This is a genomic window from Pseudomonas sp. SCA2728.1_7 (genome assembly GCF_018138145.1).
Classification (GTDB): domain Bacteria; phylum Pseudomonadota; class Gammaproteobacteria; order Pseudomonadales; family Pseudomonadaceae; genus Aquipseudomonas; species Aquipseudomonas koreensis_A.
Genome location: NZ_CP073104.1, coordinates 285089 through 509444, shown reverse-complemented (window position 1 = coordinate 509444; position 224356 = coordinate 285089). Strand labels below are relative to the sequence as shown.

The 224356-nt window shown below is 57.1% G+C and carries 227 protein-coding genes, 2 tRNA genes and 8 pseudogenes (2 of these 237 cut by a window edge); 95 read left to right on the top strand and 142 right to left on the bottom strand.

Going from position 1 to position 224356, the window contains the following annotated elements:
• From KBP52_RS02330 to tpx, 3 genes are all read right to left on the bottom strand, one after another.
• Positions 1 to 2424 carry the 5' portion of an MdtB/MuxB family multidrug efflux RND transporter permease subunit gene (locus tag KBP52_RS02330; protein WP_212621942.1) on the bottom strand. The gene continues 678 nt to the left of window position 1, outside the view, so the window shows 2424 of its 3102 coding nt (coding positions 1-2424); its start codon is at positions 2422 to 2424; its stop codon lies beyond the left edge, outside the window.
• Positions 2421 to 3728 (bottom strand): MdtA/MuxA family multidrug efflux RND transporter periplasmic adaptor subunit, encoded by a 1308-nt coding sequence (locus KBP52_RS02325; protein ID WP_123593354.1) that lies wholly within the window; start codon positions 3726 to 3728, stop codon positions 2421 to 2423. Before KBP52_RS02325 ends, KBP52_RS02330 begins: the two co-directional genes overlap by 4 nt.
• Positions 3729 to 3903: 175 nt before the next feature.
• Complete coding sequence (gene tpx, locus KBP52_RS02320; RefSeq protein WP_007955056.1) at positions 3904 to 4404, bottom strand: thiol peroxidase; 501 nt, start codon at positions 4402 to 4404, stop codon at positions 3904 to 3906.
• A gap of 340 nt (positions 4405 to 4744) precedes the next feature.
• On the opposite strand from tpx, the gene KBP52_RS02315 reads away from it, so the two are divergent.
• A complete protein-coding gene (locus KBP52_RS02315; protein ID WP_123593355.1) occupies positions 4745 to 5170 on the top strand; it encodes a YciI family protein in 426 nt (141 codons plus the stop codon).
• Positions 5171 to 5346: 176 nt separating this feature from the next.
• Here KBP52_RS02315 and KBP52_RS02310 read toward each other — a convergent pair whose 3' ends face one another.
• Positions 5347 to 5715: a DUF6124 family protein gene (locus tag KBP52_RS02310; protein ID WP_212621941.1), complete on the bottom strand. Its 369-nt coding sequence runs from the start codon at positions 5713 to 5715 to the stop codon at positions 5347 to 5349.
• 642 nt (positions 5716 to 6357) lie between these two features.
• On the opposite strand from KBP52_RS02310, the gene KBP52_RS02305 reads away from it, so the two are divergent.
• Both KBP52_RS02305 and KBP52_RS02300 read left to right on the top strand, forming a co-directional pair.
• Entirely contained in the window at positions 6358 to 7986 is a 1629-nt protein-coding gene (locus tag KBP52_RS02305) for a J domain-containing protein (RefSeq protein ID WP_212621940.1), read from the top strand.
• Positions 7983 to 8978, top strand: coding sequence for a DUF3829 domain-containing protein (locus tag KBP52_RS02300; protein ID WP_212621939.1), 996 nt, complete (start codon positions 7983 to 7985; stop codon positions 8976 to 8978). Before KBP52_RS02305 ends, KBP52_RS02300 begins: the two co-directional genes overlap by 4 nt.
• Before the next feature lie 49 nt (positions 8979 to 9027).
• On the opposite strand, the gene KBP52_RS02295 is transcribed toward KBP52_RS02300, so the two are convergent.
• The 4 genes from KBP52_RS02295 to KBP52_RS02280 form a co-directional block, all read right to left on the bottom strand.
• Positions 9028 to 9702, bottom strand: a complete 675-nt coding sequence (locus KBP52_RS02295; protein WP_077572687.1) for a DUF3313 domain-containing protein — start codon at positions 9700 to 9702, stop codon at positions 9028 to 9030.
• 731 nt (positions 9703 to 10433) lie between these two features.
• Positions 10434 to 11408 carry a hypothetical protein gene (locus tag KBP52_RS02290; RefSeq protein ID WP_212621938.1) on the bottom strand — a complete coding sequence of 325 codons (975 nt, stop codon included), beginning with the start codon at positions 11406 to 11408 and terminating at the stop codon, positions 10434 to 10436.
• Between the two features lie 233 nt (positions 11409 to 11641).
• Positions 11642 to 12121, bottom strand: a complete 480-nt coding sequence (locus KBP52_RS02285; RefSeq protein WP_212621937.1) for a DUF934 domain-containing protein — start codon at positions 12119 to 12121, stop codon at positions 11642 to 11644.
• On the bottom strand, positions 12118 to 13791 hold the full coding sequence (locus KBP52_RS02280) for a nitrite/sulfite reductase (protein WP_212621936.1): 1674 nt from the start codon (positions 13789 to 13791) through the stop codon (positions 12118 to 12120). The genes KBP52_RS02285 and KBP52_RS02280 overlap by 4 nt, the downstream gene beginning before the upstream one ends.
• Before the next feature lie 349 nt (positions 13792 to 14140).
• Between KBP52_RS02280 and ccoN the strand changes: the two genes are divergently transcribed.
• Together ccoN and KBP52_RS02270 are read left to right on the top strand one after the other, a co-directional pair.
• Positions 14141 to 15568 (top strand): cytochrome-c oxidase, cbb3-type subunit I, encoded by a 1428-nt coding sequence (ccoN, locus tag KBP52_RS02275; RefSeq protein WP_116033033.1) that lies wholly within the window; start codon positions 14141 to 14143, stop codon positions 15566 to 15568.
• Between the two features lie 18 nt (positions 15569 to 15586).
• Positions 15587 to 15805 carry a hypothetical protein gene (locus KBP52_RS02270; protein ID WP_016983187.1) on the top strand — a complete coding sequence of 73 codons (219 nt, stop codon included), beginning with the start codon at positions 15587 to 15589 and terminating at the stop codon, positions 15803 to 15805.
• 511 nt (positions 15806 to 16316) lie between these two features.
• On the opposite strand, the gene KBP52_RS02265 is transcribed toward KBP52_RS02270, so the two are convergent.
• A complete protein-coding gene (locus tag KBP52_RS02265) occupies positions 16317 to 16808 on the bottom strand; it encodes a hypothetical protein (protein WP_212621935.1) in 492 nt (163 codons plus the stop codon).
• Positions 16809 to 17019: 211 nt separating this feature from the next.
• On the opposite strand from KBP52_RS02265, the gene KBP52_RS02260 reads away from it, so the two are divergent.
• Positions 17020 to 17712 (top strand): aspartate/glutamate racemase family protein, encoded by a 693-nt coding sequence (locus tag KBP52_RS02260; RefSeq protein WP_212621934.1) that lies wholly within the window; start codon positions 17020 to 17022, stop codon positions 17710 to 17712.
• 1 nt (position 17713) lies between these two features.
• Here the strand turns inward: KBP52_RS02260 and KBP52_RS02255 are convergent, their stop codons facing one another.
• Positions 17714 to 18232, bottom strand: a complete 519-nt coding sequence (locus KBP52_RS02255; RefSeq protein ID WP_077572681.1) for a GNAT family N-acetyltransferase — start codon at positions 18230 to 18232, stop codon at positions 17714 to 17716.
• A gap of 263 nt (positions 18233 to 18495) precedes the next feature.
• On the opposite strand from KBP52_RS02255, the gene KBP52_RS02250 reads away from it, so the two are divergent.
• Together KBP52_RS02250 and KBP52_RS02245 are read left to right on the top strand one after the other, a co-directional pair.
• On the top strand, positions 18496 to 22377 hold the full coding sequence (locus tag KBP52_RS02250; protein ID WP_212621933.1) for a hypothetical protein: 3882 nt from the start codon (positions 18496 to 18498) through the stop codon (positions 22375 to 22377).
• 605 nt (positions 22378 to 22982) lie between these two features.
• Positions 22983 to 23342 (top strand): hypothetical protein, encoded by a 360-nt coding sequence (locus KBP52_RS02245; protein WP_077572973.1) that lies wholly within the window; start codon positions 22983 to 22985, stop codon positions 23340 to 23342.
• A 559-nt stretch (positions 23343 to 23901) separates the two neighbouring features.
• Here the strand turns inward: KBP52_RS02245 and KBP52_RS02240 are convergent.
• From KBP52_RS02240 to KBP52_RS02180, 13 genes and pseudogenes are all read right to left on the bottom strand, one after another.
• Entirely contained in the window at positions 23902 to 24882 is a 981-nt protein-coding gene (locus tag KBP52_RS02240) for a LysR family transcriptional regulator (protein ID WP_212621932.1), read from the bottom strand.
• 158 nt (positions 24883 to 25040) lie between these two features.
• Positions 25041 to 25988: a peptidylprolyl isomerase gene (locus KBP52_RS02235; protein WP_212621931.1), complete on the bottom strand. Its 948-nt coding sequence runs from the start codon at positions 25986 to 25988 to the stop codon at positions 25041 to 25043.
• A complete protein-coding gene (locus tag KBP52_RS02230; RefSeq protein ID WP_212621930.1) occupies positions 25985 to 26455 on the bottom strand; it encodes a YbjN domain-containing protein in 471 nt (156 codons plus the stop codon). Before KBP52_RS02230 ends, KBP52_RS02235 begins: the two co-directional genes overlap by 4 nt.
• A 17-nt stretch (positions 26456 to 26472) precedes the next feature.
• Positions 26473 to 27102 carry a DNA repair protein gene (locus tag KBP52_RS02225; RefSeq protein WP_212621929.1) on the bottom strand — a complete coding sequence of 210 codons (630 nt, stop codon included), beginning with the start codon at positions 27100 to 27102 and terminating at the stop codon, positions 26473 to 26475.
• A gap of 17 nt (positions 27103 to 27119) precedes the next feature.
• Positions 27120 to 28817: a putative porin gene (locus KBP52_RS02220; RefSeq protein ID WP_123593368.1), complete on the bottom strand. Its 1698-nt coding sequence runs from the start codon at positions 28815 to 28817 to the stop codon at positions 27120 to 27122.
• A gap of 39 nt (positions 28818 to 28856) precedes the next feature.
• Positions 28857 to 29561, bottom strand: coding sequence for an energy transducer TonB (locus KBP52_RS02215; RefSeq protein WP_123593369.1), 705 nt, complete (start codon positions 29559 to 29561; stop codon positions 28857 to 28859).
• A gap of 3 nt (positions 29562 to 29564) precedes the next feature.
• Positions 29565 to 29990 carry a biopolymer transporter ExbD gene (locus tag KBP52_RS02210; protein WP_007915482.1) on the bottom strand — a complete coding sequence of 142 codons (426 nt, stop codon included), beginning with the start codon at positions 29988 to 29990 and terminating at the stop codon, positions 29565 to 29567.
• Positions 29991 to 30001: 11 nt separating this feature from the next.
• Positions 30002 to 31798, bottom strand: coding sequence for a MotA/TolQ/ExbB proton channel family protein (locus KBP52_RS02205; RefSeq protein ID WP_212621928.1), 1797 nt, complete (start codon positions 31796 to 31798; stop codon positions 30002 to 30004).
• A gap of 12 nt (positions 31799 to 31810) precedes the next feature.
• Positions 31811 to 33409, bottom strand: a complete 1599-nt coding sequence (locus KBP52_RS02200; RefSeq protein ID WP_212621927.1) for a ShlB/FhaC/HecB family hemolysin secretion/activation protein — start codon at positions 33407 to 33409, stop codon at positions 31811 to 31813.
• A 56-nt stretch (positions 33410 to 33465) separates the two neighbouring features.
• A pseudogene (locus KBP52_RS30645) lies at positions 33466 to 33795 on the bottom strand (transposase); the annotation flags it as partial.
• Between the two features lie 543 nt (positions 33796 to 34338).
• Positions 34339 to 35547, bottom strand: a complete 1209-nt coding sequence (locus KBP52_RS02190; protein WP_212623087.1) for a DSD1 family PLP-dependent enzyme — start codon at positions 35545 to 35547, stop codon at positions 34339 to 34341.
• 74 nt (positions 35548 to 35621) lie between these two features.
• On the bottom strand, positions 35622 to 36950 hold the full coding sequence (locus KBP52_RS02185) for a D-arabinono-1,4-lactone oxidase (protein ID WP_212623086.1): 1329 nt from the start codon (positions 36948 to 36950) through the stop codon (positions 35622 to 35624).
• Between the two features lie 76 nt (positions 36951 to 37026).
• The gene (locus tag KBP52_RS02180) at positions 37027 to 37383 is read right to left on the bottom strand and encodes a c-type cytochrome (protein ID WP_212621926.1); all 357 of its coding nucleotides are present in this window, start codon (positions 37381 to 37383) and stop codon (positions 37027 to 37029) included.
• Positions 37384 to 37683: 300 nt separating this feature from the next.
• Here KBP52_RS02180 and KBP52_RS02175 point away from each other — a divergent pair, with 300 nt between their 5' ends.
• The 4 genes from KBP52_RS02175 (at position 37684) to KBP52_RS02160 (ending at position 41857) form a co-directional block, all read left to right on the top strand.
• Entirely contained in the window at positions 37684 to 39309 is a 1626-nt protein-coding gene (locus KBP52_RS02175; protein ID WP_212621925.1) for an NADP-dependent glyceraldehyde-3-phosphate dehydrogenase, read from the top strand.
• Positions 39310 to 39439: 130 nt separating this feature from the next.
• Entirely contained in the window at positions 39440 to 39790 is a 351-nt protein-coding gene (locus KBP52_RS02170) for a DUF3302 domain-containing protein (protein WP_077572666.1), read from the top strand.
• A gap of 5 nt (positions 39791 to 39795) precedes the next feature.
• The gene (locus KBP52_RS02165) at positions 39796 to 40755 is read left to right on the top strand and encodes an HlyD family secretion protein (RefSeq protein ID WP_212621924.1); all 960 of its coding nucleotides are present in this window, start codon (positions 39796 to 39798) and stop codon (positions 40753 to 40755) included.
• Between the two features lie 61 nt (positions 40756 to 40816).
• Positions 40817 to 41857 (top strand): FUSC family protein, encoded by a 1041-nt coding sequence (locus KBP52_RS02160; RefSeq protein WP_212621923.1) that lies wholly within the window; start codon positions 40817 to 40819, stop codon positions 41855 to 41857.
• Positions 41858 to 41860: 3 nt separating this feature from the next.
• Here KBP52_RS02160 and KBP52_RS02155 read toward each other — a convergent pair whose 3' ends face one another.
• Positions 41861 to 42754, bottom strand: coding sequence for a DMT family transporter (locus tag KBP52_RS02155; protein ID WP_212621922.1), 894 nt, complete (start codon positions 42752 to 42754; stop codon positions 41861 to 41863).
• A gap of 138 nt (positions 42755 to 42892) precedes the next feature.
• On the opposite strand from KBP52_RS02155, the gene KBP52_RS02150 reads away from it, so the two are divergent.
• Together KBP52_RS02150 and KBP52_RS02145 are read left to right on the top strand one after the other, a co-directional pair.
• Positions 42893 to 43330: an Lrp/AsnC family transcriptional regulator gene (locus KBP52_RS02150; RefSeq protein WP_116032466.1), complete on the top strand. Its 438-nt coding sequence runs from the start codon at positions 42893 to 42895 to the stop codon at positions 43328 to 43330.
• 57 nt (positions 43331 to 43387) lie between these two features.
• The gene (locus tag KBP52_RS02145; RefSeq protein WP_212621921.1) at positions 43388 to 43708 is read left to right on the top strand and encodes a YceK/YidQ family lipoprotein; all 321 of its coding nucleotides are present in this window, start codon (positions 43388 to 43390) and stop codon (positions 43706 to 43708) included.
• A gap of 87 nt (positions 43709 to 43795) precedes the next feature.
• Here the strand turns inward: KBP52_RS02145 and KBP52_RS02140 are convergent, their stop codons facing one another.
• Positions 43796 to 44467 (bottom strand): Bax inhibitor-1/YccA family protein, encoded by a 672-nt coding sequence (locus KBP52_RS02140; RefSeq protein WP_008081508.1) that lies wholly within the window; start codon positions 44465 to 44467, stop codon positions 43796 to 43798.
• Between the two features lie 122 nt (positions 44468 to 44589).
• Here KBP52_RS02140 and KBP52_RS02135 point away from each other — a divergent pair.
• The 5 genes from KBP52_RS02135 to KBP52_RS02115 all read left to right on the top strand — a co-directional run bounded on the left by KBP52_RS02135 (position 44590) and on the right by KBP52_RS02115 (position 47211).
• Positions 44590 to 44677 (top strand) — tRNA-Ser (locus KBP52_RS02135).
• A gap of 208 nt (positions 44678 to 44885) precedes the next feature.
• Entirely contained in the window at positions 44886 to 45095 is a 210-nt protein-coding gene (locus KBP52_RS02130; protein WP_212621920.1) for a hypothetical protein, read from the top strand.
• Between the two features lie 260 nt (positions 45096 to 45355).
• Positions 45356 to 45901, top strand: coding sequence for a DUF4145 domain-containing protein (locus KBP52_RS02125; RefSeq protein WP_212621919.1), 546 nt, complete (start codon positions 45356 to 45358; stop codon positions 45899 to 45901).
• 89 nt (positions 45902 to 45990) lie between these two features.
• The gene (locus KBP52_RS02120; RefSeq protein ID WP_212621918.1) at positions 45991 to 46341 is read left to right on the top strand and encodes a hypothetical protein; all 351 of its coding nucleotides are present in this window, start codon (positions 45991 to 45993) and stop codon (positions 46339 to 46341) included.
• 213 nt (positions 46342 to 46554) lie between these two features.
• On the top strand, positions 46555 to 47211 hold the full coding sequence (locus KBP52_RS02115) for a hypothetical protein (RefSeq protein ID WP_212621917.1): 657 nt from the start codon (positions 46555 to 46557) through the stop codon (positions 47209 to 47211).
• A 20-nt stretch (positions 47212 to 47231) separates the two neighbouring features.
• Here KBP52_RS02115 and KBP52_RS02110 read toward each other — a convergent pair whose 3' ends face one another.
• The 37 genes from KBP52_RS02110 to KBP52_RS01930 form a co-directional block, all read right to left on the bottom strand.
• A complete protein-coding gene (locus KBP52_RS02110) occupies positions 47232 to 47765 on the bottom strand; it encodes a lysis system i-spanin subunit Rz (protein WP_212621916.1) in 534 nt (177 codons plus the stop codon).
• Complete coding sequence (locus KBP52_RS02105; protein WP_212623085.1) at positions 47747 to 48406, bottom strand: glycoside hydrolase family 19 protein; 660 nt, start codon at positions 48404 to 48406, stop codon at positions 47747 to 47749. The genes KBP52_RS02110 and KBP52_RS02105 overlap by 19 nt, the downstream gene beginning before the upstream one ends.
• 49 nt (positions 48407 to 48455) lie before the next feature.
• Positions 48456 to 49505: a contractile injection system protein, VgrG/Pvc8 family gene (locus tag KBP52_RS02100; RefSeq protein ID WP_212621915.1), complete on the bottom strand. Its 1050-nt coding sequence runs from the start codon at positions 49503 to 49505 to the stop codon at positions 48456 to 48458.
• A 97-nt stretch (positions 49506 to 49602) separates the two neighbouring features.
• On the bottom strand, positions 49603 to 49809 hold the full coding sequence (locus KBP52_RS02095) for a tail protein X (RefSeq protein ID WP_034156567.1): 207 nt from the start codon (positions 49807 to 49809) through the stop codon (positions 49603 to 49605).
• Complete coding sequence (locus tag KBP52_RS02090) at positions 49784 to 50629, bottom strand: phage tail protein (protein ID WP_212621914.1); 846 nt, start codon at positions 50627 to 50629, stop codon at positions 49784 to 49786. Before KBP52_RS02090 ends, KBP52_RS02095 begins: the two co-directional genes overlap by 26 nt.
• A 9-nt stretch (positions 50630 to 50638) precedes the next feature.
• Entirely contained in the window at positions 50639 to 53299 is a 2661-nt protein-coding gene (locus tag KBP52_RS02085; RefSeq protein ID WP_212621913.1) for a phage tail tape measure protein, read from the bottom strand.
• Between the two features lie 150 nt (positions 53300 to 53449).
• Positions 53450 to 54049, bottom strand: coding sequence for a phage tail assembly protein (locus tag KBP52_RS30720; RefSeq protein WP_212621912.1), 600 nt, complete (start codon positions 54047 to 54049; stop codon positions 53450 to 53452).
• Positions 54050 to 54062: 13 nt separating this feature from the next.
• A complete protein-coding gene (locus KBP52_RS02075; protein WP_102902301.1) occupies positions 54063 to 54566 on the bottom strand; it encodes a phage major tail tube protein in 504 nt (167 codons plus the stop codon).
• Between the two features lie 13 nt (positions 54567 to 54579).
• Positions 54580 to 55746 (bottom strand): phage tail sheath family protein, encoded by a 1167-nt coding sequence (locus KBP52_RS02070; protein ID WP_212621911.1) that lies wholly within the window; start codon positions 55744 to 55746, stop codon positions 54580 to 54582.
• A 103-nt stretch (positions 55747 to 55849) separates the two neighbouring features.
• On the bottom strand, positions 55850 to 56293 hold the full coding sequence (locus KBP52_RS02065; protein ID WP_108225750.1) for a hypothetical protein: 444 nt from the start codon (positions 56291 to 56293) through the stop codon (positions 55850 to 55852).
• Between the two features lie 2 nt (positions 56294 to 56295).
• Positions 56296 to 58257, bottom strand: a complete 1962-nt coding sequence (locus tag KBP52_RS02060) for a phage tail protein (RefSeq protein ID WP_212621910.1) — start codon at positions 58255 to 58257, stop codon at positions 56296 to 56298.
• Entirely contained in the window at positions 58258 to 58860 is a 603-nt protein-coding gene (locus KBP52_RS02055) for a phage tail protein I (RefSeq protein ID WP_212621909.1), read from the bottom strand.
• A 1-nt stretch (position 58861) separates the two neighbouring features.
• On the bottom strand, positions 58862 to 59743 hold the full coding sequence (locus KBP52_RS02050) for a baseplate J/gp47 family protein (RefSeq protein ID WP_123377018.1): 882 nt from the start codon (positions 59741 to 59743) through the stop codon (positions 58862 to 58864).
• Positions 59740 to 60066 carry a GPW/gp25 family protein gene (locus KBP52_RS02045; protein ID WP_212621908.1) on the bottom strand — a complete coding sequence of 109 codons (327 nt, stop codon included), beginning with the start codon at positions 60064 to 60066 and terminating at the stop codon, positions 59740 to 59742. The genes KBP52_RS02050 and KBP52_RS02045 overlap by 4 nt, the downstream gene beginning before the upstream one ends.
• A 5-nt stretch (positions 60067 to 60071) precedes the next feature.
• A complete protein-coding gene (locus tag KBP52_RS02040) occupies positions 60072 to 60320 on the bottom strand; it encodes a hypothetical protein (protein ID WP_249122241.1) in 249 nt (82 codons plus the stop codon).
• A gap of 55 nt (positions 60321 to 60375) precedes the next feature.
• Complete coding sequence (locus KBP52_RS02035; protein WP_212623083.1) at positions 60376 to 60930, bottom strand: phage baseplate assembly protein V; 555 nt, start codon at positions 60928 to 60930, stop codon at positions 60376 to 60378.
• 29 nt (positions 60931 to 60959) lie between these two features.
• The gene (locus tag KBP52_RS02030; protein ID WP_212621907.1) at positions 60960 to 61475 is read right to left on the bottom strand and encodes a hypothetical protein; all 516 of its coding nucleotides are present in this window, start codon (positions 61473 to 61475) and stop codon (positions 60960 to 60962) included.
• Positions 61468 to 62133 (bottom strand): hypothetical protein, encoded by a 666-nt coding sequence (locus tag KBP52_RS02025; protein WP_169430199.1) that lies wholly within the window; start codon positions 62131 to 62133, stop codon positions 61468 to 61470. Before KBP52_RS02025 ends, KBP52_RS02030 begins: the two co-directional genes overlap by 8 nt.
• Positions 62130 to 62450 (bottom strand): hypothetical protein, encoded by a 321-nt coding sequence (locus KBP52_RS02020; protein WP_034155914.1) that lies wholly within the window; start codon positions 62448 to 62450, stop codon positions 62130 to 62132. The genes KBP52_RS02025 and KBP52_RS02020 overlap by 4 nt, the downstream gene beginning before the upstream one ends.
• A gap of 2 nt (positions 62451 to 62452) precedes the next feature.
• Positions 62453 to 63448 (bottom strand): major capsid protein, encoded by a 996-nt coding sequence (locus KBP52_RS02015; RefSeq protein WP_212621906.1) that lies wholly within the window; start codon positions 63446 to 63448, stop codon positions 62453 to 62455.
• Between the two features lie 63 nt (positions 63449 to 63511).
• Positions 63512 to 63856 (bottom strand): head decoration protein, encoded by a 345-nt coding sequence (locus KBP52_RS02010; RefSeq protein WP_212621905.1) that lies wholly within the window; start codon positions 63854 to 63856, stop codon positions 63512 to 63514.
• Positions 63853 to 65007 (bottom strand): head maturation protease, ClpP-related, encoded by a 1155-nt coding sequence (locus KBP52_RS02005; RefSeq protein ID WP_212621904.1) that lies wholly within the window; start codon positions 65005 to 65007, stop codon positions 63853 to 63855. The genes KBP52_RS02010 and KBP52_RS02005 overlap by 4 nt, the downstream gene beginning before the upstream one ends.
• Positions 65004 to 66485: a phage portal protein gene (locus tag KBP52_RS02000; protein ID WP_212621903.1), complete on the bottom strand. Its 1482-nt coding sequence runs from the start codon at positions 66483 to 66485 to the stop codon at positions 65004 to 65006. Before KBP52_RS02000 ends, KBP52_RS02005 begins: the two co-directional genes overlap by 4 nt.
• A complete protein-coding gene (locus KBP52_RS01995) occupies positions 66485 to 66691 on the bottom strand; it encodes a hypothetical protein (protein ID WP_034155909.1) in 207 nt (68 codons plus the stop codon). Before KBP52_RS01995 ends, KBP52_RS02000 begins: the two co-directional genes overlap by 1 nt.
• Position 66692: 1 nt before the next feature.
• Positions 66693 to 68687 carry a phage terminase large subunit family protein gene (locus tag KBP52_RS01990; RefSeq protein WP_212621902.1) on the bottom strand — a complete coding sequence of 665 codons (1995 nt, stop codon included), beginning with the start codon at positions 68685 to 68687 and terminating at the stop codon, positions 66693 to 66695.
• A 4-nt stretch (positions 68688 to 68691) separates the two neighbouring features.
• On the bottom strand, positions 68692 to 69261 hold the full coding sequence (locus tag KBP52_RS01985; protein WP_212621901.1) for a terminase small subunit: 570 nt from the start codon (positions 69259 to 69261) through the stop codon (positions 68692 to 68694).
• Between the two features lie 373 nt (positions 69262 to 69634).
• Positions 69635 to 69979: a phage holin family protein gene (locus KBP52_RS01980; protein WP_212621900.1), complete on the bottom strand. Its 345-nt coding sequence runs from the start codon at positions 69977 to 69979 to the stop codon at positions 69635 to 69637.
• 217 nt (positions 69980 to 70196) lie between these two features.
• Entirely contained in the window at positions 70197 to 71693 is a 1497-nt protein-coding gene (locus tag KBP52_RS01975) for a HEPN domain-containing protein (protein WP_212621899.1), read from the bottom strand.
• Between the two features lie 120 nt (positions 71694 to 71813).
• Complete coding sequence (locus KBP52_RS01970) at positions 71814 to 72203, bottom strand: antiterminator Q family protein (RefSeq protein WP_212621898.1); 390 nt, start codon at positions 72201 to 72203, stop codon at positions 71814 to 71816.
• 4 nt (positions 72204 to 72207) lie between these two features.
• Complete coding sequence (locus tag KBP52_RS01965) at positions 72208 to 72528, bottom strand: hypothetical protein (RefSeq protein ID WP_212621897.1); 321 nt, start codon at positions 72526 to 72528, stop codon at positions 72208 to 72210.
• Positions 72500 to 73813 carry a site-specific integrase gene (locus KBP52_RS01960; protein ID WP_212621896.1) on the bottom strand — a complete coding sequence of 438 codons (1314 nt, stop codon included), beginning with the start codon at positions 73811 to 73813 and terminating at the stop codon, positions 72500 to 72502. The genes KBP52_RS01965 and KBP52_RS01960 overlap by 29 nt, the downstream gene beginning before the upstream one ends.
• Positions 73810 to 74112: a nuclease domain-containing protein gene (locus KBP52_RS01955; protein ID WP_212621895.1), complete on the bottom strand. Its 303-nt coding sequence runs from the start codon at positions 74110 to 74112 to the stop codon at positions 73810 to 73812. The genes KBP52_RS01960 and KBP52_RS01955 overlap by 4 nt, the downstream gene beginning before the upstream one ends.
• Positions 74103 to 74312: a hypothetical protein gene (locus tag KBP52_RS01950; protein ID WP_127928141.1), complete on the bottom strand. Its 210-nt coding sequence runs from the start codon at positions 74310 to 74312 to the stop codon at positions 74103 to 74105. The genes KBP52_RS01955 and KBP52_RS01950 overlap by 10 nt, the downstream gene beginning before the upstream one ends.
• The gene (locus tag KBP52_RS01945) at positions 74305 to 74976 is read right to left on the bottom strand and encodes a replication protein P (RefSeq protein WP_212621894.1); all 672 of its coding nucleotides are present in this window, start codon (positions 74974 to 74976) and stop codon (positions 74305 to 74307) included. The genes KBP52_RS01950 and KBP52_RS01945 overlap by 8 nt, the downstream gene beginning before the upstream one ends.
• Entirely contained in the window at positions 74973 to 75740 is a 768-nt protein-coding gene (locus tag KBP52_RS01940; RefSeq protein WP_212623082.1) for a helix-turn-helix domain-containing protein, read from the bottom strand. Before KBP52_RS01940 ends, KBP52_RS01945 begins: the two co-directional genes overlap by 4 nt.
• Before the next feature lie 201 nt (positions 75741 to 75941).
• A complete protein-coding gene (locus KBP52_RS01935; protein WP_212621893.1) occupies positions 75942 to 76364 on the bottom strand; it encodes a phage regulatory CII family protein in 423 nt (140 codons plus the stop codon).
• Between the two features lie 66 nt (positions 76365 to 76430).
• Positions 76431 to 76643, bottom strand: a complete 213-nt coding sequence (locus KBP52_RS01930; protein WP_127928147.1) for a Cro/CI family transcriptional regulator — start codon at positions 76641 to 76643, stop codon at positions 76431 to 76433.
• Positions 76644 to 76750: 107 nt separating this feature from the next.
• On the opposite strand from KBP52_RS01930, the gene KBP52_RS01925 reads away from it, so the two are divergent.
• A complete protein-coding gene (locus tag KBP52_RS01925; protein WP_349251748.1) occupies positions 76751 to 77386 on the top strand; it encodes an XRE family transcriptional regulator in 636 nt (211 codons plus the stop codon).
• 146 nt (positions 77387 to 77532) lie between these two features.
• On the top strand, positions 77533 to 77784 hold the full coding sequence (locus tag KBP52_RS01920) for a DUF1654 domain-containing protein (protein ID WP_212621891.1): 252 nt from the start codon (positions 77533 to 77535) through the stop codon (positions 77782 to 77784).
• A 577-nt stretch (positions 77785 to 78361) separates the two neighbouring features.
• Here KBP52_RS01920 and KBP52_RS01915 read toward each other — a convergent pair.
• Positions 78362 to 78595, bottom strand: coding sequence for a hypothetical protein (locus tag KBP52_RS01915; protein WP_041481061.1), 234 nt, complete (start codon positions 78593 to 78595; stop codon positions 78362 to 78364).
• 166 nt (positions 78596 to 78761) lie between these two features.
• Between KBP52_RS01915 and KBP52_RS01910 the strand changes: the two genes are divergently transcribed.
• Positions 78762 to 78995 carry a hypothetical protein gene (locus tag KBP52_RS01910; RefSeq protein WP_212621890.1) on the top strand — a complete coding sequence of 78 codons (234 nt, stop codon included), beginning with the start codon at positions 78762 to 78764 and terminating at the stop codon, positions 78993 to 78995.
• A 4-nt stretch (positions 78996 to 78999) separates the two neighbouring features.
• Here the strand turns inward: KBP52_RS01910 and KBP52_RS01905 are convergent, their stop codons facing one another.
• Positions 79000 to 79572, bottom strand: a complete 573-nt coding sequence (locus tag KBP52_RS01905; RefSeq protein ID WP_081932668.1) for a DUF2441 domain-containing protein — start codon at positions 79570 to 79572, stop codon at positions 79000 to 79002.
• 206 nt (positions 79573 to 79778) lie between these two features.
• Between KBP52_RS01905 and KBP52_RS01900 the strand changes: the two genes are divergently transcribed.
• Together KBP52_RS01900 and KBP52_RS01895 are read left to right on the top strand one after the other, a co-directional pair.
• On the top strand, positions 79779 to 80066 hold the full coding sequence (locus tag KBP52_RS01900) for a hypothetical protein (RefSeq protein ID WP_249122240.1): 288 nt from the start codon (positions 79779 to 79781) through the stop codon (positions 80064 to 80066).
• Entirely contained in the window at positions 80063 to 80404 is a 342-nt protein-coding gene (locus KBP52_RS01895; protein ID WP_212621889.1) for a hypothetical protein, read from the top strand. The genes KBP52_RS01900 and KBP52_RS01895 overlap by 4 nt, the downstream gene beginning before the upstream one ends.
• A gap of 3 nt (positions 80405 to 80407) precedes the next feature.
• On the opposite strand, the gene KBP52_RS01890 is transcribed toward KBP52_RS01895, so the two are convergent.
• The 3 genes from KBP52_RS01890 to KBP52_RS01880 all read right to left on the bottom strand — a co-directional run bounded on the left by KBP52_RS01890 (position 80408) and on the right by KBP52_RS01880 (position 82030).
• Positions 80408 to 81490 (bottom strand): hypothetical protein, encoded by a 1083-nt coding sequence (locus KBP52_RS01890; RefSeq protein ID WP_212621888.1) that lies wholly within the window; start codon positions 81488 to 81490, stop codon positions 80408 to 80410.
• Positions 81483 to 81770, bottom strand: a complete 288-nt coding sequence (locus KBP52_RS01885; RefSeq protein WP_212621887.1) for a hypothetical protein — start codon at positions 81768 to 81770, stop codon at positions 81483 to 81485. Before KBP52_RS01885 ends, KBP52_RS01890 begins: the two co-directional genes overlap by 8 nt.
• Before the next feature lie 71 nt (positions 81771 to 81841).
• Positions 81842 to 82030, bottom strand: a complete 189-nt coding sequence (locus KBP52_RS01880) for a hypothetical protein (protein ID WP_212621886.1) — start codon at positions 82028 to 82030, stop codon at positions 81842 to 81844.
• A gap of 82 nt (positions 82031 to 82112) precedes the next feature.
• Between KBP52_RS01880 and KBP52_RS01875 the strand changes: the two genes are divergently transcribed.
• The gene (locus KBP52_RS01875) at positions 82113 to 82493 is read left to right on the top strand and encodes a hypothetical protein (protein ID WP_212621885.1); all 381 of its coding nucleotides are present in this window, start codon (positions 82113 to 82115) and stop codon (positions 82491 to 82493) included.
• A gap of 358 nt (positions 82494 to 82851) precedes the next feature.
• Here KBP52_RS01875 and KBP52_RS01870 read toward each other — a convergent pair whose 3' ends face one another.
• A complete protein-coding gene (locus tag KBP52_RS01870; protein ID WP_212621884.1) occupies positions 82852 to 83163 on the bottom strand; it encodes a hypothetical protein in 312 nt (103 codons plus the stop codon).
• Positions 83164 to 83264: 101 nt separating this feature from the next.
• On the opposite strand from KBP52_RS01870, the gene KBP52_RS01865 reads away from it, so the two are divergent.
• Complete coding sequence (locus tag KBP52_RS01865; protein ID WP_212621883.1) at positions 83265 to 83666, top strand: hypothetical protein; 402 nt, start codon at positions 83265 to 83267, stop codon at positions 83664 to 83666.
• Positions 83667 to 83677: 11 nt separating this feature from the next.
• Here KBP52_RS01865 and KBP52_RS01860 read toward each other — a convergent pair whose 3' ends face one another.
• From KBP52_RS01860 to KBP52_RS01850, 3 genes are all read right to left on the bottom strand, one after another.
• On the bottom strand, positions 83678 to 84058 hold the full coding sequence (locus KBP52_RS01860) for a hypothetical protein (protein WP_212621882.1): 381 nt from the start codon (positions 84056 to 84058) through the stop codon (positions 83678 to 83680).
• A gap of 111 nt (positions 84059 to 84169) precedes the next feature.
• Positions 84170 to 84856, bottom strand: a complete 687-nt coding sequence (locus tag KBP52_RS01855) for a hypothetical protein (protein ID WP_212621881.1) — start codon at positions 84854 to 84856, stop codon at positions 84170 to 84172.
• Between the two features lie 129 nt (positions 84857 to 84985).
• Positions 84986 to 85708: a hypothetical protein gene (locus KBP52_RS01850; RefSeq protein WP_212621880.1), complete on the bottom strand. Its 723-nt coding sequence runs from the start codon at positions 85706 to 85708 to the stop codon at positions 84986 to 84988.
• A gap of 117 nt (positions 85709 to 85825) precedes the next feature.
• Here KBP52_RS01850 and KBP52_RS30715 point away from each other — a divergent pair, with 117 nt between their 5' ends.
• From KBP52_RS30715 to KBP52_RS01825, 6 genes are all read left to right on the top strand, one after another.
• Positions 85826 to 86428, top strand: coding sequence for a hypothetical protein (locus KBP52_RS30715; RefSeq protein WP_349251747.1), 603 nt, complete (start codon positions 85826 to 85828; stop codon positions 86426 to 86428).
• 49 nt (positions 86429 to 86477) lie between these two features.
• A complete protein-coding gene (locus tag KBP52_RS30400; RefSeq protein ID WP_249122239.1) occupies positions 86478 to 86672 on the top strand; it encodes a hypothetical protein in 195 nt (64 codons plus the stop codon).
• Between the two features lie 51 nt (positions 86673 to 86723).
• Positions 86724 to 86972, top strand: coding sequence for a hypothetical protein (locus KBP52_RS01840; RefSeq protein WP_127928178.1), 249 nt, complete (start codon positions 86724 to 86726; stop codon positions 86970 to 86972).
• Between the two features lie 44 nt (positions 86973 to 87016).
• Complete coding sequence (locus KBP52_RS01835) at positions 87017 to 87259, top strand: DUF4224 domain-containing protein (RefSeq protein WP_169430171.1); 243 nt, start codon at positions 87017 to 87019, stop codon at positions 87257 to 87259.
• A gap of 1 nt (position 87260) precedes the next feature.
• Complete coding sequence (locus tag KBP52_RS01830; protein WP_212621879.1) at positions 87261 to 88310, top strand: tyrosine-type recombinase/integrase; 1050 nt, start codon at positions 87261 to 87263, stop codon at positions 88308 to 88310.
• A 678-nt stretch (positions 88311 to 88988) separates the two neighbouring features.
• Positions 88989 to 90038: an SDR family oxidoreductase gene (locus KBP52_RS01825; protein ID WP_212621878.1), complete on the top strand. Its 1050-nt coding sequence runs from the start codon at positions 88989 to 88991 to the stop codon at positions 90036 to 90038.
• A 108-nt stretch (positions 90039 to 90146) separates the two neighbouring features.
• On the opposite strand, the gene KBP52_RS01820 is transcribed toward KBP52_RS01825, so the two are convergent.
• The 3 genes from KBP52_RS01820 to KBP52_RS01810 all read right to left on the bottom strand — a co-directional run bounded on the left by KBP52_RS01820 (position 90147) and on the right by KBP52_RS01810 (position 92552).
• Positions 90147 to 90761, bottom strand: coding sequence for a glutathione S-transferase family protein (locus KBP52_RS01820; protein WP_150734406.1), 615 nt, complete (start codon positions 90759 to 90761; stop codon positions 90147 to 90149).
• Positions 90762 to 90798: 37 nt separating this feature from the next.
• Positions 90799 to 91461 (bottom strand): EF-hand domain-containing protein, encoded by a 663-nt coding sequence (locus KBP52_RS01815; RefSeq protein WP_150734407.1) that lies wholly within the window; start codon positions 91459 to 91461, stop codon positions 90799 to 90801.
• A gap of 206 nt (positions 91462 to 91667) precedes the next feature.
• Entirely contained in the window at positions 91668 to 92552 is an 885-nt protein-coding gene (locus KBP52_RS01810; protein WP_150734408.1) for a LysR family transcriptional regulator, read from the bottom strand.
• 137 nt (positions 92553 to 92689) lie between these two features.
• On the opposite strand from KBP52_RS01810, the gene KBP52_RS01805 reads away from it, so the two are divergent.
• Positions 92690 to 93586 carry an NAD-dependent epimerase/dehydratase family protein gene (locus KBP52_RS01805; protein WP_150734409.1) on the top strand — a complete coding sequence of 299 codons (897 nt, stop codon included), beginning with the start codon at positions 92690 to 92692 and terminating at the stop codon, positions 93584 to 93586.
• A gap of 48 nt (positions 93587 to 93634) precedes the next feature.
• On the opposite strand, the gene KBP52_RS01800 is transcribed toward KBP52_RS01805, so the two are convergent.
• The 4 genes from KBP52_RS01800 to KBP52_RS01785 form a co-directional block, all read right to left on the bottom strand.
• On the bottom strand, positions 93635 to 95035 hold the full coding sequence (locus KBP52_RS01800) for a TolC family protein (protein WP_212621877.1): 1401 nt from the start codon (positions 95033 to 95035) through the stop codon (positions 93635 to 93637).
• Positions 95035 to 98226 carry an efflux RND transporter permease subunit gene (locus KBP52_RS01795; protein WP_150734411.1) on the bottom strand — a complete coding sequence of 1064 codons (3192 nt, stop codon included), beginning with the start codon at positions 98224 to 98226 and terminating at the stop codon, positions 95035 to 95037. The genes KBP52_RS01800 and KBP52_RS01795 overlap by 1 nt, the downstream gene beginning before the upstream one ends.
• 12 nt (positions 98227 to 98238) lie before the next feature.
• The gene (gene mexE / locus KBP52_RS01790; RefSeq protein WP_212621876.1) at positions 98239 to 99498 is read right to left on the bottom strand and encodes a multidrug efflux RND transporter periplasmic adaptor subunit MexE; all 1260 of its coding nucleotides are present in this window, start codon (positions 99496 to 99498) and stop codon (positions 98239 to 98241) included.
• Positions 99499 to 99639: 141 nt separating this feature from the next.
• On the bottom strand, positions 99640 to 99918 hold the full coding sequence (locus KBP52_RS01785; RefSeq protein ID WP_212621875.1) for a LysR family transcriptional regulator: 279 nt from the start codon (positions 99916 to 99918) through the stop codon (positions 99640 to 99642).
• A 168-nt stretch (positions 99919 to 100086) separates the two neighbouring features.
• Here KBP52_RS01785 and KBP52_RS01780 point away from each other — a divergent pair, with 168 nt between their 5' ends.
• Entirely contained in the window at positions 100087 to 100662 is a 576-nt protein-coding gene (locus KBP52_RS01780) for a helix-turn-helix domain-containing protein (protein ID WP_150734413.1), read from the top strand.
• Between the two features lie 62 nt (positions 100663 to 100724).
• Here the strand turns inward: KBP52_RS01780 and KBP52_RS01775 are convergent, their stop codons facing one another.
• From KBP52_RS01775 to KBP52_RS01765, 3 genes are read right to left on the bottom strand one after another with little or no spacing between them, the layout of a single operon-like run.
• Positions 100725 to 101054 (bottom strand): YciI family protein, encoded by a 330-nt coding sequence (locus KBP52_RS01775; RefSeq protein ID WP_092280721.1) that lies wholly within the window; start codon positions 101052 to 101054, stop codon positions 100725 to 100727.
• Positions 101055 to 101101: 47 nt separating this feature from the next.
• Positions 101102 to 101431 (bottom strand): YciI family protein, encoded by a 330-nt coding sequence (locus tag KBP52_RS01770; RefSeq protein WP_092280719.1) that lies wholly within the window; start codon positions 101429 to 101431, stop codon positions 101102 to 101104.
• A 41-nt stretch (positions 101432 to 101472) separates the two neighbouring features.
• The gene (locus KBP52_RS01765) at positions 101473 to 102075 is read right to left on the bottom strand and encodes an NAD(P)-binding domain-containing protein (RefSeq protein ID WP_150734414.1); all 603 of its coding nucleotides are present in this window, start codon (positions 102073 to 102075) and stop codon (positions 101473 to 101475) included.
• A gap of 110 nt (positions 102076 to 102185) precedes the next feature.
• On the opposite strand from KBP52_RS01765, the gene KBP52_RS01760 reads away from it, so the two are divergent.
• Positions 102186 to 102821 (top strand): TetR/AcrR family transcriptional regulator, encoded by a 636-nt coding sequence (locus KBP52_RS01760; protein ID WP_212621874.1) that lies wholly within the window; start codon positions 102186 to 102188, stop codon positions 102819 to 102821.
• On the opposite strand, the gene KBP52_RS01755 is transcribed toward KBP52_RS01760, so the two are convergent.
• On the bottom strand, positions 102818 to 103729 hold the full coding sequence (locus KBP52_RS01755; RefSeq protein WP_150734415.1) for a LysR family transcriptional regulator: 912 nt from the start codon (positions 103727 to 103729) through the stop codon (positions 102818 to 102820). The two genes, KBP52_RS01760 and KBP52_RS01755, sit on opposite strands and share 4 nt — an antisense overlap.
• A 152-nt stretch (positions 103730 to 103881) precedes the next feature.
• Here KBP52_RS01755 and KBP52_RS01750 point away from each other — a divergent pair, with 152 nt between their 5' ends.
• A complete protein-coding gene (locus KBP52_RS01750) occupies positions 103882 to 104547 on the top strand; it encodes a glutathione S-transferase family protein (RefSeq protein ID WP_212621873.1) in 666 nt (221 codons plus the stop codon).
• A gap of 48 nt (positions 104548 to 104595) precedes the next feature.
• Here KBP52_RS01750 and KBP52_RS01745 read toward each other — a convergent pair whose 3' ends face one another.
• Positions 104596 to 105573 (bottom strand): zinc-dependent alcohol dehydrogenase family protein, encoded by a 978-nt coding sequence (locus tag KBP52_RS01745; RefSeq protein ID WP_150734417.1) that lies wholly within the window; start codon positions 105571 to 105573, stop codon positions 104596 to 104598.
• Positions 105574 to 105699: 126 nt separating this feature from the next.
• On the opposite strand from KBP52_RS01745, the gene KBP52_RS01740 reads away from it, so the two are divergent.
• Positions 105700 to 106293 (top strand): TetR/AcrR family transcriptional regulator, encoded by a 594-nt coding sequence (locus KBP52_RS01740; protein WP_212621872.1) that lies wholly within the window; start codon positions 105700 to 105702, stop codon positions 106291 to 106293.
• Here KBP52_RS01740 and KBP52_RS01735 read toward each other — a convergent pair.
• Complete coding sequence (locus KBP52_RS01735) at positions 106290 to 106865, bottom strand: TetR/AcrR family transcriptional regulator (RefSeq protein WP_212621871.1); 576 nt, start codon at positions 106863 to 106865, stop codon at positions 106290 to 106292. The two genes, KBP52_RS01740 and KBP52_RS01735, sit on opposite strands and share 4 nt — an antisense overlap.
• A gap of 105 nt (positions 106866 to 106970) precedes the next feature.
• On the opposite strand from KBP52_RS01735, the gene KBP52_RS01730 reads away from it, so the two are divergent.
• From KBP52_RS01730 to KBP52_RS01710, 5 genes are all read left to right on the top strand, one after another.
• Positions 106971 to 107852 (top strand): NmrA family NAD(P)-binding protein, encoded by an 882-nt coding sequence (locus KBP52_RS01730; protein WP_212621870.1) that lies wholly within the window; start codon positions 106971 to 106973, stop codon positions 107850 to 107852.
• Between the two features lie 254 nt (positions 107853 to 108106).
• Complete coding sequence (locus KBP52_RS01725; RefSeq protein WP_212621869.1) at positions 108107 to 109114, top strand: alpha/beta hydrolase; 1008 nt, start codon at positions 108107 to 108109, stop codon at positions 109112 to 109114.
• Between the two features lie 147 nt (positions 109115 to 109261).
• Positions 109262 to 110011 (top strand): SDR family oxidoreductase, encoded by a 750-nt coding sequence (locus tag KBP52_RS01720; protein ID WP_092280701.1) that lies wholly within the window; start codon positions 109262 to 109264, stop codon positions 110009 to 110011.
• Positions 110012 to 110059: 48 nt separating this feature from the next.
• On the top strand, positions 110060 to 110806 hold the full coding sequence (locus tag KBP52_RS01715) for an SDR family oxidoreductase (protein WP_212621868.1): 747 nt from the start codon (positions 110060 to 110062) through the stop codon (positions 110804 to 110806).
• A gap of 314 nt (positions 110807 to 111120) precedes the next feature.
• The gene (locus KBP52_RS01710) at positions 111121 to 112413 is read left to right on the top strand and encodes an MFS transporter (RefSeq protein WP_212621867.1); all 1293 of its coding nucleotides are present in this window, start codon (positions 111121 to 111123) and stop codon (positions 112411 to 112413) included.
• Between the two features lie 276 nt (positions 112414 to 112689).
• Here KBP52_RS01710 and KBP52_RS01705 read toward each other — a convergent pair whose 3' ends face one another.
• The gene (locus KBP52_RS01705; protein WP_150734423.1) at positions 112690 to 113292 is read right to left on the bottom strand and encodes a terminase small subunit; all 603 of its coding nucleotides are present in this window, start codon (positions 113290 to 113292) and stop codon (positions 112690 to 112692) included.
• A gap of 221 nt (positions 113293 to 113513) precedes the next feature.
• On the opposite strand from KBP52_RS01705, the gene KBP52_RS01700 reads away from it, so the two are divergent.
• Positions 113514 to 113714 (top strand): KTSC domain-containing protein, encoded by a 201-nt coding sequence (locus tag KBP52_RS01700; RefSeq protein ID WP_145598464.1) that lies wholly within the window; start codon positions 113514 to 113516, stop codon positions 113712 to 113714.
• Positions 113715 to 113852: 138 nt separating this feature from the next.
• On the opposite strand, the gene KBP52_RS01695 is transcribed toward KBP52_RS01700, so the two are convergent.
• The 6 genes from KBP52_RS01695 to KBP52_RS01670 form a co-directional block, all read right to left on the bottom strand.
• The gene (locus KBP52_RS01695; RefSeq protein ID WP_008080174.1) at positions 113853 to 114185 is read right to left on the bottom strand and encodes a phage holin family protein; all 333 of its coding nucleotides are present in this window, start codon (positions 114183 to 114185) and stop codon (positions 113853 to 113855) included.
• A gap of 529 nt (positions 114186 to 114714) precedes the next feature.
• Positions 114715 to 115074: a hypothetical protein gene (locus KBP52_RS01690; protein ID WP_212621866.1), complete on the bottom strand. Its 360-nt coding sequence runs from the start codon at positions 115072 to 115074 to the stop codon at positions 114715 to 114717.
• A complete protein-coding gene (locus KBP52_RS01685) occupies positions 115067 to 117286 on the bottom strand; it encodes a VapE domain-containing protein (RefSeq protein WP_212621865.1) in 2220 nt (739 codons plus the stop codon). Before KBP52_RS01685 ends, KBP52_RS01690 begins: the two co-directional genes overlap by 8 nt.
• A complete protein-coding gene (locus KBP52_RS01680; protein WP_116254822.1) occupies positions 117276 to 117500 on the bottom strand; it encodes a TraR/DksA family transcriptional regulator in 225 nt (74 codons plus the stop codon). Before KBP52_RS01680 ends, KBP52_RS01685 begins: the two co-directional genes overlap by 11 nt.
• Positions 117493 to 118011: a phage regulatory CII family protein gene (locus KBP52_RS01675; RefSeq protein WP_009049401.1), complete on the bottom strand. Its 519-nt coding sequence runs from the start codon at positions 118009 to 118011 to the stop codon at positions 117493 to 117495. Before KBP52_RS01675 ends, KBP52_RS01680 begins: the two co-directional genes overlap by 8 nt.
• Before the next feature lie 317 nt (positions 118012 to 118328).
• Positions 118329 to 118553, bottom strand: a complete 225-nt coding sequence (locus KBP52_RS01670; RefSeq protein WP_045123078.1) for a helix-turn-helix transcriptional regulator — start codon at positions 118551 to 118553, stop codon at positions 118329 to 118331.
• A 100-nt stretch (positions 118554 to 118653) separates the two neighbouring features.
• On the opposite strand from KBP52_RS01670, the gene KBP52_RS01665 reads away from it, so the two are divergent.
• From KBP52_RS01665 to KBP52_RS01635, 7 genes are all read left to right on the top strand, one after another.
• The gene (locus tag KBP52_RS01665) at positions 118654 to 119403 is read left to right on the top strand and encodes an XRE family transcriptional regulator (RefSeq protein WP_212621864.1); all 750 of its coding nucleotides are present in this window, start codon (positions 118654 to 118656) and stop codon (positions 119401 to 119403) included.
• 77 nt (positions 119404 to 119480) lie between these two features.
• Positions 119481 to 119660 carry a hypothetical protein gene (locus KBP52_RS01660; RefSeq protein ID WP_212621863.1) on the top strand — a complete coding sequence of 60 codons (180 nt, stop codon included), beginning with the start codon at positions 119481 to 119483 and terminating at the stop codon, positions 119658 to 119660.
• Positions 119657 to 120247, top strand: a complete 591-nt coding sequence (locus KBP52_RS01655; protein ID WP_212621862.1) for a hypothetical protein — start codon at positions 119657 to 119659, stop codon at positions 120245 to 120247. Before KBP52_RS01660 ends, KBP52_RS01655 begins: the two co-directional genes overlap by 4 nt.
• A 10-nt stretch (positions 120248 to 120257) precedes the next feature.
• Positions 120258 to 120539 (top strand): phage antirepressor KilAC domain-containing protein, encoded by a 282-nt coding sequence (locus KBP52_RS01650; protein ID WP_008080166.1) that lies wholly within the window; start codon positions 120258 to 120260, stop codon positions 120537 to 120539.
• Between the two features lie 158 nt (positions 120540 to 120697).
• Positions 120698 to 121054, top strand: coding sequence for a pyocin activator PrtN family protein (locus KBP52_RS01645; protein WP_174377028.1), 357 nt, complete (start codon positions 120698 to 120700; stop codon positions 121052 to 121054).
• Complete coding sequence (locus KBP52_RS01640) at positions 121041 to 121277, top strand: DUF4224 domain-containing protein (protein ID WP_116254740.1); 237 nt, start codon at positions 121041 to 121043, stop codon at positions 121275 to 121277. Before KBP52_RS01645 ends, KBP52_RS01640 begins: the two co-directional genes overlap by 14 nt.
• Positions 121278 to 121279: 2 nt before the next feature.
• Positions 121280 to 122347, top strand: coding sequence for a tyrosine-type recombinase/integrase (locus KBP52_RS01635; protein WP_212621861.1), 1068 nt, complete (start codon positions 121280 to 121282; stop codon positions 122345 to 122347).
• 669 nt (positions 122348 to 123016) lie between these two features.
• Here the strand turns inward: KBP52_RS01635 and KBP52_RS01630 are convergent.
• Positions 123017 to 126403, bottom strand: coding sequence for a hypothetical protein (locus KBP52_RS01630; protein ID WP_212621860.1), 3387 nt, complete (start codon positions 126401 to 126403; stop codon positions 123017 to 123019).
• Between the two features lie 572 nt (positions 126404 to 126975).
• On the opposite strand from KBP52_RS01630, the pseudogene KBP52_RS01625 reads away from it, so the two are divergent.
• From KBP52_RS01625 to KBP52_RS01610, 4 genes and pseudogenes are all read left to right on the top strand, one after another.
• Positions 126976 to 129828 (top strand): annotated as a pseudogene (locus tag KBP52_RS01625) (AAA family ATPase).
• Between the two features lie 601 nt (positions 129829 to 130429).
• On the top strand, positions 130430 to 130639 hold the full coding sequence (locus KBP52_RS01620) for a hypothetical protein (protein WP_212621859.1): 210 nt from the start codon (positions 130430 to 130432) through the stop codon (positions 130637 to 130639).
• A 66-nt stretch (positions 130640 to 130705) separates the two neighbouring features.
• Entirely contained in the window at positions 130706 to 130891 is a 186-nt protein-coding gene (locus KBP52_RS01615; protein ID WP_212621858.1) for a hypothetical protein, read from the top strand.
• 150 nt (positions 130892 to 131041) lie between these two features.
• Positions 131042 to 131299 carry a hypothetical protein gene (locus tag KBP52_RS01610; protein WP_249122236.1) on the top strand — a complete coding sequence of 86 codons (258 nt, stop codon included), beginning with the start codon at positions 131042 to 131044 and terminating at the stop codon, positions 131297 to 131299.
• A 393-nt stretch (positions 131300 to 131692) separates the two neighbouring features.
• On the opposite strand, the gene KBP52_RS01605 is transcribed toward KBP52_RS01610, so the two are convergent.
• The 6 genes and pseudogenes from KBP52_RS01605 to KBP52_RS01585 all read right to left on the bottom strand — a co-directional run bounded on the left by KBP52_RS01605 (position 131693) and on the right by KBP52_RS01585 (position 135669).
• Positions 131693 to 132115 carry a hypothetical protein gene (locus KBP52_RS01605; protein WP_212621857.1) on the bottom strand — a complete coding sequence of 141 codons (423 nt, stop codon included), beginning with the start codon at positions 132113 to 132115 and terminating at the stop codon, positions 131693 to 131695.
• 95 nt (positions 132116 to 132210) lie between these two features.
• A pseudogene (locus tag KBP52_RS01600) lies at positions 132211 to 132396 on the bottom strand (lysis protein); the annotation flags it as partial.
• Positions 132391 to 132621, bottom strand: a pseudogene (locus KBP52_RS01595) (phage holin, lambda family); the annotation flags it as partial. The pseudogenes KBP52_RS01600 and KBP52_RS01595, both read right to left, overlap by 6 nt.
• 195 nt (positions 132622 to 132816) lie before the next feature.
• The gene (locus tag KBP52_RS01590; protein WP_212621856.1) at positions 132817 to 133335 is read right to left on the bottom strand and encodes a hypothetical protein; all 519 of its coding nucleotides are present in this window, start codon (positions 133333 to 133335) and stop codon (positions 132817 to 132819) included.
• Positions 133336 to 134547: 1212 nt separating this feature from the next.
• Positions 134548 to 135091, bottom strand: a pseudogene (locus KBP52_RS30390) (hypothetical protein).
• Positions 135088 to 135669: pseudogene (locus KBP52_RS01585) on the bottom strand (recombination protein NinG). The pseudogenes KBP52_RS30390 and KBP52_RS01585 overlap by 4 nt, the downstream one beginning before the upstream one ends.
• Positions 135670 to 135729: 60 nt before the next feature.
• Between KBP52_RS01585 and KBP52_RS01580 the strand changes: the two are divergent.
• Together KBP52_RS01580 and KBP52_RS01575 are read left to right on the top strand one after the other, a co-directional pair.
• A pseudogene (locus KBP52_RS01580) lies at positions 135730 to 136944 on the top strand (Heme peroxidase); the annotation flags it as partial.
• Between the two features lie 329 nt (positions 136945 to 137273).
• Positions 137274 to 137606 (top strand): hypothetical protein, encoded by a 333-nt coding sequence (locus KBP52_RS01575; RefSeq protein WP_212621855.1) that lies wholly within the window; start codon positions 137274 to 137276, stop codon positions 137604 to 137606.
• Here KBP52_RS01575 and KBP52_RS01570 read toward each other — a convergent pair.
• The gene (locus tag KBP52_RS01570; protein WP_212621854.1) at positions 137596 to 138177 is read right to left on the bottom strand and encodes a hypothetical protein; all 582 of its coding nucleotides are present in this window, start codon (positions 138175 to 138177) and stop codon (positions 137596 to 137598) included. The genes KBP52_RS01575 and KBP52_RS01570 overlap by 11 nt on opposite strands.
• Positions 138178 to 138285: 108 nt before the next feature.
• On the opposite strand from KBP52_RS01570, the gene KBP52_RS01565 reads away from it, so the two are divergent.
• The 3 genes and pseudogenes from KBP52_RS01565 to KBP52_RS01550 all read left to right on the top strand — a co-directional run bounded on the left by KBP52_RS01565 (position 138286) and on the right by KBP52_RS01550 (position 141972).
• A complete protein-coding gene (locus KBP52_RS01565; RefSeq protein WP_249122235.1) occupies positions 138286 to 139404 on the top strand; it encodes a hypothetical protein in 1119 nt (372 codons plus the stop codon).
• A gap of 726 nt (positions 139405 to 140130) precedes the next feature.
• Positions 140131 to 140406 (top strand): annotated as a pseudogene (locus KBP52_RS01555) (DUF2786 domain-containing protein); the annotation flags it as partial.
• 222 nt (positions 140407 to 140628) lie between these two features.
• Complete coding sequence (locus tag KBP52_RS01550) at positions 140629 to 141972, top strand: Shedu anti-phage system protein SduA domain-containing protein (RefSeq protein ID WP_212621852.1); 1344 nt, start codon at positions 140629 to 140631, stop codon at positions 141970 to 141972.
• A 74-nt stretch (positions 141973 to 142046) separates the two neighbouring features.
• On the opposite strand, the gene KBP52_RS01545 is transcribed toward KBP52_RS01550, so the two are convergent.
• Positions 142047 to 143306 (bottom strand): DUF1173 family protein, encoded by a 1260-nt coding sequence (locus tag KBP52_RS01545; RefSeq protein WP_212621851.1) that lies wholly within the window; start codon positions 143304 to 143306, stop codon positions 142047 to 142049.
• Positions 143307 to 143529: 223 nt separating this feature from the next.
• Between KBP52_RS01545 and KBP52_RS01540 the strand changes: the two genes are divergently transcribed.
• Entirely contained in the window at positions 143530 to 143739 is a 210-nt protein-coding gene (locus KBP52_RS01540; RefSeq protein ID WP_212621850.1) for a hypothetical protein, read from the top strand.
• Positions 143740 to 143748: 9 nt separating this feature from the next.
• Here the strand turns inward: KBP52_RS01540 and KBP52_RS01535 are convergent, their stop codons facing one another.
• Both KBP52_RS01535 and KBP52_RS01530 read right to left on the bottom strand, forming a co-directional pair.
• Positions 143749 to 144162, bottom strand: coding sequence for a cupin domain-containing protein (locus KBP52_RS01535; RefSeq protein ID WP_212621849.1), 414 nt, complete (start codon positions 144160 to 144162; stop codon positions 143749 to 143751).
• 122 nt (positions 144163 to 144284) lie between these two features.
• The gene (locus tag KBP52_RS01530) at positions 144285 to 145184 is read right to left on the bottom strand and encodes a transcriptional regulator GcvA (RefSeq protein ID WP_212621848.1); all 900 of its coding nucleotides are present in this window, start codon (positions 145182 to 145184) and stop codon (positions 144285 to 144287) included.
• Between the two features lie 109 nt (positions 145185 to 145293).
• On the opposite strand from KBP52_RS01530, the gene gstA reads away from it, so the two are divergent.
• The 3 genes from gstA to KBP52_RS01515 all read left to right on the top strand — a co-directional run bounded on the left by gstA (position 145294) and on the right by KBP52_RS01515 (position 148586).
• On the top strand, positions 145294 to 145905 hold the full coding sequence (gene gstA / locus KBP52_RS01525; RefSeq protein ID WP_212621847.1) for a glutathione transferase GstA: 612 nt from the start codon (positions 145294 to 145296) through the stop codon (positions 145903 to 145905).
• A gap of 99 nt (positions 145906 to 146004) precedes the next feature.
• Entirely contained in the window at positions 146005 to 146385 is a 381-nt protein-coding gene (locus KBP52_RS01520; protein WP_007919637.1) for a RidA family protein, read from the top strand.
• 212 nt (positions 146386 to 146597) lie between these two features.
• Positions 146598 to 148586, top strand: coding sequence for a U32 family peptidase (locus tag KBP52_RS01515; RefSeq protein WP_212621846.1), 1989 nt, complete (start codon positions 146598 to 146600; stop codon positions 148584 to 148586).
• Positions 148587 to 148700: 114 nt separating this feature from the next.
• Here the strand turns inward: KBP52_RS01515 and KBP52_RS01510 are convergent.
• A tRNA-Gln gene (locus KBP52_RS01510) sits at positions 148701 to 148775 on the bottom strand.
• Positions 148776 to 149094: 319 nt separating this feature from the next.
• Here KBP52_RS01510 and KBP52_RS01505 point away from each other — a divergent pair.
• Positions 149095 to 150123 (top strand): alpha/beta hydrolase, encoded by a 1029-nt coding sequence (locus tag KBP52_RS01505; RefSeq protein ID WP_212621845.1) that lies wholly within the window; start codon positions 149095 to 149097, stop codon positions 150121 to 150123.
• 204 nt (positions 150124 to 150327) lie between these two features.
• Here the strand turns inward: KBP52_RS01505 and KBP52_RS01500 are convergent, their stop codons facing one another.
• From KBP52_RS01500 to KBP52_RS01470, 7 genes are all read right to left on the bottom strand, one after another.
• Positions 150328 to 150684 carry a DUF6124 family protein gene (locus KBP52_RS01500; RefSeq protein ID WP_077572651.1) on the bottom strand — a complete coding sequence of 119 codons (357 nt, stop codon included), beginning with the start codon at positions 150682 to 150684 and terminating at the stop codon, positions 150328 to 150330.
• 121 nt (positions 150685 to 150805) lie between these two features.
• Positions 150806 to 151171, bottom strand: coding sequence for a hypothetical protein (locus KBP52_RS01495; protein ID WP_007919069.1), 366 nt, complete (start codon positions 151169 to 151171; stop codon positions 150806 to 150808).
• Between the two features lie 601 nt (positions 151172 to 151772).
• Positions 151773 to 152798: a GlxA family transcriptional regulator gene (locus KBP52_RS01490; protein ID WP_212621844.1), complete on the bottom strand. Its 1026-nt coding sequence runs from the start codon at positions 152796 to 152798 to the stop codon at positions 151773 to 151775.
• A 50-nt stretch (positions 152799 to 152848) separates the two neighbouring features.
• The gene (locus KBP52_RS01485) at positions 152849 to 153970 is read right to left on the bottom strand and encodes an agmatine deiminase family protein (RefSeq protein WP_212621843.1); all 1122 of its coding nucleotides are present in this window, start codon (positions 153968 to 153970) and stop codon (positions 152849 to 152851) included.
• Positions 153971 to 154016: 46 nt separating this feature from the next.
• Positions 154017 to 155120 (bottom strand): extracellular solute-binding protein, encoded by a 1104-nt coding sequence (locus tag KBP52_RS01480; RefSeq protein ID WP_212621842.1) that lies wholly within the window; start codon positions 155118 to 155120, stop codon positions 154017 to 154019.
• 1 nt (position 155121) lies between these two features.
• Positions 155122 to 156030 carry an N-carbamoylputrescine amidase gene (gene aguB, locus KBP52_RS01475; protein ID WP_212621841.1) on the bottom strand — a complete coding sequence of 303 codons (909 nt, stop codon included), beginning with the start codon at positions 156028 to 156030 and terminating at the stop codon, positions 155122 to 155124.
• 4 nt (positions 156031 to 156034) lie between these two features.
• A complete protein-coding gene (locus tag KBP52_RS01470; RefSeq protein WP_212621840.1) occupies positions 156035 to 157087 on the bottom strand; it encodes an agmatine deiminase family protein in 1053 nt (350 codons plus the stop codon).
• 111 nt (positions 157088 to 157198) lie between these two features.
• Here KBP52_RS01470 and KBP52_RS01465 point away from each other — a divergent pair, with 111 nt between their 5' ends.
• On the top strand, positions 157199 to 158059 hold the full coding sequence (locus KBP52_RS01465) for a LysR substrate-binding domain-containing protein (RefSeq protein ID WP_212621839.1): 861 nt from the start codon (positions 157199 to 157201) through the stop codon (positions 158057 to 158059).
• Here KBP52_RS01465 and KBP52_RS01460 read toward each other — a convergent pair.
• Positions 158022 to 158963, bottom strand: a complete 942-nt coding sequence (locus KBP52_RS01460; protein ID WP_212621838.1) for a LysR family transcriptional regulator — start codon at positions 158961 to 158963, stop codon at positions 158022 to 158024. The genes KBP52_RS01465 and KBP52_RS01460 overlap by 38 nt on opposite strands.
• A 115-nt stretch (positions 158964 to 159078) precedes the next feature.
• Here KBP52_RS01460 and KBP52_RS01455 point away from each other — a divergent pair, with 115 nt between their 5' ends.
• The 8 genes from KBP52_RS01455 to KBP52_RS01420 all read left to right on the top strand — a co-directional run bounded on the left by KBP52_RS01455 (position 159079) and on the right by KBP52_RS01420 (position 165850).
• On the top strand, positions 159079 to 159471 hold the full coding sequence (locus tag KBP52_RS01455; RefSeq protein ID WP_116032538.1) for a RidA family protein: 393 nt from the start codon (positions 159079 to 159081) through the stop codon (positions 159469 to 159471).
• Between the two features lie 89 nt (positions 159472 to 159560).
• Positions 159561 to 160280 (top strand): SDR family oxidoreductase, encoded by a 720-nt coding sequence (locus KBP52_RS01450; RefSeq protein WP_212621837.1) that lies wholly within the window; start codon positions 159561 to 159563, stop codon positions 160278 to 160280.
• 128 nt (positions 160281 to 160408) lie between these two features.
• Positions 160409 to 161272, top strand: a complete 864-nt coding sequence (locus KBP52_RS01445) for a putative selenate ABC transporter substrate-binding protein (RefSeq protein WP_212621836.1) — start codon at positions 160409 to 160411, stop codon at positions 161270 to 161272.
• Positions 161269 to 162066, top strand: coding sequence for an ATP-binding cassette domain-containing protein (locus tag KBP52_RS01440; RefSeq protein ID WP_212621835.1), 798 nt, complete (start codon positions 161269 to 161271; stop codon positions 162064 to 162066). Before KBP52_RS01445 ends, KBP52_RS01440 begins: the two co-directional genes overlap by 4 nt.
• Positions 162060 to 162884 carry an ABC transporter permease subunit gene (locus KBP52_RS01435; protein ID WP_212621834.1) on the top strand — a complete coding sequence of 275 codons (825 nt, stop codon included), beginning with the start codon at positions 162060 to 162062 and terminating at the stop codon, positions 162882 to 162884. Before KBP52_RS01440 ends, KBP52_RS01435 begins: the two co-directional genes overlap by 7 nt.
• On the top strand, positions 162881 to 163648 hold the full coding sequence (gene phnE, locus KBP52_RS01430) for a phosphonate ABC transporter, permease protein PhnE (protein ID WP_123593392.1): 768 nt from the start codon (positions 162881 to 162883) through the stop codon (positions 163646 to 163648). The genes KBP52_RS01435 and phnE overlap by 4 nt, the downstream gene beginning before the upstream one ends.
• 188 nt (positions 163649 to 163836) lie before the next feature.
• On the top strand, positions 163837 to 165516 hold the full coding sequence (locus KBP52_RS01425; protein ID WP_077572636.1) for an MFS transporter: 1680 nt from the start codon (positions 163837 to 163839) through the stop codon (positions 165514 to 165516).
• 118 nt (positions 165517 to 165634) lie between these two features.
• Positions 165635 to 165850, top strand: a complete 216-nt coding sequence (locus tag KBP52_RS01420; RefSeq protein ID WP_116032551.1) for a hypothetical protein — start codon at positions 165635 to 165637, stop codon at positions 165848 to 165850.
• A gap of 413 nt (positions 165851 to 166263) precedes the next feature.
• Here the strand turns inward: KBP52_RS01420 and KBP52_RS01415 are convergent, their stop codons facing one another.
• From KBP52_RS01415 to KBP52_RS01395, 5 genes are read right to left on the bottom strand one after another with little or no spacing between them, the layout of a single operon-like run.
• Entirely contained in the window at positions 166264 to 168291 is a 2028-nt protein-coding gene (locus tag KBP52_RS01415) for an LTA synthase family protein (protein ID WP_212621833.1), read from the bottom strand.
• Between the two features lie 20 nt (positions 168292 to 168311).
• Positions 168312 to 168923 (bottom strand): hypothetical protein, encoded by a 612-nt coding sequence (locus KBP52_RS01410; protein WP_212621832.1) that lies wholly within the window; start codon positions 168921 to 168923, stop codon positions 168312 to 168314.
• Positions 168920 to 170215 (bottom strand): sialidase family protein, encoded by a 1296-nt coding sequence (locus KBP52_RS01405; protein WP_212621831.1) that lies wholly within the window; start codon positions 170213 to 170215, stop codon positions 168920 to 168922. The genes KBP52_RS01410 and KBP52_RS01405 overlap by 4 nt, the downstream gene beginning before the upstream one ends.
• A 50-nt stretch (positions 170216 to 170265) precedes the next feature.
• Positions 170266 to 170811 (bottom strand): cytochrome b/b6 domain-containing protein, encoded by a 546-nt coding sequence (locus KBP52_RS01400; RefSeq protein WP_077572631.1) that lies wholly within the window; start codon positions 170809 to 170811, stop codon positions 170266 to 170268.
• Complete coding sequence (locus KBP52_RS01395; protein WP_007960465.1) at positions 170811 to 171077, bottom strand: PepSY domain-containing protein; 267 nt, start codon at positions 171075 to 171077, stop codon at positions 170811 to 170813. The genes KBP52_RS01400 and KBP52_RS01395 overlap by 1 nt, the downstream gene beginning before the upstream one ends.
• Positions 171078 to 171246: 169 nt before the next feature.
• Between KBP52_RS01395 and KBP52_RS01390 the strand changes: the two genes are divergently transcribed.
• The 3 genes from KBP52_RS01390 (at position 171247) to mntP (ending at position 174087) form a co-directional block, all read left to right on the top strand.
• Positions 171247 to 171909: a response regulator gene (locus tag KBP52_RS01390; protein ID WP_016984482.1), complete on the top strand. Its 663-nt coding sequence runs from the start codon at positions 171247 to 171249 to the stop codon at positions 171907 to 171909.
• Positions 171906 to 173279 carry an ATP-binding protein gene (locus KBP52_RS01385; protein WP_212621830.1) on the top strand — a complete coding sequence of 458 codons (1374 nt, stop codon included), beginning with the start codon at positions 171906 to 171908 and terminating at the stop codon, positions 173277 to 173279. Before KBP52_RS01390 ends, KBP52_RS01385 begins: the two co-directional genes overlap by 4 nt.
• 244 nt (positions 173280 to 173523) lie before the next feature.
• Positions 173524 to 174087, top strand: coding sequence for a manganese efflux pump MntP (gene mntP / locus KBP52_RS01380; RefSeq protein ID WP_212621829.1), 564 nt, complete (start codon positions 173524 to 173526; stop codon positions 174085 to 174087).
• Between the two features lies 1 nt (position 174088).
• Here mntP and KBP52_RS01375 read toward each other — a convergent pair whose 3' ends face one another.
• The 3 genes from KBP52_RS01375 to KBP52_RS01365 form a co-directional block, all read right to left on the bottom strand.
• A complete protein-coding gene (locus KBP52_RS01375) occupies positions 174089 to 174811 on the bottom strand; it encodes a DUF72 domain-containing protein (RefSeq protein ID WP_212621828.1) in 723 nt (240 codons plus the stop codon).
• 116 nt (positions 174812 to 174927) lie between these two features.
• Positions 174928 to 176715, bottom strand: a complete 1788-nt coding sequence (locus tag KBP52_RS01370) for a thiamine pyrophosphate-requiring protein (RefSeq protein WP_212621827.1) — start codon at positions 176713 to 176715, stop codon at positions 174928 to 174930.
• A 271-nt stretch (positions 176716 to 176986) separates the two neighbouring features.
• The gene (locus KBP52_RS01365; RefSeq protein WP_123595951.1) at positions 176987 to 177262 is read right to left on the bottom strand and encodes a DUF2798 domain-containing protein; all 276 of its coding nucleotides are present in this window, start codon (positions 177260 to 177262) and stop codon (positions 176987 to 176989) included.
• 123 nt (positions 177263 to 177385) lie between these two features.
• On the opposite strand from KBP52_RS01365, the gene KBP52_RS01360 reads away from it, so the two are divergent.
• The 6 genes from KBP52_RS01360 to KBP52_RS01335 all read left to right on the top strand — a co-directional run bounded on the left by KBP52_RS01360 (position 177386) and on the right by KBP52_RS01335 (position 184735).
• A complete protein-coding gene (locus KBP52_RS01360; RefSeq protein WP_212621826.1) occupies positions 177386 to 178297 on the top strand; it encodes a LysR family transcriptional regulator in 912 nt (303 codons plus the stop codon).
• Positions 178298 to 178375: 78 nt separating this feature from the next.
• The gene (locus KBP52_RS01355) at positions 178376 to 179452 is read left to right on the top strand and encodes an alpha/beta fold hydrolase (protein ID WP_212621825.1); all 1077 of its coding nucleotides are present in this window, start codon (positions 178376 to 178378) and stop codon (positions 179450 to 179452) included.
• A 2-nt stretch (positions 179453 to 179454) separates the two neighbouring features.
• Complete coding sequence (locus KBP52_RS01350) at positions 179455 to 179865, top strand: GFA family protein (RefSeq protein ID WP_212621824.1); 411 nt, start codon at positions 179455 to 179457, stop codon at positions 179863 to 179865.
• A gap of 255 nt (positions 179866 to 180120) precedes the next feature.
• Positions 180121 to 180960 (top strand): glutathione-dependent disulfide-bond oxidoreductase, encoded by an 840-nt coding sequence (gene yghU / locus KBP52_RS01345; protein ID WP_212621823.1) that lies wholly within the window; start codon positions 180121 to 180123, stop codon positions 180958 to 180960.
• A 266-nt stretch (positions 180961 to 181226) separates the two neighbouring features.
• Positions 181227 to 183404 (top strand): TonB-dependent siderophore receptor, encoded by a 2178-nt coding sequence (locus KBP52_RS01340; protein WP_212621822.1) that lies wholly within the window; start codon positions 181227 to 181229, stop codon positions 183402 to 183404.
• A 137-nt stretch (positions 183405 to 183541) separates the two neighbouring features.
• Positions 183542 to 184735, top strand: coding sequence for a GAF domain-containing sensor histidine kinase (locus KBP52_RS01335; protein WP_116032593.1), 1194 nt, complete (start codon positions 183542 to 183544; stop codon positions 184733 to 184735).
• Here the strand turns inward: KBP52_RS01335 and KBP52_RS01330 are convergent.
• The 3 genes from KBP52_RS01330 to KBP52_RS01320 all read right to left on the bottom strand — a co-directional run bounded on the left by KBP52_RS01330 (position 184732) and on the right by KBP52_RS01320 (position 187324).
• On the bottom strand, positions 184732 to 185373 hold the full coding sequence (locus KBP52_RS01330; protein ID WP_116032596.1) for a LysE family translocator: 642 nt from the start codon (positions 185371 to 185373) through the stop codon (positions 184732 to 184734). The two genes, KBP52_RS01335 and KBP52_RS01330, sit on opposite strands and share 4 nt — an antisense overlap.
• An 878-nt stretch (positions 185374 to 186251) precedes the next feature.
• Positions 186252 to 186593: a hypothetical protein gene (locus KBP52_RS01325; protein WP_077572619.1), complete on the bottom strand. Its 342-nt coding sequence runs from the start codon at positions 186591 to 186593 to the stop codon at positions 186252 to 186254.
• Positions 186594 to 186679: 86 nt separating this feature from the next.
• A complete protein-coding gene (locus KBP52_RS01320; protein ID WP_212621821.1) occupies positions 186680 to 187324 on the bottom strand; it encodes an ATPase in 645 nt (214 codons plus the stop codon).
• A 170-nt stretch (positions 187325 to 187494) separates the two neighbouring features.
• Here KBP52_RS01320 and KBP52_RS01315 point away from each other — a divergent pair, with 170 nt between their 5' ends.
• From KBP52_RS01315 to KBP52_RS01305, 3 genes are all read left to right on the top strand, one after another.
• The gene (locus KBP52_RS01315) at positions 187495 to 187743 is read left to right on the top strand and encodes a hypothetical protein (protein ID WP_077572617.1); all 249 of its coding nucleotides are present in this window, start codon (positions 187495 to 187497) and stop codon (positions 187741 to 187743) included.
• A 147-nt stretch (positions 187744 to 187890) separates the two neighbouring features.
• Positions 187891 to 189048, top strand: a complete 1158-nt coding sequence (locus KBP52_RS01310; protein WP_077572616.1) for a GGDEF domain-containing protein — start codon at positions 187891 to 187893, stop codon at positions 189046 to 189048.
• Positions 189049 to 189056: 8 nt separating this feature from the next.
• Positions 189057 to 189572 (top strand): PaaI family thioesterase, encoded by a 516-nt coding sequence (locus tag KBP52_RS01305; RefSeq protein WP_212621820.1) that lies wholly within the window; start codon positions 189057 to 189059, stop codon positions 189570 to 189572.
• 269 nt (positions 189573 to 189841) lie between these two features.
• Here KBP52_RS01305 and KBP52_RS01300 read toward each other — a convergent pair whose 3' ends face one another.
• Complete coding sequence (locus KBP52_RS01300) at positions 189842 to 192040, bottom strand: OsmC domain/YcaO domain-containing protein (RefSeq protein ID WP_212621819.1); 2199 nt, start codon at positions 192038 to 192040, stop codon at positions 189842 to 189844.
• A gap of 221 nt (positions 192041 to 192261) precedes the next feature.
• Between KBP52_RS01300 and KBP52_RS01295 the strand changes: the two genes are divergently transcribed.
• Complete coding sequence (locus KBP52_RS01295; protein WP_212621818.1) at positions 192262 to 194874, top strand: EAL domain-containing protein; 2613 nt, start codon at positions 192262 to 192264, stop codon at positions 194872 to 194874.
• 5 nt (positions 194875 to 194879) lie between these two features.
• Here KBP52_RS01295 and KBP52_RS01290 read toward each other — a convergent pair whose 3' ends face one another.
• Together KBP52_RS01290 and ppk2 are read right to left on the bottom strand one after the other, a co-directional pair.
• A complete protein-coding gene (locus tag KBP52_RS01290; protein ID WP_212621817.1) occupies positions 194880 to 195095 on the bottom strand; it encodes a hypothetical protein in 216 nt (71 codons plus the stop codon).
• 372 nt (positions 195096 to 195467) lie between these two features.
• Positions 195468 to 196283, bottom strand: coding sequence for a polyphosphate kinase 2 (gene ppk2, locus KBP52_RS01285; RefSeq protein ID WP_077572611.1), 816 nt, complete (start codon positions 196281 to 196283; stop codon positions 195468 to 195470).
• A gap of 190 nt (positions 196284 to 196473) precedes the next feature.
• Here ppk2 and KBP52_RS01280 point away from each other — a divergent pair, with 190 nt between their 5' ends.
• The 5 genes from KBP52_RS01280 to KBP52_RS01260 all read left to right on the top strand — a co-directional run bounded on the left by KBP52_RS01280 (position 196474) and on the right by KBP52_RS01260 (position 201674).
• The gene (locus tag KBP52_RS01280; protein ID WP_212621816.1) at positions 196474 to 198603 is read left to right on the top strand and encodes a TonB-dependent receptor; all 2130 of its coding nucleotides are present in this window, start codon (positions 196474 to 196476) and stop codon (positions 198601 to 198603) included.
• Between the two features lie 228 nt (positions 198604 to 198831).
• The gene (sseB, locus tag KBP52_RS01275) at positions 198832 to 199623 is read left to right on the top strand and encodes an enhanced serine sensitivity protein SseB (protein ID WP_249122234.1); all 792 of its coding nucleotides are present in this window, start codon (positions 198832 to 198834) and stop codon (positions 199621 to 199623) included.
• A 90-nt stretch (positions 199624 to 199713) separates the two neighbouring features.
• Entirely contained in the window at positions 199714 to 200364 is a 651-nt protein-coding gene (locus KBP52_RS01270; RefSeq protein ID WP_077572608.1) for a hypothetical protein, read from the top strand.
• 64 nt (positions 200365 to 200428) lie between these two features.
• Positions 200429 to 201142 (top strand): DUF695 domain-containing protein, encoded by a 714-nt coding sequence (locus KBP52_RS01265; RefSeq protein WP_249122233.1) that lies wholly within the window; start codon positions 200429 to 200431, stop codon positions 201140 to 201142.
• Positions 201143 to 201206: 64 nt separating this feature from the next.
• The gene (locus KBP52_RS01260) at positions 201207 to 201674 is read left to right on the top strand and encodes a hypothetical protein (RefSeq protein WP_249122232.1); all 468 of its coding nucleotides are present in this window, start codon (positions 201207 to 201209) and stop codon (positions 201672 to 201674) included.
• A gap of 104 nt (positions 201675 to 201778) precedes the next feature.
• On the opposite strand, the gene msrA is transcribed toward KBP52_RS01260, so the two are convergent.
• The 11 genes from msrA to KBP52_RS01205 all read right to left on the bottom strand — a co-directional run bounded on the left by msrA (position 201779) and on the right by KBP52_RS01205 (position 214946).
• Positions 201779 to 202285, bottom strand: coding sequence for a peptide-methionine (S)-S-oxide reductase MsrA (gene msrA, locus KBP52_RS01255; protein ID WP_077572606.1), 507 nt, complete (start codon positions 202283 to 202285; stop codon positions 201779 to 201781).
• A gap of 167 nt (positions 202286 to 202452) precedes the next feature.
• On the bottom strand, positions 202453 to 202848 hold the full coding sequence (locus KBP52_RS01250) for a hypothetical protein (protein WP_212621814.1): 396 nt from the start codon (positions 202846 to 202848) through the stop codon (positions 202453 to 202455).
• 57 nt (positions 202849 to 202905) lie between these two features.
• The gene (locus tag KBP52_RS01245) at positions 202906 to 203151 is read right to left on the bottom strand and encodes a PAAR domain-containing protein (protein WP_212621813.1); all 246 of its coding nucleotides are present in this window, start codon (positions 203149 to 203151) and stop codon (positions 202906 to 202908) included.
• Positions 203152 to 203278: 127 nt separating this feature from the next.
• Positions 203279 to 203710 carry a DUF4265 domain-containing protein gene (locus KBP52_RS01240; RefSeq protein ID WP_212621812.1) on the bottom strand — a complete coding sequence of 144 codons (432 nt, stop codon included), beginning with the start codon at positions 203708 to 203710 and terminating at the stop codon, positions 203279 to 203281.
• A gap of 96 nt (positions 203711 to 203806) precedes the next feature.
• Positions 203807 to 204313: a DUF4265 domain-containing protein gene (locus KBP52_RS01235; protein ID WP_212621811.1), complete on the bottom strand. Its 507-nt coding sequence runs from the start codon at positions 204311 to 204313 to the stop codon at positions 203807 to 203809.
• 26 nt (positions 204314 to 204339) lie between these two features.
• Positions 204340 to 204627 carry a hypothetical protein gene (locus tag KBP52_RS01230; protein WP_212621810.1) on the bottom strand — a complete coding sequence of 96 codons (288 nt, stop codon included), beginning with the start codon at positions 204625 to 204627 and terminating at the stop codon, positions 204340 to 204342.
• Positions 204628 to 204706: 79 nt separating this feature from the next.
• Positions 204707 to 205192, bottom strand: coding sequence for a DUF4265 domain-containing protein (locus tag KBP52_RS01225; protein WP_212621809.1), 486 nt, complete (start codon positions 205190 to 205192; stop codon positions 204707 to 204709).
• Positions 205182 to 209861: an RHS repeat-associated core domain-containing protein gene (locus KBP52_RS01220; protein WP_249122231.1), complete on the bottom strand. Its 4680-nt coding sequence runs from the start codon at positions 209859 to 209861 to the stop codon at positions 205182 to 205184. Before KBP52_RS01220 ends, KBP52_RS01225 begins: the two co-directional genes overlap by 11 nt.
• Positions 209858 to 212764: a type VI secretion system tip protein TssI/VgrG gene (gene tssI / locus KBP52_RS01215; protein WP_212621808.1), complete on the bottom strand. Its 2907-nt coding sequence runs from the start codon at positions 212762 to 212764 to the stop codon at positions 209858 to 209860. The genes KBP52_RS01220 and tssI overlap by 4 nt, the downstream gene beginning before the upstream one ends.
• Before the next feature lie 126 nt (positions 212765 to 212890).
• The gene (locus tag KBP52_RS01210) at positions 212891 to 213406 is read right to left on the bottom strand and encodes an Hcp family type VI secretion system effector (RefSeq protein ID WP_007918282.1); all 516 of its coding nucleotides are present in this window, start codon (positions 213404 to 213406) and stop codon (positions 212891 to 212893) included.
• A 322-nt stretch (positions 213407 to 213728) separates the two neighbouring features.
• On the bottom strand, positions 213729 to 214946 hold the full coding sequence (locus tag KBP52_RS01205) for an MFS transporter (RefSeq protein WP_212621807.1): 1218 nt from the start codon (positions 214944 to 214946) through the stop codon (positions 213729 to 213731).
• 131 nt (positions 214947 to 215077) lie between these two features.
• On the opposite strand from KBP52_RS01205, the gene KBP52_RS01200 reads away from it, so the two are divergent.
• A complete protein-coding gene (locus KBP52_RS01200) occupies positions 215078 to 215692 on the top strand; it encodes a TetR/AcrR family transcriptional regulator (RefSeq protein WP_212621806.1) in 615 nt (204 codons plus the stop codon).
• A gap of 136 nt (positions 215693 to 215828) precedes the next feature.
• Here the strand turns inward: KBP52_RS01200 and KBP52_RS01195 are convergent, their stop codons facing one another.
• Positions 215829 to 216125 (bottom strand): hypothetical protein, encoded by a 297-nt coding sequence (locus tag KBP52_RS01195; protein ID WP_212621805.1) that lies wholly within the window; start codon positions 216123 to 216125, stop codon positions 215829 to 215831.
• 63 nt (positions 216126 to 216188) lie between these two features.
• Positions 216189 to 216554 (bottom strand): hypothetical protein, encoded by a 366-nt coding sequence (locus tag KBP52_RS01190; protein ID WP_212621804.1) that lies wholly within the window; start codon positions 216552 to 216554, stop codon positions 216189 to 216191.
• 190 nt (positions 216555 to 216744) lie between these two features.
• On the opposite strand from KBP52_RS01190, the gene KBP52_RS01185 reads away from it, so the two are divergent.
• Together KBP52_RS01185 and KBP52_RS01180 are read left to right on the top strand one after the other, a co-directional pair.
• Positions 216745 to 217305 carry a hypothetical protein gene (locus tag KBP52_RS01185; RefSeq protein ID WP_212621803.1) on the top strand — a complete coding sequence of 187 codons (561 nt, stop codon included), beginning with the start codon at positions 216745 to 216747 and terminating at the stop codon, positions 217303 to 217305.
• A 462-nt stretch (positions 217306 to 217767) separates the two neighbouring features.
• A complete protein-coding gene (locus tag KBP52_RS01180) occupies positions 217768 to 218130 on the top strand; it encodes a DUF6124 family protein (RefSeq protein ID WP_212621802.1) in 363 nt (120 codons plus the stop codon).
• A gap of 492 nt (positions 218131 to 218622) precedes the next feature.
• Here KBP52_RS01180 and KBP52_RS01175 read toward each other — a convergent pair whose 3' ends face one another.
• The 4 genes from KBP52_RS01175 to KBP52_RS01160 all read right to left on the bottom strand — a co-directional run bounded on the left by KBP52_RS01175 (position 218623) and on the right by KBP52_RS01160 (position 223711).
• A complete protein-coding gene (locus KBP52_RS01175) occupies positions 218623 to 218979 on the bottom strand; it encodes a hypothetical protein (RefSeq protein ID WP_212621801.1) in 357 nt (118 codons plus the stop codon).
• A gap of 95 nt (positions 218980 to 219074) precedes the next feature.
• On the bottom strand, positions 219075 to 220856 hold the full coding sequence (locus KBP52_RS01170) for an ATP-binding protein (protein WP_212621800.1): 1782 nt from the start codon (positions 220854 to 220856) through the stop codon (positions 219075 to 219077).
• A gap of 95 nt (positions 220857 to 220951) precedes the next feature.
• On the bottom strand, positions 220952 to 222169 hold the full coding sequence (locus KBP52_RS01165; RefSeq protein ID WP_212621799.1) for a hypothetical protein: 1218 nt from the start codon (positions 222167 to 222169) through the stop codon (positions 220952 to 220954).
• 738 nt (positions 222170 to 222907) lie between these two features.
• On the bottom strand, positions 222908 to 223711 hold the full coding sequence (locus KBP52_RS01160; protein ID WP_212621798.1) for a 2OG-Fe(II) oxygenase: 804 nt from the start codon (positions 223709 to 223711) through the stop codon (positions 222908 to 222910).
• A gap of 267 nt (positions 223712 to 223978) precedes the next feature.
• Between KBP52_RS01160 and KBP52_RS01155 the strand changes: the two genes are divergently transcribed.
• On the top strand, positions 223979 to 224356 hold the beginning of the coding sequence (locus KBP52_RS01155; protein ID WP_212621797.1) for an AraC family transcriptional regulator. It continues 594 nt past the right edge of the window; the window shows 378 of its 972 coding nt (coding positions 1-378); it begins with the start codon at positions 223979 to 223981; the stop codon falls past the right edge of the window.

The window sequence follows — 224356 nt, the reverse complement described above, 5'->3', positions numbered from 1 at the left end:
TACCGCCGGGAACTGGCCGATATGGGTGATCGCCAGTTGCGCCTGACGCTCCTCGATATGCGCCAGACTCGACAGGCGTACCTGCGCGTCATCGGTGGTCTTGACGTGAATCTGGTCCAGCGCCTGCGGGCCGATCTTCTCTCCGGCCTGGGCTTGCAGCACCACGCGGTACTGGCTGGCCTGGGTGTAAATAGTCGAGATCTGCCGCTGGCCAAAAGCGTCATAGAGCGCATCGGTGATGTTCGCCACCGAAACGCCAAGGCGTGAGGCGGCATCGCGGTCGATCACCAGATAGACCTGTAAACCCTTGTCCTGCAAATCACTGGCAACGTCGGTCAATTCCGGCCGTTGGGCCAGCGCTTCGACCAGTCGCCCGCTCCACTGGCTGAGCAGTTCGGAATCCGGCGAGGACATGCTGAACTGATACTGGGTCCGGCTGACACGGTCTTCGATGGTCAGGTCCTGCACCGGCTGCATGAACAGGCGGATGCCGACCAGTTTGTCCAATTGCGGTTGCAGGCGCGCAATCACTTCAGTGGCGCTTAGATCGCGATCGCCATGGGGCTTGAGGTTGATCAGCAAGCGCCCGCTGTTGAGCGTGGCGTTATCGCCGTCGACACCGATGTAGGACGACAGGCTCTGCACCGCCGGATCTTCAAGAATGATTTTCGCCAGTTGCTGCTGACGCTCGCCCATCGCCGCGAAGGAAATCGACTGTGGTGCTTCGGAAATGCCCTGAATCACCCCGGTGTCCTGCACCGGGAAGAAGCCCTTCGGCACGACCATATAGAGAAACACGGTCAACCCGAGTGTAGCGATGGCCACCAGCAAGGTCAGTGGCTGGTGCTTGAGTACCCAGCGCAGCATCCGACCGTATTCGGCAATCATCCAGTCGATGACAGCACCGCTGGCACGGTAAAAACGGCCTTGCTCATGTTCTTCCGGCTCACGCTTGAGCAGACGCGCGCACATCATCGGCGTCAGGGTCAGTGAGACTACCAGCGAAATCAGGATCGCCACCGCCAGGGTGATGGCGAATTCGCGGAACAGGCGCCCGACCACATCGGCCATGAACAGCAGCGGGATCAGTACTGCAATCAGCGACAGGGTCAGGGAAATCAGGGTGAAGCCGATCTGTTTGGCACCCTTGAGCGCGGCCTGCATCGGGCTGTCGCCCTCTTCGATGAAGCGCGCGATGTTCTCCAGCATGACGATGGCATCGTCGACCACAAAACCGGTGGCAATGGTCAGCGCCATCAGGGTCAGGTTGTTGACCGAGAAACCGGCGAGGTACATCACGCCGAAGGTGCCGATCAGCGACAGCGGCACCGCCACTGAGGGAATGATCGTCGCACTGGCGCGGCGCAGGAACAGGAATGTCACCATCACCACCAGAGCGATGGCGATCAGCAGTTCGTGTTGCACGTCAGTGACCGAGGCGCGGATGGTTTGAGTGCGATCCGTCAGCACCGTCACTTCGAGGCCGGCCGGCAGGTTGTCGGTGATGCTCGGCAGCAACGCCTTGATGCGGTCGACCACCTCGATGACGTTGGCACCCGGCTGACGCTGGATGTTCAGCAATACCGCCTGATTCTGGTTGGCCCACGCAGCGAGGCGCTCGTTCTCGGCGCCATCGACGATTTCCGCCACGTCCTTGAGCCGCAGCGGCGCGCCGTTCTTGTAGGCGAGGATCAGGTTGGCGTAATCCTTGGGCGAAGTCAGCTGGTCGTTGGCGTCAAGCATCGACACCCGCGTCGGGCCGTCAAAGTTACCTTTCGGCTGGTTGACGTTGGAGGCGCTGATCAAGGTGCGCACGTCCGACAGGTTCAGACTGTTGGCGGCCAACGCTTCCGGGTTGACCTTGATCCGCACGGCCTGACGCTGACCGCCGGCAATGCTGACCATGCCGACGCCGCTGATCTGGGCGATTTTCTGCGCCATGCGCGTATCGACCAGGTCATTGAGTTTGGGCAGCAACATGGTTTTCGAGGTGATCGCCAGGGTCAGTACCGGGGTGTCCGCCGGGTTGACCTTGTTGTACACCGGTGGCGCGGGCAAATCGGTTGGCAGCAGATTGGTCGCGGCGTTGATCGCGGCCTGCACCTGCTGTTCGGCGACGTCCATGTTGATGTCGAGGCTGAAACGCAACGTCAGCACCGACGCACCGCCGGAACTGGTCGAGGCCATTTGCGTGAGGCCCGGCATCTGCCCGAACTGGCGCTCGAGCGGTGCGGTCACGGCACTGGTCATCACATCCGGGCTGGCGCCGGGATACAAGGTCATGACGCGGATAGTCGGGTAGTCGACCTGTGGCAGCGCAGAAACCGGCAGTAAGCGGTACGCGATCAGGCCGGCCAGGACGATGGCCAGCATGCTCAGGGTGGTGGCTACCGGTCGGAGGATGAACAGCCGCGAAATGTTCATGCGCCCTTCTTGGCCTTGTCGGTGACAGCAGCGTCAGTCGGGGTGGCGGCAGATTTGCCTTGCAGGTGTTCGGTCGGCGTGGTCGGCACTTGGTTGCTGTCGTTGACCACTTCCACTTCACTGCCTTCCTTCAGACGGTCGGTGCCTTCCAGCACCACGCGGTCGCCAGCAGTCAGGCCTTCAGTGATCACGGTGTTTTCGCCATCACTGGCGCCAATCTTCAGTTGGCGAATGGTGACTTTCTTGTCGCCGTCCAGCGCATAGACAAAGGTACCGTTGGTGCCAAACTGGATGGCCGCCGACGGTGCCAGGACCACGCCTTTCAGTGTGTCAGCCAGCAAGTGCACGTTGACGAACTGGTTGGGGAACAACGCCTGATCGCGGTTGTCGTAGCGGGCCTTGAACTTCAGAGTGCCGGTGGCGACATCGATCTGGTTGTCGAGGCTTTGCAGCACACCGGTGGCTTGCAGTTTGGTGTCTCCGCGATCCCACGCTTCGGCCGGCAGCTTGGCGCCGCTGCGATAACGCGCGAGTACGGTTTCGAGGCTGTTTTCCGGCAAGGTGAAAGCGACGCTGATCGGTTGCGTCTGGGTGATCACCGCGAGGAACGTGGTGTCGTTGGCGGTGACGAGGTTGCCGACGTCGACCTGACGCAGACCGACGCGACCGGCAATTGGCGCGCGGATTTTGGTGAATTCAAGATTGAGCTTGGCGTCATTGACCGCAGCCTGGTTGGTCTTGACCGTACCCAGATACTGGCCGACCAGTGCTTCGGCGGTGTCCAGCGTCTGTTTGGCGATGCTGTCCTCTTTGTACAGACCGCGATAACGCTCGACGTCGACCTGAGCGTTTTTCAGTTGTGCCTGATTCTGCAGCAACGTGCCTTCAGCCTGCAGCAAGGCATTCTGGTACGGGCGCGGGTCGATTTCGGCCAACAGGTCGCCAGCCTTGACCATCTGCCCTTCTTCGAAATTGATTTTCACCAGTTCGCCGCCCACCCGGCTGCGCACGTTGATGGTGTTGAGCGCGGTCACCGTGCCCAGTGCCTTGTAATACAGCGGGAAGTCGCCGGTGACCGCCGGCGCCACGCGCACCGGAATCGGTCCGGTGCCGCCACCGAAGCCCGGCCGCATCATCCCCGAACGCCCGGTGTGCCCGGCCGCCGCCTTGTCAGCGCCCTCTTTGTGGGCTGAACCGGCGGGCCAGAATTTCCAGCACAGGACGGCGATCACCAACAAGACAAGCAGGCTGATCAGCCAGCGACGGGAGTTACGAGGGGACGATTGCATGGAGTCATTAACCATTGGGCGCGAGGGCTTCTTTTACGGGAGGCTGAACGATAAGCACTGGTGGGGAATTAGCAAAGCAGCTTTACCGGCAATTTACTTACACCTTACGTTTCAAGGTGTGAGGCAAAACACTGATACACAAATGAAAACGGCCTGGACAGGGCCAGGCCGTTAACAATTGTAAAAGCGCTTACTTGAGAACGGACAGCGCCGCTTCGTAGTTAGGCTCTTCGGCGATTTCCTTGACCAGTTCGCTGTGCAGGACGTTGTCGTTTTCGTCCAGAACCACAACGGCGCGAGCGGTCAGGCCTTTCAGCGGGCCGTCAGCAATGGCCACACCGTAGTTCTCGATGAACTCGGCACCGCGCAGGGTCGACAGGTTCTGGACGTTTTCCAGACCTTCGGCGCCGCAGAAACGCGCTTGAGCGAACGGCAGGTCAGCGGAGATGCACAGCACTACGGTGTTGCTGATGTCGTTGGCCTGAGCGTTGAACTTGCGTACCGAAGTCGCGCAGGTCGGGGTGTCGACGCTTGGGAAGATGTTCAGCACTTTGCGCTTGCCGGCGAAGTCTTTCAGGGTGACGTCGGACAGATTGCCGGCAACCAGAGAAAAGGCTGGCGCCTTGGAACCGGCTTGTGGCAACTGGCCGTTGACTTGAACCGGATTGCCTTTAAGGGTGACTTGAGCCATGACTTGAGTCCTTCTGATGTTTTGATTGGAAAGCATGCAAGAGGCCGAAGTTAACCACGAAATTGTCCGACGACCTATGCCCTGACTGAAATTGTTAGGTGCCTGCGCAAAAAATTGTATACAAAACCACCGCCGTTCCTCTGTAGGAGTGAGCCTGCTCGCGATAGCGGTCTTTCATATACGCAAATGTTGACTGACACACCGCTATCGCGAGCAGGCTCACTCCTACAATGGATCTGCGGTGTGAAAAATTCTCCGCACTTTTACCTGAGACCTTGTCGATTCACCGCTGGCTCGTTCGACTAAACAACGAATCCCCACAATCCACGGAGTAACCGCCATGCGCTTCATGATCCTTGTAAAAGCCAGTGCCGATTCCGAAGCCGGCATCATGCCCAGTGAAGAGCTGATCACCGCGATGGGCAACTTCAACGAAGAACTGGTCAAGGCCGGCATCCTGATCGATTGCGATGGCCTGCACCCGAGCAGCAAAGGCGCTCGCGTGCATTTCTCCGGGGACAAACGCACGGTCACCGACGGGCCGTTCATCGAGACCAAAGAACTGGTAGCGGGTTACTGGATCTGGGAAGTGAAATCAAAAGAAGAAGCCATCGAATGGGTCAAGCGCTGCCCTAACCCAATGTCAGGCGATTCTGATATTGAAATCCGCCAGATATTCTCCGCCGAAGACTTCGGCGCCGAATTCACCCCCGAAGCGCGGGAGCAGGAAGAGCGGATCCGCGAACAAGCCAAGAAAAACAGCTAAACCGGCACTCGACAGCTACAGAATCGATCACTCGGGCGTAGAGCGGATCTTGATCATTCCCACGCTCTGGGTGGGAATGCCTCAAGGGACGCTCCGCGTTCCAGTTCGCGAATTTGACGCAGAGCGTCATGGGCTGCATTCCTTTGCTGCGCGTGGGAACGATCATTCAAGAGAGATCAGCTCTTGAGTTCGACGTGATCCAAGGCTTGATTCACCGCCAGTTCTCCCAACATGACAACCTGTGCGATCCCCAGTGCAGTCTTGCGCTGCGAGGTTTCCAGCGAGGCGGCGAAGTTGATCAGCATCTCGCTGGCCGAGCCGAGGGTTTCGCTGGCGTTGGCGAGCAGGGATTCGGTGTTGTACCTGGGATTGGCGAGGTACATGGGTTCCGGCTCGTTGACGCTGGACATGATGCCTGCGGCGGGATTGAGGTAGTAGTCGAGGGCGCGGTCGGCGGCTTCGTGGAGTTTTTTACTGTCGACTGAGGCGTAGGGGGATGTGCTGTCGGCGTCTGATTCTGGGGGATTGGGTGTTGGTTTTTTCATGGTGTAACTCCACTGGAAAGTTGGAGCTGCCCCATTCGGTTTCCGGACGAAGAGGTGGCAGCTGTACGCAGGTTGGAAACCCGGGCAGCGGCGACCCGGTCGACCCGAAGGTCTCCCGCGCACAGCCGCCATAACGGAGTGCACACATTCGAAGTGCGCAAGGATACGTTATGAAAAGCGTGTACGCGCCACTAATACCCGTCGGGGTTTCCAGTCCCGGTCGCTGATTTGGCAGCGACGAACACAGGCTAGAGCCCCGACGTCCGACGGACAACCTGAAAACCTTGTGGGAACGTTCCGCAAATTCAAAACAATGTTTAAACATCCCGAATTGAAATACGCACAGGTAGGAGCTGCCGAAGGCTCGGGCCGCGATCGGACGATCTTTTGATTTTGCATTTAAAAAACACGATCAAAAGATCGCAGCCTCGTTTCATTCGACAGCTCCTGTCGCCACTGCGCCGTCCCCTTGCAAGGTCAGTTGGCGGGTGATGCGCGGCGATGGCGGCAACCCGTATTTCCGCTGGTTCGTCGGCAAATAAACCACGGCTGAGGACTTTTCGACGCGAAACAGGTAGGGTGCGCAAAATCAAAGTGCCATCACTGGACCGCGTCGCAGGTTTTCATGGAGTTGTACACGCAATGAGTTGCTGGACCGTCCTTGGCCTCACGGCCGACGCCGATACGCGCAGTATCAAACGCCAATACGCTGCCCTGCTCAAACAGACCCGTCCGGACGAAGACGCCGAGGGCTTCCAGCGCCTGCGTGACGCCTACGAGCAAGCCCTGAATTACAAGGAATGGGCGCAGGCCAACGAAGACAACGAAGCGCAGGACGACACTTGGGACTTGACCGGCCTGACCGTGGTTGAAGTCGATGCCTTGCAACAGGCAACTCGCTCGCTGCACGGCACCAGCCTTGCGCAGTTGCAACAGCGCCATGCCCTCGCCGTTGAGCAGGGTTGCGCGCATATCCTCGAAGAGACCCTGCTGCAGCATTGCATCGAGAACCCGCAAACATCGGCGCTGATGGTCGATTGGGCGGTGCAGACCTATCACTGGTTCAGTGCCTGGCAGCGCCTGGAACTGGACGAGGAATCCATCGAACATTTGCTCGATCAGCAGCGCGAACGCATTACTCGACCGCTGCGGGATGCCCTCGAACGTGAGGACAGTGCGACCTTTTTGCAGGCCTACGCACAGTGCGCGCAATGCCTCTGGCTTGACGCTGAAGTACACCGACGGTGGTTCAACCTGTTCCTCAGTCGATTGCTGCTGGACAGCGAATACTGGTCCTGCGCTGTTTTCGAGCAGGTTTGTGCGGGCCAGGGCTGGCATTCCGGCCCTTCCAACCGTTGCCCGCAAGATGAATGGAAGCGTCTGACCGCGCGCCATGAGGCACCGATTTTTATCGCGCAACAGCGTCAACTCGCGCAAGAGCCGCCCGCCACTGCCGAACACCGCGCCGCGCGCCTGTTGCTCGGCAGCGGCCCGTTCAGCCAGCGTCGCGCATTGGCTCGGCGCCTGCGTGAGAAAGATTGGGAGCATTGCCGACATTTGAGTTCGGCGCTGTACGCCAATCATCCGAAAGTCTGCGCTGAGTTGCCCGGTGGCACCGCGTTCTTCTGGCGCGACTGGGAACTGAAACGCGGCGAATGGCCGACCTACGCTGGTGTGGTGCTGGCCTGTCTGATCGGTGCGTTTACTCATTTCATCCCGCTGGGGCTGCGCGTCACCGGGCTGATCAATATCGTCATGACTTCAACGATCGTGTTTGGCGTGATCGCTGCGGGCATCAACTGGCTGACTCACGAATTGGCGCACACCCATTGGCTGCTGGATGACCGCCTCAGCGCACGGTTGTGGCCGGGTTTCGCCAAGGACGCTGCGCCGTTCGGCGTACTGCGCGATCTGATTCCCTGCGCATTGATGGTGGCCGGGCTCACTTGGTTTTTCGGCCCCATTGCTGGCGTCGTCTATGCGGCCACGCTTGCCAGCGTGGGTTTGATCCGTCGCCGTCAGGTCAAGCCACACACGTCCTGGGAAAAGACCAACCTAGCGGTGAAGATCGGCCTGACGCTACTCGGGGTTGTCGCCCTGGTGCTGGTGCTGGGCGTGTTCAAAGTGGCCGCCAGCCAAGGCACGGTCAATCGCAATCAAGGCCTGCAACCCTGGGCCGAGCGTTTGTGTAGCCGGTTGCCGGCGAGTTCTTTCGATTGCGGCGCTCCGGCCACCCGTGAACAGTGGTATCCGGCGGAGGCACGACCATGACCTCAAGATTCATGTTTGTCAGCGGCGTCGTGGTGGTGCTGGTGGTGATGGGGTTGGCGAGCGCGACCCGACCGTTCCTGAAGCTCGACCTGTGGCTTGATCAGCGCGAATCCCCCGTGACCGCGCAGGCCAACGCGTTGAGCCCGATCATCGCCTGCGTCAACCGTGTCGATGTGCACTGGCGCAACGCCTACGACAAAAACCAACATCAGCGGCCAACCAGTGATGCGTTCGGAAAGTATATTTCCGAGCCACAGGATTTCGATAACAGCGATGCGTTCACTGTGCGTGACATCCAGGAGGATACCTGCCTGCGGGATATCAACGAAAAGCTCGAGCTGCTGGCCTACCAGCCAGCGCTGTCGCAGAAAGTCCGTGACTACGCGCAAGCACTGAAGTGGGCATCGGTGATTTCGCCACCGACTCGACTCGATAAAAGTGCGAGCTTCTTTGTCGTCCCGTTCAACCAGACACTGCAGCTGCTTGCGCAAATTCAGACCGCCAGCAATGCCTATATCAGCGCATCGACTGCCTTGAGGGATGAACTGCTGCCACTGGACATCGCGCAGCGACCCAAACAGCTCAAGCTCCTTGAGGAACGCGTAGGCAAGGAGATCCACTGGTCGCTGCTGGCGTACATGATTCAGGCCCGGGAGACCTTGGAGCGGCTGGAAGACGGGATGAAGCACCGTACTCTAACCCCACAAGCCGTGGCCGAAACCACCGCTGATCTGCAACAGGCGTGGAATCGCAGTGGGCCTTTCATCGGCCCGCGTGAGCCTGGTTTTCGTAACAAAGACGATGATGCGCGCGAGCTGTGGCGACACATACGTGAGCCTGCGCAGCACTATCTCGACGCGCTGAACACCCTGCACAAGGACTGGCAGAACCACGCCGAACCGCAACGCTTGAGCGACGATTACTACGCTGTCACCCGTGGCTACGACGCCCTGCTCAGCCATTACAACCGTCAGGCACGCGCCAATTTCTGAGGGTGTGCACAGGCCGGACGGTCCTCGCGGACAATCCGGCCTGGTGCGCTTACTTGGCTTTCTTGAGCTTCAGATACGACTGACGCAGGTCTGAGGCCCAGCCATCAATGACGGGTTTGACGTCGTTAGTGCTCATTGCCTGCGAATCATTTTCCAGTGGCTTGCCGGTGCCTTTGCGCACCACTTGCGCGACGACCTTGTTATTCGCGCCATCGAGGAACACCGCTTCGGTGGCCAACGTAGTTTCCTGATCGCGAATACCGCTGGCGGTGCTGACCGCAGCGGCAACCAACGCAATCGGAATCACCTCGTAAGCGTGCAGTCCTTCGGTGGAGCTGCTCACGGCGGTGATTGCCGCACGCACCACAATCACGCCAGGGCCTGGGCCGGTCGCCAACGGCAAGTCTTTGCCGATTTCACGCTTGAGCGCCTGATCGTAGTAGGAAGTGATGCCATTGAGGGTTTGCTGGGAGATCTTCGCGGTCGGTTGCGGTTTCGGGTAGAGCTGGGTTGGCTCGATATAAACGCTGGTGAATTTCCTGACGTCGACCTTCGGATCGATCCAGCGCATGACCTCGGCACCGGACGGCGATTTGGCCTCCTTGAGCTGGCTGTAGTCCTTGAGGAAGCCGGAGTACTCTTTCGGGTCGACGGTTTTGCTGGAACAACCTACCACTGCGAGGGTGGCAAAACACAGTGTGCCCATCATCACTGCTAGCTTCATGCTGTAACTCCTGTCAGAAGGCCGAAAACTTCGCCCGGGGGAGTTACAGGTATAGCTAAAACCTCAGTAATTGCGATTGCAAAGCACAATATTCACGCAACGCTGCGCGGCGGATCACAAGCGTCATTTGAAAGACGTCGAGCATCCGGCAACGCTGCATCGAGCTCTTGGCCATTTGTGAACTTCAAGAATCCGCTGCATTGGAGCAATCTGAGCCAGAACGCTGCAGATGCTGTTGCAGGGCTGGAAGAAGATGAACATGGGCGATCCGGCGCTTAAGTGACCGGCTGGAAATTGTCTTCCCTCACCCTAGCCCTCTCCCAGAGGTAGAGGGGACCGATTGGGGGATATTCAAGAATTCCGCCGACTTGAGCGATAGGCTTTGAATCCATAATCGACTCGGTCTTTCATGTCGGTGCAGGACGACAGCCAACTCGGTCAGTCCCCTCTTTCAGAGGTAGATAGAGGAGACTGATTGGCTTTGAATCCATAATCGACTCGGCCTTTCACGTCGGTGCAGGACGACATCCAACTCGGTCAGTCCCCTCTCTCAGAGGTAGATAGAGGGGACCGATCGGGGGAGATTCGAGAGATACACAGACGTGACCGGTTGGCTTTGAATCCATAATCGACTCGATCTTCCACGTCGGTGCAGGACGACAGACACCTCGGTCAGTCCCCTCTCCCTCCGGGAGAGGGTTAGGGTGAGGGGCTTCTAAGGGTTCACCCGATTACCAGGATGAAGTCTCACCACTACGCAACGCCATCTCCCGCCGACTGTTGATGTGCATCGCCTTGATCAACGACACCGTGCCCACCAGCAATATCGCCGCGCCCAACAGGAAGTCGATGTTGTACAGCTGGAAATCCTGCACCGGCCCGATCAGCAGCACCCGTACGATCGCCGCGCCCAGCAGCGTGGCGAGGAAGTCGATCCCCGGTTCATTACGGTAAAACACCAGCAACAACGGCAGGCACAGCACCAACAGCAGCAACAACACCACAACCTTGAACGAACCCTTGCGCTCGACACTGAACGCACATTCGTGCGGCCCGTAAGCCTTGTAATCCTCGTCACGAATCATCGAGGTTTTCTCGTTGATGTAGTCGACGCGGTTGTACTTCTGGATCGGCGTGAAGGTGTTGGACATCTCCATCAGCGTGGTGATGTTCTTGAAGCGCAGATCAATGCGTTCGCTGCCCTTGAGGTAATAAAGCACCGGTTTGTAGCCGTAGCGATAGGTGTCGAAAGGAAATTCGGTGACCTGACCCTGCACACCGATCGGGCGCGGTTCAAGTTCGGCATAGGCGCTTTTGTTGGTGGCCGACAGGTTGCGGCTCAGCGGCTGCACCTTGACCTGTTCAAGGAAGATCGGCGTGACGCCGTAGGACCATTGCAACGGCTCCAGACGCAGGCGCAATTCGTTGCGAGCGAGGTCATAGCGGTTGAAGGTGCGCTCCGAGACCACCAGCGAACCACTGAGCATGAACTCGCCGCGCAGGTTGTTGGTGACGCGCAAGGTCAGCTGGTCCTTGCCCAGCAACGCCGCTTCCGTGGACGGTGGCGTGCCGCACCACGTGGTGCTTTCGCCGACGCCGCCGAGTTGGCCGTCGCGGTTTTCCTTGAATACATAAAAGTAACTGGCCCACAGCGTCACCATTAACAACAACGCTGTAAGGCCGAGGATTTTTTTGCCCGGACTCACTGATCAGACTCCCTTCTTCGGTTCCATCGTCCAGCCGAAAACCCGCTGGCGACGGCGACTCTACCAAAAGGCCACCACTGACCCAAGGAGAAATGCCCGATTCATCAGGTTTCTAGGGGTTTCCCCGGTGTACATCGAAGATCAAAAGATCGTCCGAACGCGGCCCGAACCTTCGGCAGCTCCTACATGAGGTCAACTGTAGGAGCTGCCGCAGGCTGCGATCTTTTCAAGCGTCAGCGCCGACGGAACAGCGGACGTGGCTCGATCACCGAACGCCCATACAACACGCTCATGCCGGCCAACCCCTTCAGCGCATCCTCGGCAGACTTGTCCTCGCGCACCGCGAAACTGTCGAACCCGCACTGGCGCATGTGGCTGAGCTGATCGCGCAATACATCGCCAATCGCGCGCAACTCCCCTGCCCAGCCGAAACGGCTACGCAGCAGATACGCCTGGCTGTAAGCGCGGCCATCACGAAAACTCGGGAAGTCCAGCGCGATCAGTGGCAACGAGGCCAACCACGGCACCAGACTTTCAACCTCATCATCCGGGCCGAGCCACACCGCGTGAGTCGACGGCGATTCCAGCCAATGCGTCAGCGGCAGCATCAACAAACCATCAGGCCTTGGCGTCGATGGCTCGCGCACCAGCGTCCACGGATCGTCCGTCACAATCCGCGCGACACCCTGCTCCAGCCGCAACAAATTATTCATACCGTGGCCTCCAGCGTCTTCGGATAGACCCGCTCCTTGAACGGCTCCAGTCCGATCCGCGCCACGGTATCGACAAACAATTCCTCGTGCTCGCGATAGCGCACGAAGGTGCCGATGATCCGCTCGATCACCTGCGGCACCTCAGCGGCGCTGAACGACGGGCCGATGACTTTGCCCAACGCGCTGTTTTTACCTTGGGCGCCACCGAGGGTGATCTGATACCACTCGCTGCCGTTCTTATCGACGCCGAGGATGCCGATATTGCCGATGTGGTGGTGGCCGCAGGCGTTCATGCAGCCGGAGATGTTCAGGCTGATATCGCCCAGATCGTGCAGGTAATCGAGATTATCGAAACGCGCCTGAATCGCCTGGGCGATCGGGATCGATTTGGCGTTGGCCAACGCACAGAAATCGCCGCCGGGGCAGGCAATGATGTCGGTGAGCAGGCCGACGTTGGCACTGCCCAGATCGTGTTTGCACGCCAGTTGCCACAGCGCGTAGAGGTCGGTTTTCGCCACGTCGGGCAGGACGATGTTCTGCTCATGGGCGATACGAATCTCGCCAAAACCGAAACGCTGCGACCAGTCGGCCACCGCCAGCATCTGCACAGCGGTGACATCCCCCGGTGGCGAAGCCATACCCGGTTTGGTCGACAGCACCACACTGGTGTAACCCGGCACCTTGTGCGGTTGCACGTTGCGCGCGACCCAACGGGCAAACGCCGGGCTTTCCGCCAGGCGCGTGCCGAAGTCCAGATCGGTGTCGGCCAGGGTGTGATAAACCGGCGGCACGAACGCGCTGGCGACCCTCTGATATTCGGCCTCGGTCAACTGCGCCGGGCCGTCCTTGAGGTGTTGCCACTCCTCCTCGACTTCCTTGGCAAACGCCTCGATGCCCAACGCCTTGACCAGAATCTTGATCCGCGCCTTGTACTTGTTGTCGCGCCGACCGTGGCGGTTGTACACGCGCAAAACCGCTTCGACGTAGGACAGCAAATGCTGCCAGGGCAAGCCTTCACGAATCTGCAAACCGAGAATCGGCGTGCGCCCCAGACCTCCGCCGACGATCACTCGCAGCAACATCTGCCCGTCGCGACCGGGGTAAAGATACAGGCCGATGTCGTGCATCATGATCGCCGCGCGATCCTGCTTCGCCGAGCAAATGGCAATCTTGAATTTGCGCGGCAGAAAGAGGAATTCCGGATTGATCGTCGACCACTGCCGCAGAATCTCGGCCAGTGGACGCGGGTCGATCAACTCGTCCGCCGCGACCCCGGCGAACGCCTCGGTGGTGATGTTGCGCACACAGTTGCCGGAGGTCTGGATCGCATGCATGTTGACCTGCGCCAGACGTTCGAGAATATCCGGCACGTCGCTCAGTTCGATCCAGTTGAACTGCATGTTCTGCCGCGTGGTGAAGTGGCCGTAACCGCGATCATAGTCGCTGGCGATGCTCGCCAGCGTGCGCATCTGCTTGGCGTTCAACGTGCCGTAGGGAATCGCCACGCGCAGCATGTAGGCGTGCTTTTGCATGTACAGGCCGTTTTGCAGGCGCAGCGGCAAAAACTCCTCTTCGCTCAGTTCCCCGGCCATGAAGCGCTCGACCTGATCGCGAAACTGCGCAACGCGCTCGAACACCAGCGCCCGGTCGTAATCATCGTATTGATACATGCAACTGCCACCTCATCAGGACGCACACAATTCCTGTAGGCCTTCGCCTGCTCGCGATAGCGGTGTGTCAGGCAACTGAGATGTTGACTGACACACCGCTATCGCGAGCAGGCTCACTCCTACAGTTTTCTTCAGAGCACTATGACGAAGCAGCGCAGCACGTTACAGATTCACCTGAAGCGATAAAAACCATATCAGGGCGCGGCAGAACGCCGCAGTCAGCCCGTCAATCTGATCCGCACAAATCTAAGATTCCTGAGCCTGTTTTGTTTCTGGCGGGGTTTCTACAGTGCAGCTCATGCCAGACCGGGTGGCCTGGCAAGACTTTGCAACCGTGGATGAACTGACCATGAGCACAGCAACAATCGGACAGGCTTACAACTACAAGGTCGTCCGCCAATTCGTCATTGCAACGATCTTTTGGGGTGTGGTGGGCATGGCGATGGGGGTTTTTATCGCCTCGCAACTGGTGTGGCCAGAGATGAACCTGGACCTGCCATGGACCACCTTCGGCCGACTGCGACCGCTGCACACCAGCCTGGTGATTTTCGGATTCGCCGGCAGCGCGCAATTCGCCGCCAGTTACTACGCGGTGCAGCGCACCTGCCAGGTGCGGCTGTATTCAGACAAACTCGCCGCGTTCACCTTCTGGGGCTGGCAATCGGTGATCGTGATCATGCTGATCACCCTGCCAATGGGCTACACCACCACCAAGGAATACGCCGAGATCGAATTCTCCGGCGCGGTGTGGATGGCCGTGGTCTGGGTCGCCTACGCCGTGGTGTTTTTCACTACCGTGGTGCAGCGCAAGACCAAACACATCTACGTCGGCAACTGGTTTTTCGGCGCGTTCATTCTGGTGATCGCCATGCTCCATGTGGTCAACCACCTGTCGATTCCGGTGGACTGGTTCAAGTCCTATCCGGTGTATTCCGGCGCCACCGACGCCATGGTGCAGTGGTGGTATGGGCACAACGCGGTGGGTTTCTTCCTGACCACCGGGTTCCTCGGGATGATGTATTACTTCGTGCCGAAACAGGTCAATCGGCCGGTGTATTCGTATCGTTTGTCGATCGTGCACTTCTGGGCGCTGATCACCCTGTACATCTGGGCCGGCCCGCACCATTTGCACTACACCGCGCTGCCGGACTGGGCGCAGTCGCTGGGCATGGCCATGTCACTGATCCTGCTCGCGCCGAGCTGGGGCGGGATGATCAACGGCATGATGACCTTGTCCGGTGCCTGGCATAAGTTGCGCACCGACCCGATTTTGCGCTTCCTGGTGCTGTCGCTGGCGTTCTACGGTATGTCGACGTTTGAAGGACCGATGATGGCGATCAAAACCGTTAACGCCCTCTCCCACTACACCGACTGGACCATCGGCCACGTCCACGCCGGCGCCTTGGGCTGGGTGGCGATGATCACCTTCGGCGCGACCTATCACATGGTGCCGAAAGTGTTTGGCCGCGAGCAGATGTACAGCACGCCGCTGATCAACCTGCACTTCTGGTTGGCGACCATCGGCACGGTGTTGTACATCGCCTCCATGTGGGTCAACGGCATCACCCAAGGCCTGATGTGGCGGGCGATCAACGAGGACGGCACGCTGACCTATTCGTTTGTCGAAGCGCTGCAGGCCAGTCATCCGGGGTTCATCGTGCGCTTTGCCGGCGGGGTGTTCTTCCTCACCGGGATGTTGCTGATGGCTTATAACGTGTGGCGTACGGTGCGGGTTGCCGACGTGGCATTGGCCCACCGTGAAGCGCAGATCGCCTGAGGCAGGGAGCCGCTCGTGATGGAGATTTTCTTTGATGTGTTGGGCGTGGTGTTTCTGTGGCTGGCGGTCGAGTACTGCTTGCGGCGGGAGACGGCGGACAGCCTGGATGAAGCGAGCATGGTGCCGTTTGCTGATGATCCGGAGGTGGCGCGGCGGGTGGAGCTGGCCACCGGTAAAACCGTGAAAGCGGTGGCACCGGAGGTGGCGAAGCCGGGGTGGGTCAATCTCGATATGTGAGGGGTGTCAGATGGGCTGCCCTCACCCTAGCCCTCTCCCAGAGGGAGAGGGAACTGACCGCGTGGTTTGTTCGAGTGACGCCGACCTGAAATATCTCGGGTGAATGCAATCTCAAAAACAATGAAGATCGGCTCCCTTTCCCCTCTCACCCGGAGGGAGAGGGAACTGACCGAGTGGTTTGTTCGAGTTACGCCGACCTGAAATATCAAGTTGAACTCAAGTTTTGATCAGCACTCGGTCTGCTCCCTTTCCCCCTTGGGAGAGAGCGAACTGATCAAAGTGTCTTTTCGGGTACACCGACCTGAAATATCCAGTCGAACTCAGGTTTTGGCCATCCCCCAATCGGCTCCCTTTCCCCCTTGGGAGAGAGCGAACTGATCAAAGTGTCTTTTCGGGTACACCGACCTGAAATATCCAGTCGAACTCAGGTTTTGGCCATCCCCCAATCGGCTCCCTTTCCCCCTCGCCCCCCTGGGGGAGAGGGCTGGGGTGAGGGGGTAAGCTCTTGATCTTAACTACGGTCGCGAGGAATCAGGCTTTGCAGTTGTTGGGCTAGGAAGTTGGCGTCGAAGGCAAACGTATCCGGATCCTTCAGCCCATTGGTCTTGCGCCACTGCCACTCACCGTTCGGCAGCCCTACCAACGAAATGCTGCCATAACGCGCCGCCGTCAGCCCCATCGCCGCCAATGAAATCTGCCCCGCGCTGCCCATCACATCCGGCACGAACTCCACCGGTTTGCCGGCAATCACAATGCTCAGCTTTTCCGTCTTGAAGGTCGAGGTTTCCACTGGCGTGCTTGGCCCGAACGCGACATAAGCCTCACGACTCACCTCCAGCAGATTCGGTGCCTGCACCGGTTCCAGCCATTGCTGAATATCGCCGAACAGCGCAGTAATCCGCGATGCCCATGCTGCCGATTGCGTCTCGAACAGTTGCTTCTTGTGCGCTTCGCTCTCGGCGTAATGACGAAGCATCTCGCCCAGTTGTTGTACGTCGTCCATAGCGGTGTTCCTCGGAAAGGAGCTGCAAAGGTCGATAGTGGCAGATACCAGCCCCGGCGTACGTTTAACCTGCACCAGCCCGATAAAGCACCATGACACTTGCGTGAAAGATCAGCAGTACAGTCACTTGTTACTGGCATCGAATGTTGAACAACAGGAAACTCCGGACACACCTGAACGCTCGACACTGTCATTTGCCTGAGGACATCCAATGCGCACCATCGGCCTGATCGGCGGCATGAGCTGGGAATCCAGCGCCGAATACTATCGACTCATCAATCAGCAAGTCCGGGATCGTCTCGGCCCGTTGCGTTCGGCGCAATTGCTGATGTACAGCGTCGACTTCGGCCCTGTCGAACAGGCCCAGCACGCCGGGCGCTGGGACGATGCGGCAGCGATTCTGGTCGATGCCGCGCGCAGGCTCGAAGCCGGCGGCGCGGAATGTGTGGTGCTGTGTACCAACACCATGCACAAGGTGGCCGAACAGATTCAGGCGGCGATCAGCATTGCGTTTCTGCATATTGCCGAACCGGCCGCACACGCTGCGCTGGAGATTGATGCTCGCACCGTCGGCTTGCTCGGCACGGCATTCACGATGGAACAGGACTTTCTCAAGCAACGTTTGATTGCTCAGGGTTTGACGGTATTGGTGCCGGACGAAGCCGAGCGCAAGGACGTGCACCGAATCATCTACGACGAACTCTGCGTCGGCGTGATCAGCGATCAGTCGCGACAAATCTATCAGCGAGTGATCGAATCCCTCACCGCGCGCGGCGCTCAGGCAATCATCCTCGGCTGCACGGAAATCGGCCTGTTGCTCAAACCCGAACACAGCACCCTGCCCCTGCTCGACACCACCGAGCTGCATGCGCAGTCGGCGGTGGCGTTCGCCTTGGGCGACTGATTCAGGTCTTCGGACGACTGCGCAGGCGGGCCATGCTCAGGGTGTCGACCCATTGCCCGTCGCGCACTGCGTAATCACGAAACAGGCCTTCGGTCTCGAAACCGAATTTGCGGTAGAGCGCGATGGCGGCCTCATTGTCGGCGTAAACCGAGAGTTCGACGCGGTGCAGATTCATCCAGTTGTCGGCGACGTCCAGCGCCGCCGCCAACAGCTTCGACCCCACGCCTTTGCCCTGCCACGCCACGGCGACTGCCATACCGACGCTGCCGGCGTGGCTGCGACGAATCCGCGAATAGTTTTCCAGCCCCAGATGGCCGATGACCTGGCCTTGATGCAGCGCGACCAGCTTCAACACCCGTTCATTTTCCGCCAGCAGCCGTTGGCGCCAGACGTCGACGGACTGAAACGGCATCTGCAACACCTGCCGGGTGACGGCCCGCTCGTTGTAAAGCGCAGTGACAGCCTCGAGGTGCGACTCGCCGAAGCGTTCGATGTGAATGGCGGCGTTGTGGTCGGGCATGGCGGATCCTTCCTGGATCGATGTGTGGCTGACCACTCTAAACCGCCGATTGTCTGTCTGGCGAGTGTAAATACTGTAGGAACGAGCCTGCTCGCGAAAGCGATCTTTCCTTCACCGTTTGCGTTATTTGACACAAACCTGCAACTCAGCCACTCATCTACCACCCGTCGGATTTCGGCCCGCACCTGTCAGATCTGACAGGTGCGCAAATCGCTATTTAGCCGTTCAATCGCTCCGTCACCTTCCCGACCGGAGTCGTTGCCATGTCCGCCCCCAACAAACCCGTGGCACTCAAGGAACTCGACATCCCCGGGCGGACCGGCCCGGTGTCGAACAATCCCATAATCTGGGGTATCAACATCGCCGCGGCGCAGGGCAACTTTCCGCTTCATGGCCTGCTGTGCCGGGCGGGGCCGTGGGGGAACATGGCGATTGGCGACACGCTGAGGATCTCTTGGGGCAGCTGGCAGAACGTCTGGGTAGAGACCGTCGACAAGACCGAGGTCAACACGCAACTGCAGATGTTCGTGCCTCTCGAGCACATGGTCGATGGCCGGTTCGCGGTGTCCTATGTCGTCAAGCCGTTGGGCGGCACAGATCAACCGTCCGACGTCATGCAGGTGCTGGTCAAGCTGACGCGCCCGGGCGGTGATTCCCCGCTGATCATGATCATTCCCCAAGCGATTCTTGACGGCGGCATCGACAAGGACAACGTCGCCGATGGCGTGCCGATCACCATTGGCAAAGCCGACGGCACACCGCCCTACTCCAACGCTGCGGCCGGTGATGTGTGTCGCGTGAGTTGGGGCGGGATCTATGTGTTCAGTGATCCGCTGACCCAGGAACAGGCCGAAGGCAAAGCGCCGATCATCATCACCATCATCGAAGCGGTCATCCGCGAGGCCGGTGATGCGGATTTTCCCGGCGTGGCCGTGGTGTTCGACGTGTTCGACAAGGTCTTCAACCGCTCTGAAGACTGGAGCGCCGAACAGCGTGTGGTGGTGGCTGTCGATGCGACCCGGCTGGTCGCGCCATTGCTCAAGGAAACGCAGAACAACGAGCTGGACGTCGACAAACTGGCCGACGCCGACGGCACCGTGCAAGTTATTGCTACCGATACGAGCAAGTTCAAAGTCGGAGACGAGGTATTCATCAGGATCAAGGGCACCCCCGTCGAGGGGCCGCCGATTGATTGGGAACCGTCAGCAGGTGTGAAGTTGGAAAGTGTGCCGAGCGTTATGGAAACCACGGCTCCCAACGCCGTGCTGCGCCAGTTGGCCAAGTCCCAGATCACCTTGTCCTACCGCCTGGAAAAAGCCGACGGCTCCGCCGATCTGCGCTCCAAAAGCCAGTTCATCCGCGCCATCGGCGAAGTCCAGCGGCTGGCCGCGCCGAAGGTGCTGGACGAGAACTCCGGAGCACTGGACCCCGCACTGGACAAGATACGCCTGGAGATTCGATTCGATAAATCCTTTGCCGAAGGCCAGGCTCTCAAGATATTCATGCTCGGCACCACGCCTGGCCTCGAACCCTACCTGCCTGACCTGGCTTTACGTCCCATCACCCACAACGAAATCGTCGCCGGACTACCGCTGGCATACAGCATCGATGGCAAACATCTGGCCACGGTCAACGGTGGTACGGTGGAGTTCTATTACCAGCAATGGCTCCCGGACTCGGTGCTCGCCACGCTGGATCTGTTCGAGGCCACTCACGCCATTCGCGAGTCGATCCACACCGACATCCTGCGAGTCGGCGAACCGCGCCTGGAACTGCCGGAACCGGAAGTGGCCGGCGTGGTGAACGGTGTGCTGCCCGCCGACACCGCCGGCACCACCGCGACGGTGACCTACACGAAAACGGTCAAAAACGATGAAGCGTTCATGTTCTGGAAGGGTTCAAAGACCGGCGAGTATACCGACTCGATCAAGCTGAACGAATTTACCGCCGGTCAGAGAGTACCGTTCCCGATCCCGGCGGCGGTGATCAAGGGCAATGAAGGCGGAACGGTGGAGGCCCGGTATCACATCGTGCGCGCGGCGGGCGGGACGAGTTATTCGGATACGTTGACGTTCAGTGTCGGCGTGGCGCTGGAAAACCCCTTGCCGTTGCCCCAAATGCCGCAAACGACAGGCAACGGCGCGAGTGTGACTTTGGCGCCACTCGACGCGCAAACAGGTGCCCGAGTTGTCGTGACCTTTACCGGTATGAACGAGACACACAGCATCAAACTGGTCATGACGGGCACTCCCGGTGCAGGATCACCAGATATTCCCGCCAAACCGGGCGTTATCAGCGGCGGAGTCGAGTTCCTGATTCCTGCCGAAGCCATTGCCGCCAACATTGGCAACACTGCGCAAACCTTCACACTCGAATACGAAGTGACCACAGGCACCGGTGAAATCCCCTCTGAAACACTGACCGTGACCGTTACACCGCTGCCCGCTGCTGAGCTGGACAAGCTGAACATCGTGGAGGCCGAGGGGGATGAACTGGATCTGAGCAAAGTCACGGCGGGGGCGACGTTCCGTGCGGGGGTCTGGGCATTCATCAAAAGTGGCCAGCCAGTGTGGGCGGAACTCAAAGGTAAAACGGCTCAAGGCGCAGCTCACAATCGCGCGATTTGGACAGTGCCAGGCTCATCGGTCAACCAGACCTGGATAAACGCCGGCAAATTTGATCGAGCCGTGCCTTTTAGCTATCTCAAAGTGCTAGGCCATGACACCTATCTTGAAATCGTTTTCAAAGTGGCATTGACCCTGAGCCAGGTTGAGGAAGAGGCCATTGCAGGACCGGTGAAACGCTACCGGGTCAAAGCCGTCGAGGATGTGGTGCCGATCATTGACTCTGTCAAAGGCTCGTCCAGCAATGAAGACATTCCCGCCGGCGACCAGACCGTAGAAACGGCGATTATCCTGTCGGGTACGGCCACTCCAGACACAAAAATCGATCTGGCCAATAACGGCACGCTGATGCCGAATACCGAAATTGAAGTAGATTCAAAGGGAGAATGGACTTTCATACTGACTGCTCTGATTGCCGGAACTACCTACAGCCTGAGCGCCAGACGCAAGGACGGCACACTTTCGAATACCTGGAATATTGTCGTGGTGGCATCGGTAGTGCCGACGCTGGACAGCGTGCAGGATGACAAAGGCATCGAGGTGCCTGATCGTCAATTCACCGTCAGCACCCAGTTGAAACTCAAGGGCACGGCAAGCTACGGCCAGAAGGTCGAGATTTTCGATGGTGACGAAGCAAGCGCGGTGTCCAAAGGCATCGCACCGGTAGATGATAAAGGTGAGTGGAACCGTGAAATCGAAGTTGCTGTCCAGGAGCTTGCACACCGACTGTATGCAAAGTCCCTGTATCACAGCGGTTCGGTGTATTCGAATGTGCGTTTTGTGACCGTGATTGAAGACATCGCCCCGACCATTGTTTCGGTCAAAGGCACAATAAGCGGTGAGGACATAACAGAAGGCGGCGACACAGTGGAAACAGCCGTTACGTTGAGCGGTAGAGCGGCCAAGGGACAGAACATAGAAGTGTTCGATGGTACGGAGTTCAGAGGTAAAGCCAGCGTGGATATGGCGTCAGGTATTTGGACGAAAGAAGTCGCTGACCTGCCCGTAGGATTGCGAAAGTTCAAAGCTAATGCGCTATACGGAAGTCAGCTGGAGTCTGACTCTTATAGTTTCAATGTCTTTCAGGGAGAAATGATAGAAGACTTCGAAAAAACCCCAATTCAAAGCATTTCGCTAAACCAAAGCATTGAAACACCTTTCATGAAAATCACTCTTATCGAAGACACTCAAAACGCCCAAATGGGAATTCAAGAGGTTAGCTTTTTTATTGGTCACGAGGTTGACGGTCACGCCATACGCACGCCCCTAAGTGGAAAATTCAGAATAAAACTTAAAGCAACATGTAAAGAAGTATCCTTTTATCATCGCTCACTTGACCTACCAGGCATAGACAACACAGTGACCGCATTCTCGGAGGACGATATTTTTTTAACTAGAGTGGAACTATCAAAAAGTTCTGATCGCCCGACTTATGCTGTAATTTCTGCGACAGGCATAAACCAGCTAGAATTTTCTACCACGGAACGCTTTTATTTAGATGCCTTTCATCTAACACCATAAGAAAAGGGGACGCATTTATTTACCAGCCCCTTCCTTTAAAGCAAACTTTTGACGCCCAGAGCGAACTCACGGCTACCGCAAGAAGCCTTCCAGTTTTTGCCAATGATTTAAACAGAGTGGTTTTAACCGTGAGTTTTCTACTGGCCAAAGCGGCCCCTTCGCGAGCAGGCTCACTCCTACAGGGAAACGCATTGCAAATGTGTGCGAGCCCGCTCGCGAAGAGGTTCGTGAGGTCAGCACAAAGTGCCTATTAAATGATGGTGTTTAAAAGACACCTTCAGACACGCCTTTCAGGCTACAAATTCTTGCGCCATTGCCTACAGCTACGCCAGAATCCGCCGGCTTGTGCGCCTTGGGAGCGGGTTCTATTGTGGTGCGGTCGCTGACGAATCAGCGATCGGGTTTAGCGACCTGAATCTTTGTAGGCGCACCAGCGCTCCAAACTCGACTGTGGATGCTTATCTACAATTTGCGTTATGGCGGCTGTGCGCGGGAGACCTTCGGGTCTGCCGGGCGCCTACACCCGGTTCGCTAACCTGCGTCCAGCCGCCACCTTACCTGTTTAGCGACGGGTTTTAGCGGCTCCACCTTGTAGGAGCTTCACCATGATCAAACCAACACCCAACCCACCCGAAACCGACCTCGCCTCCCCCTACGAATCCCTCGATTCAAAAAAGCTCAACGACGCCGCCGAACGCGCGCTCGACCATTACCTCTGCCCACCCGGCTCTACCCCGCCGCCACGTAAAACCCGCCGGATGTACGCTGTCACTGCCGACTTCAAAAACGAGGAACTGCTCGCCGATGCCAGCGAAACACTCGCTTGCGCCAGAACCATCGCCCATGACTTCGCCCACCTCATACCCGCGTCACAGCGACGGACGCTTTTAGGGATCGCGCAACTGATCATGCTCGGCGAACTGGCGGTGAATCGGGTGATGGATAATCTGGAGTTGCCGCAGTAGCGCCTCCTCCCGATGATCGCTCCCACGCGCAGAAGGAATGCCTCAACGGACGATCCGCGTTCGGCTTCGGAAGGAACGCAGAGCGTCCCGGGCTGCATTCCTTTGCTGCGCGTGGGGACGATCAATTTCTGTCGATCACACGGCTGCGTTTACACCGCCGAGTGTGTGGGAACGGGCTTGCTCGACAAGGCTGAATGACAGGCGCAGCAATCTTTAGACAAACGAAACCCGCCGTTCCTACTCATCGGGGCGGCGGGTTTTGTTTTTGTGTCGAATTTGTCGATGCGTTGGCTCGCATCGCTGGCATCGCTGGCAGTCGGATCATCGCACCGCTGCCGCCAACGGTTTAGGGGTATGGCCACCATTGGGCGGTGCCTGTGAAGTCGCCATCGCGAGCAGGCTCACTCCTACAGTTGAGCCGGGTGCATCAGCAAGAGATCGGTCGGCTCGCAGGCCGCCATCGCTGGCAAGCCAGCTCCCACAGGGGTCGAGGTGTGCCCACATCTCATCAGTGATGATAGTCATCGCCAGCAGGCTGGTTTCCAAGGGGGAATCTCGTTCAGGACTGAAACCATTCGTGACGTTCGTTGAAAGTATGGTGGATGAGGTCCGTGAGAGTCTGCACTTCAGCCACATTCTGCGACTCGGCATTAACGGCCAGCCATGCCTGCAATTGCATAGGCTCTTCGAACAACCCCGGCAGGGCGATCAGACCACGATCAAACCGGCTCATGTACGCCGGCAACAAACCGATGCAGGCGCTGCAACGAATCATCTCCAGCATCAACTCGTAAGACTGCATCTGCACCACCCCGGCCAACCGCTGTGCAACCAACTCATTCCACGGGCGGAAGCTGTCGATCTGCCGATCATGCTGCCATTGCACCAACATGAAGTCGGCGAGGTCATCAGGCGTGTCCGGGCGCGCGGTGACGCGGGAGTAGCGCTTGGCGATGTGCGGCAGGTAGTCGAGACGCGCCAGCGCTTGCGGTTCGCTGGTGGCGAAGGTCGGGCCGGGGTGTGGGGTTTCGCCGTGGGCAAGCCAGAGGACGATGTCGGCGCTGACCGCGCGCAGGGACAGTTCGCTGTCCAGCGCGATGATTTCCAGGCGCACGCTGGCGTTGCGGCGCAGCAGGGCGATGAGGTCGCGGCCGAGGATGTCGTGGAGGACCGATTCGGCGACGGCGAGGCGAATCAGTGGTTGTTCGATCACCGGGAGTTTGCGTTCGTTGGCCAGCGCCACCAGTTTGGCCTGCAGTTGCTGGCCTTCGCGGGTCAGGCTCAAGGCGCTGCCCTGAAAGCTGAACAGCGTGTGCTGAAGTTCTTGCTCAAGCTGCGCGAGTTGTTTGCGCAGCAAGGTCGAGCGCACGTTGAGGCTGCGTGCGGCTTGCATGAAGCAGCCGCAGCGGGCGCTGACCAGGAAGTATTGGGCGACGTCGGCGTCGATGGTCGCGGCGTGTGCGAGCCACGGTTCGCTGTTGTCGTGTGGCCAGCGGTAATCGCTGGTGCCCGGTCGTCCTGCGGGTTCGGTGAATGACATCGATGACTCCCTGTCGATCTTTGTATTTGTCGTTACGCAATTCCCCTGTAGGAGTGAGCCTGCTCGCGATAGCGGTGTGTCAGTCGACATTTCTTAACCTGACACACCGCTATCGCGAGCAGGCTCACTCCTACAGGGGGTTTGTGGTGAAACTGGGATTAGTGCTTTTCCTCGAGGACTTTGTTTAGTTCGGCACCGTCGATGCTCAATGTGGCGGTGTTGAGCATGCCGTCCAGATAGGCTTGGGCGATTTGTTCCTGGCGCTGCGTACGCAAGGCCTGGGTCAGTTGATCGCGCAGTTCGTCGAGGGTCGCCAGACGCGCCGGTTGTTGCTCGGTGAGTTTGATCACGTGGAACCCGGCGGCACTTTGAACGGGATCGGAAACCGCGCCGACCTTGAGCCGCGCCACGGCGCCACGCACTTCCGGCACCAGTTGCTGCAACGGTTGCAGGCCGCTATCGCCACCGCGTTCAGCGGTGACGCGATCCTGTGAATATTGAGTCGCCAATGCAGCAAATTCTGCCGGCGTCGCCTGGGCCTTTTTGCTCAGTTCGAGCGCCTGTTTGCGCACCGATTCAAGATTCTGCGGATCATTTACCCCAAGGAAAATCTGGCTGACCCGATACAACGCCGGCGTCTGCCAATTGGCTTTGCCCGCGTCATAAGCCTGCTGCAATTCAGCCGCACTCGGATAATCCGCCGGCACTTCACTGACCGAACGCAAGTAATCACGGAACACGATCTGTTCAGTCGCCGCGCGGGTCTGCCGCGCAACCTCGGGGCGCTGCGCCCAACCTTGAGCGTCGGCCTGTTCGAGTACGGCTTTTTCCGCCAGACGCGTGCGAATCCAGCGTTCCAGCGCCTCACGATTGCCGCGCAATTGTTCGCGGGTTTCCGCTGGCACCGTCGCCAGCAACGTTTGAAGTTCCGCAGGGCTTACCTGCTGATTGCCCAACCGCGCCACCGCCGGCCCCGTTGCAACCACCGTCACGGACGACGATTGCTGGGCGGCGACCGGGTCACTGCCCGGCCGCACCACCAGCGCCACGGCCACCACCAACAGCGCCACTGCCGCAGCGCTGATCACCATGGCAGGCTTTTTCACAGCGCGACTTCCTCTTGCCCGGCGACGGCGACTTTAGCGGTCTGCGCGGTGCCGTTCTGGGTGAAGTCACGCAGGTAGACGATGAATTCCTGCAGCAGGCGATCCCACAATTCCAGGTTGCCACGCAGGTGATCGTTGCTCACGCCCGCCGCCACGACCACGTCCATTTCCATCACCAGAAACTCTCCCTGCAACGACAACCGCGCAAAACGACGGCTGGCGTTCCACTGCTCGGCCACACCCTGTGGCAACTCACCCTGCACCCGCAGCGCACAGCTGAAGGTGAAATCAACGTAGCTGCCCTGCTCCACCGCCGGATTACCAAAACGCACGGCGTAACCGATGCCCTGGCTGGCGCTGAGCAACTGGACGATGCCGTTCTGTTCGGTCTGGTTCACGCGATAACCGGCGGCTTGCAGGACGTCGGTCAGGGATTGTGGCGATACGTGGCTGATCAATTGAGTCATTGTTTCTTCCTTGTCTATCAGTGCGAGAGCGCCGCTTGCGGCGCGTCGAATTGAGTCTTGTAAAGCTCGTCACCGAACCCCTGAGCCAGTTCATCGAACTTGACCCGGGCGCTGCCCGCAAAGGGCTGGCGGATCTTCATCACCTCGGCCACATCGATGTTTTCGTAGGCAGTGAGGATCTGCTTGGCGACGCCGTACATCTGCTGATTCTTGACTGAACATTGCTGCACTTGTGTGTCACGTTCAGCCAATTGCGCTTGAAGCTTAGACCGTTCTGCCTCTTTGGCACGGGCCATGACCAGCAACTCGTCATAGGCCTTTTTGAACTTGCCGGTCTGCTCGGCGCTGGCCGCCACTTGTGCCTGCGCCTGGCTGTGCAGGCTTTGTTGCTGTCCGGCCAGTTGCTCGGCGACGCCTTTGGCCTTGGCCAGCTCAGCACTCAATTGCTTGATTTGCGCCTGCGCAGCCTTGGCTTCGTTTTGCGCCGCCAGCTGCGCGGCGCTGGCCTGGGCCTGCTGACTTTGCAGGGCCTGCAACTGCTGCGTGGTGCTGCGCAATTGCGTACGCAGGCGTTCTTCCATGCCTTCGGCACTGGCCCCGGTGGCGATCAACAGCCCGAGCCCGAGCAACACAAAACGCGTTTTCATAACCCTCTCCCGGCGCCTTAGAAGCGCGTGTTGATCTCAAGCTGCAAGACGTCGATGTCGAACGGCGCGCCGTACACCGCTTCGGTGCTCATCCAGCGACCAGTGGCGTAAACGTTTTTCGCCAGACCGTAGTTGCCGCCAATGAAATAACCCTTGGCGTTGGTGCCGCCGAGGTGGAACGACGAGTCGTTGAAGCCATCAGGCAAGGCATCCGGCTGGATGTACTTGTAGCCAGCGAACATGTTCCAGTCGCCCTGCTTTTTCAGGTCCAGCGCGCTGCCGAGGGTGAATTGCACCATCCACGCATTGGCGCCGCTTTCGATGTCGCCGTTGCTGTCGAGGTTGTTGACGATCTGCCCGGCCGAACGCTTGCGCATGTCGCCTTCGTCGTAGGCGAGGTTGTGAATGTAGTTGCCTTGGCTGCGCAGCTTGAAGTCTTCCGGCAGGTCGGCATCCCACACCACGTTCAAGTCCAGCAGATTGAATTCCGAAGCAAGGCCAACGAACTGCGGCTGCGGCGTGGTGGTCGGGTTGAGCGGGTTCGGCGTGATGTCGCGCAGCAGGAACACGCTGTTGCCCTTCTGCATGAACGCCGCGCGGCTGCCGTCGCTGTCGCAGCCCGGTGCGCCGGCCCATGGCTCACAAGGGCTGGAGCGCTGGCCCTGAATGTCGTCGAAACGGTAGTAAGCCAGCGCACCTTTCAAGCGGTTGTTGCTGTTGATCGCCCATTTGGCGCCGATCTGTGCACCGTACAGCCACTTGTTGTCGCTCTCTTCCTTGTCGAAGCCGTTGCTGCTGGCGGTGTCGTTGGTGTAATCCACCGGGAACGCACCGACGGTGCCGAACACACCCCAATCGCGGTTGAGCTTGTGGTCGAAAATCGCTGCCACGCCGTCGAAATTCAGATCGTTGGAATAGAGCATGTCGGTGGACATGAACGGGTTGGCGAAGCGCCCGCCGGTCAGGGTCAATTCATCCGTAGGCTTCCAGTTCAGGTAGCCCTGATCGAGCCAGATGTCCTTCTTGGCGAAACCGCCGCCGAGGTTCTGCGTGGTCGACACCGGGTTGTTGTCCGAACCGGTGCCGATGCGAATGCCGGCGGTCCATTGCGGCGAGATCTCGGCTTTCATGCCCAACCGTGCGCGGATGCGAAATTGGTTGGTGCGGTCTTCGCGGGTGTTGAGCAGCGGCGGCAGATTGGTGCTGCTGTTGGGGTTTACGTCGTACGGGCCGTTGTTGTTGAGCTTGGCGAAGTCGACGATCTCGTTGCTGTTGCTGTCCGAGTAGTAGCGCGACTCGTCGCGCAGACGAATGTCGCCGTCGAAACTGATGCGCGCCGCCCATTCCGGGAAGCTGTTGGGCGCGGCCCAGTTTTCCTGTTTGGCGGTGGCCATGACTTCGGCTTTGACCTGATCGCGGATCTGGTCGCGCACCGCTGCCGGCACGTATTGCACGCGGACATCGCCCGGCGCCGCCACTGGCCCGGCCGCCACGGCGGTGGACGCCGCTGCTTGTTTGGCCTGGGCGGCTTCGTTCTGCGCCTGAGCGATCAGTGCGTCAGCCTTGTCCTGTTTCAGAATGCCCTGCTCGACCAGCAAGCGGATCAGATTGATCGTGGCGTTCTCCGAGGGCGCAGGCGCTGCCACGGCCTGACCGACCAAGGTCGCAATGACCATGCCGACCGCCAGGGACAATCGATTCACGTTGGAAATCATCTGCACACAACTCCTTTTGGCAAAGCGTAAATAAATGAATTAACCCGGACGCCGCCCTTGCAGGGACAGGCGCACAGGCAAAGTGATGGAGGCCGGTGGCCGTTCGCTGAGGGCCGGAGCACCACGCAGCGCCGCCAGCACCTGGGTATCAATTTCGGGATTGCCGCTGGACTTGATCAGCTCGACGCGGGTGATCTCGCCGACGCTGCTCAGCCAGACATCGGCCTGCAGCGAAAACGCGAGGTTGCGCAACTCGGGGTTCTCGCGCAGCAAACGCTGGAAGGTGAACGCCAGAAACTGGCTGTATGTCCCCGTGCCCAGACGCCCGCCGCCGGCACCGGCCATGCCGCCGCCCTTACCCGCGCCGATGTTGAAAGCGTCGTTGCCGGACTGCGCATCGCCGTCCATTTGCATCGGGTTGGCCAGATCGTCCGCCGGCGATGGCGGCGTTTCTTCCTCGGGCTTGACCTCTTCCGGCTCCGGGGTTGGCTCCGGCTCGACGACTTTTTCTTCGACCGGGGTTTCCGGTTCCGGCGGTTTTTCCGGCGGCGGAGGTGGCGGTGGCGGCAACGGAATGATCGTCGGCACCTTCGGCGCTTCGCGGCGGATGCCGCTCATGTCATTGGCCCACTGCCAGAGAAACCAAGCAGCGAGCACGCCGATGAGCAATCCGGCGCCCCACTTCGCATAACGCAGCGCTGGATTTTTCACCGGCAGCGGCTCGATCGGGAGTTGTGCGGTCATGACTCAGCCCTGACTCGGTTTGCCGGTGACGAGACCGACCTGGGACAGTTCGAGCCGGCGCAACAGATCCAGCACTTCGATGACTTTCTGGTACTGCACCGTCGCGTCGCCGCGCACGATCACCGGGAAATCCGGGCTCTGCGCTTTCTCGATGCGCAGGCGTTCTTCCAGCTCAGCCAATGTCACCGGATAGGCGTCGAGGAACACCTGGCCGCCGTCGTTGACCGAAATCGCCTTGGTCTTGGCCTCGGACAGCGACACCGAGGCGCTGGCCTTGGGCAGGTTGATCTGGATCCCGGAGACCTGCGCGGTGGCGGTGAGGATGAACATCACCAGCACCACCATCAGCACGTCGACCAGCGGGGTGATGTTGATGCTGTCTACCGCGGCATCTTCGTCATCGTCGTGGGAGGCATTTACGGACGCCATGTCAGTGCTCCTCAGGCCGGTACGGAGTGGTTGGCGTGATGGCCGCGATGCGCCGACTCACTGAACTGGCTCTCGCCGTGCATCTCCGCCAGACGGGTGATGAACTCGTCGACGAACACGCGCATGTCGGCGCTGACTTCCTTGTTGCGGGTGATCAGGCGGTTGTAGCCAAACAGCGCCGGGATCGCGACGAACAGGCCCATCGCGGTCGCGAGCAACGCGGCAGCCATACCCGGAGCGATGGCGTTGATGTTGACGTCGCCGGCCATTGCGGTGCCGAGGAACACCACCATGATCCCCAGCACCGTGCCGAGCAGGCCGATGTACGGGCCGCCGGCGATGGCGTTGGACAGGGTCGAGAGTTTCGAACTCAGTTGCTGGTTTTCGCGGGTACGCACGCCGTCCATGGAGCAGCGAATGGCTTCGATGGTCGCGGCGGAAACCGAGGAGGTATCGGCGCCCTGCTCGCGGCGGGTGCGGATCTCTTTCACCGCCACCAAGTACAGACGCCACAGCGACGAATGCTGCAAACGCTGCGCGAGTTGGGCGTCGTCGGCGAACATCTCCAGACGTGTGCCGACTTTGGCGAACTGCACGCGGAAGTCTTCGTTGGCGGCAGACACGCGACTGAGGCTGCGGTTCTTGCGCAGCATGATGATCCACGACTGGAACATCATCAGCACCAGCACGGCGATGATCACCCAGGCGTCGATTGGCACGGCGTTGAGCAGGAAGCCGAGGCTGCCGAAACCGAAACCGGACTGTTCTTCGTCGACACCGTAAGCGACCAGTTTCGACTCGGCGCCTTGCGAGGTCGCGTCGGCCAGCAACAGCGGCGCCGGGCGTGAAACTTTCGACAAGCGCAATTCATCGATAGCGCCCACGAACGGCTGGAACGGGCCTTCGTGCACGTCAGCGCCGATGGCCATGACCGAGTTGAATGCCGGCATCGCCTGGGCAAGTGTGGCGGCTTCGCGACCGTTGATGAACAGGGTGACTTTGGCGCCTTCAGCGGTGAGCGCGACGTGCTGCCATTGGCCCGGATTCAGCGCTTGCGTGGCGACAGCGCGTTGGCCATCGATTTCTACAAACGGTACGCCTTGATTGGCACCGACCAGCAGACTGTTGGCGCCTTCGCGACGGGCGAGAATCAGTTGTTCGCCATTGGCCTGATCCAGACGCAGCCAGGCACTGAAGGTGAACGCACTGCCGGCGTTGTGTTGCAGCGATGGACTGGCCGGCAGCAACAGCGGCTGGCCGCTGAACTGCAAGGCGCGCCCGACGACGCCGTCAATCGCCGCGCCAGTCGCGCTTTGTGCGGTATTACCGTAGGCCGTGGTGTCTTTGGCCGGGGTGCCGGTGGCACCGTCGAAGTGATAAAGCGCGGTGTAATTCGGATCGAAAGTCAGCTGGCCGTTGCCGGTCGCCGGGGCTTTCTGATTGCCGTAGTACATCCAGATGTCCTGGCGCTGACCGCCCTCGACATTCGGCACATCGACCCAGATCAGCGCCATGCCCATCAGTGCGTCAAAGCTTTCGATTTGATGATTGAGAACAGTCTTGTCATCGGCGGCGACGAAGCGCAGGTCCGAGCCGTCCTCCTTCACGCCGTCGAAGGTGAAGTTGCCGGTGTGCAGGCGCACCAGCAACGCGGTGCGACCGAGGGCCTGGTTGATCGCCGCACCTTGCGGCGTGGTGTCGACGGCGATCTGTTTGCGGTAATGCCAGTCGTCCTGCCACCAGGCCTGAGCCGTGGCCGGGAGCACGAAGCCCAGGCAGATCAACAACGAAAGGAAGAGGCGCTGCATGAACGTGCTCCTTTAAAAAGTGGCTTGAAGGTTGAAGTGCAGGCGCGATTCCTGCTTCGAGGTGTTCGGCCCTTCGAGTAGTGGGTAGCCCCAGTCGAGGCTGCCGGACAGCCATTTGCTCAGGCTGGCGCGGGTGCCGAGGCCGACGCTGGCCAGGGCGTAATTGGCGTCCTGATCCGGCAGTTCGTCGCGCAGATACAGTTGCGCGCCTTCGGCAAAGGCATAGAAGCGCCAGTCCTGCATCCACGTGCCGGCGTACTTGGCCAGCGATGGCGTGCGCAGTTCCTGGCTGAGCAGCACGCCGTCATCACCAGTGCGTTCGGCGGCCAGATAGCCGCGCACCGAGGTCGCGCCGCCGGCGGAGAATTGTTCGTTGGAAACCAGTGGCCCCGAGGCGAGTTGGAATGCGGCTTTGCTTGCGCTCTGCCAGTCGCTGTCGAAGGTCCAGGTGTAATTCGTATCGCCCTTGAGTACGGCGAAGCTCGGTTTGGCGCGGTAGCGTTTGTAGTCGAAGTCTTCGTCGGAACTGCCGTAACCGAAAATGCTGCGAGTGGCGGCGACCAGGCTCAGGCCGAGGCCGAGCTGGCTCTTCTCGGTGTAGCGATAGCCGTTGTAGGCGAAGGTAAACGGCGCGTATTGCAACGGGACTTTGTCGCTCTCGCCAGACAGGGTCAGGCGTTCGTCGAAGTCCTTGAAGTCGATGCCGGCGGACAGCGAGTTCGACCAGTTGCCGCTCGATGGCAACGTGTAAATCGCCGAGACACCATAGGAATGGCCCTTGCCGAGTACGTTGCTGCCACCGATGGTGGCGACGTTGCTGTCGGACTGGTAACCGGAGAACTGCACGCTCCAGCGCTCGGTCAGCGGCGCGGTGTACGAACCCGACCAGACTTTGGCGTTGTCGGTCTCTTGCGGTGCGGTAAAGAACGTCAGGTTGACGCTGTGGCCGAGTTGCCAAAGGTTGTTGTAGCCGAGGCTGGTGACGGCGCGCAGCTTTTCGGTGTCGGCGCTGTAGTCGTTGTTGAGGCCGACGCTGGCGGTCCACGGGTTTTGATCTTCGACCTGCAAATCGACGTCCATGGTGCCGGGGCGCTGACCTTCGCGCACCAGCGGCATCACCTGTCGGCCCGGGGTTTTGTTCAGCTGTGCCAGTTCGCCCTGGACCTTGGCAAAGTCCGGCACCTCGCCTTCTTTCAGCGCCGGAACGTCGTCGCGGATGTCCAGCGGCGAATAGTGTTTGGCGCCGACCACACGCACCCGGCCGACCTTGGTTTCGCTGACTTTCAGGTAGACGATGCCGTCGGCCACCGCTTGCTCCGGCAGCTCGACGAACACTGACTGATAGCCACGTTGCTGATAGGCCTTTTGCAACGCGTCCCGAGCACCTTCGATATCCGTGAGGGCTTTTTGCGGACCGAGAAACGGGTACACCGCCTCTTCGATCGCCCGCGCATCGAGCACGGTGTTGCCGCGCACGAAGTATTCGTTGACGTCGACCAGACGCTGCGCTGCTGCGTTTTGCGCAGCCTCTTCGGCCAACGCCGGCTGCGCGCCCGCCGTCACCAGCAGCCAGCCCCACAGCGCCAGCCGTGACTTGAAAATCGGTTCCACACTACCCCCTGAATTCGCGATGACCTGTTGGCGTTTCGAACGCCGCGTGTATGGCGTCAATTGCTGGCTGTCGAGGCGCAGGCGTGTTTGCCCAGCCACGTGTGCAAAAGCGCGAAGTTCAGCGAGAACTCGGGCATTTGCAGCAACGCGCCGCAGAACACTTCGCCAATGATTTTTTGAATGAGCAGCACCGCACGGGGCTCGTTGAGCAACGTGGCGATGTCGCGACTGAGGGCGTTGAAGCTCCAGACCTTCTGGTTCAGGCCGAGACCGACGAACCAGCGGAACAGCAGGTTGTAATTGAGCTGTTCGTAAAGCTGCTGCTCGCTGGGCACCGAATACAGCAGTTGCAGAAGCAGGATGTGCATCACGGTTTGCGCGGGGATCAGCATGCCGGGTTCGGCATTGAGGTCGTGCAGGAGCTCGCGGTGGGCGTCGAGCAAATCGTCGATCTGCGGGCGCAGCAACACCAGCGAATGGCCCGGCGGAATGTAGCTGGAAACCTCTTTCAAGGCGCCCTGCCAGTCATCCTGCGAGACGATCCAGACCCACGGCGCGCCGTAGCGATACACCGAAACCGGCTTCTTGCGCGCGGCTTCGACGATCTTCGACAGGCGTTGATCGAGTTCCTGCATGCCCACTTTCGAGTAGCGTTCCATAGTCCCCATTGCCTCACTCCCGGCGTCCCGCCTCGGCTTGTGAAAAGCGCCCCGTTGGGCCCCTCAAGCGCGTTACATAGGCATGACCGGACTGGCGATGTGCTACCGAACTTTTGTCATAAAAGCTTCATTACGGCGTATGGGTGTACACACATCCAATGTAGGAGTGAGCCTGCTCGCGATAGCGGTGTGTCAGCCAAATAAATATCAACTGACAGGGCGCTATCGCGAGCAGGCTCACTCCTACAGGGGATTTGTGGTGATTTGGGGTCAGGTGTAGACGGGCCAGGTGTCGACGATTTTGCCATTACGCACGGCCAGCAGATCGCCGAATTGCAGAAGCACGGCTTCAGTCTGGGCCGGGCGCAGGAAAACCTGATCTTCCACCGTCAGCCCCACGGCGTTGGAGCCATTGACCATCTCTTGATTGGAGCTGCGTCCGTAGACGCTGTTGCTCTGTAAACCCTTCGGCGATTCGAACTCGGCCATCCAGTTACCGCCATAGATGAAGAAGGTCTGACGTTGATTCTGATCCCACCACGAGAACAACTTCGACTTGTCATCCAGCGCCGGGATGTTCACCGCGCCGGTGCTCTTCAATACCGGCGTAGCGATGTAAGTCGCGGGCACATGCTCGGCCAGCGATGGCAAATCATAGTGCGTCGGTTTGAGCATCGCCGTGCCCACCGAAACTTCAGTGCTGAGCTTTTCGTTTTCGTGAATGCGATAACTCGGACTGCCGGCGGTGTTCAGGCACAACCCGTCGTGCCACAACCCCGGGAACTGCTGCCGGGTGAAATCGACGCAGTTCTGATAAATCACCATGACCTTGGCGAACAGTTCTTCCGGTGAACCGAGAATCCCCGGCACGCCCATGCCCACGAACGGGTCGTAACCCATGAATCCGGCGAATTCCAGATGTTGGGGGTTGGCGCTGATCAGCGTGAGCATCTGCCCAAGGACATTCACATCACTGACGCCGCCGCGATGCAGGCCGACGTCCAGTTCGATGTTGATGCGCATGCGCGTGCCCAAACCCTGCGCCAAGGCCAGGTATTGCTGCAAACGTTCGGGACCGTCGAGCAGCCATTGCAGTTGCTTCGCGGGATCAAACGGGCCTTTGTGGGATTTATAAAACAGCTCTGCCGAGCGTACTGGCAATGGTTTGCCGAGCAAAATATCCGAGTGCGGAAACACCTGCGCATCGTGATTGAGAAACGGCTGATGGAACGACATCAATTTTTGCGTCCCGGCACGTTGCGCGATGTAGCTCAACAGTCCCGGCGATGGCAGCGACTTCTCCACCAAACGCAATTGCTTGCCACCGCGTTTGACCGATTGCATCACCACATCGATGTTGTGATCGAGCCGATCCAGGTCGATGAGCAGCACCGGGCGCATTGGTCCGTGGTCCTTCAATTCTTTGTTCAGTGCACGGAAATAGTCGCTGTACGGCGCGCCGTGATCCCCCGGGCGCAACCACGCGCCAACACCGACCAAGAGAGCGCCGACACCCAACGTACCGAGAAGAAAGTTACGTCGATTGACCGCCATCAGCTCACCCCCAAAATCGACGACAAATGCGCATTGAGAAACCGCCCGCTCGGATCCAGCGCCTGGCGCACGTCGACAAATTCGCGCCAGCGCGGATACAGCGGTTGCAGGGTTCGCGCATTCAACGTGTGCAACTTGCCCCAATGCGGCCGGCCGTTGTACTTCCAGAAAATCGGCTCGACCGCTGCGAAGAAGTTGTGATGATCCATCTGATAATGCTGGTGCACCGAGATCGAACAGCTGTCGCGGCCCTCGAACATGCTCAGCGGGATATCGTCAGCCTTGACGTAGCGGTACTCGATGGGAAACCAGGTGCGCAGATCCTTGTCCTGAATCAGCTTGAGAATCTCGCGCAGGCACGCTGGGCCGTGTTCCGCCGGGACCGAATATTCCATTTCGTTGAAGCGCACCGTGCGCACGTTGGCGTAGATGTCGAAAGAGTCGCCGACGCGGTCATCGAAGCTCGCCAGATGACGCAGGCTATTTAGCAGCGTGCGGCGCAGGTCAGGGAAGTCGCTACCGTATTTGTCGATCTTCTCGATCAGGGTGACGAACTCGTTGCCACCCTCCTCTTCGGGCGGAATCGGTGGTGTGGCCGGGTCATCGGTTTCGTTGAGGGCGATGGACAAGGCGTAGTCGGAATGGGTGACGACGAGCATTTCCCAGTGCTGGTTTTCGCGGGTGTTCTTTTCGAGGTCTTCCAGCAGCTCTTCGGTCTTGGCGATCCATTGGCGCTCTCGCAAGCGGTATGCCGGACGGTTTTGCAGGCGGATTTTGGTGGCTACGCCGAGCGCACCGAGGGAGACGCGTGCGGCGTTGAACACTTCGGGATGGCGTTGGCTGTCGCAATCGAGTACTTCGCCATTGGCCGTCACCAGTTGCAGGCCGCAGACGTGTGCCGAGTAGGACTGGAAGTTTTTGCCGGTGCCGTGGGTGGAGGTCGAAATGGCTCCGGCGAGGGTCTGGTAGTCGATGTCGGCCATGTTCTGCAGGGCCTGGCCGATGTCTTTCAGCGGCTGGCCCATGCGTGACATCGGTGTGCCGGCAGCGAATTCGGCTTGCAGGGTTTTCGCATCGTGGTCGAGCAGACCATTGAAATAGCTCAGCGACAACAGCGTGCCATCGGTGGGCACCAGCGCGCTGAAGGAATGCGCCGAACCGACCGGGCGGATCTTGCCTTGCGCCTGCTGGATAGCGGCCACCAGCTCATCAAGATTCTTCGGCGCCAGTCGCGCCGCCGGCAGGCAACTCTGCCCGCCCGACCAGTTGCGCCACGGAATCAAACGCGGCGCACGCATCAATTGGCCCAGTGCCGGGTGGCTCGCCAACGCGCTGAACGCGCCAACGATACTTGCCCGTTGCAACAACTGACGCCGTGTCAGATCCATGGTCATGCCGGGCACCTTATTCTGGGAGCGGCTGGTCGGCCATGAAGCCGATCAGTTGCAGGAATTGTTCTTCGCTGCACTCGACGCACTGGCCCATCGGCGGCATGCCGTTGTAGCCGTTGATGGCGTGGTCGAGCAGCGTGTCGGCGCCCTGCCGGATGCGCGGTTCCCAGGCTTTGCGGTCACCGGTCAGTGGTGCGTTGGCGGCCGGGTTGGCGTGGCAGAGCTGGCAGCTGTTGGCGTAGATCTGCGCCAGTGCCGAGTCTTTGGGCATGGCGTTATGATCGGTGGTGGCAGGGGGTTTGGGGTCTTCGCCGCAGCCATGCAGCGCCATGGCCAACGCCAGCAGTAGAGTGAGTCGGATTGCCCGCATAACGGCCTCGCTTATTGTTGTGCTCACACCTTAAGGCAGGGTTTGCAGCAGGTTGAGGGCATTGCGGGACAGCGAGGGGGGCAAACGGGGCCAGTTGGGGTTCACAAGCGGGGCTAAAGAGGTCTAGGCTTGAAACACAATTCCAAGACATACCCTTCTTTCAATGTGGGAGCGAGCCTGCTCGCGAAAGCGCCGTGTCAGTCTCCGAAGTTTGACTGATGAACCGCTTTCGCGAGCAGGCTCGCTCCCACAGGTTTCTGTTTTCAACCTGCATACGATTTCCAATCACGGGGTAGCGACATGACCACAACAAACATCCTTGGCAACCTGTTCCCTTCTGTCAGCGACATCCCGGAAAAATACCGCCTCGACGCTCAGGTCGAGCAGCGCGAATACCTGGTCGACGGCCAGTTGCGCCGCTGGGACGGCCCGCTCGCCACCGTGCGCAGCCCGGTCTATCTGAAAGGTGACAACGGCGACGAACAAGTGATCCTCGGCAGCACGCCGCTGCTCGACGCCGACACCGCCCTCACCGCCCTCGACGCCGCCGTCCGCGCCTACGACCGTGGCCAGGGCCTGTGGCCGACTATGCGCGTGGCCGAACGCATTCAGCACGTCGAAGCCTTCCTCGGCCGCATGCGCCAACAGCGCGACGCGGTGGTGAAGCTGCTGATGTGGGAAATCGGCAAGAACCTCAAGGACTCGGAAAAAGAGTTCGACCGCACCTGCGACTACATCGTCGACACCATCAACGCGCTCAAGGAACTCGACCGCCGCTCCAGCCGTTTCGAGCTGGAGCAGGACACCCTCGGCCAGATCCGCCGCGTGCCGCTCGGCGTAGCGCTGTGCATGGGACCTTACAACTACCCGCTGAACGAGACCTTCACCACGCTGATTCCGGCGCTGATCATGGGTAACACCGTGGTGTTCAAACCGGCCAAGCTCGGTGTGTTGCTGATCCGTCCGTTGCTCGAAGCGTTCCGCGACAGCTTCCCCACCGGCGTGATCAACGTGATCTACGGCAGCGGCCGGGAAACCGTCAGCGCGCTGATGGCCAGCGGCAAGATCGACATTTTCGCCTTCATCGGCACCAACAAGGCCGCCAGCGACCTGAAGAAACTGCACCCGAAACCTCACCGTTTGCGCGCCGCACTGGGCCTGGATGCGAAAAACCCGGGCATCGTTTTGCCGGAAGTCGATCTCGACAACGCGGTCAGCGAGGCCGTGACCGGTTCACTTTCGTTCAATGGTCAGCGCTGCACCGCACTGAAAATCCTCTTCGTGCATGAAGACGTGGTCGACAGCTTCATCGAGAAATTCAACGCCAAACTGGCCACGCTGAAGCCGGGCATGCCGTGGGACAGCGGTGTTTCGCTGACGCCGCTGCCGGAATCAGGCAAGGTCGATTACCTGCATGGTCTGGTGGCGGATGCGCGCGCCAAGGGTGCCGAAGTGGTCAATCCCAATGGTGGCGAATCCCGCGAATCGTTCTTCTACCCGGCGGTGCTGTACCCGGTGAACCCGCAAATGCGCGTCTATCAGGAGGAGCAGTTCGGCCCGGTGGTGCCGATCGTGCCGTACCGTCATCTCGATACCGTGATCGACTATGTACTGGAGTCGGATTTCGGCCAGCAATTGAGCATCTTCGGCACCAACCCGGTGGCGGTCGGCCGTCTGGTTGACACCTTTGCCAACCAGGTCGGGCGGATCAACCTCAACGCGCAATGCCAGCGCGGCCCGGATACTTACCCGTTCAACGGCCGCAAGAATTCGGCGGAAGGTACGCTCTCGGTGCACGATGCGTTGCGGGTGTTCTCGATCCGTACGCTGGTGGCGACCAAGTTCCAGGACAGCAACAAGGACCTGATCAGCGAAATCATTCGCGGGCGTGATTCGAGCTTCCTGACCACCGATTACATCTTCTGATCGACTGTCAGCGGGATCGTGACCAAACAAAAAGGCGACGGCATCCGCTTCTGATCCAAAGTCGTCAAGCGCCCGGCAAATCAGTGTCTACACTGATGCCAGCACTGTGCTGGATGCCGGGAGCTTGACCATGCTGGATTACTTTGCGCTAGGGATTTTGGTGTTTGCCGGGCTTGTACTGTTTTACGGGATCATCGTGTTGCACGACATTCCCTATGAGATTGCTGTTCATCGTAAACACCCGCATCAGGATGCGATCCATGCCACTGGCTGGGTCAGTCTGTTCACATTGCATGCGCTCTGGCCTTTCCTGTGGATCTGGGCGATGGCCTATCGAGAAGATCGCGGCTGGGGGTTCGGTGACGGCAAATCTGTGCAAAACCATGTGGTTCACCTGGAGCAACAGGTGGTCGAACTGCAAGGTCGCATCGAACGACTCGAAGCACTGAGCGCCCCCGCCCCCCACAACAGGGAGGGCTGAACGCCATGGACCTGCTGCTTATCCTGACTTACGCCGCGTTCTGCGTCGCAGTATTCAAGATCTTCCGTATCCCGCTGAACAAATGGACGGTACCCACCGCCGTACTGGGCGGCATCCTGCTGATCGGCGCCTTGATTTTCACCATGAACTACAACCATCCCTACTCCGAGGTGGCGCGCACTTACTTCGTGTCTGTGCCGGTGATTCCAATCGTCAGCGGCCAGGTGATCGACGTGCCGGTGAAGGGTAACGAGCCGCTGGAAAAAGGCGATGTGCTGTTTCGCATCGACCCCACGCCTTTTGAAAACCGCTTGAAATCGCTAAAAGCACAACTGGTCGCCGCCAAGGGTGATCGCTATCGCATCACCGAACTGATCCGGCGCAACTTCGGCACCCAGCGTGAACTGGATGCCGCCATCGCCCGCACCGACGACCTGCAAGCGCAACTCGACAACGCCCAGTTCGAGCTGGACAACACCACCGTCCGCGCGCCGAGCAAAGGTTTCGTCACTCACGTGTCCTTGCGACCGGGGATGATGGCGAGCAAGTTGCCATTGCGCCCGTCGATGGTGTTCATTCCCGAGGAAGGCCAATACTTTGCCGCGTGGATGCGCCAGAACAGCCTGCTGCGTTTGACTGTCGGCGACGAGGCGGAAGTCGCGTTCGATGGCATTCCTGGCAAGGTGTTCGCCGGTCGGGTGAAGAATGTCATCGGGGTGATTGCCGAAGGCCAGGTGCAGCCTTCCGGCACACTGATCGGCTATACCGGTTCGCCACCAGCCGGGCGCGTGCCGGTGATCATTGAGATCACCGATCCGGACTTCGCCCAGTACAGCAAATTGATGCCGGGTGGTGCCTACGGACAGGCGGCGTTGTACAGCCAACACTTCCACCACATTGGCACGATGCGCAAAATCCTCCTGCGTATGGCAGCATGGATGAATTACATTTTCCCTTTCCATTGACCTGAAGCCCAATCACGAGAGGCCCGCACTGAGTACTTACAGCACCCATCGACTTCCGCCCTTGCTGCGCCGTGTCCTGCGTCCGTTGCTTGATCCTTATCGACGTTACCGGCACGCGCGGCTGATTCATGCGGTGCGCGTGGCCCTCGGCTTGCTGGCGACGATCCTGCTGACCACCGGCATCAACTTGCCTCACGGCGAATGGGCCTCGGTGACCATGCTGGTGGTGATCGGTGGTTTGCAGCACCACGGCAACATCGGCAAAAAAGCTGCCGAACGCGCCACCGGTACCTTGATCGGTGCCGGCGTCGGATTGCTGCTGGTGGCGCAGCAGGCATGGCTTGGCATGCCGTGGTTGACGTATTTTGCGATGGCGGTGGTCTGCGGTTTCTTCTCCTATCACGCCATCGGCAAGGGTGGCTACACCGCCCTGCTTTCGGCGATTACCGTGTTCATCGTCGCCGGGCATGGCGACAATCCGATCACCGACGGTTTGTGGCGCGGGGTCGACATCCTCATCGGTATCGCCCTCGCTCTGGCCTTCTCTTTCGCCCTGCCGCTCTACGCGGTGTATTCGTGGCGCTACAACCTCGCCGATGCCCTGCGTGATTGCGCCACGGTGTATGGACGCATCATCAGCGGCCAACCGGTCAGCGCCGACGAGCATTTGAAGTTGATGGGACGACTCGGCGCGGTGATGGTGCAATTGCGCTCGCTGATGCCGTCGGTGTCCAAGGAAGTGAAGATTTCCATGACCGAACTCGATGCGATTCAGCGCAACCTGCGCATGTGCATCAGCACATTGGAGATCCTTGGCAACACGCGACCGGATGCCAACGATCCAGAAGCCATGGCGCATTTGCAATCAGCGCTGAAGGCCGAGCACCGGCAGATTCGCGTGCAACTGATCGGCATGGCCCGAGCGTTGAAAACCGGCGCTTCGCAACGCCTGGACAAGCCGATCGAGTTGCCGGAAGCCAACCTCGATGCGCCGGTTTACAGCCCGCTGGATGGCTACCGACTGTTGACCCGGCAACTGGCGGCGAACATCGGCGAGATGCGCCAGCGCTTGGCGAAAACCGCAACGCACTGGAACATCTGAGGGTTACTGCGCAGCCAGCCGCCGGCGCTTCAGGCCCCAGCCCTGTTGCATACCGGCGGCGGCCAGCAGGATTGCCGCCACGCCGAGCCATTGCAGGGTTTCCAGGCGATGGCCGAACGCGAACCAGTCGACGAAGATCGCCGCAATCGGGTAGATGAATGACAGCGCGCCGGTCAATGCGGTCGGCAACTTCTGGATCGCGCCGTACAGCAGCACATACATCAAACCGGTGTGAACGATGCCCAAGGTGACCAGACTGGCCCAGGCACTCGGTGCTTGCGGCAGCGCACTGAAATGCGCGAACGGCGCCAGCAGCAAAATCCCGGTGCAGACCTGAATCAGCGCAATAAGATGCGGCGGCGTGCCGGTCAGGCGCTTGATGATCAGTGCGGCAATGGCATAGAGAAACGCCGCACCCAAGGCCAATGCAATGCCCATCAGATAGTCGTTGCCGCTCTCACCCTGAGTGCCATGGGCGCTGACGATCGCCAACATCCCCATAAACGAAATCGCCAGCCAGAACAGCTTTTGCAGAGTGATTTTTTCGCCCAGAAACAGCGCTGCCAAACCGACCAGCATGAACGGCTGCACGTTGTACACCGCTGTGCCGATGGCGATCGATGCGCGGGAATAGGAGGCAAACAACAGCACCCAGTTACCGACAATCGCCACCCCGCTCAACACCGCGAGCAGGAACGTGGTGCGGGTCAGGATACCCGGGCGCAGAAAGCCGAAAGCGGCACAGATCAACAACAAGGTGCCGGCACCGAAAACGCAGCGCCAGAACACCACGTCCAGCACCGGTTGCCCGGAGACCAGCACGAACCAGCCAATCGTCCCGGATATCAGCATGGCGGCGGTCATTTCAAATGAGCCGCGACGGATTGTGTTGTCCATCATCTATCTCCAGAGTTTGTGTGAAAAGTATGCCAAGCGAACATCCTGTCACTCCAGAGCAAAAGGCAGGCTAAACTGCTGATCTGCCTTTTTTATCAAGGGTGATTATTTGAAATCACCTAATTCTGGAGTTACGCCATGACCGACGATATCGACCAGATTCTTATCAGCGCCCTCATGGAAGATTCTCGGCGTTCACTCAAAGCACTGGCGCAGATCAGCGGATTGTCTTCACCGAGCGTGGCCGAGCGTTTACGCCGACTGGAGGAGCGCGGTGTGCTCAAGGGCTACACCGTCGAGATAGATCCGAAGTGCTTCGGTTATCAGTTGCAGGCAATCGTGCGGGTGCGGCCACTGCCAGGGCAGTTGCAGGAAGTCGAACGGCAGATTCAGGCAATTCCCGAATTCACCGAGTGCGACAAGGTCACCGGCGAGGACTGCTTTATCGCTCGCCTGCACGTGCGCTCGATGGAACAACTGGACACCCTGCTCGACCGACTCAATACCTTGGCCGAAACCAACACTGCAATCGTCAAGAAGACGCCGGTGAAGCGTCGTTTGCCGCCGATGGCCTAAGTGCATTTGCTGCACGTTCAGCGTAGATTGAGGTTTTTCCGGCGAAGGATTGGCGGTATGAAAGTTCAGGCGGCAATGATGCTGATGGCATTAGTGTTGAGTGGTTGCGGGACAGTGCAAACGGTCATGCGCGACGACCAGGTCGCCGTGGACGATTTGAGATCGAACAAATCCTATTGCGGGGCGGTGCCGAGGATCTACAGCGGTGTGATGTATGACTTTTGTAGCCTGCATGCGCCGATAGACGAAGGTAACAAGTACAACGCCGCCCTGCCCGGCTGGGCGATTGATGCTGTGGCGTCCGGGGTGCTCGACACCTTGTTGTTGCCCTACACCATTTACAAACAACAGACTGACGGCAGCATCGTGATCAACTGAATAGTCCCGGGCACGAGCCAGAACCGCATTCCTGCAGACAACAAAAAACCCGCCGTAGCGGGTTTTTTGTTATTTCACAGCCAGTAATCAGTCGTCGCGGCTCATGATGCCGAAGATCTGCAACAAGCTGATGAACAGGTTGTAGATCGATACATACAGGCTGATGGTCGCCATGATGTAGTTGCGCTCGCCGCCGTGGATGATGGCGCTGGTCTGGAACAGGATGCACACCGACGAGAACAGCACGAAACCTGCGCTGATCGCCAGTTGCAGGCCGCTGATCTGGAAGAAGAAGCTCGCCAGCGTTGCACCCAGCAACACGAAGAAACCAGCGGTGATGAAACCACCGAGGAAGCTCATGTCCTTGCGGGTGATCAGCACGTAGGCTGACAGACCACCGAACACCAGCGCGGTCATCGCGAACGCCGAGCTGACCACTTCAGCGCCGCCCTGCATGCCCAGGTAACGGTTGAGGATCGGGCCGAGCAGGAAACCCATGAAACCGGTCAGCGCAAAAGCGGACACCAGGCCCCACGCGGAATCACGGAGTTTGTTGGTGAGGAAGAACAGCCCGTAGAAGCCGATCAGCACCACGAAAATATTCGGGTAGCCAACACGCATCTGCTGTGCGACGAAAGCCATGACGCCGCTGAATGCGAGGGTCAGAGCCAGTAGGCCGTAAGTGTTGCGCAGGACGCGGCTAACCTCTAGCTGCTCAGCCTGCACGCTGTTATTAACTGCGTAATCCTGTTCGCGCATGGCGACACTCCTGTTGGTTTGAAACGTTCAGTCGCAAAGATCATAACAGACGCTCTGTAACAAGCCATGCAGAGAGTTTGACAGTGTGTTTCATTCAGGTATTATGGCGCCCGCAACGCAACGGAGGTGTGGCCGAGTGGTTTAAGGCAACGGTCTTGAAAACCGTCGACTGTAACAGGTCCATGAGTTCGAATCCCATCGCCTCCGCCATCTTATGTACGACAAAGCCCTGATTATTCAGGGCTTTGTCGTTTCTGGGGTTAGAGATTTCCGCCGTGCTAGCTGAAGCGTTACAAAACTTTTTGGTCCGCGTTACAAAACTTTCTGCTTGTTCTCACTTCTCCGGCGTCCTGCCAAGCCTAAAACACCCTTCATGTAACCAGGTGCTACGCTGGGCTCTTTCACGGAGGAACGCCCAATGCCAAATTCTGACCTGCTCCCTTCCCTGCTATTCAAGATCAACGAAAACCAGCTCGCCCTCGAGGCCGCCATCATGGAGCTGTCCAACTGGGTTGAGCAGCGCGGATCGGCCGATGTCGCCGAGAACGTTCGCGGTGCACTTTGGGCAATCGACAAGAACGAAGAATTCATCAAGATGACGCTCGCGGTACTTATGGCTCCCGAATGACTGAAGTCTGTCAAGACCGTCGCACTCGCCCCTAGCCCCCCCATGCTGGGGACTGAAGAAACCTAATCTGTTGTTTTAAACGATAAAAGCCATTTTCTTTCATGGCAAAAACAACCGATTTTTGTGCTCGTGCGAGCGGAAACGTCCGGCGTCCGGCGTAGGTTTTGAGCAGAATCCGTCTGCAAAAGCGTCCTACAAAATCTAGACCTAGATATCCTCAAGATGGGATAGCATCAACTGCCATCACAAGGAGGCTGAACATGTCTTGGGTAAACATAGCGGGGATCGTTTCAAAGCAATTTAAGTGCGGTTTCTGCAACAACACGGTAGCGAGTTCAAGAGGCTATTACTCGTCAGAGAATCAACACATCTATGTTTGCAGCCATTGCTCAAATCCGACGTACTGGGGAAATGGAAAGCCTCAGCTCCCCGGAATTTTGCCTGGCAACAACGTTGCTCACCTCCCCCAAGACCTAGAATCTCTTTATGACGAGGCTAGACAATGCGCGGCTGCTGGTGCATTTACCGGCTCTGTACTTCTGTGTCGGAAATTGCTCATGAACATAGGGGTTTCTCAGGGGGCGGCCGAGGGAGAGGCGTTCATCAGTTACGTGAACTTTCTTGCGGATGCAGGCTATATACCGCCGAATGGGCGTGGATGGGTCGACCACATCAGAAAAAAAGGAAATGAAGCTACGCACGAGATTGCACTTATGACCCAGGATGACGCACACGAACTCCTAGCGTTTGCAGAAATGCTGATGAAATTTATTTATGAATTCCCCAGCAAGGTTCCCTCCGCTTAACCGTGACTTTTGTGGGGTGGGCAAAAACTGCCAAACTTGGCCTTGTTAGTTGCTTTAGCCAGCATCACAACTTAAAAAACGGAGTAAATATGCTTTCAGGAAAGATCAAGGCGACATTTGAGGTTCCGAGTCCAGATGACGCAGAAGCAGGATCGCGCCCTTTCATTCAACTCTACACGCTGGATCTTGTTGACGCAGCAATCGAGCATGGCGTTCCGGATGATTCGCCTTTGACAAATCTCCTGCATGCTGCAGGTGGAGAGCTAGATGTACAGGAGTTGCTTGAGAACCATGTCATGTCTTATGTGCCTAGCAGTCGACCAGCTGCTGCGGACGAAGTCGCTGAATGGCTCGAAGCATTAGCCGCGATGTTCCGGAGCAGCAGCGAGCACCTTTCCTTAGACTTGAAGCCTAGGGTTTCGCATGGACCACGACAGTAAACCCCAGACGTCGGCTCCGAGGATGTAGTAGCTGGCGTTTTTGGTCTGGGGGTTTTAAAGGGCTTCAGGGGGTATTCAGCCCCCTAAAACCCCCTCGAAAACGCAGGAATGGTACGAAAAGTGGAATAAAACCACGCCATCAATTAGCGCCCAGTAGACTGCCGGCCGCGACCTGAATAATCTTCGCCATCGGTCTAATCAGAGGCGCAGGTAATGGCATTCCCAGAAAGTATTTTTGTACCCTTAGGTGTCGTTTCGGCAGCGCTGATTGCAGGAGCAATCGCCTATGCGGGATTCATTTCGACAAAGGAATCAAAAGTCTCAGAGTTTAGGCAGAACTGGATCAACGGGCTTAGGGAAGAAATATCTTTATATATTTCGTGTATAGACTCATTGATTGAGCATATAACTAGAGATAGCTTAAAAACCAGTAAGCCACCGTCCAGCAGTCTGCTCTGCAAGCTCGACCATAGCGATCTTTATACGACTCTACTCAAAGCAAAAACAAGTATCGTACTTAGAATCAACGACAAAGAGAAAGAAAGAGAAGACTTCGAAAGAAATGAGAAATTTCTCATGCTAATTGAGCTAACCCATAAGAACTTCGAGGTCGGAAAATTTGACGAAGCTTACAAAGCCATACAAAACTTAACTTCAACATCAAGAGAGTTACTTAAGCATGAATGGAATCGCGCTAGAGATGGTGAAAAAAAGTACCAAGAGGCAAAGGCGATATCTCAATGGGCCATGGGAACAGCTGGCGCATTTCTGATGGCGATTTTAATGGCAGTTGCATATGAGTCCCTCTCTTTCGCACTATCGACCACAATTAAATTTACTGAGTCCGCTCAAATATCCTGTGAAAAGTGAAATTCCGGCTTTACATCTGATCATCGCCTGATCTCTCGCACATATGCCTGGCACGCCTGCAACGCGATCATTCCACGGTCGCCTTCATCGGTAATGGCGACAATTCGTTGAGCATGCGCCGGGTCAAGTCGGGCTCGTACGGCTGCATGATCCACGCCGCCGGTGCCGGTGGCTTTTGACACGTCACAGCCACTGGCTGAATCCGCGTCGATGAGGACTGACAGCCGGAGATCAGCAGTGGCAAGGCGATCAGACAAGTGTTGCTGAGCTTTTTGCGCATCGGAAAGTTTCCTGTAGTGGCTTTCATCGTTGACTTTCAAGCGCCCTTCCAGAGCCAGGCGCTTGTCCTGCTCGATCACCAGCGCGCCCACCATCGCCTCGGCAGCTACCTTGGCCACGTCGGCGGACTGGCGCGCCTGCTCAGCCAGCGCGTTACCGTAACGCCAATCCTGAATCACCCAACTGCCGGTAGCGCCGGCGCCGGCGATCGACAGCAGTACCAGGGCAATCGCCCACGGACGCAACGGCGCCGGAATCAGATCGAGGATTGACATAACACCGCCTTGGCCTTGGCCCACAGATCGCGGCGATCGGCCAGACCGGCGCTGGCCACGTTGATTTTCCGGGTGATGCCGTCGAACAACCCCGCGTCGGCCAGATCGTTAAGGCCTCGATCCCACCAGTACCAGGCCGCCGACAGCGCGGCATATTCCGGCTGCTCCAGCAGCTCGGGCCGATCGAGCAACGGCAAGCCGAGCGCCTTGCCGCACAGGCGGTAGTTGTCGCGGCCGGTGATCTGGATCAGGCCGCGCCCGCGATAGCGGTAGCCATCGCCCGAGGCCTCGGGGCCGTTACCCATGCGAACGGCATAGACGCGGTTGGCCATCTTTTCCGAGTTGCGCAGGTAACCCCGCGCGTCCTCGATCTCGGCCGGATCCACCCGGCCGTTGCGGTTCAGGTCGAAACCGTACTTGAACAGCCGCGCGACCCGCTCGGCGTCCTTGTAGTAGAGGCTTTCCGACAACTTGGACAGGTGCTGCGACTCGTGCCCGCACTGCGCGATAAACGCCGCTTGGCGCGCTGGCGAGGTGATGCGGAACCGCGCCATGGCCGCCTCTAGCACGGACACAAAAACGCCCGCGACGGGGCGGGCGTTGGGGAGGATTTGCAGCAACTGCTGCTCAGTGATGGCCATACAAACTCCAGACATAAAAAAACCGCACTCAGGCGGCGATGGGATGCGGCTATTGCTTCTCGATGTTCACCACCTTGAGGGGTGGTTTTGGCCCTTTCTTTTTCTTGCCCTTGGATTTACCGGCTTTGCCGGCATTGCATTCGACCGTGGTGGACCAGCCGGACTGGGTGAACACCTGCTCGACCGAATCCGCCAGGTATTCGCCATCAAGCCCGACCTTGAAACCCTGGGCGAGAATCGGCCGCTCGGCGAAGATGTCCGTCCGGCCGGGCATTTCAAGCCGCACATCGGCGGTCGAGCGGTTGAACGCCGACAGACGTGCCTTTGCCGCCGCTTCAGCAGCGCCTTTATCTGGGTAGATATGGCGGTCGGTATGCACTGCCGGCAGGCCATCCGGCGCGTCATCGTTGTCGATGGTGACGACCGCGAGCTTGCCGTTCTTTTTATCCTGATGCTTGGTGGCCACCGCCTTGTGTGAATTGCGATCGCCGAGACTGAATTGCCAGCGACTGAGGTCGCGTCGGGTCAGCGTGATAGCGCCGAACGTCTTCCCGCTGGCTGTCTGGCCACCTTGGCGCGGCATCACCAACAGCTTGCCGTCGGCGACCTTGGCTGTGCAGTCGTACTGCTTGGCCAGACGGGTGATGAAATTAAAGTCGGATTCGTTGAGCTGGTCGACACGGGCGACCTTGGTCGACACCGGACACACCGGCGTCCAACCATTGCGCGCGGCGACGTCAGCCACGATCTTCGACAACGGCACGCCTTCCCAGCTTCCGCTACGGATGGTTTTGCCACTGCCACGCACGTCGCTGGCCTTGCCCTTGATCACGATCGTGTCCGGCGGGCCTGACACCTCGACCGTGTCGACGGTGTAACTGCCCATACGCGTCAAGGTCGTTTCGGCATAGCCCAGGTAGATCTCGATTGAGCTGCCCCGCCGTGGCAATTGCACTTGCCCATCACGGTCGTCGATACGCAGCTCAAACTCGTCGGACTCCATGCCCGGCTTGTCAGAGGTGCGCAGCAACAACAGCCGATCGTTGATCTTCGCCGTGATGTCGGCCCCATCGGCGACAATGCGAAACATCGGAGTCATGGATTTTCCCCAATAAAAAACCCGCACAAGGCGGGCCAGAAAAACAAGGCGTGTTACGCGTGACGCGACGCGGCGCCGGCGAAGGTATCGCCCCGGGTCAATCCCACAAGCTAACGCCTTCATTGGTCGGGCTGGGCAGATCCGGCAGGACGATGATCACGCCCAACCGGAACGGCTGAGGCTCATCGGCCAGCCCCTGATTGGCATCGAGCACGGCCTCGACGCTGCCATTGAGATGGCCGTAAACGTTGTTGCAAATGACATCGAGCATGTCGCCGTCAGACGTCCTGCATGTCGTCGCCATAGCGCTCAAACTCCAGAGTGAAGCCCTGTTTGCGAGCAATCCCGCCGTGCAGCAGCGCGGACTGTTCCTCGTTGATGTTTTTCAGGCACCACGTCCCGATCACCTCGCCATAGCCCGTGGTCAGGGTCAGCGGTTGCAGCCTGGCCCCGATGGAACGCAGCGTGTCGAGCTGCTTTAAACCGCCTTTGAAGCCCGGATAGATCGTGCCCTTGAGCGTCAACTTTTCATCGCCCATACCGATGGCCTGCTTCGCCGGGCGGCGCGTCAGCCGCTCCTGCGAAGCCCAGCGGAATTCGGTCGAACGGCTCAGCTCGTCGAAAGCGGCCGTGTCCAGGTTGAAGTAATACGGCTCAATCTTCGGATCGCGCGGCTGAATGATCATCAGATGCGGGAACGGCTTCACCGCCTCCGGCGCCGGCGTGGCCTCCACGGCAAAGGAACTGGTGGGCACGATGTTGGCCAGCGACGGACTGACCTTTCCGGCGACGTTGTTGATCGCCGTGGCCGCCTTGCCCGCCTGTTCCTTCAACGTACCCAGCCGATCCTGCACTTCAGCCGCCGCCCGGGTAGCGCGGCCGTACACCGCCACCACCTGACCGACCTTGGCCTGAGCCGCGTCGACACCGCGCATCACTCGCTGAAGTTTGGCGCCGATGGCCGGACCAACAAACGGGATGTTTTCCAGCTCGGACGCGGCGCCGGTCAGTTCGCGGATCGCGCCATTGACCGGGGACAGCATGCCATCCGCGCTACGCCGCCCGGTTTCCGCTGCATCCACCAGATACTTCAGGCTCGATTGCATTTGCTCCATGTAAGCCATGAGGCCTCCTTACACATGGGGTTCGTCGTACAGCTTGGCGGCATTCTGCTTCGCAGCACCTTCCATCATTCGCTGCATGTGCGGCAGCAGATCCTGCGCCAATGTTTGCGGGTCTTTGACATCGCCCTGCACCGTGACCGGCATGTTCAGTGAATACTGAAACTGCTGATCCACCTTGGCCGGCTCCGGCTTCGCCGCCTCCTTGGGCTGGATGGCCATCGCCGCCGACTTGAGCGGCGCCGTCACTGCCATCGAGCGCGCGACATCCCCCAGCACCGGGCCTTGCTGCGCCGCTGACGCCATCATGAGCGGCGTGGTCGGCACCGGCGCCTTTGCCGTTTGCTCGGGCTTTTCATCCTCACCACCGAACAGCGACTTACCCAACGACCCGCCCAGCGCCGCACCGCCCTGACTGCCCAGGTAAGCACCGATCATGCCGCCGATCGCGGTGCCGATGATCGGCACAACCGAACCAATGGCGGCGCCTGCTGCTGCACCGGCCATGGTGCCGGCCAGGTTGCCGGCAGCCGAACCGTAACCTTCGGCTTTTTCGTCCTTGGTCTTGGCGTTTTGAAAGGTTTCAAGCGCCATCGCACCGGACTCCAGCAGCGTGCCGCCAGGAATGACCTTGGCCGCCTTGCTAACCTTACCGACGGTTTCTGCGACGACGCCGAGCTTGGACAATGCCCCACTTGGAACAGAAGGGACTGATGGCGCCGGGATCGAAACAGGGGGACGCGAAGCCGGAACGGGTGGCCGTGAAACCGGAACAGGTGGACGAGGCACAGATGGGCGAGGACCTCTCGAACTCGGCAACGACCGGCGCCGAGCGCTGCGCCTTGACCCACGTCCACGTCGGCGCGATTCGCCCGACGCATCCACACCGCCCCCCATAGCGCCGGCATTGACGACGAAAACCTTCTTGACGCCGTCGTTACCTGCACCATTTTCAGTACCAAGGCCACCGCCTGTTGCCGCGTCTTTCACCCGTGAAACAACATCCAGGCCAGTCGCTACCAGATCAAGTTCTCCGGGGTTTTTATTTGGGGCTTCGCTCCCATTCCTGCCACCGCGCGACCCACGCGCAAGGTTTAGCAGCCCCTTGCCGATCTTGATCGTGCTGAAGATACCCTTCAAGGCGATCAGCCCCGCCCCGACCGTGGCGACACCGGCAACTACCCCGGGCGCGCTATCAGTCAGCGACGTAATGCCTTTAGTAACCTTGGTCAACGACTCGGCCACGGTGTCCGTCACCGGGCGCAGCGCATCACCGATGCTGCGCATGGCGTCATCCATCGACTGGGCCATTTCCGCCCATTTCTGCGATGACGACTCGCGCCGCTCGGCGAGGTTCTTGTCGAGGATCCCGGTCGCGTCACGCGAATCGTTTTTGAGCTGGCTGTACAGCGCCTTGTTCTGCATGTAGGCCGACAGTGCGGCCTTGACCTGCATGTCGGCGAACAGGTCGCCGGTGCGCAGGGATTCTTCCAGCGAGGCCATCATGGCCTTGGCCTTCTCCGGGTCGGCTTCCTTGCTGATTTTTGACGTGGCTTCGGCCATGGCCGCCGCACGCTTCGGATCGGTCGCCTGAATGTATTTCTGAGCCAGCGCCATACTGGTTTCGAGCGTCGACATGCCGTTTTGCAAACCGGTCTGCATCGACCCCTTGTAATCAATACCGGCTTTTTCGTAGGCCTTGACCGTGTCGGTCGAGCCGATTTTGCCCATCCAGTTTTTCAGGTTGTTGGCCGCTTCGTCCGAACTGCCGGCCTGTTTCATCTGCACCTGCAGCATGGCACCCAGTTGGGTCACCGCATCCAAGCCGGTGATGCCGTTGCTGGCCATGTTGGCCAGCAGTTCCGGGAACCACTTGGCCATGTCAGCCGCTTCAAAGCTGCCCGCCTGACCTTGGTAGGCGATCGCTTCCAGCGCCTGCTGCATCTGCTTGGGGTCGGTGATCTTGGCGTTCTGCCCTAGGGCGTTGATCATCTTCGCCGTGTCGACGCCGCTGGATCCCTGCCCCACGACAAACTTGGCCGCGACAGGCGCGTATTCCAGCGCCTTGCTCAAGTCCATACCGGCGCCGACCAACTGATTGACCACGTCGGCCACATCGTTGCGCGCCATGCCGGTATCGCGTGACGTGTCGATGATCTTGCGCGACATCTCCTGCTCTTGCGGCTTGTTGGCAATGCCGGCCTTGATCGCGATGTCACGGACAATCGCGCCAAAATCAGCGCTGACCTTGGCCGGCACCGCCATGGCACCGACACCCACAACCGCAGCACCGACAGCGCCCTTCATGCCCTTTACGCCAGAATCAATCTGCTGATGACCCTTGGCTTTCAGCTCGGCTTTGTTGGCCGTCTGCCCCATCGAGCGATAGGCTTTTTCCAGTCGACCGACCTCGATCCCCTGCTTTTTCAAGCTGTCGAGGTTCGAGTTCAAACGGTTGAGTAATTTGGACGCACCGGCCGCGCCGGTGTCGTGAGCCTTCTTCCATTCTTCGCGCAGGCGGATGGTGTCGCCAATCGTGCGCTGCAGCACGCGCGCTTTGTTGCCTTCTGCCTCAAGGCGCTTGATGCGCCCGGTCACATCCTTGAACGCGGCGCCGACCGTTGAACTGACGGCACCGCCGATCACCAGCCCGAGGGCGAGTTTGTTTGCCATGTCGTGGCCCTCATGTGCCCAGCACTACCGATGGCGGCTCAATCCGTGAGCCACCACACCATATCCGCGAACGGCATCGACTGGATCTCAGCGGCGGAAAATCCGGTTTCCGCCGCCAGACGTTTCGCCGCCGACTTGATAACGCTGGGGTTAAAGCCCGTCGTCGTTGTCCATGCGAAAATAGCCGGCCTGCAAGCGGTTAAAATCCACCAGCTTCAGCCCCTCCAGATCCGCCACCGAAGCGCCGGACAACGCAGCAAACAACACCAGCTCGCGCTGCTCATCGTCGCCACCCACCTCACGGTTGGCCGCTCGCACGTCGCCCACAGTCGGCGAACGCAAGGCCAGCTTGTCGACGGTCACGCCATTGATTTCACTCGGACACGAAAGCGTTACCAGCACCTGATCGGTGGTCAGCGACAACCACGCCGGCATCGAGTCCGAATAATCGGTTTTCGGTGCCAAGTGCGAATACGCCGTTTGCACGCGGCGATAATCCGTCAGCTTGAGGCGTTCCAGATCTTTCAATCCGACTTCGGCCAGACCGGCGAACAGCATCATTTCGCGCTGTTCATCATCGCCGTTGGCAGCACGATCAGCCGCACGCACTTCACGCACGGTCGGGTTACGCAGGTTCAACGTCTCGACGTCGATGCTATTGGCTTGGCTTGGGCGGGTCAGCGTTACGACGGCACCGACTGCACTGAGCGACAGCCAGGCAGGCAGGGTTTTAGCGATTACTTGAGTCATCTGGATCTATTCCTTACATGCCGAGTGCTTGGCGCACTTCGAGCAGTTGGTCTTTGCCGTCGATCACCTGAATGCCGGCGACCATGTCGATCTCGTACATCAGGCGCCCGTCGATTTCGAGCTTGTAGTACGTGACCGAAACGGCGTGTTTGATCTCGGCCGCATCACCGGCTTTCCAGTCGCCGAGATCGACCTCTTTGAGGCGACCGCGCAGGGTGGCAACGACTGCTGTCACAGCGCCCTTTTGGCCCTTGAAGGCACCTCGGAACGTGGCGTTGAACGCCGTGCCGTCGGCCAGGCCGAAGTACTTCAGCGACTCGCGGCGCACGCCCTTGGTGACAAACGAGGCTTCCATTTTTTCAAGCCCCTGATCCATATCGATGGGGCCAGCCATGCCGCCGCCACGATATTCGTCGGTCTTGGTGGTCAGCTTGGGCAGCGTCAGGCTCGGCACGTCGCCGGAGAAGTTCACGCCGTCGACGAACAGGTTGGTGTTGTACAAAGTCTGAGGAATCATTTGCTACGCCCCCTTAGGCTGCTTCAAGCACTTCGGTCATCCACTGATCGGTGACTTCGAAAAGGAAATTCGGGTTTTCTGCCGGCGGCACGTCGGTGAAACGGATGCGCCAATACACCTTGCCCTGGGCGATCTGGCTGGCCGTGTTCAGTTCGGTGTCGGCGAACACTTCAAAGTTGATGATCGCGCCCTGGGCTTTCAGGTCGCGCATGAATGCATCCAGACCGTTGGTGACATCGGTCACGTAGGTCTTGGTGATCGAGCGGTCAACCGCCCACTTGTGCCCGGCCTGCACCGCGTCCATGAGGATGAACAGCGTGCGAACGCGGGTAACGAACGCCCACTTCGGATCGCTCGACAGCGTGCGGTTGCCCCACAGGCGGTAACCGTCGTCGCGAATGATCGTGGTGATATTGGCGTTGTTGAGCAGGTTGGCCCGGCAAGTCTCGTCGCCGTCCAGGTACTCGACCGCGCGACCGGTACCGGTGATGCCGGTCAACTCCTTGTTCGATGGCGAAGCCCAGAAGCCGTATTCAGCATCCGTCCACGCAAACAGGCCTGCAGCCCAAGCCGAGCCGGGCGCGTCGGCCGTAGCGCTGGTGACGGTGTCCCAATACTTGACGCCCGGGTCGACCATGAACAGGTTGCGACTGCCGAAGTTCTCGGCGTAGGCAATAGCGGCCTCGTCGGTCGTACCCGGGCCGTCGATGATGCCGATGGCGCGCAGCTTCTGCGCCACGCTGTCGAGCGCCGTAGCCACCGCCTGAGTCGCAGTGTGGCCCGGTGCGATCAACAACCGCGGCTGAGCGTTGAACAGGCTTTTACCGTCGAGCAGCGCCTGCAGGCCGGTACGCTGACCCGAGACCAGTTCACCGCCAATGATCGCAGAGGTTTGCAGCGCCGCGTCTTCCAGCTTGGGCACGCCGATGGCGACGATCACCGCCTTGGCTTTGACGTAGATCGCCTTACACGCCTTGGTGATTGCCGAATCGGCGCCGAAGGCGGCAATGGCTTCGCGCTCGGTAGTAATCAACTTCAGTTCGCCGGCCTTGGCCGTACCGCCGCCGAGCTGGCCCGGGGTAAAGGTGTCGCACAGACCGATAATCGACGAAGACGGCAGCGAGATGGTGCGCGCACCAGTGTCGACCGACGTGGTCGTGACGCCGTGGAAAAAACTCATAAGGGTCAGTCTCCAGAAACGAAAAAGCCCCGCATAAGCGAGGCTGTTAGGGTGTTCGTGTTACGCGTAACGGAAAAGAAAACGCCCCGTCAGTGCGGGGCGTTTAGTTGGGTTGTGCTGACAGCCAGGTCGGCGCCGGCGGTCGGTGTTCGGCGAGGGGGAATTGATCCCCTTGCGGCCAGTCGCGCAACTGCCGGCGGTACGCCTGCAGCTCCGCGTACTGGTCGGCCGTGAGCGAGGTTTCGCCCCCCTCCTCGATCTCGTCGCGGTGTCGGGAAACCAGCGGATCCGTCAGCGCCAACTGCCCATCACGCCAAGCGCGCTCAATAGCGGTCAGCGCCTCGGCATCCAGTGCCGGAGGATCAATCAAAACGGGCTGACCGTTGGACCGTGACGACATCATTTTTGGACTGGTCGACAGCTCATTGAGCAGCGATTGCCAAACGCTTTCCGAGACCTCGACCACGTCCGCCGGCATGTCCGCACCATGGATCTCAGGGCGATAAGCCCCACACATGGATGGGCTGAAATATACAATTTTGTCCATGTTCAATACCCCACAGCTCGCCAAAGAACACACCACCCAGCCGACGAAGCCCCCGCCGCATTTTGCACGCGAACCTTGCAACCGGTCTGCGTGTAGTTGGTATCCATGACCGCGTGCATCAAGGCCGACGAACCAAGGTGCGCTGGCATAACATTGCGCACCGTATTGGGGAACGGGATAGGGTAGGTAATATAAACGTACCCGTTCGCGTCCGTAACGCCTGAACCCCATTGCTCGATAAGACCATCGGGACGCTTTGCCCAGCCGTTACCCGATAGCAGGCTCGAAGCGAATGCTGCTGAGTGTCGCAACGCCACCGTTCCGTCGATCAGACGCCACTCATTGGAGACTCTGGTCAGCAGCGCTGTATCGCCCTGCCCGAGAACAACGGACACGGACACACCACTCACATTCGTTAAGAGGTCGCCACCTGATAGCTGCAAAGTGACCGCGCCAGAGCCTGCGCTCAGCACCATTATCATTGCGCCGTGCACCACAAGCCCAGTAGGCGGAAGGGTAAGGCTGATGGGTGTTGAAGACGCAGCGCTGACCGCGCCGCCGACGCTTGCAACACTTAGCACGGTACTGACGGATAGTGCATTGAAGTTCGACCACTCGACGCCCATTCGCTTTACGAATTCCGTCGTAGCCGGCGACTTGCCGCTATCGAACTGCGGCTGCGTGACGTAATAGGCACCACTCAACGTTCCAGCAAAGCGCAGCGCCGCCGTGCCACCGATCAGCCGCCACTGGTCTTGCAGGCGGATGAACTCAGCCGTGTCGCCCAAGGCCAACACCAACGGGCCGGACACACCGGTAGAGGTGTACACCACGTCAGCGCCGGCCGGGACGATTTTAAGCCCGCCATTACCCGCACAAACAAGCGTAATGGTTGCAGCCTGCGCGACACCTGCCGTCGGCGGCAAAGTGGCCTGAAGCTGCGTAGCACCGGAAAAGCTGTGAAGGCCACCGACGTGCGCGGCCGTCAAAGCCAAGTTTGCAGCGTTCGTGGAGAAGCCCGAGAACTCGACACCACTACGCTTTACAAACTCCGCCGTAGCGATCGACTTGCTGCCGTCGAATTGCGCCGGCGTCGGGGCCGTGGGATTGCCGGCAAAGCTTGGCGACAGCAGCCGGGCAAAGCCATCTGTAATGTCCTTGAACGTGAGCGCCGTGGTGCCCACGACAATCGGGCCATCGGTCACCAGTTGCCAGATCGTATCGGCCTGCGTTGCACCCACTTCGACCGCGACCGTCAGATTAGGCGTGACCTTCGCGTTGTTATCGGCATCCTTGGCCCGCGCCCAGGCCCCCACAGCCACCACATACGGGCCGTTATCCTTGGCGGCCGCCTGATTCTTCACCAGCACGCGGTCGCCGGCATTCAGCGAAACACCGTCCACGACCTGCAAACCGACCAGGGCGATATTGGCCGTGGTCGCCGCGCGCACTGACTGCTTAATGTCGAGCTTGCTCAGCTCTTCCAGAATGCGCGAATCGACATACTCACGCGTCGCAAGCACCACCGACGGGTCAATCTTGAGGCTGATCTGTGCCGTGCTGGAAACAATCAGGTTCATCCGCACCACTTGCGTGCGGCCCGACCCCTGCGATAGCAACGGCTTGAAGCTCGGCGCACAGTTGGCCACCGCCACCAGATCACCGTCAGCGTCATACAGCCCGACCTCACGAATCCAGCGCCCACCCTCGCCTTCCGGAATGACCTGCTCGGCAATGATCACCGCCGGGTTGACTGGATCGATGCGCAGTTGATTAAGCGGACGGCGCCGCCATTCGTTGATCAGTTTGGTTTGCTTGGCGCTGGGCTGCGGCTCGGTCTCGTTGGCATCGCCCAAGCCCATTTCCGTGATGTTCCAAGGCACGCCAAGCACATTGGCATTCGCCAGCTTGGCCGCCCCCACGTCCGTCAGGATCGCGAAAAACTTTGAGTTCGCATCAATCATTTAATAAATATCCATGATGTCTATGGAGTGTTCACGGCCGACCACGCCGAAGCTGCCGGTAACGTCGATGTCCTGCATTTCCGGCGGGAATATGTCGAGTTCATCGCCGTCGTAGAGCGTCACACCCACATTCAAATTGCCCTGTGTTTCCAGGCTGATCGCCAGCCCGGTCATGTGCCGGGTGACGGGCTTGGCGTCGTCAATCAGGCGTTCAAGCTCCTGATACATTTCCTCGGTGATACCGGTATCGAGAACGCCAATCTTCAGCGCGAAGGTGCCCGGCACGCCCTCGGGCACGGTCTTGAACCACTCGACAATCTCAATCAGATAGCCCAGCGGCTCGACCACGCGACGTATCGCGCCGATCGTGCCCTTGTGCTTGTGGATGTAGAAAGACGCCTTGATGGCCGCGCGCTTGGTCGCCTCAGACCATCGGTAGTCCCAGCGATCGACCGACCACGCCCACGCCAGATGCGGCAGCAGATGCACCGGACAGGTGTCGGGGTTGTAGAGGTCGCGCAGTGGGACAATCGTCTTTTCGAAAAACGCGGCCTCCATGGCCCGTTCCAGTTGCGTGCTATTGAGCGGCAGTAGACTTTTCATATCAGCCCGCCAGCCTCACGTTGTAGCGCGTGCAGAACGCCGCTTGAGCCTTGGTCGGGGCCAGATCCTGCCACCCGACCAACTCAACCCGGGCAACGCCGGCAACGTGCAACTGAGCGTCAATAGCGGAGCGTGCGACCTCGACGCCCAGCCGCTTGCGTGGGTTGATCCAACCGGCCAATCGGCTTTTCGCTTCGGCCAAACTGGCATCCGCTTCCGGGCCGGCGCCGGCCATATGCAAGATGGCGTCAATCTCGTAGCGGATCACCTGCGCGCTCTGCACGGTCACACGATCACCGACCGGGCGCACGTCATCGTCATCCAGCGCAGCGGCCACCGTCGCCAGCAGCTCCGGCGGCGCTTCACCCTCCCCATCAAACCCCAGCACCGTTACCGTAACGTAGCAAGGCGCCGGGCTTTCGGCCGTGGCGTCTGCCACCAGCCCAGAAGCGTTACGCGCATGCAGGATGTAGCTGTTGCGCGGGCCGGCCGTGGTCAAACCCTCATAGGCCAACTGGATGCGTTCGCGAAACGGGTCGTCGTCTTCCATGACCTTGGGCACCGGCGGCACTGCCAGCAGATCCTCGGCCTGAATGACCAGGCGCTGCAGATTGACGTTGGCCCCCAAGTGATCGAGGTCGCCGCGAATGGCGTGGGCCAGCAATAGCGCCTTGCCGGCGTCATTGACCCGGGCGCGGTTGCCGACCTTGTTGTAGGCCCCGACCTCAAGCACTTTGACCACTGGATCGCTTTCCAGCGCGGCCGTCCAGTTGCCACCCATGTACCCGCGAAAGACGCCTAAACCATCCTGATAAACCTCTTCGAAGTCCAGAGGCTCCAGCACGGTCGGCGCCGGCAGCGACGACAAATCAACGGTACTCATGCAGCCACCTCCAACGTGACGCCGTCACCCAGGTGCTTCCCGACAATTTGCAGATTGATTTGCCCACCAATGACGGAGAGGACACGCACCTGGTCGAGCTTCAAACGTGGCTCCCAGCGCCCCAAAGCGCGGGCGACCTCAGCCTGTACGGCGCTTTTCCAGCCATCGTTAACGGGCAAATCGACAAACCGCCGTAGCTTGCTGCCGTATTCCATACGGTGCCGGCGACTGCCCAGCGGCGTGCTCAAGATGTCGGCAATGGATTGCCGCAGGTGCGCGATGCCGGAAATGGGTAGGCCGGTCTGGCGATCCATTCCGATCATCGATGTCACTCCTTGAACGGCTCGTATTCTTCGCTGGCTTTCAGGAACTTGACCGCCTCGATGTCGGAGGCAGGCACCACGACCGCCGCCTTCTCCACCAGGTAGGAACGGTCGGTACCGGGCACGATCACCAGTCGCGACGTGTAGAGCTTGTCGCGGAATTTCAAGGACTCAGGCGATGAGTAAGTTGAGGATGACAATGCCGGTTCCGAGGACGTTTGCGCATCGGTTGAGGTCATATCGATCTTGGCCATGTGGTTCTCCAGGCATGAAAAAGCCCGCACTGGGCGGGCTGGATGAATGTTTGGGTTAATGCTTGTGGTGGTTGTCGCTGTTGCCGACGGCCATGATGTTGCCAGCGCCGTCGATGTTGCCCGTTACGGATAACGCGCCGTCGATATTGACAGGCCCTTTGATATTCACGGTCGCTTCAAGATCAATCGTTCCCGACTTCACCGTTACCGCGTTATCCGTAACGACGACGTCCGTGCCGCCGACCTTGATCGCCACCGTGCCACTCGGCAGGGTGATGCTGTAGCTCTTGGCCTGCCAGTCGTAGATCAGCGAGCCGCCATCATCAAAACGCCAGACCTCGACGTGGTCGCGGTTATCTGGCGGCGGTCCGGCATTGCCATACAAGCCCGGGATAAATGTGCCTTGTGACACGTCACCGCTGGGACTGATCAAACTGCCCTGCTCGCCCAAAGACGGCGCCCGCCAGTGCCTGGCCTTGCCGGCGGCGATGCTGTGCCACCGCACCCAGGCGCTGACCCATTCACTGCCATCCGACACGCGACATACCGGCGGCGAAGCGGACAGATCCACCGCGACCACGTAGCAAGCCTTGACCACGCCGGCGAGCATCCGGTCGTGCTGGGCGCTCGCGTAGCCACTCACACATCCTCCGCAGGGACAAAGTCCTCTTTGGCGTCGTTGTTGAATCCAATGAGCAACGTGCCCGGCGGCTCGTCAGGCCAGAGCCATTCCTCTGGGCCGAGATAGACTTGCTGAGTCCACTCCACTAGCCACACGGTGTATCCATCCAGGTGCGGCTGGGTAAAGTCCTGCAGCGATTGCACAAACTCGGCGGGTTCAACTGCTAGCCCCCACGTTTGCGAACGCAGCAACACCGCCAACTGGGCCGCCAATTGCACGGCCTGTTGATGATGGTGCGGCAAGATCGGGTCAACAATGATCCGAGCCTCAAACTTGCAGACCAGCGAGGTTTCGCCGGTGCCGATATCGGAACCCGGCTCGATCTCGGCCACCTCCAGAAAAACCGCTGGCAGCAACACGCGATCCTTAATATTTGGCCAGGCTGTAACGGCCTGCACGCCAGCCAAGTGGGTACGCAGATGCTGTTCTACCGCCCGATAAAGCTGGTCCAGGCTGAACGGTTCTTCAGACATTGCCGATCCTCTTAAGGTATTTCTGCAGCTCAAAGTTGAGTTCTTGTTTGAGAATCGCCAACAGGATCTCGTCTGCCTTTTTGACCCAGCTGTCGAAATGCGGCCGGGCTTGCTCCAGCGACACCTTGGCCTTGGCCAGCGGGAAACGACTTCCGTTTTCGGCGACCCAACCCGAACTCGGCCCGCGACCGGGGGACACCGTGCTGTCCGGGTAGTCGTCCGCGTTGAAATGCTTGGAGGCTGTGCGGATCCAGATGTCGGGCTTGTTGCCGTAGACCTTCTTGAGAAAGGCACCTTCGTAACGCCGCCCCGCCACCGACACACCGCTCCCGGTCTGCCGCGCCCGGCCGATCCGGCTGGATTCGATGGTGTTCAACCCGAACCACAGTTTGCCGCTCGCGGCCGCGCCGGAAACTGGATAGCTGCGCAACCGCTGACGCACCGCTGCTACGGCAATGCGCTCTGACCGGCTGACGGCTCGGGCGATGTGCGTGCGCAACCTTCCCAACGTCTTGTTGATCGCGCGCCGATGCGCCGCAGCAGCCGCTTTCGGCACCACCTTGGCAAAGTCCTGGAACGCCTGAAAATCTGCGGCCGAGGACTGGATAGAGATCATCCCGCCCCCGGCCGAGGGTTTGAAATAGCTGCCGACGCTCATGGCCGCAACCTCAGAATCAGGGCGACCAGCCCGTCACCGCTCGGTTCGAGCTGGATCAGGTCGTAGTCACCGCCGCCGTCCAAGGCAGGCAAGTCAACGCTGACCAGCATGCCCTGTTCCAGACCTTGCGAATCGCTGACGCGGATCTCAAAGCGAGGCTCACGCAACCCGGTGTTGAGCTTGCCGAACTTGGGTTGCAGCCAGGGCGCGGCAAACATGCCGAGCACTGGCTCTTCGCGACCCTCGATCCGTGCGGTGTCGCCCAGCGTTTCGAACACCACCGCGTCGACTTCGGCGATCAGATCGCGAAAGCCCATGGTCAGAGTTCCATCAGGATCTGGGCGCGCGGTCGAGTGCACAGGTGCAGCGGATTGGACTGTGCTTCACCGGCCATACCTTTGTTGAAGGGCAGCGGCTCGATCATGCTGTAGTACGGGATGCCCTGGGTGTTGACCGTTTCCATGTAGTCGGCCGGTGCAAACACGGAGATGTACAGATCGGGCACGCCTTCCGGAACCAGCAGCGCCTTGTCGTCATGGACAAAAGACACGCCGGCGACCTTGCCACGGTAACGCTCCCAGATGATGCCGCCGAACTCGAAGCTTTCCCGGGCGTCGCCACGCAGCGCTGCCGCTTGCTGACTGTTGAGGTAGGTCTCTTTGACCGACTTGTGAACGATCAGCTTGTTCCAGAAGTTCTTGCCGCAGAAAGCGCGCGAACCGGTACTGGTTACGCTGCCCAGCGCATCCTCCTGCATGTCCAGCGCCTCACCGCACTTAACCCGCAGCTCGGTACCGGCTTCAGTCAGCCCCATGGACATCTTCTGACGCTGCACACCGAAGCGCTCGTACAAGTCCAGCAGCACCGTCGAACCATCAGCGTCGAGGATCTGGCCGTTGAGTGCGCCCATGCGCTGGAATTCGTGGGTGGCGTCCAACTGACGACGTGCCTTAGCCAGCCGCGCATTGACCACGTCCTGCACCGCCTGCAGCTCAGTGCGAGTGCCGAAGGCGCGGATGCCTTGGATCTCATCCGCCTTGATGGTGAAACGCTCCGGCAGGTGCACGGTGTTGAACGGGATAAGGTTGCGCTTGCTCGCAGCAACCACCAGGCCAGAACCACCGCGCTCACCGGCCGGCACCAGTGCCAGGGTGTCACCGTCCTTTTCAATCTGCACGGTCAGGGTGGTAATGCCTTCCTCGCGGAACAGGCCCAGGGCGCTGATGCGGCCCGGCAGGTAGGGTTGATCATTGAGTGCAGCGGTCAGCGAGGTAACGGTAAACGCTTCGTCTTCAAAAATGGCGATATCGGCCATGGGTACTCTCCAGAAACGAAAAATCCCGCACGCGGCGGGATGCATATGAAAGAAGGAAACGTCTTAGCGGACGATCAGGAAATGAGCGGCCAGATCTTTTTCGGCTTCAGGATCCAGCCCTGTCAGATGCGCTTCGCTGACCTCAGCCATGCGCGCCACCGCGCGACCACGGCGCACGATGTCCGACTCGCCCAACGGCCCGTAAAGGATCGCGACAGCAGATTGGGTGCCGTCTTCGGCGGCCGGATCATACGGCGCAAACTCGCCCGTGGCCGTCACCAGACCGAGGACTTGGCCCGAATTCAGTGCCGGGCCGGCGGCGACATTGATCGTTTCCCGCGAAATGTTTCCGGCGCCTTCGGACAGCAGGAATTCACCTGCGTGCATCGGTTCCTTTTTGATGGTCATGCTCGTGCTCCTTTCGCGCTTTGCGCGGTTCCAGTTTGGGCCGCTTGGCGAGCAGCCCAAATCGAGTTGGGGTCAGGTTGTTTGGCCAGCACCTTGGGCGCTAGATCGTCCGCCAGCGGCAGACTGTTGTCGATTTCAAAGCCCTTACCGCTGGTGACAATCTTGTCGAACAGACGCGCCCGCACCGCCGGCGCATCCAGACCTGCCGCGACATACTCGGCGCTGAATTCAGGCAGCCGCGCGGCCACGCAGAGGTCGTTAATCGCCTTGGCGCATGCCAGACCCGCCAAAACGATCTCTTCACTTTCAAGCTGGGTGGACTTGAGCAGCGGCTCGATCAGGTTGCTGATGCCCGCCGCCGTGCAGCGCTGAGTGACCATCAATGCCAACTTGGCCGAGTCTACGACGGGCGGCACCGGCGGCGGATCGACAGGATCAAGATCCGGTTCCGGTTCGGGTGCCTCGTCGAGCTGGGCCAACAAATCAGCCGGTGCGTTCTGGAATCGTTGCAGCACCGCGCCTTGACCGAGACAGGCTTTGACCTTGACGCCGTCGCCCACCTCATCGGCCAGCCCCAATGCCACCGCTTCGTTGGCGGTCAGCCAGGTTTCAGCCGCCACCAAACGCCGCAGCTCCACCTCATCAATGTCGGGCGCTTTGGCCTTGTAGGCCGCGATGATCGCTTCCATGGTCTGGTCGAGAACGTCGGCCACCTTGCGGAAGTCCTCCGCATCACCGGCGGCGTAAGTCCATGGGTTATGGATCATCAACATCGCGTTGGAAGCGATGACCACGCGGTGGGCACCGCACACAGCCACACTGGCGGCACTCGCTGCCAGTGCATCGATCCGGCCGGTGCAGCGCTCGCCCAGCCGCGACAGCGCGTTGTGCATGGCCAGCCCGTCGAACAGGTCACCTCCGATACTGTTGAACGCGGCGACCACCGGCGACACACCATCATCCATGGCGCGCAGATCCTGCACGAACTGGTTGGCAGTGATGCCCCACGCGCCGATCTCGCCATAGACAAAGACTTCGATCACTCGCTCGGTGGACTCGCCGCTGGCATGAACGGCGTACCAGGTCTTGTCCTTGACCTCGACGCGTTTGCCGGCGCGGTTGTAAATACGCGGTTTCGCGCTCTTGCTCATGATTGCTCCTTGTCGTCGGTGTCTTCGACGGCATCCAGGGTGTTGTAGTTGAGGCCCAGCTCTGTGGCCCGCTTCAGATCGGCGGCGTTTTCCAGATCGACCGTTTCGGCGTCGTAGCCGGTACGCAGGACCATCTCGCTGCGCGACGAAAAACCGGCTCTCACCTCCATCGCTCTTGCTTGCACGTCCTGAACCGGCTGGATATAGGCCCAGCCTTGCGGTACCCAGCGAGTGCGAAGGTACTGGCGGCGCTTCTGTGCGTAATCGTCCAGCACCAGGACACCCGACAGCACCGCCATGTCCATCCACGCGGCCCGCACCGGGCGGCAAAGTTGATGGACGTACACGCTGAATTGCAGTTGTTCCAGGCGGCGCCGAAACTCGTTGAGCACCACCCGTAATGCTCGGTCGTTGATTCCGCGCATGTCGCCGGTGAGGATCTCGTAAGGCGTACCGCTACCCGCCGCTGCAGCCATCAACTGCTGACGCATGAAGTCCGGGTAGTTGTTGCCCGCGTCCGGCGGTTTGGAAAATTCCACCTCTTCGCCCGGACCGAGTTCCTGCATGGTGCCGGGTTCGAGCGCGACCATCGGCGTAAAACCATCGCGATCCGTAACCAGCGGCGCACCTGTAACCGGGTCGCGCGGCATGGGTCCCGATTCCGGCGGGGGGCGAGTGATGAAGCCGGCAAACAGGTTGGCCACCTCCTGACGGAACAGCACCGCGTCGTCGTAGTTGTCCAAACTACGTAGCCGTTTCAGAACCGGCGACAAGCGCGGCACACCGCGCAACTGGCCAGGTTCGACCGGTTCGAAGATGTGCAGCACCTGCGTGGCCGGGACGCGCACTAGCTGGTTGTAGCCGGCGTTCAACGATGCCGCATCACGCGGGTGCGACAGGTACATCCAATAAGCTACCCGCTTGCCGCCGGGCGTGAACTCGATGCCGGCGCGGATGACGTTGCCGTTCTTGGCGCTCTCGAATTTGTCGTGCGGCACGAACTCCGGCGCCAGGATCTGCAACTGCAGCGGAACCGCCAAACCTTCGTCCCGACTGCGAGGACGCAAGCGAACAAAGCATTCACCCGATGTTTCCACCGTGCGCGCCACCAGCGCCTGCTGGCCGTAAAAGTCGGTGCGGTCATCCGCATCAGATTCATCAACCCAATCGCTCCACAGCTCCTGCAGCAGCTTGCGCAGGACATCATCATCGGTCGCTGGCCGAGGGGTGATGCCGGTGCCGATCAGGTTGCTGACGCGCTTGTCGATGACGTTGAAGGCATACGGGTCATTGCGAACCGCTGCCCGGGAGCGCGACCGCAAATTGCGCAGTGCCGGGGTGTTGATGCTGTTGATCCCGTTGTCGGGAGCGTCCCAGTTAGCGGATCGGCGGCCTTCACCAGCGCCTTCGTAACTGGCCTTGATGTTGGACGGCAGCACAAAGCCGTTACGGGTCAACGTCGGAAAATGTCGGGCCATTAAAGTCCCCTGCCCCCGTGATAAAGGCGAACCACGCGCGAACGTGGCCCGGCGGCGCTGGCCAGCGACGAGCGTATTTCTTCGCGCGCCTTGAGCAGCTCATCAACCGTGCGGTATTCAACGGTACGGTCGGTGTAGCGCACAGTTTTTTCACCGCGAGCAATGGCCGCCTCAACCGCGTCGAGGTGCTTTTTCGTAAATGACATATCAGCGTCTCTTCAGGTAGCCACTGGTGGAACTGCGGCGTTGTGGGGGAGTGGCTGCCGGACGTGATTTCACGGCTGGTTGCGGCGCCTGCGGTGCTGCCGGTGTTACGACTGGCCGGCTGAGCCGTTCGCTCTGAACGGGTTGGCTGCTATCGCCCGAAACCGACTCGTTGACCGCCTGCCGAATCCGCGCCCAATCGTGATCTTGGTAGCGGTTGATGCCGAGGTAATGGGCCATGGCCAGGTTGTAAACCAACAGATCGAGCGCTTCGTTACGCTCGGATTTGCCCTTGGTCCATTCGATACGTTTATGCCCCCTGACGTAACGGGTGACTTTGCGCTCAGCCACGCACTGGGCGAAAAAGTCATCCGGCAGGTCGTTGGCAAAGTGCAGCGCTCCCGGGCCGGTGTCGAATACATAGCGGTTATAGATCCAGTCCTTCGCCGTGTCGGTACCGACAATCCAAAGCTCGGCGCCATGCCGTTCAGTCAGGCCCTTCCATGTCACGTCGACCATCGAAGGTCGCTGCGCGATCACCGGCCGGCCCCGCTTGCTCGCCCCCTTGATGGCGAACACGCTGCGCCAGCGGCGCATACGACAGAACTGATAGACCTCATCCGTATGGTTACCACCGGAGTCGACCGCAGTAGCCATGATCATCAGCTCAGCACCACAAGGGTGTCGGTAACGGGCCTTGAGTAACTCGTCCAGCGCCGCCCAGGTGCGCTCATCGGCGGGGTCGCCGGAGATCACTTGAAAGTCGACCACCCAGCGCTCCATGCCAGCGCCCCAACCCATCACCATCAGTTCCAGGCGGTTGGCTTGGGTGTCAACAGAAGCGGTCAGCATCAACACGCCGTCGGGCATTGAGCCAAGCCCGCAGCTTTCCAGTCGCGCCCGATCCATCAGCACACCGGCTGAGGTTTGCTCCTGAGCGCTATCCCAGACCTTGGCCAGACGGGTGTTGTAAAACACCTGCATCGGCTCCAGATCGCCTTTGGCCTGAGCCTTTTTAGCCTTCTCGAATTGCTTGGCCAACGAGGCCCAACCAGTCCAGCCGGGCGGCGAGTACAACGCATTCAAGTTAAAACCAATGGTTTCGCCATCGCCCTGGGTGTGTGCTCGCCACTCCCCTTTCGCCAGCATCTCGCCCTTATAGCGTTCCTCGATCAGTACGTCGCAGTCGGGGCCGGCACACTGGTAATGCACAACCTGAAAATCCGCCGAGTAATGCAAACGCTCCCACTCCAGAACCTGCATGTGTTCACAGGTTGGGCACGGCACGTAGTAGTAACGCTGATCGCTGACCTCAAACAGATCAGCGATCCGGGACGCCCCCCTGACCGTCGGCGAACTGGAAAAGTAAAATTTTGCGTTACGGCCGAAAGTACTACCGCGAGTCTCGGCCAGTTCGACCGGGTCGCCCTCTTCGCCCACGTCCACACTCCAGCGATCAACCTCGTCGCCGTAGATGTAGCGTGCGGAAAGCTCCGCTAGGTTGGCCGCAGAACCGGCCGTGGTGATGTACAGCGAACCACCCTCGAACTCCTTAGTGTCCATGGTGTTGCGCGCATCTCGCGAGCGGTTGGACGCCACGCGCTCACGCAGAACCGGCGTAGCCTTGATGGTTTTACCAATCCGCGACGATACCCGCTTGGCCAACCCCAGACTGGGCAACAACGTCAGGATGTTGGACGGGGCCATATGGATCAGGCCGCCGATCCAGTTCAAGGCGATCTGCGTCTTCATCAACTGCGAAGCCACCATGGTTACCACCCGCTTGCAAGGGTGGGCAGGTGACAGACAGCGCATCGGCTCACGCGCATAAGGGGTGCGCGAAGTGTGGTATTGACCAGGCTCGGCCGCACCCGTGTCGCGCGGGATGCGCATGTACTCATCGGCCCACTGATCAATCCAGACATCTGGCTCTGGTCGCTGCCCACGGAAATACGCTTCGCGGTACACCGTCGCACCGTTCGACATTTCTAAGGACATAGGTTTAGCTCGGGGTAATGGCTTGTTGTAGATCTGCTGCTGACAGCCGCTCAGCATCTTCCAGTGTTTGTCGCAAAGCCGACGTCAGACGCTTTTCGATTTGCCATGGATCAGACAGCGAGGCCAGTTCCGGCGATAGCTGTGGCGCCATTCCAAGCAAAAGATCACGCAGTAAGCGACCAGCGTTATAGGCCGCATCTTCGACCGCTTTGCGCTCTACCAAGGTGCCTCGGGCTTTAAGGAAGTTGTCTTTTTCCTGAAGCGATAGGTAGTGCTCACGAAGAGCGCGTGACTTTTGAAAGTCGGGTACCTGACCAGAGGGGTCATCTACAAAGTCTGCGATGACTATTTCCAGCGGTGGCTGATCACTCCGCTTCGGGCGATTGCGCTCATGTCGAGCGGCGACGGCGGCCTTGCTCGGGTCGCTCGTCATGGCCAGAAGCTGCTCGCTGGCCTCCACATCAATCTGCCCGGCAGCGTTCAGAACCAGTCGTTGATTCTTGACCAGCTTGCCGACGTACTGCCTCGACCACCCCTTCAGCTCGCAGTACTCCTTGCGAGTTACAAAAGCCATGCGGCCTCCATCGTAGTGGCTTGTTAAGCCTGTCAACTAACCCGGCTTAGTTGACAAGCCTTCTGGCCATTGCACACGGGCTGCTGTTCAAGAAATTGAACAGGCATGAAAACGCCTACAGCCCAATAGAACCGGGGGGGGACTTCACTAAAAACCTTTGTTTGGATCACGAAAATTCTGTCGCTGAAAACCCGGTATTCCTTGTCAACCTGTCAACCGCTGTCAACTAACTTTCCAGCCCTGTGGCTAACGCTTTCCCGCGGGTTTCCCACCCCGTATCCTTTGAATATCCCCAGGGACCCCGGCGGTTTTCGACGCCAAAACGGTGCAACGCTGCTCGTGTGGCCGAGATTGGCGCCGCACCAGAACCACTTCATTTATCGCTCATTTTGGAATCTGATGCTGGAGAGCTGACCCCCGCCTTCCTTGCCAAAAATTGCGTGTAGAGGCCTCCCGCGACATCTGCCCCAATCACCGCAATCACGATGCCCAGTCCCGCGGCCAAATACAGGTTATTCCAGACCGCCATTGCGAGCAGCAAAGTTGCCATTCCCAAAAGGCCGGAAGCGAGAAAACGTAAAGCTACGCGTTGAAGGATCTGTTGTAGGCCCAAGTCGCTACCTGACGCTCTCAGCATTTCTCCCGACAGGCCCGCCATGCTCAACAATATCAACAGCCAAAGGGGTACGTCCGCGAGAGCTTGTTGCTCCGTGCTCATCTGTAGTCCTCAAATAGGTTCGGCCTCCATGTCACTGCCATCCGCGAGAGCAAAGAGGCAGGCATGGGGCCGAAAACGAAAAAGCCCCGCTCAATGGCGGGGCTTGTAAGTAGGTACAAAAAACCCGAGTCATTAGCCGGGTTTTTGAAAGCGTCTGGCTGCGTTCACAGCAATTCACGCTGCAATAAAAACAGATCTATTCCGCGCGGAAAAGTATTTATGAAGATTTCTTTTTTGCCGCCTCTCGAAGCTCTTGTAGAAACTCTAGGTAGTTCACACGAAAACGAGTGTAACTGTGGCCCCAACCGTAATGATTTTCAGACCAAGTTTTGGCATCCCATCCCGACTCAATCAGATCAGATGCCGAAAACACAAATTCGAGCGTATCTGTCAGAAAAGGAACATACGGCTCCACCTTCTCAAAATCTAAATCACCAGCACTACCATGCACGTAATAATTCCGAATTTTAACTGCCACATTTGCAACAAAATTCAGCTCAGGGAAAACGGTAGCCATTTCCTTGTCGATTATAGATACGCGATGAGATACCTTTTTCGGAAGCGAAGGTTTACCAATTCGACCAAGAGCATTGAGAACACTATTCCTATCAATGCTATCCGAATGTCTCTTAAGCTTAACCCTAAATTCCGCTATAGTGTCTGAGAACTCAACCTCAGGTTCCGACTTCATAGGAACCGCGTCTTCCGGAAGAAGATCAAACATATTAGCCGCAGCAACCAAACGGTCGACGTTATATTTATTAGACTTACCAAGACAAACCAAGTTTCTTACTCGTGCCCGCTGCCACTTTTCATGTTTTTCAACCCAAGCACGAAGAACGGTTTCAAACTCAGCTCGCCTTCTGACTGGATCAAGCGGAACATCACCCACCACTGGCTTATGGCTATCAATCTTATCTTTCCCTTTCCAACGGTAGCTCTCATAAACCTGAAGTACTGTTGGAAAGCCAGTTATTGATTTTTCGGTAGTAATTTCAACATCATTAATACCTTGTACACGACCGGCCAAAACGGACAAGAAATTTGCGATCTTGTATACCTGAGACATCGCAACAGAAAAGGATACTGGCCCCAATGGTTCAATACTAACTACTATTTTATTTTCTATCGATACGCCTTTCGGGCCTCCGAGACCGTAAGTAGGTCGGTGATGCACTGATATTTTACCAATCACCGTATCTACTTCAGTAACACAACTTTTTCCAGTGTAGTAAAAAACTTCTGGATTATCCCCAACCTCAATCTCACGCGATTCTCTTTTACCTTGGAGAACCGCATCTATTACCGCGCCTGAATCTATTACATGACCAAAAGCATCAAAATCATGAAACAGGTAGAATAAATCGTTGGTAGTAAAATGGATCGCACTGACGCTTTCACTTTCAGGATCTAAAAACTCAGTACCCTTTATCACATAATGTGGAAATATATCCGTCCTATGACCTTGCTTTTTGCTCGAAAAGTAAGTGGTACTATTGCCGGCGCCCCGACAATCAACCAGCGTTAAACGCTCCCCGCCATACCCCAAACCTTGGATAGTATCTGCCTTTTCAAAAGATATCAGATACTCATCGGAATGCAGCGATAGCAAAGTTTTAGCTCCATTCAACTTAAGTTCTCCGACAATATCTTCGTCTTTGCCGGTGGAATAAACACCCAAAAAACTTTTCTTTACTTTAGATTTCTTGGCCATGCTCGCTCCCTACTTAAACAGTAAATTTCCCTTAACCCTTGAAACATACCACATGCGAAACTTGCACGGTCAACAGTAATCGACTCCACCTTGAGGAGCCGAAAACGGTTGAATGGTTGTTCAGGCTGCAGTGCGAAAACTAGTGACTGCGCAATCAATCCATGCCGCTCCAGCACGAGCCAACTCTCTCGCCTTACTCTCCCCAATGCCGTAGTGTTTCCCGACGCGAACCATTGGCCATTTTGCACCGAAGTACAGCCAGACTATGTCGCCCATCTGTTGATCTCGAAGAGATAACCGGGCAACCGCACTGTCAATCGCGATCGCCCATTCATCGGTGATGCAATAATTTTTTCCGGTTGACGGATTCGCCACCGCCTGACGCATCAGCGACAACGTGGGGGAAGTGTAACCGGGAGCCCCCATCCCATCCATTCGCCACCAACCCCACTGTTCGAGCAGATACTCGGTGTCTCCCAACGGCCGTCCTGCCGGTTTACGAATCATCATTCCTTCAATCCCCTGTGTAATTTGTGCCGCCCGCCCCCAGGCGGTTCGATCGTTCGTATTGGCTTTGTAATTCGCTCATCAGTGACGAACCTTTTAGCGCTGAAATTTCACGCTGAGCATGCTGCAATTTGAAACTCAATTGAGTGACCAACTCGTCGGAAGAAAGCACCAACTTGCTTCCCCAAACAACCCAACCTGAACCGTTGCAATCGGTACAAACCAGCTCATAAAACAACCCTTTTACTACCGCTTTTCCCTCGCAGATCGAGCAAGACTCCAGCTCGATCCGTTCGCGCTTAAAGCCATGCGCTCGCCCTTTTTGCATGATTTGAAACCTCGCCTATGGTTGTTTCTTCAATGGCCTTGCAGGCCTTATGGTCTGTGGCTTGCAGCGAATTACCGGAATCTTCAAATCTAAAGCCGGTCAATCCATGAATCGCTGCAAAGCCTTTCTGATCTAGATGCGCGTGCCACTGCTCGAGGGCATCACGCTTGCGGCTCATCACGTCCGACTGGATGTAAACCTTCACGTTGTGGCCCATCGCGTGGTTGATCAGCAGCTCACCAATCAGGTGATCGATGCCAAGGTCTGCCCAACCGGTGCGCGCCACCTTGCGCAGGTCGTGGCTGGTCCAATCGCCCTGCCCCAGTCGACGAAACACTGCGCAGCCCTGAGCCTCGCCCAGCGCCTTGCCATTACGTGCCGGGAACAGGCACTGGCCCTCATAGCCTCGAGCGTATTGGCCTTCTCGATACCGGGTCAGCAGCGTGCATACTTGCTCGGTCAGAGGCAGGTGATGCTCGACACCGGTTTTCGTGTTCTCGGCCGGGATGAACCATTCGCGTTCGGCCAGGCTGATGTGCGACCAGCGCGCCATCCGGGTTTCACCGATCCGCGTGCCATGGCAGAGCATCATCAGTGCGAGCATCGAATCCAGCGGCGCGGTGCTCATGACTTCGGCCAGTTGCCCGAGCAGGCCTTCCAACTGAACGCCGCGAAGACGGGACGGCTTGATGCCGACCTTTGCCTTAGAGAAGTCGTTGAACCGGATCGCTGCCATCGGGTTGGGCGTGATCAACCCCAACTTGGCCGCCTGCCGGAATGACAAGGCCAACAGCTGGAACGCGGAACGCACGTAGTCGATGGAAACCGTCTCCTGCAGCGGCCACATCAACAGGGTGTCGAGTGCGGCCTTGTCAACGCCGATCAGGGGCAGCTCACCGAGACGCGGCTTCAGGTGGCACTTGATGATCGAGGCGCCGGTGTTTTTGCGCTTGGTCGACAGATTGCGATCGCGCGACATGCGATCAGCGAACCAGTCCAGCAGTTCGCCAACAGCGTTCCACTTCGACAGGCTCGCGCCCTCCCCGGCGGCCAGACGCAGCCGAAGCGACGGCAGCGCCGCTACAACCTGTTTGTGAGTCAGCTCGGGGAAGGTGCCGATGGGATTCCACTTGCCCTTCAACACCAGGTACCACGAACCACCGGTTCGAGCCTTGTTGAAACGCAGGTACAGGCCCTTATTCTCAATGTCGCGTACGTCCTGTACGGTGCCGGCCACTTGGCGTTTGATCTCAGCTTCGGTGATCTTCACCGCGGCGGTACTCATGCGGCCCCCTTCACGGTGAGAATTCCAGCCATGATCAGGGCTTCGTGGGTTTCGGCGATGGCGCGCGGCACGTCCTGCCAGTCGATCTCGCCGGCGGCGCGGCCGTCGATCACGTCGTGGCAAGCGCTGCACGCGTACACCGCCACGGTGTCAAAGCCTTTCATGCCCATACCCTTCTTCCCGCAAGGCAGATGCGCGAGGACGGTGGTTTCTGGATTGTGATTGCAGATGCCTGGCATCCGGACGGTGCACTCTTGGCCATCGGCCGAGGCGCGAAGCTTCTTCGAGCTCACTCGCATGCAGGCTTCCCCGTCACGACGTCGACGACTTCGTAGGTCCCAGGCCACATCCACGAGCCATAACGCTTGGCCATGGCCTCGTCGGCAAACAGCGCCAGCGCGTGATCAGGCGGCGAACTCAAATCAACCTTGAACGAGCAGCAGAACACTGCGAATCGATAGGTATCGATTTCGGGTACAGCAAGGCGACGGTCACACACGTTCTGCCCTCCCCGCACGCATCGCGCGCAAGTTGGCCAAAGCGGTGTTACCCACTTCGGGGTTGCGATCAAGCTTAGGCGCAGCAAGTTCAGCAATAGGAATAGAGCCTAGGGGTTCACCCTTCCAGATCTTCCTGCACTGGGCCAAGTAGTGACGCTCGAAGCTCGCCAAACCAAGTTCACGCGAGAGCAATGGCAGGCCATGAAAACCAGCGGCCGCAGTAGCGTGGTAGACCGCAGCGTGCATCCACTTGGCCGAATCACGCATAGCGGGATGGCAGTTGCGAAGACCCTGGGCGTACGCCTTTTCGACGCTCGGCAATCCCAGCCCTTCAGGGGCAAAGCACCAGCTAACGAAAACGCCAGGCGCCGGAACAAATGCCGACTTACTTGCACTCAGGACGCGCATGCCGTGGTCGATTTGCTCCATGCGGTTGATCCCGGAGCGCATGAACTCGCCGAGCCATTCAAGCTTCGAGGCGTTCATCACGGCCTCAGTCGGCCAAGACTGGCGCCATGCGCCACAGGCACCGCGAAGACGCAGGAACAAATCGTCGATGACAGCTTTGGTCGATGGATCAACCTCGGCCACTACTGGGTCGGACGTCGGCTTGTAGGTAGGGTCGGTTCGCCGTTCGGCAATAAGATCGCGTGCAGATTTCATACCCGAACCCCCTTGGCAGTCCAGTCACCGGTCGCATCCATCTGTTCCTCAATGTCGCCGGACTTCACTGCGCGATCACGCTTGACCCACTTGGCAAGGCGGTGGCACCAGCCGGCGGCGTTGTCACGGGTATCGGGTTTGGCGATGAAGAAACCTTTGAACGAGTTAATCAACTCATCGGTAGCCGATGAGATCGGCAAGCACATCAGGCGAAGCTGGTCTTCCAACTGTTTAGTGCTGAACTCCCAGTTGGCAAACATCGAAAAGCGCTGGCGAGGATCTTCGAGAGCTTGTCGATCCTGATCATCGACCACGCAAGAAAACTCGCGCTGCAGCTGCTGTTCGGTTATCTGATGGTTAATTGACGTATTGGGTGCAGCCGCTGCACCCCGTTCTGTCGTAGATTGCACCCCGTTCTGTTGTGGATTGCACCCCGTGCCGTCATTTGCACCCCGTTCCGAACGGGGTGCAGCATTTGCACCCCGCAATATTTGAAGGTCGTAAACGACTGGGCGGCGGTCATGGCGATCAATGTGAACAGCAGCAATCGCCTGATTGCCCTGCTTGATCAGTCCCGACTTCTCCAGGTCATCTAACTTGTAACGCACGGTGCGCTCGGATAGACCGGTGTCCTGAGCCAGGGTGGAAGCTGACGGAAACGCGCCAGTGCCGTTCGATCCGGCATAGTTGGCTAGGCACAGCAGAACGTGCCGTGCGCTAGCATCCTTGAGAACTTGCGTGGGCAAAGACAGCGCCCATGACATTGCTTGAACGCTCACAGCGAGGCTCCGATATTCAATTCGGCAAAACGAGATGACGTGTGTCGCGACACTTTTTGCGATTGACCAAAACGTGTCGCAAGAATGGAGGGATTACAGGGGGTGACGTTCATATTCATAATGGCCCCTCAGTTTTTTGCGTTTTGAAGAAACTGGGTTGCAGCCCGGCTTTTTTGTGCCTGAAACTCAAGCTGCCTTCACCGAGCTTTCGAGCAAATGAAGGCTTTCGCGTACATGTCCGATCTCAGTGAGAATGTCGGTCTTCTCGCCGGATGAAACGTGCTGGTCATCTAAAGCCTCGTGCACAGCGATGGTCAGATCAGCTACTTCCTTGCCGACATGTACCAGCGAGGCAGTCAGCTCTTTGGGTGCCGGCGCAACCTTCGGAACGAGCTCGAAACCGAACTGATCTGCCAACGCTTTCAACGGGCGCATGTCTTCGGTATGCAGCAAAATCCCAAAAAGATGTTCAATGGTCAGGTGATGCGCGGCGTTGTCCGGATTCGAGCGTTGCAGCAAGCTCACGTGAGCCATACACATTTTCCCGGCCAGTTCCTCTGCCCCGCTCTCCTTGACGGTGGTGTGGCAAGCCCTCAAGAAATCTTCCATTCGTAAACCCTCAAATTTGTTTCCGTGGCGAGTAGCCACCAAAAGCAGCAAAATATTCTTCATCGACTACGCAGCACTGACCGCCGCTTTTGGCTGAGCGCAAAGCTCGCGAGCGGTAATCAATCCATTAGTGAGCTCTTCCGCTTTGAACGCCGTTTTCGCACTCATGGAATAGGCTCCGGTTACCCAGTAAGAAACCGCGGCCTGAGTAACCCCCAACGCAAGAGCCGTTTTGGTCTGCCCGCCGAAATGCTCGACGAGCCTTTCGATAGGGGTCATAAAGAGCCCTCCTAATAAGCACGCTTATATCGTATTAAGAAGCAGGCTTATTTGCAAGAGCATAAGGGAACTTATAAATTACGGACATGACGACACTAGCTGAACGCATGAAGCTCGCACGCAAGCATGCGAACCTGACCCAGAAAGCTCTTGCCGAAAAGGCCGGAGTAGAGCAGCCCGTAATCTCGCAGTTGGAGACTGGAAAGAACCAGCAAAGCGTCCATCTCGCGAAATTTGCCCACCTTTGCGGTGTCAGTGCGATATGGCTTTCCGACGGGATTGGATCGATGACAGATAAGCTCTCGGGTGACTCCAATGTGAGAATGGCGACTCAACCCGAGCAGCTTTATCGCTATCCAGTGATCAGTTGGGTCTCCGCTGGCTCATGGGAAGAGGCGGTGCAGCCATACCCTGACGGATTCTCCGATCGTTATGAGCTCTCCGATTACGACTCCAAAGGCCCGGCATTTTGGCTTGAGGTTAAAGGCGACTCGATGACAGCGCCGTCAGGGGTCAGCGTTCCTGAAGGGATGATGATTCTGGTTGATACAGAAGCTGACGTTAAGCCAGGTAAATTGGTGATTGCGAAGCTTCCGGCCAGCAACGAAGCGACATTTAAAAAGCTCGTAGAGGACGGAGGGGTTCGGTATCTAAAGCCGCTTAACCCCGCCTACAGAATGGTCGAAATGGACAAAGACTGCCGGATCATCGGTGTAGCCGTGCGAATGACAGGCAGGCTCTGATCATTAACACACTTTAAAATTAGCCCGCCATTTGGTGGGTTTTTTTTCGCTTGGCCACCGAAAGAGTACAAATGCACTCCTTATGCATTGCCGTTTACCCAGTGATCGAATACTGTTTATCCATACAGCATTAGCAAGGTATAGGCATGAATCAGTACTATCAAAACGTCGCTGGCCCCAATAGCTGCTATGAGCAAGTAGGCCGGCGGTTTCAGAGAATGGTGTCAGATCCGAAGGTACAGAAGTACCAAGCAGTAACCATAACTAGGCGCTACGATGAACCGCTTGAAGCTTGGAATCGCATTCTGCAAGAACTTGACGACACGGATGGAATAACAGTGGAACGGACATGCCCCAATAGCGTTCGGATCGGATGGAAGAGATACCCGGACTGCTAAGAGAAGCCCGCGCAATGCGGGCTTTTTATCGTCTCGGTAAATTTTTATAAGCATGCTTATTGACGACCACTGATAAGCAGGCTTATATTTAGCGCAGGCCGAGAAGTACGGCCAGCAGCGAAAGCAGCGCCGTTCTTTAACAGTTAGAAATCTTCGTGGATCGATCCCCGGCAACGGGCACAGCGCGAAACACAAATTTCGATCCCCATGCCAGCTCTGGAACTGGCCGGGCTCCCTCATGAGAGCACGCAAAGTTGCACAGCCACCCGATGTGACGCCAGTAGCGGCAGCGGGTAGAGAGAGGACTCCGGCAGACGTGCAACGAGATATCAATCATCACTGAAGCACCTTCTTGCGAGGGTGCTTTGGGATGACCAAGAGGAGCATCTAAATGCAGCATTCAGTGGACAGCAACGCAAAGTTACCGCGAGTTGAAGCTCCATCACTTGCCTCTCGAATAGGGCCGCGCTTATGACGGTGGCTCAGCAAGGCTGAGCCTGGGCTTCGCACGAAAATTACTTTGATGCAACGATCAAAGAACTCGACGCGGCGAGCTGCCTCAAGTACGCAACGATCGTTACCAGTCGGACAATAGTTGCTTCATTACGAGCTTTGCCTCTTCCGGTGACTGAGACGATTTCGAAAGAGTTAGACGAATATCTGTCTTCAGAATTCGAATGTCCGTAACGCCGTGCCAGAAGCCGTTATCAACAAGAATGGCATCACCAACCTTTATCGGCTCGGCGCTTTCGTAGTACTTCGGGCACGAATCGTCGGAGTCATTCAGGTACTTCAGTTTGAATTTGCGCATAGCAAGTTCGCCCTCCTTTGCAAGCTGCGTTGTGTGAGAGCGCTCAGCCTAGCGTAAAGCCCGTCACTTGGGCAGTGGTGAGTAGGCCGGGGCTGTCCGGCACCTATCCTTTTACATCGGCGGGCGCTTCTACCCGTCATCCGCCAGCACAAACCCCGGAGTTGCAATGACTGACACCACACAAGACAGGCGTGGATTTCTATTTGGTATTAGGGTGGGCGAAAAAAACAAAACCTACACGCTGAGCGTGGATGCTGCCTCCCCCTCTTACGCGATAACGGCTTTAAAGACCGCACTGATGAAGCTGGAGGAGGGAGAAAGCCGCTTTGCTGAAGGCGAAAACAACGTGATGATGATTGGTAGTGTGGCTGCAACCTCCCGGTATAAATTACACCAATGACCCGCTATTCCGACACTCGTTGCCCAACCAATGTTGGGAGAGGAATCAATATCTCCCAAAGTGGCTCATCCGCTAATTTATGAGGTGATTCCTCACTGGACCAGTAAAGGTGTGCCCGCTGATACAGTTCCAATACAGAGCAATCAGTGCCTAACAGATTCATATCACCGCGATGAACCGCGCTCTCGGTAATTACCTCATATATTGAAGCTGATTCTATCTCTTGTTCATTTTTCTCTTTCGCGAGTAACTCCCTAAATCGCTTTGCGTCACTAAAATGTTCGCAAGCAAATAGCGACTGATAGCGGGATGGCTTTTCCGGGAAATAGCTACGGCGCACCAGCTCAAATATCAGCCCCACTAACAGAGAGTTACTCGCCCCAGTTAAACTGTTCATTACTACTTCAGGATTGTAGAGATAATTGTAGCCGTGTTTGGACAAGCCTTCAGGGTGTATTTGGTTGAGGAAATCAGTCTTCACAGGCGTATCGGGCGTGTAAGAGCCTAGAGATATTTGACAATAAGGAGCCAAACTTCGCGCGGAATCAACAGTGTAATACTTTGCATTGTTACTCATATGCTTATCTCGTGTAGTACTGCTTGGTCGAACCTGCAGTCTACGGCAGGACCCGTCACCTGGGCAGTGGTGAGTAGGCCGGGGCTGTCCGGCACCTACCCTTCCCCACCTCTACTCGTCAGCACTTTCCCCTGCGCCCAATGGCAACCAGCAGGCGGCGCAAAGTGCTGACGAGTACACGCAATCCCACCACCGAAGGATCAGCCATGCAAATGCACCCACTGATGCAACAGCGCGTCGATGTTCTGCGCGTCCTGATAATTCGCACCCAGGCAGCGCGCGAGACGTTCGCTCGACTTGCCGGACTGGTGATGCCGGAGAAGAAGGTTCGCTACCAGGTGAAGACGGTCGGCAAGGCCTACCACATCGTCGAGCTGACCACCGACAAGGTTCGCGGCTTCCGCTTCAGCTACAAGGAGGCGGTCAACTTCGCTCAGACCCTCGAAGCGCGTGCCGACCGCAACAAGACCACGGTGCCGGGTGAGCTGAAATGATCGGTGTACCGCAACCCAGCCCGCGAGACCAACTGATCGACAGCCTGAACCAGCAGCTGGATCAGTTCTTCGGCTCTGGTAAAACGGTCGAGCAAGTCGCCGCCGGGGTCAGTGGTGAGCGCGAAGCGATGTTCGGAAGTGCTCACGCTTCTAGGCTGCGAGCCGAGCGCGACAAGTTGGCGCCGCGCATGAAGGAACTGGTCAAGGCCGGTAAGACAGTGATCGAAGCTGCGACCGAAATGGGCATAGCGTCGAAGCGCGCCCGGTTGATCGCCCGTGAAAACCGCATCACCTTCCCGGACCGCCTTGAGAAGTTTCAGCAGACAGGTGCAGCATAGAAATCAAGGCAAGGAGTTCTTAATTTCAGTGAAAACATCGCTAATAACTTTTGGCAAAACACCTTTAGCAGCCAGTTTTTTTCTAGTATCCGAAACGCTTCTACCCATTGAAAGCTCTTTCAGCACCATACCTTTAACAACCTCATGAGTCTCGTCCCTAGAATACAACTTACTGATCTTATCCAGACCACTATCAGTCAAAGGCAAATCACTCGCCAAAGCACTTCTTACTGACGTAATCACGTCACCAGCCGTATCCTCGGTATATACCGAAGTAATATATGGAAAGAAAGTCCCATCAGGTTGCGCTATGAGAATTTTAAGCTGACCATTTTCCGCTAAAACTCTAAAAGTCGAGCCCGAAAACAAATTACGACTATTAATGTAATTAAGAATATTACGACTTACATGCCCATCAAGCTCTTTAGCCCTTTTAACTTCATCCGAATTATTTAAAAAACTTTCATGCTCAGAAGGTAGCGAGTTATTTTTAACCTCGTTGTAAGCAGCCAAGAAATCCGCCCCTTCATCTACCAACTCATTTTTTTCCAATGAAATAACTTCCTCACTATCCTGAGGCGGAGAGCTAACTGGAACTTTCGCGAATTCGTCGACTTTTTGTTGTAGCTCTGAGACCAGCTCTTTCAATCTCGAGTTTTCGGATATTTTTGAGTCGATTTCACTTTCATACTTAAGCTGACTTTCCAACGCCTCCCTTCTGATTTTTCTAGCCTGCTCTTTAGAAAGTGGACTTTCATCATCAATAGACTGTTGAATTTCCTTCAATCGCCTCTGCTGAATTTTTACGTGCCTATAGATATACTCAGCTGGTATTGGATACAAAAATATAAGAAAAAGACACGTAATCAGCGGCAGAACCGCTCCATGCATGACAACACTCCACATACTTGGGAATATATTCATATCTATATAAACAATTTTCTCATGACTCGACATGCCGGATAAAACAACCAATAAAAATTTGTAGTTCCATCCGCACCACGATAATGCAAAAGAGCTTAGCAGCGGAGAACTCACTCTTTCATATAACTGTGCTTTTACAGCCGTAGTGAAATCCTCAATCAAAGTAGCCGCTCCCATTTTTCATCGAATTTTTCAATATTATACTTGTGACGCGAATTTTAGTCGGAACCATCAAATTCGAGTATAGGTTCAGATCTTCCCACAAAAAACCTTCAATTCTGTCTGCGTACTCAAACGCCTCACTTCTGCGACAAATAGCGAAATCCAGCACTGCTTTTGCACGCGCCCTCCTAGTTGGGTAGTGCGCCTGTATCCAAACAGCACCCAACGAGCTTAGGGCGCCGATCGCCAAGCCGATGAGGCCTGCTACTGCAGCATCCAAAGAGTTCTCCTTGATCAGGCTCTATGCCGGGCCGAACACAAATACCGCAACGGGGGGGGCAATACGCCAGATCAGACAACGCTGTGCGGCTCTACGATTCGATGTCCCGACTCCATGTACCTGGCCAGGTCGATCACCTCCCGAAGGAACACGACCACCTCAAGCTTCACTGCGTCGTCCGGCAGCCCTATCCGTTTCAGCATGGCCTTGGCGTCCTCTTCGATAGCCGCTAGCGCATCTACATCGCTCTGCAACCTCATGTCGGCCTCCTGCCAGTGTGAACTAAGAGCATACATACAACATCCGGTGACTTGCCAGCCAGCGGAATTGAAGAGGTAGGCCATGGCCGAAGAACAGGAACTGACGGTGGAAGAGCCGCAACCGACGGCGGAAGCCATCAAGCAGCGCAGGAAGCGCGAGAAGTCAGCAGCAAAGGACGCTGCATTGGGCGTCGAGAAATTTACGGTTGAGGTGGCTGGGGTGTTCAAGCCAGACCTCAAGCGGGTCATGGCCGCCCACGGCTTCAACAACCAGCAGGAGGTGTATCAGAACCTGCTGCGGAACCTGATCGCCGCCGACTTTGAAACCCAGACCAAGATGCTCCGATGTGTCACGACACCTTTTGTTGTTAGCGAAAAGGTGTCGATAGCATTTATTGAGCAAAGCGTGCTAATTATTCAGCAGGATCCTGAGGATGAGTTGATTTCCCCGCCACTCAGCTGAAGTGGACTACAGCCGCCTCATTTCACAAGTTTTGCATTTTCAGTGCAGAAGTTGTACCAGTCGTTTGATGCCTGCGTGGATTCGGCATTTAGTGTTTGATAATCCTCGACAGCGCCCGGCGCAGAAAGGCTTGGATCTGCGGCCCGAAATCGCCTCGCTACTTCCAAGTGCTTGTTAAACTTGTCCTCAAGAGCAATTGCTCGCCGAACATACTCGTCTCGTGTCACTGAAATCCCCTTGATCCGGCTCCATGCCGGTCACCCGTAATACCCCACCCTCAGCCAGATAGGTACAAAGTGGGGTCTGATTAAGGAATTAATAGCCGCGGCCCGTTCATTGGAACGGGTTGCTATGACTGCTAAGCAGGAGAGATATCCATCGTAGCCGGATACCACTTCCCTTGACGAATTGTCTCGTGCGCCTCTGCAAGCGAAACGTTACTGAGAAGTCTTTCTTTGATATCGGCCAGAACCGCATCATCTACCTCGTCCAGAACGATGTGAAGGTTCGTTTCATCAAGACGGGAAGGCTTAACCGACGATGGGCGTTCTGCCACAATCAACTTGTGAAACTCGGTACGGCCTGGATCATTAATCTCGCCCTTTTGGACGAACACATCAAAAATCCAAGCCAGGTTAGCGTTTTCAATCTGGTTTACTGTGAGTTTCATGTCGCTCCTTGATCCGGCCCCATGCCGGTCACCCGTAATAACCCAACCCAAACCAAATTGCCACCACCGGTCACGGAGGGCGGCGCCTGACTGGAGAAATCATGAGACACAACTGCGCATACGTCCGGCAGCACTATCAGGTGCCTGCCGAAATCGGCCGCCGCGTCATCGCCTACGGGAAGCCCGGCGTCATGCTTGCCGATCGCGGTCATTACATCGGCGTGGTGCTGGACGAAGACCCGAAGAAGCGGATCAGCAACTACCACCTCACTCACGAAAAGCAGTACGGCGAAATGGCCAAGACGCTGCCTCTGAAAGAATGGCTGGTCCTGCCGTTCAAGCATGACTGGGATGATCTCGACTGGAACCGGGAAGCCCGCGAAGATCTAGTCAGGGTCTGGGCCGCCACTCGAAGTCAGGCTAAATACAAGGCTCACCAGCGGCTTCAAGATTACTGCAACAGCATCAAGGCGATGCTCCATTTCAAGGTCCAGCGAGTCTGATACGGGCTCAGTTATTGCGCTGATGATTTTCCGATGGGCAGTAAGTCACCAAACCCCCAGACCAGCGATCCCACCAATACTATGAAAACCGCCACGCGACCGCAGAGTACGATCTGATCAAAGTACTTTTCTTTGATTGGCTGGAAGGATTTGTCGACCCAACCACTGGGTTTTAGAACACCCATCATTTCGTCGGATTTGAGGTGAGCAAGGAAGGCGATGGCGGCCATGACGGCGCCGGAGCGAGAGATCCACATGCTGGGCTTATCAAGCGCCCAAACAATCATGATGACCGCCACAGGAACTGCAACTGCGAGAGCGGTCCAGAAAAGAAACCATATTCTGGCCTGCAATATTGGTTGTTCGTAGTAACTGCCTTCTGTTTCCGACATCTCATATACCTTCCGGCTCCATGCCGGGCAGAGCACAAATACCCCACTTCTACGAATAACGCCAGCCTGCGAGGCATATTAATTACAACAAAGAGTCGCCATAATCAAAAATCAAATAACGTCTTCTTTAACGTCCTCGCCTTCCTCACCGATGAATATTTTAGCTATTTCAATCTCATAATAATCACGCATTTCGGAAACAGTATTATAATCCATCAATGAAATTATTTCTGACAACCCGATTAATTTCAAAATCACTACGCGAAGCTCTTCGTTATTTTTTGCAAGTTTTTTCGTTTGTTCTAGGGTGGCAGAACTATTTCCTGCAGAAACCCAATCTCCAATCCTAGCCAGACCTTCGGTAGTTCTGTCCTGTTTCTTTTCGACAAGTTGGATATATCGATCGATCATTCCTAAGATCGCAAGCCTTGCCTTCTCCATCGTATCGCTTGCAGCTTGCTCGGAAGCGCTTTTTATTTGTTCCTGCTGAGCCTCAAAAGCTTTAGCTTGATTCGACTGCATTTCCTCAAACTCTATTCTCTGCGTGTCAAGCAACTCTCTCTGTAGGTAAACAGTCTTAAGTACAGCAAGCAAAGTAATGAATGAGACAAGCGGCCCAAATATTCCGCCAATATAGCTTCCGAAATTTGACCAATCGCTGGATTGCCCAGATAAGCCCCCATCAAACTTTGAAAGGTAAGCTCCAACAGCGATACAGAACGCAATCACAATAGATATGCATGACCAAAACCAAAAACTTGTTACTGCTTTAAGTGCCTTATTTGTTCCAGTAGACATACGTTACCCACCTAGTTTTTCATTCACTGTGCCTGATCCCAACCATCTCCACCGCCCGGGCATGCCCCGGCATAGGATGCCCATGTCCACAGAAAAAGATGGACATCTCTCGATGTGGTCCGATGGAGCTTACAATTGCTCAAACCTCAGACCTGGATATCTATCATCTGGTAACACCGTGATGTTAAACATGCATACTCCAGGAGTGAAATCCGCATCAAGATACGTCACCGTAAGCTTATCCCCAACTCCGTCCCCGCGCCCTTCAACGTTCAACTTAAAGCGTGCAATATCTTTATTTTCCATCAAGTGCCTGGTCTGACCAATAAATACAAATTGATCAGAGAAATCGAAATTTACACTTGTAACTGGAGAACCCAAATTTTGAACAGAAAATTCTAACTCATGAGCTGACCCCATGTGAGACCCGCCATTGCCAGAAATAACAAAAAGCGGCCGAATTGATTTCGCCCGTTGCTCGCGAGCACTTTGAATACTTTCAATCTCGGTCTTAACTTGCTCACGTGAGATGGCGACAAGTTCTTTCTGTTGTTCAACAGAATTCTGGAGCTCTTGAGCCTGTAACTGTAAAGCAGCTGAGCTTAGTTTTAATTCGCGCCCTTGCTGGATGTAGCCTAAGACCAACCACAAGAACGCTACCGGTCCAAACACGCCAGCAGCGAGATCTCCTATTTCATTCAGTTTCAACGCGATCAGCTCATCAAATTTTGCCCCCATGATGGTGATCGCACCACCGATATACAACGCAGTCAGGTGCGCTGCCCACCACTCCAAGCTTCGGCTGCACCACCATTTCGCCTGATCTGTCCAATACGTTCGAAAACGACCCACGATTTCTTCCTTAAAAAATTTATAACACCATTTTAGCAAGGAAAGGCCACGTAAGGCCTGAACACGATAGCTCCCTCCCCCTTCAAAGTCAGCCGCTATAGCGGCAAGGACGAAGTCATGTCTGAAGAAAACCAAATTCGCCTCAACAGCGCAGCGCGGGACGTCATGGCCGAACGGCAACGCCAAGTGTCCCTCGAGGGCTTTTCGCTGTATCGCGATGACCTTTACGTCAATGGCGAACTTGCCGAAGCGGCGTCCACCTATGCAAGCCTCGCCGGTAAGCCGCGTAGCCTGAGCACGGCCTGGCCCCGTGTATTCGGAGAGTTCAAGCCGAGTGCAGATCGGCGCCGCGACCTTGTGAAGGCGGCAGCCCTGCTGCTTGCAGAGATTGAGCGCGTCGATCGCGTTGGACTTATCAAACACTGGCCGGTAAAGCGGGATGAAAACGGCATGTTCTGGCATCCGGATCTGCCGTCTTTCGATGAGGGTGACGGCGACAAGTGCAAGAAATGGCTCGACGAACAGGGTTTAGTTGTGAAGATGTCCAGCATTGAAGACGCCCCGGACGAGATATCGGAGCGCTACTTTGACTCCCAAAATCCAGACTGCGGCTATTGGGAACCGGATCGTCCAAATGGCGAAGGCTGGTTCTGCCTTTCGATTCACGACACTGATGATGGCCCGGTCTGTTGGTGGGCGCGACGCGAGGTGACGCCATGATCTTCGCCCCGCTCTACATGGCCTCCCTGATCTGCAGGGGGCTGTGGCGATGAAGGTTGTCCCACACACCGGCTGGGTTAGGCGTCGGCTCGAATCCGCAATCATCCTCTTAGCAGCCTGGATCATCGACGGTCGCAACGTTAAGCGATCGGGCGTCGTCTCCCGCCGCGATAACAATGACATGCGGTACATGGCGGAAAAGCTCGAAGGCATCGCCGATCGCATAAAACGCCAGTACCCGTAATCGCTCCCCCAACTCAACAGCCTGCCAGTGTATGGCGGGCGAGGAATCCTCATGCCCGAATTAACGTACGACCAGAAGCTGGTGGATTACGCAACGGCACCGAAAGCATCGGCCGGCACCATCTGTCAGATCGAGAACGGCGATTTCGTGAAGCACTGGTGCGGGAAGCTGCGCGGCAAGTTCATTCAGGTCGGCCCCACCTGGAAGGCCGCGACAAAGCAGCAAGCAATCGAAAAGGCTCGGGAGTTTCGCGAGCAGTGCCGGGCAGAAGCAAAAGCGAAAGGTTTGTTGCCCGCATAACCCATCACCAACTTCTAACGCCAGGCGCGGCATGGAGCATCACAATGGAAACTGAAATTCTCTCCGACGAGGAACTGGCCGCACTCACCGGCTACAAGGCCCGGGCCTACCAGCGCCGCTGGCTGATTGATCGCCAGTGGGTGTTCGTCGAAAGCCGTGGCAAGCGTCCGCTGGTGGGCCGCATGTATGCCCGCATGAAGCTGGGCATGATCAGCCCTACGATCGCCGATACGAACCCGCCGCCGGCTGCACCGGTATGGACACCAGACTACTCGCGAGTGAACTGATATGCGCCCCCGCAAGGCCGACACACGCAGCTTGCCGCCTCGGATGTACAAGTGGACACGAACACGAAAAAGCGGAAAGGTTTGGATCGCCTATTACTATCTGGATATGACAGGTAAGGCGATCCCGCTGGGCAAGGATCTGGACTTGGCCAGGGTCAAATGGGCGGAGCTGGAGGCGAAGGAAAAGCCGCTTGATCTGCGCACTATGAAAGGCATCTTCGACCGATATATCCGCGACATCGTATCGAAGAAAGCGGCACGGACGCAGAAGGACAATTTGTCGGAGATCAAGCAGCTTCGGCCGATGTTCGACAGCGCTCCCATCGACTCAATCACCCCAGCAACTATCGCAGGGTACCGCGACGCGCGGACCGCCAAAGTTCGGGCGAATCGCGAGATTGCCACCCTCTCCCACGTTTTCAACATTGCTCGAGAATGGGGACTGACGACCAAAGAAAATCCCTGCCAGGGCGTGCGAAAAAACAAAGAAACACCGAGGGACTATTACGCAAATGATACGGTTTGGGATGCTGTTTACATGAAGGCAGCTCAAGAGCTGAAAGACGCGATGGACTTAGCCTATCTGACCGGGCAAAGACCGGCAGATGTCCTGGTCATGAGGAAGGACGATGTCGAAGGAAATTACTTGGGTGTGCAGCAGAACAAGACACACAAAAAGCTGCGTATCCAGATGACTGATGGTGATGAGCCAAACAGTCTAGGCCTGTTGATCGGGAAAATGGCTGAGCGCAATGCTCAGCACATTTGCAGCTATTTGATCGTGAGCGCACGCGGCAAGCGGATGACCGCGAAGATGCTTCGCGATCGATGGGACGACGCCAGAGAAAGGGCCAAGAAAGAAGCTGAAGAAAAAGGCGATGTTCAGCTGGCTGAGAAAATCGGAGGCTTCCAGTTCAGAGACATCAGGCCGAAAGCGGCGTCGGAAATCCTCGACGTGGGCGATGCGAGCCTACTCTTGGGACACACCAAAGGAGACATTACCGAGCGCGTCTATCGACGAATTGGCGCCATTGCCAAGCCATCGAAATAGCCCCAAAAACCGTTACAAAACTCAAAATCTGCCCCTTGTAGAATGCGGGCTGTAGAGGTGTCAAAAAATAAACGTATCGTAACGAAAAGCGGCTACAGGCCCCGGTTTCATTGGCTTTGCATATCGGTCTTGAAAACCGTCGACTGTAACAGGTCCATGAGTTCGAATCCCATCGCCTCCGCCATCTTATGTACGACAAAGCCCTGATTATTCAGGGCTTTGTCGTTTCTGGCATTCAGAAATCTTGCTCCTCTTTTTGTGGATCGTTTCCGCATCTTTTCAGCAATTTCCGCAACCCTTCTTTCCAGTCCGCCCTCATCCCGTCAATTTCAGTTGCCAGATTTAATGCGACAGACGAGTTTTTAATTGAGCAGTAGGCTGCTTTTGGCCAATAGCGCTTAGTCAATAATGTGCTCTGAAAGCCACGAAATGGCACGACTGATCAGCCGTGTCACTTCCTCAAAACCACTACTCATTTGAGTTTCGGATATCTGATGTTCACGGTTAGTGGATACCGAAGGAATGATGAATGACGCAGCATAGCTGCTCGTCGCGTGACGCCATTCTTATCTGCTCAGGAATTCTCATGGTGCTTTCGTTCAGCTATGGCAACAACCTTTCAAGCGCTCAAATTGCAGCCCGCCGTACGTGTGTCTGCATGACCAAGGAGGGCCGAGCATGAATACTCATCTTCATGCGTTGGTCGTTGGAGCCAGCGGCATCATCGGTAATGCGGTGGTGGAGACCTTGGTGGCAGATCCCCAATGGAGTGTCCGCGCCCTACGCCGCAGTCTGAACCCGGATGTCGATTCCATCGAGTGCGACCTCACAGATGCAGCAGCTACCAAGGCCGCACTGCGGGATGTCAGCGATATCACCCACGTTTTTTTCGCGGCTTACCAGCCCAATGGCAATGCTCTCATTGAGGCACAGACCAATGCGGCGATGTTGCGCAACGTCCTCGACGGGTTGAAAGCCGCTGGAGCCAACGTTCACCGGGTCGTGCTGTACCAGGGCGCGAAAGTCTACGGCGGCCACTTGGGCGGGCCGGTTCCTACGCCGTTTTACGAAGATGCGTCTCGGCATCTGGCGGCGAATTTGTATTTCGCTCAGGAAGACGTCCTGCGTGAACGCCAGCTCGCCGGCGAGTTAGAATGGTCAATTCTGCGGCCGGATGCCGTATTGGGCGACATCGCTGGCAATCCTTTCAATATCTCCATGGTCATCGGTGCTTACGCGGCACTGTGCCGCGAATCCGGCGTGCCACTCAAATTCCCCGGTTCGCCACATACCTATCGTGGCATTTACGCTCAATTAACAGATGCCCGCTGGCTTGGACGCGCAAGCCTATGGGCCGCAACTGCCGATAGTGCGCGCAATGAGGCCTTTAACTTAGTGGGTGAACCGTTCCGCTGGAATCACCTGTGGAAGAAGCTGGGTGAAGCCCTTGACTTGCCGATCGATGAGCCACAACCGATGTCGATGAGCACACACATGGCTGATCAGGCAGATGTTTGGCAGCACCTCGCAGAGAAACACGACTTGCAACCCATACCATTTGCACAGTTAGTGAACTGGGGGTTCGGAGACTTTGTGTTCAACTTCCAACAGGACCTGTTATCTGACATGGGTAAGATTCGCCGTGCCGGTTTCACAGAGCCTATGCACACCGAAGTCGCGTTGCTCGAAATGATTGCTAGCTTGCGAGCAAAACGCTTTTTGCCGTGATTTGTTTGGTATCCACACTGACGTTAAAAAACTCTTCCACACAACTACGCCAAGACGTTGAGATCTTGGCGACTAACCTTACCTCGCCAGCAACACTTACTCTCCCTGCTATTGGAAAGTGTTCAAGCCCCGCTGAACGGCGGGCCTTGCTTCGATGGCGTGAAACCATTCTGCCAGTCGAGGATGGCTTTTCCAGTCCAAACGGTCGCGAACAGATGAAGCGATCGTAAATGCAGAAATATCTGCCATAGAGAAACGATCTCCGGCCATAAATCCCTGTGTCAGAAAACCCTCTGCAAAAATGAGCTGCTCGATGACACGCTCGCCCATCACTGCGGCGGCATCGTCCAATCCCGCTTGGCGTAGGAAGAATGCGGCGTGGCTAGGAGCAATAACGTCAGTCACGAAAAAGAAGTAGCGATCATAAACTCTGACAGTTTCTGGGCCGGGCCAAATTGGCGCGAGCTGACCTGGAACTTTGGCATCGGCGTATTGGATGATCGCGTTCGACTGATTGATGATCAGCACTGGCGTCTCCGAATGGTCGACCAGAGTAGGAACTTTACCGGCAGGATTGAGAGCCTTGTAGGGTACGTCGCGCTGTTCATGTGCCCACAGATCCACTTTTCTGGCAGCGTAGGCAATACCCGCTTCTTCCAACGCAATTGCAGCCCGAAAACTGTTTCCTGTGTTTGCGCCATACAGCTCTATCAAATTGTTCATAAGACACTCTTATGGAGTTCAGAGTCCAAGCAGTGAATCAATCGTTATGGCGTGACCAGAACGCGGTGGCGACGGCCAAACCCTGAGCCAGGAACTGGTTGGTAGCGGTGTCGTTTACACTGCCATCCGCATTGCGTGTGTAGGTGTCGATGAGCCTCTGAAACAGTTCGGTGTTCTGGCTGCCGCCCGACTTGATACCGGCGTAGTACTCATCAAGCGATAGGCTGCCATCACCAGACTTGTCGAAGGTCTTGAACATGATTTGGGCGTTGGCGTCGCTGACTCCAGCGCGATTTAGCTGCTTCACGAAACGGCTGCGATCGAGATCCTTGCCGCCGCCTGCTTGAACGAAAAGCTGTGGCGCCCAAGCCTCGCTAAGCGGCATGGAGCTTTTGTCTACTCCAACTTTGATGATGCCGAGACGCACGCCCTCATTCCCTTCCTCAACGGTAAGAGTGATGTTTTTCTCACCTCGGGCGTAAGCGGCAAGCCCCGGAAATTTCTCTGCATCAACCTGTGAGGCAGGATTCTTCGCCGCCTCGCTAAGAGTCACTACAGTGGATGGAGATGGTTCGTTGACGACGTCGGCTGGACGGTCAGTATTTGTAGTTACATCGGTTGTCTGGGGTGTCGGCCTGGAAGTAAACAAGGCTTGTTGAGAGTATGTACCGGCTGCATTGCTGACGCTTGATACTGACATGCTGGAAGGCCCCACCATTGAGCTTACGTTGGACTACCAACAACATTGATAGCGATCGCCATCATTAAAGAGAATCTAACAGCTCAATGAAAAAATCAGCAACGTTTTTTTCTTTTTGGGGAGCGGAATATCGGATTCACGCGATTGAATAGAGCAGCATCCAGTAAGGCCTACAAGCTTTACAGCTCAACCCAGCTTGTTGCCACTCAAAGCGACAGCACCTCTGAAAGAAACTCCGTGAAAAGCCGTACTTTTTGCGAAGGTACCCGTCCGGCAGGGTAAACGGCGTTGACCTCAATTGAATCCAGCGACCAGTCCGGCAACACAGAAATCAGTTGCCCAGAGTCCAACTCAGCTTCACATATCCAAGCAGACGCAATGGTCAATCCTAGCCCCGAACATGCGCTGGCCAAGGCAGCCTCTGCCGAAGCGACACGGATACGCGGTGACATCTTCACCACCGTCGATACGCCATCACGGCTGAAATTCCAGCCCGGACTTGCTGACCCGCCAGGCCCTGCAATGCAGTGAAAATTCACCAGATCCGATGGATGCTGAGGAGTGCCCACGGCATCCAAAAACGATGGCGAGGCAACCAGCAACCTGTGCTCAATTGCTAGCCGCTTGAAACCAAATGACGAGTCTTCCAATTCACCAAAACGGATCGCCATATCAGCGCCTTCAGCTACTAAATCATGCATTCTGTCCAACGTCAGAAGCTCCAGTTTCAGCTCAGGATGAATTGCCAAAAATCTCGGCAACTGGGGGATGACGATCCTTCCCGCCAGGATGGAGGGCAGCGCCACTCGCAGTACACCTTTCAGGCTGTCCATCCCCATCGCGACGTGGTCGGCCTCCTCCAAATCAAACAGAATTTGCCGTGCTTTTTGCAAAAAAACCTGTCCGGCCTCCGTTGGTACAATTCGACGGGTACTACGCAGCAATAGCCGCGTATTTAATCTTGATTCGAGTTCAGAAATTATTCGAGAGATGGAGGGCTGAGATAATCCAAGCTCCCGGGCTGCTGCCGAAAAGCTCGCTGTCTCAGCCGCTCTCACGAACACCTTTAACTCTTGGAAACGATCACTCATTTTTATCTCGGATAGGTGATATTCATAATCAGCCGATAGTCTCCATTTTGCGAATACCGCACCATTCTTCAACACGCTCTGCGCCGCGCTGTGATGCACAGCGTGGTGAGCTAAAACGCCACCACAGAGGATTGAAGATGAAAGTATTTGTCACTGGAGCATCGGGTTACTTAGGCGGTTCCATCAGCCACCGCTTGGTCGAAAACGGACATGAGGTTATCGGCTTGGTAAGGACGGCTGCACAAGCTGAATGGCTGGAAGCACGGAACATTGCTGCGCAGATCGGAACGCTTGATGACGCCGATTTGCTTCAAGAGATCGCGCGCTCCGCCGACGCCACTATCAATGCCGCGAACTCAGATCATTACTTCTCCATTCGAGCATTGATCACTGCGTTGGCCGGTACTGGGAAAACGCTCATCCATACCAGCGGAGCCAGCATCGTCTGTGACGACGCGATGGGAGGTGAACCTAGTCAGGCCATTTACGGAGATGATCAGCCTTTCACACCCATGCTGCACCGCGTGCCCCGAATTGAAATCGATCGCATGGTCAGGACTGCGGGCGTCAACCAAGGTTTGCGCGCGTTTGTAATCAGCCCGTCGACGGTTTACGGCAACGGCCTAGGCATGAAAGTCGTGAGTGACCAATTACCCAAAATCGTCGCGAAATCCAAAGAACTGGGTGCCGGGGTTTACATCGGCAGCGGCAAAACGATCTGGTCCAACGTCAACATCAACGACCTTGTGGATCTTTACCTTTCAGCCTTGGAACGCGCGCCATCCGGAGCATTTTTCTTTGCAGAGAATGGTGAAAGCACCTTCGAATCAATCGCGCGCGCAGTGAGCAAGTCCCTTGGCTTCGAAGGCAAAACCCTAAGTTGGGACATAAATGATGCGATGTCTGAACTAGGTGGTTTCGCTCGGATTGCGCTGGCGACAAACGCACGTGTACGCGCCATCAACGCGCGCAAGCTTTTGGATTGGCAACCTAGTGGTCCGTCGCTTGAGCAAGCAGTTGAACAAGGGCTCTGATTAACAAACCGTCTCAGCGATGCAAATCGCTGAGACTTAGGGGCCTGATCAACCTTTATCGCTATCCCAGCCTCCTCCCAGTGCTTTGTAGATCGCAACGATCGCACGGTATTGATCGGTTTCGCCGAGCGCCTGAGCATCCTCGGCGTTGAGGCGCTCACGCTGTGCGTCCAATAACACCAGATAATCCACGGTCCCTTCTTTGTATTGGATGGCTGCCAGATCAGCTGCTGCACGGCTCGACTCACTCTGCCGGATCAGCGATAGCAGCCGTTGTTGGCGTTTTCCGTAATCACTGAATGCGTTCTCCGACTCTTCCAGAGCCAGCAACACTTGTTGCTCGTAGGTGGCCAAGGCGCCTTCAGCGTCGGCGTCGGCGCCACGAATGCGTGCGCGAACGCTGCCCAAGTCAAATGCCGCCCAGGTAATGCTTGGTCCGAGCCCCCAGGCTCTGGCAGCACTGGAGCCAATCTGCGAACCTCGGCCGGCGGTGAAACCCAGAAAGCCGCTCAAGCTCACCCTCGGGAACAGGTCTGCGGTGGCCACGCCGATATCCGCAGTGGCGGATGCCAGTCTGCGTTCGGCAGCGAGCACGTCCGGACGTCGGCGCAGCAACTCGGCTGGATCACCTACTGGCAGCGCTTTCGCGATGGCCGGCAAGTCCGCAGGGGCCAACGATACGCTCAGTTTATCCGGGCGCTCACCCAACAGCGTGGCGATTCGGTTTTGCTGCCGCACCTGCTCCGCTTGTAGCTGCGGAACAGTTGCCTCGACAGCAGCCAGACGCGCATCGGCGCGCACTACATCGAGTTCATTACCGACTCCGGCATCGCGCAGACTAACTGTCACGGTGCGCGAGTCCTGTTGGTTCTTCAGGTTCGCCAAGGCGATTTTTTCTCGCAGTTGGGCGCCGCGCAGTTGTCCGTAGGCGTCCACCAATTCGGCAATCATCGTCACGCGCAGTTGGTATAGATCGGCCGCTGCTGCGCCCTCCTGCGCATTACTGGACTCCAGTTGACGCTGGATACGCCCAAACAGATCGACTTCCCAAGCCATGTCCAAACCAAGATCGTAACGTTCCTGATTGACTCGGCGTTCCGTTTGGCCCGGCACTTGAGCCCGCCCTTGCTCGCTACTAATACGGCTTGTGACCACCGGCAAATTGTCATTGCTGACGTCATCGCGTATCGCCCGTGCCGCTTTCCAGCGAGCGAACGCAACACGAAGATCGCGGTTGCCTTGCAGGGATTTGCTCACTAACTGATTGAGCGTGGGGTCATCGAACTGTTGCCACCATACCGTTTCAAATCGCGACTGATCGTACTGGCTGGTGTGCGCTGCCGCGATCGTCGCGGGAGCGGTATCGGGTGCCTTGTAGTCCGGACCTACCGTGCAGGCTGCGAGGGCTAGAACCAGAAGGCTGGGTAAAAAAAGCTTAAGAGTGTTCATCAGTGTGCCTCCGGATTCGAAGCGTGGGTTTGCTCAGCCTTGCCAACCTTGCGGGCGTTTTTGCGTTCGATGTAGCGGCGGATCAACACGAAGAACACGGGTGTCAGTAGCAAGCCGAAGAAGGTCACGCCGAGCATCCCGGAGAACACCGCAACGCCCATGGCACGGCGCATTTCCGATCCGGCACCGGTCGATGTCACGAGCGGAATCACACCCATGATGAACGCAAACGAAGTCATCAGAATCGGGCGCAGACGCATACGGCAGGCTTCAAGCACCGCGTCCAGTGGCGACAGCCCTTGATCCTGTTTGTCCTTGGCGAACTCGACGATCAGGATCGCGTTTTTGCACGCCAGGCCCACCAGTACGATCAGGCCAATCTGGGTGAAGATATTGTTGTCGCCCTTGGAGATGATTACCCCCGCAATCGCCGATAACAGGGTCATCGGTACAATCAGGATCACCGCTAACGGCAGGCTCCAGCTTTCGTACAGTGCCGCCAATACCAGGAACGCCAACAGTACGCAGAGCGGGAACACCAGCAACGCGGTGTCGCCGGACAAAATCTGCTGGAAGGTCAGGTCGGTCCATTCGTAGGTCATGCCGTTGGGCAGTTCCTCCTTGAGCAGTTTTTCTATCGCTGCCTGAGCCTGGCCGGAGCTATAGCCCGGTGCCGCGCCGCCGTTGATTTCCGCTGTGATAAAGCCGTTGTAGTGCATCACCCGATCCGGGCCGGAGGTCGGCGTGACCTTGACGAAGGTCGCCAGCGGGATCATCTCGCCACGGTCGTTGCGCACCTTCAACTGGCCGATCTGTTCAGGCTCCTGGCGGAACTGCTGTTCAGCCTGGACGTTGACCTGATATGTGCGGCCAAATCGATTGAAGTCGTTGGCGTACAGCGAGCCGAGATAGACCTGCAAGGTGTCGAAAATATCGCTAATCGCCACGCCGTGAGTCTTGGCTTTCTCGCGATCGATGTTTGCTTCGACCTGCGGCACGTTGACCGTGTAGCTGGTGAACAGGTTGGCCAATTCCGGTACCGAACGGCTTTTGGTGATGATGTTCATGGTTTCCTTGTACAGCTCGTCGTAGCCCAAGTTGCCCCGGTCCTCGATCTGCAAACGGAAACCACCGATGGTACCCAGGCCTTGTACCGGTGGTGGCGGGAACACCGCGATGTAGGCGTCCTGGATGCCGCCGAACTTGGCGTTCAGCGATGCGGAAATCCCCATCGCCGAAAGGCTCGGGTCGGTGCGTTCTTCGAAGTTGCTCAACCCGATGAACGCGATACCGGCGTTCGGGCTGTTAGTGAAGCCGTTGATCGACAGGCCCGGAAACGCCACGGCGCTGTCGAAGCCCGGTTCGTTCATGGCGATGGTGCTCATGCGACGGATTACATTCTCAGTACGATCCAGGCTGGCGGCGTCTGGCAATTGGGCGAAGGTCACCAGGTACTTCTTGTCTTGCGTCGGCACGAACCCGGTTGGGGTGGTGCTGAAGCCCATGTAGGTCATCGCGATCAGGCCAGCGTAAATCAGCAACGCAACGCTACTGCCCCGAATGATCTTGGCTACTGCCACCACATAACCGTGGCTGGCCTTTTCGAAGAAACGGTTGAAAGGTTTGAACAACCAGCCACCTAGCAAACGATCGAGCACTTTCGAGAAGCGATCCTTCGGCGCGCCGTGGGCCTTGAGCAATACCGCCGCCAGTGCCGGCGAAAGGGTCAGCGAGTTGAATGCCGAAATGACCGTCGAGATGGCAATGGTTAACGCGAATTGCTTATAGAACTGCCCGGTAAGGCCAGAGATGAACGCCGCCGGTACGAATACCGCACAGAGCACCAATGCCGTGGCGATGATTGGCCCCGTCACTTCGCCCATGGCTTTCTTGGTCGCTTCGATCGGCTCCAGCCCGCCCTCGATATTTCGCTCGACGTTCTCCACCACCACGATCGCATCGTCGACCACGATACCGATGGCCAATACCAGTCCGAACAGCGACAAGGCGTTAAGCGAGAATCCGAGCAGGTGCATCACGGCAAAGGTACCGATCAGCGAAACAGGTACCGCGACCAGGGGAATGATCGAGGCGCGCCAGGTTTGCAGGAACAGGATTACCACCAGCACCACGAGAATAAGGGCTTCGAACAGGGTGTGGACCACCGCCTCAATGGAGCTACGAACGAAGATAGTCGGGTCGTAAACGATCTCGAAATCCATGCCTTCCGGAAAGTTTTTCTTCAGCTCGGCCATTTTCGCCCGCACCTGGTTAGAGATGTCGATGGCGTTGGAACCGGGGCGCTGGAAAATCGGCATCGCTACCGCTTCCTGGTTGTTCAGCAAGGCGCGCAAAGCGTACTGGTTTGAGCCGAGTTCAACTCGGGCGATGTCCTTCAGGCGCGTTATTTCGCCGTTGGCACCGCTGCGAATGATCACGTTTTCAAACTCTTCTTCAGTGACCAGCCGTCCCTGGGAGTTGATCGACATTTGGAAACTGGTGGCATTCGGCGCCGGTGGCGCACCGAGTTGCCCAGCAGCGACCTGACGGTTTTGCTCACGTACCGCGCTGACTACATCAGTTGCGGTCAGATTGCGCGAAGCGGTCTTGTTTGGGTCGAGCCAAATGCGCAGCGAGTAGTCGCCCATACCGAACAACTGCACGTCGCCGATACCGTTCAGGCGGGCCAATTCATCCTTTACATTGAGGATTGCGTAGTTCGACAGGTAGAGCATGTCGTAGCGCTTGTCCGGCGACACCAAATGCACCAGCAACGTCAGTTCAGGCGAGGCTTTGTCGACGGTAATACCGATGCGCGTCACTTCTTCCGGCAGCTTTGGCTCGGTGCGGGTCACGCGGTTTTGCACCTGAACTTGGGCGTTGTCGAGATCGGTGCCGAGGGCGAAGGTCACTGTCAGAGTCAGGCGACCGTCAGCGGTTGATTGCGAGGACATGTACAGCATGTTCTCTACGCCAGTAATGGCTTGCTCCAGTGGAGCAGCCACCGTTTCCCCAATAACTTTTGGGTTGGCACCCGGATAGTTGGCGTGGACCACCACGGTCGGAGGAACCACCTCGGGGTATTCGCTGATGGGCAATTGGAACAGCGAGATAGTGCCAGCAATTAAAATCAGCAGAGACAGTACGGCGGCGAAAATTGGCCGCGTAATGAAGAACTGGGAAAATTTCATGTCAGATCTCCATTAACCGCGAGGCGAAATCGCAGTTTCCGTCTTCACCAGTTCGGGTGATTTGACAGAGACGGGCGACTGGATGACGGGACGATTACTGGCTTCAATTGCCTGACGCTGGCTCGCCAGTGTGGCAACCGTTTCCGGGCTAGCCATTGGCGCATCCTGCGGATCAATCACCGCGCCAGGACGAACGCGTTGAAGGCCGTTGATGACAATGCGATCTTCTTTCTGCAAACCACTGCGAACGATGCGCAGCCCCTCAAGCTTTGGTCCCAGATCGACGCTGCGATAGACAGCTTTGTTGTCTTTATCGACGACCAGCACAAACTTCTTGCCGAGGTCAGTCCCCACCGCTTCGTCTTTGATCAGCAAGCCGGGGTAGGCAGCGCTGCCGACTAACTTCAAACGGGCATACAGTCCGGGGGTGTACTGACCGTCAGCGTTATCGAATACCGCGCGGCCGCGAATAGTGCCGGTTTTCGAGTTGACCTGGTTGTCGACAAAGTTCATCTGCCCAACGTGGCTGTTGCCCTCCTCGTTTGACAGGCCCATGTACACCGGAGTGGCTTGACCGCGCTGTCCTTGGCGGGAAAGCAGACTGTATTTAAGGAACATGCGCTCGTCAGCATCGAAATAGGCGTAGACCTTATCGGTGGAGACAACGCTGGTAAGCGGCGTGGTGTCAGCGGTGACGATGTTGCCGGCGGTGATTTCCGCCCGACTGACTCGACCGGTGATCGGTGCGGTAACGCGGGTGAAACTGAGGTTCAAGCGTGCGAGATCCAGCTGCGCCTGAATGGCATCGACACCGGCCCGCGCTTCTTGTGCAGTGGTAGTGCGAGTGTCGGCTAACTCTGCGGAAATCGCGTTGCTGCTTAACAAGCGCTGGCCGCGCTGAGCTTCATTGCCTGTGCGAACCAAAGTTGCTCGGGCTTGTTGCAGCTGCGCTTCGATGCGATGGACTTCATGTTCGAACGGACGTGCATCAATCTGAAACAGCAAATCACCTCTTTTTACCAGCGCACCATCGGTGAAGGCCACACGGTCGATCTGACCCGAAACCCGAGGACGAACCTCGACGGTTTCTGGCGCCTCCAGTCGAGCGGTGACTTCATCCCACTCGGTGATGCGCTGTTCGAGCACCTTGGCAACGGTGACGTGTGGCGCTGCTGAAGCCAACGCTGCATCAGGTGTGCGGTCACACGCTGCCAGAACTGTCAGGGCCAACGCAGCAAGAGGATAACGCAAAGGTTTTAGTGACTGTTCCATGGGATGTGTCCGCCAGACGGGTTTAGGGATTTGTGGATTCTCGGCCTCACGCGAGGCCTCGACGAATTGAACGGAGTGAACTTAGGTATCACTATTAATGATAGGCATCATGTTTAAAGCCGAAAGAAGAATTGGCCCTGTTCAACCCTTGGTATCCGCAAGAGCAACACAAACAGAATCAAGCGCCGGGCCCAGCATTTGCGCTGCACTTAAAGCTCTAGGCGTTGGCACCATTGTGCGACCATTGCGCTCAAACAATGGGTCGTTGAACAGCCTACGAAGTCGGATCAACGCAGCGCTCACCGCTGGCTGGCCGAGCGATAGCCTCTTACCTGCACGAGTTAAGTTACATTCCTGGATGAGCGTTTCGAAGACAACGAGCAGGTTCAAATCGATACTGCGCAGCTCATTACGTTTCATGGGACAGATCCCCGTATAGATTTTGACTAGAGTCGCAGACTCGGGACACGCCTAGCATCGCGGAGGCCCGATAGACGTTCGTCTACGACGTTATATGATCACCGTAATCAATGCTAGCATCGTAGCAAACCGGTCCAAGCAGGTTCGCCTGTCCTAGAGGAACACCTCATGAAAGTCACGAAAGAACAAGCGGCGGCGAATAAGGAGGCGATCCTCACCGCTGCATCCCGCCTATACCGCGAAAAAGGTATAGATGGAATTGGCATTGGTGAACTCTCACGATCAGTGGGTCTGACCCATGGCGGATTTTACGGACAGTTTCCTGGCGGAAAGGAACAGCTAGCATCGGAAGCCGTCAGCAGAACCTTCGAGTCAAACATCCAGGAGTGGCAGAGCGCAAAATCCATCTCGGAACTCATACAGGGTTACTTGACGCAAGCGCATCTGGATAACTGGATGGAGGGCTGCCCCATCCCCGCTTTAGGTGCAGACGTCGCTCGCACTGGCGGTGCAGTCAGCAGTGCGTTTACCAAAGGTATTGAGGACTTGATTGAAACGCTGATGGCGCTGGTCAAAGGCGAAACTCATGACGAGAAGTACCGGGAATCTCTTCGCATACTTTCCTCAATCGCTGGTGCAATGCTGATTGCCAGAGCGCTGGACAGCCCTCAATTATCTGAGCAGTTCTTGCAGTCGGTCATCAGTGGCTGGCCTGCCGCGCCTGAAAAAAAGAGCGGGCTGTAAAGCGCCGCTCAAAGGATGAAAACTAAACCCCGAAGAACATCATATGAGTCTTCCTGGGCTTATCAGGTATGGAACGGCACCCACATCATCTTCACTTCGACATTCAGTAGGCCTGACTTAACCGTTGGATCGTCAGTGCCGATCTTGATGGCTTCTTCGAGGTCAGCGGCCTTGAAGATCGTCATGCCACCGTCTGCCAGCACACCGTTGAGGCCACCGGCTTTCTCCATGAACGGCCCGCTGAGCACGGTGAGACCTTTCTCCTGCATTTCGATCATGTAGCCCACGTGATCCATGAACCCAGGCTGTTCGTTGTACTTAACGCCTTGAACCCAGTTCGGGCCCGGCGATTGGAAGGCGACAAAGTAGTGCGGGCCGTTTTCGTCAATCATGATTGTTACTCCAAAAGGAAAATGGGGGATTCAAAAGCGATGTGCTGTCAGGTATGGAATGGGACCCACATCATTTTGACTTCGAGGTTTAGGAAGCCGGACTTGACCGTTGGATCGTCGCCGGCGATTTTTTTTGCGTCTTCAAAATCAGCGGCCTTGAAAATCGACATGCCGCCGTTTGCCAACACTCCATTGAGCCCGCCCGCCTTTTCCATGAAAGGGCCGCTGAGCACAATCAGCCCCTTCTGATGCAGTTCGATCATGTAATTCACATGAGTCATAAATTCAGGTTGTTCGTTGTATTTCACGCCCGGTACCCATTTCGGCCCTGGGGTGTGAAAGGCTACAAAATAGTGTGGCCCGTTTTCGTCAATCATCGTTTTGCACTCCAGAAGGATAGTTTGTTTAGAAAGAATGATTATTGAGGGAGTAAGAAGTCGTGCCCGGCCAGAGGGCCGCCGGCCTGTTGCATTTTTCCACCCTCTTTGAGTTCCCCGAGATCGACGGTGCGAAAGCCAATCTTGTGAATAAACTCGGTCACGAATTCTTTGGCTTCGCTGTCATCGCCTGACACGAACAGCACCCTTCGGCCTTGGTTGTGGACGGGGCCAGCATTGAAGTTAGCCATTTCAAGATTGTTGAACGCCTTAACCACCCTCGCTCCCGGTGCCAGTTCGGCAACAATTTCACTCGCGCCACGCCCTCCAAGGTCGTCAAACACCCACTCGGGCGTTGTCTCCAAAAACGGGTTAGTAGCATCAATTAGGATTCGGCTGTTCCAAGCTGGCAGTCCGTTGAGAACTGTCTTGATAGTTGTCCAAGGCGTAGCTAGCAGCACCACTGGTGCTGCGGCGGCTTCGGCGAGCGTGACGACGGAAGCCTTAGGCCCCAACTGCGACAGTGCATCGCCCAATTTAGTCGCTCCGCTGCGATTACTCAGCAAGACCTCATGGCCCTGATCAATCGCGTGCTTAGCAATGGACAGCGCCACAGTGCCCGAGCCCAACATCCCAATTTTCATAAAAGCGACCTCATAAGCGATGCGTTAAATCGGGGGAAAAGTTTTTTGGAGCGATCACTCCGATATGCAATACTATGGCGATGGAAATCCCCTCGTCAAGGAATATTGGAGTGATTGAACCAAAATTATCTGAACCCAAAAAACGTGGTCGCGGGCGGCCATCGAATTTCGACCGGGCGATTGCCGTACACCAAGCAATGAAATTGTTTTGGGAGTCGGGCTACGAAGGCACATCCTTCGAAAGCCTGATTGCGGTTATGGGAATCAGTGCGTCGAGCTTTTACAACTCGTTTGGGGGTAAAGAGCAGCTCTACGCAGAGGCGACTAATGCCTATCTGGCAGCGTCAGGTGAGTGGTTTCTCGGCATCTTGAATGATGCGACTGACACGCGAACCGCCTTCAGACGATTGATGGAGGCGACCGCTACCGAGTTCACCCGAGACGATCTACCCTCCGGCTGCATGATTTCCGTAGCATGCGTTCACGTTCCTCCAGCGTTGCATTCGGTTCGCGAAATGATGACCGAGCACAGATCGATGGCACGCCATGCAATGGAGGCGAGGATTCAGCGCGGCATCGATGAAGGTGACGTGTCCGCCGACACCAATGTCAAAGCATTAGCCGCCTACTTCAATGTGCTGGCCCGAGGATTGGCTGTGCAAGCCAGAGATGGTGCAACTTCTGACCAACTTCTGGAGATCGTGCAGATCGCCATGCAAGCGTTTCCAGCTGGCCCAGAGCTTTAGTCTGGCCCTCTAAGCCACGGATTGTTCTGGAACTCTTCCACTAGGAAATCCACCATCACGCGGGTCTTCTGTGGGATCCAGGATGAGGCAGGCATCACCGCATAGATGGGAACGAAAGCGGCGTCGTAATCTGTCAGGAGCCTAACCAATCTACCGGCCTCCAGATCCTCGCCGCAGGCCGACAATGGCGCTCTCAAAACTCCAAGCCCTGCGATCGCGGCTTCGCAAAGCGCTTCAAACACGTTCACCCGATAGGATCCCTGAACTTCAACCGACACTATCTCACCGTTGACATCGCTGAACGTCCACTCGAAAGGCGTCGGGTTGCGCAGGTAAATCAGGCACGGTACGCGAGCCAAATCGCGAGGATGAAGAATCGCTGGATGGTCCTCCAGGAACGCCGGCGAGGCTACGGTGACCGGTTGCAGAGCACCAAGTTTTCGCGCTTGGTGAGAGCTATCTTTCATTTCGCCAACGCGGATAGACACGTCTACGCCATCGCGAATCAGATCTGTCGCCGAATCACTCAGGAAATGCTCCAACACAATGTCGGGGTAGCGCTGGAAAAAGCGCGGCAGTAACGGAGTCAATTGCTTTCGCCCGAGCAGAATTGGTGTAGCGATACGTAAGGTGCCTGAAGGCGTCTGACGGGTATTGAATACATCTCCTAAAGCCATGGCGTATTGCTCAAGAATAAGCTTCGCCTGCTCATAAAACCGCTCACCGGCATCGGTCAAAAACAACCGGCGGGTGGTACGTGAAAATAGCTTCGCCTGTAACTGTTTTTCCAAATCGGTAATTTGCTTGCTGACCGTAGATTGACTGATCGACAGCTCAATCGCCGTGCGCGAAAAGCTGCCGATCTCGACAACCCTCACGAAGATTTCTAACGCCGAAAATCTGTCCACACCGCCCCTCTACCGCTGTCATACCCGGCCTGCATATATATATTCCGGCCGGCGATAAATTTTATCGCCGGCCAACCAATTATCACTTTTGAACCGCTCTATTAGTCTGGCTCTGCGCAACGCCCTTAACATTCAGTTTTATGGAGTCAGTCATGACCATCAGCATCTACGGCGACAGTGGTTCCGGCAGTTTTCGCCGCGTATGGACCGCTGCAAAACACATGGGCATTCAGTTCGAACATATCCCGGTCGACTTGTTGAAAGGCGAAAGCCAAGCGCCGGAATTTCTGGCGATCAGCCCGGTCGGTCGCGTACCGGTCTTGGTCGATGGCGATATCGTCATCTCCGAAGCTTCGGCCATCAACCTCTACTTGGCGGAGAAGTTCGACTCGCCGCTGTTGCCCAAGGGCACCGCCCGGTATGAAACCTTGCAGTGGATGTTCTGGTCCGCTGAACACTGGCGCGTATTTTCGTCCTACCTTTTCAACGAACGCATCGGCAAACGCGTGATGGGCGTGGCGGAAGACCCGACTATGGTCGAGTTCATCTTCACCAACATCCGCAGCAACGCCGCCATGCTCGACAAACACCTCGAAGGCAAAAAATACATCGTCGGTGACCAGGTGACGCTGGCGGACTTCGATATCGCAGCACCGTTCTCGCAGATGGCCAGAACCAAAACGCCGTACGATGAATTCCCGAACATCATGGCTTGGCAGCAACGCCTGCTGGATGAAGTTCCGGCCTGGAAAGAAACCAAAGAGCTGCTGGACGACCGCATGGACCGAGCGTTTTCCGCGTTCGGTATCACGTTCTGATCTGACTGTGCGGGGGCGCCGAACATCGGCGCCTCCTCAACCAAACCGTCAGTGAGCCCCGTTGATCTCTAACAACACCTTGCCGCCTTTTTGAGTGTGGACGATGGCGTCCTTAAAGGCTGCCAGCGGATACACCTTTGCAACCGGTACTTGCAGACTTCCGGATCTGATCAACTCGACCGCTTCATGCAATATTTCAGGCACTTTCACCCTGAATGCGGGTTTGTTCTGATAAAAGTTGTGCATCGTGATGCTCTTTCTCATCAGCGGCCTGAGATCTCCCGGTGCAGACATGTCGCCGCTCATTTGTGCGTAGTTGACCAACGATCCCCCAGCCGATAACGCGCTAACCAATCGCGCAGTCGCCACTCCGCTGATGCCGCAGAGCGCCAAGCGCACTGCACCGTCACCGACCATGTCTTGAACGCGCTCAGTCGCATCATTTTCATCCACCAAAACAATGTCTCCACCAGCCGCTTCCACCTCAGCGACTTGCTCCTGTCGCCGCACAAAATTGACCGTCCGTAACCCGCGCCCCTTGGCGATGGCGATCACCGCCCTACCCACCCCGGAGTTCGCGCAATTCTGCACCACCCAATCGCCGGGTTTTAGGTCAACGAATTCACTCAGCAAAAGTGCCGCTGTGGGCGGATTGATACGCAACATGGCGAGCTGCTGAATATCCGCGTCCACGGGCAAAGCGAAGAGATCTGCGGCAGGAATGACCATCCGCTCGCGCCAGGTAAAGCTATAGAGCGGTGGCGTCACGCGATCCCCGACCTTTACATTGTCCACGCCCGCTCCAACGACCAACACGATACCAACGCCTTCGTTGCCGACAACACTCGGTAATGGCGGATGCACCGGAAACTTACCGCCAAACAACAGTAAATCGTTGTGGTTAACTGGGGCGAACTCTAGACCGATCAGCACCTCGCCCGATCCGGGTGGCGGTGGCTCAGCGATGTCGACCAACTCCAGACTTTCGAGGGGGTTGCCGTAAGCGTTGATCTGGATCGCTTTCATGTGGGAGTACCTGCGTGAGGGTTTAAATGTCCATGCCGGACACCTATCATAGTGATCGCCCGCAAAAGTATCCATTCTATTGGAAGCGATCACAATGAATGGATCAGTGTAGTTCAGGAGTGATGCGTGAAGGTTTCAAAAGAACAAAATGCTTACAACCGTGAAGCGCTCACTGCTGCGGCTTCCAGCCTGTTCCAGACGCAGGGCTTCGCCGCCACTGGCGTCGCGCAAATCAGCGAGGAGGCGGGACTGACCCAGGGTGGTTTTTACGGACATTTTAAATCTAAGAGCCGGTTGGTCGAAGCTGCTTGCCGGAAAGCTATGGCCAACGGTCGCGACTCATGGCGCGCCATGATGGGCACGGCTGCGAACGACTTGGAAACGCTAATTGACGCCTATGTGTCCCCCGAGCACGTCGAGGCCGTCGCTGAGGGCTGTCCGATGGCTGCTTATACATGCGAAATCAAAAGTCAGGATGAAGCCATCCAAAACACTTTCACCCACGGTTTTGAGGACATGGTCGCAATCCTCCAGGAAGTGCTGGCTCGGGATTTCGCGGATGAAACTGCTCGTCGCGAAGCATTGTTTTTCATGTGCAGTATGGTCGGCAGTGTCGCCATCGCGCGGGCGACCAAAACCACGAACCCTCTGCTTGCTGATGAAATCATTACGGCAACTAGACAGAATCTGAAGGCGGTTGCCAACTCAGCCGGTTCCTAAGCATCTGACAGCTCGGCGTGAGTCAGATGAGTTACCGCTGTCTCCAAAATTTCAGCTGACAGCGCCGAGCGCGATGCCATTCTCGACAAGGTGAGCGCCCCCATCATCGTGCACATCGCGACGAGTGCACGAGCGCGTTCCGACTCGCCTTTCTCAGATTTGGACCGAGCGACCAATAACTCGATGATCCTTTCCAGACCTTGGGTCGCGACCTGCTTTACCTGCTCGTTGCTCCGGACCAGTTCGCTCCCAAGCGCCGCATAGGGGCAGCTTTGCTCCAAGGCATCCCGGTGTAGAGGCGAAAGGTAATGGCCCACGATTGCATCAAAGCCTCCGTCGTCAGCGACCTTCTCCAGCTCTGACATTAGTCCGTCAACTGCTGCGCCGCATGCCTCTGCCACGACCTGATCCTTGGATTGAAAGTGGCGGTAGAAGCCGCCGTGCGTCAGGCCCGCCGCAGACATCAAACCAGAAAGTCCCGTCCCGCCAATACCGTTCTTGCGAAACTCGACGCTGGCAGCATCAACGATTCGTTGCCGGGTCTCGCTGGTTTCCTGCCGTGATTTGCGCATGCCAAAAATCCTGATCAATGGTGTTTGACTTAGATGTTACTTAACATCTATATTTATGACGAGCGTAATATTTAACCTTTCGCACCATAACCTGAGGCTACCAACATGACGCAAGCTACCATTCTCGTAACAGGCGCTACTGGTTACACCGGTCGTAGAACCGTCGAAATCCTTACCTCTAAAGGTGTTTCGGTTAGAGCCCTGGTGCACAAGGAAGATGAACGTTCGGCAGAGCTTCGTGCAATGGGCGCCGAAGTGGTGCTCGGTGATCTGCTGGACCTGAATGCCGTGCGCAGCGCACTCGAAGGTATTCGCACCGCCTACTTCGTGTACCCGATTACTCCGGGTTTGATTGATGCGACCGCTCGTTTCGCTCAAGCAGCGAAGGAAGCCGGCGTCGAAGCCGTCGTCAACATGTCGCAGATTTCCGCGAGACGCGAAGCCAAGAGCAATGCGGCGCTTGATCATTGGACGGCAGAGCGGGTTTTCGATTGGTCAGGACTGGCAATGACTCACCTACGCCCAACCTATTTTGCACAGTGGCTGATCTATCCCCATTTCCGCTCGCACATCCTGGAAAAAGGTGAGATCCGCCTACCGTTTGGTGAAGGCCGGCACGCCCCAATCGCCGCTGAGGATCAAGCTCGTCTGATTGCCGCCATTCTCGAAAATCCGAGCCAGCATGAAGGCCAAACCTACACCCTGCATGGCCCTACCGAGTTGAACCAGCAAGGTGTCGCCGACGCTATCGGCGAAGTGCTGGGGCGCAAAATCGCCTATCAGCAAATCAGCCTTGAAGAATACAAACACGAACTGCTTGAAGCAGGTTTACCTCCATTCGTCGTTCAACATCTGGTCGAAGTAGCGTTGGATTACCAGCATGGTGTGTTCGAAGGCGAAGACAAAATCATTCGAGAAGTCACCGGACAAGCGCCAATGACCGTGCAAGAGTTCGTCACTCTTCACAAAGATCTGTTCGACGTATGAAGACGGTGAGTTGAGCCTGTGTCATGCGCGGGCTCATCCTCTCTGAAAAACTTCGCGCTTGATCACGTTGATCGCGGGGCGCCCCGATGACGACGTTCTGCCTTGACACATTCATAGTGACCGCCTTCAATAAATCATGAAGGCTATTGCTCGTTATCTGTTGCTGAGCAATCGCAGGTGCTGCTGGATTTCCATTGAACTGGAAACCCATTCCCAAGTGGCTGATTTGCACGGGAACAAAACGGGGAAGAAAAATGAAAAGCCTCAAGCGCAGTGAGTTGTCACGCCGCGACGTACTCAAGCAATCCATGCTCTTGGCCGCAGCAATGGCGGCGATCAATCATGGCTCCGCTTGGGCAGCCACTTCAGAGTCGCCGGCACCTCCCAGTAACCCAAAACTCGCATCAGGTTTCACTGAAAAAATCGTATTGAGGGACAACCATCGAATCTACGTTCGCGACTATCCCGGCAAAGAACCTGCTTATGTCCTTCTGCATGGCTTTCCCGATAACTGTCGTATCTATGAAGACTTGGCCCCACGTCTGAGCGCCGCTGGCAGACGCGTCATCGCTTTCGATTTTCTTGGCTTCGGCGCGTCCGACAAACCAACAAACTTCCGCTACGACTTTGAACAGCAATTGGCCGACTTCAACGCTGTAGTCAATGATCTAAAATTGAATTCAGTCATCCCGGTCGGGCACGACGCAGGGGGGCCGGCAGCGGTCAACTTCGCACTGGATAATCAGGATCGCGTGGACTCGCTTGTTCTGCTCAATTGTTATTACGCCAACGCCTCAGTGCTGGCCTTTCCCGACTTCATTGAACTGTGCTGCAATCCGAAAACCAAACTTTTGGCCCACGCGATGATGACGGACCCTAAGCAAGCAGCTTACCTCTTCAATTTTCAGCAGGGCCTACTGATGGCCAACATGACGCCGGCAATGAGGACGCGCTTCGAAACGGTGTTGCAACCTATCATTGCGCACAACTTCACCCAGCAGCCGAGTGCAATGCCCGCTTTCCTGGCCATGACCGGGAATGCGTACGCAAACCTTGCGGCAAATGACCGGCGCCGTCCTGAACTGGCTAAATTCAATAAGCCGGTCAAACTGATCTGGGGTGGTCTGGACAAATACCTCAACACGGCCGTCGCTAAAGATATCGCCAGCCATTGCCCTCACGCGACGCTGACGACACTCGATGCAGAACATTGGCCGCAGTTCGATCTGCCTGACGAGGTCGCCAAGCACATGCTGGCCTGACATAACCGGCCGTGTTCATGTCATGTTGATTTATTCCGCCTATCGATAGGTTTTATCGTGGCTCGGGCAATTATCACCCGCCCTTCTCCCGGTTATTTTTGGCTCAAGACTCATCAACGAAAGTCTTCAGCCATTACGGGATTCAGCATGACAAAATTATTTACCGGCAAAGTCGCCTTGGTAACTGGCGGGTCGCGTGGCTTAGGCGCAGCGACCGCCAAGGCCCTCGCCGAGCAAGGCGCCGACGTAGCCATCAGTTACGTGTTCGCCGAAGAGCAGGCACTCAACGTGATCGAGTACGTGACCGCTCAAGGCGTGCGAGGCGAAGCATTTCAAGCGGATCAGGCGGACGTCGACGCCGCGCAATCGCTTATTGATCGAGTAATGGCCAAGTTCGGCCGTATCGACATCCTCATCAACAACGCCTCCATCGATCAGCTGGGCAGAGTCGATGATCCCGCCCGCGACGCCGAAGCATTCGATCGCTTCTGGGCCGTTACGCTTTCGGGGTTCATGGCGACTGTGCGCGCGGCGTCCAAAGTACTCAGCGACCAAGGCCGAATCGTGATGATCGGCTCTAACCTAGGTAACCGACCTGGCATGTCGGGTATCGCCGATCTCGCGGCATTGCGTGCAGCCATCGATGGCTATTCCAGGGGGGTCGCCCGTGACCTGGCCGAGCGCAACATTACCGTCAACGTGGTGCACGCTGGGTTTATGAAAACCGACCTCAACGCACATCTGCGGGACGCTTTGGCGCCTTTGGTAGAGCGCTTGTGTTTCCCGCGATTTGGCCGACTGGAAGAAGTCGTTGCACCCATTCTCTTTCTAGCCAGCCCTGCCGCGTCCTACATTACTGGCACGATCATCGATGCCGATGGCGGCTACAACATCTAGTCGCCGCAGCACGCGGATGACTCGGCTGAAATTACTGGGGAATACAGCATGAAAAAACTTGAAGGGAAAATTGCACTCGTCACCGGTGGCACCTCTGGCATTGGTTTGGCGACAGCACGCTTGCTGGTCGAAGAAGGCGCGCACGTATTCATCACGGGTCGTCGTCAGGCTAATCTGGATGAAGCTGTCCGTTCGATTGGTCGCAATGTGACGGGGGTCCAGGGCGACACGAGTAATCTTGATGACGTGGATCGGTTGTTCAAACTCATCACCGAAGAGAAAGGCCGGCTCGACATGGTATTTGCCAATGCGGCAGCTCAAGCCAGCGCGCCGTTGGGTGCGATAGACATCGAGCAGTACAACCGCGTTTTTGACGTGAATGTGCGCGGCACTTTGTTTACCGTACAGGGCGCTTTACCGTTGTTGTCTGACGGCGCTTCCGTTCTGCTGATGGCATCCGTCGCTGGGTCAAAAGGCAACCCCGGTCGCAGCATCTACGGAGCTTCGAAGGCGGCGGTTCGATCATTTGCACGGTCTTGGGCCAATGACCTCAAGTCTCGTAATATCCGTGTTAACGCAATTAGTCCTGGCCCCACTGATACTCCCGCATTCGATTCACCGGGAGGAGCCGAGCAGACCGCTCAGATCAAGACCCGGATTGCATCGACTATTCCACTAGGTCGAATGGCCCGTTCTGAAGAAATCGCCAAAGCAGCCGTGTTCCTACTTTCCGACGACAGTAGCTTCAACACGGGCTCGGAAATGTTCGTGGATGGCGGCTTCACCCAGATCTAGAGTGCTATCGGCCAATCCCCGTTATACGCTTGGCAAATACCTAATTTAGAACAGTAGAAGGCTTGGAGGCGCCGTTTCAACAGCGGCTGCTTCCACCAAGTTGCCTTCAGACTCCTAGGTTTTCAGCGACCTTTCAGATCCTGTCCCACCTCTCGCACTAGTTACTGGAGTATCAGGGACGGATCGCTCGCCCTTATAAGAAAGAATTTCGGCAATAAAGTCCCGCTCGGGCCATTAACGGGATTGCTTTCAATCAAACCAAGCCACCTGGCAGTTCTTTTTCTAATCTCCAAGTGAAAATTTAAGGGGTACCTATGCTTTCAGAATGGCTCTCCAACCTCCTCGCGCGACGAGGTTCCCACTATGCCTGGGCCATGATCGCCGTAACATTTATGGCTGCCCTGGTAAGTGCAGCAGCGGTAGGTGCGCCCGGCATTTTCATCGTACCCATGCAGATGGAATTTGGCTGGAACACTACGGACATCTCATCAGCACTTTCGATTCGATTTGTCTTGTTTGGACTGACGGCTCCGTTCGCTGCTGCATTAATGAGCAAATATGGGCCGCGCAATGTCACGGTTGTAGCTATCACCTTGATAATGACCTGCCTTCTTGTGTCGCTCAATATGACGCAGGTCTGGCAGTTAATTGCATTATGGGGAGTGGGTGTTGGTGTAGGCGCAGGCATGACCGCCTTGGTACTAGGGGCTGTCGTGTCATCGCGTTGGTTCGACCAGCGCCGAGGTCTTGTGATCGGTGTGTTGACCGCGAGTAACGCCACAGGTCAACTTGTATTCATGCCGCTGCTCGCAAGCGTTACCGAACATTATGGCTGGCGTTGGGCGCTCGTTTTGCTCTCTACGCTGCTTGCGCTGGCGGCGTTCGCAGTGCTCATGTTCATGCGCGACCGTCCGAGCGATCTAGGACTGCGACCATACGGCAACACGAACACAGGTCCAATCGTCGAGCCCGTCGCAAGTGGCGAGTTAGTGTTTATGGCGACTTTGCATACACTGCGTGATGCATCCAGAACACGTGTCTTCTGGGTTCTATTCGCCACCTTTTTTATCTGTGGCGCGAGTACCGCTGGCTTGGTCCAAGTGCACCTGATTCCGCTGTGCGGTGACTTCGGTATTAACCAGATCCAAGCTTCGGGGCTGCTAGCAGCCATGGGTGTTTTTGATCTGATTGGCACTGTTCTCTCAGGCTGGCTTTCAGACCGTTACGACAGCCGGCACCTGCTGTTTTGGTACTACGGATTGCGCGGCCTATCGCTGATCGCGCTACCGTATTCAGACTTTACGATCTTCGGTTTGTCGGTCTTCTCAATATTCTACGGACTCGACTGGATTGCCACCGTGCCACCCACAGTTCGCCTCGCCGTCAACAAGTTCGGGCCAGAGCGTGCTGGCTTGGTGTTCGGATGGGTATTCGCCGGCCATCAGATTGGTGCTGCGGTAGCCGCTTACGGAGCTGGGTGGTCCCGAGTAAATCTGCTTAGCTACCTGCCAGCGTTTTTCACGGCAGGTGTACTGTGCTTGTTTGCTGCAGCTATCATCATGACCATTAGACAGAAGAAACCTGTGTCTGAATTCGCTACCACTTGAGATTTGCTAGAGACGGGTGCCCGCTCAGCGAATGCGATTTTCGTTGAGCTGGCCAACCATCGGGCAGTGCGATTCAACTGCATTCTGCGAGCCGAAGTCATTTTGTTGCATGACGCGATTCCCGCGCCATCGGATTTCAGATCCAACTGCCGATCTTAATACAGCTTTCGAAAAGTGAATAAGTCTCGATGAAGAATGAGACGCCAGAACGTCCACTTCTTGCCGAAAGCGAGCGGTGCTAAACGATCATTCCGGACGAATAAGATCGGCACATCATCAGCAATCGTCCAATGCTAATCCAAAGTCGTCGCTGGACACCTGAGCCGCCTCGTTGAGCCGCTGGCGCAGCGCGGCGGTTAGCTGCCGCTCTACTTCCCATGGATCAGATAGGGCAGCTAACAGCGGTGCCAATTGGGGCGACAGGCTCATCAACGAATGATTGAGCGAACGCGCCGTTTCAAAAGCGGCTTTCTGCACAAAGCTGATTTCCACCAGTTCCCCCTGCGCCTTGCGAAACTCCATCTCCGCCATCCGCGCCAGGTAATGCTCGCGATGCGCTCGTGCTTTCTGAAAGTCTGGGGTCTGCCCTTGCGCAGGATCAGCGGGCGGCGGCGCAGCCATGTTAGTCGGTTCGGATTGTGCAGCGACGTGGCTGTACACATCACGCTGAAGCCGCTCCTGTTGGTGGCGAGCAGCGACGGCAGCCTTGCTCGGATCAGCGGTATCGCGGATCAATGCTTCGGTGGCCAGAACGTCGACCTGCTTGCCATTTGGAGACAGGACCAGTCGGCCGTTTTCCTTGAGCCAGGTGATGTAGCTCGGTGATCGGCCGATGTGCGCAGCGAAGGCGCTCTTTGACAGGTATGTAGCTGTGCTCATAAGCCCTCCTTTTCAGCTGCTTTTCAATGAATCTTTTCAAGATTTCAGTGGATTGAAATTTCAGTAAGCTGGTGGGCCTCCCACTAACAAGATCCCGCGGGTTTCCGACCCCGTGTCCTTTGAAAGTCCTCAGGGTCCCCGGCGACTTTTCGGTGGCCTGGGCTGCAGATCCGCCTCGCTCGACTAGCATCAGTGGACGATCCATCAGAGGGAGAGATGTCATGGACATGATTGCCGTGCGTTCCAGTGCGATGACCGCCGTTGGCTACGACCCAGCAACGAGACGAATGAGGATCCGCTTTGAACAGGGTCACTCTTACGATTTCTGCGGCGTCCCATCGGCCATACACAATGGCTTGATGGCCGCGGTGTCCAAAGGCGCCTACTACAACCAGCACATCCGTGATCGTTATCAGTGCTGAGACCCCTCTTCCACTTGGAAAGACGGACATCCCTGCAAAGGTTTCAGCTAGAGAGATCTCGCGAGTTCGATAACCCGTGTAGGGGGCGGCCTTCGGGGAGGACCCGTAAAAATCGGCGCCCTGCCCAGCCTGCCCGGCTTATGCCTTCGGCTCGGCCTCGCTCAGGTCCAGCCGCTTGGCAACCCAGCGTTCGTACAAGCCGATGGCGACATCGGCGCCGGCCATCGCGGTCAGGCAACCCAAGGCGCCCGCTGTCCAGATCGACAGGCCCGCACCGAACAGCAACATCATCGCTGACACGCCGCACACGATGCAGGCACCGGACCGAAGTGCGAGGCGGCGCAGTAACGCCCAGCCTCGCGCCCCGTCCTTGTCGGCGCGCCACATCTCGCCGGACACACCGCCCACCAATGACAGGGCAATCACCAACCAGATCGGCATCTCTGCCAGTGCCTGTTGCTCGTTCGTCATTGCCCTGCCCCTTAAACAAAAAGACCCGGCGCAATGGCCGGGTCAGGTGGTGGGTGGCCTGCCGCGCTTTGCGGTCGCACCCATCGAAGATGGCCCCTTTTTACAGGTCGATTCTGGTGGCAGCAAGACCGTTTTAATGCCATCCGGTGAATGTGTGGGTGACGCCCGGTGAACGGCAGGCGAATGTCGGTGAATATCTATCCCGGCTGTCTTTTGCTTTTCTGGCGTCCCATGCGTCCCACCTCTCTAAAACAAGGTGGGACGTCTGAAAGCCCGGCAAATTGGGGCTTTGCCCCACCGTCCTACTTTTAACTCTCCTTTCTCGTGTATAGAGAGAATATTTAAAAACACGCGTGCGCGTGAACACGCGCATTGATGCCCGCTACGCATACACGGGCGGGAGGCATGAAAAAGGTGGGACGGTGGGACAGCCCAACAACGACGGGGCCTGCGCCCGTCCCACCACCGCAAAAAGCCGTGGGACGGAGGCAGGCCAGTGGGACGGCGTGAGCCAGAGTAATGCCCACGATCAAGCCGCTTCCCCCAGGAGGAAGTGCTCAACCACGATGTGAGCGTCATGCAAGCGCTGGTAGTAGAGGTTGCGTGTGCAGCCACTCTCAGCCAGACGCGCAGTCAAAGGCGCATCAGGCTGGAAGTAATGCACCTGGACCACCGTCATCAGCTCGGGATCGAGGCGTTTCTTCACGATGCGCTCAATGTCCAGCGAAGCTTCCAGCGGCACCCTGCTTCCGCGCCTGCCGCGCACCAGTTGACCACCGCTCTCCATCATCATCGCGACCATGTTGCCGCCTGAGTAACCGGCGGCGACCCCATCGCTGTGCAGCTCCTGCGCCCATTGTTTGAGAGCCATATCGATCGCTTTAATCATCGAAGCACGGCTCCTCGAACTCAGGTTGTTCCAGAGCAGGCGCCCTGCCCCAACCCTCCGGTTTCTTGTACGCCCATGGCCGCTGGCCGCTCTTGCTCAAGGCGCCCAAACGGAAACGTCGCCAGCCCAGTCGATGCAAGATCGCACCCACGCGCATCTGCTCCGGTTTGCCCCAGTGACCGGGATCGAGCTTGAGCGCCTGACTCATCACCTCGCTGCCGGTGGTGGTCTCGCCGATCTGCGACTCTTCGAGCCAGGTCAGGATGGGCGTTTCCCATTCGTCCACCACGAAGCGTTCGTCCTGTTCCTCGCTGAACATTGGTGCTTCCTCTCGCGTTACCCACCAGAGGTCCCCGGCCTCAAAGCAGAACATCGCTTCGGCCCAGAGCTGGTCGCGGATCTCGCGCAGCAACGCCACGTCGACCTTGGTACAGGCCACCGGCCAATAGCGGCGGTTGCCAGTGGCGTCTTTGAGGTACTCGTCCTGGTTGGTGGTACCGACGAAGACACACTGGCGTGGCACGTCCAGCGTTCTGCGGCCATAGCTTTCGCGGTAGGTGTCGGTGGACGCGGAGAAGAACTGCTTGGCCTTGGTGCTCTCGGCCTTGTTGAAGCTGTCCAGTTCGCCCAGCTCGACGATCCACTTGCCGCGGATCGCCTGAAAGCCGTCCTTGTCACCGAGAGCAAACGGCGTATCCATGAACCACTCACCGCCGAGCACGCTCATGGCGGTCGACTTACCGGCACCTTGTACGCCTTCGAGGATCATCACCGAGTCGGCCTTGCAGCCCGGCTTCATCACCCGCGCCACGGCGGAGATCATCCAGCGTTTGCCGACCTTGGAGGTGTAATCCGTTGCCTTCACCCCCATGACATCCGTCAGCCAACGTTCCAGACGCGGTACACGATCCCATTCGAGTTTTTTCAGATACTCACGCACCGGGTGAAAGGCGTGGTCGTGCGCCACGACGCTGACGGCCTCAATCACGTGCGAGGACTTCACGCGCAGGTTGTACTGCTGCGCGAGCCACTTCATGACGCGCACATCATCGATGTCAGCCCACTCGCCAGTACCACCGCCATAAGGGGCGGCGCGTAACTTGACGATCTTCGAGCTGAAGGCGCAGTAGCTGATCACCCCGGCCCAGCGTTCGTCATGAGCCAGGATCAGTTCGACGTTCTGCATGTGCGCGATCAAGGCGCCGCTTTCACTGCGGGCGAGTTGATCTTTCCAGCCACCAGCAGCGGGTGGGCGCACCACAGCGAGGACTTGCCGGCGCACCGCGTCGAGGCCCTCGGCGACGTGCAGGTCGTTGAAGTCGGTCCACTTGTCGTGACGCTCGACCGAGAAGATCGGCGCAACGACCTGGGCACCGACGATGAGGGCGGCGTTGCTGGCCTTCTCCTCACCCGGGTTCCACGCATCGCCGTTGGGCTTGGTGGTCTTCCAGTCGTCATCGCGGCAGATGATCAGCGGGCAGCCGGCAAAGCGCTCGCGCATGACCTTGCACACGGCCAGCAGGTTGCCCGCATCGAAGGCCACCGCTACGGCAAGCGACGTCGCCATGTGCAGGCTGGCGCCGGTGGCGTAACCCTCACAGACCAGCACCGGTTCGCCCGGTACCGGATGCGGACCGAGCAGATGAAAGGTGCCCTCCTTTGCCATCCCGTAAGGCCAGTAGGATTTGTCGCGGCCGGTGTCTTCTTGCTTGTTCGGGAAGATCACCTGCAGGCCCATGATCTGATCACGAGCATTGTTCATCGGGACCAGTACCGCACCGGTGCGCGGCGCGTAACGCACCTTGATACCGACGATCTGCTTGCGGTCCAGGTATTCGCTGCGCCCGGTGGTCGGCATGCGCTCAAACAAACCCTGCGCCCTTTTCGCGGCCCGCCGCGCAGCGTTACTCGCGATTTCGGCAGCGCGGCGCTTGGCTTCTTCCTGGCGGGCTCGCATCACTTCGCGCTCTTCCGGCGACATGCGACCGGCCTTGACCTTGATCTTCTGCGTCTCGCCAGAACGCCAGTCACCGAAAGCACCGAAGATCAGGGTGTCGCCCTTCTCCGTGCGCTGCTCGTGCACCACGAACCAGCCGTTCTTTTCTTTGCCCTTGTCCTGCGAAGTCTTGCAGCGGGTCAGCTTGCCGAACACCAGCGGTTGCGCTGGCTCCAGACCGTAATCGGCGAATTGCCCCAACACTTCATCGAGCATGCTGAATCCCCCGCTCAGAGAGGGATTGGCAGCTGATGCACTGCGAGCAACCCGGTGAGGCCAGGCGACGGGCTTCCGGAATCGGATCGTCACAGGCTTCACAGAACAGCAAGGAATGAGCAGCGCTTTCGGCTTTGGCAGCGCTGCGCGCGGCCATGGCCTGATCGATACGTTCCTGCACCAGATCATTGGCGAAATCGGCAATATCAGCCACGGTCAGCACCTCGCGTCGTCTGGTTGACGTAGGTGGCGCGGTTGAACAAACCCAGCAGTCCTTGAATACCGCGGAACACCTGCAGGCGAATCGCCGCCAGTTCCTGATCAGTCACCACACCGTCGCCGATGCTCTTGGCCCAGGTCTCGGCCAGATCAGCGACCTGGCGGAAGTATTCGGCGATACCCGTGGTCAAGGTTTCGGGCATGTCGTTGGTGTAGGTGTCCGCCAGCTCCTGCCAGATCGTGTCACCGACCAGCGCATGCACCGCATCGAGAATGCGGCGATCCTTAGTCAGTTCGAGGATCTCACCGAATTCCTGAATGTTGATGGAGTGACTCGGGTGAGTTGGCGATAGCTTGTGCTGCAGCGTGGTCGGGTTGCGGCCCGTAGTCGCGGCGATGGCAGCGGCGCCGCCCGGGTAATCGCGAGCGGCGTGGTACAGCGCTAAATCGAGCGGCAGGATTTCCCGCTGCGCCCGTTCCAGAGAACTGAGAGCAATTCGGCTCATGGCATTAATCCTAAAAGTTGCCAGTGCCGCGCGACAGAAGTTGGTGATACATTTGCCGCGTGGCTTGGTATGGCCCAAACGCCGGGAACCCTTGCAGGGGATAACCGGCACCGTGCCGGGGCGAACAATCCGTTGTTCACCCCTGGCGCAACAGCTGCCAGCTCTGTGGTAAGAACGGCAGCAACACCAAGGCTTCCGAGCCTTGGAAACGCGATGAAGGTCGGCGGCATGTGGTGCTCGCCTTCTGGCATCGCGACCCGACAGCATTGTGGTGATGCTGTCGGGAGAAACTGGGCGACCCTTGGGTCGCCTTTTTTCTATGCGGCTTGGGACTCTTCCATTTCCGGAGGAAATACGTCATCAAGACTGCACGGCGCTCCTAGCTTATTGAGCGCTCTGACTATGGCTCTGCACTCCGTAAGCCCTGCGATTCGACGTCCTGCTTCGTAATTGCTTATACGTGCCTGAGTCCATCCAAGAGCTACAACGAGTTCCTTTTGCTTGATCCCAGCTTTCTCTCGATGTTCAGCGATCAGATTCATGATGCCCTCCAATTAGCCGCAGCCATCTTAATCACGAATCGTAGATATCTCAACACGAAAAGTGATGATAAATAATTTCAGAGCGTGGTAAAAAAAGCACATGAACACACTCGGCGAACGTATTAAGCAATACCGCAAAGCCAAGGGCATGAGCCAACAAGCCCTTGCTTTCGCTTGCGGTTGGGAATCTCAGTCTCGGATAGGCAATTACGAGAAAGGGGCTCGTCAGCCCAATCTCCACGACTTGCAAAAGATAGCGACAGCACTGGGAGTATCTTTTCCAGACTTGGTAGCAGGAAAAAATCGTTCCGACGTTGAGTCGTACTCAGACGCCATTCAAGGTCGGATTCGGTCTGAAGACCGTCTTGTGAGGGACTACGGAAGATCGAAAGACAAAGACCAACCTGTTAGCAGCCTTGTAGGCTGGGCTAAGGATGGAAAGGTCCCTGTGCTATCAAACGCGCAGCTTGGGAATGAGGGCTTCTTCGACACGGTAGAACCGCCACCAGGGCAAGGTGAAGGCTACCTAAACATACATAGCGATGACCCAGATGCCTATGGCATAAGAGTCATGGGCGATAGCCTGATGCCCCGCATAAAAAATGGCGAGTTCGTTCTTATAGAGCCGAACAAACGCTTCATTAGCGGTGACGAGGTCATAGTTCGAACGTCCTCCGGCAAAGCGATGATCAAAGAGTTTATCTATCTCCGAGACGGAATGTACCGGTTGGATAGCGTCAATACCGAGCACGAAACTCTTCACATTGCAGAACAAGAGGTGGAAGAAATTCATCTCGTAGGCGGAATATTGAAGTCATCACGCTTTCTACACAGTGCTGCGCTATTTTAATCACACTATGTGTTGACACGTATAAGCACATTGCGTGATATTTGCCTCACTCTTTACCACAGAGCGAGGCAATACCAATGCGTACCACCGCAACCTTGCATGTCCATCCGGCATGCGTCAGCAATCGCAAACTGATCGAACAGCTGCAGCTCACCACGGGCTGTCTGGTCATCATTCATAACAGCAAACCCAAGCTTGTCGCCAAGTCCTACCAGCCCTCTCCTATCGATCCGAACGGTGGAGGGCACGCGGCATGATCAAGTACAAGATCGACAACCGCACCCTGCAGTTGCTTAACGCCCAGGTCAACCTGACCGAGACCTTCAACCACGTCCTGCGCACAGCACCGAAGCGTGAATGCCTGGCATTCCGTCTCAAGGCTGAGCGCGGCGCAGTGGAAAGCACTTTTGTCGTGGAGCTGGGCAGCGAACGCCACACGCTGACCCTGCAGAACGACAAGAAGATGCACCTCAAACTGGCCGACTTTATTGAAGAGATTGCCAACGCTCCGTTCGACTCGAGCAACTCCAGCGATCTGGTGCATCTCCCGCATGCCGATCGTCAATACGGCCGTTTTGATGTCCAGGACAAGCAACGCGTGTTCGAACTGGTGCACACCGGCGGCGTGCTGAGCCTCGACATGAGTTTTGAACTTCCCCTGCATGTGGCGGTGCATCGCACTCATACACGCCGCGGCGTCACCGTCATCTTGAGCATCGGCAACAAGAGTCCGCATACGCGCTGCTTCACCTTGTACGACCCCGATGCCGAGATCTACGCAAGGCTCATTGAGTCCATCAACCACCTTGCTGCAGCGGCCACTCCTGCTGCGCACGCGGCATGAGGAGGACGATATGGAACGCACCCTCGCCCAAGCAGCCACACAACTCGGCCTCACTCGCCCCAAACTGATCGCTCTCATGCGGGAAAAAGGTTTGCTCAAGGGAAACCTGCCGGCGGACCCGAAGCGCGACAAAGCGTACCTGCGTGTCAAGGACAGCCCCTGGTATGACGAAAAATGCGGAATGCAGTACAGCCAGTCGACCCGCGTCATGCAAGCCGGCATCCGCTGGCTGGCCGAGCAGTTGGACATCGATCTTCCTGCCATCCCGGCAGATCGCCGTGACGTGGCCTAGGGAGTACGCCCGCCAGATCGTTGCCATGCGCACACGCGAGGAGCGCAACGCCGCGCTCCTCGAAGTGCCCGAACATCTGCGCGAGCTGACCAGACGCCACTGCCTGAACGCCTGGAACCACCCAGCACGACAACAACGCAAGGAGGCTCGACAAGTCCATGAGTAACGCTGCACAGAACCCGCTTCGCCTTCATCCGGCGCCTGAATCGGCCACCGTCGAACTGCTCTATCGAATCTTCGGTGACGTCCTGATCCCGCTGGAAAAAGTCCGCGAGCAGTACTTTCGCAATCTCAACGAGCAGTCGTTCGTGACGGAGATCAACAGCGGCCGGATCCAGCTTCCCATAACCACGCTGGACACCAGCCGCAAGGCCCTCAAGTACGCCCACATCCGGCACGTCGCCTCGCTGATCGACATCCGCGCCTACAAAGCCGACGAGAGCATGCAACGCCAACAGGGCGAACCCATACAAGCAGAAGCGAATTTAGAAAGGGATAAACATGGAAATTCATAGCGAAACTCTTGCCGAGGACGAGCTGGTCGCAATCACCGGATATCAACGACCTTCATTGCAGCTGGACTGGCTCAATCGAAATGGCTGGAAATACGTACTTACAGGTGCAAGACGACCCGTTGTTGGTCGCGTGTACGCCCGAATGAAACTGTCCGGTGTGAAGCCTTCATCTGACAATATTGCGGCTGAAGCCTGGTCGCTAGATCTTTCACGCGTGGGGTAAAAATGCGACCAAGAAAGGCTGCAAATCGGGATCTGCCACCTCGAATGATTAGGCGGGTCAGGTCAATGAAAAACGGCTCAGAGTGGGTCGGGTATTACTACGACGGGAGAGATGATCAGGGGAAGAGGAAGGAAATTCCGTTGGGTGGCGACTTGGATGTCGCCAAGGCGGAATGGGCGAAACTCGATTGCAAGCCAATTCCGCAAAAGAACACCCTTCTGGGAAAAGTTTTCGACCGATACGAAGCCGAGATCATTCCGGCGAAAAAGCCTAGAACCCAAAAGGACAACTTGCTTTCACTGACGCAACTCAGGAAAGCATTCAGCGAAGCGCCGATCAATGCGGTGACACCACAGGTGATAGCCCAGTACCGCGACAAACGGACCGGGAAGGTTCGGGCAAATCGCGAGATCTCACTGCTCTCGCACATCTATAACATTGCCAGGGAATGGGGTATCACTGACAAGGAAAATCCCGCCTCCGGTGTGCGAAAAAACAAAGAGACACCACGTGACTTTTACGCTGATGCCAGGATCTGGAATGCCGTCTATGGTGTTGCCGTGCCAGAACTCAAAGACGCCATGGACCTGGCCTATCTTACGGGCCAGCGCCCTGCTGATGTCCTATCCATGCGCACTACGGATGTAACCAACAGCTTTCTGCTGGTTGCGCAGGGCAAGACCTCGAAAAAGCTCCGCATCCGGCTCGATGCAGGCGAGATCATTAACGGTTTAGGTGAGCTGATAGAAAAGCTGCTCGTACAGCGGAAGGCGCGCGCAGTACGAAACCCGTATTTGATCATTACGGAGGATGGTCGCCGCGTGACCGCGCCAATGCTTCGCCTACGATTCGACGATGCACGCAATGTTGCTATCGCGAAAGCTCTAGAGGACGAAGATGCGCAACTAGCTTCAAGCATTCGACAGTTTCAGTTCAGGGATATCCGGCCGAAGGCAGCCAGTGAGATTGACGATCTTGGTCATGCCAGCCGACTGCTTGGGCATACCGATAAACGCATAACAGAAACAGTTTATCGACGCGTCGGCGAGATCGTGAAACCCACACGATGAACCCAACATAATTGGTTAAATTCGCTCAGGAGTGCTCTAACCGTTCACCTCGAACTTTAGAGCTGCTCTCCGCGACATGGAGCTCTCGGCCATTAGCTGCCAGTTGTATCCGGCAGCAACCGGCCAGAAATCGACGCTCGCTCAGTTAACTCCAAACACCCATCGATAGTGCGCCACAGTACGTAGCGGTGCGGCACCGATAACTTGGGTGATCATGAAACCGAAGCCGGCTCCCATAAACGAACAGCCCGCAAGAATCCATGGTAAGCGCCTATTTACACAGAAACTCAGCATCCAAGCTGAAACACTTGTGCCGACGACCATCCCCGGGACAGAAAATAAATGACCCAGCTCAACGAGACCACCATCACGCCCCGAGCTGGATACGATCGCCATGTAGACAGAAGAGTGACAACCGATAACATCGGAGCAGATTCGATCTGCGCCACATACCGTGACATTCATGGGAATCTATTAGTGTTCGAACAACGAAAACCAAGCACAACAACCATTAACGCCAACTAAAGAGCAAAAAAACAAAAAAACTTACTACACCCTGCGACACCCCCAACTCTATAGAGTCAAGCGAAATAAAAGACCTACTTATTTCGCCTGACACAACAAACTAATCACGAAAAATAAAATCAATCTATTTCACCACAAGAGTATTTAAATCATAAATTCATCAATATCAATTATATCTCCATGCCATCCAGCAGCACCCATCATTTCATTTACGGCCTGATCCTCAGAGCTCATTATCTCAATAAGACTTTTCTTAGCACCCTTCACTCCCTTCGCCACTTCTCTGATGGCAATAGCAAATTTAATAATTGAAGACTGCTTACATACATCCAAATCAAGCAGCATATATACAGGAGACTCTTCCGGCAATTCATACCCGCGCCAGTACCAAGTCCACACATCTAAAATGATAAGTAAGGCAGCAAATTCCAAATCATCGCGTGAAGCTTGCTTTGACATCAAGCGCTCTTTAAGAGCTAACACTGCACCATGACTAAATATTGAGTCAAGAACTCCAGGAACAGGCCCCTTGAATGAAGACTTGAGAGCCTCCACCCAAAGTCCAGTCATTTTCACACCAGAACTAGCCTCAAGCGCTCTGAAAACACTAGCCATGAATCCTTCTGATGTTCTTAACGACTCCCAGTAACTGCCCGGGGCATCATCTATATTCTCAGCGAAACTCCCCTGAAAATACATAATAAAACTCCCGAACTCATCAGAATCAATTCTATTAGAGCCAAGAACCTTCTTAGGCAAACCTATACCGACAGCAAATTTTAAAAGTTTATTTCTTATAATATCATGGGATATACTGCTTGATGTTTTCCCTAAGACAAACTTAGAGATCACTGTCGCCAGCGGCTTGATATCACGCCTGGCTTTCCGCGGATCTTCCCGTTCCATCGCATATGACATTGCTTTCTTAACAGCAGGATGAATATCTGTTACACCAGACGCCAAAGCAATAAAATTCATCCCATTGTCACTATATGGACCATAACCCGTCATTGCAAGGAGCGCCAACTCTCTTACGAGTAACTTTCTGCAGGTGTGTTTTTTATCCAATAGTAAAGAAATACAAAAAATCACTACTGAAACAGCATTTGAATCAGGACTGTACGTTGACCACACATTTGAAATGGCGACAAGTCTCTTTGCGATCGAGTATGCCGCTTTATCTTGTTCGCCTTCCAAAATAAGTGATCTTAACAGTACAAAATCGTTTTCATTCGTTTTCATCTGTGGAAGCGTATGATGTTTCATTTCGAGATGGTCCACCTCTAGGGCCACTCGTATAAGCATCAACTTAAGCCTTAACTCTGGATCACCATAATCGAACGCCAGTTTCCAAGCATCAGATAGAGCTTTGCTGTTTTCTTTCGACCTAAGTACCCAAGCATGAACTGAACCAATAATCATGCTAGTATCATTCAGTTTAACTGTAACGGCTAAAACCTGAATAGCTCGCCCTAAAATATCCTCAGAGCGAATCTCCGCGGGCTCAATCGAATCCCGGAGCAAACCAAGAAGCAACATAATATTATCGCGCTGCCTAACAACGCTGGTATCTTCCAAAAGTTTTTCTACGAAATACTCCTGAGTCGAAGTCGAACGAAGGCTTGCTACCAGAAGCCTAACCACTTCTCTCCACTTTGGATTCTGGATATCACCTTTTAGTTCTGCCCAGATCGACCGAGCTCCATCTTTTTCGCCAAACGTTGCTAGATACGTTGCCGACAAGTACTCTTGAAACGTCAAATGAATAAAGCTGTAAACACCGTCACCTGCCTCTACCAATAGTCCTGCGGTGTTTTTAATGAAACTCACAAAGCTCTCCGCTTGATCCTCTGCAAGTTCATCATGCTCGCGTAAAGGCTCTTTATCAGAGATAAACTTCGTGAGAAAACCTACTAATTCCTCCTTAGTAACAACGGCTCTACCCTTTTCTTTTATGCTTTTTCTATGCATCCAATAGGCAATCGATTCGATACGCAGTCGGTTACGACGCTCAATACGACCTTTGCTCGTCTCCTCATCATGTCGCTTAGCTTTGTACCAAGTATTCAGTAAAGTTTCAGTACACTTTTGATATAGAACAACGCGCTCATCTGGGAGGACAGCATCTATTCGATGCACAAGCGCTACTATCGTCAGTAGCAACGGATTTCTTGCCAAAGCTCTAATTGAGTCGCTATCAGGGAGATTTATTATTTTCTTTAGATCATTTACATTTCGTTCTTTCTCGACTTGATCCTCAATACGAACCGAGTACCAATCGTAAATAAATCTCTCAATTTCATTCAATCGCAACTTAGCAACTCGAAAGTGCCCATAACTTTCATCGAATCTTATCTCAGCTTCATAACCAATAACCCTTGACGTAACCACAACTGTATTGATAGGGTAATTTTGTGTAAATGAATCTATCCTTTGCCTTATGACACTTTTAAAATCTCTACTTGGAAGTTCATCAAGACCATCAAAAAGTACAATAGCTTGCCCACTTTCTACATAATAACTGAAAAAATCCAAATTAATATCTGGCATATTGAAGTCGGCACGAACAACTTCACAAACATACTCGAGCAGTGATAGGTTTCTTCTAACTTTCAGCTCATCTGCATATCGTCGTAATGTCACAACCACTGGAAGCCTAGGATCTTCACAAAAACCACAGCGCTCTTGAAGTTCTTTATTGATCCCTACCAAGGCCAGGAAACTTGTAAGAGTTGATTTCCCGGCACCTGGATCGCCCAATATTATTGTTTTCGAACCAGGACTCAAAAATGATATTGGATTCACTCTCGGAGTGTCATCGTCCTCCTCTTCAGATTTCTCTTGAACCAAAGATAGAGGTATATAGATATCCTCTAAAGGAATACGCCTCGATGCACCCTCCTTATAAACTGACATGCCGACGAACTCAATGCGACCATGACGCCTGCGCATGTTCTCATTATATTGAGCCCTTAGCTCTTGTATCGTCTTCCTTCGCTCAACCCCATGCACTACCAATGAAGGGTAATAGTACAAACATAATTGCTGCGACTCTAGGAAGAATGAAATAATCTTACTGTGCCCAATGTGTTCTAGCTCAACCTGATCACTATATTCGTCTCTAAGAGCTTCGAACCATGCGAAGTCTCCTCCCCCCTCTCTCTGGGCTGGATTTTTGAAGTCATCGGGTGTAACCAAAACCCACTTTATTAGCTTTTTCTTATCGGACCGATTTAGCGCATGTTTCAAGGACTTCTTTATTTCTTGGCGATGTGCATTACTCAAAGGGCTGGGAAAAAACTTATATTGATACCCTACAATCTCCTTTGCTCTTGCCCTTCTAGAAAAACCATCCAACCCCTCATAATCTCCAGAAGCATCATCAAACAAAGAAAACTCTAATTCATTATTACGGGCATCTTTAAATAACAATAACCCGACTACTCTCGCAAACTCTTTGCCGCCTTCCGTTCCAGAAGGCAGCATAGTTGAGAGACTAGGAACAGCAGGTAATCGAGGATTTTTTGGCAATTTAGATATCCCTTCACAATTTTTGACCTTTTAACGATCCTAGCTTAATAGAATAATTAAAGTCCAGTTGCATATCTACATTTCTCTTACGACTGAACACAGGAGGCAACCGTGCTCAGCTACCGCTTACGTACGCAGCTTATTAGCTATGTGCTATTGCGGAACAAGTACTTAGCACTCTTACGCTGCGTACGAAAAAAACCGCAAAGTGGGATTTTTTTACATCCTTATACACATTCCGACGACTCCTTTTGGCCATTAGCGGTTGCTGATGAACGTCCGCTTCTGGCCGATTGCTGTCCGCTGCGAAGGGCGCCAGTCGCCCCGTAGAGGACAATCGCCTGTGTGAACTCAGACGCCAAGTCTTCGGGCTCCCGGCATAGTTCATCACAGATTCCGCCCCATTCCCCCAGTAGGTCGCGTCCACAGTTCGTGTCCGTGGCTTGAATGGATTCATCAAATTCAGATCGGCAGAGCTCAACAAATAGCAAAGGGCCCTGACACTTGGCTTGGTGACAATGGCTTTCTGACTTCAGTCCGACTACGCTCACGCGTATCAGGAAGGAGGCGCGATGAGCCAATACCTTTTGAGTTTTGCAAGGCAGAATCTTGAAGGACGCAGTGACGCTTACCTCGTGCTGCTCTGGTGCATGTACCAAGCGAACCAAGGCAAGGGCCGCTATTCTGACCACATCAAAACGCACATCACAGCGGCAGCTGACCAGTTGCTGGGGCGCAACTATCAGCGGATCGCCGCACGCTTCAAAAAGGTGCTCGACAGTAAGCCCGAATTGGATCGCATACCGCCCTCCGGACTCGGTACGTTGGACTACCTTCGCGTAAAAAACTTCCGAGGCTTCGGAGAATTTGGCCCAGACGACACAGGCACCTTTATTCGCTTCGGTAAACTGAAGAATATCTTCTACGCACCCAATGGCGGAGGCAAATCATCGTTGTGCGAGGCGTTGGAAATCGGCACCACTGGCGATATCAAAGAAGCGGCCAGGCGCAAGACTAAGGTCAATCAGTACATCGCCCGGGGAGAGGTGAAGCCCAGGCTCATGCTGATGGGAACAGACAAGTTGCCAGTCAAGCGAAGCATCAGTTGGTCGGGCTGTTTCATTGATCGGAACCGTCTTCAAGAGTTTTCGTTGCTGGGCTCCAAGGATACTGGCAGTGCCGAGAGTGATGTCTTGGCCACCTTGTTTGGTTTGGAGGAACTCCAGGAGGTCATTTCTCGGTTCGTCCGGCCTGAAAGTTTCTCGCTCAAAGCCTTCATGCGTGCTGATCAAGCCGACGCACTGGACATCCTGGAACGTGCCAGGGTAAGCCTGGGCCAGCTGCGGCGTAATCACAGAGCAGACCTTCATGCATCGATTTCCGAGAGTTGTAGGCTGCTGGGGCTGAGAGCCGACCAAGACTTCGATGTGCGCCGAAAGGTCTTGCGGTTGCGCGACACGGTTGAAATGCATATTCGTGGCGCTGAGCGCCTGCGAGCTGCCAAGGCCCCGTTCGCTATATCTCTAAAGCAAGTCAGGCATATCTGTGCCATCGCTCAGCGCTTGCTCCAACGCAGAGTCGATATCGAGAAGGTGTTTCTGCAGAGAGCCAGCGAGATCAATTATCGCGCCGTATATGAGGCATTGGTGGCCATCGAACAGCTACAGGTCGGGGAAGCTTGCCCCGCATGCCTGACGCCCCTCAATCAGGTGGTGATGAACCCGTTTGAGAGGGCGCGGGAGCAGATCAAGGCATTGGGTGCACTAGAGTCCCTCAAGCAATCCAAGCAGAGAAATGACGCCCGAATCGCGCTCTGGGCTTCACGAGTAGCGACCGGAATCGGCGAGGTGAAAGGCAATGAACACGCTGATGTTCCCTGTCCACTGAACATGGACGAATTGGAGGTGGAGCTTGCAAAGTTCCATGCCGCTACCGATCGCTCGGAAGTGGCGCCGTCCGTTCTCGACTCGTTTCTGAAGCTTTGTGCGCGGAGTGCAGATCAGCTCGAGGACTACTTGCGCAACTGTGAGCGCAAGCTTGGGGAGGTTGGCCAGGCAGACGCCCAGGCAGCTCGCCTCGAAGAACGGGTGACGCAGTTGAAAGAAATTGACGAATTGCTGAAGCATCAGTTCGACAGAAAAAAACTGGCGATAAGCGAGTTCAAGGTCGCCAACGACCAGATGGCAGACCTGATAAAGCAAAAAGCGGCATTGCTCAACGATGCAGTCGACAATAGCCACTTCAACCAGTTGCTCAAGGATCTGGAAGCTGAGTACCGAACGCTGTACCGCGACTTGCTGGATTACAAGCTTGAGCTAGAGAAAGCGCGAATCACCGGGATCGAAGCCAAGGCTGCGGAGTACTACCGCGCGATCAACAACCACGACGATGACCATGAGCAGATCGCGTCGTTGACCTTCGACCGCCAGGGGGATAGCTATCGGATCAAGATCACCAGCGTGGACGGATCATTCCTTGATGCGTTTGCGGTGCTTAGTGAAGGGCATCTGCGAGCGTTGGGTTTGTCCATCCTCTTGGCGATGGCTGAGAAGAACAACTTCCCGCTCATCGTATTCGATGACGTCGTCAATGCGATCGACACCGATCACCGATCGAACATCATCGACCTGTTCTTCAGCGACGCTTACCTGCGTCGGATCCAAATGGTCGTCACCACCCATGACCGTCTTTTCTGGGAGCGTTTCTGTATCATTGCCCAGCGTCACGCGCAACAGGTTCAGTACACCAGTAATGTTCTCAGCTATACGAACAAAGGCATTCTAGTCATTGATCACGTGGGCAGCTTCCAGGAAAAAATTCTTGCCGCGCTTTCCGTATTCGATGTGCGTCAAGCGCTGCTCTATTGTCGTATCTGGTTCGAATCCATGGTGCTTGAGTTCTGCATAGAAAATGAAGTCAAAGTAACCGCGCACTTTAATAAATCACAGCTCAAGAAGAGCATGTACCTGCAGGTCAGCCTGGAACACACCTTTTCGCTGGTGGAACCGTTCATTGACTATGACCTGTCATACTTCAATTTCATCAAGAATGACCTGGTCAACTGGGGTGGGTAGAACCAGGAGCACCATGCCTTCGACGAGGGCAGCCTGAACTTCGTGCACTCAAAGACTAGCAGTGAGGTCGTTAAAATCTACGACGCCATCCGCTATTTGGAGTGCCAGCTATTTGCAGCTAAGAAGAGAGAATCAGGCGTCAAATGTCTTGCCGACCTGAACGGTGATATCGCGTGGAGGCAACGCAAGCTTGCAAGGCTCGCCAAGGCGCCATTAGAGGTTCAGAAGGAGCACCAGTCGGCGTTGAAAGCTCTGGAAAAGCGCGCGGTAGAACTCGACCAAGAGCTTCAGTTCATCGAACAGTGTCTCGCCAGCGTCGCTCAGCGCGAGCAAGCTCAAGAATTGCCATGACCTCTGTTCCGCTTGGAGCAGATCTGGCTGTTTTGGGTTCATATTCTGCGAGGACTCAACGGCCGCTTTTGACCGTGTCCTGCCTGTTACGGCTGACCAGGTTGGCTGCAAAATCTCACTTCAGATGAAAGTCGCTTTCCCTCAAGCGCAGTCTCTCAATTGCAGCTTGAAGTCTAGGGCGATCATGAGCCTACCCAGAACGCCAAAAAACCGGCCAACTTCGTTTCCGCAAATAAGTGTCCACCCCTTGATTTCAGAGGCCTCCAGAGCATCAATGAATAGTGCCTAGCGGAAACGAACACAAGTTAAGGCATTGATATATAAGGATTAATCTTCGGACTTGAAAACCGTCGACTGTAACAGGTCCATGAGTTCGAATCCCATCGCCTCCGCCATATTTGATACGACAAAGCCCTGATTATTCAGGGCTTTGTCGCTTCTGGGGTTTGAGGTTTCCACCGCGTTCCGTGAAGCGTTACAAAACTTTTTGAGACGCGTTACAAAAATTTCTGCTTTTTCTCCCTTCTCCAGCTTCCTGCCAAACGTAAAACACTCTTCATGTAACACGGTGCTACGCTGGGTTTTTCACGGAGGAAACCCCATGCCGAATTCAGATCTGCTCCCTTCCCTGCTTTACAAAATCAATGAGAACCAACTCGCTCTCGAAGCCGCCATCATGGAGCTTTCGAACTGGGTTGAGCAGCGCGGGTCGGCCGATGTCGCCGAGAACGTGCGCGACGCGCTCCGAGTGATCGACAAGAACGAAGAGTTCATCAAGATGACGCTTGCAGTGCTGATGACGCCGGACTGACGAATAGTCGGCCAGAAATATCGTTCGGAGATATCCAGGAACACGACTAGGAGGCGTGAGGGCCAAATGGACTTCATTTTCGATTCGATAGCTCATCGTGTTGGCGTCTACGTGCTGAGCTTCTTGAGTGGCGGCCGCTTCGAGGGAGAAAGTGGTTTTGCCTGGGGCTGGGCAGTTGTCGTCGGCGGGCTGATTCTGCTCTCTCCATTCGCTGCATTCATAGCCTTGCTCATCTATACCGGCGGCCCGTGAATTGATGTCTCGCATGGGTCGATAACTGCACTTTGCGACAAGCGCCAATCGACCAATAGCGGCCATCCTCCACCGTTAGGTATCGACCCATTGCGGCCATTCGCAGGAGCCACCAGAATCGGACGACTGTTGGTGGTGAGGTTACGCATAGTGAGGATTGAAGTATCAGAAGAAGCCGACTGGAAGCTTTTCGAGGACGTGGCCCGGGTTATTGAGCAAGGGCTGGGCGGTTGCTGGAAAGAGAGGCTCGATGGCCCGGACCAGCGCTATTGGGATCTGTTGGTGGATGAACACATGCTTACCCTGCACCTTGAACACTATTTAGGCATTTCAGTGGTCATTCCCGATAGCGCAGATGACATCGCTCGAAGAGTATGCGCGTTGCTCAAGCAGCCTCCTTGCGGATAAGCCCGCTCTAACAAAGATCCCAACTGATCTAGAAGGCAGCTGTGAGTCGATTTCTGCCGTTGCTACCGTCAGCTTTGGCCGAAAGCACTCCTATTGCTACTGTTCGTCGCTTCCCCCCGGCGACCTGATTGCTGTACACGAATACAGCATTTATACAGCGAAACCCGCAGCATGCCTTTCGCTGCCCGACCTGCGACGGCAAAGGTTTTGTGACGAAGCCGGCACCAATGAATTGGCGCTGAAAGCTCAGGCATACGATAGGCGCGAAGTAGCCGGGATTTTGGCTGGCGGCGTAAAGGCCTTCACGTAATTCCTGATCCTCCCGCCTCGTAAGCGCAGAAATGGTGCAAAATTTGATGCGAGTTTTAAGCATCTGAGCCTGAATGCTCTCGTTTAAAGAGCCGCGAGTGCAGCTTTGAGATACCTGTGAAGAAATGTTGTTTTTCCCTCACACATAACGATCAATGAACTCGTCTTATGACTCTGAAAATTACGGACATGGTCATTGTAAATGTCGGCGAAGTTTTCCTTGGGAACCTGTTCGTCAAACTCCTCGTCATCGGCATCGTTTAGGACACTTTCATAAGGCTCGTTCTCGACCAAGTATCGACCGGCTAACATCATTGCAGTCAGTTCCACGACCTGCTCATGCTTGAGCTCATTGAATGCATCCCAGAGCGCTTTTTCTTCAGGGCTATGGGGTCCGAGGATGCTGTCTAATACTTGTTCCTTGGTTCGATCTTGAGGAATCGCCGAAAATCGTGCTTCCGATAGAATGATGATTTCGCGTACTTTCTCAGTGGACAGATGCAGCATCACGGTTACTCGCTTTCAAGGTAAAGGGCGAATAATACACGGAGCATGCAGCCCTGCTCCATCGTCAAGATTTAGTATTTAGATAGCGATCTGACCTACGCCTGGCATGCCTGAAGCGCAATCAATCCCCGGTCGCCCTCGTGGGTGATGGCGATAATTTGTTGAGCATGCGCTGGGTCAAGCTGGACTTGTACGTCTGCATGATCCACGCCGCCGGCGCCGGAGGTGGCTGGCACACCGCAGCCTTTGGCAACGTCGGTTGCGTCGATGAGGACTGACATGCTCTGGGGCAGCCCGAAGAAGTCCAGGCCGCTAATGATGGTCAACGTCAGGCCGCCGAAAATGGCGCCTTCCACCAGCATCTGGCGACGAGTACCGCCACCGTAAGTGATCCGCAACACGGCCATAGCTCAAGACAGCGCAGCCGCATAGAGGATCGGCGGATGCTGGCTCAACCATGCAAGCGCTATCGCCCATGTGTCTGGTTTGTCTGGCATGTTTGGCATCTCGGGTTCCTCCCCAATCAGGGAGCCATGAACGAAAAAGCCCCAGCAGGTGCCGAGGCTTGAAATAGGTTTGCGTGTCTTTCCACGCCGTCCGCCAAAGGCCTGCTCAGCACATGCCTAAGCAACATCAATAGCTATCGACACACCCACTGGCGACACTCGTAGCTCCCAGTAATTGGCGTATGAGACGCCTAGTCATTCCGCTCTTAATTCGGCATAGGGGATAACAAGGCCCGCGTCAGCCCAACCTTCAGGCATGATTTTCTCATCCGAATGCGCGCTCAGGATTATCTTGTTATTTACCACCGTGCAGGTAAAGCAACGGCCTGATTGAGTTGGCTCATGCTTAAACACCTTCACTATTAGTCTGATTAGTTCATAGCGTCGGTCATCAATCGCCGGATAGCCTTGAGGGCTCTTCTTACCTGAGGATTCGGAAGTATTGAACCAAATTAAGCCAAGGCCGACCACGAATTGATTTGCCTTGGTTTTACTGACGAACCAATCGCGGAATTTCGTGAGCGCCGTTTCACTCCATGACAATGAAGCCCCATGGAAATCCGCGCAATTCATCGTGTCGTAATGAGCAATAGCCATTTCTCCATTGGAACTGTTGAAGCCAACAACGGCAATGCAGTTAGCAAGGCCAGCGGTACCCACCAATCCGCTGACAGGGGTCAACCTGGACAGTTTATTAAAACCGGCTGCTTCCATTGCACATATCCTCCATTGATTTGGGAATCAAGCATAGACGCAGAAAAGGCATAGCGAGGCATGGGTCTCCAGTTGAGATGGACAAAGCATGCGTTCCGCAAGCTGGCATCCTCAGACCAATAAACTTATTGGCATGCAAGTCTGCCCACACTGCCAGCACTACCGAGCACAGTGGTCGCCTCTTAGTGGCGCAATATCCGGCTATCGACGTCCAGGCCTTCCCGAAGGCTGTCCCTGGTTACAGGTAAATCTGGGACATAAAAAAGCCCAGCTCTATGGCTGGGCTAGGTAATGAAATGTCCTGTTGGATCTATCGGCTGTTACGCCGGTACAAATAGGTGAGCCCAATAGGCGCCAGAAAAATCGAGACACACCAGCAAATCATAATGGTGAGAATTTGCAGGTACATCATCAGCGAAGAGTTCAAGCCAAACTCTTTATTTCCAACAAGGAATTCGAAGGCTCTTTCGTAAACGAATCGAGAGTATGGGTATACGAGGGTGCTAATTACACACAGGACTATAAATGCGGGCTTATCCATAAGACTGAAGGAGCTGCTAGCTACGACGGACAGAATCATGAGCGGAGGCAGCGAACCGAAAAAAAGCTGGCGTAGGTAGTAACTCACGCTTAAGCCACCGAAAGCTTTAGAAAAAAATAATTGCGTACGATCCATTCGTTTTGCCAATTCCTGATCTCCACTGCCAATCAGCACCAATCTATATGAAAGTGGCCATTCGGGAGCAATAAAAACCCGGCGCTTGGCCGGGCGGTGTGAAGAGTATGCTTTGGATAGAGCCTATTTCGCGCCGCCATTCTCACGGCCCGCCTGGGCGTCTTGGTCAGAGCCAGGGTTTCCAGGTGGTGGATTCCAATCTTCTGGCCTCTCGTCGGCGCCCTGCTTTGGCTCGGACTCAGCCTGCTCAAGTCCGGAATCATGACCTTCGCCAGAGTCTGGTGCTTTCTCGTCGGGCCCCGGGTATGGCGCTTCAGGGCCGTTGTTGTCTTCAATCATAATTTTCTCCCGTCGGGGCGCAGGGACTGCGCATACTATTGAGAGAAGGATCGACGGCAGGGAGTGCGGTTTCTTCGACGAGCGGGCGAAAAAAACCCCGCACAATGGCGAGGCTTCGAATTCTAAATCCCTAACGCGTAAAATCGTCAGGATGAATAAAACTCTCTCACTTTCTCACTCATTGCAATGGCTTTTTGCTACGCGGCGCGACTTTCGATTAAACCCTCTGCGTCTAGTAGCTCCTGAGCGGCGGTGAGCGCCTCATTTACCTGATCGTCCAGAGCCTTGCGGATCGACGAGCGCCACCGATAACGGGTCGATTCCGGCTTGCCGTCGTTACCCCAGTTGGTGATGTCATACCAGGCGGCCGGCAGTACGGAGGCAGAGCGCTTCCCCTCAGTGCCGGCAACTTGAGGAATCGCCCAAGTAAGCACTGCACACTCCCGGAAGCGCTTTGGCGCTGGCGTCTTCACCGAATTGAGCAACTAGAATGGCGCCATTTTTCCGCTCTTCGTGGGTAGAGTATTTCGCCACGAGCGCACGCCAGTGCGCCGGGGATAGCGCCTTATGCAGCCGACCGAACACTCAACAGTCCTGAAGGAGCGCCGCCTCCTTGCCAACGATCTCCCGCTTCTGTTTGGCGCACTGCACCTTAGGCTCAAAATCGCAGCCACCGGTGGAGCTAATTGTCTCGGCGGCCAAGGCTCGGACTACAGCGGAAATCACATTGCGATAAGTCATGCAGCGGCCCTCTTAAGTTCGCGGGTCTTGGCTCGATAGTCGGCCTTGACGATTTTAATTTCTTCGACGGTGTGCTTGCAGGGTTCATGAGCCCCTTCCAGCCAATCAACCTTTTCCGGGCCGATCAGTTGCAGGAGCGAAAGTCGGTAATTCACCAGGTTGCCGGACAAGTAGGTGTTGCACGGCGCGCATTGTTTCCAAACGTTGAGCGGTTCAAATCGCAGCTCGGGGTTCGCTCCCATAGAGCGATAGTGCCCAGCGCGGTATTGGCCTTCATGGTGGCGACCGCAGCTCACGCATGGGCGATCGGCATCACGCCGGCGGATCCACTCGTTGAACGCGGCCAGGGCTTCGCGCATGTGCTCCGCCCTACTCTTCAGCTTCTCCTAGCGGACTTTGATCTCGCGGCGCTCGCATTGGTCGATCGCTTTGCGAGCTTTCTCTTGATGACGCGGGGCATCAATTGCCGCACAAGCCGGACTGCATACGGCCTGCCCCAGGCGCGAAGGGATGAAAGATTTCCCACACGATACGACACAGCATTTCTTCGACTTTGGCTGCTTCCTTGCGATCGTCATGCAGCCTCCTGGCTCAGCAGATCATCGAAGTGCACGCCCTGATGGGCGAATCGCGCGACGATGCTGGTGAGCGGCGCCGAGAAGGTGATCTTCGTCTGCTCCGACGGCACTGAAGAAAACTTCGTTTCTATGGAATACACGCCGGTATCGGGGCCGTCCGCGACACTCGTCGCAGGCTGGAAACAGTTCCAAGCCGATCTGCAGGGCTTCACTCCCGCTGAGGTGATGCCGGAAGCCGTAGGCAAAACGCCGGAGTCATTGCCAGCGCTGCGCATCGAAGTCACCGGCATGGTAATCGCCAGCAACCTGGAGCAATTCAAAGCCCACTCGCTGGCCGTCTTCAACTCGATCAATACCGAACTGGAAACGGATCAGCACTTCGCCGACGCCGAGAAAGCAGTGAAGTGGTGCGGCGATGTCGAGGAGCGTCTGGAAGCTGCAAACCAGCATGCGCTGAGCCAAACTGAAAGCATCGACGCGCTGTTCCGCACCATCGACGAGATCAGCGCCGTGGCCCGCGCCATGCGTCTGATGCTCGACAAACTGGTGAAAGCCCGCAAGCTCAGCATCCGTGAAGACATCGTCATGGATGCTGCGAAGGCGCTGTAGGTCCACATCGACCAGAACCACGCTTCACTGGGCGGCAAAACGCGTATGCCGGCAGTGCCTGCAGATTTCGCCGGAGCCATCAAAGGCAAAAAGACGATCAGCAGCCTGCGCGATTCTGCCGATTCCGAACTGGCCCGGGCAAAGATTGCCGCCAGCCAGGTCGGCGACAGCATCCGGAACAACTTGGCCACCCTGGACGAGCGCGCAGACGATTACATGTTCCTGTTTAACGACGTTCAGCAACTGGTGATGAAAGCGAACGACGACCTGGTCGCGCTGATCAAGGTGCGGATATCCGAACACCAGAAGGCCGAGGAGCAGAAAGCCGAAGCGCAGCGTGAACAGATCCGTCAGGAGGAGATGAAGCGAATCGCGGACGAGGCCCAAGCCAACGCACCGGTTGAGCCTGCAACAGTCGCCAGCCCGGCGCCGGTTAGAGTTTCCTCACCAATTCAGCCTGCGTCGAAGCCAGCGACCACTACCGCGGTGCCGATGCACCTGCAAGCTGAGGTGTTCGATCTGGAAGCGCTAATCCATGCCGTCGCTGGCGGCCATGCGCCTATTTCGGTACTGACTGTGGACTGGGAGAAACTCGACGCGATGGTCGTGGTCCAGGACGACAAGCTCAGCATGGCCGGCGTGAGGCTGGTCAAGGTGGCAGCGTGATCTGCCTCAAGCCTTGGTCGATTGAGTGAACATCCAGCTCAAAAAAATCGTCATGACAATCGGCTGAATCAGATCTGTGGTAGGTGCCATGCCAGACCAGATTCTCAGACCTGAAACTACGAAAACCACCACCGCGGCGATGACACCCAGTCCGGAAATCCAGCGAAAATACCTTGGAAACATTGTGTAACTCCCTTATGAAGGGGCGGCATCGTAATCGCGTTTTGCCATCACATCAATCTAAGTTGTCATACGGATCTCGGACTTTTGAACTTAACCGTTACAGAGCTGGCTGGACTTGCCGGCCAGTGGAATTGAAGAGGTAGGCCATGGCCAAGAGTGGACAGGAGCGATCGGCGAAGGCTGCGCTGAAACGGATCGAGTTAGACGAGAAGGAGCTGCGGCACCGGTGCCGGCTCGGAACACGGCAAAAGCTGGAAGAGCTGATGGATTGGAGCGAAGACACCGAACAGGCCTCAGTGATTGAAGGCTGTCTGCGCTACGTTCATTCGCTCGGTCGTGAAGGTGCGCGGGAGGCTTTGAAAGCGCGCCACGAATTCGTGATTAGCGAAAGCGTAGCGCGGGTATTTCGGAATGAAAGCCTGGCTGAACTGAGGCGTGATCCGGGTGACGAGATAATTGATCCAGGGCCTAGCGCTTAAATCCGGTGATGAAGTCGGGAACCGTAATGCACCAGCCGAAATTAACTGTGCATAGAAGCAAGACCGTCCAAATCCCCATGAGGGATAAACCAAGCTTGATAGGCACTTTACTAACCGAATACTTCTTAAGGATCAGAGCGCGAATGGTCAGGCTCTCCGTGCCAACTTCTAGCCGAGATTGAACATCGTTTTTGATCTGTTCTCGGCTCTTTGAAAACAGTTTAACAGCTGTCCGCTCATCGCTGACCGGTAAGAGTCCGAGGAGTCGAATCTCCGCTGCCTTGAGCTCATGCTCCCAGTGTTCTTGCCAGTACTTCGCGCCAGCGGCAATTTGAGTTTGGAACCAGGACACAACAATCCCAGTCAGGCAGGCCATGAATGACACGACAGGGAATGTTCCGGATGACTGGACCAGCCCGGCGAATAGGACACCCTGAAAGATCATCAAAAAGTTGTTTCGATTGGCCAACTGGCTGATCTCAAAATTTCGAATCTCAAGACATTGCTCGTAAAGCCGCTTAGCGGCCATCAAAGGCTCATTTTCGTTTGCCTTCAGCGCTTCCTCACACATCGCTCCTCCTGATCAGGCGTCATGCCGAGCAGTAGCAAACACCATTTAATTCTATTTTGCCACTAGTCAATGCCGCCCCGGCGAGACTGCTGGCTATAAGGAGCCATCATGAATCCCTACCTGATCACCGGCCCGGCCCAGATCGGCATCAACGGTGGTCGCACCAGTGGGCACATGATCTACAAGATCCTCGAAGCACACGGCGGCGCGCTGCAACCAGACGTGCACCTGTTCTTTCAGAACACCGGCAAAGAGCGCGAGGAAACGCTGGTCTTCATCGACCAGATCGGCAAGCGCTGGAAAGTGAACATTGTTTGGATGGAATGGTGCCGCGAGTACGGCCAGCCGGATGACGCTCCATGGTACAGGCTGGTGGACTTCGTAACTGCCAGCCGCAACGGCGAACCCTTCACCATGATGCTCGAGTATTACGCCGCATACCGGAAGGCTGAAAAGAACCTGCCTCCGGTGCTGCCAAACTTCTCGAACAACATGTGCACCGCTTACCTGAAGGTGAAGATCGGCGAGAAGCACATGCGCGCCCTGGGCTACACCGAGTGGGATTGCGTCGTGGGCATCCGGCACGACGAACCGAAGCGCTTCCACCGCATGATGGCCGCCAATGATCGAGGCGGCACCCGATGGGACAACATCTGCCTGTCCTACACCGCTGGTGTCACCAAGGAGGATGTCGGTGCGTTCTGGGCGGCCCAGCCCCTCGATCTGGGAATGCATTCCGACTCCGGCAACTGCGACCTGTGCTGTAAGAAGAACGCAGGCAAGCTGATAAAAACCATCATCGATGATCCCTCGCGGGTTATCTGGTGGTCAGCCACCGAGGAGCGGTTCGGCCAGGTGTTCCGACAGGATCGCGCCGACTACAACACGATGGGTTGGTCTGCCGAGCAACGATCCCGGCAGACTACTTTGATTTCGAATATCTCTCAGAAGACATTGACTGCTTTTGTGGCAATTAGCTTAAAGAGCCCCTTCCGACTCCCGCATCATCTCAGATTCCAAATGCTCTTCGTGAAGAATTCGGCAATAGCTGCGTACATATTCTTCAATTTCTTGCATTCCAAAAAAGTTCGGCGGAAGCTCCATATAGCTTGGGCCAAAATCATTGAAGTAAGGATATACCCCATGAATGAATACACGCTGCGGAAGTGGCCATCTGTAATCATCCCATACATATCTTCTGTAAACTTCGGCATCATCGAATGCTAGGGGCTCAAAATTCGGCCGTTTCATCTCACTTACTTGCGTTGCCAATTGCGCCTGAGACAACTCTGGCGATTCCACTCCCAGTGGCACTGGCAGCCGAGATCTGATAACTCCAACGAGATCACGTTTTGTCCGTAGTACACGAACAACATCCGGCCGAGAATACCCTCCAGCGCGCATCCATTCAGGTATCTGTGCTGCCACGAAAGAGCCAAACTCTACGGCATCTTTGACGTAGCTTAGGTCTCTCGCTAACTGTGGAGTCAGCTCGGATACTGGTATTTGCGAAAGCTGGTCTGTGAGAGCCTGCCAATCTCGACCTCGATGAAAAGTTTCGTATCTCATCATCTCTTTCTTTTCGCGATGTGGACAAGCGAAGGCGCTTGCCAGCAAGTGGAGAGACTCAGTAGCGTCATCAGACAGGACACGAAGTATTTCTGCCAAAGACTGGTGTCTGCGCTGGAGCTCTTTTCGCCCGTGCCAAACTGGAAAGTAAGCGGCCACAATTATCGCCGCTACCGAACCGAAGGCCTGGACCCAGCTAGCGATCTCAGAGCTATTTAACGCGTATGTTTTTATCGTTAATCCGACGACAAAAACCAGAGCGAGTACCAGCGTCACGTTTTGAACGGAACACCACGGTTTGAACAAGCTCTTCCCGTAATCATTGAGCATTCCTATCGCACTCCCCCGAATTCAACTGCCAAATATACCCGGCGAGGATCACCTATGTCTGCACAACAGATCGACGATAAGAAACTCGAGCGCGCGATCCGCAAGATCAAGCACTGCCTAGCACTGGCACAGAGCGCCAACGAGAACGAAGCTGCCACGGCGTTGCGTCAGGCCCAGGCACTGATGCGCGAGTACCGGCTGACCGAAATGGATGTAAAGTTGAGCGACGTCGGTGAAGTCGAGTCGCAATTTTCGCGAGCTGAACGTCTTCCCGCGTGGGAGCGGAGCCTGCGCGGTGCAGTTGCCCATGTGGTCGGGTGCACTTCGCTGAGTTGCAGCGATGAACCGATGCTTACTTCAGCCCTTGACAGCAACAATCCACCGGAATCGCAAATGACTATTGCTTTTCGAGCAATGCCGTTGTGCTCGTCGTTCGGCCAACTGCCTTCGGCCTTTGCATTTTTACCGCGGGATTCGATTCTCGTTCCTGCGTGAAAACGGCAGCATGGCGCTAAAGTCTTATCTCTCCGTCGGTATCTACACGAGTGGCAAATGAATCTGAACTCAGTACAACAAACAGCCGTTGAACGCATTGTGGAATCGTATCTGAGCGGGAGCAGGCTCGCCTTGATCCAAATGGCTCAAGGTACAGGGAAGACCTTAGTCGCCCGAGCCGCGTTGAAAAGGATAGCGGCGAAGAAACAAACGCTGTCGGTTGCGTGGATCTATGAGCGTGATGCCGAATTGAGTTACCAACTCGCGGACTCCAATAAAGCGCCAGAGCCACTCAAGGTCACTTACTTAAAATATTCACAACTGATTTCAGGCATTGCTTCGGCAACGATTTCATACGACGCCTTCGATGTGCTGCTATTTATTGAGCCAACCCGTGTGGCCGAGGATCTTGAAAAGGTCACCGCCTATTTTTCCGGTTTCAAGCTGCTGTTCAGCTCTGTTCTTTCAACCCCCCCATTCTTCTCAGCGAATCAACAACACCTCATCTTCAGCTATACCTTTGATCATGCATTGGCAGATGGCCTAACACTCAGCTTGGCGCTGCAGTCGAAACTCAGTGATTTAAGTAATCGACTAGACAATGACTTCGCCACGGAGGAAGTGTCGGAAGGTTTAAAACGTGCGCAAGAGGACAGCCGGGCATTAAATGAAGTGTTGACGATGTTGCTTGAAGGCAAGGTAAGCGTCGACGACATCCGCGGCATGCAAGAAAAAAGAACCCAACTGAAGACATTTCAACGCTTATTGAACGACGCGTCCTTTTTCAGAAGCAGGATTGAAGGCGGCGCGGGGCCGGAGAGTGTTTGGCAGAAATTTTTTCAGGAAAACCAGTGGATTTTTGGCTTTGGTCTCAATTACCTGTTCAACACTCCACTGCAGGACGGCAGACTTGAGCAAGTGGTTGCAGGGCATAGCGTCAAGGGTGCCGGCAAACGAGTTGATGCCCTTCTCAGTTCAAATGGAATGATCAGCTCGCTGTGCTTCGCCGAAATCAAGACCCATGAAAAGCCTTTACTTCGTCAGGTAAGTACATCTTACCGTCCTGGTGCCTGGGCGATATCCGATGAACTGGCGGGCGGTATCGCGCAACTCCAGCGCACGGTTCAGGTATCGATGGAAAACCTGAAGACAAGCCTCACCGTCAAGGACGACGAGGGATTCGACTGCGGTGAAAAGCTCTACATGTACAAACCAAAGTCGTTTCTTGTCATTGGAACGCTGGCTGAGTTTACCAACCAAAACGGCAGTATCCATGAAGACAGATTCAGTTCCTTTCAGATGTTCAGAAACGCGTTATCAGATGTTCAAGTCATCACATTCGACGAGTTGTACGAAAGAGCCAAAGGCCTGATCGGTCCTGCTGCGGAGCTCTCGAGCTAGTTCGCGCGGTCGAGGGGTCATTCGCAGCTCATAGTGCAGCAAGCCCGGATGCAGGTCCTCCATTCACATTGTGGTTATTTCATTGCAGGCGGCAGTTGCGGAATGTTTCTCGCATCGGGGTCCTCAGCGGCATCCCACTGCCACCATCCCGATCGCTTTGAGTACTCAGTCTGGTAGTGAATGATTTTGGCCGCTTTGCGCTGCAGATAATCTGCAGTGTTCATACCAAACACTTCCATTGGATATTCATCCTTGAGGTCATTCAACCAGAAGTCGGGAAGGGTTTGTTCATCTGCGTCAAATCGCAGCGGCTTGGAGAATTTACGTTTTTGCTCACGCAGCATCGTCTCGACGACGCCTTCAAGACTCGAATCCAATGGAATGAGCATGTCACTCACGCGCATCAGTGCGACCTCGAGAACATCGTAGTACTTGCTGTTTTGACGAAGGTTAAAAAAAGCGATGGCGATGGTCTTCGCACCTTTTTTCCAGGCTGCAACCTCTCGAGCAAAACTTTTCTGTGCATCTGGCCAGACCTGCCCATTGAGGTACAGCTTTGGTATACCCGCGCTGTTCATCAGCGACAGCGCGGGCATCTGATCCACGATGTCTTCAACCGCGCCGGCAAAAGGTTCAAGCACTCCAACGGCGAGCAGCCGGTAGTTATGCTTCTTGGCCGTATCCAGCACTGAGACGTTACGCTTTGCGTCCATCGAGCTTCTTTGCGCAGGAGTCAAAAGCACTCGATCCAGGGTCATACGATGGGTTTTGATGTTCTCCGCCGTTTTTTTGAGCTGCCACTCAAGGATTGCATCCTTGCGTTTACCTTCCATCGCAGGAACCCAGGCATGCAGATTGCTGCGTGTCCAAAGCAGATGCAGCAGCCCCAAAAGCGTCATCACACGCTGCGTTCTTCGCAGTTTACGGGGATTGAGCGCAAGGACAGGCTGAGGATCATCGCCATCGTTATTCGCCCTGATTTGAATAGCGTGTGATAGACGGACGCTGACATCGTTGTCGCCCCCCTCCAGCACAACGCCTTCAACATAGGCGCGCAGTCCGGAACGAGACTCTGCTTCACTAAAAAAACGACAATCGAACGCGTGCTCCGACCCGGTGTTCGCGCACTTGGCGAGAAAGTAATGATCACTGCCTTTGAGGTAACGGATATTGAGAAGCTTGGCGCCCTGCCCGCGGCATAAACACTTGGCCTGCTTGCCATGTGCATTTTTCAACAGCCACTGCCATCGCTTGGCTTTGTCCTTTTCCGTCTGGTATTCCTTCGAGCACGGAAACTGCGCACCTGGCACTTCTACTTCGAAAATTTCGAACATGTCATCCCGTTCTTATGCTGACTGGGGTCCTGCACAGCCGCCGTCTTCGGTACTGAGTCTTCGGATTCGCCCCTTAATAAGCAATCGTAGTCACCACCCGCTTCAAAGCGTCAAGGGCGTTATGACCTTTTCCGGTTTTTTCGCCCTCATCGTTTTCGCGGATTCGTGCGCCCGTACGTGTTAAAAATGAAACTTCAGAGTTTCCTGGCGAGACGATCCTCGAATGCCGAAGCAAGAACCAACCCATAAAGAACCCGCAACCGCCGCAGAGATCGAACGCTCGATCCAGACGCTGAACAAAATGGCCGAGCGCCTCTGGGGCGAAGGTCGCGAAGCCGAGGCCAAAGCGCTGCTCGATGCCCTCGATGCGTTGAACCGGGCGCTCGACCGCATCAGGATTGGCGAGAGTCGCCGAGCGGCGACGCTCCATTGAATCGCGGGCCTACGGTTTGAGAATCAGCACCGGCTCGCCCTTTTTGACGATGTAAGTCGCCAGCTCCGAGCCTTTGTCTGCGCCAACATTCTTCGCAACATGCGCCACCCCTTGCGGGATAAACAACGAATCCCCCGCCTTCAACGTCACCGGCGCCCTGCCCTCCAGTTGATATTCGAAAGTACCGCTGATCACATACGCGACCTCAACACCGGGATGCGCGTGTCTTGGCGACGTCACGCCCGGTTCGAAATCGACACGAGCCTGGATCACCTCACGCTCGGCCGTACCGAGATCCTGGCGAACCAGGTCCGTGCGGCTCAAGCCTTGTTGCCAGCTCTTGGCCGGTGCGTCAGCCGCGTGGACGATGCCGATCATTGAAGCGAGTAGCGCGGCGCTGGCCAGTAACAGTGGACGATGCATGGTGGAGCCCTCTCAAACGTAGTGGTGGGTGACCTCTACTGTGGGAGTCGCCTGTATCGTTGATGTGTCGTAAACCCTGACTTTATTGTGCGCATGTGTCTGCGCGACAGCTTGATACACGCTTATACAAAGGTGTCTGCGTCCGCCAGCAACGCCAGCAGCCATGTCCTGAATGCCACGATTTTTTTCGATTGCGCCGTTTCATCGGGCGTCACCAGATAGAAGCCCAGTTCATCTTTCAAGCGCAGACCAAAGGGTGCGACCAAACGCCCGGCCCGCAAATCGTCCTCGACATAGGTCGAACGGCCAATGCATACGCCCTGTCCGTCAACAGCGGCCTGTACCGCCATCATCGCCAGGTCGAAGGTCATGCGCGGACCTTCTGCGAGTTGTAGCGGTTGGCCCGCTGCGCGTAGCCAGGCGCCCCAGTCACCGGCCGTCACGCCGCTGACTTGCAGTAACGTGTGATTGGCCAGATCCGCCGGCGCGCGCAACGTCTTCGTCAGTGCAGGACTGCACACCGGAAAGACCTCATCGGACATCAAAAAATCGGCACGCAGCCCTTTCCAGTCACCCCGCCCGTAACGGATCGCGGCATCAATCGCGTCTTTGCGAAAGTCGACCCGCTCAGTGGACGCGCTGATGCGCACATCGATAGCAGGAAACGCCTGCTGAAAGGACGGCAAACGCGGCAACAGCCACTTCGACGCAAAGGACACCAAGGTGCTGATGGTCAGTACGCTTTTATCGCGCGATTCGAGCAACTGTTCAGTGGAATAACGCAGCGCTTGAAACGCTGCACGCCCCCCCGGCAAGTAGGCCTGCCCGTCTTCACTCAGCGCCAAACCACCGTTGAGCCGCAGAAAAAGAGCCACACCCAGTTCGGCTTCGAGTCGGCGAATCTGATGACTGACAGCGGTTTGGGTGACGTTGAGTTCCTCGGCAGCCTTGGTAAAACTCATGTATCGGCAGACCGCTTCAAAAGCACGCAATCCATTAAGTGAAGGAAGTCGGACGGACATGGGATGATGATTGCTCATGAGATTTTGTCATACGCTAACACCCGAAATGACCTTTGCGAAAGCCACCACGGCAATGGAATCTGGCGCCTTCTCTCTCCAAGGAAGTGCCATGAAACTGTATTTCGCCCCGCTGACCTGTTCGCTGTCTCCGCACATTGTGCTGCGGGAACTGGGTATGCCGTTTGAACTGGTTCGCGTCAATAACCAGAGCAAGCGCACGGCTGACGGGCAAGACTTTCGCGACATCAACCCCAAAGGCTACGTCGCAGCGCTGCTCCTGGATAACGGCGAAGTGCTGACCGAAGGCCCGGCGATCTTGCAGTACCTCGCCGATCAGGTCCCCGAACGCGCACTGGCGCCGGCACTTGGCAGTTGGGCGCGGACACGGTTGCAGGAGGATCTGAATTTCATCAGCACGGAGATTCACGGCGGCTGCGCACCGCTGTTCGATGGGCAGATTCCACAGGCGACCAAAGCGATTTTCACCCACAAACTGTTCAAGCGCCTCGACTACCTGAACCGCAAACTGGTCGATCAGGACTATTTGCTGGGCACGTTCAGTATCGCCGATGCCTACCTGTTTACCGTGCTGACGTGGCTGCCCAACTTCAATATCGACCTGCAGGACTGGCCGTCGCTGGCCGCCCACTCCCAGCGGGTCGCCGCCCGCCCCAGCGTCCTTGCGGCGATCGCGGCAGAAGCGGCGACGCAACCGGTTTGATCGCCCTCTACGCTTTCACTGCGGTGGCGGCTGATCATTTGTCCGTTAGCCGTGAATCTGTAAACTGGCGCGATTTACTCGCTCAGACAAGGGATCCGCATGGCTAACCAAGACATCACCTTTACCCCCGATCCGGACGCAGACTCGATTTCGTCGGACGTCACCACGTTCAACGGGATCATGATGTCCACGCAAATCCCGACCCGTGCCGACGGCAGCCTGGAACTGGGCGATATCACCCTGCAAAGCGAATGCACCCTGCAAGCGTTGAAAGTTGCGCTGGAACGCGCCGGCAGCTCGATGGACCGGGTCATGCACCTGACCATTTACCTGACCGACATGGCTGATCGCGCGGCATTCAACGAGGTGTACAAGCGCTACTTCGCCAAGCCTTGGCCGGTGCGTGCGGCGGTAGGTGTGGCGTCGTTGGCGGTTGAAGGGATGCGCGTGGAAGTGACTGCGATGGCCGCCAAGGCCTGACTTCACACCGCCAAGCCCTGTGGGAGCGAGCCTGCTCGCGAAGGCTTCAGTTCATGCGCCATTGATGCTGAATGTGCTGGCCCCTTCGCGAGCAGGCTCGCTCCCACCGGGGGTTGTGCAGTGTCAGCTGCCATCGGGCAGCACGGGCGTGCCGGGCGCGCGTTTCACGGGTAGAATGCGCGCCTAACCGTGACAGCCTGACTAAAAAAACTATGTCCTTGCCCAAGCATCACCTGGAATTGCTCAGCCCTGCCCGCGATGTCGCCATCGCCCGTGAGGCGATCCTGCACGGCGCCGACGCCGTGTACATCGGCGGCCCGAGCTTCGGCGCGCGCCACAACGCCTGCAACGAAGTTGGCGAAATCGCTGAACTGGTGGAATTTGCCCGCAAGTATCACGCGCGCATTTTCACCACCATCAACACCATCCTGCACGACAACGAACTGGAGCCGGCGCGCAAGCTGATCCATCAGTTGTACGACGCTGGTGTCGACGCGCTGATCGTTCAGGATCTGGGCGTGATGGAGCTGGACATTCCGCCGATCGAGCTGCACGCCTCGACGCAAACCGACATTCGTACGCTGGAGCGAGCGAAGTTCCTTGATCAGGCAGGCTTCTCGCAACTTGTTCTGGCCCGAGAGCTGAACCTGCAGGAAATCCGCTCGATCGCCGACGAAACCGACGCCGCCATCGAATTCTTCATCCATGGCGCGTTGTGCGTGGCCTTCTCCGGCCAGTGCAACATTTCCCACGCGCAGACCGGGCGCAGCGCCAACCGTGGCGACTGCTCGCAAGCCTGCCGTTTGCCGTACACCCTCAAAGATGAAAAGGGTGGCGTGATCGCCTACGAAAAACACCTGCTGTCGATGAAAGACAACAACCAGAGCGCCAACATCCGCGCATTGGTTGAAGCCGGTGTGCGTTCGTTCAAGATCGAAGGTCGCTACAAGGACATGGGTTATGTGAAGAACATCACCGCCTATTACCGCCAGCGACTCGACGACGTACTCGAAGACCGCCCGGACCTGGCCCGCGCCTCCAGCGGCCGCACCGCGCACTTCTTCCTGCCCGATCCGGAAAAGACCTTCCACCGTGGCAGCACCGACTACTTCGTCACCGATCGCAAGATCGACATCGGCGCCTTCGACTCGCCGACCTTCACCGGTCTGCCGGTCGGCACCGTCGAGAAAGTCGGCAAACGTGACATGCAGGTCGTGACCCACGAGCCGCTGTCCAATGGCGATGGCTTGAACGTGCTGGTGAAGCGCGAAGTGGTCGGTTTCCGCGCCAACATCGCTGAAGCCAAAGGCGAGTTCGAAGAAGACGGCGAGAAGCGCTACCGCTATCGCGTCGAGCCGAACGAAATGCCCGAAGGCCTGTACAAGTTGCGCCCCAATCATCCGTTGAATCGCAACCTCGATCACAACTGGCAACAGGCGCTGCAGAAGACTTCGTCAGAACGTCGCGTCGCCCTGAGCTGGTTCGCTCGTTTGCGTGAAGAACAGCTGGAAGTGACCGCCACCAGCGAAGAAGGCATCAGTGCCAGCGTCACCCTGCCCGGTCCGTTCGGTGTGGCCAACAAGCCTGAGCAAGCGCTGGAACAGTTGCGCGATCTGCTCGGCCAGCTCGGCACCACGCAGTACCACGCCACCGACATCAAGCTGGATGCGCCTCAGGCGTTCTTCATCCCTAACTCGCAGCTCAAGTCGCTGCGCCGTGAAGTGATCGAAGCCCTGACTGCCGCCCGTGTCGCTGCGCACCCGCGTGGCGGCCGTAAAGCCGAAACCAGCCCGCCGCCGGTGTACCCGGATTCACACCTGACCTTCCTCGCCAACGTCTACAACCAGAAGGCGCGCGACTTCTACCACCGTCACGGCGTGAAGCTGATCGACGCGGCGTACGAAGCACACGAAGAGCCGGGCGAAGTGCCGGTGATGATCACCAAGCACTGCCTGCGCTTCTCCTTCAACCTGTGCCCGAAACAGGCGAAAGGCGTAACCGGCGTGCGCACCAAAGTCGCGCCGATGCAGTTGATCCACGGCGATGAAGTGCTGACGCTGAAGTTCGATTGCAAGCCGTGCGAAATGCACATCATCGGCAAGATGAAAGGCCACATCCTCAACCTGCCGCAACCGGGCAGCGTGGTCGGCCACATCAGCCCCGAAGACCTGATGAAAACCATTCCGCGCGCACCGCATTGAGTGGTTGGCGTGCGCGGTGCTTCGGCGCCGCGCACGCCTGCTGTACCAAACCAGGCCAAATCGCAGGCATAAAAAAACGCCAACTTCTTGCGAAGTTGGCGTTTTTTTTGAATATGGCAGGGGCGGCTGGATTCGAACCAACGCATGGCAGGATCAAAACCTGCTGCCTTACCGCTTGGCGACGCCCCTACTGCTCTTTCCAGCTACTTCGTTAGGTTCGCTGTGAGAACGGGGCGCAATTTACCAAGGTTTTTTGGCTTTGGGAAGCGCGAAGTGAAATATTTTTTGTTTTAAAACAGCGACTTATTATTTTGGCTTGAATAAGGTCCGTGGTGAGTCGGTTTCGCTGCCGTGTATCACACTGTGTACGAACCCCACCGCGACACATCGACTTTCGATAAAGCCGTTCTTCGACACAGGCCAGATACCTCTCCGCGCTCAAATGCACTCAAGGTTTCAGGTGTTCATTCAGAACCCTTGGCCAAAGGCTCGCAAAGGAGACGTCACCATGAAGATGGCACTGCACACCCGCAAAACCGCGTTCGGTTTGTCGATTCTGGCTTTGTCGTTGTTCAGCGCTTTTGGCTCTACTCAAGCGCAAACCAATGAGCCTGCGGCCGTCAGCTATTCCGCGCCCTCGCCTTTCGGCCCGCTCAAGCATGTGAAGGCCGGCGTGCTCGACGTCGCCTACGCCGAAACCGGTCCCGCCGACGGCCCGGTGGTGATCCTGTTGCACGGCTGGCCCTACGACATTCACAGCTACGACCAAGTCGCACCGTTGCTGGCGGCCAAGGGTTATCGGGTGTTGATGCCGTATGCGCGGGGTTATGGCGATACGCAGTTCCTTTCCAAAGACACCCTGCGTAACGGTCAACCGGCGGCGCTGGCCAGTGATGTGATCGACTTCATGGATGCGCTGAAGATCAAGCAAGCGGTGCTCGGCGGTTATGACTGGGGCGCGCGTTCGGCGGACATCGTCTCGGCGCTGTGGCCAGAGCGGGTGAAGGCTCTGGTGTCGGTCAGCGGTTATCTGATCGGCAATCAGGCCGCCGGGCAAAACCCGCTGCCGCCCAAGGCTGAGTTGCAGTGGTGGTACCAGTTCTACTTCGCGACGGACCGTGGCCGTGCCGGGTATGAGAAGAACACCCATGATTTCGCCAAGCTGATCTGGCAGACCGCTTCGCCGCAGTGGAAATTCGACGACGCCACGTTCGACCGCAGCGCCAAAGCGCTGGAGAACCCTGATCACGTCGACATCACCGTGTTCAATTACCGCTGGCGTCTGGGCCTGGTTCAGGGTGAAGCGAAATACGCCGCGCTGGAGCAGAAACTCGCCACCGCGCCGTCGATCAGCGTGCCGACCATCACCCTTGAAGGCGATGCCAACGGTGCGCCGCACCCGGCGCCGGAGGATTACGCCAAGCGCTTTACCGGCAAATATCAGTTCCGCTTGATCAATGGCGGGATCGGGCACAACCTGCCGCAGGAAGATCCGCAGGCGTTTGCCAAAGCGGTGATTGATGCGGATCAGCTGTAGAAACAAAAAGGCAGTCAGCCGCTCAGGCTGACTGCTTGATTATTTGAGGGTGGAGGGATGGTCACCTTTTGCAGATGCTTTGCCTGAACGGACGCCATCGCGAGCAGGCTCACTCCTACATTTGAAATGCGTTCCCCTTGTAGGAGTGAGCCTGCTCGCGATCACGCCCGACCAGACACCCTCAACCCCGACTAACGTGCACGATCACTCGGTTGGCACAACCAGATCCAACGCTTTGTTCACCGCCAACTCCCCCAACATGACCACTTGCGCAATGCCCAGCAGCGTATGACGATTTGCGCCCTCCAGCATCCCGGCAAAATTGCCGAGCATCACCGAGGCGGACGCCAGGGATCCGCAAGCGTTGGTCAGCAACGCCTCGGTGTCGGCTTGCGGGTTGGCCATGAACAGAGCGTTTGGCGTATAGGGTGTGGCCATGATCGCGGCAGGCAAAAGGTAATGGTCGAGCGCCCGTTCTGCCGCTTCGTGCAGTTTTCTTGAATTGGGCGATGCGTACGGGGACACCAGGTCGGTGACCGGTGGTTCGGGTGGCTGAGACATCAACTGAAACTCCAGACAAGAACCGCTACAGGTTCTTTTGATAGAAGGCGTGAAGCGCCGCGTTCGCGGACGCTTCTGTGCAAATGAGGGGGGCACGCCCCCTCACCCATCCGCATCGCGACTAGTGCGGCAAGCGCTGGTTATCCAGAACTCGGCCGACCACCAGCTCGCTGAGCATGATCACCTGTTGCAGGATCAGCATCTTTTTGCGCTGTGAAGGGTCAATCGAATCGGCGAGTTCCCGGGCCATGTCAGTGGCGGAGGACAATGTTTCAGTGGCTTCGACGAGCAGGGTTTCGTTATCTACTGTGGGGTCGATCAGGTAGATCTTGCCGGTCTTGCGGGTGGGTATTGAAGTCTTCAGCGCGGAAGGATTGAGGTAGAAGTTGATCGCGCGGTCGGTGGCCTCTTTGATGTTTTGAGGCTCGAGCGCGGCGTCGTAGGGGATTGGATCGGTTTCTGGCGGGTTTGGCGTAATTTTGAACATAGATGACACTCGCTTAGCAAAAAATAAGGAGCCATCACTCACGCTACCAAACGAGGTGGTGACCATTGCGCAGGTTGGTAGACCGGTCTAAGCGAGTAAACCCCGGCGCTCCCGAAGGAGCCCCACGCATGGCCACCATAAAAAACCGAGCCCCGAAAAGAGACTGCATATAGCGGCGCATAACGCTTAGAAAACGGGCTACCAAACCCGATCACTGTTTTGCAGTGACAGGGAAACGATACAGCCCGCCTCAAGGCGCGTAAGCCGGCGGATTCTGGCGTACGCGTAGGCAACGGCGCAAGGTGTTGTAGCCGTTATGGCGTAACAGTGCGTGTAAGTTAAACGTGTGTGGGTGATGGCGTTTAAAAGCCCCTCACCCTAGCCCTCTCCCAGAGGGAGAGGGGACTGACCGTGGTGTTTGGGAGAGGTACGCCGACGTGGGATACCGAGGTGAACTCAGGTGAGGAAACAATTGGGGACCACTGCAACCAATTCCCTCACCCTAGCCCTCTCCCAGAGGGAGAGGGGACTGACCGGGGTGTTTGGGGGAGGTACGCCGACGTGGGATTTCGAGGTGAATTCAGGTGGGTAACGGCTTGGGTTACTTGACCAGCCGTTTTTCTTTGGAAGGTCTGTAGCCGAAATATGAGCTGTAGCATTTGCTGAAATGGCTTGGGGAAACGAAGCCGCACGCGACCAGCACTTCCACTTGTGAAAGCTCGGTGTGTTGCAGCAACCGTCGTGCTTCGGTGATGCGCAGTTCCAGGTAATAGCGCTGCGGCGTGGTGCCCAGTTGTTCCTTGAACAAGCGCTCCAACTGGCGACGTGACCGTCCGGCGTACACCGCCAGTTGCTCCAGCTCCAGCGGTTCCTCCAGATTGGCATCCATCAGCTTCACCACTTCACGCAACGGCGCACTGACGCAGATGTTTTCATCCGGTTTGATTCGCCGGTAGCGCGATTCCTCAAAAGCCAGAATATCTTCGATGCCCTCGACCAAGGCTTTGCCGTGCAAGCCCTTGATCCAGTCCAATGCCATGTGGAAGGCGCCGGACGGGCTCGACGCCGTCAGGCGGTCGCGATCAATCACATAGGGCTCACTGCTGACGTGGGTGGCTTTGGCGATCTCGGTCAGCGCCGGGCGGTGCTCCGGGTGGATCGCGCAGCGGTAGCCATCGAGCAACCCGGCGCGGCCGAGAAACCACGAGCCATTCCATAACCCGGCGAGCGAGATGCCGCGCTCCGCTGCCGATCTGAGCAAGCCGATGAACTCATCACTCGCGCGCAGTTCGGTGCGATACCCGCCACACACCACCAGCAGATCCAGTTGCTGAAGCGCAGCCAGATCCAGTCGTGCATCAGGACGAATAACCAGCCCCAGATCACTGATGACTTCGCCGTCGCCCAGGCCAAACGTGCGCGAAGAAAACAACCCCGGACGCAGCAGATTAGTGGTGACAACCGTATCCAGTGCCTGGGTAAAGGCCGGCAGTGAAAAGTGTTCGAGCAGCAGAAAACCGGTGCGGGTCAGGCGCGTGTCATCCGCGCCTTGCTCATTCAGATAGCGGAGGTTTTTCCCCTTCATGCCTCCGCTGAATTGGCGTCGTTCGATCAAGTTGTGGTCCATCGGTCATGTTGTTGTGCGCCGATAGTTGGCTTGATCCGCCAAAGAGTCAATCACGCCTGTGGTTGATGGCTGGTGACGCAGTGAATTCCACCGCCACCGGCGGCGATTGCATCAATGTTGAGCTGGACGATTTCGCGATCCGGATACAGTTGCGACAACAGATCGAAAGCCTTTTTGTCTGCCGCTTTATCGCCGAACTCCGGGGCGATGATCGCGCCGTTGATCACGAAGTAATTGATGTAACCGGCGGCAAAGTCCGAGTTGTTCTGGTTGAACTTGCTTTTGCGCGGTTTCAGCGGCGGCGACATCGTGTGGACCTGCAGCTTGCGGCCGTCGGCATCGGTGGCGTTCTTGAGGATTTCCAGGTGCGCCTGGGTGACCTTGTGATCGTAGGATTCAGGGTCGGTGTCGAGGTTGGCAATCACCACGCCGGGCTTGATGAAACGCGCGTAGAAATCGACGTGAGCGTCGGTGATGTCCTTGCCCTTGATCCCCGGCAGCCAAATGATTTTGCGCAGGCCCAGACGCTCCTTCAGTTCAGCTTCGACATCGGCCTTGCTCCAGTCCGGATTGCGGTTGCGGTTGATCCAGCTGCTCTCGGTCATGATCCCGGTGCCGTGACCGTCGACCTCGATGCCACCGCCCTCGCCCACCAGATCGGTGCGGATGTACGTGGCTTGCGCGTCGTCGGCGACCAGTGCGGCGATCTTCGAGTCTTTACCGTGCTGCTGTTTGCCACCCCAACCGTTGAAGTTGAAGTCCACCGCGCCCAGGCCACCCTTGTCGTCGATGACGAAGTTGGCGCCGATGTCGCGCATCCAGATGTCATCCAGCCCGGCAGTGACGTAAGTGATATTGCGCGTACCGCAAAATTCTTCGGCGATGCTGCGCTCGTTCTTGCGGCAGAACACGGTAACCGGCTCGAACCGGGCGATGGCGCGGGCGATACGACCGAGCGCTTCCTGGACGTCTTCGGTGAAGTCTTCCCAAATCGCGTCCTGCGCGCCGAAAGCGATGTAGGCGCGCTCATGTTTATCGCCCTCGTCGGGCATGAACCAGCGACCTTGGGCAGCGGCGAATACTTTGCCCGGCGACAGGCCAAGACCCATAAATGCCGCGCCGACACCGGCGGCGACCGTGACTTGTTTGATGAACTCACGACGAGTCGACATCTTGCTATTCCTGTAAATAAGGGCCGGCGAACGCGCCGGCCATTGATCATTGGCCAGTGGCAGTCTTGAATTTGGTCCAGGTGCGCATGCGCGCGCGCATGTCGGCCTGAGGAATATCCTTGCCCGGAATCAATCGAGCATAGGTCGCCTCGTCGAGGTAGATATCCGGGTTGTCGCGCATGCTTTCATCAACACTCGCCCGCGCCTTGGCGTTGGAAGTCGGGTAACCGGTGAAATTGCTGATCGCTGCCATGTTCTGCGGGCGCATGACGAAGTTGATGAACGCGTAGGCGTATTCCGGGTGTTTGGCGTCGACCGGAATGGCCATGGTGTCCATCCACACCGTGGTGCCTTCGCGCGGTACGCGGTACTGAAACTTCGTGCGCTTACCAGCACTGTCCGAAGTGCGCTGGGCCTGGGTCATGTCGCCGCTGTAGCCGAGCGACAGACACAGGTTGCCATTGACCAGATCGGTCACCGGTTGCGACTGGAACTTGCGGATGTACGGCCGCAACTTCATCAGCAACTCGCTGGCTGCTGCCAGATCTTCCGCTTTGCCACTGCGCGGATCGCGACCGAGGTAATTGAGCACCACCGCCAAGGCTTCATCCGGCGAGTCGATCATCGAGATGCCGCAATCGGCGAATTTTGCCGCCAGCTCCGGTTTGAACAGCATATCGAGGCTGTTGACCGGTGCATCGGCCATGCGTTTTTTGATCTGCTCTTCGTTGTAGGTCAGGCCGATGGTGCCCCAAGTGTAAGGCACCGTGGCTTTGCTGGAGTGCTCGTAATGGCCGCGCAGCTTCTGCAAACCGGGTTCGATGTCAGCCAGTTCGGTCAGTTTCGCTTGATCCAGCGGCATCAGGCTGCCGGCGCGCATCAAGCGCTCGGCCACGGTGTCGCCGGGGAAGATCAGGTCGTAGCCGCTGCCGCCGGAGAGCATCTTCGCCTCCAGTGTTTCGCTGCCGTCCATGACGTCGTAGATCACCTTGATCCCGGTTTCGGCGGTGAAGCGACTCAGGGTGTCTTCGGCAAAATAGTCGGCCCAGTTGTACAGCCGCAGGGTTTTGTCTTCGGCGTGCAGCGACGGCATCAAGCAGATCAGCGCCAGGCCGATCGCGCCGCGCAAGCGTTTGTGATGGGTAGCCATGTCAAACCCCTTGGGTGTTCCAGCGTGCATGAAGGTGGCGACCGTCCTGACTGAGCAACGGCCCGTACATGTCCGGCCGACGATCGCGATAGATGCCCCAGCTCAAACGCTCTTCGCGCATGGCCGCCAGATCGAGGCGCTGCACCAGCACACCGCTGCTGTCGCGGTCAGCGCTGGCGAGCAATTGGCCTTTGTGGTCGCTGATGAACGACGAACCGTAGAAGCTCATTTGCAGGTTCGAATCGGTGGTCGCGGTTTCTCGACCGACCCGATTCGACGCCACCACCGGCAGCAGATTGGCAGCGGCATGGCCGCGCATGGTCATCTGCCAGTGATCGCGGGAATCCAGCGCCGCGCAGCCCGGCTCGGAGCCGATCGCCGTCGGGTACAGCAGCACTTCAGCGCCCATCAGCGCCAGGCAACGGGCAGTTTCCGGGAACCACTGATCCCAACAGATGCCGACGCCCAGGCGGCCGAATGCGGTGTCCCAGACTTTGAAACCGGTGTCGCCGGGGCTGAAATATTCCTTCTCTTGATAGCCGATGGCGTTGGGAATATGGGTCTTGCGATACACACCCAACAGGCGCCCGTCAGCATCGGCCACACTCAGCGAATTGAAGTAGGCGTTGCCGGCCTTTTCGAACCAGCTCAGCGGCAATACCACGCCCAACTCGCGGGCCAGTGCGGCGAAGCGCGCGAGCACACGGCTGTCGCGATATTCCTCGGCCAACGCCATGTGTTTATGGCTTTGTTCGATGCAGAAGTATGGAGTGGCGAAGAGCTCCTGCAACAGGATCACTTGCGCGCCCTGCTGCGCTGCGTAACGGACGAGTTGCTCGGCGCGATCAAGGTTGCCGGGTAAATCCCAGGTACACGGCATCTGGGTGGTCGCGATGGTCAGAATGCTCATGCGTTCAACCTCTCAGCGGCCAGGCCGGCTGCTGTTGCGTGATGCAATGCACCCCGCCACCGCCATGGGCCAAATGATTGATCCGCACCGGCACCACTTCGCGGCCGGGGAAGGCTTGCTCCAGCACTTTGGCGGCGACGTTGTCAGCCTCGATGCCATACGCCGGCATGATGATCGCGCCGTTGGCGATGTAGAAATTGGTGTACGAGGCGCAGAACACTTCGGCTTCGGTGTCGACCGCATCGGTGGCTTCGAACAGTTCGATCAGCTCGAATTTACGCCCGTTGGCATCGGTGGCCAGTTCCAGCGCACGGCGGTTTTCTCGGGCTACTTCGGCGTAGACCGACGACTTGTCGTGGGTGGCGTCAACCAGCAGCACACCCGGGCGGGCGAAGGCGCAGACGCCATCGACGTGGCCGTCAGTCATGTCGCCAGTGACGTAATCCGGATCGCCCGGCAACCAGATGGTTTTCTTCACGCCGAGCAAGCGGCTGAAGATTTCTTCCATCTCGGCTTTGCCGATGCCGGGGTTGCGATTGGGGTTGAGCAGCACCGATTCGGTGGTGATCAGCGTCCCTTCGCCGTCAACGTGAATCGCCCCGCCCTCGTTGCTCAGCGGCGTGCCGAAGCATTCCAGGCCGAGGTGATTGAGCGCACGACGCGCCAGGCCTTCGTCCAGATCATGCGCCGACTTGCCGCCCCAGGCGTTGAAGCGCCAGCTCACACCGGCCAGCCCTTGTTGCGGATGACAGACAAAGGTCGGGCCGGAATCACGGCACCAACTGTCATTGACCGCCAGCGGGATCAGCTCGATGTTCGGCCCGCACAGTGCTTTGGCGCTGGCGACCGCCGACGGATCGACCACCAGTTTCACTGGTTCGAAATGGGCGATGGCGTTGGCAACACGCGCGAAATCTTCTTGTACCTGCGCCAGGGTCACGCGCCAACCGGATTCCCACAACGTCTGGTTGTGCGGCCAGACCATCCACGTCGCGGCGTGGGTCACCCACTCTGCCGGCATCATCCAGGCGCTGTTTTTATTGTCGTTGTGCTGCATGATAAGCCTCGTTAGTTAAGCCAATGTGTTCACACCGACCATGCTACGGACGCGCAAACAGGCAAACAAACGATGGATTTTGCGGACAACTGATTAGAGGAACTTATCGATATGCTTAAGCACTGGCCGCCACTCAGTTCTCTGCGAGGCTTCGAAGCCGCCGCCCGGCTCGGCAGTTTTCACAAGGCAGCCGAGGAGTTGAACCTCACGCAGTCGGCGATCAGTCAGCAGATCCGCAGCCTTGAGGCGTATCTGGAACAGCCGCTGTTTTTCCGCAGCGGTCGCAGCGTGACATTGACCGATGCCGGCCACGATTTGCTCAGCACCACGCAAGCGATGCTGCAGCAATTGGCGGTGGGGATTCGGCGTCTGGGCCAGTATCAGAAACCCAATCAACTGGTGCTCAACACCACGCCAGCGTTTGCCCGGCATTGGTTGTTGCCACGCTTGGCGGGCTTTCGCACACAGCATCCCGAGGTCGATCTGTGGATTTACAGCACCGATGAAGTGCCAGACATGGCCACGCAGACGATTGATCTGGCGGTGCGCGACGACATCAGTTCACAGGCGGAATGCAGCTTTAAAGTGCTGCATGCTGATCGACTCTATCCAGCCTGTCACCCGAGGGTTTTAGCGTTGCCGGCGGCACACCGAACCACATTGCATGGCGAGCGGGAAATGGACTGGAGTCATTGGGCGGTTGAAGCCGGGATCGACGTCGGTCAGCAGGATCAGGGATTGAATTTCTCCGATCCTGGGCTGCTGCTCGACGCCACTTGTTCAGGGCTTGGCATTGCCCTGGTCAGTCAACTGCTCAGCCGTCAGGCGCGGGCTGACGGTTTGTTGCAACCGCTGGTGGAGGACACCATTCGCGGGCCCAACTGGGCGTTGCTGACTCATCGCGACAGCGAAAACGACCCGATGGCGCGCAGTTTCAGCGAATGGCTGATGAATAACCTGGGCGATCAATGACCGGTGCATGCTGCGCCATCACCTCGACAATCCAGTCGATGAACACTCGCAGTTTCAGGCTGACATGGCGGTTCGGTGGATACGCGATGTAGAGCGGCATCGACTCGAGTTTCCAGTCCTCGAACAGCGGCACCAGTTCGCCGCGCGCCTCGTGGGCGGCAGACATGTATTTGGGCAGCCACAGCACGCCCAAGCCCGCCAGACCTGCCGCGAGGTAGGCATTACCATCATCGACGGCGAGCACATGGCGCCCTTTGATTTGCAGGTTTTCGCTGGCGTTGTGCAAGGCATACGGCACCGGTTTGCCGGTGCGTGCCCAGAGGAAACCGACCACCCGATGATGGCTGTCTTCCAGTTCCCGTGGATGCGCAGGTGTGCCCGCGCGCGCCAGATATTGCGGTGCGGCAAATACACCCAATTCCAGATCGGCGACCTTGCGCGCCATCAGCGACAAGTCCATAAGCTCGCCACCGCGCACCACGCAGTCGACATTCTCATCAATGATGTCGACGATGCGGTCGCTGACGCCCATGTCGATCTGGATATCCGGATAACGCGCGTGAAACTCAGGCAGGGCCGGCACCAGAATCAACCGCGCCAGCGGGCTCGGCACGTCCACGCGCAGTCGACCCTTGGGCAACGCGGCCGCGCCGGGCAGGCTGGTTTCGGCGTCATCCATATCCGCCAGCAACTTGATCACTCGCTCGTAGTAAACGGCGCCGTCGGTGGTGACGTTGACCTTGCGCGTGGTGCGGTTGAGCAGTTTGACTCGCAGCCGTGCCTCCAACTGCTGAACCAGTTGGGTCACGGTGGTCTTGCTCATGTGCAAGGTTTCCGCCGCTTTGGTGAAACTCCCCGCCTCGACCACCCGGGCGAAGGCCTGCATTGCGTCAAAACGGTCCAAGGTGAGCCCTCGATTGTTTGGATTTCACAAACAGTGAGCGCCAAGCTTGCGCGTTTATCGCCCGCCTGCAAATACCTACAGTGGCTCCATCAACTCAAATGAAGGAGACACCCCCATGACTCAGCGCGATGTTGTTTTCCCACCCGCACGCCGCACGCTTTACGAACGCCATCGCTACTCGCCAGCCATTCGCTCCAACGGTTTTCTGTTTGTCTCGGGACAGGTCGGCAGCACCGAGAACGGCACGCCAGAGCCGGATCTGAAAAACCAGGTGCGTCAGGCTTTCACTAACCTCAATGCAATCCTTGAGGAGGCCGGTGCCAGCTTCGATAACGTGGTTGATGTCACCGTATTCATCGTTGATCCCCAGTCGAAATTCGAGACGATCTGGGATGTGGTGCTGACCGAGTTCTGGGGCGAGGCGCCGCATCCGACCGTGACGGCGGTTGGTGTGACGTGGCTGTATGGCTTTGATTTCGAGATCAAGGTGATTGCCAAACTACCGTAAATATCCGGACACACCCATTCGTTTGCCATTTCAGAGGTCGTCTGTTTGCATGCTGTCCCACATCAGCATTCAGATCAGGGAGACGATCGATGAACATTTTGGTGGTCGGTGCCAGCAAGGGCTTGGGCAAGGCTTTGATCGAAGGTTTGGGCAACGCGGGAGACACGCTGATCGGCGTTTCCCGCACGCGCCCCGAGGACTTGATCGTCGATGCCGAGCGCAACGTACGCTGGGTAGAAGCCGACCTGATGTTTCCGGCAAAAGCGGCGCACGCCATCGAGCAGGCGGTCATCGATGACGGACTGGATACACTGATCTACAACCTCGGCATCTGGGAAACCTTGGCCTTCGATCCAGCCTATGCGCTTCTCGATTCCCCGGACGAGGAAGTGCAAGCCATCGTCAGTTGCAACATCACCTCAACAATCCTGCTGATCAAACGTCTGCTCCCTCTGCTGCTGAAAAGCGCCCAACCCAGAATCATCCTTACCGGGTCAACCTCGGGCCTGCCACAAAGCGGGCGCCCGGAAGTCGCTTTCGGTGCCTCGAAATTCGCTCTGCGCGGGATTGCCGATTCATTGCGCGAAGGCTACCGACACCAGCGTCTGTCGGTGACCTGCCTGAACCTTGGGTATCTGAATACAGAGGATCCACTGAGCACCCCGCTAGATCTGGCGGCGCAGCGTGGCGAGGGTCAGCTGATTCCTGTTCACGACGTCGTCCAGGTGGTGCGTATGATCTTGAGTCTGTCTGCGGGCAGCTATGTCAAGGAACTCACCCTCCCAGCAATTCTCGACGAGCGATTTTGACTGCGCTATCCCCATGGCGCTGGCCTTTGCGCGTGTGAGTACGTATAACCTCGCCGATTCGTCTACCCTCACGTAGCGCCCTATTTCAGCTCTTCACACCTTTTGACACCCCTGAAACGGAGATTTCCATGTTCAAGCGAACCCTGGCACTGACCGCCGGCCTGGCCCTGTCCTTTTCTGCCCTGATGACGCAAGCCGCCGACGTTTTGCGGGTCAGCGCGATTCCCGATGAAGCGCCGACCGAATTGCTGCGCAAGTTCGAACCGTTGGGTGCCTATCTGGAACAGCAACTGGGCATGAAAGTGCAGTTCGTGCCGGTGGCCGATTACCCGGCAGTGGTTGAAGCCCTGGCGACCGATCGCCTCGACATGGCCTGGCTCGGCGGCTTCACCTTTGTGCAGGCGCGCTTGAAGACCGACGCGACCACACCGGTGATCCCGCTGGTGCAGCGTGAACAGGATGCGCAATTCACCAGCAAATTCATCACCGCCGACCCGAATGTGCACAGCCTCGCCGACCTGAAAGGCAAGACCTTCGCCTTCGGTTCGGTGTCGTCCACCTCCGGCAGCCTGATGCCGCGTTACTTCATGCTGAAAAACGACAACATCAAGCCTGAGGCGTATTTCAGCCGTGTCGCCTACTCCGGCGCCCACGACGCCACCGTGGCCTGGGTGCAGGCCGGCAAGGTCGACGCCGGCGTGCTGAACGCCAGTGTCTGGCAGAAACTGGTGGATGCCGGCAAGGTCGACACCACCAAGGTCAAAGTCTTCGCCACCACGCCGACCTACTTCGATTACAACTGGACCGTGCGCGGCACCCTCGACCCGACACTGGCGGCGAAGATCAAAAAAGCCTTCCTTGATCTGGACCCGGCCAACCCGGAGCAGAAAAAGATTCTTGATCTGCAAGCGGCCAGCCGTTTCATCGACACCAAGCCCGAGAACTACAAGGGCATCGAGGAAGCCGCCCGCGCCGCCGAACTGCTGAAATGATCCTGAGCCTCAAACAGGGCGGCCTGCGCCACGTCACTGGAGTCGACGCCCTGCGCGGTGTCGACTTGCAGATTGGCGTCGGCGAACAGGTCGCCATCATTGGCCCGTCCGGTGCCGGTAAATCGAGTTTGCTCAACTTGTTGGCCACGGCACTGCGGCCCAGCAGCGGCGAGATCGAAGTGCTCGGCGAACGCGCCTGGCACTTGTCCGCCCGCCAGCGCCAACGCCTGCGTGCGCGAATCGGTCTGGTGCATCAGGCGCCGCCGCTACCACCGCGTCAGCGCGTGGTCACGGCAGTGCTGGCCGGCAAACTCGGCCAATGGAGTCTGGGTAAAAGTCTTTTGAACCTGCTGCATCCACTGGATGTGGCCGGCGCGCGCGCGGCGCTGGCGCGACTGGATCTGGGCGAAAAACTGTTCGCCCATTGCCAGCAATTGTCCGGCGGCCAGTTGCAACGTGTCGGCATCGCCCGCGTGTTGTATCAGGCGCCGGAAATTCTCTTGGCCGACGAGCCGGTGTCGGCGATGGACCCGGTCATGGCCGGGCACACCTTGTCGATCCTCTCGCGGCATGCCCGTGAACACAACGTCACGCTGGTAGCGAGCCTGCATGCGGTGGATCTGGCGCTGTCGCACTTCCCACGGATCATCGGCCTGCGCGACGGGCAGGTTCTGTTCGACTGCGCCTCCGGGCAAGTCAGCCACGAGATGCTCGACGCGCTGTACGCCAACGAAAAACTGCAATCGCCGACCGCTGCAGTGGCGCCTCTGACTGTGCAGATTCCCCGATGCTGAAAGCTGATTCACGGGACCCGGCGGCGTGGCCACGACTGCTGCTGACGCTGTTGGCGATTGCCTTGCTGTGGCCGGGCGTCCAGCTCAGCGAGCTGAATCTGGTTGTATTGCTGCCCGACAGCCAGAATGAAATGGGCCGTTTTGTCGCGCAATTCTGGCCTCCGGCGCACGACGAAGCGTTTCTCCAGCTACTGCTCAAAGCCACCCTGCAAACCCTGGCCATCGCCACCGCCGGCATGGCCTTGGCGCTGTTGTTGGCGATACCGGCCGGCCTGCTTGCCAGTCGCGCGCTGTCGCTGTCCGCCGCCTCGCACGGTGGCGTGCCCAGCCGACTGGGACGTCTACTGCGCTGGCCGGTACGTGGTTTGCTGATTTTTTTGCGCAGCGTGCCGGAAATCGTCTGGGCGCTGTTGTTTGTCCGCGCTGTTGGACTTGGCCCGGCGGCGGGTGTACTGGCGATCGCCATCACCTACAGCGGCATGCTCGGCAAGGTCTACGCGGAGATTTTCGAATCCACCGACCAGCGCCCGGCGCACGCGTTGTTACAGGCTGGCAGCGGCCGGCTGGCGGCGTTTGCCTACGGCACGTTGCCCAATGTCGCGTCGGAACTGCTGTCGTATACGGTCTATCGCTGGGAATGCGCGATCCGCGCATCAGTGGTGATGGGGTTTGTCGGCGCCGGGGGCCTGGGTCAGCAGATCGATCTGTCGATCCGCATGTTCGCCGGCGGTGAAGTCGCCAGTATTCTGCTGTGCTTCCTGATTCTCGTCTTGGCCGCCGACCAACTCAGCCGCTTGTTGCGCTGGAGGCTGACATGAATCGCTTGATCAACCTGCTGCTGATCGCCGGCATTGCGCTGGCGGTGATCGCTTCCTTCGTTTATCTGGGGCTGGATCTTGGCGAACTCGGCAGCGCCACCAGCCTCAGGCAGATGGGTGCTTACGTGCAGCGCTTTCTCAGCCCGGACCTGAGCGCCGATTACCTCAAGGCAATCTTCCACGGCTCGCTGGAAACCTTGGCCATGTCGGCCCTCGGCACGCTACTCGCGGCGGTGTTCGGCATCGTCCTTGCGTTGCCCGCCGCCGGGCGTTTCGGCTGGCCGCTGCAAAGTGCCTCGCGCCTGCTGCTCAATGCCTTGCGGGCGATTCCGGAACTGGTCTGGGCGGCGCTGATGGTGCTTGCCGCCGGTCTCGGCCCGAACGCCGGCACCCTCGCCCTCGCCCTGCACACCACCGGCGTGCTTGGCCGCTTGTTCGCCGAAGCTCTGGAAAATACGCCGCCGCAACCGGCCGAAGCCATTCGTTTGCAGGGCGGCAATCCGCTCCTTGCCTTCTGTTACGGCACGCTGCCGAACCTTGCGCCGCAACTGCTCGCCTACATTCTGTACCGCTGGGAAAACAACATCCGCATGGCCAGCGTGCTGGGTTTTGTCGGTGCCGGCGGGCTTGGGCAGATGCTCTATGTGAGCCTCAGCCTGTTTCAGGAAGCGCAAGCGAGTACGGTGATTCTGGCAATGCTGGTGCTGGTGTTTGTGGTCGACTGGCTGAGTGCGTGGAGTCGTCAGCGCTGGGTCAAGGCGTAGTAGGCAGGCCGGCGGCTGGATATCTGGCAGAAGCTGATTATGCTTCAGGAAAGCTTGCACAAATGCACGATGGCGACACTGTGCAAGCTTCACGCGACAGCGCTTCCGGCATATGCCACAAGGCCAGAGTGAGACGAGCAATAACGGGGGACTCCGGCCTACAACAATAAGCACGACGGAGAACACCCATGGCCACAACCTACACAACGTCCACCGGCAGTCCACCGCGCAGCGGCGGCATCACCAAGGAAGAGCGCAAGGTCATCTTCGCTTCGTCCCTGGGCACGGTTTTCGAGTGGTACGACTTTTACCTCTACGGTTCACTGGCGGCGATCATCGCCAAGCACTTCTTCGCCGGTGTCAACGAAACCACCGCGTTTATCTTCGCCCTGCTCGCCTTCGCCGCCGGGTTTGCCGTGCGGCCGTTCGGTGCCATTGTGTTTGGCCGGCTCGGCGACATGATCGGGCGCAAGCACACATTCCTGATCACCATCGTGATCATGGGTGTATCGACGGCGATTGTCGGCTTGTTGCCCGGTTACGCGACCATCGGCGTCGCCGCGCCGGTCATCCTGATCACCCTGCGCTTGCTGCAAGGCCTGGCGCTCGGCGGCGAGTATGGCGGCGCAGCGACGTATGTGGCTGAGCATGCGCCACGCAACAGGCGTGGTTTCTTCACCTCGTGGATTCAAACCACTGCGACGCTTGGTCTGTTCCTTTCATTGCTGGTGATCCTCGCCTGCCGCACTGCGCTGGGCACTGAAGCGTTCGAAGCGTGGGGCTGGCGGATTCCGTTTCTGCTGTCGATCCTGCTGCTGATCGTCTCGGTATACATCCGCCTGCAACTGAGCGAATCACCGGTATTCCAGAAGATGAAGGCCGAAGGCAAGGCATCGAAAGCACCGCTGACCGAATCCTTTGCACGCTGGGACAACCTCAAAGTGGTGATCATGTCGCTGCTTGGCGGCACGGCCGGGCAAGCGGTGGTCTGGTACACCGGGCAGTTCTACGCGTTGTTCTTCCTGCTGCAGACATTGAAGATCGACCCGCAGACCGCCAACCTGCTGATTGCCGGTTCACTGCTGATCGGCACGCCGTTCTTCGTCATTTTCGGCAGCCTCTCCGACCGCATCGGGCGCAAGCCGATCATCATGGTCGGCTGTATTCTGGCGGCGCTGACCTACTTCCCGATCTTCCACGCGCTGACCCAGTACGGTAATCCCGACGTGTTCATCGCTCAGGAGAAAAACCCGGTCAAAGTGATCGCCAACCCGGACCACTGTTCGTTCCAGTTCGACCCGGTGGGAAAAGCCAAATTCACCAGTTCCTGCGACCTGGCGAAGACCCTGCTGGCAAAACGGGCGATCCCGTATGAGAACGTGATCGCCGAACCGGGCACCGTCGCGCAAGTGCGCATTGGCGACAAAGTCGTCGAGAGTTTCGAAGGCAGCGCGCTGCCGGCAGCCGACTTCAAGACCCGCAACGATGCGTTCACCGCGACCCTCGGCACCGCGCTCAAGGAGGCCGGTTATCCGGAAAAAGCCGACCCGGCGAAAACCAACTACCCGATGGTGCTGCTCCTGCTCACCGTGCTGGTGATCTACGTGACCATGGTTTATGGCCCGATCGCGGCGTGGCTGGTCGAGCTGTTCCCGACCCGCATCCGCTACACCTCGATGTCACTGCCCTATCACATCGGCAACGGCTGGTTCGGCGGCTTCCTGCCGACGGTGGCGTTCGCCATGGTCGCCGCGACCGGGGATATCTACTACGGGCTGTGGTATCCGATCGTGATCGCGGTGATGACGGCGGTACTCGGCACGTTCTTCCTGCCGGAAACCAAGGATCGCGACATTCTCAAAGACTGAAAACCGTCAGCGCGCCCTCTCCACCGCGGGAGGGCGCCATTCGGCACAACCCGGCAAAAATATCGAACGCCTGCCGCACTGCCTGCCTCCAATGTTTACACCACTGGAGGTCACCCACATGAACAGCAACGATAAAACCCCGAACGCCCCGCCAACCGACACGTCCGGCAAACCGGTGAATGTGGTCGAGCGCGATCTTGCAGACCGGGACGATGACAGCGAAGCTGTGGATGAGGTCATCACGCCTTCGTCCACCCGAGTGAAGGAGCAGGACGCCGAGACGCTGCAGCGCAAGATCGATGAAATCGAACGCAAAGTGGCCGATGGTAATTAGTGTTTTTGCAGGCGATCGCGACAGTCTGCTGGATCTACCCCCTCACCCCAGCCCTCTCCCCCAAGGGGGCGAGGGGGAAAGGGAGCCGATTTGTATGCTTTTCAGATCTTGCGTTCAACTCGGTATTTCAAGTCGGCGCACCACTTCGGTCAGTCACCTCTCCCCCCGAGAGAGGGAAAAAGGGAGCCGATTTGTGCGCTTTTCAAATCTTGCGTTCAACTCGGTATTTCAAGTCGGCGTAACTTGCGCGAGCAACGCGGTCAGTCCCCTCTCCCTCTGGGAGAGGGGAAAGGGCGCCGATTTGTGCGCTTTTCAAATCTTGCGTTCAGCTCGGTCTTTCAAGTCGGCGTAACTTGCGCGAGCAACGCGGTCAGTCCCCTCTCCCTCTGGGAGAGGGTTAGGGTGAGGGCTCCTCAGCGCACATTGCGATACAGCATCAGCCGCGCACTTTCATGCAGCCCCCGCGTCAGCTCCACCAGCCGCTGAAACTCCTGCGGGTGTTGCTCGGCGACGTTGTCTCGCGGTGTCGCCGAGCGCAGGTCATGCAGGGTCGGCGCGCTGCCGTCGTGTTGCATTTGCAGCAGATGATGCTGGGTCACGCCGCCAATCAACGGGAACGTGCCTTCGCGCAATACCAGCGGCACCACGCGTTCGCCTTCCGGCGCGGGCTGCTGAATATCGCGGCCCATCGCGCCGTTGCTGAACGGGATGCCAGCCATGCCTGCCACCGTCGGCAGCAAATCCACCAACCCCACCGCCTCATCGATCACCTTGGCTTTGAGCATGCCCGGCGCATGGATCAGCATCGGCACATGGTTGCTTTCCAGCCCCAATTGTTCGAAGGCCGGCGGCATGTGCGGGATCTGGCTGATGCGGGTGTTGTGGTCGCCGAAGAACACGAAAATCGTGTTGTCGTAGTAGCCGCCGGCCTTGGCCAGTTCCATCAGCTTGCCGATGTTGAAATCCAGCAGGCGCACAGCGTTGTATTGCTCGACGCTGCGCGAGCCGGCGGCTTGCACTTGTTCCAGCGACAGATGACTGACCTGGAAGCCGTCATTGTCCTTGGGAATGGTGAACGGCCGGTGGTTGCCCGAGGTTTGCACATAAGCAAAGAACGGTCGGTCCTTGGGCAGATCGCGCAGGATGCGGTCGCTTTCCTTGAACAGATCCAGGTCAGAAATGCCCCAGACATCCACCAGCGGCGAACGCCAGTCGCTCTCCTGATACAGCTTTACGCCCTCGATGCTTTGCTGGATCAGCGCATTGATATTCGCCCAGCCGGCATTGCCGCCGATCATGTAGAGCTTTTGATAGTCGGTGAACGCGTTGATCAGCGTGTGCTGGCGGGTGATCAGCGGATGGCGGGTGGCGGTCTCCTGACGGGTCACGTCCGGGACCCCGGTGATGCTCGCCCAGACGGTTTTAGCGGTACCGGTGACCGGCACGTAGAAGTGTCGGAAGAACCAGCTCTCGGTGGCCAGTTGATCAAGGTTCGGCGTCGGGTTCAGCGGGTTACCATAAGCGCCCACCGCACTGGTGCCCAACGATTCGAGCATGACGAACATCACGTTCGGTGCACCGGCGACCCGGTACGGTTGCACCGCTTGCTGTCGCTCGAATGTCAGGGTTTGCGCGTCCGCTTGTTCCACGCCCAGATAACGCGCAATCAGCGGGTAATGCTGGCGCACCTGGGCTTCATCGAACTGTGCCTGCCCGGCCTTGAGCGTGTCGTAGAAGAACAGCACCGGGTTGAGGCCTACGGCGGCGATTTGCGCATTGCCGGAGAAAAACGCATCGCTCCAGCGCAGCGGCACCGGGTTTTCCAGGTTGAGATTTTCGACACGAGCGAGCAACGCCAGCAGCACGGCGACCAGGCCGAAAGCGCTGCCCACGACCAGCGAGGTACGGCGGATGGCGCGAGGTTCCCGCGTCAGTGTTGCGCGCTCCAGACGCACGAATCCGTAGAACCACACGCCCAGCACCGCCAGCCAGCCGAGGGCAATCCATAGCACTGGATAGCTTTCCCGGACCATTTGCTGCGAGATCTGCGCATCCTCCAGATAACGCAGCACCGTGGCGTTGATGCGCACGCCGAGGTAGGCGTAATGGCCGAAGTCGATGATGTAGACCAGGCCGACCACGCCCAGCACCAGCAACCAGTAACCCCGCGCGACTTGGCGCAGCAACGGCAGGCGCGTCAGGTTCCAGCGTGGCAACCATGCCAGAACGGCCAGCGGCAACATCAGCAACACTGCCAGACGCAGGTCGAAACGCAGACCAATGCCGAGGGTTTCGCGCAGTTGCGGGTCGTTGGCAAATGCGCTGATGTCGAGACCGGAAAAACCCAGCACGAACACCAGCCGCAGCAGGGCCAACAGTAAAAACGCCAAACCTGCCGCGCCGACGCCGTAGCGCAGGCGCCGCGATTGCAACCAACCCATCGTAAACCTCTGTGTGGTGATCAGATTGAAGACGTCGGCACGGCCGGGACCGGCCGCAACAGGCGCCAGACTTCGCGCACGCACAGCGCGGCACCGGCCACCAGGCAGTAACCCACCAGCAGCGGATCGATCAGGTAATCCCAATAGTTTTCCGAGGCTTTGAGGCGTAGCGCGAAGGCCAGCGTGCCGAGCGCCAACATCGCTACGCCCAAGCCGTTGCGCAGCCACAACAGGGCCAATGTGCTCAGCCCGATCAGCACAATCATCGGCCGTGGATTAAAGCCCCAGCGGTACGGATCGACGTAAGTCAGGCCCATCGTTGCCGGATACAGAATCAGCGCCAACACGGTAAACAGCACTAGCACCTGAACGCGCTTGACCGTTGGCGACGGCTGGACCACGCCCAGGCGCAGCAGACAGACCCAGCCCAGCAACACCAGCGTGGTGATCGCCAGATCGTCGGTAAAGCTGCGCACATAGGCTGCCAGCGGCAGATCGTTGACCGGGATAAAACCGGCCAGCGCCAACAGCGGCAACAGCCACGGGCGCCATGGCCGGGTGAAGTGAAAGGCACTCAGCAGAACAAAACCGAGCAGGACAAAACTCAAATGGGCTTGCCAAAGAAACATCACAGACGCTCCGCCAGCCAGGCATCATTGAAGCTGACATGTTTGATGAAGGTGTTATTCCACGAATACACCAAGTGATAGAGACCATCCGAACCCCGGCTGAAATACGGATATTCGTACTCGAAATCACAGCCGCGCGGTTTGCACACGCGGTAGTCGAGATTGCTCAGAAAGCGCTGTTCCAACGGCAGGCGGCGGGCACCGCTGGAGGATCGGAAACCCTCGCCGATAATGGCCTTGTACGCCTCGGGCGAGAACGGCTGACCGAGCGGATCCGGTGACTGATCGAGTTCGATCACACTGCGCCAGTCGTTGAGATTGGCATCGGTGCCGTACAGGCTCAATTTGAAACGCCCGTCGCGCAGATCGTTGAGCGCGACCAGCAAACCGTCGTCAGCCGTGCCTACCGCTGCCAGCGACGAGTTGGGGTTGGCCGGCTCCAGCGGATACGGTTCGCTCCAGGTCTGGCCGGCATCGTCGGTGCGGCTGGCCAACACGCGATGATGGGTGTCACCGGCATAACGCAGCATCGCCACGGCGCGGCGGCCATCCAGCGGCACGATGGTCGGCTGCAACGAGTGCTTGCCGCGGCTGATGCGGAATTTGTCGATGACTGCACCGTCGGCGCTCAGGTACAGGTACTCGGCGAACTTGCCCATGAACTCGTGATACACCGGCAAGCCGATCGAGCCATCGGCATGGAACACCGGCGCCGCGCGTACCAGTGTGCTGATGTTGAAAAACGGCGAGGTGATCAACTGACGCGGCGTCGACCATTCACGGCCCATGTCGGCAGAGACCATCACGTTGATCGCACTGGTGGCCCAACCGCCTACGGACACCGAGACGTAGAACATCCACAAGCGCCCGTCCGGCGCGAGCGCGATCACCGGGTTACCGAGCTTGCGGATATAGCGCTGGGTGCCGTCGCGGGTTTGCTCGCGGGTGGCCAGCACCTGTTCGGCGCCCCACTCCGCACTTTTTGCATCAAAGCGCGCCGTGCGGATCTGCACGTCGGCAGCGCCTTCGCGCGAGCCGGCAAACCACACGGCCATCAAGTCCCCGCCAGGCAGCGCGGTGACCGAAGAGGAATGCACAAAATCATCCAGTTGCGAGGAAACGAAACGACTGCTGTACATCGGCTCCGACGCTCGCAGTGCGCCATCGACCGGCGCTGTCGACAATGCAAATGGCGCCAGCACATGGGGTGGATGACTGCGCCACGCGGCCAGAAAGATCAGGCACACCGCGAGGCTGCCGAGAATGAACGTCAAGCGAAAGGACAACGCACGCATAAGGGGCTCGCGGCAAGGACAGGAGGGTTAACAATGGGCAGACGTCCTTGTCAGCGCGTCGAATCATTTGGCAATCGGCGACGGCGCCCGGTGAGCATCGACAACGGCAAGTTGTCGCGAACCTGAAAACTTTCAAACACGGCAGCAGCGATGTGAATGCACACCAGCACAAGCAGACTGTCGGCCGCCGTTTCGTGGACCGACAACGGCCAATCGGCACCCCACAAGGCGTCGATTTCTTCCATCGCCCAGCCACTGAGACCCACGGTGAACAACGCCAGCAACATCAGGATCATCACCAGCGCACCGATCGGCGAGTGGCCGAGGCGATGCTCGGGCCGCCCGGCGAGCAGTGAGCGCGCATGGGCCAGCAGGCGCGTCGGGGTCGGCCAGAAGTCCGCCCAACGGGCACTGCGCGGCCCGATAAATCCCCACACCGTGCGTACCAGCAACCAACCCATGGCGTAATAGCCGAGCCAGACATGCCAGTCGTCACCCGCTTCATTGAAGAAATAATTGGCGACGAAGACGCCCGCAATCGACAGATGAAACAGCCGCACCACGGGATCCCACAGGCGCAGGGACGCGCTCGGCATCAGCCCTTGATCTCGGTCTTGACCGCTTTACCGCTGACCGGGTCGTGGTAGATCTCGACCTTGCGCTTGTCCTTGTCGAACCCGTAGATCTCGTAGCAGTTGCCGTCGGTGACCTTGAACTTGCTGATCTCGTAACCCTGGGCTTTCAGTTGTTCCTGAAAGGCCTTCTGGTCTTGCCATTGCGAGCGCTCGGCAGTGGTGCATTGCGGGCCGGCGACGGCCAACGGGCTGGCGACGATCAAAGACAACAGCAGCAGTTTGCGCATGGAATCACTCTCGCTGGATGAGAAAGACCTCACTGTGCAAAAGCAACCTTAGTGAAAGCTTAGTTGGCAACGAACCGTTACATCTTTCCCGTCGGATGGCCTGCCAAGACGCTCGGCGCGGCGGCATGATGCCGTCCATCCCAACCCGTTCCGCCAACAGAGAATCACCATGCGCCTGCTTCTGGTCGAAGATGATCGTGCCCTCGGACAAGGCATTCGCGTTGCCCTGAGCAACGAGGGCTATACCCTCGACTGGTTGCAGGACGGGGTCAGTGCCTTGCATGCCCTGCGCAGTGAAAGCTTCGATCTGCTGCTGCTTGACCTCGGCCTGCCACGGCTCGACGGTCTGGCCTTGCTGCAACAACTGCGCAGCGAACAACAGGACCTGCCGGTGCTGATCCTAACCGCCCGCGATGGCACCGCCGAGCGCATCGCCGGCCTCGATGCCGGCGCCGACGACTACCTGATCAAACCGTTCGATGTCGATGAATTGAAGGCGCGCATCCGCGCGTTGCTGCGGCGCAGTCAGGGCCGCGCGCAACCGGTGCTGGAACATGCCGGCGTGTGCCTCGATCCGCTCAGCCAGCAAGTAACCTGGCTTGGCAATGAGGTGGTGATGACGCCGATGGAATATCAGCTGCTGCATCAACTGATGGCCCGGCCCGGCAAAGTCGTCACCCGCGAGCGCCTGTCCGGCGCACTGTACGGCTGGCAGGAACGGGTCGAGAGCAACACCCTCGAAGTGCTGATTCACAACCTGCGCAAAAAGCTTGCGAGCGAGTTGATCCGCACTGTGCGCGGGGTGGGTTACGTGATGGCGGTCAAACCATGATCTCGATACGTGCGCGAATTCTGGTGCCGGTATTGATCCTGGTATTGCTGGGTGATCTGCTGATCAGTTGGCTGGTGCTGCGCGACAGCCATCACGAAATCGAAGAGGTCTACGACGCTCAACTGGCGCAGAGCGCACGCCTGCTGCAAGGCGTGCTGGCGCAACGCGCTCCGGGCGACAACAACTGGCAGCGGCTGCATCAGGCCTTCGATGAAGCGATGAGCCGGGTCGGTGATGGCGAGGCGGCGCACCCCTACGAAACCCGTTTGACGTTTCAGGTCTGGCGCAGCGATGGGCAATTGCTGATGCGCTCGGCCGAAGCGCCGGAGCTCAACGCGCCGCCGACTACCCTCGGTTCCCATGACCTGATGGAAAACGGCCGCGACTGGTGCGCGTTTCTGCTCAAGGATTCGCAGCAAGGGCTGTTGATCTGGGTCGGTGAACGCGATGACATTCGGCAGGATCTGATCGAGCGAATCGTTGGCCACACGTTATGGCCGAGTGTGATCGGCGTGCCAGTGCTGACGGTGCTGATCTGGCTGGCGATTGGCTGGGGCCTGCAACCGTTGCGAGCCATGGCGCAGACCATTCGCGGGCGCAACACCGACACCCTCAAGCCGCTGAACCTGCGACCCCTGCCCCACGACCTCGAACCGATGCAAACCGCGCTCAATCGCCTGTTGCAGCAGATCGACAATCTGCTCGCCCGCGAGCGCCGTTTCATCGCCGACGCCGCCCATGAGTTGCGCACGCCGCTGGCCATTCTGCGCATCCATGCGCAAAACGCGCAGCTTGCCAGTACCGCGCAACAGCGTGAGGAAGCGCTGGAGTTTCTGGTCAGCGCGGTGGACCGTGCCACCCGTATCGCCAGCCAGTTGCTGACCATGGCGCGCATCGAACCGCGCCTGGCCAGTCCGGAAAAAACGCCGGTGGAACTCACCGCGCTGGTGCGCGAAGAACTTGCCGAACTGGCGCCGCTGGCGTGGGAGAAAGATGTCGAACTGATCCTCGACAGCGACCACCACTGCCCGGTCGACACCGACCCGGTTGCACTCGCCATCGCCCTGCAGAATCTGGTCACCAACGCCTTGAACTTCGCCCCGCCCGGCAGTGAAGTGCGCGTACAGGTCCAACCGCAAGCATCCGGCGCGGTGTACATCAGCGTCGAAGATGCTGGGCCCGGCATCAAAGAAGAGGACTACGCACGACTGTTCGAGCGTTTCTACAGCCACGGTCATGCCAATGGCGCCGGACTGGGGCTGGCCATTGTGCAAATGATCGTCAGCAAGATCGGCAGCACCTTGCAGCTTTACAACCTGCCGCGTGGCGGTTTGTGCGCGGAGTTGCGGATCAACGAAAAGCCGGCGTGACGTGTTGCGCCTGATGTCCGATGCGGCGGCTTTGACGAAATTTTCATGTTTGCCCGCATAACATCCGCCCCCTCGTTGGGGAGTAGCCTGTTTCCGAGCCTTTTCGGAAGCGTTCGTATCAACATTCTCGGCAACACGCCGTGGTGCGAACACCTTTTGGTTGGTGAGACCGACGACACATCCATGCCTAAAGTCGGGCGTGTGGTTGTGTCGTTGACTCATAGCCCGACTGGAAGTGTGCCCCGTGAATCCTGTTTCCCTCATATTCCTCGCTCTGGCCATGTCCACGGATGCGTTCGCCGCCGCCATCGGCAAAGGCTCCAGCCTGCACAAACCGCGTTTCACTGAAGCCCTGCGCACCGGCCTGATCTTCGGTGTGATCGAAGCCATCACGCCCATCATCGGCTGGCTGATCGGCCAGGCGGCGACCCGTTGGGTGGCCGAATGGGACCACTGGATCGCCTTCACCCTGCTGGTGATTCTCGGCCTGCACATGATCTACAACGGCCTGAAACACGAAGAAGAGGAAGCAGAAAAACCGGGGTCGCACTCTTTCCTGATTCTTGCGGTCACCGCGTTTGCCACCAGCATCGATGCGCTCGCGGTCGGTGTCGGTCTGGCGTTTGTCGACGTGAATATCTGGGTCGCGGCGGCAGCGATCGGTCTGGCGACCATGACCATGGTGACCCTTGGCGTGATGCTCGGCCGAGTGCTCGGCGCGGTGGTCGGCAAGCGTGCGGAAATCGTCGGTGGCGTGGTGCTGATGATTGTTGGTGCAACGATTCTGTATGAGCACCTGGCAGTCTGATTCAACCGCAGGTCAGCGACGCCAGCGTCAAGGCGTTGCCGAGTGCGGCGCCGCTGGCGGTGTTGTCGAAAATGCACCAGGTCGCGGCACCTGCTGCGGTCGATGATTGCAGGGCGTGGGCGAGGTTTTGCAGATAAGTGGAATCGTAGGCGCTGTGATAAATGCGCGGTGAGCCGTGCAGGCGCCAATAGCGGGTTCCCGCCCAGCCACTGGGCGCGGCATCACTGCTGATGCGCGAGGGATCGACGGCCGCTTGGGCGATCTGACAAGCCTTCAACATTCGCTCGGCGCTGACCCACGACTCATGCCGTGGCTCAAGCACTACGGGGCCGGAGAACCGCTCGCGCAATGTTGTGAAAAAGGCTTCGGCGATGTTTTCGTCAAACGCCAGTGATGGCGGCAATTGCACCAATAGGCAGCCCAGCCGATCGCCCAACCCACCGCACTCAGCCAGAAATGTGTCCAGCGCTGACTCGCAGTTCGCCAGACGCAATTCATGGGTGATGTGTTTGGGCATTTTCACCGAAAAGCGAAAGTCCTCCGGTACGCCATCGGCCCAGCGCTCATAGGTTTGCTGACGATGCGGGCGGTAGAACGAACTGTTGATTTCCACGGCGTTGAGGCGCCCGGCGTAGCGCTGCAAGTGCGAGCCTTCCACCGGAAATGCCGGCCAATGCTCACGCCCCAGACTCCAGCCTGCACAGCCAATGAAAATCAAAAACATACCTCCTGACCGGTAGGAGCTGCCGCAGGCTGCGATCTTTTGATCTTGATCTTGAAAAGCAAAATCAAAAGATCGCAGCCTTCGGCAGCTCCTACAGTGGTCTGTCGATTAACCGATCATTTTTTGCCGGGCAACACCGCGCCGAGCACCTGTTTGGCGGTTTGCAGGATCACCCCGGCCTCATCCGGATCGCCCTTGAGCAACGTCGTGGCGAACTTCTTCGCCTGCTCAAGCTTGATGTGCGGCGGCAATGGCGGCACGTTCGGGTCGGTCTTGAACTCGATCACCACCGGTACTTCCGAGGCCAGTGCCTTTTCCCAGGCAGCAGCGACGTCTTCTTCGCGATCGACAAAAATGCCTTTCAGGCCAATGGAAATGGCGAACAAGTGATAAGGCACGTCCGGGATACTTTGCGAAGCTTCGAACTTCGGATCGCCCTCCATCACCCGCTGTTCCCAAGTGACCTGATTAAGGTCCTCGTTGTTGAACACCGCACAGATCCATTTCGGGCTCGCCCATTGCCGCCAGTACTTGGCGACGGTAATCAGTTCGGCCATGTTGTTCATCTGCATCGCACCGTCGCCCACCAGCGCGATCACTGCACGTTCCGGGTAGGCGAACTTGGCGGCAATCGCATAAGGCACAGCGGCGCCCATGGACGCGAGGCCACCGGACAGCGAGCACTGCATGCCACGGCGGATTTTCAGATCGCGGGCAAACCAGTTGGCGCAGGAGCCGGAGTCGCTGGTGATGATTGCCTCATCGGGCAAGCGCGGCGACAACTCATACACCACCCTTTGCGGGTTGACCGGGTCGGCTTTGGCCATCGCGCGTTTTTCCAGGGTTTTCTCCCAACTGCCGCGCCAGCCTTCGACTTTCTTGCGCCACTTGCCGGAGGCTTTCTGTTCGAGCAGTGGCAACAACGCGGCGAGGGTTTCTGCCGAATCACCGACCAGATTGACCTCCATCGGATAGCGCAGGCTGAGCATGTCGGGTTGCAAATCGATCTGCACGCCGCGCGCCTGACCTTCCTTGGGCAGAAACTCCGCGTAGGGAAAGCCCGAACCGATCATCAGCAAGGTGTCGCATTCGTTCATCAGCTTGTAGCTCGGTTCGGTGCCGAGCAGGCCGATGCTGCCGGTAACCCAAGGCAGATCATCAGGCAGCACGGCTTTGCCCAACAGCGCCTTGGCGACGCCGGCGCCGAGTTTTTCCGCCACAGCGATGACTTGATCCGTCGCCTGCAATGCCCCGGCGCCAACCAGAATCGCGACCTTTTCGCCCGCGTTCAAAACCTCGGCGGCTCGCTGCAGATCCACGTCATAAGGCAACACTTTGGGTTTCGTGTAACCGACCCCGGAATGCGCGGTGCCATGTTCGCGAGCCGGCGCTTCGTATTTCAGGTCCTGCAAATCGTTGGGCAGGATCAGCGCGGTCACCCGACGCTCACCCACTGCCGTGCGCACGGCTCGATCGAGCAGGTGCCGCACCTGCGAAGGCGCCGACGCCTGCTGCACAAATGCCCCGGCGACGTCTTTGAACATCGACACCAGATCAAGCTCTTGTTGATAGTGACTGCCGAGCGCGGTGCGTGCTTGCTGACCGACGATGGCCAACACCGGCATGTGATCCAGGCGTGCATCGTAAAGGCCGGTGATCAGGTGCGAGGCGCCGGGCCCGGAGGTGGCGATACACACCCCCAATTCCCCCGTGAACTTGGCATGCGCCGAGGCCATGAACGCGGCCATTTCTTCATGCCGTGCCTGGATGAATTCGATTTTTCCCTTGGCCCGACTGAGCGCGCCGAACACGCCGTTGATGCCGTCACCCGGGTAACCAAAAATCCGCGTAACGCCCCATTCGCTGAGCCGCTCAACCAGAAAGTCTCCCACTGTCATCGTCATCTCGATCCTCGTCTTTCTCCGCTGCATGGAGCTGTCCCGACAGAACATCCGCCGGGACGTGTAAGGGTCTGGACAGTTGGGTTGTTGGCGAAGTTTCGATGGATTTCCTCAGGCCAATCCTAGTTTGTTTTTTTGAGTCCCCCACAAGACCTGTCAGTCGGCGCTGAGGCCATTCGCGAGCAGGCTCGCTCCCACAGGGGATCGCGGTCTAAATGTGGGAGCGAGCCTGCTCGCGAAGTTGTCAGAACAGTCACTGCCGAGACGGGGCCTTTCAACAATGCGGATGCACCGTCCACGCCACCAGTTTGATCACGATCGGCCGCACGACCAGGATGCACATGAACGCCGCGGGCATCGCCAGCTTGTAGGCATGCAAGGCATTACTCAGGTAGTCGTTATCAATGCCGGAATTGGCGGCGGTGATCACCAGCGACATCAGAAACGCCATGATCGTCGCCATATACAATGCAAACACATACGGCGTGGCACGCGGCGACAGCTTGCGGCGGCTGATGATCAAGGCTTCGGCGTTGATTCTTTGATTCATATGGCTTTTCCATCCAGTGACAGGGAGACCGCACGTTAGCAAGGCCGCCCTTGCGTAACTAGACGATCAACCGCAGGTACTTTATAAAGCAGAACTTACGAATCAACCCTCAGCGGGACATGGATGAATCTGTTAGCGGCGATTGCCAGTTTTATCAAAGTGGTGGAATCGGGCTCGATTGTCGGCGCCGCGAAGATTCTGGGCGTCAGTGCGGCGGCGGTGAGCCAGACGATCAATCGGCTGGAAGCGCACCTCGGCGTGCGGTTGTTGCAACGCACCACGCGCAGCATGGCGCTCACCGAAAACGGCGCGGTTTATTACGAAAAAGTCCGCCGAATTGCGGCAGATCTGGAAGCCGCGCAAAGCTCGATCAGCAGCGATGACAGTGAGTTGCAGGGCCGACTGAGCATCGCCTCGACCTCCGCGTTCGGCCGCCATGTGCTGGCCGCGCTGATCGCCGGTTTCGCCGCGCTGCACCCGCGCCTGCTGATCGAACTGTCGACCAGCAATGGCAAGATCAATCACATTCAGGACGGCATCGATCTGAGCCTGCGGATCACGCCGCAACTGGAGGACGGCATCGTCGCGCGCAAGATCGTTTCGCTGCCCTTCATCATGTGCGCCGCGCCGGTTTATCTTCAGCGCGCCGGGTGGCCGCAATCGCCGGATGATTTGCAAAACCATGCCTGCCTGGCTTTTCGTTATCCCCTGGACGGACGTTTTCTGCGCTGGACGTTTACTCGCGACGGCGAGCGTTTCGACGCCCCTATCAATGCCACCGCCATCAGTGATGACATCGATGCCCTGGCGCAAATGGCGGTCCACGGTGCCGGGGTCACGCGACTGGCGGAGTTTGTTGCGGCACCTTATCTGGCGAGCGGGCAGTTGGTGCCGCTGTTTGAACACAGCGTTGTCGAGCCGATGGACATCTACGCCTGCGTACAGGAACGGGCGGCGATGACGCCGAAGGTCAAAGCCTTTCTCGATTACCTGAGCGCGCATCTGGCCACGCGATGGCCGCTGGAAAATGTTTAAGACGCAGGGCTCGCTGAAGCGCGAGAATTCGGGCAAAGTCCATCTCGCCCAAACGGCCCATCACGGAAGATAACAACAATGAAAAAGTCTCTCGGCGCTCTACTACTGATCTGCTTGAGCAGCCACGTATTCGCTGACACCCAACCCGTCGGTTTCCAGTACGCCACGCTGGCCGATCCGCGCAACGAGCGCCCGCTGGAAATGGTCGTCTGGTACCCGAGCGCGACCACCGACGCGACGCCACAATTGTTCGGCGACAACCAGGTCTTCGTCGGCGCCCCTGCCGTGCTCGACGCCCCGGCCGCCAGCGGCGCGCATCCGTTGGTGGTGCTTTCCCACGGCTATGGCGGAAGCTGGATCAACCAGACCTGGCTGGCCAGTGCGCTGGCGCATCAGGGTTACATCGTTGCTGCAGTCAACCATCCCGGCACCACCAGCCGCGATCGCAGCCCACAAGCGGCGGCACAACTGTGGCAACGCCCGGTCGACCTCAGCCGGGCCATTGATGCTGTGACGGCGCAACCGGAAAAATTCGGCGCGGTGACCAAGGATCGAATTGCCATTGTCGGCCATTCACTCGGCGGCTGGACCGTGCTCGAAGCCGGCGGCGCGCGCTTCGACCCCGAACGTTTTGCCAAAGACTGCAAGGTCCACACGCAACTGGCCAGTTGCACCGCCTACCAACAAATGAACACTGCAAGCACCGCGCAAGCGAAAGCTCAATTGGCCGCCGACTGGCGTGACAAGCGCGTTACTGCCGTGGTGTCACTGGACTTGGGGCTGTCGCGCGGAATGACCGATGCAAGCTTGGCGGCCTACCCCGTGCCGATTCTGGTGATCGCTGCCGGTGTACCGTCGAAAGAACTGCCCGCGCAACTGGAATCGGTCGACCTCGCCAAACGCCTGCCGAAAACCTCGTCGCGTTACGTCGAAATCAGCGATGCCAGTCACTTCACGTTCATGGCGATCTGCAAACCTGGCGCCGTGGCCATGCTCGACGAGGATGTACCGGGCGACAGCATTATCTGCACCGATGGCGAGGGCGGTCGTCCACGTGCAGTGATTCAGCAGCAGGTGATCTCCCTGATCAGCGGGTTTCTGGCGCAGTCACCTGCCCCCTTGAAACAAACCATCACCTACAAGGATCCGCAATAACAATGCTCACGCCCTCCCCTCAGACCTTCCGGGGCAGTTGCCTGTGCGGCGCCGTGAAATACCAGATCCGCTCACGGCCCAAAGCGCTTTCGCACTGCCACTGCAGCCAATGCCGCAAAAGCCACGGCGCGGCATTTGCCAGCTACGGCAGCGTGCTGCGCCAGAACCTGGAATTGCTGGAGGGCGCCGACCAGGTCAAGTCGTATCAGTCGTCTGAATCGGTACAACGCCAGTTCTGCACGCACTGCGGCTCGTCGCTGTTCTGGGCAAGCAATCAAGGGGAATTCAACGGCTGGATCTCGGTCGCACTGGGCACGCTCGACACGTCGTTCACCACCGAAAAACAGCAGCATGTGGAGGTCACGTCGAAGGCGCCTTGGTTTGAAATCAAGGATCAATGGCCGCAGCGCTGAGGCTGATCGTGTGCCGACCGGTACTGAACGCCCAACAGCGCCTCGCTGCCGTTGCGTTTGTACGCGTTCGTCTATCAAGGCAGCTGCGCACAGCCTGGGCCGGTGGCGTACGCGATGAACGGCATTGAACGTCAACGGAGGGATTGCAAAAAACACCTTCGACTCATCGGGCTGTGGAATACAAAGCGGGTTCTGTGATGTCCTGTCTATGATCAGCGAGGTATTTTTTCCACTTGCCAAGATGAGGCCCCTTAGATGAGCAAAGCGCCGTACGTTCCACCCCAGGTCTGGAAAAACGAAGCCCCGTCCGGTGGCCAGTTCGCCAGTATCAATCGGCCGATTGCCGGCCCCACCCATGACAAGACCCTGCCAGTCGGCAAGCATCCATTGCAGCTGTACTCGCTGGCCACGCCCAACGGCGTCAAAGTGACGATTCTGCTGGAAGAGCTGCTGGCGCTGGGGCACAGCGCTGCCGAGTACGATGCATGGCTGATCCGCATTGGCGAGGGCGATCAGTTCTCCAGCGGGTTTGTCGAGATCAACCCGAACTCGAAAATCCCCGCGCTGCTGGATCGCAGCGTCGAGCCGCCGATCCGCGTGTTCGAATCCGGCTCGATCCTGCTGTATCTGGCCGAGAAGTTCGGCGCCTTCCTGCCGAAAGACCCGGCCGGCCGCACCGAAACGTTGAACTGGCTGTTCTGGCAGATGGGCTCGGCGCCGTACCTGGGCGGCGGTTTCGGACATTTCTACGCCTATGCGCCGGAGAAAATGGAATACCCGATCAACCGCTTCACCATGGAAGCCAAGCGGCAACTGGACGTGCTGGATCGGCGTTTGGCCGAAAGCGCCTATCTAGCCGGCGACAGCTACACCATCGCCGACATCGCGGTCTGGCCGTGGTACGGGCAACTGGTGCGCAACAATGTTTATTCGGCGGCCGAGTTTCTTGCGGCTCATGAATACACGCATGTGCAGCGCTGGGCAGAGGACATTTCCAAGCGGCCGGCGGTCATCCGTGGGCAGCGCGTCAACCGTACGTGGGGCGACGAGGCAACTCAAGTGCCCGAGCGGCACCAGGCCGAAGATCTGAAATAACACGCCCTAATTACCCTCATCAGCGAGCCGATCACACGCTTCTGTGATCGGCCCGCCATGCCTCGATTCGCCCCTCTCTCATCCCCCAAAAAACCAGAACCCTGCGCCAACCCGCGACGCAGAGCGCCCAGTCAATTGTGAAAAATTCGTTAACTAACTGAGCCGTACGGCTTTCTTCACCCGGAATGATCTGACACACTAATGCGAATAATTCCTACACGCACTCGCACTGGATTCGTTTTCGTATCATTTGGGGAAGCAGATTGATGTCGTTTCGCACCATTCACCGCCGCTCAAACCGTTCACCTAGCCTGTTGGCGCTCGCCATCTGCATGGCCAGCATTACACCGGCACTGGCCGACGAGACAACGCCCGCCACGCCTGAAAAAACCGCGCCGGCCACACTGGAACTGGATGCGACAGAAATCGGCGCCACGCAGATGAGCAGCACCACCGAAGACACCCAGTCCTACACCACTGGCCCGATGCGCACGGCAACCAAGCTGTCGCTGACCATGCGCGAAACGCCTCAGGCAGTAACGGTGATCACCCGTCAGCGCATGGACGACCAGAACATGACCAGCATCAACGACGTGGTGAAAGGCACGCCGGGGTTGTTCCTCAGTCAGGCCAGCGGCCCGGGTCGGCAGACGTACAGCTCGCGCGGTTTCGACATCGACACCATCATGTACGACGGCCTGCCGAGTTCGTACTCGCCGTTCTCGATGGCAGTGCAACCGAACCTGGCGATGTTCGACCGCGTCGAAATCGTCCGTGGTGCGACCGGTCTGGTCACCGGTGCCGGCAACCCTTCGGCGGCGATCAACCTGGTGCGCAAACGCCCGACTGCCGATCAACGCGTGACCCTCACCGGTGCCGCCGGCAGTTGGGATGACTACCGTGGCGAAATCGACGCCTCCAGCCCCTTGAACGAAAGCGGCACCTTGCGTGGCCGCGTGGTCAGCTCCTATCAAGGGGCTGACAGCTTCCGCGACAAGGAAGAAAACGACCATGGCTTGTTCTACGCCATCGGTGAAGCCGACCTGAGCGACAGCACCACCGCGACCCTGGGTTTCTCGCGGCAGAATGAGCAAACCAACTATTTCTGGGGCGGCCTGCCGATCGGCACCAACGGCCACCACCTCGATCTGCCCCGCTCCACCTACCCGGGCACCGACTGGGAAAACCGCAAGCTGCAAATCGACACCGTGTTCGGTGAAGTCGAGCATCGTTTCGACAACGACTGGAAACTGCATGTCGCCGGTTCGTCCTCGACCCTTGACGGCGAGTTCTCCGGGACTTACCTGTCGCGCTACGCCGGCCCGCTGGAAACCACCGCCTATCAATCCCATCACACCGACAAGCAGCGCTCGCTCGACGTGTTCGCCAGTGGCCCGTTCGAAGCGTTTGGCCGCAGCCACGAACTGGTCGTCGGCGCCAGCAACCGCGTATATGACGCGACCACCAAGGAATACGACCCGTACACCACGGCCTGGCCGATTGGCGCGCCAAAACCAGACTTCGTGCGTGACGGCAAAACCCGCACCGTCACCACTCAGGACGCCGTTTACCTGACCACCCGCCTGAGCCTGGCCGATCCACTGACACTGATTCTCGGCGGCCGTCTCGACTGGTATGACAACGATGATCGCTCCGGCGATGGCGACTACAAGGTCACCCGTAATCTCACCCGCTATGCCGGTCTGATCTACAAACTCGACGACCACCACTCGGTGTACGCCAGCTATACCGACATCTTCACCCCGCAAACCCAGAAAGACCTCGGCGGCAAGGTGCTCGAACCGATCGTCGGCGAAAACTACGAGGTGGGCATCAAGGGCGAGTACTTCAACGGCGCCCTCAACGCCAGTCTGGCAGTGTTCCAGATGGACCAGACCGGCCGCGCCACCCAGGCCGACACTCAGTTCGGCTGCCCGGTCCTGACCTGCTACGGGTCATCGGGCAAGGTGCGTAGCCAAGGCGTCGACATGGAACTGCAAGGCGCCCTGACCGACAACTGGCAAGTCGGCGCCGGCTATACCTACACCCGCGCGCACTACATCAAGGATGAAAACCCGGCCAACAACAATCAGCGTTTCGACACCGACACGCCTGAGCATCTGTTCAAGGTCTCCACCGTGTACCGCTTCCAGGGCCCGCTGCAACACCTGCGTGTAGGTGGCAACGTCTACTGGCAGAGCCGCATGTACAACGACATCACCCTGGCCAATAACGGTAGCTACCGTCTAGAACAGGGCGGCTATGCCGTCACCGATCTGATGGCCGGGTACGAAGTCAACAAACACCTGGATCTGCAAGTCAACGCGAACAATATCTTTGACCGCGTCTATTACTCCGCCATCGGCTCCGATGTTACCTGGGGTTCCAACGACAACTACGGCAACCCGCGCAGTTACATGCTGACCGCCAAATACAAGTTCTGAATCGTTGACGTTCGAACCTGCGATAAAAAAGGGCGCCCGGGAAATCCGTGGCGCCCTTGTTCTTTGTGGCTTGCGCATTAGTCATGTTCGGCAATAACAGATAGTCTCTGAGCGAACTCTTCACGAAGCATCACACCATGACCAATCCGGCATTTACCCCCGACATCGACGCGATCCGCAGCATTGACGCGGTGCCGGTCATCCTGAGCATGGTCAAACACCTCACCGGCATGCGTTTCGCGGCGGTGGCGCGGGTTACTGAGAGCAACTGGGTGGCGTGCGCCGTCGATGACTCCATTGATTTCGGGCTCAAACCCGGTGGCGAACTGGTGCTTGAGTCGACCATCTGCCACGAAATCCGCCAGCATCAGCAGCCGGTGATTTTCGGGCATGCCAGTGCGCACCCGGTCTTTTCGCTTCACCACACGCCGAAAACCTATGGCCTTGAAAGCTATATCTCCATTCCCATCGTCAAAGCCAATGGCGATTTCTTCGGCACGCTGTGCGCCATCGATTCGGTCCCGGCCAATATCGATGAACCGGCCATTACCAAAACACTGACCTTGTTCGCTCAATTGATCGCCATGAACCTGGACACGCAACGCCATCTGGAAGCGACCCAAATCGAGCTGAACAACGCCAATGAACTCGGGCGCCTGCGCGAGCAATTCATCGCCGTCCTGGGTCACGACTTGCGCACACCGCTGAGCGCCATTCGCATGAGCGCTGACCTGCTGGAAAGCAAAACCGAAGAAAAGCGCTCACTCAATCTGATTTCGGCGATTCGCACCAGCTCGGTGCGCATGGGTGTGTTGATCGAAAATATCCTCGACTTTGCCCGAGGACGACTGGGCGGCGGGATTCCGGTGCAGCGCAAGTTGGTTGATGACTTGCAGCACACCCTGCAATTGACCCTTGCCGAGGTACAAGCCTCCCATCCCCAAGCGGTGTTTATCCATGAGCTGGATGTGCCGGCAGGCATCTATTGCGATGCGCTGCGCATCAGTCAATTGCTCTCCAATCTGCTGGGCAACGCCGCGACCCATGGCTCGAACAGCGCGCCGATCGTTCTCAAAGCCTATGCAGAAAATGACGAGATCGTGATTTCCCTGACCAATCAGGGCACGCCGATTTCAGCGCAATTGATGCCACTGCTGTTCGAACCGTTTTCCCGAGCCGAAGCCGGGCAGCGTTGCGAAGGTTTGGGCTTGGGACTTTACATCGCATCGCAGATAGCGACAGCGCACAACGGCACCTTGAGCGTGACCTCAACTGCCGAGGCGGGAACCTGCTTTGTGGCGAGATTCCCGGCCCGGTTCAAATGGGTTTAAGCCGCCTGCCGACGCATCGTCAGAATCGCTGCACCAAAACCGATAAAGGTCGAACCGACCACACGACTGACCCAACGGGACAAGGCCGGACGAGTCAACACACCCTTGGCCCGGGACGCCAGCGCCGCATAAACGCTCAGTGACGATACCGACAACGCCATGAAAATCGAAGTCAGGATCAGAAACTGCGGCAACAGCGCGGCGCCCTGGTCAATGAACTGCGGAAACAGCGCGGTAAAAAACATCGTCGCCTTGGGATTGGTCACCGCCGTCAAAAAGGCCGATTTGTACAGCTTACCGCGGGTCGGTCGCACCGTACTCGCCGCTCCCTCGACACCCTCCGGCAGCATCGGCCCCTTTTTGAACAGCTGCTTGACCCCGAGATAGAACAAATACCCGGCCCCGATGATCTTCACCGCATTGAACAGAATTTCGGAACTGGCCAACAACGCCCCCAACCCCAACATCGCCGCCGCCGACAGACAGAACAAACCACTGGCATTGCCCAGCGACGACCAGATCGTACTGCGCTGCCCATGCGCGAGACTGTTATTGATCGCCATCAACGTCGCCGGCCCCGGGCTGGCGATGGCAATTGCGGCGACCAGTGTGAAGGTCAATATCGAGTGAGAATCCATTTTCGCTGCTCGCAAGATTGAAGTTGCTGCATGTTACAGCAACCGCCCGCATAGCCCAGATCAAAAGCCCCTCACCCTAACCCTCTCCCAGAGGGAGAGGGAACTGATCGAGGTGATTGCGAGAAATACAGCGAGATGAAATACCGAGTTGAATTCGATACTGAACCAGATCAAAAGCCCCTCACCCTGGCCTTTTCACGCAGGGAGAGGGAGCTGACCGAGGTGATTGCGAGAAATACAGCGAGATGAAATACCGAGTTGAACTCAATACCGCGGCAGATCAAAAGCCCCTCACCCTAGCCCTCTCCCGGAGGGAGAGGGAACTGACCGAGGTGATGGCAAGAGATACACCGACGTGGAATACCGAGCCGCACTCAAATTCTGAAACAAATCAAAAGCCGCCCCCCCCGCCCGCTACTCACCACTCAACAGGATGAGCGTTAGCTCGACTGCAGCTCTTGATCTTGCCGTGCTGGCCCCTTCGGCAGGCTGAGTGGAGGGATTTATCCGGGGGTGGGAGCGCAGCGACCGTTTGGCGGAGCCAAATGCATCGAGAGGAGGTGCAGCGAAGCAAACCGTAGGCGATGCCCCCGGATAGATCCCGTAACGAAGGAACCCGAGCCACGGCGAGGGCCGAACGCGGGGGCCCAGACCTTTGGTTCCTTTGGGGCGTTTGCCAAAGGGACTCGCTGTAAGAGCGAAACCGCCAGCCGCAACCCCAAAAACAACGGATATTCACCCAAAACCCCAAGAGCCTGGTCGGCCCAAAGGCCGCCAAGCCAAAAAAAAGCCCCGCAACCAAATAAGGGCGCGGGGCAAAAAATTGGTTGGTTGCGGCCAACCAAAGGAGCTCAGTCAAATCCGTACAAAAGCCAAAATCAGATGCAATCCTGCGCAGCCCGCTCAAAACTCGAAGGCAAAAGATTCGAAGCCAACAAATGCCGCTCGTAGATAAACACCTTGCCGCCAGCGCCAGCCTTGTAAGCCTCCAGCACGTTGTCAGCCGAAACCTTGCTCGGCACCACAATCCGATAACTGCGCTGAGTCTGCGAAACCGTCGGGTTCAGCGCACTGCCCTGCAACTTCGGCACAACACAGTCCGCGTACTGCGCAGGCGTCTTGCTGGTCTGCAAGGTCAGGCTCGGGTTATTCGGCGCCGAAGCACAACCAGCGAGCAACAAAGAGGCAACGGCCAGAGCAGGCACAAAGAAAAGACGCATCGGTGTCATCCTGAAAATAAAGGTTCGATTCAACCGGCAACGGTTCAGCCTCACGGAGCCGCCGTTGCCATTTATGTTTTAAGTGTTCAGCTCGACGCCACCAACGCCTTGAGCGACACATCGAATTGCTTCAAGGCGTTGAGTTGCAAGTCACGCTGCTTGTCGATCTGCGCAGCGATGACCGGTGCGGCCTGGTTATGCACCCACACCGAAGGCAACTGTTTCTCGACGGCGCCTTCAGCCTTGCCGATGTATTGCAGGTCGGCGTCGTAGAAGCGTGCGGTGAACCGCGCCTCGACCAGACTGTTACGCTGGGTCAGCAGCCGATTGAACGTGTCGAGCTTCACCACCACGTCCGGATGAGCCTGCACCAGCGCATCCAGGTTGTCGTAAACGGTCACCGACAAGAACTGTTGTTGCAGCGAACTCACCAGCCAGTCGATGGCCAGCTCCGGATCGGAACTGCTGACAAAGGCTTCACGAATCCGCGAGTCGAGCGCATCTTTCGCGCCGTTGACCGCCATGTCGTGGTAACGCTCAAGGTATTGCAGGTTGTCCAGAGTGTTCTCGCTGAGCAGCACGCCGACCGTCTGTGAATGCTGAAGGGTGGCGCTGCTGCCTGTGAGGGTCTGGAAGTGACACGATTCGGCGTCGGCTGCGTAAGTCGGAGCTGTGAACAGTGCGCCGCCTGTCAGCAGGGCGACCAAAGCCAGTCGGGTCAGGGTGTTCATCGCGCAAATTCCTTGAGTGCGTGTTCGATGAAGGCGATTTTCCGCCGTTTACCGACAAAGCAGAACTTGCGTTTCTTGATGGTCACTATTACTTCTAGCAATAGTTGCGCGACGTGCAGACTGATACACACTCAACCACAACTAGAAAAACATGAAATGAGGAGTTCGCCTTGAGAACGTTTGACCTGATCCGTGACGCCGTTCTGCCCGATTTCCGCGAGCGTGTGGCCGAGTATCTGGTTCAGTACGAAAGCGTATTGCTGGACAAAGGCATCACCGACCCGCAGATCATCACCGACACTGCCAATCAGTTGCGCGGTTACCTGCGCGGGCTCAACACCACCCGCGTGCTGGGCATGGCGTACTGGGAAGAGCTGGATCGTCGAGTCGTCGACACCTGGCTCGCGCCACAGCAATGACCGATCGGCACCGTGGTCAGGGGGGCGACTAACGACCGCGCCCTCCCCGCTGCCAATGGTCTGCGCGGCAATAAGGCCTCTGCGAAAAAACCGCCCGAACGCTTACAATCGCCGGTCTCACTGCCAATCAGACAGGCTCATCAAGAAATGCCGCTCGACCCACCGACGATGTTGACCCTTTCCATCGCCCTCGCAGCCGCTGCCGCGCTGTATCTGGCGATCGAATGGCGCAGCATTCGTGAGCCTTCGCTACTGTTGTGGAGCGCCGGTTTTGCCACCATCACCGTCGGTTCCACCCTGGCCCTGCTGCGCAGCAGCGGCTTTTTGCTGATCGGCATCTGGTTCGCCAACGGCTTGCTGGTGACCGCGCACTTCCTGTTCCTGCTCGGTGTGGCACGTTTTACCCAGATACGGCTGTCGCCGGCCTGGTATCTGATCTTTGTCACTTGGCTGGTCATGCTGCTGTTGCCGGACGGGCCGCTGTGGTCCAAGGTCATGCTCGCAGCCAATTCGCTGCTGGTGGCGCTGGCGACGCTCAAGGCCAGCTCACTGCTTCGCCCCCACGGCAAGTCGTTGAGCGTCGGCGCGGTGCAGTTGCGTTACGTTTTGCTCGGCCATGGGATCTTCTATGTAGCCAAAGCCCTGACCGTGGTGATCCCCGGCACGCTGATCGATCTGGCGGCGTTTCGTGGCGAGATCATCCAGATTTCCCTGGTCGAGGGCGCGATGGCAATCATGTTGATCGCTTTGTCGATGACCGGCACCGAACGTTATCGCCGGGAAAAACAGATCGCCCGCCTCGCCGAACGCGATCCGCTGACCGCCCTGTACAACCGCCGCGCCCTCGAAAAGCGCGCGCCGCGCCTGCTCGAACAGGTTTCGCCAGAGCATCCCGGCGCCTTGCTGCTGATCGATATCGACAATTTCAAACTGGTCAACGACCAGCACGGCCACACCGCTGGGGATCGTTTGTTGATCGCCCTGAGCGAGATGATCCGCTCGTTACTGCCGCGCAATGCGCTGACGGCGCGCCTGGGCGGTGACGAGTTTGTCATTCTGTTAAACAGCGCATCGAGTGAGCGCGTCATGGAACTGGGCAACGCCTTGCGCGAGCAGTTTCTCAGCACCACTTCACAGACATTCCCCACCACCGCGGCCGTGACCCTGAGCATCGGCGCCAGCCTGTTCGACAACCCGCCCGCCAACCTGACGACACTGATCGAGCAAGGCGACGCGGCACTCTACGAATCGAAACGCGGCGGGCGCAATCGCCTGCGCCTGACCGGACTCACCACGCCAGGATAATAAAAACCATGTCCAGCCTCGATACTCCTCTGCAAGACCTCGCCGCGCCCGAAGGCGTCTGTTACGGCTGCGGCGGCCGCAACCCGCACGGCCTGCACGTCAAAAGCCATTGGCATGAAGACGGCGTGCACGTCATTGCCGAACACCTGCCGGAGGCCAAATACTGCGGCTGGCCGGACCTGGTCTACGGCGGCTTGATCGCGATGCTGGTCGACTGCCATTCCAACTGGACAGCGATGGCTTACCACTACCGCGCGGAGAACCGCGAACCAGGCAGCCTGCCGCGCATTGACTGCGTTACTGGCAACCTCGGCATCAAGTTCATCAAACCGACACCGATGGGCGTACCGCTGGTTTTGCGGGCGACCGTCGAGGGTGAGGTTGGGCGCAAGACCCGGGTGATTTGCGAGGTGTATGCGGGGGATGTACTGACGGCGGTGGGTGATTCGGTGTTTGTGCGGGTCGATACCGGGCAATTGGCGGATGCGGCGCATGGGCGTAAAAGCCAAAGCCCCTCACCCTAGCCCTCTCCCAGAGGGAGAGGGGACTGACCTAGGCGTCTGTTTGAAATACGCCGACCTGAGATATCGAGCCGAACTCGGGTTTTGCAAAATCCTCACCTCAGCCCTCTCCTTGGGGAAAGGAGACTGGCCGAGGCGTCTGTTCGAAATACGCCGACCTGAGATATCGAGTCGAACTAGGATTTTGAAAAGCCCACAAATTAGCTCCCTCTCCTTGGGGAGAGGGCTGGGGTGAGGGGTGAATCCACCGCCGAACTCGATGTGAAACCGGCTTAAACCTGCTTCACATTCGCCCGCGCCGTATGCAGCTTTTTATAGCTCTCGATCAAACGCAAATGCCGATCCAGCCCTTCCAGCTTCATGCTCGTCGGCGTCAAACCATAAAACCGCACGCTGCCATTCACCGAACCAATCGCCGCATCCATCCGCTCGTCGCCAAACATCCGGCGGAAGTTGGCTTCGTAGTCTTCCAGCAGCAGGTCTTCATCCAGTTCCATCTCCAACACCACGTTCACCGCTTGATAGAACAAGCCGCGCTCAACGGTGTTGTCGTTGTACTGCAGGAACGCTTCGACCAGATCCTTGGCCTGCTCGTACTTCTGCAGCGCGAGACAGATCAGCAGGCGCAGTTCGAGAATGGTCAGCTTGCCCCACGGCGTGTTGTCGTCGAACTCGACGCCGATCAGCGTGGTGATCTCGGTGTAATCGTCCTGCTCGCTGTTTTCCAGGCCTTGGGCGAGGTTGCGCAGGCCGACTTTGCTCAGGTTGTGCAGGTTGAGGATGTCGGCGCGGAACTGCAGGGCTTTGTTGGTGTTGTCCCAGATCAGGTCTTCGACCGGGTAGATCTCCGAGTAATCCGGCACCAGAATCCGGCAGGCCTTGGCACCGATGTGCTCGTAGACCGCCATGTAGACTTCCTTGCCCATGTCTTCGAGGATGCCGAACAGCGTCGCGGCCTCTTCGGCGTTGGAGTTTTCGCCCTGGCCGGAGAAGTCCCACTCGACGAATTCGAAGTCCGCTTTGGCACTGAAGAAACGCCACGACACCACACCGCTGGAGTCGATGAAGTGCTCGACGAAGTTGTTCGGCTCGGTGACCGCCTGACCGGAGAAGGTCGGCTGCGGCAGATCGTTGAGGCCTTCGAAACTGCGGCCCTGCAACAGCTCGGTGAGGCTGCGTTCCAGCGCCACTTCCAGGCTCGGGTGCGCGCCGAACGAGGCGAACACGCCGCCCGTGCGCGGGTTCATCAGGGTCACGCACATCACCGGGAATTCACCGCCCAGCGACGCATCCTTGACCAGCACCGGGAAGCCCTGCTCTTCCAGACCCTTGATGCCGGCGAGGATGCTCGGGTACTTCTCCAACACTTCTTGCGGCACGTCCGGCAGGGCCATTTCGCCTTCGAGGATTTCGCGCTTGACCGCGCGCTCGAAGATCTCCGACAGGCACTGCACCTGCGCTTCGGCGAGGGTGTTGCCAGCGCTCATGCCGTTGCTGAGGTAAAGGTTTTCGATCAGGTTGGACGGGAAGTACACCACTTCATTGTCAGACTGGCGCACAAACGGCAGCGAGCAGATGCCACGCTGGGTGTTGCCGGAGTTAGTGTCGAACAGGTTCGAGCCACGCAACTCGCCGTCACGGTTGTAAATCTTCAGGGTGTATTCGTCGAGGATCTCACTCGGCAACTCGTCTTTCGGCCCCGGTTTGAACCATTGTTCGTCCGGATAATGGACGAATTCAGCGTTGGCGATCTCTTCGCCCCAGAACTGGTCGTTGTAGAAGAAGTTGCAGTTCAGGCGCTCGATGAACTCGCCCAGCGCGGAGGCCAGTGCGCCCTCTTTGGTCGCGCCCTTGCCGTTGGTGAAGCACATTGGCGAATGGGCATCGCGGATGTGCAGCGACCAGACGTTGGGCACGATGTTGCGCCACGAGGCGATTTCGATCTTCATGCCCAGGTCGGCCAAAATCCCCGACATGTTGGCGATGGTCTGCTCCAGCGGCAGGTCCTTGCCGGCGATGAAGGTGCCTGCGTCCGAGCCGGCCACCGGCATCAACAGCGCCTGGGCATCGGCGTCGAGGTTCTCGACTTCTTCGATGATGAATTCCGGACCGGTCTGCACAACCTTCTTCACCGTGCAGCGATCGATGGAACGCAGGATGCCCAAACGATCTTTCTCGGAGATGTCCGCCGGCAACTCGACCTGGATCTTGAAGATCTGGTTGTAGCGGTTTTCCGGGTCGACGATGTTGTTCTGCGACAGACGAATGTTTTCCGTGGGGATGTTGCGCGTGTCGCAGTACAACTTCACAAAGTACGCCGCACACAACGCCGACGATGCCAGAAAGTAGTCGAACGGCCCCGGTGCCGAGCCATCGCCCTTGTAGCGGATGGGCTGATCGGCGATCACCGTGAAGTCGTCGAACTTGGCTTCAAGTCGAAGGTTGTCGAGAAAGTTGACCTTGATTTCCATGCGGGATTACCAGAATACGGCTAAACGAATGGCGGCCATTATCCGGTTTTTGCGCGGGAAGTCTTGCCCTTTCGGGATTGGCCGCTGATCGGCGTCCTGCACTTGGGAAGACAAATCACGCGGTGTTCACTACGCTTTCAGAGCAGTCGCCGAGAACAATCTGAACATTGCGCCCACGCCGTGGTTCTAGATTCAGAAGACAGCGGATCAAGGACGAGCACATGGACCTTTCCAGCTATGCAGCCCCGCTTCCACCGCGCCAGAGCGCCGTCACTCGCCGCCTGGCCTTCGCGGTCGGAGCGCTGTTTGTCAGCGGCGTGATTGCGGCGACCGTGGCCTTGCTCGGCATTGCCGAACGCCTCGACAACGACGAGATCAACAAAACCCGCTTTTACTCGGCTCGCGCGCTGGAAAACCGCATCACTGCCTCGAAAAACTACATCACCAGCTACGCCTACTGGACCACCGCCTACGAGCATTTGAGCGGTCAGGTCGACACCGATTGGGCCTACACCGAGCAGAACCTCGGCAAAACCCTGTTCACCAGTGACGGCTATGACGGCGTGTTCGTGCTCAACCGCGAAGGCACCCGTTACGCGGTGGTGCGCGGGCAAATGGTCGATGCCGAGCTGTCCGCGTTCGTTCAGGTGAGCGCCACGGAGTTACTCGATCAAGTGTTGGGCCAAGGTGATCTGACCAAACCGGTCAGCCGCTACTCACTGTTCGAAGGCTGGCCGGCGCTGGTGTCGGCGGCGGCGATTATTCCCAACGATGAGCGGCCCCTTGGCGATCCGCAGACCTCATCGGTGCTGGTGTTCGTCGACAAACTCACGCCGACCAAGTTGCGTCTGATTGGCAGCGGTTACGGCTTGAACAACCTGACCCTGGCGCCGGACGAGACGATCGACCCGCAGCGCCCTCGGGTGCCGCTGGACAGCACCGGTTACAGCCTGGTCGCTGATCTGGAGCGACCCGGGCAACATTTATTGTGGTCATTGCTGCCGCCACTCGGCGCGACGATTGTGGTGCTGATGCTGCTGACCGCGTACTTCTTCCGTCACGCCTTGCGTTCATCGCAGTACGTCGACCAGAGTTTTGCTGTCATGCAAACCTCCAATCAGGCGCTGGAAAACGCCAACCGCGAGCTGGAAGCCAGTGAAGAACGCTTTCGCGCCGTGGCCGAAGCCGCGTCCGACTGGATCTGGGAGGTCGATCGCGCCCTCGCGCTGACCTACCTGTCGGCGCGCTTCAGCGAAGTGACCGGTTACCCGCAAACCCTGTGGCTGGGGCAAGACATCGGCCACCTGTTGAGTTGCGATACCACGCCGCTGGAACTGTGGCTGAGAAACCTCACCGAGGAGAACAGCGCCAGCGATTTACGCTGCACCTACCGTGACCACGCCGGCCAGCAACGCCACTGTCGACTGTCGGCCCGGCCGATTTATCAGCAGCACACAGTCATTGGCTATCGCGGTACCGCCAGCGACATCACCGACGAAGTCGCCGCCCATGCGCAGATCCAGCACCTGTCGATGCACGACGCCCTGACCGGCCTGCCCAATCGCAACAAACTCGCGCGTTATCTGGATGAAGCGCTGCTGCTCAAAGAGCACGCGCCGCCACTGTCACTGCTGATGATCGACCTCGATAACTTCAAACCGATCAACGATTCCCTCGGCCACCCGGCCGGTGACGCCGTGCTGCAGGAAGTCGCCGTGCGCCTGCGTGAGTGCACCCGCGAACACGACATCGTCGCGCGTCTGGGCGGCGACGAGTTCATCGTGGTGCTTAACGGTATGGACAGTCCGCACGAAATCGACAAGTTCTGCACCCGCCTGATCGGCAGCCTGCATCAACCGGTGGTCTTCGAACACCATCCGCTGCACATCGGCGCCAGCATCGGCATCTCGCTCAGTCGCCACCACGGCTATGTGCCCAGCGACCTGATCCGTTACGCCGACATAGCCCTCTATCAAGCCAAATCCGAAGGCAAAAACACCTGGTGTTATTTCGAAGCGCACATGAGCGATCAGATCCAGACGCGCCGGCAAATGGAAGATGACTTGCGTCACGCGCTCACGCACAACGAATTCATCCTGCACTATCAGCCGCGCTACAAGATCGATGGCAAGCACATCGTTTCGGTCGAAGCGTTGGTGCGCTGGCAGCATCCCACCAAGGGATTGCTTGGTCCGGACTTGTTCATCCCGTTGGCAGAGCAGACCGATCTGATTGTCCCGCTCGGCCGCTGGGTGTTGCGCGAGGCCTGCGAAACCGCGCTGGGCTGGCCGGAGGACATTCTGCTGTCGGTCAATCTGTCGCCCGCGCAGTTCGCCGTCAGCGATGTGGTCGAGGATGTTCGCGAGGTGCTGGTGCATACCCGTTTTCCGGCCAGTCGCCTGGAGCTGGAGATCACCGAAAACGTGATGCTCAACGACACCGACGGCGCCCTGACCACCATGAACGCCCTGAAAGAACTCGGCGTGCGCCTGAACATGGACGACTTCGGCACCGGCTACTCATCGCTCGGTTACTTGCGCGCCTACCCGTTCGACGGGATCAAGATCGACAAGCGCTTCATCGCCTCGATCAGCAGCGGCACCAATGATCGCGCGGTGGTGCAGGCGATCATTGGCCTGGGCAAAGCCATGGGCCTGACCGTGACGGCCGAAGGCGTCGAGACCGAAGAGCAACTGGATATTCTCGGCGTTGATCAATGCAATGAGGTGCAGGGTTACTTCATGAGTCGGCCGATCGACAAAGTCGCGTTTGCGCAATTGCTGCACGATTCCAGGGGCGCACAGCTGAAGGCAAAGAAAGGTCGCGTGACCTGAAGGACTTAGCCGTTTGTACGACCCAAATCAGCGGTAAACACATTGCCCGCATCGCGCACTAACTGCCGCCACTCGGCGCTGGTGATCAGCCCCTGCTCCTCCATTTCATCGGCGGCCTTGAGCAGTTCGTCGTACTGCTGTTCCGGGTCCAGACGCATCTGCGCTTGCGTCGCCAGTTTTCGCCATGCCGCCAGTTTTTCTTGTTTGCGCCGATCGAACATCGGGGATGATCTCGTGAAGGACTCCACGGGTAGAAAGAAACGAGATCGCGATGGTTCAGCGCAGTCGACGGATGGACTGCTCACTTCTAAGGGGTAGTACTGATCAGCAATGCAGGAAACGCCACCAAACCCTGTGGGAGCGAGCCTGCTCGCGATAGCGGATTGTCTGCACCGAAAATATTGGCTGACCCACCGCCATCGCTTGCAGGCAAGCTCCCACAGGGTTTGTGCTGATCCGCCATGACGGATGATCACCGAATACTGTGGGAGTGAGCCTGCTCGCGATAGCGGATTGTCTGTGACGGATGTGTTGGCTGACACACCGCTATCGCGAGCAGGCTCACTCCTACAGGGATTTGTGCGGGCCAGCTGTCAGAACTTTGTCGCTACGCGTTTATACGGATAATCCGGATCGCGGTACTTGCCCGGCTTCTGCCGTTTGGGCAACTCGACCTTGTCGCGCTTCACATCCTCATACGGAATGCGACTGAGCACATCGGTGATGATGTTCAGCCGTGCGCGGCGCTTGTCGTTGGAGTCGGCGACCAGCCACGGCGCGTGTTCGGTGTCAGAGTGTTTGAACATTTCGTCCCGTGCCCGTGAGTAGTCGTACCAGCGGCTGTAGGACTTCAAGTCCATGGGTGTCAGTTTCCAGGTCTTGCGCCCGTCGTTGATTCGCGCCTCAAGCCGGCGGGTCTGCTCTTCGGGGCTGACTTCCAGCCAGTACTTGAGCAGGATCACCCCGGACTGGACAATGGCGTGCTCGACCCACGGAATCGATTTGAGGAATTTGTCGGCCTGCTCGTCGGTGCAGAAGCCCATCACCCGCTCAACACCGGCGCGGTTGTACCAACTGCGATCGAAGATCACCACTTCGCCTGCCGCCGGTAGATAAGGCAGATAACGTTGCACGTGCATCTGGCTTTTCTCGCGATCGGTCGGCGCCGGCAACGCCACAACGCGAAAGACACGCGGGCTGACGCGTTCGGTCAGCGCCTTGATGGTCCCGCCCTTGCCGGCGCCATCGCGGCCTTCGAAGACGATGCAGACCTTGACGCCCTTGGCAATTACCCATTCCTGCAACTTGACCAGTTCGACGTGCAATTTGCGCAAATGCTCGAGGTAATCCTTGTTTTTCAGTTTCAGACTTTCAGGCGCCGTGGCGGCCTTCTTTTTGCCTTTTGCCATGACCTTGGCCTCTCTCCAATAAATGCAGAAACAGAGTGTTGATTGACGGGATACACCAGACACGTGAGGTTAGTTCATGACGTGCCGTTTGCCATGACCGGGCAAAAAGCAAAATTGCCATGTGTTTCGTTCGTTCTTTCTTGCGTCGCACTGTTCAATGCCCTGCCCTTGTCTGCCTGGAGTTTTTTCGATGCCCGCGTCCAAATCCCTGCCCACCGCCCTGCTCGGCCTGGCTCTAGCCTGCCCGGCGATGGCCGAGACTCAAGGCCTGGAACTGGGGCAAGTGCTGATTTCGGCCGAGGATCGCAACGGCAGTGATGTCTCTGTTGAGGAAGCCAAGGCCCGCCTCGTTCAGGTCCCCGGCGGCACCAGCGTGGTCGACATGCGCCAGCCATTGCAGGGCCGCGTGGCAAGCAATCAGGATGTGCTGGCGTATCAACCTGGGGTTTATGCGCAATCGGCGGGCAACGAAGGCGTGAAAATCTCGGTCCGTGGCTCGGGCATCAACCGCGCGCCGGGCGCCCATGCGTCGGGTCTGTACACGATGCTCGATGGTCTGCCGCTGACCGGCCCGGGCGGCACGCCGTATGAATTGCTTGAACCGCTGTGGGTCGATCACGTTGAAGTACTGCGCGGCGCCAACGGCTTTGATCGCGGTTCGCTGGCGCTGGGTGGCGCCATCGATTACGTCAGCCACACCGGCTACAACGCGCCGAAACTGCAAGTGCGCTACGCCACCGGCAGCCACGGCTATCAGCAGCGTCAGGTCAGTTCCGGGCAAGTGCTCGGCGACTTCGATTACTACGTGTCGCTCACCGATTCCAACGCCGACGGATATCAGGATCACACCGCCAGCGAAAGCAAAGGCGTGATCGCCAACTTCGGCTATCGCTTCAACCCAAACCTGGAAACGCGCTTCTATATCCGCTACCGCGAGACCGACAACGACCTCGCCGGCCGCGTGACCAAGCACTCCATCGAGCACTCGCCTCGCGCGGCCAATCCGTCCTATGTGGCACGCGATGACAGCCGCAAGCAACCGGGCAGTACTTTCATCGGCAACAAGACCACGTTCTATATCGACGACGACTCGAGCATCCAGACCGGCCTCGTCTACCACGACTACCCGATGGACCTGCGCGAAGGCCCGAACCGCTTGAAAGTCGCCTACACCGACGTCAGCGGCACCTTCGACTACAAACGCCGCGACACGATTTTCGGCATGGAAAGCCGCAGCAACGTCGGCCTGCGCGTCACCAAACACCTGCCCAACGACGGCGCCAGCGAGTTTGTGCGTATTCCCACCGCGCCCAACACCGCCAGCTACGTGCCCGGCACGCGCATGCGCAACTTCACCTATCAGGGTTCGGACACCGTTCTGCACTTTGGCAACGATCTGGAAATCGCCGACGACCTCTGGCTAACCACCGGCCTCGCCGCCATCTACACCCGCCGCGAAAGTGCTGTGACCTACCCGCAAAGCGGCGGCAAAACCAGCATGAACGACTGGGATTACGCGCCGCGCCTCGGCCTGCGCTACCAGATCACCCCGGATCTGCAAGTGTTCGGCAACCTCAGCCGCTCGGTTGAGGCGCCGCATCCGTGGTCGCTGATCTACAGCTCCAACGTGCGCTTCCCCGCCGGCAATGGCGCTGCGACCGGTACGCAGAAAGACCCGATCGAATTGCAGAACCAGACCGCGACCACGCTGGAGCTGGGCGGTCGTGGTGACAGCGCCGTCGGCGAATGGAGTCTGGCGTGGTACTACGCGCAAGTGCGGCATGAACTGCTCTCGGTGTTGCCGGATGCCAACGCCGTCACCCCGTACGAACTCAACGCCAGCCCCACGGTGCACCAAGGCGTTGAAGCCAGCCTCAACAGCAAACTCTGGTCGGCTGATGATGGCCGTCAGTTGAGTTTGCGTCAGGCGTATACCTTCAGTGATTTCCACTATCGCGATGACGATCGTTTTGGTGACAACCGCTTGCCGGGGTTGCCGATGCATTACTACCAGGGCGAGTTGCGTTACGACTGGCCTCAGGGCTTCTTTGCGGCGGTGAATACGCAACTGGTGTCCAAAGTTGCGGTGGATTACGCCAACAGTTACTACGCCGACCCTTACGCGCTGTTCGGCGCGACGCTGGGTTACAACGCACCGAAGGGTGACTGGCAGACGTGGGTGGATATGCGTAATTTGACCAACAAGCACTATGCCGCCACGGTCACGCCGGGGTATGACGACAAAGGCCTGGATGCCGCGCGGTCTACGCCGGGTGAAGGGATGGGGGTTTATGTCGGGGTGTCGTGGAGTTTGCTCTGACGTCTTCCCCCTGCTGGCGATGGCGGATAGGCTGTGCCGAGGAAGTTGACTGACCCACCGCCATCGCTGGCAAGCCAGCTTTCACAATGATCTGCGCTGTACCGCGATTTTGTGAGCGCCCCGGAAACCTGTGGGAGCGGGCTTGCCCGCGAAGGCGTCAGTCGAACCAGCGTCGATGTAACTGATCGACGCTTTGCTCTGTTTTAGACCGAGTCAGGGATGAACACCATGGATACCCAACCAGAAAACCTGCTGGAAAAAAGCCTCAAACTGGCCGCCGACGAACCGGCACATCGTCCCGAGTTTTTCAACACCCTGTTGAATTCAAACGTTTACATTCTCGGCACCGCCGGTGAGGCAGACGGCCACGTCAATCTCGAAGCCGGCAGCAACATCAGCATCGCCCATTGGCAAAAACCGGACGGCACACCGGTCATCCCGTTTTTTTCGTCACTGCAAACACTGCAACAGTCCATCGACAGCGAGCAGTCCTACCTCGAAATACCCGCCCGATCGTTGTTCGAAATCACACTGGGTGCCCTGCTCTGTCTGAATCCGAAGTCGCCGTACGGCAAAGAGTTTTTCCCGCAAGAGGTGCACAATTTGCTCGCCGATGCCGTTGGCCAGACCGCCACGCAACGCACGGTCGAGAAAGAAACCAACGTGTTGCTCGGTCAGCCCACCGAATACCCATCCCAAATGATCCACTCGCTCGCGCAATTGCTAGCCAAACATTCCAATGTGAAGCGCGCGTTTCTGGCATTGATGCATGACACCTCGGTCGATGAAAAACCGCACTTGATCGTGGGTATCGAGGCGGACGGCGATATTGACCGTGTCATGCGTGAGGCGGGCAATGTTGCCGGGGATACCGCGCCGCAGGGCGAGCCGGTTGATTTGTGCCGGGTGTCCCAAGGTGAAGCTGGCCTGAGTGATTACTTTCTCAGGGAGACCACGCCGTTCTATGAGCGCAAGTGGGGCAATAAACTGCGTTCTTTTCTGGGGTTTGGTAAAGCGTAATTGAACGTACACCGGGACCTTGGCTTCTCGACGAGACGACGTTTGAACCGGCACGCAACCCTCTACAATGCCCACCAAGTCAGGAAATGAATGAACTTCACCGATGAAATGGCGGCCGCTTTCCCTGCGGGCAATCCAATGCCCGCACGCCTTCGCCAAGCACTTGAGTTGTTGGAAGAACATGGCTGCGTGCGCAGTCACCGCGATGGCACGCGCTATATGACGCTGCATCCTGACCCTGCACACAGCGATGTGGCGACAACCGCTTTTTACCTGCCAGTACCTGCCGACACCGCCCGCTGGACTAACAGCAATGACCCTGACGTAAACCAGCGCCTGACCCTGTTCCTCAGAACCGGTGGGGACGGCTCCGGGGCCGGGCTGTGGCTGGACGACAGCGGGCAACAGCGATTCGTCCATCTGGGATCAGGTTCAGGGTCAACGATGCTTTGCGTCCTGACCGACACGATTGAAGACTTGTTGAGGCTGTTGGCTATCGGTTACGACGAGCTCTGCTGGCCGGAGCAGTTTCAACTGACCCCGGATGAAGTACGCGAAAAAGAATGCGCCGGAGACGATTACCCTCCACCGCCTCTTCTGTTGCGAAGCCACGTCGAGCGAACGCTCGGGCTGGGCATACCGGCGCGAGCAGCGGATCTGGTCGGCGGTACAGAGTGCATGGATGTGAGCGAATCGAACGACCCCTTCTGGAACTGGCTCAAGCAGGTCAGTCGGCATTAATGGCGACACTGCTCGATCACTTCCACTCCAAACCAGTACTCGCCCCTCCCAAGGAAGGCATGTTGTGAATGACGTTAAACCCGACAATCGAAACACCCTGAATCGCGCTTGGCCGCTGTTTTTGCTGCTGGCATCGACAGCTCTGCTTAACACGGGCTGCTCCCATCCCCCGCCACCGATCGAACGCGACCCATGCCTGGATGAAGGCCCACTCCACAGTGCCGCTTACGATGACTGCGTGGTTGACCGTAATGACGAACGCGCTGCTGCACTCAATGCCATTCTTGGCAATGGCCCAGATCTTTACCCGCAAATGCGCCTAGCCGAGCCGGGCGAGGAAACTTTTCAGGAGTCCGACTATCCGGACACCCCCAGCCCCATGAGTTACCAGACTGCTCGCTCAATTTCCGCGACGGAGCAGCAGGCGCTACCGTTCAAGATGAAAGTCCGCTGGAATTACACCTCCAGGAAACTCCTGCCGAGACCTCGTGATCTTGTACGCATGAATGAGATGGAGGCCCTTTTACTGTCGGCCGCGGTGGATGACGGGCTCGCGAAGTGGGTGTGCACGGTCACTGGAGAACACCGTCGGGAGTGGATCTTCTACGCCCGAAGTGACACTGATTTCATGAACCAAATGCAGGCGCTGCTGGCACCGAGCGGACCTTATCCTGTCGAATGGAGCGGTCGTAAAGAGCCTGCGCGCAATGCCGAGAGGGCCAATAGTGCCGACCCGTCCGGAGAAATCCGCATTACCCCGAAACGGTGTTTGGAGTGAGAGACAGGGACACTTGTGGCGCTCTCTGCACTTACAGATCATTAAAGGAAAAATGCTCATGGGCATGAAAAAAATTATGCTGGCTGTATTGGCCGCAGCGGCGCTGGCGGGTTGTGGGCGTAACAAGGACAAGGCGCAGGCGTTCGTCGAGTCCAGTGGCATGACCAAGCAATACACCAGCATGGTCGAGACCGCGTCCAGCGGTTATGCCTCCCGCTACCCGATGCTCGAACACGAGCAAATTCGCAACGTCGTGCGAGAGAACATCGATCCTGACGACCTGAAGGGCATGGTCGTGGAAATCTATGCCAATCACTTCAACAGCGATGAGCTTGACCTGCTGACTCGCGCCAACCAGCATCCCGAGCAAGCGATGACGATCATCCTGAGTTCGAAAAAGGGCCGCGATCTGGCCGAAAAATTCATGGCCGTCCAGAGCACCCTCGCTAAAGATATGCGAGATGCAATGGCCGACAGCGATGAGGCGATCATCGATGCGCTGGATGATTTGAAGGATCAAGCGCAGGGTTAAAACGGCGCTATGGGCACTCGCCGCTTCGCGGGCTTGCCCGCGAAGTCGGAAACTCATTCAGCCTCGCAACCACTGAAGTGGCGCTGAATGAGCGGCGTGCCCCCTCACCCGCGTTTCGGCAGCTTCCAGTTCGGGCGAATGAAATGGCAGGTGTAGCCATTCGGAATGCGCTCCAGGTAATCCTGATGCTCCGGCTCCGCTTCCCAAAACGGCCCCGCCGGTTCGATCTCGGTCACCACGCGGCCCGGCCACAATTTTGAGGCGTCGACATCGGCAGCCGTGTCCTCAGCGACATCGCGCTGCGCTTCGTTGAGGTAATAAATCGCCGAGCGATAGCTGCGACCGAGGTCATTGCCCTGACGGTTGGGTGTGCTCGGGTCGTGGATCTGGAAGAAAAACTCGAGGATCTGTCGATAGCTGATCACCGCAGGATCGAAGGTGATCTCGATGGCTTCAGCGTGGTCACCATGGTTGCGATAGGTAGCGTTCGGCACATCGCCGCCGGTGTAACCGACGCGAGTCTGCAACACACCGGGATAGCGCCGCAGCAGATCCTGCATGCCCCAGAAGCAGCCGCCAGCGAGGATGGCGGTTTCGGTTTGAGTGGTCATGGCGTGTCGTTCCTCTTCGGGGTGTTGGGTATAGCGATGGTTATGAGGGCGGGTTGGCGGATTCCAAGGGGCTGAGCCAATAGAACGACATCAAGCACCTGCAGCGGAATAAAAAACGCTCGCAATCAGCGAGCGTTTTTCGAGCCTGGCCACAAGGTCGGACTCACTTACAAACCTACTTGCTTCAAGCCATTACGCATGCCTTGATCCGCCTGTTCGCACCACTGCTTGAGACTGAGCGTCGGCGGCAGGTTACCCTCGAGCTTTTGGTATTCACCGTTCATAAACATCTCACCCTTGCGTCCCTGAGCTTCGATTTTGTCGCCGTCACTTTTGTCCACTGGCCCAGGCATGCCCTTAATATAGTCGCTCATCTTCTTGGCGTTCTCAGTACTGTCAGCTTTCAAGAATCCCTTGTCGACGCAGTGGTTGATCAAACCCGCCGAGTTGCGCCCCATGTCGTAGGCATTTTTCAGCGCTGCAGGATCCATCTCTTCCGCATGGGCGAAACTGGCGGTGCCCAGGGCTGCGGTCATGGCGAAGATCAAAGCGGTGTATTTCATGTTTAGTCCTTTAAGGTTAACAGCGGGGGTATTGATTGAATCCAGAATGTTTGATGCCTAGCTGATCACGGCGCCTTTCGGCCCACTCGCAATCAACGCAGCGCCGCAGGCGGTTTTCATGCCGTCGAGGGCGATGAGCGTGCCATCGACGGTGTAGGTGCTGCTGCCCTCGGCGATCGGGAAAATCCCCTTGCATAACGGGCAACTGACCTTGTGACCGACACCGGCAATCGGTTTGCCGTTGAGGTCGGTCTGAGAGCCTGCAAATCTCGCAAGGCGAGTTAATCGGCGTTGTGACTGCATGGAAAGACCCGCTTAAAAGGCTAGAAATGGTGTCCACTTAAATTAGGTATACACAATCGCCTTTGGCGTCGGGGTCAGGAAGGTGAGTTGGCCGGACGGTTACCCTCCGCCTACTAGGTAGGCGTCTCTACTGTCGGACCAATCCATACTCGAAATCCAACCAGTCTTTAGCTTTGCCCTCAGCAAGCAGGTCTATCGCCTCATCGAAGGAAACCTCCGCAGGAATGTTGATGGAAAAGAATTTCTCACTCATTCCTTCCCACTTGCAACCTATATTGACTAGGGAGTCCAGCACGGGCGAGATGTAAGGTACTCCTTCAGCAAAGTAAATTATACGAATGGTGCTGTTACCACTGCTCGTGACGACCTTATCGAAAAGGTGCTCACCGTCTGCACCGGCGATGACAGCAACCTCATCATGAAGACAAGCATCTCTCGAATAAAACGGTATGTTCTTCACAATGAATGTGTCGGATGCCGTTTTTTCGCCCCAAACGCTTTCGCTCGATACAGGAGGGTAATCGTCTTCGACGATCAAGTTAAAAAATACCTTTTCCATTTCAGGTCCTTAAGGAGTGAGTATTAATAGGGACAGACTACGATTAATAAACTCCAGCTCACGGCCTGTCTCCATGCCCCCTTAGGGCTTACTCAATCAATGAGCTAGTAGTGGTAAAGAAGCCAATGACAGGCACTCCCCTAGACGAGATGACTCAATATCTGAGTGCTGCAGACAAGCATCCTCATATGCAGTATTTTCCCCATCAGCAATATCAGACAAATATCTGTCGATTGCGAAAAAATCACAATCTGAGGGAATATCCACTGTAAACAGCGACACTTCCTGACTAACTGAGCACGAGGCACCTAACTGATGAAGATGAGCGATTATTTTTCTTTTCTCTTCAGTATCACTGGCAAAAACTCTGACAGTCGAATGGCCACCCTGTTTTGCGACACGCACAGCTATCATCTCATCGCCACTGGACTTTACCTGCACGGAATCTCCCTTACTCACGCCATAAACGTAATAGGGAGTATTGTCTAAGGTATAGGTGCCATCACCGGAATAGATGCCCCAGATCGACTCAGCAGATACAGGAGGATAATCATCCTCGTCAGGCGTTAACTCAAAGACAATCTTGTGAAAGGTACCTTTCATTCTATACGCTCAGGGTGATAAGCCGACTAGACTTTATTAGGCAAACCACGTTTAAAAACCTTCAGAAACGTGGTCTGTCCCAGAGCAGTTAACGTGCGTTTAGAAAACAACCGCCGCTGAATACTCACCGCAGTGTATGAACCAGCTAACAGTCCCTCCTTCAGGCAGTCAACTCTGCTGCCATAAACCGGGGACTGGCCTACAGTCTGCAAGGCGACGGCAACCATTTCCTCAGGAGCATGCACCACCAGTTCGTCCTTCTCACAAATATTTATCTGGGACGGACTGGGACGCAACTCCGCACTTTCCTTCACGGCAGCTCCCGAAAAATTCACTACACCTACTGGTTCTACTGCCGAAAATAATCCACATTCTTATTCCAGTCATTCCCCTCTAACTATCCAACCACCAATTGAGCAGCGTTTCGTCTTCTGCATCATCGATATTTTTGTAGATGTTCGCGTAGTACCACTGAACCCCGGTCTGTTCATAGAAGGCGTTAAAAAATTTCGCAATTCTATCCATTCCATTTTCCGCAGGAATTGCTAATGACAAATTCCCCCTATATACGCCGTCCAAGGTACCGTTGAGCTCGTTTGCAACATCCGCCTCAAGCACCTCCAGCCGCTCTGGCGAAATGTGTTTGGAGTAGATGTGGATACAAAAATTGCCCCCCCTCTTCAAAACCTCGGCGTGTGTCTGAGGATTTTCTAACGAAATTATATCTCCTCGTGCCAGGTTCAAAGCCAGCCCCGGGGAAGACAGAAGCTCATATGTATGTTCGTCAATTTTGCGAGCCGGTAGCTGTTCAAATACCGGACCTTTTGAGTTTTTTCCGGCATACACACGGATGAGTTCTGCTGATTGATCATCGACCATAGGGTGCTCCACAGCTTCCACGTTCAACACACGACATGCCTTCTTTGACATAACCACTACTACCAGCACTCAGATTACACGAAGCGCCTTCAAGGGCGATGTTAACCATCGCAAGGTTACCACCCTTGGAGGTCGGGACATTGGTGTGCCCCAAATGCATATCTTTAGGGTTTTTCGAACTACCGCCACATCGCCAACATACATAGTCATCCGAGCCGCTTTCCTCCAATAGTTCCTCTCGGCATGCTTCTTGGCCCCGGCGATGGCCTCCATCAATTTTACTGGCTGCGATATCAGCAGCGCTCGCACCTTCACCATCCCGCTTGGCAAACTTGGAGGGAGCCTTTCTCGCCAACCCAAGTGGATCGATCCACTCTGTAGGATTCGGTGCGTACTGATGAAGATTGGTTCCGCCCGCAAATCCTATCGGGTCTTTGCTGAGGAACCTTCCTACCGCAGGATCATAGTATCGATATCGGTTGTAATGCAGTCCAGTCTCATGATCGTGATACTGCCCCTGGAACCGTATCGGGTTCATCACGCCATGCTGCCGCGCCCACTCCGAGCGCTGCTCCGTCACCTGTCCCCACGCCTTGTACTGCGCGGTCCAGGCCATGTTGCCTTGCGAGTCCGTCAATTCCTGCGGCGTGCCGAGGTGATCACACTGATACCAGGCCAGCGCATCAAACGGTAATGCCGTCGCCTTGTGATTCCACACTGGATCTTCATCAAGGCTGTATTCACCGCTGTAATCCGGCAACCCGATCAGATCAATTGGCGCATGCCGTACAGCCTGCGCCACAGGGACAAAAGTGCCCGGTTCAAAGACGTAGTGCACCGTGCGACCCGCTTCGCCATCGCTCTGCGCCGGGCTGCTTTCCCACGCGAGGTTGTCGCCGTCCCAGCCGTACAAGGTGAAGCCGCAGCCGAGTTCGCGTTGTTTGCGGGCGTGTTCGTTTCTGTTCCAGAGAGAGCCTGCTTCTGGACGCTGTTTGTAGTGCGCGCGGGAGTTTTTATGCAGGCGGCGTCCCAGTGCGTCGTAGGCGAAATCCACGCTCAGGCGCGGGTCTTCGAAATGCACCAGTCGATCAAACAGATCCCACCGCAGGTCGCTGCGTTGGCCGTTGTGCCAGCGCTGGATCTGGTTGCCGCGTTCGTCGTAGTCGTAGTGGGTGCCGGCGTATTCGCGCAGCAGGTTGTCGACCAGTTTGCTGCGCGGTGGGGTCAGGTCCAGTGGGCGGCGAATTTCTGTCGCCTTGTCGTCGAGCAGGTTGCCGGCCGGGTCGAAGGCGAAGGTTTCCACGCCTTGGCGTGTGGTGGCGCTGAGCAGTCGGCCAACGGGATCGTAGCGATAGGCGAGCGGGCCGCGGCGGCTGTCGTTGATGTCGGTCAGTTGCCCGGCAGCGTCGTAGCTGTACTCGCGTTTGAGCAGCGTAGATTTGTCGTCGCTGCGTCCCAGCAATTGCTCCTGCAAGCGACCAACCGGATCCCAGCTTTGGGTTTGTACCAGGTGGTTGCCTTGATGGCGGGCGACTTCGCGGTGCAGGTCGTCACGCTCGTAGCCAACCAGTTCATGATCGTCCAGTCTTAGGCCCAGCAAGTGGCCACTGCCGTAGGTCAACCAACTGACACGGTGGCCGTCTGGACGGGTCGTGGCGATACACTGGTTAAGCACGTCGTATTCATGCCGCCAGACCGCGACCACCGGGCTGTCCAACCCCAGATAGTGTTGGTGCTCACGCAGAATATTTCCTGCCGGATCATAAAACCATTGCAGGCGACTGTCGGCGTTATCAGCCCGCACCAGGTTGCCGTTGCCATCGTAGGCGAAGGTCTCGCTTTGCGACTGATCGCCCAAGGTGGCGCGACGTTCAGTCAAACGGCCCATCGAGTCGAAGCTCACCGAGATCACACGGTTGCCATTGATCGATTGGGCAAGGCGACCGGTTTGCGCATCGTATTGATAGCGTGTGCTGCGCCCGTCGAAGCCGCTTTCTTCCAACACGCGTCCGACCGGATCGTAATGGAAATGCGCGCGTTGTTCGTTTTCGTTTTCCAGCGCCGTTAACCGTCCGAGACGGTCCCAGCGATAGCGCAGGGTTTGCTCGGCGGCATCGATACGTTCGGCGATCAAACCGGCAGCGCTGTAGCTCCAGGTGGTGCAGCGATCGAGTCCATCAACGTGCGCCAACAGCCGACCTTCGGCGTCACGATCAAAGCGCTCTTCGGTCTTGTCCGGATGCTTGATCAGCACCAGTTGGCCGGCCTTGTATTCGTATTCGGTGGCGTTGCCGGCAGCGTCGGTGAAGCAGACCATTTGCCCCAGTTCGTTGTACTCCCACGCGCTGGCTTTGCCCGAGCAATCGACGTACTCCACCAGTTGCCCGGCGTCGTTGTAGTCCAACTTCTTTTCGTTGCCGTTGGCGTCCTTGATCGCGGTCGCCTGGCCGGATTTGTTGTAGGCGTATTCGGTTTTGTTGCCCAGCGGATCCAGCGCTTCGACCAGATTGCCTTGGTCGTCATAGGCGCGCTGCCACTGACCGCCCTCGGCATCGCTGATCTTGATCAGCAGATCCTGATCGTCGTAGGCGTAATGCATCACCGTGTGATCGGCGCGGATGTGTTCGAGCAGGTTGCTGCGCTCATCGTAGCTGTAGCGATCAGTGCTGCCGTCGGCATTGACGCGGCGCACGATGTTCTTGGCCTCGTCGCGGAAGAACCATTCCGAACGCTCGTCCGCGTAGCGAATGCGATAGGTGTAGCCAAGGATGTCGTAGTAGTGCCAGGTCTCGTTGCCGAGGGCATCGGTGACGTAGGTCAGACGAATGTTTTCGTCCCACTCCAGACGCGTGTCGAAGCTGCCGTCATCGGCCCATTCGCGGATGGCTTTGGCCTTGGCGCTCTGGCCATCCCACTGCAGATTCATGCCGCGCCCGGTGCGGTCGGTGTAGCGGGTGATCAGGTGATGCTCGAACTGATACGACCAGACGGCGCCGTTCTCGTCCTGCGCCTGAATCAGGTCGCCATAGGCGTCGTATTGGTACGCACAAAGTTGTCGTAACGGTTCTCCGTCAACGATCTGCCAGAGGCCGATAAACCGGCCGTGATCGTCGATCATCGTGCCGAGGTGCAAATGGACTTTGGTGAAGTCGTTTTCCTGATAGGTGATCAGGTCGGAGAGCAGCGAGTGTTCGCCGTGGCGATGCTCGTAATGCAGCATGATCCCGGCGCCGTTGCGCAGCGAAATATTGCTCAGCACAAAGCGCTGGCCACGGCGGACGTAGGTTTCCTTGCGTTCGAAACCACGGCACAGCAACAGCTGATCTTCGCTGTTGCGGACCAGGGTGATGTCTTCGATGGCGTCGTAGTGGAACAGGCCGACTTTTGGCAGTGGGTAGCTGTGGTCGCGGCCGTCGGCGCCGTAGAACGCCAGGCCATCGTCCACGCAGTCAAAACGTGTGGTGAACTCAGAAATCCAGCGAGCGCCGAGTTCGCTATGATCGTAGGCGTCGAGGCGTGAGTTGTATATGCGCGTCCACTCGACAGGGAAAGGCCCCGGCAAGCTGAAATCAGTATGACTGAGTCTTTCAGAACCCAAGGCAAAACTGATGCTTTTACATGTGCCCGTGCAGGCGCCGTTTTTCTTCGGCTCGGGCGCGCCTTTCGCAGGAGCCTGTTGACCACTGGATCCCAATTGACCATCGGACGCCGTATGCTTTGCCTGTCCAGTCTTGTCTGGATGGACCGCGGCGCTCTGACCATGGGCATTGCGCTTGCGCCACAGGGTGACGGCGCTGGAGAGGATCAGTAGCAACCAGCCAATGGAGTTCTGCACCGACTCATCGTCGAGTTTGCTCAGTTGGGTGCGCAGCTCCGGACCCATTACCCGCAGTTTTTTGGTTTCTTCGGAGACGTTTTTCTTGAAGTCATCGGGTACCAGATTTTGCGCCACGCTGTTGGCAAGGCCCTTGCCAGCCGCTTTATAAGCACTCGCGGCAGCCCCGAAAACATTGCTGAATGAGGCCAGCGGATCATTCTTGAATTGATCGACTGCTGCGCTTGCCTGGGCGCTGGCCGCATTCAGATCACCTTTGGCATCCAGATTGCCGAAAGCGACCGCCTCGATGCCCGTGGCAATCTCATTTATGACCTCTTCGCCGAGCTTGCCAGCGTCCGCAAGAATCCCGGGCAACTTGCCTTTGGCCTGTTCAACGAAGTCGTCGAGGGTGCCCATGATAGAGGCGTTCAGGTGCCCGACCAGCACCTCGATCACGGATGCACTGAGCAGCATTTTGCTGGTGGCCTTCATCTCTTGGCGTACCAGAAACAAAGTCGGGCGCAGGGTCATGCGCGCCGCCGCCATGGCCGGCGGTAATGGCAATACACCGATCAGATTGATGCCCAGGCTGGCCCACGCCAGCAGGTCGCGCTTCTGGGCATTCGACAGGGTGACGATGTCACCCAGCGCATCGACCAACGCCATGATGTTGCCCACCACGGGTAAGGCGCCGGCGACGTTCTTGATCCGATCAAGGGTGACCACGCCATCCGTGGCTGATTGCAACCAGGCATCGAAGGTCGCTGCGCTGCTGGCAACGTCCTGGATGTCGATGGCGTTCAGTGGAACGATAGCAACCTGAGGCTCACGTTTTACGATTTCAGTCGTCATGACAGCATCTCACCCGCCAGCAGGCCCGGGGTTCTCAAGGAAGGTTTTGGCAGACTCGGTGCAGGCAGGCTCGGCAACTTGCCGGCCTTACCCGCCGCCCCCAAAATCCCCGACGCACTCGGCATGGCCGCACTCGCCAATTTCGGCAAGCCGGCCACGCCGCCCTGCACCACACCCTTCACTTGCTGCGCCGTTTGCATCGCACCTTGCGCCGTCTGCATCGCACTCATCCCTGTTTGCGCCATGTCCTTGCCCTTCTCCAACAGGTCCCAACTCTTGCTCGGCAACACTTGAGCGACCATTGCTTGCACCTGACTCGGCACGTCTTCGGCCCCCGGCGGATTCAACGGCCACTCCGGTTTGCCGATGTAACTGCCATCGCTCCAGGTGTCCGCCGGATCCTTGCCGAACAACACGCGCGCCGGCCCCGGCGCAGCGCCGGCGACGCTGGCAAAACCTTTGCCGTCGAGCTTGCCCTTGATGCTTTTGCCCAGCGCATCGATGACTTCGTAATCGCCTTCCTTGATGCCCTGACGCCCGGCGTACTGGTTGAACAATTCAAGGTTGCCCTTGCCGGGTTTCGGTGGTTCCGGGAATACCCCGGCGAGACTTTTCGCGCCGGTGTAGGCAAAGTTCGCCGCGTGCGCGGTGTACGGGCCGCTGGTGGCGTGGGTGATGCCGCCGGCGTTGTAAGTCGTCGCGCTGCCGCCGCCCTGAATCACCAGTTCGGTTTTCGCGGTGATGGTGATGCGATCGGCGTTGGCAGTGATGTTGAGTTTGGCCAGCAGGTTGATGCTGTCCTTCAGTGCGCGCACGTCGATGTCGCCGGAGGCGGCGACCAGCCGCCAGCCCATGCTCTGCACGAACAGGCGCATGCCACGACTGGCGCTGGCCAGCAGGCGTTTGCCAATCGACAGGCTGGTGTGACCGGTACTGCTAAGCGCCAGGTGTTCGCCGGTGGCGATGTGGCTGGAGCGCGGCGTGGTCAGGGCGATGCCGGCCGGGCTGGCGAGGACCAGATGCGGCTCGGTGAACTCGGGGAATTCGTTGGCGGTGAGGTTGGCCGGGCCACTGCCGAGCACGCCTTGATGCTGGGCATGCAGCGCTTTGGCGACGTCGTCCTGATCGCCAGCCTCTTGGGCCTGTAACTCTTTGGCTTGTACAGCGAAGCCATCCTGCTGATCGCTGGCCGTGGCGAGACGCTCGGCAGTTTCCGGCAGATCCTTGTGGTGCTTGGATTCGTTCGGCCGTGGTTCGGTGGTGATGAGCAGACCGGCCGCCGCACGCACGGCGCCGTGGCGATCGGTTCTCAACTCAAAACCTTCACCACGCGGCTGACCACCGCTCGGGCGCGGATGGGTCAGGTAACCGAGGTTGATCGCACTCGCACCGTGGTCACTGCGCAGCGCAATGCTGATCTCGCTGGTGGTGTCGTCGATGCGCAGTTCGTTGGCGCGACTGCCCTTGTATTCCTTGCTCTTGACCGTGGCCAGGGTCTTGAAATCCGGCAGTTTGTACGGCGGCAGATTGGCGCCGTGGTACAGGCAACCGGTGATCAGCGGCTGATCGGGATCGCCTTCGAGGAAGGTGATCAACACCTCCATGCCAACACGCGGAATGTTGATCGAACCAAAAGTCTCGGCTGCCCAGCTCGACGCGACACGCATCCAGCAACTGGTCATGTCGTCGTGCTTGCCTTCGCGATCCCAGAAGAACTGCACCTTCACCCGGCCGTACTGGTCGCAGTAGATCTCTTCACCCTCGGGACCGCAAACCACGGCGCTTTGTGTACCGAGGACTTTCGGTTTCGGGTGATCGAGCGGCGGACGGTACGGCACGTCCCACGGGATCGCGCTGAAGCGGTTGCGGTAGCCCTGGTGAAAATCGTCCTTGAGGTCGGTGGTGTCGCTGGTCACCGACTCTTCCAGCACCTGCGGTTGTTTGCCTTCGTGAAAGATCTCGGTGAGCAGCCAGAGATCGTTCCAGGTCGAGTTCGCGTGGTCGGTCAGGGCGAGGAAATGCCCGCTGACCAGAATCGGCTGATCGCTATTACCCTCGGCCAGACGATAGTCGCTGCGATGACGTTCCAGTGCGCGATTGGCCAGGTGTTTACCGCGCTCGCGATCAACGAAACGGCCCGGGTAATCGTAGTCTTCGAGGTCTGGCTGAGCCGAACTCTTGGCGTCGCTTTCCAGCTCGATTTTCGGTTTGACGAAGTCGTAATCGCGGCGCGTGGTGCGGCTGGTGCGGGTGGCCAGACGCAGGCCGAAGCGCTTGACCACCGGTTTGTCGGCAACCAGCCCGGAGTCCTGCTGATAGGCCACTGGCGCGAGTTTCGGGAACACCGTCTGGTCATCGCCGAAGGTCAGTTTGTGGCCGCTGGCGGTGTGCTGGAAGTGGTAGTGAATCCCCTCCTCCTCGCACAGGCGCTGAATGAAATCCAGGTCCGACTCGTCGTACTGCACGCAGTAAATGCGCTCGGGATAAATCGCGCTGAGCTGGAAGTGGTAATCGCTGGCGAGGATGCCGTGTTCTTCCAAGACCTTGCTGATGATCTGCTGCACGGTCATCTGCTGGAAAATGCGCTGATTGACCCGGTGCGCGAGGTAGGCCAGTTGTGGGCGCAGGGAGATCTTGTATCGGGTCAGGCGCTTGCCCGCCTCGCCCTGGGCGATGCTGTAGACCAGCCCGTGAATGCCAGTGCCGGTTGGCGACAGCTGAAGAAACGCCAGTTTGTGCAGCACGCTTTCGAGGTTGATCGAGGCCTTTTCACTGACCAGTTCCAGCTCGAATTCGAACGGCGTGTTGAGGGCCTCACGACCGGTGAACGACAGCACCTGGAAGTCGCTGTCGATGCCATCGACGGTCAGATTGAAATGAGGCTGGTTGGCCGGTGAGAACATCCCTTGTTCCTCGCGCAGTGCTGCGACGCGCAACAGCCCTCAAGGGGCTATTGGCAAAAAATTCTTTAGAAGTGATTGCGCCCCGACCAGCGATGCCGATCGGGGCGGTACAACCATCAGCCGTAATTAAACGACTGGCGCACGCCAGTCATCCGAACCCGAAGTACCGGAAACTTCGTGGGTCCAGGTGATTTTGCGGTAGGTGAACTGCACCTCTTCCAGGTGGGTGAAATGCGAATTGCCCGGATCCTGGCAGTTGTGCATCTTGTTGTTGATGGCGACGATGATCGCGTCTTCCAGTTTGGTGGTGTAGTAGTGCTCTTGGGTGCCTTGAGCAGAAGTGCGGTACCACTGGATAACGATTTCGCTCATGCGCTCGCCGGAAGTCAGCGCCGCTTGCAGCAGAGGCGAAGCCTTGTCGTAGACCTTGGTGATCACAACTGGCTTGTGCACGCGCTGGCCGGTTGGCTGACCGGATTGCGGGTCACGCGGGATGATCACGTCGTGGGTGAAAGCCTGAACCATAACCTGGTCTTCGTGGCCTTCCTGGTAGGTGTTGCCTACGGAGTCAGCGGTGAAAGCGCCTGCAGTGATCAGGCCTTGTTTTTCGCCAGTGACGGACATGTACGCTGGTGTTGCCATGGGGATGCTCTCCTTGCTCAAAAAGACGTACCCGGCGGGCACCATTGCTCACCGGAGTGGCCTTGAGCCATCAAACTTCATGCCAGCTTTCATGCAACCCATACAGATCAAGGCTTTGCGGCCATCGATTCACTTTTCTTGACGCTAAGCCGATGAAAAACCAAGAGAAGTGCGCAACTTCTTGCGCAGTGGTGTGCAAGAAGTTGCGCACTTGGCTGGAGGCCAATAACGACGTGGGCTACAGAGCATTCACCCGAGAAAAAAAGAAAGTCACTGCGCAACTTCTTGCGCACTTCAAAAAATGAGCGGCGTTGAAAAACCTTCAGTGCCCAACCACGGCCGCCGCTCCCGCCCCACGCGGCCCCGCTCTGAACCCATGCGCCCGAGCACTCCAGGCAATCACAAACCCCACCGCCACCAACACCACCATCGCCCATGGGAAAGCGGCAACTCCCCATCGATCCAACAGCACCCCGCCGACCACCCCGCTGCCTGCAATCGCGCTATTCCACGCCACCACATTCAACGACAACGCCACGTCTGCGCCATCCCCCGCCGCATCCGCCAGAGCCGTCTGCAACAGCGTCGCCGCACCGCCAAAACTCAATCCCCACACCAACACGCCCAGATAAATCACCTCCGGCACCCGTCCGTAAAAGCCGAACCCTACGCACACCAGTGCAAACGTGGCCAGACTCACCAGAACGGTCTTGCGCAACAGCGGCTCAACCAGTTTCGCCGTCAACCAAATCCCCGCCAACGCCGCGAGACCAAATACCAACAACACCAGATCCACGCGATCCGCCAACCCCGCCGGCGCCACAAACGGTGCGATGTAGGTGTAGAGAATGTTGTGCGCCAGCATCCAGCTGATCACCACCGCCAGCACCGGCCGCACACCCGGCGTAGTCAACACGCGGCGCAACGACAGGCGCTGATGCGCAGGCTGCGGCGGATAGTCCGGCACCTTCACCAATACCCAGACAATCAGCATCAGGGTCAGGGCCGACATCAACCCGAACGTCGTGCGCCACCCGACGAGGCCACCCAGCCAAGTGCCGAGCGGCACGCCCAGTGACAAGGCGATCGGCGTGCCGACCATGGCCAGTGCCAACGCCTTGCCCTGCTGATCCGGCTCGACCATCCGCCGCGCATAACCGGCCAACAAACTCCACGCCAACCCTGCCGCCACCCCCGCAAAGAAACGCGCCACCAGCGTCACGCCATAGTGCGACGACAACGCCGTAATCGAGTTGAACAACAGAAAACCAACAATGGTCAGCAACAACACATTGCGTCGACGCCACCCGCGCGTGGCGATGGTCATCGGGATCACCGCCAGCACCGAGCCCAGCGCGTACGCGGTGACCATCTGCCCGGCCATGGAAGGTGAAATCGCCAGACCATCACTGATCAGCGGCAACAGCCCGGCGGGCAGGGTTTCGGTGACGATGCAGATAAAACCGGTCATGGCCAGCGCCAGCAGCGCACCGATGGGCAGGCGTTTGGGCGCCGCCGTTAGAGTCAATGAAGGTGTCACGGGAAACTCCTTGAGTTTGGAAATTCAGACTTGCGTACCGATCGATATAAAATACTGGCGGCAGCCGAGGCACGTTGTCAACGACTTATGTATCGACTAGTATCCAAATCACTTTCCGAGGAGTCTTTGCTATGGCCAGAACCGGCCGCCCCCGCGCATTCGATCGCGACGACGCCGTCAACCAGGCCATGCAATTGTTCTGGCAACACGGCTACGACTCGACATCCCTTTCACTGTTGAAGGCTGAACTGGGCGGCGGCATTTCCGCACCGAGCTTCTACGCCGCGTTCGGCTCCAAAGAAGCCCTGTTCGACGAATGCGTGCAGCGTTACCTCGCGACCTTCGCCCAAGTCACCGAATGCCTGTGGGACGAAAGTCTGCCGCCACGCCAAGCCCTCGAAACCGCACTGCGCCAGTCAGCACGCATGCAATGCGACGACGGCCACCCCAAAGGCTGCATGGTCACCCTCGGCGTCATGAGCGCGCCGAGTCCGGAAAATGCCCACGTCGCTCAAGCCCTCACCCACTCCCGCGCCCGAACCCGCGCGGGGATTGTGGCGTGTGTCGAGCGTGGTGTGAGTGAAGGACTGTTAGCGGACGACACGAACGCCGCCGCCATGGCGACGGTGTTCGACAGTTTCCTGCAGGGGATTTCCATCCTTGCTCGGGATGACACGCCGATTGAGAGCATTGATGCGGCGATTACGCAGGTGATGCGGACGTGGGATGTGATGGCGAAGAGTTGACGTCTACATTGCACCCACCTGATCTGCGCCCATCTCGCCCAAGGCAGTAAGCGGTCCTAACCATCCAGGACACGCCAAACCCTTGGGCGTTTTCTTATCAAAAAAATGCAGGCCTAAAGCGGATGATCTGCGAGCCTCACTCGTAAAACTTCCCAGCCAACAAAATCTCCGCGCACCGTTGCCAGACATTAGAAACGGCAGCATCCGCCTGAGCACTCCTCGAAGTAGCCATCGCCCAAGCAGCCGCAGCATCAAGAAACGTATCGACCGATCCATTTTCCCAGCCTAACGCACCCGCCTGATAAGCAGACGATGGTGTCGCCTTCTCCAGTGCCCGCTCACGGGAGAAATCAGCACCCAGCGCCGCGACGAAATCGATGAACGATTGCTCATCGGTGACACGTTCCAGCAACTCATCAAGATCTACAGACATAGCCATCCTTGCGTTGAAAGATTAGTGCCGAGCAGCACGCGATAATCACAAGATGCCCCATCGCTAAGCGACCACCTCAACATAACTCGACTCCCCGCCCCCCTCGGCCCCCGACAACCAACCCCACACAAACCGCAACGTCGTCCGCCCCGCCTCATCAACCCCCACCACACCCCGCGACCAACCCGCGCGGATCTCGCCATCCGTGGTGATGCACTGATAAAGCAGCTCGATACTGTCAGGCCCGGTCACCCGCCCAACCTGGTTGCCCATGCGAATATGCCCACCCGCATAAGTCCCCCAAACCGCCGCGCCTTCGACGAAGTATTCAAACACCGTGCGCGCATCGGATAAGCCCTGAGCGTTGTTCGCCACGCAGAAGCGGCGGTTGTGCAAACGCTCGGTGACTTGCGTAAAAGCAGATTCCATAAACCACACATCCTTAGTCGAGAAGATCCATTCCAGCCTGCGGGCATCCTAATCCATTACCTCCGCGCAGCAAGGCTCTACAGGCGTTTTCTGCCAACCCAACCGCACAGCCACGTTTGACGGTCCTACCTGCCCCACCTAGTCTGCCCAGAACACCATTACAGCCAAAACCGAGTTCACGAGAGGCAAGATGAGCAACTTCCCAATCGTCGCCACCGTCCTCTCGATGATCCTCGGACTCTCCGTCACCCGCCTGCTGCTCGGCGCATTGACGGTGTTCCGCATCCGCCGAGTAGCCAAGCCAGATTGGGTGGCACTGGTCTGGGCGGTGATGCTGTTTACCATGCAGCTGCAATTCTGGTGGGCCGTCAACGCACTGTCGGCGGTGAAACAGAGCTTCTCGTTTCTCGAATTTCTATTGTTGGTGATGCTGACACTGTCGCTGTTCGTCACGGCGGCGTTGCTGCTGCCGAGCCGCAGTGAGGATGAGCAGAACGGATTGCGCGTGTATTTCGAACAGGATGGGCGCTATGCATTGCTGTCGCTGTCCACGTATCTGTGCTTGGGGCTGATCGTTAATGTCACGTTGTTTGAGGCATCGCCGGTGGCGCTTTGGGGGTTGCTGGATGTGATCATGATTGTGTTGCCGATTGGCGCGTTTATGGCTCGGTCGCGTAAAGCGTATGCGGCGATTACGCTGATTTATGTGCCGATCAATGTGATCGACACGCTGATTTCGCTGGCGAATTAACTCCCCCCTGTAGCGAGAGAGCTTGCCCCCGATGGATCGCGAAACGGCTCCCGCTCCTCCAGTCCACAAAGACATCGCAAAAACAGCTCGAACTGCCCTGTTGAAGCAATTCCCGGACTTTGTTTAAAGACACCTCAAGTTACGTCATCCCAACCTACAACGCCTTGCGCCGTTGCCTACGACTACGCCAGAATCCGCCGGCTTGTGCGCCTTGGATGCGGGTTCTATTGTGGGTCGGTCACTGAATAGCAGTGATCGGGTTTGGTAGCCCGACTTTCCCAGGCGCATTGCGCACCTTTCGCAGAGATCGTTTTTCTGATCTCCGCTTTATGGTGGCCATGCGTAGGGCGTCCTCGGACGCGCCGGGCTCCTGGGCCGGTCTACCAACCTGTGCATGGCCGCCACCCCTCGTTTGGTAGCGAAGTGTGATGGCTCCTTAATCGTTTCCCAGGAGTTTCATCTATGTTCAAAATTACGCCGAATCCGCCAGAAATCGATCCGATTGCGGGCGACGAATCCCCAGACGCCAAGAAATTCAACGAAGCCGTCGACCGCGCCCTCTCCCACTACCTCGGCCCTGCCCCGGAAATCATGCTCACCCCGTACCAAACCAACAAGATGTTTATCGCCAACCCGAACACCAAGACTGAGGAATTGCTGGTGAATGCCAGTGAATCACTCGGCTCGGCTTCGGTGATGCTTGGGGATGTGATCGGGCTGGTTCACGGACCGGCACGCAAGACATTGCAAGGCATTGCGCAGGTGGTAATGCTTGGGGAGTTGGCGGTGAATCGGGCGTTGGATAACGTGGTGCCAACGGAGTAACGAAAATTCCTCCATGACGGCCGAGATGCCGTCATGGACGGTTGATCAGACATGCGCACGAAGACAGAATGATTACCATCACTCAAGCCAAGGCCGGTATGAGATATTTGATGTTCGCTTCTCTAATTTCGCTTTCGCTTATTCTGAGCACAGGCTTCTATAACGAAGTTTCGGACAGCGAAATCACTCGAATATATTTCATCAAAAAGCATCCGACCTTTCGAATGCAGTTTTTCAACATCCATGCGAATGACGGAAATTATCGACGTATAGAAAAACTCACGAATGAGCAGCGACAAGACATCATCGATTATTGTAAATACAGATTAGGCATCGACTCAGAGATAACCACTCAAGCCGACATCGAAACATGCGCAAAGCGATAACATCAAAAAATAGATGCAGATGAAATACGGAAAATCCGGAATAGGACCGTTTCTTAACTATGTTTGGCATAGATATTGTTTCTGTGAGCCCACCTTGTTCTGCAAGCTACAGCCTACTGGCGATCTCCTTCCAGATGTAGGCGTAGTTGTATTTCAACCAACGCACCAGCACCTTGTCGAACTGCCGACGAAACCAATTCCGCTCTCTCGCAGCCAACCTTTCTCCAATCGATTCTCTGAGAGTTTCGGGGTCGAAGCCTGTCCACACCGGAGGTACAGCGGCCACAAGATTGGTGAAACACACCGGCGCGACCTCTGAATAGAGGATTTCGTAAAGAATGTTAGGGTCGACGTCTTTAACCTTCCTCGCCAGATAGTCATATTCGACTAGAAAGTCGTTGAATGGTTCGGAAAGTGCCACTCTGACTTTGGTCAGTTGTGGTTCAGCCAGAAGGTATCCCATTGCGAAAATCCCTCTCGCTGCTCATCCAAAAGTGAGATAGTCATACATCTACATTTAAGCCAACTGCACCCAATTCATTTAATAAAACAGATTCACTAGAGTGCGGCTCGATACTGCTCTAGCTCAGATAGCAAACTTACGAGATCAGCAGGAATTTCCGAAACTTTAAATTCATCAATTATTTTAAAATCAGTAAGCGTTATAGAATATACAGAAGACATCACGCTTCGAAATTCTCTAAGAAAATCTTTCCCGCAGACAACCTCCATACGAGTCTCCAAATCTTGCCACTTGTTATTAAACAACTGGATAGCTTCGGTATTGAGCACCGCACTATCTTTCCTACACGAACGATGAAACTCAACATATTTTGCAATATACTGACCTTGCACCGTGGCCTCAAAGTGCTTTGATATTCTCTCAAGCTCTGGGCCTACGTCAACTTCCTCAGCATTTTCACCATTACGACTAGCTCTGTCTGCAACCGCTTTATTGACACATCGTTTTAACACAGAGGGCACTAATAAATAATTTTCAATTTCTTTACGGCGGTGTACATGAGCGAATGCAAGATTTGATTTCAAACCTTTTTCTACTTGTGCAATTTCGTCGTCACACCAAAAATCACGATCATAAATAGCAGCAATTTTAATTTCAGACCCAGGTGTACTTTTCAAACCCCATGCCAACGCCTGCACTTTCGGCCAAGAACTATAGCCTTCAGACGCTAATTGCGTTATGTCGTTGCCGGATGATAGCTCTGTAAATTTTAATTTTTTTGCAAATCTCCTTATAATTTTGTAATCAATATCTCCTTCAGAAAAAAGAATCTTTTTATTCCTAGCCAGCTGAGTCAAAGTTATATTTTGTATGGACCCTATAGAAATCAATGCTTCTTGCACCCCCTCAATATCCTTAACCCTTTTTGCAGATCGCTTAGACTTATCGATGATCATAATTTCAGAAGGATCCGCCTCCCCCATAATCTCAGTGGAATGCGTAGCTATTACAAACTCATTGGATTGATCTCTTAGGATTGCTAATAACTGCCGTTGCAAATCTGGGTGAAGATAAACTTCAGGTTCATCAATCACAGTCAAACTAAATGACTTCGATCTTGACAAGTGCGTTAACAATTGGCACCACACTTGAAAACCAAATCCGGCCCAGAAAACCTCTCGATCCATACGGCTTTCGGTGCAAAACATAACCATTGCAGAGGATGATCGTTCTGGTCTGCTAATAGACATGCCAGGCCAAGAACTTTCGATCAACTCTCGAAAACTTTCAAAACCATCTGGATTCTGCAGCCAGAAATTCCTGAAATGCCGGCATGCCCGCGGTGTACCGAGAGATCGTCGAACTGTCTCTTCTGCTACGATTGGTTCCTCATGTTCCAATGGCCCCAAGACTGGAACTACTTGTACAGAAAATGGGAAAGCTTTTTTGAACGCCGAGGGGGTCTTAATGTGATTATCAACGCACTCCCATGTAAGAACACATCCACCGTCCTCAGGAAAATTAAGGAATATTTTATTAGAGTTCGAAAATCTGAACTCAATTTTTGTCTCAGAATATTCATAATCCGTATGAACATTTTCGAGACTAACAGGCAACCCCGAAACAGGAACTTTATGCCCGAGAACTCTCTTCTCATCGAGATAAACGTATTCTGGCCTCCGGCTATAACCCGCACGCAGTGCAGCTTCTAGAATACGAAACGCGCTAATTATTGTCGACTTCCCTGCATTGTTTGGTCCGACCAGAATATTACATTGATCAAGCGATATCGAATACTGCTTAAGCGCTTTGAAGTTATTAAAACGAATCGACGTAATTGTGATCAACTGAGCCCCCATCAAAGCATAAAGAACCAAACAACAGCACTCCAATTAAAAGCCGCCACCAACATACAATCTCGCCGCCCCCAAAGCCGAATAGTCAGTTAATCTTTAGCGAAAAATCACAAACCTTAGTCAAGGTCGTACTCGGTGTATTCATTTTTCCCCTTAGAGAAACCAAACAATTTAGAACTCTGATCCACAAAATAATCATGAACAAAAGACAGAATCACCAACCTATCTTCGTAGATTATGTGCAACTGATTACTATAGTGTTCCGACCTTGGGAAAATCCGCCAATGAACCGGCTCCTCTAAAAACTCTTCTTCCAACCCATCGCTACGCACCACAAGTATTCTGTCGCAAAACTCAAGCACAGTCCCGAAAGATGCTGTGCCTGAAGCGATTACAACAGATGAAGGACTTTTGAAACTAAGCGAGCCAATAGAATTAAATTTTTTATTAAATTTATTTTTTGATTTTTTCTCGCTCGCTCGATAATGTTGAACTTCTATTCGACCTTCTGTGAGCTTGTAAAGCTTCTCGCGTGCTCCCCAGGCAAAGCTACTTTGCTCACCTGAGTTTTCAAACATCTCCCCTTGGTCAATCACCCTATCGATTACCCTAATTATTTTTTTTGAATTAGGTTCTTTCTCCTCTCTAAATGAAGCCATGAAAGCTGAATTAGCGCTCCACCCAAGTACGCTTTGGAAAGCCCAATCACAGGCATTACAAGGTCTTTCCGCTATTAATCTTGCTTTACTCAGAGTTCCCTCTGAGCTCTTCAGCAAAGAAAAATCAAACAGCCCCTCGGCACCCGAGGCAGTGGCAATAGCCGTATAGCTGTCTGAAGCTTTAACTTGAAGAACTGTTGCATCATGGTGACGCTTAGCTTTGAAATTGGAAGCGAATCGACCAATCGGACGCCCTTGCCGAGGTGCAGAGTAAAGGCCTTCATCCCCACCCGCAAAAATATTGTTGTAGTAAATTTCGGTATCGGTAGGTAAAAAAAAGAAAGGCGTTTCTTCTGTTGCCCAGATTTCCTTCCAAGACTCTTTACTTTCCTGAAGTTCAAGGGTTGACAGTTTAGAAAGCTGCGCCTTAATCGGCATTTCTAAATCAGGATCACGCAGTATCTTTACAACTTTCGGATTATAGAAAAGATCACTATCTGAAAACGCAACACGAACGGCAGTCTGAATGTCGTTATTATTTGACGCAATTTTGTCGACGAAGCTAGACCAGTCAATACGATGCAGCCCGCCATCGTTGTCAAATAACAGAAGCTCTCCAGAGTAAATCTGCGAATCCCAGTAGCTCCCGGCTATAGTAATTTTCACAGAGCGCATTGTTTACCCCTATGAATTTTGGCCATTTTAGGTTTACTAATTAGGCCTAACTCAAACCAAGCATAAAGAATTTTTTCATTTGGTTTGTCATACGGGGAGAGCCAATGGGCAACAGGGTATCCATGCCAGTTGCCAATACCATCGCCCACAAATTTCGCGATATGTAGCCGGCAGGACGCAGGAGGAGGAGCGACGCCTAACGGGCTAAGACCGGCCGCTTCTATGTGCAACCCCCAAAAATTGTCTCTGAATACCCAGTCGGCCTCAACCGCCAAGTCAAAGCACGCGATTTCGTCAGGCTGCGAGATAGACCACTGAGACTTTATCGCCGCGTAGCCACCATTACGGTGTTGAGGATTGGGAGTGTATGGCACAGCTCGCTCCATGAGTCGTAACGGTGAAGGCATCACGCCAGCATCTATTACTGAAAAGTAGACGCGAAACCCACTCCTACGCAAGTCGGTTTTCAAAAAAAACGCTATTTCAAAGGTAGAAGCTCACTTTAGTCACTCTCGGATATAGCAAGTCCGTTTCAAGGTCATCGCGTGCCCTCGGCGGATCTGAACACGATTGAGTTTCCAGCGATCAAGCCGTTGGTTGAAGTGATTAGAAGGAACACTGGCTGGTTTGAATTATTTAGAAAAAACTGCCGACCACCACTGAAAAAATGGTTTCTTCTCTAGCCTTCTAGAAAATCAGTGCAGAAAATATTCCATATAGTCAAACACCTGAGTGTCCTCACGCTTTTTTCTTAAAAAATTTTTGCACGTAATACTCCAAACTCCACCGATCCTTCGGCCTCGGCTTATAGTGCGTTTTATTCCTCTGCCCCGGATCAACCCCCACCCCACTCGCCGTGTAGTAATAAAGCGCAACCGACCGCCGAGTGATGTGTTCCGGCGTAGTCAACGGCTCCGGATGCCCGTGATTGCTATCCTTATCCGTATTAAAAATCACACACCGGTTATAAACCGGTAGCACCTTCTTCAGGCACTTCTTCATCTCCACATCCCAAAGCTCCAGGTTGCCGCCGTACGCCTCCTGCCAATCCTCGGTCAGGTAAATGATCACGTTCAACCGCCGCTCAACGTTGAGCTTTTTGTTCAGACGAAAATCCGAGTGCACGCCGAGGAAGCCGCCGGTTTTGGTTTCGTGCAGGCCGCCGCCGGCGAAATAAGGATCGGGAATGAGCCCTTGAATGCCGGTGAGTTTTTCGAGGAATTCCAGCATGGGTGCGGAGTTGAAGTTGTTGAATACGTTCTTCAGGTACGGGCTGCAGGCGTTGGGGCTGATTTGGCGTTTGAGTTGGCCTTTGTAGCCGCGCTCGTAGATCTGTTCGTTGTTGGTCGGTTCGACCGGGAAGTGTTCGCGGATGCTGGCGATGACGTCGGCTTGCAGGAAGTTGTCGATGACGATGTGCGGGAATGGCGTGGCTTGGGTGTATTCGCTGGTCAGCGATTCGCCGAAAGCGCTGGCGGCGCTTTGGTCGAAGTCGAGTTCGGGGGTCAGGGTGATGGGGAGTGTTTGTGTGTTGGCTTGCATTGCCGCTCCAATTAACTTGAATGCTTTCAGGTCATGTCAAACAGGGCCAAGCGCTGGAGGCGTCGCCGCTATTTGTTTGCTGAGTACAGTTGCGAGCAGGTTGCCATGTTGGCCTTTGCCTGCCGAGTGTCCTTGTTCCTAAACGTGGTGCGGCGGTGTTACGGCATGTTTCTGGCTGTCACAAACGCGTCATATTTCGTCTGCTAATCTCCTTGGCGCCCTCCCCTACACCCCTGCCCTAGAGCCCCAAAAGAAGGTGCCGCCAAGGTGTTTCCGACTCCCGTTCGCCAGCAAATCATCCTGCGCTCCGACAACCTCCGTTCGGACGACTTCGGTGCACTGTTTTCCAGATTGTTTGGCAATCGTTATGCCGACAATCCGCCGCTGCCGTCGAACATCATTATCGGCGGCGTTTACGGTCGGCACGATGGCGTGAGTTTTCGGCGGATGCATTATCACGGTGATTTCACCGTCGCTTTCCCCGATCCACAGGATGAGATCACGTTCGTTATCCCCACTGCCGGCAAGATCGTTTTCAACCATGCCACCGAGTCTATCGGGGTGTCGCACGTTGGGCTGGCGATTGATAAGGCGGATATCCGTTCGATGCGTTTTCTGGATGATCACGCGCATCACGGGATGTCG

Excerpts from the sequence above, each read along its gene's own strand:
- KBP52_RS02325 (WP_123593354.1), bottom strand. The coding sequence starts at position 3,728 with ATGGTTAATGACTCCATGCAATCGTCCCCTCGTAACTCCCGTCGCTGG.
- tpx (WP_007955056.1), bottom strand. The coding sequence starts at position 4,404 with ATGGCTCAAGTCACCCTTAAAGGCAATCCGGTTCAAGTCAACGGCCAG.
- KBP52_RS02315 (WP_123593355.1), top strand. The coding sequence starts at position 4,745 with ATGCGCTTCATGATCCTTGTAAAAGCCAGTGCCGATTCCGAAGCCGGC.
- KBP52_RS02310 (WP_212621941.1), bottom strand. The coding sequence starts at position 5,715 with ATGAAAAAACCAACACCCAATCCCCCAGAATCAGACGCCGACAGCACA.
- KBP52_RS02305 (WP_212621940.1), top strand. The coding sequence starts at position 6,358 with ATGAGTTGCTGGACCGTCCTTGGCCTCACGGCCGACGCCGATACGCGC.
- KBP52_RS02300 (WP_212621939.1), top strand. The coding sequence starts at position 7,983 with ATGACCTCAAGATTCATGTTTGTCAGCGGCGTCGTGGTGGTGCTGGTG.
- KBP52_RS02295 (WP_077572687.1), bottom strand. The coding sequence starts at position 9,702 with ATGAAGCTAGCAGTGATGATGGGCACACTGTGTTTTGCCACCCTCGCA.
- KBP52_RS02285 (WP_212621937.1), bottom strand. The coding sequence starts at position 12,121 with ATGAATAATTTGTTGCGGCTGGAGCAGGGTGTCGCGCGGATTGTGACG.
- KBP52_RS02280 (WP_212621936.1), bottom strand. The coding sequence starts at position 13,791 with ATGTATCAATACGATGATTACGACCGGGCGCTGGTGTTCGAGCGCGTT.
- ccoN (WP_116033033.1), top strand. The coding sequence starts at position 14,141 with ATGAGCACAGCAACAATCGGACAGGCTTACAACTACAAGGTCGTCCGC.
- KBP52_RS02270 (WP_016983187.1), top strand. The coding sequence starts at position 15,587 with ATGGAGATTTTCTTTGATGTGTTGGGCGTGGTGTTTCTGTGGCTGGCG.
- KBP52_RS02265 (WP_212621935.1), bottom strand. The coding sequence starts at position 16,808 with ATGGACGACGTACAACAACTGGGCGAGATGCTTCGTCATTACGCCGAG.
- KBP52_RS02260 (WP_212621934.1), top strand. The coding sequence starts at position 17,020 with ATGCGCACCATCGGCCTGATCGGCGGCATGAGCTGGGAATCCAGCGCC.
- KBP52_RS02255 (WP_077572681.1), bottom strand. The coding sequence starts at position 18,232 with ATGCCCGACCACAACGCCGCCATTCACATCGAACGCTTCGGCGAGTCG.
- KBP52_RS02250 (WP_212621933.1), top strand. The coding sequence starts at position 18,496 with ATGTCCGCCCCCAACAAACCCGTGGCACTCAAGGAACTCGACATCCCC.
- KBP52_RS02245 (WP_077572973.1), top strand. The coding sequence starts at position 22,983 with ATGATCAAACCAACACCCAACCCACCCGAAACCGACCTCGCCTCCCCC.
- KBP52_RS02240 (WP_212621932.1), bottom strand. The coding sequence starts at position 24,882 with ATGTCATTCACCGAACCCGCAGGACGACCGGGCACCAGCGATTACCGC.
- KBP52_RS02230 (WP_212621930.1), bottom strand. The coding sequence starts at position 26,455 with ATGACTCAATTGATCAGCCACGTATCGCCACAATCCCTGACCGACGTC.
- KBP52_RS02225 (WP_212621929.1), bottom strand. The coding sequence starts at position 27,102 with ATGAAAACGCGTTTTGTGTTGCTCGGGCTCGGGCTGTTGATCGCCACC.
- KBP52_RS02220 (WP_123593368.1), bottom strand. The coding sequence starts at position 28,817 with ATGATTTCCAACGTGAATCGATTGTCCCTGGCGGTCGGCATGGTCATT.
- KBP52_RS02215 (WP_123593369.1), bottom strand. The coding sequence starts at position 29,561 with ATGACCGCACAACTCCCGATCGAGCCGCTGCCGGTGAAAAATCCAGCG.
- KBP52_RS02210 (WP_007915482.1), bottom strand. The coding sequence starts at position 29,990 with ATGGCGTCCGTAAATGCCTCCCACGACGATGACGAAGATGCCGCGGTA.
- KBP52_RS02205 (WP_212621928.1), bottom strand. The coding sequence starts at position 31,798 with ATGCAGCGCCTCTTCCTTTCGTTGTTGATCTGCCTGGGCTTCGTGCTC.
- KBP52_RS02180 (WP_212621926.1), bottom strand. The coding sequence starts at position 37,383 with ATGCGGGCAATCCGACTCACTCTACTGCTGGCGTTGGCCATGGCGCTG.
- KBP52_RS02175 (WP_212621925.1), top strand. The coding sequence starts at position 37,684 with ATGACCACAACAAACATCCTTGGCAACCTGTTCCCTTCTGTCAGCGAC.
- KBP52_RS02170 (WP_077572666.1), top strand. The coding sequence starts at position 39,440 with ATGCTGGATTACTTTGCGCTAGGGATTTTGGTGTTTGCCGGGCTTGTA.
- KBP52_RS02165 (WP_212621924.1), top strand. The coding sequence starts at position 39,796 with ATGGACCTGCTGCTTATCCTGACTTACGCCGCGTTCTGCGTCGCAGTA.
- KBP52_RS02155 (WP_212621922.1), bottom strand. The coding sequence starts at position 42,754 with ATGGACAACACAATCCGTCGCGGCTCATTTGAAATGACCGCCGCCATG.
- KBP52_RS02150 (WP_116032466.1), top strand. The coding sequence starts at position 42,893 with ATGACCGACGATATCGACCAGATTCTTATCAGCGCCCTCATGGAAGAT.
- KBP52_RS02145 (WP_212621921.1), top strand. The coding sequence starts at position 43,388 with ATGAAAGTTCAGGCGGCAATGATGCTGATGGCATTAGTGTTGAGTGGT.
- KBP52_RS02140 (WP_008081508.1), bottom strand. The coding sequence starts at position 44,467 with ATGCGCGAACAGGATTACGCAGTTAATAACAGCGTGCAGGCTGAGCAG.
- KBP52_RS02130 (WP_212621920.1), top strand. The coding sequence starts at position 44,886 with ATGCCAAATTCTGACCTGCTCCCTTCCCTGCTATTCAAGATCAACGAA.
- KBP52_RS02125 (WP_212621919.1), top strand. The coding sequence starts at position 45,356 with ATGTCTTGGGTAAACATAGCGGGGATCGTTTCAAAGCAATTTAAGTGC.
- KBP52_RS02120 (WP_212621918.1), top strand. The coding sequence starts at position 45,991 with ATGCTTTCAGGAAAGATCAAGGCGACATTTGAGGTTCCGAGTCCAGAT.
- KBP52_RS02115 (WP_212621917.1), top strand. The coding sequence starts at position 46,555 with ATGGCATTCCCAGAAAGTATTTTTGTACCCTTAGGTGTCGTTTCGGCA.
- KBP52_RS02110 (WP_212621916.1), bottom strand. The coding sequence starts at position 47,765 with ATGTCAATCCTCGATCTGATTCCGGCGCCGTTGCGTCCGTGGGCGATT.
- KBP52_RS02105 (WP_212623085.1), bottom strand. The coding sequence starts at position 48,406 with ATGGCCATCACTGAGCAGCAGTTGCTGCAAATCCTCCCCAACGCCCGC.
- KBP52_RS02100 (WP_212621915.1), bottom strand. The coding sequence starts at position 49,505 with ATGACTCCGATGTTTCGCATTGTCGCCGATGGGGCCGACATCACGGCG.
- KBP52_RS02095 (WP_034156567.1), bottom strand. The coding sequence starts at position 49,809 with ATGGCGACGACATGCAGGACGTCTGACGGCGACATGCTCGATGTCATT.
- KBP52_RS02090 (WP_212621914.1), bottom strand. The coding sequence starts at position 50,629 with ATGGCTTACATGGAGCAAATGCAATCGAGCCTGAAGTATCTGGTGGAT.
- KBP52_RS02085 (WP_212621913.1), bottom strand. The coding sequence starts at position 53,299 with ATGGCAAACAAACTCGCCCTCGGGCTGGTGATCGGCGGTGCCGTCAGT.
- KBP52_RS30720 (WP_212621912.1), bottom strand. The coding sequence starts at position 54,049 with ATGACTCAAGTAATCGCTAAAACCCTGCCTGCCTGGCTGTCGCTCAGT.
- KBP52_RS02075 (WP_102902301.1), bottom strand. The coding sequence starts at position 54,566 with ATGATTCCTCAGACTTTGTACAACACCAACCTGTTCGTCGACGGCGTG.
- KBP52_RS02070 (WP_212621911.1), bottom strand. The coding sequence starts at position 55,746 with ATGAGTTTTTTCCACGGCGTCACGACCACGTCGGTCGACACTGGTGCG.
- KBP52_RS02065 (WP_108225750.1), bottom strand. The coding sequence starts at position 56,293 with ATGGACAAAATTGTATATTTCAGCCCATCCATGTGTGGGGCTTATCGC.
- KBP52_RS02060 (WP_212621910.1), bottom strand. The coding sequence starts at position 58,257 with ATGATTGATGCGAACTCAAAGTTTTTCGCGATCCTGACGGACGTGGGG.
- KBP52_RS02055 (WP_212621909.1), bottom strand. The coding sequence starts at position 58,860 with ATGAAAAGTCTACTGCCGCTCAATAGCACGCAACTGGAACGGGCCATG.
- KBP52_RS02050 (WP_123377018.1), bottom strand. The coding sequence starts at position 59,743 with ATGAGTACCGTTGATTTGTCGTCGCTGCCGGCGCCGACCGTGCTGGAG.
- KBP52_RS02045 (WP_212621908.1), bottom strand. The coding sequence starts at position 60,066 with ATGATCGGAATGGATCGCCAGACCGGCCTACCCATTTCCGGCATCGCG.
- KBP52_RS02040 (WP_249122241.1), bottom strand. The coding sequence starts at position 60,320 with ATGGCCAAGATCGATATGACCTCAACCGATGCGCAAACGTCCTCGGAA.
- KBP52_RS02035 (WP_212623083.1), bottom strand. The coding sequence starts at position 60,930 with ATGCTCGCCGGCGTGGTCAAGGCTTGCTACGTGGTCGCGGTGGATCTG.
- KBP52_RS02030 (WP_212621907.1), bottom strand. The coding sequence starts at position 61,475 with ATGTCTGAAGAACCGTTCAGCCTGGACCAGCTTTATCGGGCGGTAGAA.
- KBP52_RS02025 (WP_169430199.1), bottom strand. The coding sequence starts at position 62,133 with ATGAGCGTCGGCAGCTATTTCAAACCCTCGGCCGGGGGCGGGATGATC.
- KBP52_RS02020 (WP_034155914.1), bottom strand. The coding sequence starts at position 62,450 with ATGGGCTTTCGCGATCTGATCGCCGAAGTCGACGCGGTGGTGTTCGAA.
- KBP52_RS02015 (WP_212621906.1), bottom strand. The coding sequence starts at position 63,448 with ATGGCCGATATCGCCATTTTTGAAGACGAAGCGTTTACCGTTACCTCG.
- KBP52_RS02010 (WP_212621905.1), bottom strand. The coding sequence starts at position 63,856 with ATGACCATCAAAAAGGAACCGATGCACGCAGGTGAATTCCTGCTGTCC.
- KBP52_RS02005 (WP_212621904.1), bottom strand. The coding sequence starts at position 65,007 with ATGAGCAAGAGCGCGAAACCGCGTATTTACAACCGCGCCGGCAAACGC.
- KBP52_RS02000 (WP_212621903.1), bottom strand. The coding sequence starts at position 66,485 with ATGGCCCGACATTTTCCGACGTTGACCCGTAACGGCTTTGTGCTGCCG.
- KBP52_RS01995 (WP_034155909.1), bottom strand. The coding sequence starts at position 66,691 with ATGTCATTTACGAAAAAGCACCTCGACGCGGTTGAGGCGGCCATTGCT.
- KBP52_RS01990 (WP_212621902.1), bottom strand. The coding sequence starts at position 68,687 with ATGTCCTTAGAAATGTCGAACGGTGCGACGGTGTACCGCGAAGCGTAT.
- KBP52_RS01985 (WP_212621901.1), bottom strand. The coding sequence starts at position 69,261 with ATGGCTTTTGTAACTCGCAAGGAGTACTGCGAGCTGAAGGGGTGGTCG.
- KBP52_RS01980 (WP_212621900.1), bottom strand. The coding sequence starts at position 69,979 with ATGAGCACGGAGCAACAAGCTCTCGCGGACGTACCCCTTTGGCTGTTG.
- KBP52_RS01975 (WP_212621899.1), bottom strand. The coding sequence starts at position 71,693 with ATGGCCAAGAAATCTAAAGTAAAGAAAAGTTTTTTGGGTGTTTATTCC.
- KBP52_RS01970 (WP_212621898.1), bottom strand. The coding sequence starts at position 72,203 with ATGATGATTCGTAAACCGGCAGGACGGCCGTTGGGAGACACCGAGTAT.
- KBP52_RS01965 (WP_212621897.1), bottom strand. The coding sequence starts at position 72,528 with ATGCAAAAAGGGCGAGCGCATGGCTTTAAGCGCGAACGGATCGAGCTG.
- KBP52_RS01960 (WP_212621896.1), bottom strand. The coding sequence starts at position 73,813 with ATGAGTACCGCCGCGGTGAAGATCACCGAAGCTGAGATCAAACGCCAA.
- KBP52_RS01955 (WP_212621895.1), bottom strand. The coding sequence starts at position 74,112 with ATGCGAGTGAGCTCGAAGAAGCTTCGCGCCTCGGCCGATGGCCAAGAG.
- KBP52_RS01945 (WP_212621894.1), bottom strand. The coding sequence starts at position 74,976 with ATGAAATCTGCACGCGATCTTATTGCCGAACGGCGAACCGACCCTACC.
- KBP52_RS01940 (WP_212623082.1), bottom strand. The coding sequence starts at position 75,740 with ATGTCATGGGCGCTGTCTTTGCCCACGCAAGTTCTCAAGGATGCTAGC.
- KBP52_RS01935 (WP_212621893.1), bottom strand. The coding sequence starts at position 76,364 with ATGGAAGATTTCTTGAGGGCTTGCCACACCACCGTCAAGGAGAGCGGG.
- KBP52_RS01930 (WP_127928147.1), bottom strand. The coding sequence starts at position 76,643 with ATGACCCCTATCGAAAGGCTCGTCGAGCATTTCGGCGGGCAGACCAAA.
- KBP52_RS01925 (WP_349251748.1), top strand. The coding sequence starts at position 76,751 with ATGAAGCTCGCACGCAAGCATGCGAACCTGACCCAGAAAGCTCTTGCC.
- KBP52_RS01920 (WP_212621891.1), top strand. The coding sequence starts at position 77,533 with ATGAATCAGTACTATCAAAACGTCGCTGGCCCCAATAGCTGCTATGAG.
- KBP52_RS01915 (WP_041481061.1), bottom strand. The coding sequence starts at position 78,595 with ATGCGCAAATTCAAACTGAAGTACCTGAATGACTCCGACGATTCGTGC.
- KBP52_RS01910 (WP_212621890.1), top strand. The coding sequence starts at position 78,762 with ATGACTGACACCACACAAGACAGGCGTGGATTTCTATTTGGTATTAGG.
- KBP52_RS01905 (WP_081932668.1), bottom strand. The coding sequence starts at position 79,572 with ATGAGTAACAATGCAAAGTATTACACTGTTGATTCCGCGCGAAGTTTG.
- KBP52_RS01900 (WP_249122240.1), top strand. The coding sequence starts at position 79,779 with ATGCAAATGCACCCACTGATGCAACAGCGCGTCGATGTTCTGCGCGTC.
- KBP52_RS01895 (WP_212621889.1), top strand. The coding sequence starts at position 80,063 with ATGATCGGTGTACCGCAACCCAGCCCGCGAGACCAACTGATCGACAGC.
- KBP52_RS01880 (WP_212621886.1), bottom strand. The coding sequence starts at position 82,030 with ATGAGGTTGCAGAGCGATGTAGATGCGCTAGCGGCTATCGAAGAGGAC.
- KBP52_RS01875 (WP_212621885.1), top strand. The coding sequence starts at position 82,113 with ATGGCCGAAGAACAGGAACTGACGGTGGAAGAGCCGCAACCGACGGCG.
- KBP52_RS01870 (WP_212621884.1), bottom strand. The coding sequence starts at position 83,163 with ATGAAACTCACAGTAAACCAGATTGAAAACGCTAACCTGGCTTGGATT.
- KBP52_RS01865 (WP_212621883.1), top strand. The coding sequence starts at position 83,265 with ATGAGACACAACTGCGCATACGTCCGGCAGCACTATCAGGTGCCTGCC.
- KBP52_RS01860 (WP_212621882.1), bottom strand. The coding sequence starts at position 84,058 with ATGTCGGAAACAGAAGGCAGTTACTACGAACAACCAATATTGCAGGCC.
- KBP52_RS01855 (WP_212621881.1), bottom strand. The coding sequence starts at position 84,856 with ATGTCTACTGGAACAAATAAGGCACTTAAAGCAGTAACAAGTTTTTGG.
- KBP52_RS30715 (WP_349251747.1), top strand. The coding sequence starts at position 85,826 with ATGTCTGAAGAAAACCAAATTCGCCTCAACAGCGCAGCGCGGGACGTC.
- KBP52_RS30400 (WP_249122239.1), top strand. The coding sequence starts at position 86,478 with ATGAAGGTTGTCCCACACACCGGCTGGGTTAGGCGTCGGCTCGAATCC.
- KBP52_RS01840 (WP_127928178.1), top strand. The coding sequence starts at position 86,724 with ATGCCCGAATTAACGTACGACCAGAAGCTGGTGGATTACGCAACGGCA.
- KBP52_RS01835 (WP_169430171.1), top strand. The coding sequence starts at position 87,017 with ATGGAAACTGAAATTCTCTCCGACGAGGAACTGGCCGCACTCACCGGC.
- KBP52_RS01830 (WP_212621879.1), top strand. The coding sequence starts at position 87,261 with ATGCGCCCCCGCAAGGCCGACACACGCAGCTTGCCGCCTCGGATGTAC.
- KBP52_RS01825 (WP_212621878.1), top strand. The coding sequence starts at position 88,989 with ATGAATACTCATCTTCATGCGTTGGTCGTTGGAGCCAGCGGCATCATC.
- KBP52_RS01820 (WP_150734406.1), bottom strand. The coding sequence starts at position 90,761 with ATGAACAATTTGATAGAGCTGTATGGCGCAAACACAGGAAACAGTTTT.
- KBP52_RS01815 (WP_150734407.1), bottom strand. The coding sequence starts at position 91,461 with ATGTCAGTATCAAGCGTCAGCAATGCAGCCGGTACATACTCTCAACAA.
- KBP52_RS01810 (WP_150734408.1), bottom strand. The coding sequence starts at position 92,552 with ATGAGTGATCGTTTCCAAGAGTTAAAGGTGTTCGTGAGAGCGGCTGAG.
- KBP52_RS01805 (WP_150734409.1), top strand. The coding sequence starts at position 92,690 with ATGAAAGTATTTGTCACTGGAGCATCGGGTTACTTAGGCGGTTCCATC.
- KBP52_RS01800 (WP_212621877.1), bottom strand. The coding sequence starts at position 95,035 with ATGAACACTCTTAAGCTTTTTTTACCCAGCCTTCTGGTTCTAGCCCTC.
- KBP52_RS01795 (WP_150734411.1), bottom strand. The coding sequence starts at position 98,226 with ATGAAATTTTCCCAGTTCTTCATTACGCGGCCAATTTTCGCCGCCGTA.
- mexE (WP_212621876.1), bottom strand. The coding sequence starts at position 99,498 with ATGGAACAGTCACTAAAACCTTTGCGTTATCCTCTTGCTGCGTTGGCC.
- KBP52_RS01785 (WP_212621875.1), bottom strand. The coding sequence starts at position 99,918 with ATGAAACGTAATGAGCTGCGCAGTATCGATTTGAACCTGCTCGTTGTC.
- KBP52_RS01780 (WP_150734413.1), top strand. The coding sequence starts at position 100,087 with ATGAAAGTCACGAAAGAACAAGCGGCGGCGAATAAGGAGGCGATCCTC.
- KBP52_RS01775 (WP_092280721.1), bottom strand. The coding sequence starts at position 101,054 with ATGATTGACGAAAACGGCCCGCACTACTTTGTCGCCTTCCAATCGCCG.
- KBP52_RS01770 (WP_092280719.1), bottom strand. The coding sequence starts at position 101,431 with ATGATTGACGAAAACGGGCCACACTATTTTGTAGCCTTTCACACCCCA.
- KBP52_RS01765 (WP_150734414.1), bottom strand. The coding sequence starts at position 102,075 with ATGAAAATTGGGATGTTGGGCTCGGGCACTGTGGCGCTGTCCATTGCT.
- KBP52_RS01750 (WP_212621873.1), top strand. The coding sequence starts at position 103,882 with ATGACCATCAGCATCTACGGCGACAGTGGTTCCGGCAGTTTTCGCCGC.
- KBP52_RS01745 (WP_150734417.1), bottom strand. The coding sequence starts at position 105,573 with ATGAAAGCGATCCAGATCAACGCTTACGGCAACCCCCTCGAAAGTCTG.
- KBP52_RS01735 (WP_212621871.1), bottom strand. The coding sequence starts at position 106,865 with ATGCGCAAATCACGGCAGGAAACCAGCGAGACCCGGCAACGAATCGTT.
- KBP52_RS01730 (WP_212621870.1), top strand. The coding sequence starts at position 106,971 with ATGACGCAAGCTACCATTCTCGTAACAGGCGCTACTGGTTACACCGGT.
- KBP52_RS01725 (WP_212621869.1), top strand. The coding sequence starts at position 108,107 with ATGAAAAGCCTCAAGCGCAGTGAGTTGTCACGCCGCGACGTACTCAAG.
- KBP52_RS01720 (WP_092280701.1), top strand. The coding sequence starts at position 109,262 with ATGACAAAATTATTTACCGGCAAAGTCGCCTTGGTAACTGGCGGGTCG.
- KBP52_RS01715 (WP_212621868.1), top strand. The coding sequence starts at position 110,060 with ATGAAAAAACTTGAAGGGAAAATTGCACTCGTCACCGGTGGCACCTCT.
- KBP52_RS01710 (WP_212621867.1), top strand. The coding sequence starts at position 111,121 with ATGCTTTCAGAATGGCTCTCCAACCTCCTCGCGCGACGAGGTTCCCAC.
- KBP52_RS01705 (WP_150734423.1), bottom strand. The coding sequence starts at position 113,292 with ATGAGCACAGCTACATACCTGTCAAAGAGCGCCTTCGCTGCGCACATC.
- KBP52_RS01700 (WP_145598464.1), top strand. The coding sequence starts at position 113,514 with ATGGACATGATTGCCGTGCGTTCCAGTGCGATGACCGCCGTTGGCTAC.
- KBP52_RS01695 (WP_008080174.1), bottom strand. The coding sequence starts at position 114,185 with ATGACGAACGAGCAACAGGCACTGGCAGAGATGCCGATCTGGTTGGTG.
- KBP52_RS01690 (WP_212621866.1), bottom strand. The coding sequence starts at position 115,074 with ATGATTAAAGCGATCGATATGGCTCTCAAACAATGGGCGCAGGAGCTG.
- KBP52_RS01685 (WP_212621865.1), bottom strand. The coding sequence starts at position 117,286 with ATGCTCGATGAAGTGTTGGGGCAATTCGCCGATTACGGTCTGGAGCCA.
- KBP52_RS01675 (WP_009049401.1), bottom strand. The coding sequence starts at position 118,011 with ATGAGCCGAATTGCTCTCAGTTCTCTGGAACGGGCGCAGCGGGAAATC.
- KBP52_RS01670 (WP_045123078.1), bottom strand. The coding sequence starts at position 118,553 with ATGAATCTGATCGCTGAACATCGAGAGAAAGCTGGGATCAAGCAAAAG.
- KBP52_RS01665 (WP_212621864.1), top strand. The coding sequence starts at position 118,654 with ATGAACACACTCGGCGAACGTATTAAGCAATACCGCAAAGCCAAGGGC.
- KBP52_RS01660 (WP_212621863.1), top strand. The coding sequence starts at position 119,481 with ATGCGTACCACCGCAACCTTGCATGTCCATCCGGCATGCGTCAGCAAT.
- KBP52_RS01655 (WP_212621862.1), top strand. The coding sequence starts at position 119,657 with ATGATCAAGTACAAGATCGACAACCGCACCCTGCAGTTGCTTAACGCC.
- KBP52_RS01650 (WP_008080166.1), top strand. The coding sequence starts at position 120,258 with ATGGAACGCACCCTCGCCCAAGCAGCCACACAACTCGGCCTCACTCGC.
- KBP52_RS01645 (WP_174377028.1), top strand. The coding sequence starts at position 120,698 with ATGAGTAACGCTGCACAGAACCCGCTTCGCCTTCATCCGGCGCCTGAA.
- KBP52_RS01640 (WP_116254740.1), top strand. The coding sequence starts at position 121,041 with ATGGAAATTCATAGCGAAACTCTTGCCGAGGACGAGCTGGTCGCAATC.
- KBP52_RS01635 (WP_212621861.1), top strand. The coding sequence starts at position 121,280 with ATGCGACCAAGAAAGGCTGCAAATCGGGATCTGCCACCTCGAATGATT.
- KBP52_RS01620 (WP_212621859.1), top strand. The coding sequence starts at position 130,430 with ATGCCGAATTCAGATCTGCTCCCTTCCCTGCTTTACAAAATCAATGAG.
- KBP52_RS01615 (WP_212621858.1), top strand. The coding sequence starts at position 130,706 with ATGGACTTCATTTTCGATTCGATAGCTCATCGTGTTGGCGTCTACGTG.
- KBP52_RS01605 (WP_212621857.1), bottom strand. The coding sequence starts at position 132,115 with ATGCTGCATCTGTCCACTGAGAAAGTACGCGAAATCATCATTCTATCG.
- KBP52_RS01590 (WP_212621856.1), bottom strand. The coding sequence starts at position 133,335 with ATGGAAGCAGCCGGTTTTAATAAACTGTCCAGGTTGACCCCTGTCAGC.
- KBP52_RS01575 (WP_212621855.1), top strand. The coding sequence starts at position 137,274 with ATGGCCAAGAGTGGACAGGAGCGATCGGCGAAGGCTGCGCTGAAACGG.
- KBP52_RS01570 (WP_212621854.1), bottom strand. The coding sequence starts at position 138,177 with ATGTGTGAGGAAGCGCTGAAGGCAAACGAAAATGAGCCTTTGATGGCC.
- KBP52_RS01565 (WP_249122235.1), top strand. The coding sequence starts at position 138,286 with ATGAATCCCTACCTGATCACCGGCCCGGCCCAGATCGGCATCAACGGT.
- KBP52_RS01550 (WP_212621852.1), top strand. The coding sequence starts at position 140,629 with ATGAATCTGAACTCAGTACAACAAACAGCCGTTGAACGCATTGTGGAA.
- KBP52_RS01545 (WP_212621851.1), bottom strand. The coding sequence starts at position 143,306 with ATGTTCGAAATTTTCGAAGTAGAAGTGCCAGGTGCGCAGTTTCCGTGC.
- KBP52_RS01540 (WP_212621850.1), top strand. The coding sequence starts at position 143,530 with ATGCCGAAGCAAGAACCAACCCATAAAGAACCCGCAACCGCCGCAGAG.
- KBP52_RS01535 (WP_212621849.1), bottom strand. The coding sequence starts at position 144,162 with ATGCATCGTCCACTGTTACTGGCCAGCGCCGCGCTACTCGCTTCAATG.
- KBP52_RS01530 (WP_212621848.1), bottom strand. The coding sequence starts at position 145,184 with ATGTCCGTCCGACTTCCTTCACTTAATGGATTGCGTGCTTTTGAAGCG.
- gstA (WP_212621847.1), top strand. The coding sequence starts at position 145,294 with ATGAAACTGTATTTCGCCCCGCTGACCTGTTCGCTGTCTCCGCACATT.
- KBP52_RS01520 (WP_007919637.1), top strand. The coding sequence starts at position 146,005 with ATGGCTAACCAAGACATCACCTTTACCCCCGATCCGGACGCAGACTCG.
- KBP52_RS01515 (WP_212621846.1), top strand. The coding sequence starts at position 146,598 with ATGTCCTTGCCCAAGCATCACCTGGAATTGCTCAGCCCTGCCCGCGAT.
- KBP52_RS01505 (WP_212621845.1), top strand. The coding sequence starts at position 149,095 with ATGAAGATGGCACTGCACACCCGCAAAACCGCGTTCGGTTTGTCGATT.
- KBP52_RS01500 (WP_077572651.1), bottom strand. The coding sequence starts at position 150,684 with ATGTCTCAGCCACCCGAACCACCGGTCACCGACCTGGTGTCCCCGTAC.
- KBP52_RS01495 (WP_007919069.1), bottom strand. The coding sequence starts at position 151,171 with ATGTTCAAAATTACGCCAAACCCGCCAGAAACCGATCCAATCCCCTAC.
- KBP52_RS01490 (WP_212621844.1), bottom strand. The coding sequence starts at position 152,798 with ATGGACCACAACTTGATCGAACGACGCCAATTCAGCGGAGGCATGAAG.
- KBP52_RS01485 (WP_212621843.1), bottom strand. The coding sequence starts at position 153,970 with ATGTCGACTCGTCGTGAGTTCATCAAACAAGTCACGGTCGCCGCCGGT.
- KBP52_RS01480 (WP_212621842.1), bottom strand. The coding sequence starts at position 155,120 with ATGGCTACCCATCACAAACGCTTGCGCGGCGCGATCGGCCTGGCGCTG.
- aguB (WP_212621841.1), bottom strand. The coding sequence starts at position 156,030 with ATGAGCATTCTGACCATCGCGACCACCCAGATGCCGTGTACCTGGGAT.
- KBP52_RS01470 (WP_212621840.1), bottom strand. The coding sequence starts at position 157,087 with ATGCAGCACAACGACAATAAAAACAGCGCCTGGATGATGCCGGCAGAG.
- KBP52_RS01465 (WP_212621839.1), top strand. The coding sequence starts at position 157,199 with ATGCTTAAGCACTGGCCGCCACTCAGTTCTCTGCGAGGCTTCGAAGCC.
- KBP52_RS01455 (WP_116032538.1), top strand. The coding sequence starts at position 159,079 with ATGACTCAGCGCGATGTTGTTTTCCCACCCGCACGCCGCACGCTTTAC.
- KBP52_RS01450 (WP_212621837.1), top strand. The coding sequence starts at position 159,561 with ATGAACATTTTGGTGGTCGGTGCCAGCAAGGGCTTGGGCAAGGCTTTG.
- KBP52_RS01445 (WP_212621836.1), top strand. The coding sequence starts at position 160,409 with ATGTTCAAGCGAACCCTGGCACTGACCGCCGGCCTGGCCCTGTCCTTT.
- KBP52_RS01440 (WP_212621835.1), top strand. The coding sequence starts at position 161,269 with ATGATCCTGAGCCTCAAACAGGGCGGCCTGCGCCACGTCACTGGAGTC.
- KBP52_RS01435 (WP_212621834.1), top strand. The coding sequence starts at position 162,060 with ATGCTGAAAGCTGATTCACGGGACCCGGCGGCGTGGCCACGACTGCTG.
- phnE (WP_123593392.1), top strand. The coding sequence starts at position 162,881 with ATGAATCGCTTGATCAACCTGCTGCTGATCGCCGGCATTGCGCTGGCG.
- KBP52_RS01425 (WP_077572636.1), top strand. The coding sequence starts at position 163,837 with ATGGCCACAACCTACACAACGTCCACCGGCAGTCCACCGCGCAGCGGC.
- KBP52_RS01420 (WP_116032551.1), top strand. The coding sequence starts at position 165,635 with ATGAACAGCAACGATAAAACCCCGAACGCCCCGCCAACCGACACGTCC.
- KBP52_RS01415 (WP_212621833.1), bottom strand. The coding sequence starts at position 168,291 with ATGGGTTGGTTGCAATCGCGGCGCCTGCGCTACGGCGTCGGCGCGGCA.
- KBP52_RS01405 (WP_212621831.1), bottom strand. The coding sequence starts at position 170,215 with ATGCGTGCGTTGTCCTTTCGCTTGACGTTCATTCTCGGCAGCCTCGCG.
- KBP52_RS01400 (WP_077572631.1), bottom strand. The coding sequence starts at position 170,811 with ATGCCGAGCGCGTCCCTGCGCCTGTGGGATCCCGTGGTGCGGCTGTTT.
- KBP52_RS01395 (WP_007960465.1), bottom strand. The coding sequence starts at position 171,077 with ATGCGCAAACTGCTGCTGTTGTCTTTGATCGTCGCCAGCCCGTTGGCC.
- KBP52_RS01390 (WP_016984482.1), top strand. The coding sequence starts at position 171,247 with ATGCGCCTGCTTCTGGTCGAAGATGATCGTGCCCTCGGACAAGGCATT.
- KBP52_RS01385 (WP_212621830.1), top strand. The coding sequence starts at position 171,906 with ATGATCTCGATACGTGCGCGAATTCTGGTGCCGGTATTGATCCTGGTA.
- KBP52_RS01375 (WP_212621828.1), bottom strand. The coding sequence starts at position 174,811 with ATGTTTTTGATTTTCATTGGCTGTGCAGGCTGGAGTCTGGGGCGTGAG.
- KBP52_RS01370 (WP_212621827.1), bottom strand. The coding sequence starts at position 176,715 with ATGACGATGACAGTGGGAGACTTTCTGGTTGAGCGGCTCAGCGAATGG.
- KBP52_RS01365 (WP_123595951.1), bottom strand. The coding sequence starts at position 177,262 with ATGAATCAAAGAATCAACGCCGAAGCCTTGATCATCAGCCGCCGCAAG.
- KBP52_RS01360 (WP_212621826.1), top strand. The coding sequence starts at position 177,386 with ATGAATCTGTTAGCGGCGATTGCCAGTTTTATCAAAGTGGTGGAATCG.
- KBP52_RS01355 (WP_212621825.1), top strand. The coding sequence starts at position 178,376 with ATGAAAAAGTCTCTCGGCGCTCTACTACTGATCTGCTTGAGCAGCCAC.
- KBP52_RS01350 (WP_212621824.1), top strand. The coding sequence starts at position 179,455 with ATGCTCACGCCCTCCCCTCAGACCTTCCGGGGCAGTTGCCTGTGCGGC.
- yghU (WP_212621823.1), top strand. The coding sequence starts at position 180,121 with ATGAGCAAAGCGCCGTACGTTCCACCCCAGGTCTGGAAAAACGAAGCC.
- KBP52_RS01340 (WP_212621822.1), top strand. The coding sequence starts at position 181,227 with ATGTCGTTTCGCACCATTCACCGCCGCTCAAACCGTTCACCTAGCCTG.
- KBP52_RS01335 (WP_116032593.1), top strand. The coding sequence starts at position 183,542 with ATGACCAATCCGGCATTTACCCCCGACATCGACGCGATCCGCAGCATT.
- KBP52_RS01330 (WP_116032596.1), bottom strand. The coding sequence starts at position 185,373 with ATGGATTCTCACTCGATATTGACCTTCACACTGGTCGCCGCAATTGCC.
- KBP52_RS01325 (WP_077572619.1), bottom strand. The coding sequence starts at position 186,593 with ATGCGTCTTTTCTTTGTGCCTGCTCTGGCCGTTGCCTCTTTGTTGCTC.
- KBP52_RS01320 (WP_212621821.1), bottom strand. The coding sequence starts at position 187,324 with ATGAACACCCTGACCCGACTGGCTTTGGTCGCCCTGCTGACAGGCGGC.
- KBP52_RS01310 (WP_077572616.1), top strand. The coding sequence starts at position 187,891 with ATGCCGCTCGACCCACCGACGATGTTGACCCTTTCCATCGCCCTCGCA.
- KBP52_RS01305 (WP_212621820.1), top strand. The coding sequence starts at position 189,057 with ATGTCCAGCCTCGATACTCCTCTGCAAGACCTCGCCGCGCCCGAAGGC.
- KBP52_RS01300 (WP_212621819.1), bottom strand. The coding sequence starts at position 192,040 with ATGGAAATCAAGGTCAACTTTCTCGACAACCTTCGACTTGAAGCCAAG.
- KBP52_RS01295 (WP_212621818.1), top strand. The coding sequence starts at position 192,262 with ATGGACCTTTCCAGCTATGCAGCCCCGCTTCCACCGCGCCAGAGCGCC.
- KBP52_RS01290 (WP_212621817.1), bottom strand. The coding sequence starts at position 195,095 with ATGTTCGATCGGCGCAAACAAGAAAAACTGGCGGCATGGCGAAAACTG.
- ppk2 (WP_077572611.1), bottom strand. The coding sequence starts at position 196,283 with ATGGCAAAAGGCAAAAAGAAGGCCGCCACGGCGCCTGAAAGTCTGAAA.
- KBP52_RS01280 (WP_212621816.1), top strand. The coding sequence starts at position 196,474 with ATGCCCGCGTCCAAATCCCTGCCCACCGCCCTGCTCGGCCTGGCTCTA.
- sseB (WP_249122234.1), top strand. The coding sequence starts at position 198,832 with ATGGATACCCAACCAGAAAACCTGCTGGAAAAAAGCCTCAAACTGGCC.
- KBP52_RS01270 (WP_077572608.1), top strand. The coding sequence starts at position 199,714 with ATGAACTTCACCGATGAAATGGCGGCCGCTTTCCCTGCGGGCAATCCA.
- KBP52_RS01260 (WP_249122232.1), top strand. The coding sequence starts at position 201,207 with ATGAAAAAAATTATGCTGGCTGTATTGGCCGCAGCGGCGCTGGCGGGT.
- msrA (WP_077572606.1), bottom strand. The coding sequence starts at position 202,285 with ATGACCACTCAAACCGAAACCGCCATCCTCGCTGGCGGCTGCTTCTGG.
- KBP52_RS01250 (WP_212621814.1), bottom strand. The coding sequence starts at position 202,848 with ATGAAATACACCGCTTTGATCTTCGCCATGACCGCAGCCCTGGGCACC.
- KBP52_RS01245 (WP_212621813.1), bottom strand. The coding sequence starts at position 203,151 with ATGCAGTCACAACGCCGATTAACTCGCCTTGCGAGATTTGCAGGCTCT.
- KBP52_RS01240 (WP_212621812.1), bottom strand. The coding sequence starts at position 203,710 with ATGGAAAAGGTATTTTTTAACTTGATCGTCGAAGACGATTACCCTCCT.
- KBP52_RS01235 (WP_212621811.1), bottom strand. The coding sequence starts at position 204,313 with ATGAAAGGTACCTTTCACAAGATTGTCTTTGAGTTAACGCCTGACGAG.
- KBP52_RS01225 (WP_212621809.1), bottom strand. The coding sequence starts at position 205,192 with ATGGTCGATGATCAATCAGCAGAACTCATCCGTGTGTATGCCGGAAAA.
- KBP52_RS01220 (WP_249122231.1), bottom strand. The coding sequence starts at position 209,861 with ATGACGACTGAAATCGTAAAACGTGAGCCTCAGGTTGCTATCGTTCCA.
- tssI (WP_212621808.1), bottom strand. The coding sequence starts at position 212,764 with ATGTTCTCACCGGCCAACCAGCCTCATTTCAATCTGACCGTCGATGGC.
- KBP52_RS01210 (WP_007918282.1), bottom strand. The coding sequence starts at position 213,406 with ATGGCAACACCAGCGTACATGTCCGTCACTGGCGAAAAACAAGGCCTG.
- KBP52_RS01200 (WP_212621806.1), top strand. The coding sequence starts at position 215,078 with ATGGCCAGAACCGGCCGCCCCCGCGCATTCGATCGCGACGACGCCGTC.
- KBP52_RS01195 (WP_212621805.1), bottom strand. The coding sequence starts at position 216,125 with ATGTCTGTAGATCTTGATGAGTTGCTGGAACGTGTCACCGATGAGCAA.
- KBP52_RS01190 (WP_212621804.1), bottom strand. The coding sequence starts at position 216,554 with ATGGAATCTGCTTTTACGCAAGTCACCGAGCGTTTGCACAACCGCCGC.
- KBP52_RS01185 (WP_212621803.1), top strand. The coding sequence starts at position 216,745 with ATGAGCAACTTCCCAATCGTCGCCACCGTCCTCTCGATGATCCTCGGA.
- KBP52_RS01180 (WP_212621802.1), top strand. The coding sequence starts at position 217,768 with ATGTTCAAAATTACGCCGAATCCGCCAGAAATCGATCCGATTGCGGGC.
- KBP52_RS01175 (WP_212621801.1), bottom strand. The coding sequence starts at position 218,979 with ATGGGATACCTTCTGGCTGAACCACAACTGACCAAAGTCAGAGTGGCA.
- KBP52_RS01165 (WP_212621799.1), bottom strand. The coding sequence starts at position 222,169 with ATGCGCTCTGTGAAAATTACTATAGCCGGGAGCTACTGGGATTCGCAG.
- KBP52_RS01160 (WP_212621798.1), bottom strand. The coding sequence starts at position 223,711 with ATGCAAGCCAACACACAAACACTCCCCATCACCCTGACCCCCGAACTC.